Source organism: Helicobacter apodemus (genome assembly GCF_003097575.1).
Taxonomy (GTDB): Bacteria; Campylobacterota; Campylobacteria; order Campylobacterales; family Helicobacteraceae; genus Helicobacter_D; species Helicobacter_D apodemus.
Window position 1 is genome coordinate 1,785,485 of the sequence record NZ_CP021886.1, and the last position, 230,686, is coordinate 2,016,170.

190 protein-coding genes, 11 tRNA genes and 1 pseudogene (2 of these 202 cut by a window edge) are annotated in these 230,686 nt (G+C 33.3%); 99 read left to right on the forward strand and 103 right to left on the reverse strand.

The features are described 5' to 3' along the window. The 3 genes in view from CDV25_RS08860 to CDV25_RS08870 are tightly spaced (at most 54 nt apart) and all read left to right on the forward strand, a layout consistent with a single transcriptional unit that may run on beyond the window. A protein-coding gene (locus CDV25_RS08860) for a phosphocholine cytidylyltransferase family protein (RefSeq protein WP_108911630.1) crosses the window boundary here: on the forward strand, positions 1-543 show its 3' portion. The gene continues 216 nt to the left of window position 1, outside the view; 543 of the gene's 759 nt are visible here — the last part of the coding sequence; its start codon lies beyond the left edge, outside the window; it ends in the stop codon at positions 541-543. After that, entirely contained in the window at positions 543-1,376 is an 834-nt protein-coding gene (locus tag CDV25_RS08865; protein WP_108911631.1) for a 3'(2'),5'-bisphosphate nucleotidase CysQ family protein, read from the forward strand. Before CDV25_RS08860 ends, CDV25_RS08865 begins: the two co-directional genes overlap by 1 nt. 54 nt (positions 1,377-1,430) lie before the next feature. After that, positions 1,431-2,177: an extracellular solute-binding protein gene (locus CDV25_RS08870; protein ID WP_108911632.1), complete on the forward strand. Its 747-nt coding sequence runs from the start codon at positions 1,431-1,433 to the stop codon at positions 2,175-2,177. An 827-nt stretch (positions 2,178-3,004) separates the two neighbouring features. On the opposite strand, the gene CDV25_RS08875 is transcribed toward CDV25_RS08870, so the two are convergent. After that, positions 3,005-4,786: a sodium:solute symporter family transporter gene (locus tag CDV25_RS08875; RefSeq protein ID WP_108911633.1), complete on the reverse strand. Its 1,782-nt coding sequence runs from the start codon at positions 4,784-4,786 to the stop codon at positions 3,005-3,007. Beyond that, entirely contained in the window at positions 4,783-8,301 is a 3,519-nt protein-coding gene (locus CDV25_RS08880; RefSeq protein ID WP_108911634.1) for a bifunctional proline dehydrogenase/L-glutamate gamma-semialdehyde dehydrogenase, read from the reverse strand. Before CDV25_RS08880 ends, CDV25_RS08875 begins: the two co-directional genes overlap by 4 nt. A gap of 268 nt (positions 8,302-8,569) precedes the next feature. On the opposite strand from CDV25_RS08880, the gene topA reads away from it, so the two are divergent. From topA to CDV25_RS08955, 15 genes and pseudogenes are all read left to right on the forward strand, one after another. Continuing rightward, entirely contained in the window at positions 8,570-10,756 is a 2,187-nt protein-coding gene (gene topA / locus CDV25_RS08885) for a type I DNA topoisomerase (RefSeq protein WP_108911870.1), read from the forward strand. A gap of 9 nt (positions 10,757-10,765) precedes the next feature. Beyond that, the gene (locus tag CDV25_RS08890) at positions 10,766-11,041 is read left to right on the forward strand and encodes a hypothetical protein (RefSeq protein ID WP_108911635.1); all 276 of its coding nucleotides are present in this window, start codon (positions 10,766-10,768) and stop codon (positions 11,039-11,041) included. A 76-nt stretch (positions 11,042-11,117) separates the two neighbouring features. Further along, entirely contained in the window at positions 11,118-11,957 is an 840-nt protein-coding gene (locus CDV25_RS08895) for a biotin synthase (RefSeq protein ID WP_108911636.1), read from the forward strand. A 117-nt stretch (positions 11,958-12,074) separates the two neighbouring features. Next, positions 12,075-12,842: a YihY/virulence factor BrkB family protein gene (locus tag CDV25_RS08900; protein ID WP_239056358.1), complete on the forward strand. Its 768-nt coding sequence runs from the start codon at positions 12,075-12,077 to the stop codon at positions 12,840-12,842. A 46-nt stretch (positions 12,843-12,888) separates the two neighbouring features. Beyond that, complete coding sequence (locus tag CDV25_RS08905; RefSeq protein ID WP_108911637.1) at positions 12,889-14,220, forward strand: hemolysin family protein; 1,332 nt, start codon at positions 12,889-12,891, stop codon at positions 14,218-14,220. Continuing rightward, positions 14,221-14,409 carry a hypothetical protein gene (locus CDV25_RS08910; protein ID WP_108911638.1) on the forward strand — a complete coding sequence of 63 codons (189 nt, stop codon included), beginning with the start codon at positions 14,221-14,223 and terminating at the stop codon, positions 14,407-14,409. A 9-nt stretch (positions 14,410-14,418) separates the two neighbouring features. Continuing rightward, complete coding sequence (gene purE / locus CDV25_RS08915) at positions 14,419-14,913, forward strand: 5-(carboxyamino)imidazole ribonucleotide mutase (protein WP_108911639.1); 495 nt, start codon at positions 14,419-14,421, stop codon at positions 14,911-14,913. A gap of 8 nt (positions 14,914-14,921) precedes the next feature. Beyond that, on the forward strand, positions 14,922-15,401 hold the full coding sequence (locus CDV25_RS08920) for a DUF3972 domain-containing protein (RefSeq protein WP_108911640.1): 480 nt from the start codon (positions 14,922-14,924) through the stop codon (positions 15,399-15,401). Between the two features lie 82 nt (positions 15,402-15,483). Next, complete coding sequence (locus CDV25_RS08925) at positions 15,484-16,785, forward strand: Na+/H+ antiporter family protein (protein WP_108911641.1); 1,302 nt, start codon at positions 15,484-15,486, stop codon at positions 16,783-16,785. Between the two features lie 8 nt (positions 16,786-16,793). Beyond that, a complete protein-coding gene (locus CDV25_RS08930) occupies positions 16,794-17,735 on the forward strand; it encodes a KpsF/GutQ family sugar-phosphate isomerase (protein ID WP_108911642.1) in 942 nt (313 codons plus the stop codon). A 3-nt stretch (positions 17,736-17,738) separates the two neighbouring features. Beyond that, the gene (locus CDV25_RS08935) at positions 17,739-19,553 is read left to right on the forward strand and encodes an extracellular solute-binding protein (RefSeq protein ID WP_108911643.1); all 1,815 of its coding nucleotides are present in this window, start codon (positions 17,739-17,741) and stop codon (positions 19,551-19,553) included. A 3-nt stretch (positions 19,554-19,556) separates the two neighbouring features. Then, positions 19,557-20,602 (forward strand): annotated as a pseudogene (yejB, locus tag CDV25_RS08940) (microcin C ABC transporter permease YejB). 11 nt (positions 20,603-20,613) lie between these two features. Beyond that, a complete protein-coding gene (locus CDV25_RS08945; RefSeq protein ID WP_108911644.1) occupies positions 20,614-21,618 on the forward strand; it encodes an ABC transporter permease in 1,005 nt (334 codons plus the stop codon). After that, positions 21,611-23,188: a dipeptide ABC transporter ATP-binding protein gene (locus CDV25_RS08950; protein WP_108911645.1), complete on the forward strand. Its 1,578-nt coding sequence runs from the start codon at positions 21,611-21,613 to the stop codon at positions 23,186-23,188. Before CDV25_RS08945 ends, CDV25_RS08950 begins: the two co-directional genes overlap by 8 nt. Then, positions 23,185-23,730 carry a thermonuclease family protein gene (locus CDV25_RS08955; protein WP_108911646.1) on the forward strand — a complete coding sequence of 182 codons (546 nt, stop codon included), beginning with the start codon at positions 23,185-23,187 and terminating at the stop codon, positions 23,728-23,730. Before CDV25_RS08950 ends, CDV25_RS08955 begins: the two co-directional genes overlap by 4 nt. On the opposite strand, the gene CDV25_RS10650 is transcribed toward CDV25_RS08955, so the two are convergent. From CDV25_RS10650 to CDV25_RS08965, 3 genes are read right to left on the reverse strand one after another with little or no spacing between them, the layout of a single operon-like run. Then, positions 23,714-24,301, reverse strand: a complete 588-nt coding sequence (locus tag CDV25_RS10650; RefSeq protein ID WP_239056450.1) for a nitrilase-related carbon-nitrogen hydrolase — start codon at positions 24,299-24,301, stop codon at positions 23,714-23,716. The two genes, CDV25_RS08955 and CDV25_RS10650, sit on opposite strands and share 17 nt — an antisense overlap. Continuing rightward, complete coding sequence (locus tag CDV25_RS10655) at positions 24,295-24,966, reverse strand: hypothetical protein (RefSeq protein WP_239056359.1); 672 nt, start codon at positions 24,964-24,966, stop codon at positions 24,295-24,297. Before CDV25_RS10655 ends, CDV25_RS10650 begins: the two co-directional genes overlap by 7 nt. Positions 24,967-24,969: 3 nt before the next feature. Then, a complete protein-coding gene (locus tag CDV25_RS08965; protein WP_108911647.1) occupies positions 24,970-25,473 on the reverse strand; it encodes a YajQ family cyclic di-GMP-binding protein in 504 nt (167 codons plus the stop codon). A gap of 104 nt (positions 25,474-25,577) precedes the next feature. Between CDV25_RS08965 and CDV25_RS08970 the strand changes: the two genes are divergently transcribed. Genes CDV25_RS08970 through CDV25_RS08990 form a run of 5 tightly spaced genes read left to right on the forward strand, consistent with a single transcriptional unit; the run spans position 25,578 to position 30,240 of the window. Beyond that, positions 25,578-26,120 (forward strand): CvpA family protein, encoded by a 543-nt coding sequence (locus tag CDV25_RS08970; protein WP_108911648.1) that lies wholly within the window; start codon positions 25,578-25,580, stop codon positions 26,118-26,120. Then, a complete protein-coding gene (gene lysS, locus CDV25_RS08975) occupies positions 26,113-27,639 on the forward strand; it encodes a lysine--tRNA ligase (protein WP_204161845.1) in 1,527 nt (508 codons plus the stop codon). Before CDV25_RS08970 ends, lysS begins: the two co-directional genes overlap by 8 nt. A 2-nt stretch (positions 27,640-27,641) precedes the next feature. Then, entirely contained in the window at positions 27,642-28,892 is a 1,251-nt protein-coding gene (locus CDV25_RS08980; RefSeq protein ID WP_108911650.1) for a serine hydroxymethyltransferase, read from the forward strand. Positions 28,893-28,921: 29 nt separating this feature from the next. Continuing rightward, positions 28,922-29,467, forward strand: coding sequence for a DUF1882 domain-containing protein (locus tag CDV25_RS08985; RefSeq protein ID WP_108911651.1), 546 nt, complete (start codon positions 28,922-28,924; stop codon positions 29,465-29,467). An 11-nt stretch (positions 29,468-29,478) separates the two neighbouring features. Further along, a complete protein-coding gene (locus CDV25_RS08990) occupies positions 29,479-30,240 on the forward strand; it encodes an SPOR domain-containing protein (RefSeq protein WP_108911652.1) in 762 nt (253 codons plus the stop codon). A 112-nt stretch (positions 30,241-30,352) separates the two neighbouring features. Here the strand turns inward: CDV25_RS08990 and CDV25_RS08995 are convergent, their stop codons facing one another. Both CDV25_RS08995 and CDV25_RS09000 read right to left on the reverse strand, forming a co-directional pair. After that, positions 30,353-31,177 carry a HemK/PrmC family methyltransferase gene (locus CDV25_RS08995; protein WP_108911653.1) on the reverse strand — a complete coding sequence of 275 codons (825 nt, stop codon included), beginning with the start codon at positions 31,175-31,177 and terminating at the stop codon, positions 30,353-30,355. Continuing rightward, on the reverse strand, positions 31,178-32,386 hold the full coding sequence (locus tag CDV25_RS09000) for a M48 family metallopeptidase (protein ID WP_108911654.1): 1,209 nt from the start codon (positions 32,384-32,386) through the stop codon (positions 31,178-31,180). Between the two features lie 123 nt (positions 32,387-32,509). Between CDV25_RS09000 and CDV25_RS09005 the strand changes: the two genes are divergently transcribed. Continuing rightward, positions 32,510-33,517 carry a rod shape-determining protein gene (locus tag CDV25_RS09005; RefSeq protein WP_108911655.1) on the forward strand — a complete coding sequence of 336 codons (1,008 nt, stop codon included), beginning with the start codon at positions 32,510-32,512 and terminating at the stop codon, positions 33,515-33,517. A gap of 23 nt (positions 33,518-33,540) precedes the next feature. Further along, positions 33,541-34,197, forward strand: a complete 657-nt coding sequence (locus tag CDV25_RS09010; RefSeq protein WP_239056360.1) for a purine nucleoside phosphorylase YfiH/LACC1 family protein — start codon at positions 33,541-33,543, stop codon at positions 34,195-34,197. A gap of 3 nt (positions 34,198-34,200) precedes the next feature. Here CDV25_RS09010 and hisS read toward each other — a convergent pair whose 3' ends face one another. Then, positions 34,201-35,514, reverse strand: a complete 1,314-nt coding sequence (gene hisS / locus CDV25_RS09015; RefSeq protein WP_108911657.1) for a histidine--tRNA ligase — start codon at positions 35,512-35,514, stop codon at positions 34,201-34,203. Between the two features lie 140 nt (positions 35,515-35,654). Here hisS and rpmE point away from each other — a divergent pair, with 140 nt between their 5' ends. Genes rpmE through CDV25_RS09050 form a run of 7 tightly spaced genes read left to right on the forward strand, consistent with a single transcriptional unit; the run spans position 35,655 to position 42,699 of the window. Beyond that, positions 35,655-35,858, forward strand: a complete 204-nt coding sequence (gene rpmE, locus CDV25_RS09020; RefSeq protein WP_034555328.1) for a 50S ribosomal protein L31 — start codon at positions 35,655-35,657, stop codon at positions 35,856-35,858. A 12-nt stretch (positions 35,859-35,870) separates the two neighbouring features. Further along, complete coding sequence (gene rsmI, locus CDV25_RS09025) at positions 35,871-36,695, forward strand: 16S rRNA (cytidine(1402)-2'-O)-methyltransferase (protein WP_108911658.1); 825 nt, start codon at positions 35,871-35,873, stop codon at positions 36,693-36,695. 1 nt (position 36,696) lies between these two features. Beyond that, positions 36,697-37,386, forward strand: coding sequence for a 23S rRNA (guanosine(2251)-2'-O)-methyltransferase RlmB (rlmB, locus tag CDV25_RS09030; RefSeq protein ID WP_108911872.1), 690 nt, complete (start codon positions 36,697-36,699; stop codon positions 37,384-37,386). After that, complete coding sequence (locus tag CDV25_RS09035; RefSeq protein WP_108911659.1) at positions 37,370-38,218, forward strand: hypothetical protein; 849 nt, start codon at positions 37,370-37,372, stop codon at positions 38,216-38,218. Before rlmB ends, CDV25_RS09035 begins: the two co-directional genes overlap by 17 nt. Continuing rightward, entirely contained in the window at positions 38,212-39,036 is an 825-nt protein-coding gene (locus CDV25_RS09040) for a hypothetical protein (RefSeq protein ID WP_108911660.1), read from the forward strand. The genes CDV25_RS09035 and CDV25_RS09040 overlap by 7 nt, the downstream gene beginning before the upstream one ends. 16 nt (positions 39,037-39,052) lie before the next feature. Next, complete coding sequence (locus CDV25_RS09045; protein WP_108911661.1) at positions 39,053-40,264, forward strand: LL-diaminopimelate aminotransferase; 1,212 nt, start codon at positions 39,053-39,055, stop codon at positions 40,262-40,264. A 26-nt stretch (positions 40,265-40,290) separates the two neighbouring features. Further along, positions 40,291-42,699, forward strand: coding sequence for a heavy metal translocating P-type ATPase (locus tag CDV25_RS09050; protein ID WP_239056361.1), 2,409 nt, complete (start codon positions 40,291-40,293; stop codon positions 42,697-42,699). Between the two features lie 145 nt (positions 42,700-42,844). Here the strand turns inward: CDV25_RS09050 and CDV25_RS09055 are convergent. Then, positions 42,845-42,921: transfer RNA gene (locus tag CDV25_RS09055), tRNA-Arg, on the reverse strand. A gap of 71 nt (positions 42,922-42,992) precedes the next feature. On the opposite strand from CDV25_RS09055, the gene CDV25_RS09060 reads away from it, so the two are divergent. Continuing rightward, entirely contained in the window at positions 42,993-43,892 is a 900-nt protein-coding gene (locus tag CDV25_RS09060) for a metal ABC transporter solute-binding protein, Zn/Mn family (RefSeq protein WP_108911662.1), read from the forward strand. 46 nt (positions 43,893-43,938) lie between these two features. Here CDV25_RS09060 and CDV25_RS09065 read toward each other — a convergent pair whose 3' ends face one another. The 6 genes from CDV25_RS09065 to folD are packed head-to-tail and all read right to left on the reverse strand — an operon-like array spanning position 43,939 to position 47,634. Next, positions 43,939-44,493, reverse strand: a complete 555-nt coding sequence (locus CDV25_RS09065; RefSeq protein ID WP_108911663.1) for an adenine phosphoribosyltransferase — start codon at positions 44,491-44,493, stop codon at positions 43,939-43,941. Positions 44,494-44,503: 10 nt separating this feature from the next. Next, positions 44,504-44,842, reverse strand: a complete 339-nt coding sequence (locus CDV25_RS09070; protein ID WP_034554202.1) for a hypothetical protein — start codon at positions 44,840-44,842, stop codon at positions 44,504-44,506. An 11-nt stretch (positions 44,843-44,853) separates the two neighbouring features. After that, positions 44,854-45,276: a ribose 5-phosphate isomerase B gene (gene rpiB, locus CDV25_RS09075; RefSeq protein ID WP_034554201.1), complete on the reverse strand. Its 423-nt coding sequence runs from the start codon at positions 45,274-45,276 to the stop codon at positions 44,854-44,856. A 9-nt stretch (positions 45,277-45,285) separates the two neighbouring features. After that, the gene (locus tag CDV25_RS09080) at positions 45,286-45,969 is read right to left on the reverse strand and encodes a site-2 protease family protein (RefSeq protein WP_034554199.1); all 684 of its coding nucleotides are present in this window, start codon (positions 45,967-45,969) and stop codon (positions 45,286-45,288) included. After that, on the reverse strand, positions 45,969-46,769 hold the full coding sequence (gene lepB, locus CDV25_RS09085; RefSeq protein ID WP_108911664.1) for a signal peptidase I: 801 nt from the start codon (positions 46,767-46,769) through the stop codon (positions 45,969-45,971). The genes CDV25_RS09080 and lepB overlap by 1 nt, the downstream gene beginning before the upstream one ends. A gap of 16 nt (positions 46,770-46,785) precedes the next feature. After that, entirely contained in the window at positions 46,786-47,634 is an 849-nt protein-coding gene (gene folD, locus CDV25_RS09090; protein ID WP_108911665.1) for a bifunctional methylenetetrahydrofolate dehydrogenase/methenyltetrahydrofolate cyclohydrolase FolD, read from the reverse strand. A gap of 67 nt (positions 47,635-47,701) precedes the next feature. On the opposite strand from folD, the gene CDV25_RS09095 reads away from it, so the two are divergent. From CDV25_RS09095 to CDV25_RS09105, 3 genes are all read left to right on the forward strand, one after another. Then, entirely contained in the window at positions 47,702-48,037 is a 336-nt protein-coding gene (locus tag CDV25_RS09095; protein ID WP_204161846.1) for a c-type cytochrome, read from the forward strand. Between the two features lie 4 nt (positions 48,038-48,041). After that, positions 48,042-48,677: an LOG family protein gene (locus CDV25_RS09100; protein ID WP_108911666.1), complete on the forward strand. Its 636-nt coding sequence runs from the start codon at positions 48,042-48,044 to the stop codon at positions 48,675-48,677. A gap of 79 nt (positions 48,678-48,756) precedes the next feature. Next, positions 48,757-49,935 carry a replication-associated recombination protein A gene (locus CDV25_RS09105; protein ID WP_108911667.1) on the forward strand — a complete coding sequence of 393 codons (1,179 nt, stop codon included), beginning with the start codon at positions 48,757-48,759 and terminating at the stop codon, positions 49,933-49,935. Between the two features lie 35 nt (positions 49,936-49,970). Here CDV25_RS09105 and CDV25_RS09110 read toward each other — a convergent pair whose 3' ends face one another. Both CDV25_RS09110 and CDV25_RS09115 read right to left on the reverse strand, forming a co-directional pair. Next, positions 49,971-50,255 (reverse strand): 4Fe-4S binding protein, encoded by a 285-nt coding sequence (locus CDV25_RS09110; RefSeq protein WP_034554193.1) that lies wholly within the window; start codon positions 50,253-50,255, stop codon positions 49,971-49,973. 250 nt (positions 50,256-50,505) lie between these two features. Then, positions 50,506-51,075, reverse strand: coding sequence for a prepilin peptidase (locus CDV25_RS09115; RefSeq protein ID WP_239056362.1), 570 nt, complete (start codon positions 51,073-51,075; stop codon positions 50,506-50,508). 49 nt (positions 51,076-51,124) lie between these two features. On the opposite strand from CDV25_RS09115, the gene nadD reads away from it, so the two are divergent. The 7 genes from nadD to CDV25_RS09145 all read left to right on the forward strand — a co-directional run bounded on the left by nadD (position 51,125) and on the right by CDV25_RS09145 (position 56,750). Continuing rightward, a complete protein-coding gene (gene nadD / locus CDV25_RS09120) occupies positions 51,125-51,691 on the forward strand; it encodes a nicotinate (nicotinamide) nucleotide adenylyltransferase (protein WP_108911668.1) in 567 nt (188 codons plus the stop codon). Then, positions 51,681-52,025, forward strand: coding sequence for a ribosome silencing factor (gene rsfS / locus CDV25_RS09125; RefSeq protein ID WP_034554189.1), 345 nt, complete (start codon positions 51,681-51,683; stop codon positions 52,023-52,025). The genes nadD and rsfS overlap by 11 nt, the downstream gene beginning before the upstream one ends. A 563-nt stretch (positions 52,026-52,588) precedes the next feature. Further along, positions 52,589-54,715, forward strand: coding sequence for an N-6 DNA methylase (locus CDV25_RS09130; RefSeq protein WP_239056363.1), 2,127 nt, complete (start codon positions 52,589-52,591; stop codon positions 54,713-54,715). 29 nt (positions 54,716-54,744) lie between these two features. Next, positions 54,745-55,389 carry a restriction endonuclease subunit S gene (locus CDV25_RS09135; protein WP_162550493.1) on the forward strand — a complete coding sequence of 215 codons (645 nt, stop codon included), beginning with the start codon at positions 54,745-54,747 and terminating at the stop codon, positions 55,387-55,389. Positions 55,390-55,412: 23 nt separating this feature from the next. Continuing rightward, positions 55,413-55,577: a hypothetical protein gene (locus CDV25_RS10250; protein ID WP_162550495.1), complete on the forward strand. Its 165-nt coding sequence runs from the start codon at positions 55,413-55,415 to the stop codon at positions 55,575-55,577. Positions 55,578-55,626: 49 nt separating this feature from the next. After that, positions 55,627-56,064 carry a copper resistance protein CopD gene (locus CDV25_RS09140; RefSeq protein ID WP_108911671.1) on the forward strand — a complete coding sequence of 146 codons (438 nt, stop codon included), beginning with the start codon at positions 55,627-55,629 and terminating at the stop codon, positions 56,062-56,064. A 104-nt stretch (positions 56,065-56,168) separates the two neighbouring features. Further along, a complete protein-coding gene (locus CDV25_RS09145; protein ID WP_108911672.1) occupies positions 56,169-56,750 on the forward strand; it encodes an NAD(P)H-dependent oxidoreductase in 582 nt (193 codons plus the stop codon). 418 nt (positions 56,751-57,168) lie between these two features. Here CDV25_RS09145 and CDV25_RS09150 read toward each other — a convergent pair whose 3' ends face one another. After that, positions 57,169-57,948, reverse strand: coding sequence for a phosphoadenosine phosphosulfate reductase domain-containing protein (locus tag CDV25_RS09150; protein ID WP_108911673.1), 780 nt, complete (start codon positions 57,946-57,948; stop codon positions 57,169-57,171). After that, complete coding sequence (locus CDV25_RS09155; RefSeq protein ID WP_108911674.1) at positions 57,945-58,736, reverse strand: DNA cytosine methyltransferase; 792 nt, start codon at positions 58,734-58,736, stop codon at positions 57,945-57,947. Before CDV25_RS09155 ends, CDV25_RS09150 begins: the two co-directional genes overlap by 4 nt. A gap of 146 nt (positions 58,737-58,882) precedes the next feature. On the opposite strand from CDV25_RS09155, the gene CDV25_RS09160 reads away from it, so the two are divergent. Further along, positions 58,883-59,290: a hypothetical protein gene (locus CDV25_RS09160; protein WP_108911675.1), complete on the forward strand. Its 408-nt coding sequence runs from the start codon at positions 58,883-58,885 to the stop codon at positions 59,288-59,290. A gap of 381 nt (positions 59,291-59,671) precedes the next feature. Here the strand turns inward: CDV25_RS09160 and CDV25_RS09165 are convergent, their stop codons facing one another. The 4 genes from CDV25_RS09165 to CDV25_RS09175 form a co-directional block, all read right to left on the reverse strand. Continuing rightward, a complete protein-coding gene (locus CDV25_RS09165) occupies positions 59,672-59,944 on the reverse strand; it encodes a hypothetical protein (RefSeq protein ID WP_108911676.1) in 273 nt (90 codons plus the stop codon). Further along, positions 59,922-60,500, reverse strand: a complete 579-nt coding sequence (locus CDV25_RS09170) for a dCTP deaminase (protein ID WP_108911677.1) — start codon at positions 60,498-60,500, stop codon at positions 59,922-59,924. Before CDV25_RS09170 ends, CDV25_RS09165 begins: the two co-directional genes overlap by 23 nt. Positions 60,501-60,600: 100 nt before the next feature. Further along, on the reverse strand, positions 60,601-60,723 hold the full coding sequence (locus CDV25_RS10795; RefSeq protein ID WP_269149110.1) for a hypothetical protein: 123 nt from the start codon (positions 60,721-60,723) through the stop codon (positions 60,601-60,603). A 40-nt stretch (positions 60,724-60,763) separates the two neighbouring features. Then, on the reverse strand, positions 60,764-69,328 hold the full coding sequence (locus tag CDV25_RS09175) for a putative barnase/colicin E5 family endoribonuclease (protein WP_108911678.1): 8,565 nt from the start codon (positions 69,326-69,328) through the stop codon (positions 60,764-60,766). Between the two features lie 157 nt (positions 69,329-69,485). On the opposite strand from CDV25_RS09175, the gene CDV25_RS09180 reads away from it, so the two are divergent. Then, positions 69,486-69,695: a hypothetical protein gene (locus tag CDV25_RS09180; RefSeq protein ID WP_108911679.1), complete on the forward strand. Its 210-nt coding sequence runs from the start codon at positions 69,486-69,488 to the stop codon at positions 69,693-69,695. Between the two features lie 47 nt (positions 69,696-69,742). On the opposite strand, the gene CDV25_RS09185 is transcribed toward CDV25_RS09180, so the two are convergent. Together CDV25_RS09185 and CDV25_RS09190 are read right to left on the reverse strand one after the other, a co-directional pair. Further along, positions 69,743-69,827: transfer RNA gene (locus CDV25_RS09185), tRNA-Leu, on the reverse strand. 57 nt (positions 69,828-69,884) lie between these two features. After that, positions 69,885-70,949 carry an agmatine deiminase family protein gene (locus CDV25_RS09190; protein WP_108911680.1) on the reverse strand — a complete coding sequence of 355 codons (1,065 nt, stop codon included), beginning with the start codon at positions 70,947-70,949 and terminating at the stop codon, positions 69,885-69,887. A gap of 63 nt (positions 70,950-71,012) precedes the next feature. Between CDV25_RS09190 and CDV25_RS09195 the strand changes: the two genes are divergently transcribed. The 6 genes from CDV25_RS09195 to CDV25_RS09220 all read left to right on the forward strand — a co-directional run bounded on the left by CDV25_RS09195 (position 71,013) and on the right by CDV25_RS09220 (position 77,238). Beyond that, the gene (locus CDV25_RS09195; RefSeq protein ID WP_108911681.1) at positions 71,013-71,630 is read left to right on the forward strand and encodes a hydrogenase-4 component G; all 618 of its coding nucleotides are present in this window, start codon (positions 71,013-71,015) and stop codon (positions 71,628-71,630) included. Between the two features lie 8 nt (positions 71,631-71,638). Then, positions 71,639-72,667, forward strand: coding sequence for a tRNA (adenosine(37)-N6)-threonylcarbamoyltransferase complex transferase subunit TsaD (tsaD, locus tag CDV25_RS09200; RefSeq protein WP_108911682.1), 1,029 nt, complete (start codon positions 71,639-71,641; stop codon positions 72,665-72,667). Between the two features lie 65 nt (positions 72,668-72,732). Beyond that, positions 72,733-73,227 (forward strand): thiol peroxidase, encoded by a 495-nt coding sequence (gene tpx / locus CDV25_RS09205; protein ID WP_034553331.1) that lies wholly within the window; start codon positions 72,733-72,735, stop codon positions 73,225-73,227. A 3-nt stretch (positions 73,228-73,230) separates the two neighbouring features. Further along, positions 73,231-73,782 (forward strand): YqiA/YcfP family alpha/beta fold hydrolase, encoded by a 552-nt coding sequence (locus CDV25_RS09210; protein ID WP_108911875.1) that lies wholly within the window; start codon positions 73,231-73,233, stop codon positions 73,780-73,782. A gap of 108 nt (positions 73,783-73,890) precedes the next feature. Beyond that, the gene (locus tag CDV25_RS09215; RefSeq protein ID WP_108911683.1) at positions 73,891-75,909 is read left to right on the forward strand and encodes an ATP-grasp domain-containing protein; all 2,019 of its coding nucleotides are present in this window, start codon (positions 73,891-73,893) and stop codon (positions 75,907-75,909) included. After that, complete coding sequence (locus CDV25_RS09220) at positions 75,910-77,238, forward strand: sodium-dependent transporter (RefSeq protein ID WP_108911684.1); 1,329 nt, start codon at positions 75,910-75,912, stop codon at positions 77,236-77,238. It abuts the gene before it with no gap. Positions 77,239-77,244: 6 nt separating this feature from the next. Here the strand turns inward: CDV25_RS09220 and CDV25_RS09225 are convergent, their stop codons facing one another. Then, entirely contained in the window at positions 77,245-77,553 is a 309-nt protein-coding gene (locus CDV25_RS09225) for a hypothetical protein (protein WP_108911685.1), read from the reverse strand. Between the two features lie 94 nt (positions 77,554-77,647). On the opposite strand from CDV25_RS09225, the gene CDV25_RS09230 reads away from it, so the two are divergent. The 3 genes from CDV25_RS09230 to CDV25_RS09240 are packed head-to-tail and all read left to right on the forward strand — an operon-like array spanning position 77,648 to position 80,105. Then, positions 77,648-78,604 carry a methionine ABC transporter ATP-binding protein gene (locus CDV25_RS09230; RefSeq protein ID WP_108911686.1) on the forward strand — a complete coding sequence of 319 codons (957 nt, stop codon included), beginning with the start codon at positions 77,648-77,650 and terminating at the stop codon, positions 78,602-78,604. A gap of 9 nt (positions 78,605-78,613) precedes the next feature. Then, entirely contained in the window at positions 78,614-79,264 is a 651-nt protein-coding gene (locus tag CDV25_RS09235) for a methionine ABC transporter permease (protein ID WP_034553336.1), read from the forward strand. 22 nt (positions 79,265-79,286) lie between these two features. Next, on the forward strand, positions 79,287-80,105 hold the full coding sequence (locus CDV25_RS09240) for a MetQ/NlpA family ABC transporter substrate-binding protein (protein WP_108911687.1): 819 nt from the start codon (positions 79,287-79,289) through the stop codon (positions 80,103-80,105). Between the two features lie 7 nt (positions 80,106-80,112). On the opposite strand, the gene CDV25_RS09245 is transcribed toward CDV25_RS09240, so the two are convergent. The 18 genes from CDV25_RS09245 to CDV25_RS09325 all read right to left on the reverse strand — a co-directional run bounded on the left by CDV25_RS09245 (position 80,113) and on the right by CDV25_RS09325 (position 92,990). Further along, positions 80,113-80,787 (reverse strand): di-trans,poly-cis-decaprenylcistransferase, encoded by a 675-nt coding sequence (locus tag CDV25_RS09245; RefSeq protein WP_108911688.1) that lies wholly within the window; start codon positions 80,785-80,787, stop codon positions 80,113-80,115. Further along, positions 80,788-81,543 (reverse strand): hypothetical protein, encoded by a 756-nt coding sequence (locus tag CDV25_RS09250; protein ID WP_108911689.1) that lies wholly within the window; start codon positions 81,541-81,543, stop codon positions 80,788-80,790. It abuts the gene before it with no gap. Beyond that, a complete protein-coding gene (locus CDV25_RS10800; protein WP_269149111.1) occupies positions 81,540-82,046 on the reverse strand; it encodes a phosphopantothenoylcysteine decarboxylase domain-containing protein in 507 nt (168 codons plus the stop codon). The genes CDV25_RS09250 and CDV25_RS10800 overlap by 4 nt, the downstream gene beginning before the upstream one ends. Then, entirely contained in the window at positions 82,007-82,756 is a 750-nt protein-coding gene (gene coaBC / locus CDV25_RS10805) for a bifunctional phosphopantothenoylcysteine decarboxylase/phosphopantothenate--cysteine ligase CoaBC (protein ID WP_269149112.1), read from the reverse strand. The genes CDV25_RS10800 and coaBC overlap by 40 nt, the downstream gene beginning before the upstream one ends. Beyond that, positions 82,749-84,584, reverse strand: coding sequence for a penicillin-binding protein 2 (gene mrdA / locus CDV25_RS09260; protein WP_108911690.1), 1,836 nt, complete (start codon positions 84,582-84,584; stop codon positions 82,749-82,751). The genes coaBC and mrdA overlap by 8 nt, the downstream gene beginning before the upstream one ends. Next, positions 84,581-85,057: a hypothetical protein gene (locus CDV25_RS09265; RefSeq protein ID WP_108911691.1), complete on the reverse strand. Its 477-nt coding sequence runs from the start codon at positions 85,055-85,057 to the stop codon at positions 84,581-84,583. The genes mrdA and CDV25_RS09265 overlap by 4 nt, the downstream gene beginning before the upstream one ends. Next, entirely contained in the window at positions 85,006-85,527 is a 522-nt protein-coding gene (locus tag CDV25_RS09270; protein ID WP_108911692.1) for a GNAT family N-acetyltransferase, read from the reverse strand. The genes CDV25_RS09265 and CDV25_RS09270 overlap by 52 nt, the downstream gene beginning before the upstream one ends. A gap of 2 nt (positions 85,528-85,529) precedes the next feature. Beyond that, positions 85,530-86,135 (reverse strand): ribosome biogenesis GTP-binding protein YihA/YsxC, encoded by a 606-nt coding sequence (gene yihA / locus CDV25_RS09275; protein WP_034553344.1) that lies wholly within the window; start codon positions 86,133-86,135, stop codon positions 85,530-85,532. Then, on the reverse strand, positions 86,132-86,608 hold the full coding sequence (locus CDV25_RS09280) for an LptA/OstA family protein (RefSeq protein WP_034553346.1): 477 nt from the start codon (positions 86,606-86,608) through the stop codon (positions 86,132-86,134). The genes yihA and CDV25_RS09280 overlap by 4 nt, the downstream gene beginning before the upstream one ends. Further along, positions 86,605-87,192, reverse strand: coding sequence for a hypothetical protein (locus CDV25_RS09285; protein WP_052087250.1), 588 nt, complete (start codon positions 87,190-87,192; stop codon positions 86,605-86,607). Before CDV25_RS09285 ends, CDV25_RS09280 begins: the two co-directional genes overlap by 4 nt. Continuing rightward, complete coding sequence (locus CDV25_RS09290; protein ID WP_034553347.1) at positions 87,176-87,670, reverse strand: KdsC family phosphatase; 495 nt, start codon at positions 87,668-87,670, stop codon at positions 87,176-87,178. The genes CDV25_RS09285 and CDV25_RS09290 overlap by 17 nt, the downstream gene beginning before the upstream one ends. Beyond that, the gene (gene hisB / locus CDV25_RS09295; RefSeq protein ID WP_034553348.1) at positions 87,667-88,239 is read right to left on the reverse strand and encodes an imidazoleglycerol-phosphate dehydratase HisB; all 573 of its coding nucleotides are present in this window, start codon (positions 88,237-88,239) and stop codon (positions 87,667-87,669) included. The genes CDV25_RS09290 and hisB overlap by 4 nt, the downstream gene beginning before the upstream one ends. Before the next feature lie 2 nt (positions 88,240-88,241). Continuing rightward, complete coding sequence (locus CDV25_RS09300) at positions 88,242-89,051, reverse strand: septal ring lytic transglycosylase RlpA family protein (protein ID WP_108911693.1); 810 nt, start codon at positions 89,049-89,051, stop codon at positions 88,242-88,244. 6 nt (positions 89,052-89,057) lie between these two features. Then, entirely contained in the window at positions 89,058-90,125 is a 1,068-nt protein-coding gene (locus CDV25_RS09305) for a lytic transglycosylase domain-containing protein (RefSeq protein WP_108911694.1), read from the reverse strand. A gap of 145 nt (positions 90,126-90,270) precedes the next feature. Next, positions 90,271-90,762 (reverse strand): hypothetical protein, encoded by a 492-nt coding sequence (locus CDV25_RS09310; protein WP_108911695.1) that lies wholly within the window; start codon positions 90,760-90,762, stop codon positions 90,271-90,273. Then, on the reverse strand, positions 90,759-91,418 hold the full coding sequence (locus CDV25_RS09315; RefSeq protein ID WP_108911696.1) for a lysophospholipid acyltransferase family protein: 660 nt from the start codon (positions 91,416-91,418) through the stop codon (positions 90,759-90,761). Before CDV25_RS09315 ends, CDV25_RS09310 begins: the two co-directional genes overlap by 4 nt. 2 nt (positions 91,419-91,420) lie before the next feature. Beyond that, entirely contained in the window at positions 91,421-92,737 is a 1,317-nt protein-coding gene (gene miaB / locus CDV25_RS09320) for a tRNA (N6-isopentenyl adenosine(37)-C2)-methylthiotransferase MiaB (protein WP_108911697.1), read from the reverse strand. Between the two features lie 10 nt (positions 92,738-92,747). Beyond that, positions 92,748-92,990, reverse strand: a complete 243-nt coding sequence (locus tag CDV25_RS09325; protein ID WP_034554384.1) for an HP0268 family nuclease — start codon at positions 92,988-92,990, stop codon at positions 92,748-92,750. A gap of 174 nt (positions 92,991-93,164) precedes the next feature. Here CDV25_RS09325 and nusA point away from each other — a divergent pair, with 174 nt between their 5' ends. From nusA to ftsZ, 4 genes are all read left to right on the forward strand, one after another. Then, complete coding sequence (gene nusA / locus CDV25_RS09330) at positions 93,165-94,286, forward strand: transcription termination factor NusA (RefSeq protein ID WP_108911698.1); 1,122 nt, start codon at positions 93,165-93,167, stop codon at positions 94,284-94,286. A gap of 69 nt (positions 94,287-94,355) precedes the next feature. After that, a complete protein-coding gene (locus CDV25_RS09335; RefSeq protein ID WP_108911699.1) occupies positions 94,356-95,819 on the forward strand; it encodes a peptidylprolyl isomerase in 1,464 nt (487 codons plus the stop codon). 28 nt (positions 95,820-95,847) lie between these two features. After that, positions 95,848-97,263, forward strand: coding sequence for a cell division protein FtsA (gene ftsA / locus CDV25_RS09340; RefSeq protein WP_108911700.1), 1,416 nt, complete (start codon positions 95,848-95,850; stop codon positions 97,261-97,263). Between the two features lie 20 nt (positions 97,264-97,283). Next, positions 97,284-98,435: a cell division protein FtsZ gene (gene ftsZ, locus CDV25_RS09345; protein WP_034554380.1), complete on the forward strand. Its 1,152-nt coding sequence runs from the start codon at positions 97,284-97,286 to the stop codon at positions 98,433-98,435. A 406-nt stretch (positions 98,436-98,841) separates the two neighbouring features. On the opposite strand, the gene glmS is transcribed toward ftsZ, so the two are convergent. Next, complete coding sequence (glmS, locus tag CDV25_RS09350) at positions 98,842-100,629, reverse strand: glutamine--fructose-6-phosphate transaminase (isomerizing) (RefSeq protein WP_108911701.1); 1,788 nt, start codon at positions 100,627-100,629, stop codon at positions 98,842-98,844. Positions 100,630-100,781: 152 nt separating this feature from the next. Between glmS and CDV25_RS09355 the strand changes: the two genes are divergently transcribed. The 4 genes from CDV25_RS09355 to galE are packed head-to-tail and all read left to right on the forward strand — an operon-like array spanning position 100,782 to position 104,662. Then, entirely contained in the window at positions 100,782-101,915 is a 1,134-nt protein-coding gene (locus CDV25_RS09355) for a hypothetical protein (RefSeq protein ID WP_108911702.1), read from the forward strand. After that, complete coding sequence (locus CDV25_RS09360) at positions 101,908-103,281, forward strand: cytochrome P450 (protein WP_108911703.1); 1,374 nt, start codon at positions 101,908-101,910, stop codon at positions 103,279-103,281. The genes CDV25_RS09355 and CDV25_RS09360 overlap by 8 nt, the downstream gene beginning before the upstream one ends. Positions 103,282-103,288: 7 nt before the next feature. Further along, positions 103,289-103,642, forward strand: a complete 354-nt coding sequence (locus tag CDV25_RS09365) for a hypothetical protein (RefSeq protein ID WP_108911704.1) — start codon at positions 103,289-103,291, stop codon at positions 103,640-103,642. A gap of 9 nt (positions 103,643-103,651) precedes the next feature. Beyond that, positions 103,652-104,662 carry a UDP-glucose 4-epimerase GalE gene (gene galE, locus CDV25_RS09370; RefSeq protein WP_108911705.1) on the forward strand — a complete coding sequence of 337 codons (1,011 nt, stop codon included), beginning with the start codon at positions 103,652-103,654 and terminating at the stop codon, positions 104,660-104,662. Here the strand turns inward: galE and kpsS are convergent. The 5 genes from kpsS to kpsM all read right to left on the reverse strand — a co-directional run bounded on the left by kpsS (position 104,654) and on the right by kpsM (position 110,182). Then, on the reverse strand, positions 104,654-105,835 hold the full coding sequence (kpsS, locus tag CDV25_RS09375; RefSeq protein ID WP_108911706.1) for a capsule polysaccharide modification protein KpsS: 1,182 nt from the start codon (positions 105,833-105,835) through the stop codon (positions 104,654-104,656). The genes galE and kpsS overlap by 9 nt on opposite strands. 62 nt (positions 105,836-105,897) lie before the next feature. Further along, positions 105,898-107,631 carry a polysaccharide biosynthesis/export family protein gene (locus CDV25_RS09380; RefSeq protein ID WP_108911707.1) on the reverse strand — a complete coding sequence of 578 codons (1,734 nt, stop codon included), beginning with the start codon at positions 107,629-107,631 and terminating at the stop codon, positions 105,898-105,900. Continuing rightward, positions 107,631-108,761 (reverse strand): KpsE/RkpR family capsule polysaccharide export protein, encoded by a 1,131-nt coding sequence (locus CDV25_RS09385; RefSeq protein ID WP_108911708.1) that lies wholly within the window; start codon positions 108,759-108,761, stop codon positions 107,631-107,633. Before CDV25_RS09385 ends, CDV25_RS09380 begins: the two co-directional genes overlap by 1 nt. Continuing rightward, positions 108,762-109,421: an ABC transporter ATP-binding protein gene (locus CDV25_RS09390; RefSeq protein ID WP_034554886.1), complete on the reverse strand. Its 660-nt coding sequence runs from the start codon at positions 109,419-109,421 to the stop codon at positions 108,762-108,764. Next, complete coding sequence (kpsM, locus tag CDV25_RS09395; RefSeq protein ID WP_034554887.1) at positions 109,418-110,182, reverse strand: capsule polysaccharide transporter KpsM; 765 nt, start codon at positions 110,180-110,182, stop codon at positions 109,418-109,420. Before kpsM ends, CDV25_RS09390 begins: the two co-directional genes overlap by 4 nt. 145 nt (positions 110,183-110,327) lie before the next feature. Between kpsM and CDV25_RS09400 the strand changes: the two genes are divergently transcribed. Continuing rightward, positions 110,328-111,437 carry a phospholipase A gene (locus tag CDV25_RS09400; RefSeq protein WP_108911709.1) on the forward strand — a complete coding sequence of 370 codons (1,110 nt, stop codon included), beginning with the start codon at positions 110,328-110,330 and terminating at the stop codon, positions 111,435-111,437. Positions 111,438-111,458: 21 nt separating this feature from the next. Here CDV25_RS09400 and ppk2 read toward each other — a convergent pair whose 3' ends face one another. Next, positions 111,459-112,319 (reverse strand): polyphosphate kinase 2, encoded by an 861-nt coding sequence (ppk2, locus tag CDV25_RS09405; RefSeq protein ID WP_414458062.1) that lies wholly within the window; start codon positions 112,317-112,319, stop codon positions 111,459-111,461. Between the two features lie 73 nt (positions 112,320-112,392). Here ppk2 and CDV25_RS09410 point away from each other — a divergent pair, with 73 nt between their 5' ends. The 5 genes from CDV25_RS09410 (at position 112,393) to CDV25_RS09430 (ending at position 113,815) form a co-directional block, all read left to right on the forward strand. After that, on the forward strand, positions 112,393-113,412 hold the full coding sequence (locus tag CDV25_RS09410) for a CinA family protein (RefSeq protein ID WP_108911710.1): 1,020 nt from the start codon (positions 112,393-112,395) through the stop codon (positions 113,410-113,412). A gap of 53 nt (positions 113,413-113,465) precedes the next feature. Then, positions 113,466-113,541, forward strand: a tRNA-Lys gene (locus tag CDV25_RS09415). A 13-nt stretch (positions 113,542-113,554) separates the two neighbouring features. Further along, positions 113,555-113,629, forward strand: a tRNA-Glu gene (locus CDV25_RS09420). A 30-nt stretch (positions 113,630-113,659) separates the two neighbouring features. Continuing rightward, a tRNA-Val gene (locus tag CDV25_RS09425) sits at positions 113,660-113,735 on the forward strand. Positions 113,736-113,738: 3 nt separating this feature from the next. Next, positions 113,739-113,815 (forward strand) — tRNA-Asp (locus tag CDV25_RS09430). A 109-nt stretch (positions 113,816-113,924) separates the two neighbouring features. Here CDV25_RS09430 and CDV25_RS09435 read toward each other — a convergent pair. From CDV25_RS09435 to CDV25_RS10255, 5 genes are all read right to left on the reverse strand, one after another. After that, positions 113,925-114,001, reverse strand: a tRNA-Arg gene (locus CDV25_RS09435). Positions 114,002-114,004: 3 nt separating this feature from the next. Next, positions 114,005-114,082: transfer RNA gene (locus CDV25_RS09440), tRNA-Met, on the reverse strand. Positions 114,083-114,141: 59 nt separating this feature from the next. Then, the gene (locus CDV25_RS09445) at positions 114,142-114,825 is read right to left on the reverse strand and encodes an HP1233 family protein (protein ID WP_239056364.1); all 684 of its coding nucleotides are present in this window, start codon (positions 114,823-114,825) and stop codon (positions 114,142-114,144) included. A gap of 87 nt (positions 114,826-114,912) precedes the next feature. Then, complete coding sequence (locus tag CDV25_RS09450) at positions 114,913-118,020, reverse strand: DNA translocase FtsK (protein ID WP_108911711.1); 3,108 nt, start codon at positions 118,018-118,020, stop codon at positions 114,913-114,915. A gap of 68 nt (positions 118,021-118,088) precedes the next feature. After that, positions 118,089-118,187 (reverse strand) — tRNA-Sec (locus tag CDV25_RS10255). Positions 118,188-118,338: 151 nt separating this feature from the next. Between CDV25_RS10255 and CDV25_RS09455 the strand changes: the two genes are divergently transcribed. Then, a complete protein-coding gene (locus CDV25_RS09455; protein ID WP_034553465.1) occupies positions 118,339-119,784 on the forward strand; it encodes a saccharopine dehydrogenase family protein in 1,446 nt (481 codons plus the stop codon). A gap of 282 nt (positions 119,785-120,066) precedes the next feature. Here CDV25_RS09455 and CDV25_RS09460 read toward each other — a convergent pair whose 3' ends face one another. Next, positions 120,067-120,813, reverse strand: a complete 747-nt coding sequence (locus tag CDV25_RS09460; protein ID WP_108911712.1) for an extracellular solute-binding protein — start codon at positions 120,811-120,813, stop codon at positions 120,067-120,069. A 161-nt stretch (positions 120,814-120,974) separates the two neighbouring features. On the opposite strand from CDV25_RS09460, the gene CDV25_RS09465 reads away from it, so the two are divergent. Then, entirely contained in the window at positions 120,975-122,762 is a 1,788-nt protein-coding gene (locus tag CDV25_RS09465; RefSeq protein WP_108911713.1) for an aminopeptidase P family protein, read from the forward strand. 153 nt (positions 122,763-122,915) lie between these two features. Here the strand turns inward: CDV25_RS09465 and CDV25_RS10810 are convergent, their stop codons facing one another. After that, positions 122,916-124,292, reverse strand: coding sequence for a methyl-accepting chemotaxis protein (locus tag CDV25_RS10810; RefSeq protein ID WP_108911714.1), 1,377 nt, complete (start codon positions 124,290-124,292; stop codon positions 122,916-122,918). Positions 124,293-124,306: 14 nt separating this feature from the next. Further along, positions 124,307-124,807 carry a PAS domain-containing protein gene (locus CDV25_RS09475; RefSeq protein WP_108911715.1) on the reverse strand — a complete coding sequence of 167 codons (501 nt, stop codon included), beginning with the start codon at positions 124,805-124,807 and terminating at the stop codon, positions 124,307-124,309. Positions 124,808-125,377: 570 nt separating this feature from the next. On the opposite strand from CDV25_RS09475, the gene CDV25_RS09480 reads away from it, so the two are divergent. Continuing rightward, complete coding sequence (locus CDV25_RS09480) at positions 125,378-126,631, forward strand: hypothetical protein (protein WP_108911716.1); 1,254 nt, start codon at positions 125,378-125,380, stop codon at positions 126,629-126,631. Between the two features lie 247 nt (positions 126,632-126,878). Here the strand turns inward: CDV25_RS09480 and CDV25_RS09485 are convergent, their stop codons facing one another. The 7 genes from CDV25_RS09485 to CDV25_RS09515 form a co-directional block, all read right to left on the reverse strand. Then, positions 126,879-128,636, reverse strand: a complete 1,758-nt coding sequence (locus CDV25_RS09485) for a tetratricopeptide repeat protein (RefSeq protein WP_108911717.1) — start codon at positions 128,634-128,636, stop codon at positions 126,879-126,881. A gap of 203 nt (positions 128,637-128,839) precedes the next feature. Then, on the reverse strand, positions 128,840-130,201 hold the full coding sequence (locus CDV25_RS09490) for a TIGR00366 family protein (protein WP_108911718.1): 1,362 nt from the start codon (positions 130,199-130,201) through the stop codon (positions 128,840-128,842). Between the two features lie 12 nt (positions 130,202-130,213). Further along, a complete protein-coding gene (locus tag CDV25_RS09495) occupies positions 130,214-131,497 on the reverse strand; it encodes a GntP family permease (RefSeq protein ID WP_108911719.1) in 1,284 nt (427 codons plus the stop codon). Positions 131,498-131,507: 10 nt separating this feature from the next. Beyond that, positions 131,508-132,272 (reverse strand): 3-hydroxybutyrate dehydrogenase, encoded by a 765-nt coding sequence (locus CDV25_RS09500; RefSeq protein ID WP_108911720.1) that lies wholly within the window; start codon positions 132,270-132,272, stop codon positions 131,508-131,510. A gap of 10 nt (positions 132,273-132,282) precedes the next feature. Then, positions 132,283-132,927 carry a 3-oxoacid CoA-transferase subunit B gene (locus CDV25_RS09505; RefSeq protein WP_108911721.1) on the reverse strand — a complete coding sequence of 215 codons (645 nt, stop codon included), beginning with the start codon at positions 132,925-132,927 and terminating at the stop codon, positions 132,283-132,285. 2 nt (positions 132,928-132,929) lie between these two features. Next, positions 132,930-133,577: a CoA transferase subunit A gene (locus CDV25_RS09510; RefSeq protein WP_108911722.1), complete on the reverse strand. Its 648-nt coding sequence runs from the start codon at positions 133,575-133,577 to the stop codon at positions 132,930-132,932. Further along, positions 133,574-134,758 carry an acetyl-CoA C-acetyltransferase gene (locus tag CDV25_RS09515; RefSeq protein ID WP_108911723.1) on the reverse strand — a complete coding sequence of 395 codons (1,185 nt, stop codon included), beginning with the start codon at positions 134,756-134,758 and terminating at the stop codon, positions 133,574-133,576. The genes CDV25_RS09510 and CDV25_RS09515 overlap by 4 nt, the downstream gene beginning before the upstream one ends. A 375-nt stretch (positions 134,759-135,133) precedes the next feature. Here CDV25_RS09515 and CDV25_RS09520 point away from each other — a divergent pair, with 375 nt between their 5' ends. Together CDV25_RS09520 and CDV25_RS09525 are read left to right on the forward strand one after the other, a co-directional pair. Next, positions 135,134-136,318 (forward strand): DUF2157 domain-containing protein, encoded by a 1,185-nt coding sequence (locus tag CDV25_RS09520; protein WP_162550497.1) that lies wholly within the window; start codon positions 135,134-135,136, stop codon positions 136,316-136,318. Then, positions 136,302-136,817 (forward strand): GDYXXLXY domain-containing protein, encoded by a 516-nt coding sequence (locus CDV25_RS09525; RefSeq protein WP_108911725.1) that lies wholly within the window; start codon positions 136,302-136,304, stop codon positions 136,815-136,817. The genes CDV25_RS09520 and CDV25_RS09525 overlap by 17 nt, the downstream gene beginning before the upstream one ends. 257 nt (positions 136,818-137,074) lie before the next feature. On the opposite strand, the gene ald is transcribed toward CDV25_RS09525, so the two are convergent. From ald to CDV25_RS09545, 4 genes are all read right to left on the reverse strand, one after another. Continuing rightward, positions 137,075-138,184, reverse strand: a complete 1,110-nt coding sequence (gene ald / locus CDV25_RS09530) for an alanine dehydrogenase (RefSeq protein ID WP_108911726.1) — start codon at positions 138,182-138,184, stop codon at positions 137,075-137,077. A gap of 27 nt (positions 138,185-138,211) precedes the next feature. Further along, complete coding sequence (locus tag CDV25_RS09535; protein ID WP_108911727.1) at positions 138,212-139,570, reverse strand: sodium-dependent transporter; 1,359 nt, start codon at positions 139,568-139,570, stop codon at positions 138,212-138,214. 463 nt (positions 139,571-140,033) lie between these two features. Beyond that, positions 140,034-166,208, reverse strand: coding sequence for an S-layer family protein (locus tag CDV25_RS09540; RefSeq protein ID WP_108911728.1), 26,175 nt, complete (start codon positions 166,206-166,208; stop codon positions 140,034-140,036). Further along, positions 166,160-167,011: a hypothetical protein gene (locus tag CDV25_RS09545; protein WP_108911729.1), complete on the reverse strand. Its 852-nt coding sequence runs from the start codon at positions 167,009-167,011 to the stop codon at positions 166,160-166,162. Before CDV25_RS09545 ends, CDV25_RS09540 begins: the two co-directional genes overlap by 49 nt. A gap of 380 nt (positions 167,012-167,391) precedes the next feature. On the opposite strand from CDV25_RS09545, the gene htpG reads away from it, so the two are divergent. After that, complete coding sequence (gene htpG / locus CDV25_RS09550; RefSeq protein ID WP_108911730.1) at positions 167,392-169,275, forward strand: molecular chaperone HtpG; 1,884 nt, start codon at positions 167,392-167,394, stop codon at positions 169,273-169,275. On the opposite strand, the gene CDV25_RS09555 is transcribed toward htpG, so the two are convergent. The 10 genes from CDV25_RS09555 to CDV25_RS09595 form a co-directional block, all read right to left on the reverse strand. Further along, entirely contained in the window at positions 169,272-170,342 is a 1,071-nt protein-coding gene (locus CDV25_RS09555) for a glycosyltransferase family 9 protein (protein WP_108911731.1), read from the reverse strand. The genes htpG and CDV25_RS09555 overlap by 4 nt on opposite strands. Continuing rightward, positions 170,339-171,097 carry a glycosyltransferase family 2 protein gene (locus CDV25_RS09560; RefSeq protein ID WP_108911732.1) on the reverse strand — a complete coding sequence of 253 codons (759 nt, stop codon included), beginning with the start codon at positions 171,095-171,097 and terminating at the stop codon, positions 170,339-170,341. Before CDV25_RS09560 ends, CDV25_RS09555 begins: the two co-directional genes overlap by 4 nt. Then, positions 171,090-172,001, reverse strand: a complete 912-nt coding sequence (locus tag CDV25_RS09565) for a lipid A biosynthesis lauroyl acyltransferase (RefSeq protein WP_108911733.1) — start codon at positions 171,999-172,001, stop codon at positions 171,090-171,092. The genes CDV25_RS09560 and CDV25_RS09565 overlap by 8 nt, the downstream gene beginning before the upstream one ends. After that, positions 171,998-172,432, reverse strand: coding sequence for a glycosyltransferase family 9 protein (locus CDV25_RS10815; protein WP_269149113.1), 435 nt, complete (start codon positions 172,430-172,432; stop codon positions 171,998-172,000). Before CDV25_RS10815 ends, CDV25_RS09565 begins: the two co-directional genes overlap by 4 nt. A gap of 20 nt (positions 172,433-172,452) precedes the next feature. Continuing rightward, positions 172,453-173,001 (reverse strand): glycosyltransferase family 9 protein, encoded by a 549-nt coding sequence (locus CDV25_RS10820; protein ID WP_269149114.1) that lies wholly within the window; start codon positions 172,999-173,001, stop codon positions 172,453-172,455. Next, positions 172,995-174,452, reverse strand: a complete 1,458-nt coding sequence (locus tag CDV25_RS09575) for a Ppx/GppA phosphatase family protein (RefSeq protein WP_108911734.1) — start codon at positions 174,450-174,452, stop codon at positions 172,995-172,997. The genes CDV25_RS10820 and CDV25_RS09575 overlap by 7 nt, the downstream gene beginning before the upstream one ends. Further along, positions 174,452-174,703: a YfhL family 4Fe-4S dicluster ferredoxin gene (locus CDV25_RS09580; RefSeq protein WP_108911735.1), complete on the reverse strand. Its 252-nt coding sequence runs from the start codon at positions 174,701-174,703 to the stop codon at positions 174,452-174,454. The genes CDV25_RS09575 and CDV25_RS09580 overlap by 1 nt, the downstream gene beginning before the upstream one ends. A gap of 58 nt (positions 174,704-174,761) precedes the next feature. After that, on the reverse strand, positions 174,762-175,364 hold the full coding sequence (locus CDV25_RS09585; protein ID WP_108911736.1) for a beta/alpha barrel domain-containing protein: 603 nt from the start codon (positions 175,362-175,364) through the stop codon (positions 174,762-174,764). Further along, positions 175,364-177,400: a glycine--tRNA ligase subunit beta gene (glyS, locus tag CDV25_RS09590; RefSeq protein ID WP_108911737.1), complete on the reverse strand. Its 2,037-nt coding sequence runs from the start codon at positions 177,398-177,400 to the stop codon at positions 175,364-175,366. The genes CDV25_RS09585 and glyS overlap by 1 nt, the downstream gene beginning before the upstream one ends. A gap of 124 nt (positions 177,401-177,524) precedes the next feature. Next, complete coding sequence (locus tag CDV25_RS09595) at positions 177,525-178,454, reverse strand: tRNA dihydrouridine synthase (RefSeq protein ID WP_108911877.1); 930 nt, start codon at positions 178,452-178,454, stop codon at positions 177,525-177,527. A gap of 179 nt (positions 178,455-178,633) precedes the next feature. On the opposite strand from CDV25_RS09595, the gene CDV25_RS09600 reads away from it, so the two are divergent. The 4 genes from CDV25_RS09600 (at position 178,634) to CDV25_RS09615 (ending at position 186,863) form a co-directional block, all read left to right on the forward strand. Then, positions 178,634-179,212, forward strand: coding sequence for a hypothetical protein (locus tag CDV25_RS09600; protein WP_108911738.1), 579 nt, complete (start codon positions 178,634-178,636; stop codon positions 179,210-179,212). 3 nt (positions 179,213-179,215) lie between these two features. Beyond that, positions 179,216-182,845 carry an autotransporter outer membrane beta-barrel domain-containing protein gene (locus CDV25_RS09605; protein WP_108911739.1) on the forward strand — a complete coding sequence of 1,210 codons (3,630 nt, stop codon included), beginning with the start codon at positions 179,216-179,218 and terminating at the stop codon, positions 182,843-182,845. Between the two features lie 111 nt (positions 182,846-182,956). After that, positions 182,957-184,684, forward strand: coding sequence for a DUF8374 domain-containing protein (locus CDV25_RS10665; protein WP_239056365.1), 1,728 nt, complete (start codon positions 182,957-182,959; stop codon positions 184,682-184,684). Positions 184,685-185,027: 343 nt separating this feature from the next. After that, positions 185,028-186,863, forward strand: coding sequence for a DUF8374 domain-containing protein (locus tag CDV25_RS09615; protein WP_108911740.1), 1,836 nt, complete (start codon positions 185,028-185,030; stop codon positions 186,861-186,863). A gap of 442 nt (positions 186,864-187,305) precedes the next feature. Here CDV25_RS09615 and recO read toward each other — a convergent pair whose 3' ends face one another. The 12 genes from recO to CDV25_RS09675 form a co-directional block, all read right to left on the reverse strand. Beyond that, positions 187,306-187,917, reverse strand: a complete 612-nt coding sequence (gene recO / locus CDV25_RS09620) for a recombination protein RecO (RefSeq protein WP_108911741.1) — start codon at positions 187,915-187,917, stop codon at positions 187,306-187,308. A gap of 20 nt (positions 187,918-187,937) precedes the next feature. Beyond that, positions 187,938-188,014, reverse strand: a tRNA-Arg gene (locus CDV25_RS09625). A 3-nt stretch (positions 188,015-188,017) separates the two neighbouring features. After that, positions 188,018-188,093: transfer RNA gene (locus CDV25_RS09630), tRNA-Ala, on the reverse strand. Between the two features lie 43 nt (positions 188,094-188,136). After that, complete coding sequence (coaE, locus tag CDV25_RS09635) at positions 188,137-188,733, reverse strand: dephospho-CoA kinase (RefSeq protein WP_108911742.1); 597 nt, start codon at positions 188,731-188,733, stop codon at positions 188,137-188,139. After that, positions 188,730-189,536 (reverse strand): spermine/spermidine synthase domain-containing protein, encoded by an 807-nt coding sequence (locus CDV25_RS09640; protein WP_108911743.1) that lies wholly within the window; start codon positions 189,534-189,536, stop codon positions 188,730-188,732. Before CDV25_RS09640 ends, coaE begins: the two co-directional genes overlap by 4 nt. A gap of 74 nt (positions 189,537-189,610) precedes the next feature. Next, positions 189,611-190,048 carry an META domain-containing protein gene (locus tag CDV25_RS09645; protein WP_108911744.1) on the reverse strand — a complete coding sequence of 146 codons (438 nt, stop codon included), beginning with the start codon at positions 190,046-190,048 and terminating at the stop codon, positions 189,611-189,613. A gap of 11 nt (positions 190,049-190,059) precedes the next feature. Beyond that, a complete protein-coding gene (locus tag CDV25_RS09650) occupies positions 190,060-190,929 on the reverse strand; it encodes a hypothetical protein (RefSeq protein WP_108911745.1) in 870 nt (289 codons plus the stop codon). Positions 190,930-190,978: 49 nt separating this feature from the next. Next, the gene (locus CDV25_RS09655) at positions 190,979-192,292 is read right to left on the reverse strand and encodes a M20/M25/M40 family metallo-hydrolase (protein ID WP_108911746.1); all 1,314 of its coding nucleotides are present in this window, start codon (positions 192,290-192,292) and stop codon (positions 190,979-190,981) included. Further along, positions 192,276-192,941: a 3-methyladenine DNA glycosylase gene (locus tag CDV25_RS09660; RefSeq protein ID WP_108911747.1), complete on the reverse strand. Its 666-nt coding sequence runs from the start codon at positions 192,939-192,941 to the stop codon at positions 192,276-192,278. Before CDV25_RS09660 ends, CDV25_RS09655 begins: the two co-directional genes overlap by 17 nt. 97 nt (positions 192,942-193,038) lie before the next feature. Beyond that, positions 193,039-194,163, reverse strand: a complete 1,125-nt coding sequence (gene cydB, locus CDV25_RS09665) for a cytochrome d ubiquinol oxidase subunit II (protein WP_108911748.1) — start codon at positions 194,161-194,163, stop codon at positions 193,039-193,041. A gap of 10 nt (positions 194,164-194,173) precedes the next feature. Then, positions 194,174-195,718 (reverse strand): cytochrome ubiquinol oxidase subunit I, encoded by a 1,545-nt coding sequence (locus tag CDV25_RS09670; RefSeq protein ID WP_108911749.1) that lies wholly within the window; start codon positions 195,716-195,718, stop codon positions 194,174-194,176. Positions 195,719-195,727: 9 nt separating this feature from the next. Next, entirely contained in the window at positions 195,728-195,937 is a 210-nt protein-coding gene (locus tag CDV25_RS09675; RefSeq protein WP_108911750.1) for a DUF4492 domain-containing protein, read from the reverse strand. A 471-nt stretch (positions 195,938-196,408) separates the two neighbouring features. Between CDV25_RS09675 and CDV25_RS10260 the strand changes: the two genes are divergently transcribed. Further along, positions 196,409-196,558 carry a hypothetical protein gene (locus CDV25_RS10260; protein WP_162550499.1) on the forward strand — a complete coding sequence of 50 codons (150 nt, stop codon included), beginning with the start codon at positions 196,409-196,411 and terminating at the stop codon, positions 196,556-196,558. On the opposite strand, the gene CDV25_RS09685 is transcribed toward CDV25_RS10260, so the two are convergent. Then, positions 196,527-197,636: a Cj0069 family protein gene (locus CDV25_RS09685; protein WP_108911878.1), complete on the reverse strand. Its 1,110-nt coding sequence runs from the start codon at positions 197,634-197,636 to the stop codon at positions 196,527-196,529. The two genes, CDV25_RS10260 and CDV25_RS09685, sit on opposite strands and share 32 nt — an antisense overlap. A gap of 392 nt (positions 197,637-198,028) precedes the next feature. Here CDV25_RS09685 and CDV25_RS09690 point away from each other — a divergent pair, with 392 nt between their 5' ends. From CDV25_RS09690 to recJ, 3 genes are all read left to right on the forward strand, one after another. After that, entirely contained in the window at positions 198,029-199,513 is a 1,485-nt protein-coding gene (locus CDV25_RS09690) for a flagellin B (RefSeq protein WP_108911752.1), read from the forward strand. A gap of 584 nt (positions 199,514-200,097) precedes the next feature. Continuing rightward, positions 200,098-201,729, forward strand: coding sequence for a CTP synthase (gene pyrG, locus CDV25_RS09695; protein WP_108911753.1), 1,632 nt, complete (start codon positions 200,098-200,100; stop codon positions 201,727-201,729). Then, positions 201,710-203,305, forward strand: a complete 1,596-nt coding sequence (recJ, locus tag CDV25_RS09700) for a single-stranded-DNA-specific exonuclease RecJ (RefSeq protein ID WP_108911754.1) — start codon at positions 201,710-201,712, stop codon at positions 203,303-203,305. The genes pyrG and recJ overlap by 20 nt, the downstream gene beginning before the upstream one ends. Here recJ and CDV25_RS09705 read toward each other — a convergent pair. The 8 genes from CDV25_RS09705 to hisC are packed head-to-tail and all read right to left on the reverse strand — an operon-like array spanning position 203,270 to position 213,518. Then, the gene (locus CDV25_RS09705; RefSeq protein ID WP_239056366.1) at positions 203,270-205,693 is read right to left on the reverse strand and encodes an efflux RND transporter permease subunit; all 2,424 of its coding nucleotides are present in this window, start codon (positions 205,691-205,693) and stop codon (positions 203,270-203,272) included. The genes recJ and CDV25_RS09705 overlap by 36 nt on opposite strands. After that, complete coding sequence (locus CDV25_RS09710; protein ID WP_108911756.1) at positions 205,668-206,249, reverse strand: Tgt2/MlaC family protein; 582 nt, start codon at positions 206,247-206,249, stop codon at positions 205,668-205,670. The genes CDV25_RS09705 and CDV25_RS09710 overlap by 26 nt, the downstream gene beginning before the upstream one ends. A gap of 6 nt (positions 206,250-206,255) precedes the next feature. Next, entirely contained in the window at positions 206,256-206,942 is a 687-nt protein-coding gene (locus tag CDV25_RS09715; RefSeq protein WP_108911879.1) for an MlaA family lipoprotein, read from the reverse strand. Position 206,943: 1 nt separating this feature from the next. After that, positions 206,944-208,812, reverse strand: a complete 1,869-nt coding sequence (gene dxs / locus CDV25_RS09720; RefSeq protein WP_108911757.1) for a 1-deoxy-D-xylulose-5-phosphate synthase — start codon at positions 208,810-208,812, stop codon at positions 206,944-206,946. A gap of 3 nt (positions 208,813-208,815) precedes the next feature. Continuing rightward, positions 208,816-209,649 carry a flagellar assembly protein FliH gene (gene fliH, locus CDV25_RS09725; protein WP_108911758.1) on the reverse strand — a complete coding sequence of 278 codons (834 nt, stop codon included), beginning with the start codon at positions 209,647-209,649 and terminating at the stop codon, positions 208,816-208,818. Continuing rightward, positions 209,642-210,676, reverse strand: coding sequence for a flagellar motor switch protein FliG (gene fliG / locus CDV25_RS09730; protein ID WP_034552475.1), 1,035 nt, complete (start codon positions 210,674-210,676; stop codon positions 209,642-209,644). Before fliG ends, fliH begins: the two co-directional genes overlap by 8 nt. Continuing rightward, on the reverse strand, positions 210,676-212,406 hold the full coding sequence (gene fliF, locus CDV25_RS09735) for a flagellar basal-body MS-ring/collar protein FliF (RefSeq protein WP_108911759.1): 1,731 nt from the start codon (positions 212,404-212,406) through the stop codon (positions 210,676-210,678). The genes fliG and fliF overlap by 1 nt, the downstream gene beginning before the upstream one ends. A gap of 11 nt (positions 212,407-212,417) precedes the next feature. After that, entirely contained in the window at positions 212,418-213,518 is a 1,101-nt protein-coding gene (hisC, locus tag CDV25_RS09740) for a histidinol-phosphate transaminase (protein WP_108911760.1), read from the reverse strand. Positions 213,519-213,748: 230 nt separating this feature from the next. Here hisC and CDV25_RS09745 point away from each other — a divergent pair, with 230 nt between their 5' ends. The 4 genes from CDV25_RS09745 to CDV25_RS09760 are packed head-to-tail and all read left to right on the forward strand — an operon-like array spanning position 213,749 to position 216,893. Continuing rightward, positions 213,749-214,474, forward strand: coding sequence for a tRNA1(Val) (adenine(37)-N6)-methyltransferase (locus tag CDV25_RS09745; protein ID WP_239056367.1), 726 nt, complete (start codon positions 213,749-213,751; stop codon positions 214,472-214,474). Continuing rightward, positions 214,468-214,845, forward strand: coding sequence for a YkgJ family cysteine cluster protein (locus CDV25_RS09750; protein WP_108911761.1), 378 nt, complete (start codon positions 214,468-214,470; stop codon positions 214,843-214,845). Before CDV25_RS09745 ends, CDV25_RS09750 begins: the two co-directional genes overlap by 7 nt. Next, the gene (locus CDV25_RS09755; RefSeq protein ID WP_108911762.1) at positions 214,829-216,127 is read left to right on the forward strand and encodes a tetratricopeptide repeat protein; all 1,299 of its coding nucleotides are present in this window, start codon (positions 214,829-214,831) and stop codon (positions 216,125-216,127) included. Before CDV25_RS09750 ends, CDV25_RS09755 begins: the two co-directional genes overlap by 17 nt. Before the next feature lie 10 nt (positions 216,128-216,137). After that, the gene (locus CDV25_RS09760) at positions 216,138-216,893 is read left to right on the forward strand and encodes an SDR family NAD(P)-dependent oxidoreductase (RefSeq protein WP_108911763.1); all 756 of its coding nucleotides are present in this window, start codon (positions 216,138-216,140) and stop codon (positions 216,891-216,893) included. On the opposite strand, the gene CDV25_RS09765 is transcribed toward CDV25_RS09760, so the two are convergent. Continuing rightward, positions 216,881-217,561: a metallophosphoesterase gene (locus CDV25_RS09765; RefSeq protein WP_034552461.1), complete on the reverse strand. Its 681-nt coding sequence runs from the start codon at positions 217,559-217,561 to the stop codon at positions 216,881-216,883. The genes CDV25_RS09760 and CDV25_RS09765 overlap by 13 nt on opposite strands. Before the next feature lies 1 nt (position 217,562). Beyond that, a complete protein-coding gene (locus CDV25_RS09770; RefSeq protein ID WP_108911764.1) occupies positions 217,563-219,146 on the reverse strand; it encodes an inorganic phosphate transporter in 1,584 nt (527 codons plus the stop codon). A gap of 193 nt (positions 219,147-219,339) precedes the next feature. On the opposite strand from CDV25_RS09770, the gene flgH reads away from it, so the two are divergent. From flgH to CDV25_RS09835, 13 genes are all read left to right on the forward strand, one after another. Beyond that, entirely contained in the window at positions 219,340-220,050 is a 711-nt protein-coding gene (flgH, locus tag CDV25_RS09775; RefSeq protein ID WP_414458053.1) for a flagellar basal body L-ring protein FlgH, read from the forward strand. Positions 220,051-220,108: 58 nt separating this feature from the next. Then, a complete protein-coding gene (gene thrC, locus CDV25_RS09780) occupies positions 220,109-221,572 on the forward strand; it encodes a threonine synthase (protein ID WP_108911765.1) in 1,464 nt (487 codons plus the stop codon). 3 nt (positions 221,573-221,575) lie between these two features. Beyond that, complete coding sequence (gene glyQ / locus CDV25_RS09785; protein WP_108911766.1) at positions 221,576-222,463, forward strand: glycine--tRNA ligase subunit alpha; 888 nt, start codon at positions 221,576-221,578, stop codon at positions 222,461-222,463. Further along, positions 222,441-223,187: a Nif3-like dinuclear metal center hexameric protein gene (locus tag CDV25_RS09790; RefSeq protein ID WP_108911767.1), complete on the forward strand. Its 747-nt coding sequence runs from the start codon at positions 222,441-222,443 to the stop codon at positions 223,185-223,187. The genes glyQ and CDV25_RS09790 overlap by 23 nt, the downstream gene beginning before the upstream one ends. A 20-nt stretch (positions 223,188-223,207) precedes the next feature. Then, positions 223,208-223,921, forward strand: coding sequence for a zinc ribbon domain-containing protein (locus CDV25_RS09795; RefSeq protein ID WP_108911768.1), 714 nt, complete (start codon positions 223,208-223,210; stop codon positions 223,919-223,921). A 6-nt stretch (positions 223,922-223,927) separates the two neighbouring features. Further along, positions 223,928-225,157: a lipid IV(A) 3-deoxy-D-manno-octulosonic acid transferase gene (gene waaA / locus CDV25_RS09800; RefSeq protein ID WP_108911769.1), complete on the forward strand. Its 1,230-nt coding sequence runs from the start codon at positions 223,928-223,930 to the stop codon at positions 225,155-225,157. 25 nt (positions 225,158-225,182) lie between these two features. Next, positions 225,183-225,929: an RluA family pseudouridine synthase gene (locus tag CDV25_RS09805; protein ID WP_204161889.1), complete on the forward strand. Its 747-nt coding sequence runs from the start codon at positions 225,183-225,185 to the stop codon at positions 225,927-225,929. A gap of 65 nt (positions 225,930-225,994) precedes the next feature. Continuing rightward, positions 225,995-226,912: a branched-chain amino acid transaminase gene (locus tag CDV25_RS09810; protein ID WP_034553087.1), complete on the forward strand. Its 918-nt coding sequence runs from the start codon at positions 225,995-225,997 to the stop codon at positions 226,910-226,912. An 11-nt stretch (positions 226,913-226,923) separates the two neighbouring features. After that, on the forward strand, positions 226,924-228,006 hold the full coding sequence (locus tag CDV25_RS09815) for a prohibitin family protein (protein WP_108911771.1): 1,083 nt from the start codon (positions 226,924-226,926) through the stop codon (positions 228,004-228,006). 3 nt (positions 228,007-228,009) lie between these two features. Beyond that, the gene (hisIE, locus tag CDV25_RS09820) at positions 228,010-228,684 is read left to right on the forward strand and encodes a bifunctional phosphoribosyl-AMP cyclohydrolase/phosphoribosyl-ATP diphosphatase HisIE (protein ID WP_108911772.1); all 675 of its coding nucleotides are present in this window, start codon (positions 228,010-228,012) and stop codon (positions 228,682-228,684) included. An 8-nt stretch (positions 228,685-228,692) separates the two neighbouring features. Next, positions 228,693-229,232 carry a DUF2393 family protein gene (locus CDV25_RS09825; RefSeq protein ID WP_108911773.1) on the forward strand — a complete coding sequence of 180 codons (540 nt, stop codon included), beginning with the start codon at positions 228,693-228,695 and terminating at the stop codon, positions 229,230-229,232. Then, on the forward strand, positions 229,232-230,158 hold the full coding sequence (gene pdxA, locus CDV25_RS09830) for a 4-hydroxythreonine-4-phosphate dehydrogenase (protein ID WP_108911774.1): 927 nt from the start codon (positions 229,232-229,234) through the stop codon (positions 230,156-230,158). The genes CDV25_RS09825 and pdxA overlap by 1 nt, the downstream gene beginning before the upstream one ends. Before the next feature lie 177 nt (positions 230,159-230,335). Then, positions 230,336-230,686, forward strand: the 5' end (the start) of a protein-coding gene (locus CDV25_RS09835) for a dynamin family protein (protein ID WP_108911775.1). 1,941 nt of this gene lie beyond the right edge of the window; only the first 351 of its 2,292 coding nucleotides appear in the window; the start codon lies at positions 230,336-230,338; the stop codon falls past the right edge of the window.

Below are 230,686 nucleotides of genomic sequence, written 5' to 3' on the forward strand. Positions count from 1 at the left end.
ATTTATTATAATCCTAGCTTTAATACAAGCAATATGGTTAAAACACTTTTTTGTGCTAGGGAGTGGATAGAATCTTGCATTAAAGAAAAAGAGGATTTGATTGTCTCTTATGCGGATATCGTGTATTTTAAAGAGAGTGTTTGTAGGCTTCAAAGTGCTAATGCCCCTCTTAGTATTGTGATTGATAAGCAATGGAGGAGGCTTTGGGAGCAACGATTTAGCAATCCTTTAGAGGATGCAGAAACCTTAAAAATTGTAAATGGGAAAATTGTTGAACTGGGGAAAAAGGCGTTTAGTTATGAAGAGATTGAGGGGCAGTATATCGGGCTTTTTAAGTTTTCTTATGGGTTTTTGCCTGAAATTTTAAGCTTTTATGATACTTTAGATAGAAAAGCTACTTATGAGGGAAAGGATTTTGATAATATGTATATGACAAGTTTTTTACAAGCATTAATCGATAATTTTCATAATGCAGAGCCTGTTGAGATTTATGGAAATTGGTGTGAGATTGATTTTAAAAGTGATTTGGAGATAAAGATTTAATGCAAACTTTACTTTATCAAAGTGCTTTAATTGCACTAAAAGCTGGAGAGATAGCGTTAAGGTATTATGGGGGTAGGGAATATACCTTAAAAGAAGATTCTTCACCCCTTACACAAGCAGATTTAGAATCTAATGCTTATATTTTAGAGCATTTAGCCCTTATTGCTCCTTATAAGATTTGCTCTGAAGAGGCGGTTTTAGACTATAATGAGCGTAAAAGTTTAGAATATTATTGGCTCATTGACCCGCTTGATGGGACAAAGGATTTTATAGCACAAAATGGGGGTTGGACGATTAATATCGCCTTAATTTACAAAAAGCGTCCGATTTTAGGCGTTGTGTATGCTCCTTGCTTTAATGAGCTTTATATAGCTTTGCAAGGTTTAGGAGCTTTTAGTTTTGATAGTGTTTTGTTAAAGCAGAGTAACCCTACCTTACAATGGCTAAAAGAGCATAAGCAAAAGCTTGATGGAGAGCGAAAAATACAAGATTCACAGCTTATCGCTTGTGATTCTATGTTTCATAGCACACAAGAGACTTTAGAGTTTCTTAAAAAATATGATTTAAAGGCTTATAAATGTGGCTCTTCTTTAAAGATTTGTATGCTTGCTAAAGGAGAGGCTGATATTTATCCTCGTTTTAATGGCACGAGTGAATGGGATATGGCAGCTTGTGATATTATTTTAGAGGAGAGTGGAGGAGTGATTATTGATAAACAAACCAAGAAATCTTTAGAATATAATAAGCCTAGTATTAAAAATAATCATTTTATTGCTTTTGCTAAAAGCCAAATTGGTCAAGCAATTTATAGGGATTTCTTAAAGGATTCGTAAAGAAGTCCTTGTGGTATAATGAAGGGGTTTCATTCTATAGATATAAGGAAAATTATGAAAAAAGTTTTATTCTTAGTTGGGGTGTTTAGTGTATTTGCTTATGCAGAAGTCCGCATTTATGGTGCTGGAGGTCCTGCCTCTGCTGTAAAAGAACTTGCTTTAGATTATGAGCAAAAAACTGGTCAAAAGGTTACTATTATCGCAGCTCCTCCTTCTACTTGGATACAAGAGGCAAAAAGTCAAGCGGATATTATTTTGAGTGGAAGCTCTATTATGATGGATAACTTTGTTCAACAAATGGAGGGAAAATTAGATTCTAAAAATATTCAAGTGCTTAATATTCGTGAGGCTGGAATCTTAGTTCGCCCCGGCAATCCTAAAAGGATTAAAGGATTTGAGGATTTGCTTAATAAAAAGCTTAAAATCTTAGTTGTTAATGGCTCTGGACAGGTTGGTCTTTATGAAGATATGGCACTTAAGAATGGCAAAATTGAAAACCTCATTGCTTTAAGAAAGAATATTGCCTTTGTTGCCCCTAATACTAAAATTGCTCTTGAAAAATGGAATAGTGATTCTAATATAGATGTTTTTATTGCTTGGAGGCATTGGGCTAATGTGTTGGGTAAGGATAAGGCGGAGTTTATCCCTAGTGGTAAAGAAAATGTAATATATCGTGCGAGTGAAGCGATGGTTGTTAAGGATTCTCCTAATGCTTCAGAGGCTAAGAAATTCCTTGAATTTATTACAAACAAAGCAGCACAAAAGGTTTGGGAAGCTAAAGGTTGGATCGCTAATCCTTAAAAGCAAATGTAAGGAGGCAAATTAGGGGAGTTTTAAAAGAGATTTTAAGAAAATCTCTAATCCATACGTAATACATTTTAGGGTTTATAGATTCTTTAAAGAGGTATTTTATAAGCATTCTCTAAGGTTTTATTTTAATGTGAATTTATCCCTCTATTTTAGTTTCATTATAAAGGGCAATTTTAAATGCTTTGAAGTGAATTAAGAATGAAAAATCTCAAAAGTCTTTTAAAATGATTTTAAAAATGTATTCAAGGGTATTGAAAACACGCACAAACCTTAACAAATTTCAAGTGGAGTCTGTAAAATCAACTATGTATTCCTAATGTTTAAAATTTCTAGTTTATGCGTCTATAAATTATGTTATTGCTAATAAGATTTAATCTTAGGTGTTTTAAGAAGTTTAACTTCAATCCTGATTCTACAGACTCTTTTATTATCTCTTATAAACAGAGTAATTTTAAGTGGAGTTGGGATATGGAATTGAAGTGTTAGTGTATTAACCTCTACTTCCTTTGCTCTTATACCTTCATAAAAGGATAAATACTATATTGTTTAAGGTTTGGTTAATTGGGTGCAGATTTTGCTTATGGGTGCAATCAATAGCTAACTTTGAGCTACAATGAATCCTTAGGAATTAGCACTTATCTTAAGCCATAAATGTTTTTCTGTTGTTTGACTAAGTGCTTTCAAGCTTTTTAAGCATTATTTTTTATGCTTGTTTTGTAAAATTTACTCATTGTAAAAAGTTTTGAGGATTGAGGAAGCCTTGGGAGTATTTTTATTTAAGTTAGAAAGATTAAGGATAATCTCTCCTTAAGGAGAGATTATAAATGTTTAAGCATTGTTTCATAAGCACTTTTTGTGCCAGGACGCACATTTGTGAGTAGGCTTCCGATGATAATAGCGATAGAAGCACCAAAAAATCCCGGAATAATCTCATAAATGCCATATGCAGCCATAAAGTTTTTCCAACCTACTACTACAATTGTTCCTGTTAGCATACCAGCAATTGCCCCAACTCTTGTCATTCTACTCCAAAATAGAGAAAAAAGCATAACAGAACCAAAACTTGCCCCAAAACCTGCCCAAGCATAGGTTACGATACTAAAAACGCTAGAGTTTTTATCTGTGGAGATAAAAAAGGCAATACTTGCTACGAGTAAAACCCCTATTTTTCCTAAGTTTAAAACCATTTGGCTAGAGGCGTCTTGTTGGAAGATCCTTTTATAAAAATCCTCAGCAAGGGTCGAGCTAGAAACAAGAAGCTGTGAGCTAGCTGTGCTCATAATCGCTGCTAAAATGGCACTTAGCAAAACACCAGCAATCCAAGGATTAAAGAGGAGTTGGGATATTACAATAAAGATTTTTTCAGGGTCGCTTAAAGAGAGGTCAAATTTATTAATATAAGCAATGCCTAGTATCCCTATAAAACAAGAACCAATTAGGCAAAGCACCATCCAAGAAATCCCAATAATAGTAGCTGTTGGTATATCTTTAGTGGAGCGGATAGACATAAATCGCACTAAAATATGGGGTTGCCCAAAATATCCTAATCCCCAAGCAAGAGCTGATATAACACCTACCAAAGAAACACCTTCAAACCAAGCTAATCTTTCTTTAACTTCAAAAGTGATTTTTGTAATACCTTGCAGAAGCATTTTAAGGCTTTCTTTATCATTGCTTTGCAAACTTTGCTCTAATTTAAGGGCTAATTCTTTTGAAAAAAAAGTGTCTTTTGTGTTGTTATCAAATAGAGCAAGAATAGATTCTTTTTTATAGTCTCCTTTTATATTTTTATCACTAATTACCCTATCATTAGAATCTTTTAAGGATTGTATGAGTAACAAGATTTGCTCTTTAGATTCTAAAGAATCTAAATTTTGTAGCATATTAGGGATTATATTTTGGATTTGTAAAATTTGTTTATTGGCGTTATCGGAAGCTTTAATGTATTGTAATGCCTCTTTATAGCCTCCTAAATGGGAGAGCATAACAATAGGGACTATGATTAAAGCACACAACATTAAAAAGCCTTGAATCATATCCGTCCAGCACACTGCTTTATAACCCCCAAAAAAGGTATATAACACAATAATTAAGGTTCCTATAGTTAAAGCATAGCCATATTCAATTCCAAAGGTGCTTTCAAAGAGTTTTGCGCCTGATACAAGCCCAGATGAGATATAAAGGGTAAAGAAGATTAAAATAACAATAGCACAGAGGATTCTTAAAATATGCTTATCATCATCAAAACGCGTTTCAAAATAATCAGGAATTGTAATAGAATCTGCAATTACACTTGTATAAATTCTAAGTCTCTTTGCAATAAAAATCCAATTAAGTGCCGCACCAATGGTTAAGCCAATAGCAATATAAGCCTCTATAAATCCGCTAATATATAAAGCACCCGGTAAGCCCATTAACAGCCAACCGCTCATATCTGAAGCTCCAGCACTAAGAGCGGATACAACAGGACCAATAGAGCGTCCGCCTAGAAAATAATCTTCTGCATTTTTATTTTTCTTATAAAAATAAAACCCAATAAAAAGCATTAAGGCAGAATAAGCCACAAACATAATGGTAATTTCGGTGTTAATATTTATCATAAGCTCTCCTTGAAATTTTTTAAAGCACGAATCCCTAGATTTCCATAGCGATGATAGGATATGCTTAAGGATTTTTCATTATGGTAATAAAGCCATTCAAAACGACCATTTAATGAAGGCTTTTCTCTAATGATGATTTTTGCACCTTTAGCACATTCTTGATAAATGGGGTCTTTGGGATTTGGGGTTTGAAAATACCTTATTCTTTCAAAATTTGGGATTTTATGGATAAAATCTTGTTGATTTTCTTTTACAAATCCTACTTTCATTCCTAGCTTTTGGCAAATTTCTTGAGCTAGGGTTATTTTGCTGTGCTTTTCAAAGCTAACTAAAAGTGGAATTTCTAGTAATGATGCCCCAAGAATGCTTCCTAAAATATCTTTTAGGGTATCATTTTGACTTACACGATAAGCCATATTTGCAATCTTTGTATAAGAAAAGAGATTATCTTCACCCCTAATATTGACATAATCTTTTGCTTTTTCAAATTCATTGTGTAAATGATAAACATAAGATTGAGCCATAAGGTTTAGTGCCTTTAAATGTTCTTTATCTTCTTGGCAAATCTCTAAATTTAGGTTTTGTAGTGTTATAGAGATTAGATTCTCTTCTAAGTTGTTATCGGCTTGCGTTTGAGTAATGTTTAAAAATTGTGTAATATAGTTATAGATTCCTACTTTTCTCCCAAATCCAATAGCAGATTTTTTAATCCCTCCAAAGGGTTGGCGAAGCACTATGGCTCCTGTGGTGGGCTTATTGATATAAATATTCCCTGCTTGTATATGGGTGTGGAAAAAATCCCATTCTCTTTCATCTAGACTTTCAAAACCAGCGGTTAAACCATAGCCCGTAGAATTTGCAATTTCAATGGCTTCTTTCAAATCTTTAGCCTTTATAACACTTAAAATGGGTGTAAATAACTCATTGCAATGCGTAAAATCTCCCGCTTTTGTGCCATATTTAATACCCGGGGTCATTAAATGAGGATTATCCTCAATAAATGTTGGCTTTAAAGCCCATTCTTCATAGGGTGCTAATTCCTCAAGGGCTTTAAGGACTTTGGCGTTAGGTTTATCTGCTAATGCTCCAAGTTTGTTTTTAAATTCAAAGGGAGAGCCTACTCTCAAAGAACTTGTTGCATCAACAAGGGTGTTTTTAAAGTTTTCATCCTCATAAACTTCTTCTTCTAAAATCAGTAAAGAAGTAGCAGAACATTTTTGTCCAGAATTAGAAAAAGCCGAGTGGATAATGTTTTTTATCGCACTATCCCTATCAGCAAACTTGGATACGATGGTGGCATTTTTACCCCCTGTTTCTGCACTAAGCAATAAAGTAGGATTTGATTCTAGCATAGCATAAGCGGTTTCTTCTCCACCTGTTAAAATAGCAAAATTTATAGCGGAATCTTTTAAGAGATGGGTAGAAATATCACTGCCATTAGAGGGGAGAAAAATAAGAGCGTCTTTTGGAATGCCACTATCATAAAAACATTGTGCTAACATATAGCCTGTAAGGGTCGAGAGGGAAGAGGGTTTATAGATAACAACATTCCCTGCTGCTAGTGGTGCTGCAATAGTGCCCACAGAAATACCAATAGGAAAATTCCAAGGAGCGATACTTACGCCTATGCCCTTAGGGGTAAAGGTAGTTTTTGGGTTTTGGACTTGAAGCTCTTTTAGGGAGTGAGGGTAAAATTCTAAGAAATCTATGGCTTCGCTTACTTCAGCGTCAATTTCAATAAAGGTTTTACCTACTTCTAAAGCGGCTAATCCTATTAAATCGCCTCTCCTCTCACGCAAAATTTGGGCAGTTTGTGCCAAAATTTTATGAATATCTTCAAAGCTTTTTTGTTTGAAGTTAGATTTTTTTGCTACTTCAAGAGCTTTTTTAATTTCTTTTTCTCTTGCTAAATAGACTTTACCAATTTCTTTTTGATGGATTTTATCTTTTATGCTTTTTGAAGCTAAGGATTCTTTGTTGATATTGTATTCCCCTATAATCGGATAGGCTTCATAATTTTCAAGGTTTTGGTATTTTTTTGCAATCTTTTTTGCCCATTGTCTATTTTGTGGGAGAATAAAATCTGTGTCGCTTTCATTAGTGAAGCTACTAGAAGTATAAGAGCTTTTAGCAATTTGTTGTTTGTTTCTATCTTGTTTGCGTCTTGAATTATTATTAAGCGTTGGGATACCTGCTAGAGATTGTAAGAAAATTTCTTTTTGGGCATTCCAGTTTTTATCATTAACTACTAGATTGAAAAAATACCGCATAAAGTTTTCTTCACTAGTGTTTTCATCTAATCGCCTCACTAAATACGCAATGGCATTATTGAAGTGTGATTCTTCACACACGGGTGCATAGAGGATTAAATTATGGATTTTTGAGATCTCATAAGAGCATTGAAGACTCATCCCCTCTAGCATTTCAAAGGTAAAAGAGGGAAGTGCATTAGCGTGAGTGATTCTTGTATAGGCATACGCAATTTCAAAAATATTATGGCTTGCAATACCAATATGGATATATTTATAATTATCCCCTTGCAGGATAAAATCTAGCATTTTATTGTAATTGCTATCGGTGTCTATTTTGTCGTTAAATGTAGGTAACTCCCATCCTTTTTGTGAAGCAATAGTCTCTTCGCTTTCCATATTTGCACCTTTGACAAAGCGGATTTTAATAGGTTTTTTGCCATCTAATACTCTCTCTTTAGAGAATGCAAAGAGTTTTTTGAGATAATGATAAGAATCTGGGATATAAGCTTGCAAGACAATTCCTGCATAAATATCAAATTTAGCAATGCTTTCCATAAAAGATTCTATAGTGAGTTCAAGATCCCTAAATTCCTCCATATCAAGATTGATAAACTTAGGTTGATTTTGTCTCTTTTCTTCTTGTAAGGCTAGAGAGTAAAGATAATCAAGCCTTTTTGTAGCTTCTTTTTTAGAATATTCAAAATCTATAATATTAATTTGTGAAAAAATAGTTGTAATTTTGATAGAAATATAAGTGATAGAGTTTGATTTAATGGCTTCTTCGTATTTTTTAAGCCTAAAAGAGCTCTCCATTTCCCCTAATACTTCCTCACCAATGAGATTAATATTAAGCGTGATATTATCCTTATATTTTCTTGTGCGGATATGCTGTTGCAGTGTTATTGGGTTTGCATCTAAAACCATATTTTTCGTATCTTTTCTAAGTTGTGAGATAAAAAATGGGACGCTAATATTAGGTATAAATTTACCAACATTTAAAAAACTAAAAAGTAGGAATTTTTCAAATGTAGAAAAGAAATCTGCAATACCATATTTTCTTAATGTATATTCTATAAGTTCAAAGGTTGCACTCTTTTCTTTAGAACGAAAAGAACGATCTAGTAGCTCTATAAGCATTATTTTATTGGTGGGGTTATTGAGGAGTTTTTGCATTTTAAGATGAAATTCTTTTTCTTTTTTGGAGAGGTGTTGTTGTATTTTATTTTGTAGCTCTTCAGCGAAAGCTAAAGTTTGTTCTATCATTATTTATTTCCTTTTGTATAAATATTTTTTAATCATACTTTAAATTAGAGTTTATTTTGTTAGTGGATGAGGATATTTATAAATATTCTAAAAGTTATGTATAAAAAGGAAACAAATTATTTACATTTTATACATAAGTATTACAAAATTGTATAGAAAATTATCATTTTGAATTTGGATATGCAGTTTATAGGGGCTTGATATTTTTTAGAAAATTTTTGTTATGATTAGCTTGTTAAATAGGAATTTATTTTTAGGAATTATAAGTTTGAAAGATCTAATTATCGTAGAATCTCCTACTAAAGCACGTACTATTAAGAATTTTTTAGGTAATGATTATGAGGTAATTGCCTCTAAGGGGCATATTAGGGATTTGCCTAAGCATAGCTTTGGAATTAAAATTGAAGAGAATAGTTTTATCCCTGAATATACGATTGACCAATCCCATAAAGCCGTGGTGGATAATCTCAAAAAACTAGCTAAAAGTGCTAAGGAAGTTTATATAGCAACTGATGAGGATAGAGAGGGGGAAGCTATTGGTTATCATATTGCCACGGCTATTGGTAAAAATCCCCTTAAGCTTCCTCGCATTGTTTTTCACGAAATTACTAAAAAAGCGATTATAGATTCTTTAAAAAGTCCTCGCTATATTGATATGGATAAAGTCAATGCCCAACAAGCAAGGCGGCTTTTAGATAGAATTGTAGGCTATCGTTTAAGCCCTTTAATTGCTTCTAAGATTCAAAGAGGTTTAAGTGCTGGTAGGGTGCAAAGTAGTGCTTTAAAGATTGTGGTGGATAGAGAAAAAGAAATCTTAAGTTTTAAGCCTATTACTTATTATGTGCTTGAAGTGTTATTTGATAAAGATTTAGAGGCTGAATTAATAGAGTTTAATGGAGAGAAAATACAAAAACTTAGTTTGCAAGAGGAGAAAAAGGCGTTAGCTATTAAGGAATCTTTGAAAAAATCTCAATTTCTTATTAGAGAGATAGAAAATAAAAAGAGAAAAATAACTCCTCCACCACCTTTTATGACTTCTACCTTACAGCAAAGTGCTAGTTCTTTTTTGGGATTTTCACCCTCTCGCACTATGCAAAATGCACAAAAGCTCTATGAGGGAGTAATGACCCATAAAGGCTCTATGGGAGTAATTACTTATATGCGAACCGATAGTTTAAATGTCGCAAAAGAAGCTCAAGAGGAAGCTAGAGCAATGATAGCAAAGCTCTATGGCAAAGCATATATCCCACTTAAGCCTAAAGTTTATGCTACAAAATCTAAAAACGCACAAGAGGCTCACGAGGCTATACGACCAACTTTAATGGACTTTACTCCCCAAATTGCTGCACAATATTTAAAGGGTGATGAATTAAGGCTTTATACTTTAATCTATAACCGATTTTTAAGCTCCCAAATGAATGATGCAGAATTTGAAATGCAAAATATTTTCATACAAGGAGGAGAATCGCTCTTAAAATTAAGTGGTAGAAAACTCCTTTTTGATGGATTTTATAAGGTCTTAGGACAGGAGGATAAGGATAAACTTTTACCAAGCTTTAAAGAGGGAGAAACCTTAAAATTACAGAAATGTGAAGTACTAACTAAGCAAACAGAGCCACCTTCAAGGTTTTCAGAGGCAAGCCTCATTAAGACTTTAGAGACTTTAGGGATAGGTCGTCCAAGCACTTATGCACCAACTATTTCTTTATTAACTTCAAGGGAATATATTACTATTGAGAAGAAGCAAATAAAACCCCAAGAAGTTGCTTTTAAGGTTATTGAATTATTGCAAGAGCATTTTGAAGAAATTGTGGATTCTCAATTTACGGCTAATTTAGAAGAAAAGCTTGATGAAATTGCTGAAAATAAACAAGATTGGCAAAAATTATTATGGCAGTTTTATGAACCTTTTATCCAAAAAATTGTTGAGGGAAAAAATACTATTAAAAGCCAAAAAATCATTATTCCTACAGGAGAAAAATGTCCCTTATGTGGTCAAGAATTAGTAAAGAGGAATGGTAGATTTGGGGAGTTTGTAGGTTGTAGTGGTTACCCTAAATGCAAATATATAAAAAAGGAGGAAAAAGCACAAGAGGATTTTGGGAATTGTGAAAAATGTGGTAAGCCTATGGTAAAAAAATATAGCAGAAATGGAGAGTTTCTAGCTTGCAGTGGATACCCAGAGTGTAAAAATACGCAGTCTCTTCAAAATGAAAAGGTTAATGTTGTCTTAGAGGGGATAAAATGCCCAAAAGATGGAGGAAATATTATAGAGAGAAAGGGCAAGAGGGGTAAATTTTATGGTTGTGGGAATTATCCAAAATGTGATTTTATCTCTACTTATCCCCCTACAAATGTTATTTGCCCTAAGTGTAAGGGATTAATGGCAAGACGCACTTATAGAAAAAAAGAAATTTTAGAGTGTATCTCCTGCAAAGAGCGTCAAGAAATATAAGGAGGTTAAGTGGAACAAGAGATTCTAGAAATTTTAGATAAATATCCAAGCTTTTTAGCTACAAAAGAAGCTTGTAAAAATCCTTTGCCTCCTATGCAATTTACTTTTTTAAAAAACAATAAACTTTATTTTTGCACCGCTAAAGCTATCTATAAACATAGGCAAAATTTCAATAGTGTAGAATTTGGTATCTATAATAACCAATGGATTAGGATTAAGCGTATTACACAATTTAATGAGGATTTAAGCATTAAAGAAACAATGTTTGAAAGATACTTGTTGTGAAGTTGCAGTCTTTTATTTAGAGGGTGAGTAAAAATACAAGATTTAGTGGTAGAGATGAGATTATAAGGGGATAAAGATGAGTGATATTTTTTTATGCACAATTTGTAATGTATCAAGTGGTTCTTGTGCTGAGGATTGTGCTTATTGCACACAAAGTGCTAAGTATAATGCAGAGATTGAACGTTATAGGTTTAAGCCTATTGATAAAATAGTCTTAGAGGCAAAAAATGCAGCAGATAATGGTGCTTTAGGCTTTTGCCTTGTAACAAGTGGGAGAGATTTAGATGATAAACGATTAGAATATATTACACAAGCTACAAGAGAGATTCTAAAGCAGGGGTTGCATTTGCACTTAATTGGCTGTAGTGGAATTGCCTCTAAAGAGTCTTTAAGGGCTTTAAAGGAAGCAGGTATTGCGAGTTATAACCATAATTTAGAAGCCAGTAAAAATTTTTTCCCTAAGATTTGTAGCACACATTCTTTTAATGAACGTTATCAAACCTGTGAAAATACCTTAGAAGTGGGTCTTGGATTATGCAGTGGAGGAATTTTTGGAATGGGGGAATCTTGGCAAGACAGAATGGATTTACTCTATGCCCTAAAAACGCTTAATCCTCATAGTGCTCCTATTAATTTCTTTATACCTAATCCCGCATTACCCCTAGAGCAAAAAGTTTTAAATAAAAATGAAGCCTTAGAATGTGTGAAATTAGCTAGAGAATATTTACCTAGTGCAAGATTGATGATTGCAGGAGGCAGAGAGAGCGTGTTTGGAGAAGAGCAAAAAGAGCTTTTTGAATGTGGGATTAATGCAGTAGTGTTGGGGGATTATTTGACAACTAAGGGGAATACCCCTAAAGATGAGGTAAAACGTATTAAAGAATATGGTTATAATATCGCTACAAGTTGTGAGTAAAATTGATCTTTGATTTTTAGAGTTTTAAGAGTGCAAAGTTTAAGAATAATAGCAAGGAGAGTATCAAAGCGATTATATTTACCTATCGCTTACTTATATGTATTTTTAAAAGGGGACTTGCTTTATTTTGCGGCAAGCCTTAGTTTTTATACGATTTTTGCTATTTTACCTATGCTATTAATTGTTTTTTCGGTAATGACAATTTTACCGGATTTTAAAGAATATTTAGAGGGCTTTAAAGGCTTTATTGTCGAGAACTTTATCCCAACTTATTCAGATGTCTTTTTAAGTTATTTAGATAATTTTTTGCGTAGTTCTACAAAACTTGGTGGTATCGGTTTAATTTATGCTTTTACTACCTCTATTTTGTTTTTTAGAAATTATCAATTTATTACACAAAAGATTTTTTGCTCCCAAAGTAGAGGGTTTTGGGACTCTTTATCACTTTATTGGACTTCTATGACTCTTATCCCCTTAGGTATTTTGTTTTCTGTTTATTTTAGTGCAAAGATTTATGCTTATTTAGGAAGTTTAGGTTATAGTGATTTTTTATCTTGGGCTTTGCGAATTATTCCTTATTTAGTTACTTGGCTTGTCTTTTTTGTGCTTTTTAAGCTTTCTGCAAATACAGCAATTAGCACAAAAAATATTCTTATTAGCTCTTTAATTACTGCTTTATTTTGGTCTATTAGTAAATGGGCTTTTGTTTATTATGTTTTTTATAACAAAGCTTATTTAACACTTTATGGATCTTTTAGTATTGTATTACTGCTTTTTATTTGGATTTATCTTTCATGGGCAATTTTGCTTTTTGGAATGGGGCTTAGTAAGGTTATGAATGAAACTATTGAGGGCTTAGAGGAATTTAAGAAAAAACAAGCTTAATATGTTAGAATTAATGATATTTTTGCTAAATTAAAAGGAGGAATTTTTGGAAGTTCAGTCGATTCTGCTGTCTATCTTCGCTTTTTTTCTTGTAATATTAAATGGTTTTTTCGTTCTTTCTGAATTTGCAATTGTTAAAATTCGTCGCTCCCGATTAGAGGAGCTTGTTAAAAGGGAAGTTTTGGGTGCCAAATTAGCACTTAAAATTACAGGCAAGCTTGATTCTTATCTTTCTGCTACACAGCTTGGAATTACACTTTCTTCTTTGGGGCTTGGCTGGATTGGGGAGCCAGCTATTGCAAGGTTGTTAGAAATACCTTTTAAATATTTTGTAGGGGATAATCCTGTTTTGCTTCATACGATAAGTTTTGTGATAGCCTTTAGCTTTATTACACTTTTGCATGTTGTAATAGGAGAGCTTATTCCTAAATCTATTGCGATTGCTAAAGCGGAGAAATGTGTATTGTTGGTTGCTAGACCTTTGCATTTATTTTGGCTTTTCTTTTATCCATTGATAAAAATTTTTGATTTTCTTGCGGTTTTCGTTCTTCATAAAATGGATATAAAACCAGCTAGTGAAGGGGAAGAAAGTGCACATTCGGAGGAAGAATTAAAAATTATTGTAGGGGAGAGTTTAAAGGGGGGGTATTTAGATTCTATTGAAAATGAGATTATTCAAAATGCAGTGAGCTTTTCTGATACAATGGCTAAAGAGATTATGACTCCTAGAAAAGATATGATTTGTTTGTATGATGATAATACTTATGAGGAGAATATGAAGATTGTTACAACTACTAAGCATACGCGTTATCCCTATTGCAAAGACGGAAAGGACAATATTATTGGGATGGTGCATTTAAGGGATTTGTTAGAGACTATGCTCTCTTGCGACCCTCCAAAGGAATTAGAAAGTCTTGTTAGGGAGATGATTATTGTTCCAGAGAGTGCTTCTATTTCTAATATCCTTTTGCAGATGAATCGTCGTCAAAGCCATACTGCTTTGGTGGTTGATGAATATGGTGGAACTGCAGGGCTTTTGACAATGGAGGATATTTTAGAGGAAGTTATTGGTGATATTACCGATGAACACGATAAGAAGAGTGAGGATTATCATAAGATTGATGAGGATATTTACTCCTTTGATGGAATGCTAGATTTAGAACGCGTTGCCGATGTGCTTGGGATTACTTTTGAGGAGGATACAGAGCAAGTTACTATTGGGGGATATGTTTTTAATCTTTTAGGGAGAATGCCAGTAGTCGGTGATACTATTGGTGATGAATATTGTAGCTATGAAGTTTTAGCTACACAAGGGGCAAGAATTGTTCGTATTAAAGCTATTAAAAAGCCTTTTGAATTAGAGAATGAAGAGAAGTAAATGTTTGAAATCTTTTTAGTTGCTTTACAAATCTTATTTATTGCCTTAAAGCTTACAGGAAAGATTAATTGGTCTTGGTTTTTGGTTTTAATACCCTTGATTATTTATTTGGTTTTTTATTTATTTTTATTTACATTAATGGGAGGATTTTTAATTGGTCTTGGGATTTCATTATCATCAATTATGTAAGGAGAATCTATGGATTTCGTAGCCATTGTAATGGGAAGTAAGAGTGATTATAAAGTTATGGATGAATGTGTGGAGATTTTAAAGAAGTTTGATGTTTCTTATGAGGTTGTAATTGCCTCTGCTCATAGAAGCCCAAATCGGACAAAAGAATATGTTAAACAAGCTGAAGAGAAAGGTGCTAAAGTGTTTATAGCAGCAGCTGGAATGGCGGCACATTTAGCAGGGGCTGTATCGGCTATGACAACTAAGCCTGTGATTGGAGTGCCTTTAAAAGGTGGTGCTTTAGATGGATTAGATTCTTTGCTTTCAACCGTTCAAATGCCTTCTGGTATGCCTGTTGCAACGGTGGCTTTAGGGAAAGCTGGAGCGATTAATAGTGCTTATCTTGCTATGCAGATTTTGGCTTTAAGTAATGCTGAATTAGAGGGAAAGCTTAAAGAAGATAGAGTAGTGAAAGCTAAAAATGTTGAGCTTGATTCTGCAGATATTGAAGTGATATTATAGGGAGATTTATGGTAACTTGGATTAAAATTGACGAATTTGTAGAGGTTTCCCATTTGAGTAAAGAGAAAGTTTTAGAGATGGTTGCTAAGGGTGAATTAAAAAGCCGGCAAGAAAATGGTGAATTTTTAATTGATGCTAATGCTAAAGCATTGGTGCATACTTCTAATCAAGCTGTGATGGTTGAGCAAAATGAGAATATTGATGGAGATTTTGTGCAAAAGACTATTGGAACGATTTTAAGTTTGCACGAGAAGGTTGTAAGTTCTAAAGAAGAAACAATCTCTAGTGTAAAGAGTGAGAATCAATTCTTAAAAGACGCACTTTTTAATACTCAAGAGGTTTATGAGGATGATAAAAAAACCATTGCGATTTTAAGGGAGCAGTTAAAAGCAGCACGAGATGAAATTGAGTTTTTAAAACGTAAATATAAAATGATGTGGGGCAAAGTTATACAAACCCAAGCACAAGATTCTAAAACAGAGGAATAATCTATTGATTGCATAGAGCTAAAATAAGGTATTTTTACTTCTTTCATCCAATCAAATTTTATAAATTCTTTTAAGGGGATAAATGTTAGGTAATGCAGTGGTTATTTCAATTTTATTAATGAGTCTTTTATGCTTATTGCGTTTAAATGTGCTTTTAGCGATTTTGCTCTCAGCCCTTAGTGCGGGATTTATTTCCGGATTAGGTTTGCAAAAAAGTATTAATTTATTAATTGAAGGAATGGCGGGGAATTTAGAAACGGCTTTAAGTTATATCCTCTTAGGTGCTATTGCTAGTGCAATTGCAAAGAGCAATCTTACAACAATTTTAATTTACTATATTGCTAATTTTATTCAAAATAGACGTTTAATGTTTTGCCTATCCATTGCCTTTTTTGCTTGTTTTTCACAAAATTTACTCCCTGTGCATATTGCCTTTATCCCTCTTTTAATTCCTCCACTTTTGCCTTTAATGAATCGTTTAAAAATTGATAGGAGAGCGGTAGCTTGTGCTTTAACTTTTGGTTTGAAAGCTCCTTATGTAAGCTTAAGTGTTGGGTTTGGTTTGATTTTTCATACCATTTTGAGGGATCAGTTAATACAAAATGGTATTGAGGTAAGCTTAAATGATGTTGGCGGTGTAATGTGGATAGGCGGGTTTAGTATGCTTATTGGGTTATTACTAGCAATTTTTGTTTTTTATAGAAAACCAAGAGAATATCAAGAGACTTTTTTAAAGGAGAATGTTTTAGGGGTGTTAGAAAATCCAAAAATGCAGATTCGTGATGTTGGTGTTTTATTAGGTGCGATAATAACTTTTGTCGTTCAAGTTTTTACAAATTCTTTACCTTTAGGTGGTATATCAGGCTTGTTTGTGATGATGGTATTAGGTGCAATTAAATGGAATGAGATTGATGAGGTTATGGAAAATGGCTTTAAAATGATGGCTTTTATTGCTTTTGTTATGCTTGTAGCAGCGGGTTATGCTAATGTCTTAAAAGCAACAGGAGATATTCAATCTTTAGTAGATTTTGCCGCTTCCCTCTCTGGCGGTAAATTAGGTGGGGCTTTGATAATGCTTGGCATTGGGCTATTAATTACTATGGGGATTGGAACTTCTTTTGGGACAATTCCTATTATTGCTGCTATTTATTGTCCTTTAGCCTTAGAACTTGGTTTTAGTGTTAGTGGAATTATTTTGTTAGTTGGAATTGCTGGAGCATTAGGTGATGCAGGAAGTCCAGCCTCAGATAGCACTTTAGGTCCTACTTCAGGATTAAATGCAGATAAGCAGCATAATCACATTTGGGATACTTGTGTGCCGACATTTTTAATGTATAATATCCCACTTATCATTGGTGGTGTTATTGGTGCTATGTTGTTATAGGAGATAGAATGCAAGATTTCACAGAAATTGCAAAAGAAGTTTTTAATATTGAAGCAAATTCTATTTTATATTTAAAAGAGCATTTAGATGAAAATTTTAATCAAATCATTGATTGTATTTTGAATCTTAAAGGGCGTTTGGTGATTACTGGGGTGGGGAAATCAGGGCATATTGGTGCAAAAATTGCTGCGACTTTAGCTAGCACAGGAACACCTAGTTTTTTTATCCATCCAACAGAGGCATTACACGGGGATTTAGGAATGCTAAGACAAGAAGATGCTTTACTTGCTATTTCAAACTCGGGGGAGAGTGAAGAGATATTGCGTCTTATCCCAGTTATTCAAAGGAGGGGGATTTTATTGATTGCTATGAGTGGGGATAAGCAATCAACCCTAGCAAGAAAAGGGGATTATTTTTTAAATATTTTTATACAACAAGAAGCTTGTCCTTTGCAACTTGCCCCTACTTCTTCTACAACTGCAACTTTAGCTATGGGAGATGCTATTGCTATAGCTTTAATGAGGGCTAGAAATTTCAAGCCTGAAGATTTTGCACTTTTTCATCCCGGTGGTAGTTTAGGGAGGAAGTTGCTTACAAAAGTCAAAGATGTGATGGTGGATAAGAATTTACCTATTGTTTCTCCTAAGACGAATTTTAAAGACTTGATTATTGAAATGACAAGCAAAAAGCTTGGCGTATGTTTGGTGCTAGATAGCCATAAACTAGTAGGGATTATTACCGATGGAGATTTAAGGAGGGCTATAACAGAGGGAGGGTTTAATGCTCTAGCTAGTGAGATTATGAGTGTTAATCCCAAAGTTATTGAAAGTGAAATGATGGCAATAGAGGCTGAAAAATTTATGGTGGCACATAAAATTAAAGAATTAGTGGTAATGCAAGAGGGTAGAGTTTGTGGGATTGTCCAGCTTTATGATATAGGAAGAATTTAAAGAATGCGTTGGAAAATATTTTTCATCTTTTTATTAAGCTTTAAAGTTTTGGTGTTAGCTGATACTTATAGTAGTAATGCTTTTGCGATTAATGGGGAAGTGAAATATAAGGATTTGCAATATTTTGATTATGTCAATCCAAAGGCTAAAAAGGGTGGGCATATCAAGGAATATGCTATTGGCACTTATGATAGTTTTTATGATTTTTTACTCAAAGGCACTCCCGCTAAAGGCTTAAATAAACTTTATGATACCTTAATGGTTCGCTCCCTTGATGAGCCAAGTAGTCAATATGGGCTTATAGCACAGAGGATTGAGCGGGCAGAGGATAATAGTTTTGTAATTTTTCATCTGAATAAAAATGCCTATTTTCACGATGGAGTAGAAGTTAGTGCTTTTGATGTAGAGTTTAGCTTTTATACTATTGCAAGGGGTGATAATCCTGTAATGAATCAATATTATGCGGATGTTAAATCCCTGCAAGTGTTAGATAAATATACGATTAGATTTGATTTTAGTAATACGCAAAATAGAGAAATAGCCCTTATTTTAGGAGATTTACCTGTTTTACCAAAGCATTATTATACAGAGGATATTGCTAAGAATCCTTTAAAGATTCCTCTAGGTAGTGGTCCTTATCAAATAGAGAACTTTGTAGCAGGTCGTAGCATTACTTATAAACGCGTAGAGAATTATTGGGCGAAAAATCATCCTACCCGTATTGGGTATTTTAATTTTGACAAAATTACTTATGATTATTATAAAGATGATTTAGTAGCCCTAGAGGCATTTAAGGCTGGGAGATATGACTACCGCTTAGAAAGCTCTGCTAAAAATTGGGCTAATGGCTATGAGGGGGTGGCATTAAAAAATAAAAATATTATCCAAGAGGAAATATCACATTCTTTACCTAGTGGTATGCAAGGATTTTTCTTTAATCTAAGAAAGCCGATTTTTCAAGATATTTTAGTAAGGGAGGCTCTTAATCTTGCCTTTGATTTTGAATGGAGTAATAAAAATATCTTTTTTAACCAATATATGCGAACTAAAAGTTATTTTGATAATTCTGCCTTTGGGAGTGCTGGGATACCCATAAATGAAGAGTTGCAAATACTTATGGAGTATAAAAATCAATTGCCCCCTAAGCTCTTTACTCATCCCTTTGTTTTGCCTACTACCGATGGAATGGGGGAGAATAGGGAGAATCTAAAAAAAGCTCAAAGTCTGTTAAGGGAAGCGGGTTTGTCTTATAAAAATGGAAAGCTTTATACTAAAGAGAATAAACCCTTTGTCTTTGAACTTTTATTAGTATCTCCTGCAATGGAGAGAGTGGCTATTCCTTTTGCTAAAAATTTACAAAAAATCGGTATTGATATGAAGATTAGAATCGTAGATATTAGTCAATACCTTAATCGTTTAAGGGAATTTGATTTTGATATGATTGTAGCTGTTTTTCCACAGAGTTTATCTCCGGGTAATGAACAAAGTTTTTTTTGGGGTTCTAAAGCGGCTAATGAAAAGGGAAGTTATAATTATGCGGGGATAGAAAATGTGGTGGTGGATGCTTTAATCCAAAAAATCATTAATGTTAAGAATTATCAAGAGTTACTGCTTTATGTGAGGGCGTTAGATAGGGTGTTGCTGTGGAATTATTATACCATTCCGCATTTTCATACCAAAAATTTTCGCGTAGCTTATTGGGAGTTTTTAGAGCATCCCTCTATTACACCTCTTTATGATGTGGGTTTTGAAACTTGGTGGGTTGATGAGGAGAAATTACAAAAATTGCAGAGAGAATACCCAAGTTTTAGGCGATAGAGAATGTGGATTTATATTTTTAAACGTTTATGTTTAATAATTCCTACTTTGCTAGGCATTATGACGTTAAATTTTTTTATCGTTCAAATGGCACCTGGGGGTCCTGTAGAACAAATGCTCTCTAAAATAGAACATAATGTTTTGCAGGGTGAAACTTCAATGGGAGGATTTAGCTATAAAAAAGAGGGCATAGATACAGAAATGCTTGCTAAAATTAATGCACTTTATGGTTTTGATAAAACTTTGGGGAGCGGTATTGGTTAATGCTGAAAAAATATCTCTTATTTGATTTTGGGGAGAGTTTTTATAAAAACACTTCTGTTGTAGAGCTGATTTTACAAAAAATCCCTGTTTCCCTCTCTCTTGGCTTTTGGAGTTCTTTATTAATTTATCTTATTGCAATTCCTTTAGGGATTAAAAAGGCTGTGAATAATGGAATGCCTTTTGATAATATCACAAGCATTATCATTATTATTGGTAATGCCATTCCTACCTTTTTGTTTGCTTTGTTGTTGATTATTTTATTTGCAGGGGGGAGCTATTGGAGTTTCTTTCCCTTAAGGGGTATTGTGGGGGATGATTTTGCAAATTTAAGCCTATTAGAGAAAATAAAAGATTATTTTTGGCATATTACCTTACCTGTGCTATCCTTAAGCATAGGAGGATTCGCAACTCTAAGCCTATTAAGCAAAAATTCCTTTTTAGAGGAGATTCATAAGCAATATGTAAGATTAGCACTCTCTAAGGGCTTAAGTCAATCGCAAGTCTTATATAGGCATATTTTTAGGAATGCAATGCTATTGGTAATTTCCTCCATTCCCTCTACTTTGCTTGGCATATTCCTAACAGGTTCTTTGTTAATAGAGATTATCTTTTCTTTAGATGGGCTTGGATTATTAGGGTATGAGTCGATTATTACAAGAGATTATCCTGTAATTTTTGGGAGTTTATATATCTTTACTTTATTGGGTTTGGTGGTTGTGTTGCTGAATGATTTGCTCTATCGAGTAATTGACCCTAGAATTCATTTTGATAAAATGGGTGAGTGAGAAAAAGAGCTATGTTAGTAAGAAGATTTCAGGCTTTTAGACGCAATAAAAGAGCTTATATTTCTTTATGGGTTTTTGGAATCTTATGTATTCTCTCCTTTGGGGCGGATTTTATCGCTAATGATAAGCCCCTTTTTGTTTATTATAAAGGAGAGGGTTATTTTCCTATTTTTAAAGTTTATCCAGAAACAACCTTTGGGGGAGATTTTTTGAGTGAGGCAAATTATGGGGATTCTTATTTGCAAGATTTGATTAAGCAAGAGGGCTTTATGATAATGCCTTTAATACCTTATAGTTATGATAGTGTGATTTACTCTCTTAGCTCTCCTCCACCAACTCCCCCTAATTCTAAGAATTACTTAGGCACTGATGATTTAGGCAGGGATGTTGTCGCAAGATTGCTCTATGGATTAAAAACCTCCATTCTATTTGGTTTAATTTTGACTGCTTTAAGCTCTATAATTGGCTTTATTATAGGGGCTATTAGTGGGTATTATGGTGGAAAAATTGATTTATTGGGGCAAAGATTCATAGAAATATGGAGTGGAATGCCTATTTTGTTTATTTTAATTATCCTCTCAAGTTTATTAGAGCCTAATTTTTGGAGCATTCTTTGTGTGGTTTTGTTTTTTTCTTGGATTGCTTTAGTGCCTTTTGTGCGGGCTGAATTTTTAAAAGCAAGGAATCTTGAATATGTCAAAGCAGCTAAAGTGTTAGGGGCAAAGGATTTTCGCATTATCTTTTTGCATATTATGCCAAATGCACTTGTAGCTGTTGTTACCTTTATTCCTTTTATTTTGAGTGGGAGTATTGTTACGCTTGCCTCTCTTGACTTTTTGGGGCTTGGATTGCCACCTCCTAGTGCAAGTTTGGGAGAGATTTTATCACAAGGTAAAAATAATCTTAACGCCCCTTGGCTTGGGTTGAGTGGTTTTTTTGTTTTGAGTGTTTTGCTGTGTTTATTGGTATTTATTGGTGAGGGATTGAGGGATAGTTTAAAGGAAAGTAATGGATAAGATTTTGGAGATTCAAAATTTATCGTTAAATTTCAAAGGATTTGCACTTAAAAATATTGCTTTATCTATTCAAAAAGGAGAGGTTTTAGGCTTAGTTGGGCAATCTGGAAGTGGTAAATCTTTATTGAGTAATACTATATTGGGCTTTATTAGGGATTATCAACTACTAAGTGGGAATATAGAGTTTTTAGGGGAAAACCTCTTGCTTAAAAATCAAAAGGCTATGTGCTCTTTGCGAGGAGCTAAGATAGGTTATATTTTTCAAGAACCCCTTAGTGCTTTAAATCCTCTCCATAAAATCAAAAAACAAATTTTAGAAGCTCTAAAGATACATAATCTTTATTCTAAAGATACACTACAAACTAGGCTTTATGAGCTTTTAGATATGGTAAAACTTGATAAATCTCATCTTCAAAGATACCCTTATGAGTTAAGTGGAGGGCAGAGACAAAGAGTTTGTATCGCTATTGCTTTAGCAAATAATCCGCAACTTCTAATTGCTGATGAGCCAACAACAGCACTGGATTCTAAAATACAAGAACAAATTATTGGTCTCTTACAAGATTTGCAAAAGCAGCTGCATTTAAGTATTTTATTTATTAGCCATAATTTAGGCATTATTTCACAAATTTCGCAAAATATTGCGGTTATGAAAGAAGGGGAGATTGTAGAATATGGGGTAAATCAAGAGGTTTTTAACACTCCAAAACATCCTTATACTAAGACGCTTCTTAAATCTTTGGGGATTAGTTATAGAGAAGTTAAAAATTGTGGCAAAGAGATTTTAAGGGTTGAGGATTTAAAGCTATGTTATGTGTTAAAAAGAAACTTTTTGGGTAAAACTTTGCAAGAATTAGAAGCTCTAAAGTCGCTAAATTTTACTTTAAGAGAGGGAGAGAGTTTAGGGATTATAGGGGAATCTGGAAGTGGAAAAAGTTCTTTAGCTAATGCTTTAGTGCGTCTATTGCAACCAAGTGGGAAAATTATGTTTTTACAAGAGGATTTTTTAAACCTTAAAGGTGAGGCATTACAGGCAAAAAGAAAGGCTTTGCAGATGATTTTTCAAGATCCTTTTGGGGCATTAAATCCTAAGATGAATCTTTATGAAATTATCAAAGAGGGTTTAGAAATTCACCATTTTAAAGGAGATATTGCTAAAGAAGTTTGTCAAGCTCTTTATGATGTGGGATTGGATGAGAGCTTTTTACAACGATATCCTTATGAATTAAGTGGGGGGCAGAGGCAGAGAGTGTGTATTGCTAGAAGCTTAGTATTAAAGCCAAAAATACTTATTTTAGATGAAGCTACTAGTGCATTAGATCAAAATACACAAAAGCAGGTGCTAGATTTATTTTTAGCCCTTGGGCAAAAGTATGCTTTAAGTTATCTATGTATTAGCCATGATTTAGCGGTTGTGGCAAATTTATGTGAGAGGGTGTTGGTTTTACAAAAGGGGGAAATTATAGAATCAGGGGCAACCCAAGAAGTATTTTCTAATCCTAAAACAACTTATGTTAAAGAATTGTTAGAGTGTGCGAAATTTAATGCAAGACTTAATGAGGGTTTATGAGAGTTTGTATTATAGGTTTTATGCTTCTATGGATTTGTGTTAATAATCTCTATGCCGTGATAGCACCTGTTAGTTTGCAGGTTTTATTAAAATCTATCTATGCCCCCGCTTTATTTAGTGTTTATAATAGAGACTATGGAATGCTTTATTGTGAGCTTTATGGAGTGGCAAGTGTGGCAAAAGCATTTAAGGGTGAAAAATGTGAAGTGAGTGCAGAGAGTGCAAGAAAAATGAGGCATTTTGCTATGACTTATACAAGGAATAAAATATTTTTAGAGCAGCAATATAGGATTGGTTATAGCAATGGTTGGTGTTTTTTACAAAATGGAGCGAATTTATTTAATTATGAGATTGTGAGGGATGGTTATGCGATTGTGCAACATTTTGATACCATTGCAGAAAATGTTTTAAAAGATTTAGAGGTTTTACAATCTCAAGCAAAAGCTCAAAAAAGAGGTCTTTGGAGGGAATGGGGAGAGGAGATGAGTTGCCTTAAAGTTACACTTATGGAGAGGGCGAAAGAGGTTATGGAAAAAGAATAAAAGAGGGTGAAGCGTTGCTAGAATGATAGATGGTTGTCCCATAGTTTTTTGCAAAATAAAGCATAAGAATCTTTTGCAGGGTTGGTTCAATGCTTGGGGCAAACCACGCATTATTACTAATGGCTATAAGAAACTTAGGAGAGGATTGGTAGTATTCCTCTCTTGTTGCTTCATAACAGATGGCAATTTGGAAATCTTGCTTATGAATCCTTGTAGAATTAGGTGTTGTATTGGGATTTTTTGCAAAATTACTCCCGCCTTTAAAAATGAGTTCATTAATAAAATTCGCAAGTGATGAGGGGAGAGGAATGCTCTCACCAAAGGGGACAAGAATGACTTTATGTAGAACTTGCATTTCCCCCTTTTCAAATATATAGGCACTATTATAAGTTTCTGCATTTTGATAAATTCCGCCGGTTACAATGGTGATTTTATGACTTTTTTCTTGGAGTGTTTGTAAGAGTTTGGGTTGATGATTAAGCACAAGGGGGAAGGCGGTTTCTGGGAGGATAATTACATCATAACTTTCTTTTATGGCAAGGTTGATGGCTTCAAGATTAGAATCTAAAATTTCTCGTAAATTGTTGCTATCCCAACGAAGGTTTTGGGGATATTAGTTTGTAGAGTTTTGATTTTTAGTGGAGATGGTGTAGTGTGTGTAGAGGATTGTTGGGTGAATATGTAAATACAAATTAAGCTCATTGGTAGCCATAATAGCGAAATTTTATAAAATCTTTTAAGATAAAGCATTGAAAAAAATGTTAGACTAAGAAGTAATAAAACAAGTGTCCATTTAGAAGGGGTAAAATAACTAGTTGTGAATATAGCCTCTGGGATAAACCAATTAAACCCAAAGGGGTGAATAAAGCTTCCACACAGAAGGGTTAAGAGTTTATATACATAATGATTAAAAGCACAAAAAAATAAAAATAAGATTCCATAAACAAGGATTAAGACAATCCACATAAGGGGCATAAGATAAGCAATATCATAATATCTAAAGCTAAGGGCTATCCAATAAAACCAAAGAATCCCTATTAAACCTCCACATACTAATCCACCAAAAGCAGAAAGTTGTAAATAAAGGAATAATCCTACAATAGCAAAGAGTGTAGAGATAATGGGGGAGTTTAGGGAGAAATGCTCTAAATAAATAAAAGCACTCAAACAAATAGCACATAAAATTCCTATTAACGATTGGGGTAGCCTTTTTTGGGCTATAAGTGTAGCATTCATTTTTTAAGAAAAATTATTAAAACAAAGTGCAATTTCTAATTCTAAAGTTTTAAGGTGCGAGATAACTTTTTGTAATTCATCAATATCTTTAGATTTTATGCGAATTTCACTCCCTTGAATTTGTGTTTGGACTTTGAATTTCTGATTTTTTATCGCATTGGTGAGCGTTTTTATACTCTTATCATCTAAAATATCATTGATTTGGTAAGTGATTTTTGTATTACCTCCACTTGCATTTTCTTTAGAGGTTTCTTTTAAGACTTTTAAAGAGAGATTGCGTTTAATAAGCTTAGAATCTAAAATATCTTTAATGGCTTTTGCTTTATTTTCACTGATTGCTAAAATGCTCAAGACTTTGGTTTTTTCATTGAGATGTAATTCTTTGGTTTTATCATCTTTAAAATCAAATCGATTATTAATTTCTTTTTTTGCTTGTTCAAGAGCATTTTTAAGCTCTTGCATTTCTATTTTTGCTGAAATATCAAAACTATGTTCTTTTGCTGCCATAAAAATTCCTTAAAAATATTTCTAAAATTTCTTGCATTATGCCTTTTTTAGGTTTGTTTTGTGTAAAATATACTTTTTATTTGCTAAATAAAAGGTTAAAGCTAATGGCGGATTTTAGTTATTTTGATTTGATAATTGGCGCTTTGGTAATACTTCTTGCTATAAGAGGCATCATTAATGGCTTTATAAGAGAGATTTCTGGTTTATTGGGTATTGTAGTTGGTGTATATGTTGGTTCTTCATATTCTAAAGAAGTGGGTCAATGGATTAGTTCAAATGTTTATACCTTTGAAAATCCTTCCGCCATTTCATTGATTGGTTTTTTAGTCTTATTGGTTCTTATTTGGGTGGGGGTATTAATTTTAAGTAAAATTTTGCAAAAACTTGTTAAAAATACTCATTTTGGCGTTCTTAATCGTATTTTGGGATTTTGTTTTGGGGGATTAAAAATTTTTATTGTTTTAGCTATTATTTTTTACGCTCTCTCTAGTATTACATTAGTGAAAGTCTTTATGGATCAATATACGCATAATAGTTTCCTTTATCCCGCAATGATGAGCACAGGTTCAGTTATTATCAAGCTTCATGATTTGCAAGAAACAGAAAGTTTAGATTCATCAACAACTACTAATGGCTTAAATGAGTAAAGGAGCGGTATTGTTTAGGGATGATATTTATAAAGCACAAAGGATGCAAAAAGCCCAACAACTAAGAGAGTTAGGGATTAATCCTTATGGTAATGGCATTGCTAAAGAGATGACTAGCAATACTTTTTTGCAACAATTTCAATATGTTCAAACTATGGCTGAGGGAGAGAAAAAAGATACTACTCAAAGTGTGCAAGTAGCTGGGAGGATTAAATTTATCCGCTTAATGGGTAAAGCAGCTTTTATTAAGATAGAAGATATGCAAGGAATCTTACAGGCGTATTTATCTAAAAATGAGCTTGATGCAATGTTTGAGACTTTTAAAAAGAATATTGAAGTTGGTGATATTGTAGCTTTAAGAGGGTTTCCCTTTGTAACTAAAACGGGTGAATTAAGTTTGCATACTCTAGAGCTTTATTTTCTTGCCAAAGCCATTAATCCTTTGCCTGAAAAATATCACGGACTTGTAGATATTGAATTGCGGTATCGTCAAAGATATTTAGATTTAATTATGAATAAAGAGGTTAGGGATAGCTTTGTAATGCGTTCCCAAATAGTATCTTGTGTGCGGCATTTTTTTGAGGAAAAAGGTTTTTTAGAGGTAGAAACACCTATGATGCACCCAATACCCGGTGGAGCTAATGCAAAACCTTTTGTTACTTATCATAATGCTCTTAATGTAGAACGTTATTTGCGAATCGCTCCAGAATTATATTTGAAACGATTAGTTGTTGGGGGATTTGAAGCAGTTTTTGAAATTAATCGTAATTTTAGGAATGAGGGAATGGATCATTCCCATAATCCCGAATTTACTATGATTGAATTTTATTGGGCGTATAAGGATTATAAGGATTTGATGGTATTAATCCAAGAATTGTTTAATATTTTGCTTGAAATTTTAAAGCTACCAAAAGTTTTAAACTTTAATCATCATAATATTAATTTTCAAAACTTCCAAACTATTAGTTATACTAATGCCCTTATTGAAATTGGTGGAATTCCTAGTGATATAGTTTTAGATGAAGAGAAGTTATATGCCTATTTATTAAAAAATAATATTCCTTTAGAAACTAAAATGGAGTTAGGCAAATTACAAAGTGAGGCTTTTGATGCTTTTGTTGAGCATCAGTTGATTAATCCCACTTTTATTACAGAGTTTCCTATTGCTATTAGCCCTTTAGCAAGGGCTAATGATGAAAATCCTAATATTGCTGATAGATTTGAATTATTTATTGGAGGGAGCGAAATTGCTAATGGATTTAGTGAGCTAAACGATCCCCTAGAACAATATAAACGTTTTGAAGCACAGGTTAAGGCTAAAGAAGCAGGTGATGAGGAGGCACAATATATGGATGAAGATTATATTAATGCCCTCTGCTATGGTATGCCACCAACTGCTGGAGCAGGGATAGGGATTGATAGGCTTGTGATGTTATTAACTAATCAGCCAAATATTAAAGATGTGATTTTATTCCCAGCTCTCAAACCTCAAAAAAAAGAAATTCAAACAAAGGAGTAATAATGAGCTATTTTTTAGAAGAGAATGATTTTGAAGTTTTTAATTATATACAACAAGAATTAGATCGACAAAATACCCACTTAGAGATGATTGCAAGTGAAAACTTTACTTTTCCTAGTGTTATGGAGGCTATGGGTAGCATACTTACTAATAAATACGCAGAGGGTTATCCCTATAAACGTTATTATGGAGGTTGTGAGTTTGTTGATAAGATAGAGGAATTAGCGATTAATCGGGCTAAAAAGCTTTTTGGTTGTGAATTTGCTAATGTCCAACCGCATTCTGGTTCCCAAGCTAATGGTGCTGTGTATTCTGCACTCTTAAAACCTTATGATAAGATTTTAGGGATGGATTTAAGCCACGGTGGGCATTTAACCCATGGTGCAAAAGTAAGTATTACTGGGCAGATGTATCAAAGTTTCTCTTATGGTGTAGAGCTTGATGGTTGGATTAATTATGATAAAGTAGAAGAAATTGCAAAAGTCGTGAAGCCAAATATTCTTGTTTGCGGCTTTAGTGCTTATTCAAGGGTTTTAGATTTTAAACGATTAAGTGAAATTGCAAAAAATGTTGGTGTGATTTTAATGGCTGATATTGCTCATGTCGCTGGATTGGTTGTAGCAGGAGAATATCCTAATCCATTCCCTTATGCAGATATTGTTACTACCACAACACATAAGACTTTAAGAGGACCTAGAGGTGGATTAATACTTACCAATAATGAGGAATATGCTAAAAAAATTGATAAAGCGGTGTTTCCAGGAATGCAAGGTGGTCCTTTAATGCATGTTATTGCAGGGAAAGCGGTTGGTTTTATGGAAAATTTAAAACCTACTTGGAAGGAGTATGCTAAAGCAGTCAAACTTAATGCAAAAACTTTAGCAGAAGTTTTAATGCAAAGAGGTTATAAGGTCGTTAGCGATGGCACTGATAATCATTTAGTTTTATTATCTTTATTGGATAAAGAGTTTAGCGGTAAAGATGCGGATTTAGCTTTGGGAAATGCTGGAATTACGGTTAATAAAAATGCTGTTCCTGGAGAGATACGAAGTCCTTTTGTTACTAGTGGTGTTAGGATTGGAAGTCCTGCTTTAAGTGCTAGGGGCTTTAAGGAAAAGGAATTTGTAATTGTAGCAAATAAAATTGCCGATGTCTTAGATGATATTAAAAATACGCAAAAACAAGCATTAATAAAAAGTGAATTAAAGGAACTTGCGATAAAATTTCCAATTTACACTAAGGCAATTTTCTAAATTAAGCGTGTAAAAAAGGAGCGAAGTAAATGATAACTGATTTGGATTTGAAGTTAATTAAGATGATAACCTCGCATTATTGGATACATAAAAAAGGTGTTGGAGAGAAAATACATTATAATGGACGAATTTTTTATGATAAATTTGAGAAAGTAGAGGAGCCCCTAACAAGAAATTTGCTTCAAAGCCATTTTAGAAAAGAGATTACTATAGCCCATTCATTGGTAAGTGCAAGTGATAAGGTAGAAAATATTGTATTTGATTATAATGGATCTAATCCAGAGAGATTTTGGCATAAAGCACAATTAATGCTAAGAGAAGAGGGGTTTATCAATTTTACTGCCTATGAAACAAAAACTTCAGGGCATTTGCATTTATATGTGCATAAAGGACATACAACCTTTCAAGAAGCTTGTCAATTAGCTAAAATCTTAAGTGCAAAGTTGGCACAAAAAATGCCAATAGAATGGAAAATGTTTCCCTCTATTGATATTCCCAAAAATTTCAATATTTTGGTGATTCCTTATAACGTTTATAATAAAGAGCGTGGAGCCTCTTGGTCTAGACATATGTAAAAGGATTAAAAATGACAGAATTAAAACAAGAAAAACAAGAAAAAAAAGAATTAGAGCTTGATGATTTATTGCTTACGGATTTAGAGGATGAGGAGAATAAAGAAAGTCAAAGCAAGAAGGCTATTTTATTAGTAGCCATTGGTATTATTATTTTTGCTATTGTGGTTTTTATTGTTTATATATTGCAAAGTGATACGAAAAATAAGCCACAAAACATTGAAACCCAAAAACCTTTAGAGAATATTGAAAGATCAGCAGTGCAACAAACTACAAGAATATCTCAAGATTTTGGTCAAGTCCCAATTCAACAACAAACTACTAATTCTGATGAGCAATTTCAAAGAATTATTGATCAAATTAAAGCCCAACAAAAAGAACAACAGGTTTTACCTCCACTTCCACAAAATCCACCACAAGATCCAACGCCTCCTAAAATAGAAAAGCCACAAGATCCAACGCCTCCTAGAAGTCCTACTAAACCAGAGGAGACATCTGCAAATACCTCTAAAAATATTCAAACCAATGATACACAATTGCAAGGTGGTGAAGCAATACAAGGCTTTTATATTCAAGTTGGTGCCTTTAAAGGTTCTCCTAATCAACAAGTTTTAAGTGTGATTAAAGAGGCAAATTTAAAATATCGTATGCAAAAAGCCGGTAATACTAATCGCTTACTTATTGGTCCATTTAATAATAGACAAGAAGCTCAAAATCATTTAGGCGAAGTTAGGGAGAGGATTAATAAAGAAGCTTTCATTAAACAAATTCAATAATGCTTTATGAAAATAGCATTAACCCTCACCTAAGTGATTTGATGCTTGGGCATCAAGCAATTTGTTAAAATAAGTAGAATCAAGGTTTAAAATATAGATTTTATTTTAATTGCTAAAACTCTATAATAAACCCTCTATCTAATCCGCTTAAGTCTTGATAAAATTCTAGTGTTTTTACAGAAAGATTCTTTGTGAAAGCTAGAATGCTATTTCTTTGATTATGCCCCATTTCACAAATAACATAAGGGATATTCCTAACTTTTGCTATAGCAATAATTTTATGGAGTATCTCATCTCCTCTATTTCCTCCAAAAAGTGCTTGTTGGGGTTCAAAAGATAAAGGTTTGGGTAGGATTGTTTTGTTTTGAATATAGGGAGGATTAGAGAGCAGTAAATCAAAGTGCTTATAGCTATTAAAGTCTAAAAATGCACTATTGTATAAGGTAATATTAGAGCAATTAAATTTTTTGGTATTGACATAAGCATTAAAAAGGGCTTCTGGGGAAATATCACTAGCGTGAAATTCTAAAGGCTTACTTTTATGTAAAAGTGCTAAGGTAATGCTAATAATTCCACTTCCAACCCCAATTTCAGCGATGTTTTGACAATTTTTGCTTTGAATGATATGTGAAGCCATATCGACAAGAATCTCTGTCTCGGGTCTTGGGATTAAAGCACCCTTAGAAATATAAAATTCTTGATGATAAAAGCTTACTTTTTCAAGAATGTATTCAATGGGTTCAAAACTCTCCCTCCGCAAAATTAATTGTTTGAAATATTCTTGGTGAAAAGGATTAATTGTTTCAAAACTATGCGAATGCAGATAGATTCTAGGTTTATTTAAGACAAAGGCTAGAAGAATCTCTGATTCTAAGATTGGACGCTCTAATAAATGGAGTTTTTTTGCTCCAAAGGCAATAGCTTCTTGTATGGTCATTTAAGAAGTAAGTGCTAAATGCTCACAATGGAGTGCTTTAAGTCTTTGCATTAAGGGAGGATGTGTGTAGTAGAATTTGATATATAAAGGGTGAGAGAGGGGAAAGGCGTTATTTTCTTTAACAAGCACCAAAAGGGCTTGTGCTAAATCTTCATTACTTGTTAAGCTTGCACCAAATTTGTCGGCATTAAATTCATTTTTGCAACTAAAATAACTGATAATGGGGGTAAAATAAAACCCAATAGGAGAGCTTAGGAGAATCAAAAATGCGATTAATGAATGGGGGCTTGGTAGGATATTTGCCTCTAAGAAAAGGGTTTGGGGTAAATTCGCAATAATAAAGAGCAAAAGTGCAAAAAAGCTAAGTATTAAAATCATCATTTTATAAACATCAAAATGTTTAAAATGCCCTAATTCGTGTCCTAAAACAGCAAGGAGGGAATTTTGAGGAATTTTTTCTAAAAGCGTATCAAATAAAATCACTCTTTTTGTATTCCCTAAACCCCCAAAATAAGCATTTAGCCGACCGTCTCTTTTAGAAGCGTCCATAACAAAAACGCCATTAGATTGAAAGCCTACTTGATGAAGAAGGTTTTGGATGGCAAGTTGTAAATTTGGATTATCTAAAGGTGTGAATTTGTTAAAAAGGGGTGCGATGAATGTAGGGTAGAAAAGATTAGCCCCTATGATAAAAATAGCAACAATAATAAAGATATAAATTTCCCATAATGGGATATTTAAAATAATCCAGCTAGAAATGCTTAAGAAGATTCCGCCTATTAAGATTAAGAGCAAGAGAGATTTTAGGGTATCATTTATAAAGAGTTTTATCTCTCCTTTGCAAAAACCAAATGTTTTATCGACTATGAGTTTTTGGTAGGCTTCAAAGGGTAGGGATAAGAGACTTTGTAGGATAAGGAATATCAAAAGGAATATAACACTTTGTATAAGAGCGTTAAAAGGAAGTAAGGATTCTAGAAAGGCTAACCCAAAAAATATCCAACACCCAAAGATTATTAAATCAAAGATACTAGAAATAAGCGAAATTTTTTCTTTTATGATGGAATATTGTGCAGCTTTTTTAAAAGATTGTGAATCTAAAATGTAGGGTTGTTGGTGCTGTTTAGATTGCAAAAAGTTTAATTGTAAGATAGAAAGCGTTATTTTGGGTAAGGTAAAAAAGAGTGCATAAATACTAAATAAAATCATTTTTAAAATCCTTATAAAAGGTGTTATTATAGCAAAGTTCTAAATTATGCAACCATAAATTTTCTATATTATTTTATCTTTGTTTTGGTATTATGTGAAAAATTTTTAAGTTTGTGAGACTTTATGGCTTTTTTTGGCAGGAATGATATTGCGGTGGATTTAGGGACGGTTAATACAGTGGTTAGAAACTCCTTAGATAAAGTGATTTTTTGTGAGGCAACTTGTATTGCTTTAGAGGATAAATACGAATCCCCACGTGTTATTTGTATGGGTAATCAAGCTAAAAAAATGTTAGGTCGTAATCCTAGTAATATTAAGGTTATAAATCCTTTACTTCACGGTGCAGTGAGTGATTTTAAAACTACAACTATTTTTATGAATACAATAATTGAATCGGCAAAAAAAGGTTCTTTAGCCCCAAGAGTTGGGATTAGTATTCCCCAAAATCTTACTCAAGTAGAAAGACATTCCTTACACGAAGCAACGATGTTAGCTGGAGCTAAAGAGGTGCTTTTAATTGAAGATCCTTTTAGTGCAAGCGTGGGTGCTGGGCTTGATATTAGCACTTCACGCGTTAGGTTGGTTATAGATGTTGGAGGAGGATTGGTAGAGACTAGTATTATATCCTTAGGTGGGCTTATTACAAGTTCTTTTACAAAGGAGGCTGGAGATTTTATTGATTATGCTTTGGTAGAATATTGTAGATATAATAAAAACATTGGCATTAGTAAGGAAATGGCTGAGAATATTAAGCGGCAGATTAATGTTTTTGGAGATAATCCTGTTATTAATGTTGCTGTTAAAGATTTAATGAATGGAATGCCTTTTTCTTATGAATTAAACCTTAATGAGCTAAAAGATATTGTATTAAATGGAATCTATAAAATAAAAGAAGTGGTTTTAGAATCTATTAACAAAGCACCTCCCCAAATTGCTCCAGATTTAATAGAAGATGGAGCGATTCTTACGGGTGGAATGGCACTTATTGATGGATTGAAAGAGTTTTTAGAAGAAGAGCTAAAAATAAAAATTAATCTATCTCCAGACCCATTATTGGATATTTCTAAAGGTGTTTGTATGATTATGCAAAATTATGAAAAATATTCTATTAAATGGGGAACTAGGGAGTAATGAGTAGCTAAGGGGAGTTGATTGTGAAGTTTTGGTTTAGCCCCTCACATATTAATATTGCTTTTCATGCAGGGAATAATACCCAAGAGAAAATTTTAGAAAATCGCAAAAATTCTTTAGAGATGGGTTATACCCTTAAAAATTTAGCTTATTTAAACCAAATTCACGGCTCTAGTATTATAAGGGCTAATAAAGGAGGATTATTAGGGGATGGGGATGGGATTTTAATAAACAAAAAGGGTATTGTAGGAATGATTATGGTTGCAGATTGTAATCCTATTTTACTCTTTGATCGTAAAAGGCAAGTTTTAATAATGCTTCACGCTGGTAGAGTAGGTATAGAAAGGGGTATTGTGTTAGAGGGATTAAGAGTTTTTAAAGAGCAATACCAAAGTTGTATAGAAAATATTTTTGTATATGTTGGACCCTCTATTCGAGTATGTTGCTATGAAGTAGGGGAGGAAGTTTTTAGAGATGAGAGTCTATTGAAAGGAAAAGTGATTAAAGGCAATAAAATCTATTTAGATTTATTAGCAGTATTAAAAGAGCAATTCCAACAAGAAGGTGTGCAAGATAAAAATATTACTATTAGCCCTCATTGCACTTGTTGTTCTTTAGAGTTTTTTTCTTACCGCAGGGATAAGCATTGTGGCAGGTTTGGGTTGTTTGCTACTTTATAAAGTTTAAGGCAGTTGATAGAGTTTTTCATAAACACTTTGAAGGGATGCGTATTTTTCTTGGAGCCCACTTTGCATATTTTTTAAAGAATAACTTTGTTCTTTTTGCTCCTCTTCCCCTAAAACCATTACCCATTGATAATTTTTATTATTAGCATACGCAAAAGCCTTTTTGGCTTTGGTGATTTCTGGATAAACTTCTACTTTTAATCCTAGCTCTCTTAATTCTTTTGCGCTTTCATAGGCATAATTTAGAGTATATAAAGGAATAATGAGTAAATTAGCAGGAGTATCTTTAGAATCTATAAGCTTTAGTTCTTCTAATCCGCTTAATAATCTATCAAGCCCTATGCTTGCCCCTACTCCGCTTAATTCTTCTTGGGTAAAATTTTGTGTGAGTTTGTCATATCTCCCTCCAGAGCAAACTGAACCCAAGGAGGGTAAATCTTTAAGAATGGTTTCATAAATAATGCCCGTATAGTACCCAAGTCCTCGTGCGATGGATAAATTAATCGCATAAAAATTTTCGGGTATAACTAAAGAGAGCAGAGGGCACAGGGATTCTAGCTCTTCAATCCCTTCTTTTAATTGAGAGTTTAGAGATTTATAAGATTGTATGTCTTGTAATAAGCTAGTAGCATTAGAAGTTTGTTTTTTGGAAATAAAATTAAGGAGAATATGGATTTGCTCTTGACCTAAAGGGGTGCTTTGCTTTAATTCACGCTCAACAGCTTCTTTGCCTATTTTATCTATTTTATCAATAATGCGTAAAATATCATTGACATATTCTTTAGCTTCTAAGTATTCACATAATCCATTAAAGATCTTGCGGTGATTGATATAAATCGTGAAGTTTTGTATTTTTAGCTCTTTTAGTGTTTGGTAGATAACTTCTAATATCTCTAAATCACTACCAATACTTGTAGTGCCAATAAAATCAAAATCACATTGTGTAAATTCTCTATAACGTCCTTTTTGTGCTCTCTCTCCGCGAAACACATTGCCTATGCAATAACGTTTGAAGGGTAAGCCTAATATATTTTTGTATTGTGCAATAAAACGTGCTAGAGGGAGTGTTAAATCAAACCTTAAAGCAACTTCACGATTCCCGTGGTCTTTGAAGCGATACATTTCCTTTTGTATTTCATCACTTCCCTGTTTTGTTAGGATTTCTGCATATTCTAAATGGGGCGTTTCAATCGGGGAGAAACCAAATTTTTCAAAACTATGAATAATGCTTTTTAGCATTTGTGATTTTGCATAGGCTTCTTTGGGGAGTCTATCTTTAAACCCACTAAGTGTGCGAGGTGTAATAGGCATTTTTAACTCCAATCTTTAAGTTTAAATAAGGATTGTAGCAAGAATAAGGCTATAAAAGAATAAAATTTAAAAGTTCTGTAATGATTTTTGAAGTAGAATAGGGGCTTTTATTTTAAAATTTTTTCAAGAAGGTTAGTTGTATGAAAAAAGGAATCCATCCCGAATATATCCCTTGCAAAGTTACTTGTGTTACAAGCGGAAAAGAAATTGAAGTGATGAGCACTAAGAGTGAATTAAGAATTGATATTTCCTCTTTTTGCCATCCTTTTTATACAGGATCTGATAAAGTTGTAGATACTGCTGGAAGAGTAGAGAAGTTTAAACAAAGATATAATCTTAAATAAGCCTTATTGGCTATGGTAACTTTTATCCCAACTCCCATAGGGAATTTAGAGGATATTACTTTACGCACTTTGAGGGTTTTGCAATCTTGTAAGGTTTTATTGTGTGAGGATACAAGGGTTACTAAAAAACTTATTGCCCTTTTAAAAGAGCAGAATCTTTTAAAAGATGCTTTAACCTATCAATATTTTTCTTTTCATAGCCATAATCAATTAGTATTTTTACAGAATACTCCTTTAGAGTTTTTTGACCAAAATATCGCTTTTTTATGTGATGCTGGAATGCCTTGTATTAGTGACCCGGGTGTAGAGCTTGTGAAGTTTTTACAACAAAACTCTATTCCTTATGATGTCTTAGGTGGTGTGAGTGCTTTAACTTTAGGAGTTGCCTTTAGTGGGTTAGTGCAAAAAGAGTTTAGTTTTTTGGGATTCCCTCCGCATAAAAAAAAAGAAAAAATGGAATTTTTCTCTAAGGTTTTAAAAAGCCTTTATCCTCTTGTGTTTTATGAATCTCCGCATAGACTTTTAGAAACTTTGGAGATTTTATATACAATTAACCCATATTTAGAAGTGTTTTTAGGCAAGGAATTGAGTAAGAAATATCAGGATATTTTTTGTGGTCGGATACAAGAGATCTATAAAAGTTTTCAAACAAAAACTATTAAGGGGGAGTGGGTAATGGTTATTAAGCCTAATATGAGTGAAGATACTAAGCATTTAACACAAGAAGAGGTTTATTCCTTAGATATTCCCCCTAAAATTAAGGCTAAGATTCTAGCAAAAATGACAAATAAGAGTATCAAAGAAATTTATGGGAATTTATGGAGAGAGACATTATAGTATGGTAGTTTATGGGAAACAAGTTGCAAGATTGATAGTGTTAAAATCTCCCCATAGTATCCAAAATATTTATTTGGCTAAAGAGATAGATAAAAGTTTCTTTGCTTTATTAAAAAGTGTGAATAAACCTATTATTAGATTAGATGCTAAAAAGGCACAAGCGTTAGCTAAAGGGGGGAATCATCAAGGGTGTTTATTGGAGATTAACCCTTTAGAGCCTGTGGATTTTACACTTATTAAGACAATGAATTTTATTGTTGTCTTATGTGGGGTTAGTGATGTAGGGAATATTGGGTCTATTATTAGAGTCTCCTATGCTTTAGGTGTAGATTGTATCGTGATTTGTGGTATTAAAAGTCTCAAACAAGAAGGAGTATTAAGGGCAAGTTCGGGAGCGTTTTTGCAAATGCCTTTTTGTGTCGTGCATAATCCCTTAGATGTTGCTAATGAGCTAAAACAAGCAGGTTTTACGCTTTATGGAGCAGATATGCAAGGCAGTAATGAAGTTGTGAATGTAGCTCATAAAAAGGCTTTATTTTTGGGGAGTGAAAATCAAGGGCTTTCTAAGAGGATTATTGCTAAAATGGATTTTATTTTAACGATTTCTATGGAAAGAGAATTTGATTCATTAAATGTAGGCACAGCAGGTGCGATTTTAATAGATAGGATGATAAATGGAAGAATTGGATAAGCTCAAACAAATTGGTGCTAGGGAGATTGCTAAAAATACACATATGGCATTAGGCAAGATTGAGGATATTCTAAATTTAAATTTTGAAAATTTAAAAGATAGGGCGACTACTACAGGTCTTATTAAGATTTTAGAGAGAGAATATAATGTGCAATTACAAAAATGGGTTGAGGATTATAAAGGATTTTGGGAAAATGAAATTCATCAAGAGGAGGAATTAACTAAGGCTATTAATATTAAAATCGCACATGAGGCTGTTGCACCAAATAATCCGATAAAATCTTGGTTTATTATTGCCTTGATTTTGTTAATAATAGGCATTGGAATTTATATTTATTCTAATTTTATTTTCTCTCAAGAAGTAAATATTGAAAATGCTTTATTGGATAATAATGGAGAGAATATAGCACTAGTAGATTCTAGCATTCTTGATGAAAGTAATACGCAATCAGAAATAGCACAATCTCCCTTAGAAGCAAATGATGAGGATTTACCCACCTCTGTTTTTTTAGATGAAGAAATGCACGCTAATGAAGAAACTCCATCTTTTAAAAAAGTAGAAATTAAACCACTCTCTAGTGTATGGGTGGGAATTATTTATTTAGATACTAAACAAAAAACCTCCCTAATAACTGATAAGTCTTTAGAGATCGATATAACAAGACCACAAACTATTATTACTGGGCATGGAATGCTAGAGATTGATAACAACCAAGAAATTTTACAATATCATTTAGCCGACAAGATGCGATTTTATGTTGATGATGAGGGGAATTTTAGTGAAATTAATAACGCACAATATAAACAATACAATGGAGGCATAGGGTGGTAATAAAAGTTATTTTAACCTTATTACTAGGCGTTGGGATTCTTTTTGCCAATCCTAAAAGTGTTGATTATCAAATTATTTCTTTGCTTGGAGTGCAAGATTATAAGATCAATCAGAAATTAATCCAAAGACTTTTTAAAAATCCTTTAGAATTTATGGATGAGGTAGGGAATCCTAATATTTATAAGATTTCTCAAGTTTTAAAACAAAATGGATTATTAAAATTAGCCTTTGCTTCTCCTATGGAGCTTGAAGTATCTTTTGAAATTGCAGGGAATCCTATGGCTTTTACGAGTGCTTTGTATGATATTTTAGGCACAATGGGGTATTATTATTTTTTTGTTAAGCAGAGTGTGCTTGATAATTACTCTTATAAGTTTGTTCTTTCTATGAATACAGAATATGCCATTGATCCTATTTTATTGCAAGAACGTTTGAAAGAGTATGGTTATATGGCTTTAAAGATTGAAAAGCAAAGTCTTAATCAATGGGTTTATGAAATCAAAGAGAGTAATTTTCAATACCCAAAGGCGATCTTGCTAAACCCTAATGAAGAAAAGGAGCAAGCCAATTTATCTGGAGAGTATTGGTATCAAGTATCCCAAGGTAATACTTTAGAAGTAGTTTCTAGCAATGGTATTTTATGGTATCCTAAAATTGTTTTTTTTGATTCTAATCTAAGGGTTTTAGAAATATTTCTTCAAGAAAAAGCTGTGCAAGCAATAAAAGTTAAAATCCCTAAAAATGCAGTTTTTATCAAGATAAGTGATATTTACCTGCCCCTTACAATAAAGAGCGGTTTGATGGTAGAATTAAATTAAGATAAGGAGAGGCGAAATGTTTGATGAAATAGAATTTGAACGCATTAAGAGGCTTCCTAAATATGTTTTTGCAGTAATTAATGAAATTAAGTTAAAAATGCGACAAGCTGGTGAAGATGTTATTGATTTTAGTATGGGGAATCCAGATGGTGCTACTCCAGATTTTATTGTTGATAAGCTTTGTGAAGCTGCAAGAAAACCAAAAAATCATGGCTATTCTGCTAGTAAGGGAATTTATAAACTACGAGTAGCCATTGCAGATACTTATAACCGCAAATATGGCATAGAGCTTGATCCTGAAAGTCAAGTTTGTGTTTCAATGGGTTCTAAGGAGGGTTATGCACATTTGGTGCAAGCTATTACCAACCCCGGAGATACCGCAATTGTTGCAGAGCCTACCTATCCTATTCATTATTATGCTTTTATTTTAGCAGGGGCAAATGTTAGCACTTTTGGTTTAAAATGGAATGAGGATTATGAACTCTTAGAGGAGGAGTATTTTAAATCTTTAGAGGAAGCCTTGCATAATACTATGCCAAAGCCAAAGTTCGTTGTAACCAATTTTCCCCATAATCCTACTACTATAGTTGTTTATAAAAGTTTTTATGAAAGGCTCGTGGCTTTAGCCAAAAAAGAGCGTTTTTACATCATTAATGATATTGCCTATGCGGATTTAAGCTTTAATGGCTATGTAGCTCCATCTATTTTTGAAGTAGAGGGTGCTTTAGATGTTGCCGTTGAAGGATATACGCTTTCTAAAAGTTATAATATGGCGGGTTGGAGAGTGGGTTGTATGGTAGGAAATACTAAGTTAATTGGGGCTTTGCAAAAAATTAAGAGCTGGTTAGATTATGGGATTTATACGCCTATTCAAGTTGCTGCTACGGTTGCTTTAAATGGTAATCAAGAGTGTGTGCAAGAAATTGCTAGGAAGTATCAAAATCGTATGGAAGTCTTAATAGAGAGCTTTGGGGCAGCTGGTTGGAAAATGAAAATGCCAAGAGCAAGTATGTTTATTTGGGCAGAGATTCCAGAATGTGTGAGGCATTTAGGGAGTATGGAGTTTTCTACAAGGCTTTTACAAGAGGCAAAAATTGCGGTTAGTCCCGGGATTGGATTTGGCAACCACGGGGATAATTATGTGCGTATTGCGCTTATTGAAAATGAAAATAGGATTCGTCAAGCTGCAAGGAATTTGAAAAAATTTTTAAGGCAGTTTCAAGATTAGGTTATTATAGATACTATCATTAGTGTATGATGCAAAATAAAAGAAAATGCAATCATTGCCAATTAGAATTTGAAGAAAAAGCCCTTTTTTCATCCTTTATTAAGGGTGAGGAGAAATACTTTTGTTGTAAGGGCTGTGAGGGGGTATATAGGCTTTTATATTTGCAAGGATTAGAGGATTTTTACAATAAGCTTGGAAATAATACTTTAGATTCCTTTGTGGATAGTAAAGATAGCCTAGAGACCTTTGATACACAATCTTTCTTAGATAAATATGTGATTAAAAAGGATTCTTTGTATGAAATTTCTTTGATTTTAGAGAAAATTCATTGCATTGCCTGTGTTTGGCTAAATGAAAAGATACTCTCTAAGCAAAAAGGCATTATTAAAGTTTGCATTAATTACACTACCAATAAAGCTACTTTGTTATTTGATTTAGAATCTATAAAGGTTTCAGAAATTATTGCTACTATTAGATCTATTGGTTATGACGCACATATTTATGATGTTAGATTACAAGAGCAATACGCACAAAAGCAAAAAAGGGATTATTATATACGATTAAGTGTTGGCATTTTTTGTATGATGAATATTATGTGGATTGCTGTTGCTCAATATGCGGGGTATTTTAGTGGCATTTCTTTGCCAATGCGTAATATCTTAAACATTGCAGGTTTTGCACTCTCCACCCCCGTACTTTTTTTTAGTGGTTGGGTATTTTGGAAGGGGGCTTATTTTGCCTTAAAGCACAAAACCCCTAATATGGATTTATTGGTTATAAGTGGCGCAACTTTAGCTTATCTTTATTCTATTTATGCGAGTTTTAAGGGTGGTGAGACCTATTTTGAATCCGTTGTTATGATTATTACTTTTGTCTTAATAGGGAAGTTCTTAGAAGTTAGTGGCAAGAAAAGTGCTGTTGATAGCTTAGATAAGATTAATGCACAAATTCCTCTTAGTGTGAATGTTTTACGAGGAAATAAAAGAGAGGAAGTTTCTGTTTATGATGTAAAAATTGGAGAGATTATAGAGGCAAAGCCCGGGGAATGTATCGCAATAGATGGAACCTTACTTTCTGCAAATGCTTTATGTGATGAGAGTGCATTAAATGGGGAATCTTTACCCATACAAAAGCAGTATCAAGACAAGATATTATCAGGCTCTTTAGTCTTAAATACTCCTTTATGTTATCAAGTTTCTAAGGAATTTAAAGATTCTTTAATGACTTCTATTGTGAATATGGTTGAAGAATCTTTAAATATTCACCCTAAAATTCAAGAGCAAGCTAATAAAATCGCTCGTTTTTTTTCTTTGGTGATGTTTTTTTTAGGATTTATGACTTTTTTAAGTTGGTTTTATTATTTAGAAGCGAGTTTTGATAAATCCTTAATGGTAGCTATTTCTGTGATTATTATTGCTTGCCCTTGTGCTTTAGCATTAGCTACCCCTATTGCTTGTTTAGTTGGTTTAGGGAGGGCTATTGAGCAAAAAATTCTTTTTAAAGAAGCACGATTTTTAGAAACCATTGCTAAGGCAGATACATTGGTTTTGGATAAAACAGGAACACTAACGCAAGGGAAATTAAAAGTCGTTGAAATTAAAAGTAATGCTACACAAGAGGAATTAAATGTTTTAGCACAGATTCTAAGGCAAAGCTCGCATCCTATTTCTCAAGCGGTCTTAAAGGTGTTGCCACATAATGATGTTGTTTGTGCGTTTGATACTTTGGAACAGATTAATGCTAGAGGAATGATTGCTAGAATAGGAGAAGATATTTATTTGGGTGGGAATTTTGAGCTTTTAGAGGAGAGGAGTGTTAGAATACCTGAAGAAATTTATCAAAGTCAAGGGGATAAAAGTAGTTTTTGCTTTGCTAAAAATCAAAGGTTTTTAGGTTTTTATGCCTTAGAGGATAGTATTAAAGAGGACGCTTTTTCTGCCCTAGAAAGACTTAAGAAAATGGGTATTGCTCTAGTGCTTTTAAGTGGAGATAATGAGGGAGTTTGTAAAAAGGTTGCAGAGGCTTTAGGGATTAAGGAGTATTATGCCAAACAAAGCCCTATTGATAAAGCAGATTTTATTGATAGACTCCATAAGGAGGGAAGAGTTGTTGTAATGGCAGGTGATGGGATTAATGATTCTATTGCTTTAGGGAAAAGTGATATTGGCATTGCTATGGGGGGAGGGATTGATTTAGCTATTAATGTAAGCGATATTGTTATTTTAGATGATAGGATAGAGGGGGTAAAAGAAGCTTTTTATTTAGGGCGTAAAACCTATGTTTTTATTAAGCAAAATTTAGGAATTTCATTAATCTATAATGCTCTAACTATTCCTTTAGCGATGTTTGGGTTTGTAATACCTCTCATTGCTGCTTTATCTATGTCTCTTAGCTCATTGGTGGTAGTGTTAAATAGTATGCGACTTAAGCAATAAGTGTTGAATAATAAATAAAGTCGGACTTGCAAGAGAAGTAAATTGAATAGGCAATACTTAACAAGTAATATAGATTATTCTTAAGGGATAAAATTGTTACAAATGGTAATAAAGTCTTTATAATTGGGAATTAGTAACAAAGTTATGGTGCGCTCAGAGGGAGTCGAACCCCCAACCCTCAGATCCGAAGTCTGATGCTCTATCCAGTTGAGCTATGAACGCAAAAAGTTATGTCATAATAATAGCCTGGATTGTTTTAATAATCCATAAAATTTCAATAAAAGGAAGTAATGATGGTAAGGGTTTTAATGACTTTATTGATGTTTGCAGGTGTAATGATGGCTAAACCTATTATTGCTGTAAGTATTCCTATGCAGAAGGAATTCGTAGAAAAAATTACTAAGGGAGAATATGAAGTTATAACTTTGGTCAAACCCGGAGTTAATCCGCACGATTTTGAGCCAAAATTTTCAGATGTTAAAAGTGTTAATCAAGCTAAAGCCTATTTTTCTATTGGGATAGAATTTGAAGAGCAATGGCTTACACGCTTTGCCAATCAAAATAAAGCTATGAAAATTTATCCTAGTAATGTAGGGGTAGAGGTTATAAACTTTGGAAATATGGAGGATCACGATGAATACGATGAATATGGGCACGATCTTTACGATAATCATAATGAGGAGGAGGATTCTCACCATTCCCACGAAAATGGTGATACCCATATTTGGTTGTCCCTATCTAATGCAAAAATTATTGCGGGAAATATTTATAAGGGTTTAAAAGCAATAAATCCTAAAGGAAATTATGAAGCTAATTACCAAGCACTTATTAAGGATATTGAAAATCTTGATAAAAAGTTAAAACAAACTTTAAAAGGCTTACCTAAAAATCAAAAATTTGTTGTTTTTCATCCGATGTTAGGTTATTTTGCTAAAGAATATGGATTAGAGGAGATTTCTATTGAAGTTGAAGGGAAAACGCCCACAATTAAAGATATGATGAAGGTGGTTGAAATCATTAAAAAAGAGAATTTAAAAATTATTTTCGCACAACCTGAATTTTCTACAAAAGCTGCAGAATTTATCGCAAAAGAAAGTGGGGCAAAACTCGGTTATTTTTCACCCTTAGAAACACCTTGGGATAAGAATCTTTTAGATTTTGCTAAAAAATTAAAAGAACTTTATGAGAAGTAGTTTAAGTCTAAGCTCTTTTTAAGAGAGTTTAGAGCTTTTGCGTTCATTATAGACTTAAAACATTATAAATAGGGCAAAGGTTCTGGAGATTTTCTTCTCCTTTTAAGTCTTTAAGGTGAATAATAAAACAAGCCTCTATGCAATTAGCCCCTGCTTTTTTTATGAGATTAGCAGCTGCATAGGCAGTTCCTCCAGTGGCAAGTAAATCATCAATAAGTAAAACTTTGGGTATATGGTTTAAAATTTCATTTTTGAAAGCATCAATATGGATTTCAATTTCATTAAAGCCATATTCTAAAGAATATTTTTCAGATATTGTTGTGTAGGGGAGTTTGCCCTTTTTTCTAATGGGGATAAAGCCAACATTGAGGGCATAGGCTAGAGCAGCACCAAAAATAAACCCACGACTTTCAATCCCTGCGATATAATCTATTTCATAAGATTGGTAATAGCTTTTTAGATGATTAATGAGTAGCGTAAAAGCTTCTTTATTGCTAAGAAGCGTTGTTATATCGCGGAAATTAATCCCGGGTTGTGGAAAGTCTTTGATAGAACGGATAGTTTGTAGCAAGAATTCTTGCTGTGTTGTTGTTAATTGCATAGTTTCTCCCTTATAATAGAGCTTCTATTTTTTGCTCTAAATCTTTGATTTTACTTTTATATTTTTCTGTTTCAACCCTATATTGAGAGTTTCTTTGTTTGAGTGCTTTGACTTCGTTTCTTAAAGTAGTGATTTCATCTGTTAAAATATCAATATTTCCTAAAGCCCTTTGGAGTTGAAGTTGGTGTTTGCGGATAAGTATTTCTGCTTCTTGTAGGGTTAATTTCATAATAGCACTATTTTTTTCTTCCTTTTGTGCGACACTTTTGTAAAAAAAGGTTTTAACGACAATAAATAAGACAAAAAGAATAAAAGTTGTTAAAAATAACCATTGTGTAAAAAGTGTCATTTTATCCCCTATTACAATTTTTCTATTCTTTGTAAATGCCTACCGCCTTCAAATTGACTTTGGCAAAAATTTTGCAAGATTGCTTCTGCCATATCTATCCCAATCACTCTAGCCCCTAGGCATAGGACATTAGCGTTGTTGTGCTTACGACTCATAGCTGCACTATAAGGTTCATAGCAAAGGGCTGCTCGGATTCCTTTAAACCGATTTGCAGCAATACTCATTCCAATTCCGCTACCACAAATTAAGATACCAAAACTCTTTGAATCTTCTAAAACTTTCTGGCAAAGTAAATTCGCAAAATCTGGATAATCAACTTTAGTTTGATTATGGCAACCTAAATCAAAAACTTCATAATTCCTAGTTTGCAAAAATTTAAGAATTGGGCTTTTGAGAATAAAACCTGCGTGGTCATTTGCAATATAAAATCTCATATTTCCCCTTTAGAGTAGCCAATGTATAATCCAATTCATAGGCTTTGAAAGGATTATTGAAAGCGGTGTGCTTAGAATAACCATTAAACATATCATTCCTAGCATCGGATGAATCTTGTTAAAAAGTTTAGCAAAAAAATCATTTTTAAACATTAAACCCAGATAAGCTAATACTTGTGAGCCATCTAAAGGAGGAAAAGGGAGGAGATTAAAAACCCCTAAGATAACATTATAAATGAGTAATTGTAAAAAGAAGAAAAGAATAAGCTCTAAAATAAATTTAGGATTATCAAAGTAATCCAAGAAGCCACTAAATATTCCCCCATTAAAAGCATAAATACAAAAAGAGCAAAAAAGGGCTAGTGTAAAATTATAAGCAACACCAGCAATAGAGACTCCAAAAGCCCCCAAATATCCGCCATTAGAAATTACCCTATCCATTCTCACAGGGACAGGCTTAGCCCAACCAAACAAAAAAGGGGCATTGAGTAAAAAGAGTATTACAGGAACAAGGATAGAGCCGATTAAATCTATATGCACTAGAGGATTTAATCGGAGTCTACCTAAATCCTTTGCACTGCTATCGCCATATTTATAAGCTACTAACCCGTGCATAATCTCATGCCCTATAATAGCAATAAGTAAGGCAATGACGATTATAGGAAGCTGGTAAAATAAGGGTAAATCAAACATTAGGGTGTTTTTTGAGTCTCTAAAGATTCGATAGTTTTTCCTATCCTTTCCCATCGGATATTAAAATCACTATCCCAACTTAGATAGATAAACCACGGCTTGCCAACAACATAGCGATAAGGAACGCTTCCCCAAAATCTTGAATCATTAGAATTATTCCGATTGTCCCCCATCATAAAAAATTCATCTTCCTTAATCTTTGTATGAAAGGCTAATTCCCCATTATCTAAGGTGATAGGTTCCATGCCAATTTTATGCCCGCTTTGCAAATAACTTTGTAATTGAACAAAAGCATTAAAAGGGATATTTTCATAATGTATGCCCGGGTGTTTTTTAGCATAAGGTTCATAAAAGTAGGTTTTACCTTTATAAATGAGTGTTTTGCTAGAATCTTCAGTATAAGGATTGTCACTAGCAAAAGCAACCCATAATCCCTCTTTGGTGTAAAGAATTTCATCACCACTAATTCCTATATTACGTTTTACATAATGTATTTTTGGTTCTAATGGATAACGGAATATTACAATATCTCCCCGCTTTGGACGATCCCCTTCAAAAAGATGCCCATTATTATTAAAATCAGGCAAGACTTTTATCTCTATCCAAGGAATTGTGGGTGTTGGGATTCCATAAGAATATTTTTTGACAAATAAATTATCACCAATTAGCATTGTATTTAACATACTTCCACTAGGGATAACAAAAGCTTGAGCGACAAAGAATATTACGCATAAGACGATGATAATTGTGCCTGTCCAACTATTAATAAACTTACCTAATTTATTAAATATTTGATTCATTAAACTTCCTTAAATCTTATAAATTTGCACGAATTTTAGTGGCTTTTATTGTATTTTGCAACAAAGAAGCGATTGTCATGGGTCCCACACCTCCTGGAACTGGGGTGATAAAACTGCAAATAGGAGCTACATTATTAAAATCTACATCGCCTATAATTTTTCCATTTTCCAAGCGATTGATGCCTATATCAACAACAATGGCACCTTCTTTAACCATTTCTTTGGTGATGAGGTTTGGCTTGCCAACGGCTACGCAAAGAATATCTGCATTTTTAGTATGCTCTATGAGATTGTTGGTGTAGATATGGCAAAGCGTAATGGTTGATTTATGGTTAAGGAATAATGCACCTAAGGGTTTGCCAACAATATTGCTAGTCCCTACAATTACCACATTTTTACCCTTAAGGTTAATATCATAGGCTTGAAGCAATGTAATAACTCCCATAGGGGTAGCAGGAGTAAATCCTTCAAGATTAGCCGAGATTCGCCCTACATTAAAGGGGTGAAAACCATCGACATCTTTATGGGGGGTAATGGCTTCTAGGATAGTTGTTGTATTAATGTGTTGAGGAAGAGGCAGTTGGACTAATATCCCATCAATATTTGGGTTTTGATTTAGCATATTAATGGTTTGTAAAAGAGAATCTTGCGTAATGCTTTTAGGCATTTCGTGTGTTGTAGAATAGATTCCTGTTCGCTTACAGGCTTTTGCTTTCATATTTACATAGCTTTGAGAGGCTGGATCATCGCCTACTAAAATAACCGCTAATCCGGGAGTAATTTGTTTTTTGTTTAGAAGTTGCACTTCTTCTTTGAGCGTTTCTTCGATTTTTAAAGCAAGAGATTTTCCATCTAATATCTGCATTTATAGCCTTTGAAAAGTTATTTTGATATTATAATAAAAAAAGTTTTTTTATAGTTTAAGGCTTTGTATGTATCGGTTATTTTTGCTGATTTTTGGTAGTTTTGTTTTTGCACAAGAGAGTTTTATTACATCTATTGAATATGGAAAAATGCTTTATGAAAACCCTCGCGGTATAGGTTGTGTAGAATGCCACGGACAAGCAGGGGAGGGAAAAAGAATTACAGAGTATTACCATAAAAAAAAACTCATAACTTTGCAAGGACCTGCTATTAATCATCTAACATTTGAAGCCTTTGCTAAAGCTTTAGGGGAAAACAAAAAGGTTATGCCAAAATATTATTTAACAAAAACTGAGATTCAAGCTATTTTTGAATATATAGAATCTAAAAATTCTGCAAAGTAAGATAATGCAAGAGTTATTAATTGGCTATAAAGAAGTATGTAGGAGTTTTGAGGTTTTAAAACCTTATGAAAATATCTTAACGATTTTTGGGGGAGCAAGGGTTGCAAAATATAGTGAAGCTTATAAGCAGATAGAAAGATTAGCCTTTGAGCTTGGAAAGGAAGGCTATTGCATTATGACAGGAGGGGGACCTGGGATTATGGAAGCTGCTAATAAGGGTTTGGTAGAATCTAAAGACAAAGATTCTAAAGTAGTTTCTATTGGGCTAAATATACAGCTTCCCCACGAGCAAACAATAAATCCTTATGTAGAGATTCCTTTAATATTTGAAAATTTTTTTAGTAGGAAATTTGTCTTTAATCACCATTCTATAGGAATTATCGTTGGAGAGGGAGGGTTTGGGACTTTAGATGAATTAAGTGAGATTCTAACATTAATAGCCACCCAAAAGATACAAAAAATACCCATTATTTTGTATGGCAAGGAGTATTGGAAAGGTTTTTTTCAGTGGATTGAGGAAGTTATGCTTAAAAAGGGGTTGATTTCTAAAGAGGAATTAGAGATTATAAGTATTGCAGACTCTACAAAAGAAGTTTTAAGGATTTTAAAAAACCGGGTTGTTAAAACCATACATCATTAATAAAACCATAAACATTGCAAAAAGTGCTAAAATAATAGGAGCAAATCGTGCCATATTATTCCTTTATTAAGAAAAGTTGATGAAAAATTTATCATACAATAAAAGACCTAAAAGTTTTCAGCAATTTGTCGGACAAAAACACCTCTTTGGAGAGAATGCTCCTTTTATGAAACTTCTTAAAAGTGGGAGTATCCCGCATAGTTTTTTCTTTGGTAATGCTGGAAGTGGTAAGACAAGTGCGGCACTTTTAATAGCGGATATGCTCTCACTCCCATTTTATCCCCTTAATGCCACGAATTTTAAGTTAGAAGATTTGCGTAATATTTTAAAACAATACCAAAATACTTTACAAAAACCTTTGATTTTTATTGATGAAGTGCATAGATTAAGCAAATCCCAACAAGAAGCACTATTGCCTATAATGGAAAATCATCAAGCCCTTATCTTGGGAGCCTCTACCGAAAATCCTTTTTTTGCTCTAAGTAGTGCGATAAGATCGCGTTCTTTTGTTTTTGAGTTTTTTGCGTTGAGTAAGGACGAATTAAGAGAGATTTTAAAGCCTTATGATTTAGACTTAGAGATTCAAACCCATTTGATAGAAAGTAGTGGAGGAGATGCTAGGGCTATGCTTAATTTACTTGATTGTGCCTTAAGTCTTAAAGAGCCTCTTACCCTAGCAGCTCTAAAGTCTCTTCGACCAACCTCTTTAAATATCGGTGTTAGTGAGTTTGATAGACATTATAATCTCATCTCTGCAATGATAAAAAGTATCCGAGGAAGCGATGAAAATGCAGCTATTTATTATCTAGCACGATTAATTACAGAGGGTGAGAATCCGGAATTTATAGCAAGACGATTAGTAATTTTAGCGAGTGAAGATATTGGTAATGCTAATCCTAATGCTTTAAATTTAGCGGTTTCTACAATGCAAGGGGTAGCAAGAATTGGTTACCCAGAAGCTAGGATTCTTTTAAGTCAATGCGTTATTTATCTTGCAGCTTCACCTAAGTCTAATAGTGCTTATGAAGCTATTAATGAAGCGATAGATTATGTAAGAACTCATCCTAATGAAGAAATTCCAAAGTCTCTTTGTCAATTTTCTAAAGATTATCTTTATCCTCATAGTTTTGGTGGTTGGGTAGAGCAAGAGTATTTGTCTAAAAGGCTAAAGTTTGTCAAGTGGCTACCTAAAGGATTTGAAAAAACATTAAAAGAGTGGATTGATAAAATAAGGGGTAAAGATAATGAAAATTCTTAAAGAAAGCTTCTTAGATTAGGAAACCCTAATCTAAATTATTCCACTACGGGAGTATGTGATGTTCGTTTATCCTCTCCAATATCATCTCTGTGTGGTTGAGCTTCTACGATGTTATCCCATACAATGCAACCCTCTGTTGGACAGGCTGTTGCACAGGCTGGTTCATCGTTATGCCCTACACATTCTACACATTTGTCATTATAAACAAAATAGCAACCATCATCATTTGGGTTATCATCATCATCTACGATTGCTTCAACGGGGCATTCATCAATACAGGCTCCACAGGCTATACAAATATCAGTAATTTTTACAGACATAATTTCTCCTTAATTTTTAGTTAATGCCTCTAAGTATATAAGAAGCTCTATAAAATAAAGTTTAAAAAAATTATTTCTTAATAAAATTCTAACTTTATTTGGGGAGGTTAAAAAGTTGTTACTATTAAGAGCAACAAGAAGCCAAAAAATAAGAAAGGGACAAATGGCATTTTGTATGTTTTTGTAACAAGCATAACACATAAGGTTGTAATAGCTGCTATAAAGATTGCCACAAAAGCGTAGAATATCCCTAAAACACCACCAAGGATACCAAAAATAATAATATCCCCTCCCCCATAACTTCTTTGTTACAAATACTTCCGATAAAAAGCCTTAAGAAACTTGCAATACCCATTAGAACAAAAGCATTTAAAAAAGGATTAATGGGCGAATAAAAAGCGTTTAAATCGGCATAAAATCCATAGCAAATTCCAAGCCCAAAGGTTAGGAAGCTTAAAATATTAGGAATCTCTAAAAAATACCAATCAATAACACAAAGTGTATAAAAGAATAAACATAAAAAGAAGCAAATAATTCCCCCAATACCATAATGATAAAAGCTAAAAACTGCGAAAAATCCACCTAAACATTCACTTAAAAAATACCAAAATGGAATCTTACTTTGGCAGTGCCTGCATTTTTTGTTTAAGAAAAGATAAGAGAATAGGGGGATTTTGTCTCTCCAAAGTAATGTTTTTTTGCATTGTGGGCAAAAGGAGAAGGGTAGGTATAAATTTAAATTCTTTGGGATACGATAGATTAAGACATTAGCAAAGGAGCCTAAAATAACGCCAAAAACAAAAACAAATAAAAATTCCATAGCATTCCTTAAAATTTGATACAATTTTACATTAATTTTTGGAGATTTTATGGGAGATATAGCGGTTTTTGGAGGGTCATTTGACCCTCCACATTTGGGGCATTTAGAGATTATTAGGGTTGCTTTAGAAAAATTAGCCATTGACAAACTTTTTGTCGTGCCTTGTTTTTTAAACCCTTTTAAGACAATCTCTCTTTTTAGCCCAATGCAGCGTCTAGACTGGCTTAATAATCTCTTAATGGGTAAAGATTCAAGACTTAAAGTGCTAGATTTTGAAATTAGGCAAAATAAATCTATACCGACATTGAAAACTATAAAGTTTATTGAAAAGCTTTATAAGCCTAATAAAATCTATTTACTCTTAGGTGCGGATAATATAGAGAATTTGCCTAAATGGTATCAGTATGAAAACCTTAAAGCTAAGGTGGAGTTTGTTATAATTCCGCGTAAAGGCTATGAAATAGTTGGTGATTTTAGAGTTTTGCCTATGCGAGAAATAGCGATTAGTTCTACACAAATCAAACTTGCGTTACAAAAGGATGATTTGGAAGTTTTAGAGTTTATCCCGCAAGCTATTTTAGAGGAGATTTTAAAAAGGAAAGAAATTGCAAGATAGAGAAAAAGTTATTGAGGAAATTTGTAAAATTATAGAGGATAAAAAGGGTGAAAATATTGAGGTTTTTAATCTTAAAGGGAGCGATTATTTTGTAGATTTTGTGGTTATTGCAACTGCACTTATTGATAAGCACGCTTTGGCATTGTTGGATTTTTTGAAAAAGGATTTAAAGCAAAAGGGGGAAAGTTTTTTAAATATCGAAGAAGAAAATCCTAATTGGATAGTGGCAGATTTAGGGGATATTATTATTCATCTTTTTACAGAAAATCAAAGAAAGAAATTTAATTTAGAAGAATTTTTAAGCAAAATTACACAAAAGTCTTATGAAGTTTAATAATTTGGGTTATTTTTGCATAAATATTATTTGGTGCTTAAAATATACAGATTTGTTTTTTACCAAGGGGGTATCTTTAAACTTCTTAATCCTTGATAATTTAATCACTTTTAAAACCTATCCATTTCACATAAGCTTTAAAAAAGATTAAACACCCAAAGGGTGAAAGGTTCTAACACAATAGGTTTGTGTTAGAGAATAATATCAAAACTACACTTGTTTAACTCATCAAACATAGAATCTTTCCATTTTTGAAACATTATTGTTTTGTCTCTTTATTTGGTGTATATGTTGTAGAGAACCATAAGCACCAATAGTAGAATCATAATTCCCACCCATTTCATAATTTCAAGAAAGAAAGATAACCAAGATTTCTTAGCTTTTTTATTGTTTTCTACAGCCTGTAATCTGCATTCTAACTTTCTCTTTAAGAGCAATTTCACGCTCTCTTAATTCAAGTTGTTTTTTAAGAATCTCATCATCTTGAGATTTACGCTTATCGGAAAACTCTTTAGGGGAGATTTTTCACCCCTACGCCGATTACAAATTTTATCATTAACTCCTTGCCAACCTTAAGTAATAATGCCAAGATTCTAGATTTTGCTTGTGGGGCGGGACACTTTTTAACTGAATTTATCGCACATAATCAAAACGCCAAGCTTTATGGCATAGAAAAGAATAAAGATTTAAGCAAAGTCGCAAAAACCGCTTGTATCTTTCACAATCCCGAAAGTAAATCGCAAATCATTTTCCAAGATGCCCTAGATTTCATCAAAGAAAATTATAAAGATGAGTTTGAAAATGAAAGCTTTGATTTGATTCTTTCAAATCCGCCCTATTCTGTAAAAGGCTTTTTAAGCAACCTAGATAAAGCCTTAAATGCCTTTAGCTTAAGTCAAAGCATAGACTCTAAAAGCTATGACAAAAACAACGCCATAGAATGCTTTTTTGTAGAGAGAGCAAAGCAATTCTTAAAAGAGGGTGGATATTTTGCCCTTATCTTGCCTGTGTCTATCTTGCAAAAAGGTGGAATTTATGAAAAAACAAGAGAGCTTTTATTGGCACATTTTAAGCTTTTATGCCTTGTGGAGCTAAACTCACGCACTTTTGGCAGCACAGGCACGCAAACGATTATTTTATTTGCAAAAAGGGTGAAAAAATACGATGAAGATTTGATTTCTAGGCTTAAAGATTCTAATTTTAGCGACGAAGCTTTAAGCGATGATATTAATGATGAAAACTTTTTGAAAAATTACTGCGAGTTTATGGGCTATGAGTATGAAAGTTTTAAAAAGTTTATGTGTGAAGGGGTTTTAAGTGAGAATCTTAAAGATTCAAATGCCTTTAAAGAATATTTAGCAGATTATGAATCTTCAAAGCCTAAAGTATTTAAAAAGCAAAAGCTTAGTGAAAACGACAAAAAAGCCCTTTTTGAAAAGTCTAAATTTTTTCAAAACAATCTAGATTCCAAAACATATAAAAAGCAATATGGCGAATTTTTAAAAAGCGATGCATACAATAAAGCAGAGGAAAACTTACGCTTTCAAAATTTCTTAAATCAAGTCAAAGACCTAGAATGCGAGAAAATGCTTTATTTTGCTTATATCAAAGATGAAAAAGTCCTAATTCTAAAAAGCCCGAGCGATAAAAATAAAGAGGGCAAAAGCAACAAGGCAAATATTGTTAAGTTTCTAGGCTATGATTGGAGTAATCGCAAGGGCGATGAGGGGATAAAATATATTACAAACAAACCCATAGATTTTGAGTTAAAAGAAAGTGATGAGGATAGCGATGAGGAGAAAAAGCAAAAAGAAGTCTTAAGAAATATTAATTCTGTGAAATTTATCCAAACCCCGCTTTATAATCCTAGTGATAAAGAGGACAACACCAAACTAGCCTACGCACTCAAAAGCTTTATGGAGCAGGATTCTAACAACGCCTTAAGTCTTGATAACCTTTTGGAATCTTTACAAAGCAGCGAACAAGATATCTATACGCTTTTTAGCGCACAATGTAAAGAGTTGCTAGATTTTTCTAGGGCGGAGTTTAGCAAGGCAATCAGTTTAAATCCTAAAAATCTAACAATCTTTAGCAATCCTTTTGAAAATTCTCAATTTAAGTTGGTGAAGTTGGGGGAGATTTTAAAAAGTCTAGGCAAAGGTAAGCGACCCGCTTCATTTGAAAGCAAAAATGGCGTAATTAATTTTTATAAATCCTCCTTAGAAGTTTATAAATGCAACACATACGACTTTAATACCGAAGCTTTGATTATTGGGGATGGTGGGAGTGCGAATATCCATTATGAAAATGGTAAATTCTCAAGTTCCGACCATACTTATATTTTTACAAATTTGAAAGAAGATGTTTTTTTGCGTTATGTATATTTTATTATCAGAAACAATTTAGAACTTTTAGAGGCAGGTTTTAAGGGAATTGCTTTAAAAAATATTGCAAAGGAATTTATAGAAAATGGAGTAAAAATCCCACTCCCGCCCCTAGAAATCCAAAAGCAAATCGTGAATGAGTGCGAAAAAGTAGAGGAGCAGTATAACACCATACGAATGAGTATAGAGGAATACCAAAAGCTTATCAAAGCGATTTTAGTAAAATGTGGAATCTGTGAAGCAGATACTGCACAATCCGCTAATAGTGCTGGGGAGGGGGGTATAATGCCTCTTTTGGCAGCCTAGATTCCATTGATACTTTCATTACACAGCTTTTGGCGCACATTGCAGAGTTAGAATCCAAGCTAGATTTTAAATTTTTACAAAGTTTAAACGCGGAAGCCACAAATAAAGAATCTCTAACCCTTGACAGCAAAGAATTTCAAAATATTTTAAACACACTTCCGATTCCACCTAAAGAGGGCTGGGAAAGGAAAAAAATCGGAGAGGTTTTATCCCTAGAATATGGCAGAGCCTTACCAGAATCTCAAAGAGTTCAAGGAGAATATCCTGTAATGGGTTCAAATGGAATTGTGGGTTATCACAATGAATATATTGCAGAAACTCCTTGCATTATTGTAGGGCGAAAAGGTTCGGCAGGGAAAATAAATTATGTTGAAAAAAATTGTTATCCTATAGATACGACTTTTTATATTAAGTTGAAAGTTCAATACAATATGGGATTACTTTATTTTATAATGCAAAATTTAAATTTAGAAAAAGAGCAAATTGGTATAGGTGTCCCGGGAATTAATCGCAATAATATTTATGCTTTACAAATCCCCCTCCCACCTCTAAAATCCCAACAACAAATCGTGAATGTGATAGAAAATATAGAATCCCATATCACGCATTTAGATTCTATAACTCCACTTTTAGAATCTAAAAAACAAGAGATTTTTTTGGAATCTTTAATGTAAATACAAAATAAAATTATAGTAGAATGCAAAGCAAGATGATTAATGCGGTTTTAATCCTATTGCTAGGGCTTTCTATTCAAGAAACAATAGAATCTAAAATCACCCAAAGTCTCGCTTTAAGAACTAAAGCAAAGGCACTTTTAGAGAAAGCTAAAGCAAAAGTAGAGGCAAAAATAAATTTGTCTTAATGTGTTATAATTAAAGATATATGGTAATAGTTTAAATAAAGGATTTTAAATGGACTTACTTTATCCGTATTTTCTCACTTTGCACTTGGTGTGTGCAATTATATTTTTAGGTTATATTTTTACTGATGTGGTGCTGCTTACCCCTATAAGGAAATATGTAGGTGATGAAATTGCCAATAAGGTATTTAGTGTAATAAGCAAAAGAGGTGTCAGGATAATGCCTTTATGTCTAGCTCTTTTGGTGCTTACAGGTGGAGCAATGATAAGTCGTTATATTGGCAGTATGCAGGGATATTTGCAAACCTCATTGCAGATTTTTTTAGTGATAAAAATGTGTGTTGCATTAGTTATTGTGCTAATGGTGATTATCTCGCTAAGTTGTAAATTTTTAAAATTTAAGAATCCTTTGGCACAAGTGATACACCCTGTTGCCTTGATACTTGGTTTTATTATCGTGGTTTTAGCAAAAATAGCCTTTTATGTATAGAATTTATAGAGAATGAGCTTATTATTTCTTGATAGATACTAGTATAAGTTGTATAATTGTAAGAATGACTTTTAATTATCTTAAACAAATTTTAAGGAGAAAAAATGGCGAAAATTTTGCTTTTAAATGGAGCAAAAGCTTTTGGAGCATCACAAGGCAAATTAAATTGCACCTTGCACGATGTTGCAAAGTCTGCTTTGCAATCACTAGGCTTTGAGATTTTGCAAACGCATATTGATAAGGGTTACAACACACAAGAAGAGATGCAAAAGTGGCTAGAGAGTAAGGTGATTATTTATCAAATGCCTGGTTGGTGGATGGGAGAGCCGTGGATTGTGAAAAAATATATTGATGAAGTCTGTCACGGAGCAGCTGGGAAGTTTTTTACAAGTGATGGACGCCATAGGGATAATCCAGCGGTAGGCTATGGCACAGGAGGACTTTTAAAGGATAAGAAATATATGTTTTCGCTTACTTGGAATGCGCCCATAGAGGCTTTCACCGAGCCTAATGATTTCTTTGAGGGGGTAGGTGTAGATGGTGTGTATTTGCATTTACACAAAGCTCATCAATTTATGGGAATGAGTGCGTTACCAACTTTTATCTGTAATGATGTGATGAAAAACCCACAAATAGAACGATATATCAAAGATTATGAGGCACATTTAAAGAAAGTGTTTGCATAACCTATAATCTATGGATTCTATACTGCTCCCAATACACGTTTTTAAACACAAAGTAGGTAGGATTTAGTAGTATTGATACAAAATTATAAAACTCCCTAGCTTCTTTTGTAGAGTGGATTATAAAGGTAATTATGAAGGCGATTTTGCTATAATGCCATTTTAAAATTATAATTTGAGATAAATCACTCTTAGATGTTGCGATGATAACAAAAGAAAGCTTCAAAGAGTTTTTATATATTTTGGGATTCTTTTTCTATTGTCCTTAATATTGCCTGTATTACACTGCCATCTTTTAAGGTTTTTAAAAACTCTAAAGCCTCTTGGTGTTTAATGAGATATTCCAATGCTAATGCCCTTACTTAACTTTTCTAGCTTATCTTTTAATTCCTCAATACTAATAATAATTTCTGCCATAATCCTACCTACAAAAACAAACCATATCCTCTGTGTAAGTTTCTATAAAATCCATTGTAGGATTTCTTTTAAATTGTGCTTCTAATTCTACACAGGATAGATTAGGTTTAAAAGTAGTATTTAAACAACCTAATTCTTTAGCCTTTGCTTCTAATTCCTTACATTTCTCCCACTCCTTAGGATAAAATCTGTAAAGAGTATATAACGACTTCTTGCTTTGCTTAGGACAACAAAAGCAACCTGTCCTCTCAAAGTGTTGATAAAGAGGATTAGCGATACCTTTATCTTTTAAGTAGTTTTCAACCTCTCTTTCATTCCATTGCCATTGGTATAAAGGATATTTAGCAACGCCATAATCTAAACTAGAGGTTCTGCCATTGCTTACTTCATTATAGGTATAACCAATAAGAATTGTATTTTTAAAAGCATTTGGGCTTTTACTCTTTATAAAATCACGACTAGGCTTTGCCTTTAATTCTCTGGTGCAATAATCCATTCCTAAAGTTTTAGGAAGCCCACGCAATTTGCCCTTATGCTCTCCCCTTGTGATAGGATATTCAAAAGCCCATTTAGAGAGTAAATCCTCCTCACTTCTTAAGCGTGTTAGCTTTTTATTGAAATGCTTTAAGAGGTAGGATTCTAATTTATCAATATATGTAAGCATTTGGGGAAACTCATAATGTGTATCACAAAAGAGGATATAATCAATCTTACCTCCTAATTCTAAATACCTCACTACCATTGCAGTAGAATCTCTGCCACCACTAAGATTTGCAAAAATCATTCACTCTCCCATTTCAAATAAGATTGCTTTAGTGCTAAACCCCATATCTTTACAATTTGTGGAATCACACTATTGCCTAATGCGTGGATTTCCTCCAATCTTTGGGATAACCCATTATCTCCTCGTATATCTCTACAATGGAGCTTAAAATCTCCTTGTTTGTTTCTACGCATATACTCGCAATATAGGGATATAATCTCTTTTGATGGGTTGAATGGGTTTTCAATTGTGTAGAAATGGTGAAATGCTTCAAGCAAAAAGAATCCGAAGCTATGGGAGTAGGTAGAAGCATTGAAGCAGAGGGCATAAACTCTTTTTCTTTGGTGTGGGTATCCAAACTCTCTACCACTACACATTCTCCAGCATAAACCATACCCTGCCTCTTGAATTTCTTTAATAAAACTTTCTTGGTATTCCTCATTTGTGATAAGTTGTGGGGAATTTTCAAAAAGAATAAATTTTGCATTGCTCTCCTTTGCGATTTTAATTGTTTCATAAAATAAACCACTCCTTTCTCCTTTTAATCCTGCTTTCTTTCCTGCAATGCTTAAGTCTTGACAAGGAAACCCAGCAGTGATTAAATCTACTTGCATTCCCTTTGTGTTAAGTTCTCTAATATCTCTACAAATAGGAATTCCACTAAAGTTTTTCTCTAAGACTTCAGCACAATACGCATTAATTTCACAAAAGCTAATAGTTTTATAAAAATCCTTATCTGCCATTTGCAATCCCAATGCAAATCCGCCTATCCCACTAAACAAATCTAAATGGTGGATTTTGTTTTGCATTCACTCTCCCATTTCAGATAAGATTGCTTTAAATTTGGGGAATATTAAAAAAATTAAGTTTTGAATTAAAGGGTTAAAGGTTTAGTTTTGTGGTAAAATGCTATGCCTAGTATGGAATACCGCCTAAATAATTTAGGTGTGTGCGTATGTCTAATGAAATGCCAAAAGAGGCAACTCTTACAAAGAGTAAAGAGGATTTAGCAAATGATGAGCATTTGGAAAAAATCCAATTACAAAATAAAATCTCTCGTGAAGTGCTTGAAAGTAGAAGCAATGAAAAGAAGCTTGACGATATAGAAGCCACGCTTCATAATGCAAAGATACTAAATAAACTAAGCAAGAATCTAGTAAATATCTTTTTTAGCAAATTTGCTTTTACTTGTCGGATTGTTGGTTATGCTTTATTGAATGTATGTCTTTATTATTATCTTGCTGAGTCTGCAAGTTTTTACATTAGTTTAATAGATAAAATAGGATTATTTGTTATTGTGTGTATCTTAGGTAAGTTTTTAAAGGATAATCTAACTTGCTTTATTGAAATGTTTAAGAAGTAAATATACAAAATAAAAATTACATTATGCCTAAATAAAACAAAGGGAATTGGCACCTTGTTAAATAAAAAAGAGATATTATAAAATCATTAACGAATTGAATTGCTTTGTCTTATAAGAAATGCTATAATACCCTAAGACAAGATTAGGAAGCTGTAAGATACGCCTTGTTAGTGCAGTAATCACTCTACCTTAGGCTGTGGCAATCTTGTCTAAAACTTCTGGTAAATAACTTCGTATTCTTTTAAAATCTTTAATAATCTTTGTTTTGAAGCAATATAGCTTGTTTTGTATTTTAAACGATTGGATTTAGGTATGCCAATGCTTACTAGATTTAAAACGCCTTTTTCATCTTTAAAAGCCTTATAGAAATAATATATTCCATTATCGTTTCTTACAGGATAAAATATCGTTTTTAAAATCTTGCAGAATGTGAAGTATCAAATCATCTAAAATTATTTGCTTGTTAGCATGTTCTTTGAGATGTTTTGTAATAGTAGCTGAGCGTTTGTCATTTCTGGGAAATTTAATACGAATCTTGGCAAACATATCATAAATATCATTTAGCGTGGGCGTTAGATGTTCTTTTGATTCCAAAATATCAACGAGTGCGTTTTTAAATATCTCAATAAGTTCATCTTGATTTGATTCTGGCAAGAATTTCCTTTATCTCTTTATCATTAAAGCTTGGATTCTTTAAAGCACTTTCGTTGTGGTATTTGCTATCATTTTGTTGCTGGTAGTCTATAGCTTCTCCATCAATCTGACAAAACAGCAATTGCATAATCCTAATGTAAGGGGGAATTTTGATAATAGAATTTGAAGCATTAAATATTACGATAGGCAAATGCCCGCTATATCCGGGGTTTGCATAAGATGATATAGGCAGAATAAGACCGATTCTAGTAAATGAGCTGCGTGGCAATATGATTCCGCACATATCTTTGGGGATTGTTACTTTTTCTACACTTGAAGCATAGAGATAATTTAGTGGTTTTAGCTCATATCCCTTTGCTAAATCTATCTCCTCATAAATATCATCACAAAGCTTTTCGTCGCAGTCCAGCTCAAACAAATCAATGGTTTTGTCATCTCTTTTTACTTTTGCAATATCGCCTATGCTCAAATCAATAGAAGCTCCGCGAATATTATTCTTACTTAAAGATGTAATACTTTCTGCAATATATTCAAGCTTTGAAGTTCCTAAAATCATCTCTTACTCTCCCATTCACATATTTAGATACTGATTGTAGCACAAGCTTATTTATTTTTTATTAAATCATAACTTAAAGTATTTGTTTTAAAACTTTTTCTCATAACCTAGAATCTACAAAATCTCCTATACCTTGATTAAGAGACAATATTGCACGACTTAAGCCCTTAAGTTGTAGAGGTTTATCTTTTTCTATTCTTAGAGAAATGATTATTTCTTGCATTGTTTTCCTTTTAAAGAATTTTAGCATTCTAACACCTTTTTCATTGTTCGCCTTTAAAATAAATCACATTTTCATCTTTGCTTTTTAGGATTCTTTGGAGTTTGCTAAGATTTTTAATGTCGTAAAAAGTCTTATGGAGTAGGTCTCCATTTTGTGAGATTGCGAAACTTGCTAAATGCACTAAACCTTTATAATCTCTAAAAGGCTTGTAAAACACATAAGAATCTTGTATAATGTAATCGTTTCCTGTCTGAAGCCTAGTCTTGTTTTGCATTTTGGAGACTAGCGCGTTATTGCTCCGCATTGCGTTAGCTTTTTTAGCTACTTGAGACATTTCAGGGCGATACTTTTGCTTCACTACAAAAAGCGGATTAGTAAGAGTATCTAAAAATGCTCCGCTAAACTTTCTCCTATCTTTTTTGTATGTATTGTTTGTAAAATGGTTGTAAGCCTTATAAACATTAATATTTACCTTGCCTATGGGCGTATTAATAGCAACTTCCTTTACTTTGGTGCCAAATTGCTTTTTAAAATCTCTCCATTCTAGCTCTTTGGGTAGCTCCACCGCTTGTTTTTCTAGTGCTTCTGTATTTAATCTATTTTCAAGCAAAAATGCCTTTTGTAGCTTTCCTCCCTCTTTATTCTCTAGTTCTTTTAACACTCCCTTTGCTTGAATCTCTCTACCTTTTTCATTTTTCACAATATATCTAGGTTCTAGGGATTGTAAAATAGGATATTGCCTAATTGCACTCTCCCAACCTTTACTTAGAGCATTGGCTAATTCCTCTTGGAGTTTTTCTCTAAATTTAGGATTATCTTTGATTGCCTTAAATCCTTGTGCTATCCCCTTACTTCCTGCTACTCCTACTGCTAATCCTAAAAGGAAGTTGGCGGGATTAAAGGTAATATTCCCGCTCTCATCACTTTCAAACCCTGCAATACTTCCGCCTACTAATCCATTGCCTAAGTGAGGGTTAGAATGATAAATATTAGGAGATTGTTTGTTGAAGTATTTAAAACCCTCTTTTGTTGTATCTTTTGTAGTAGCGGTTTTAAACTCCCCTTTGCTTTTAGGGACGCTCCCCTTATTCTCCACTGCTTTAATTTGGTTAGGGTTAAAGACTACAAATTCATCACTGGCAAATTTTATTGCATCATATCCTTTATCTTTTAAATAATTAGAGTAATGCGGTATGCCTCTATTTGGATATACCCAATTCCTACTAAAACTAATATCATCAAATCGTGTTTGTAATGCTTTAAACAAAAGCTCTGTTTCACTATGGTATTGTGCTTTATGAAGTTTTGTTAAGCTATGTTGTGATTCTTTGCTTAGCTTTTTATAAATATCTATTGTTTTGCCATTTTTGTCTCTAACTAGCACTTGTTCATCACCATTGTAATAAACTTTAGGTTCTTTATATCCTAAATCTTGCACTTCTTTTAGTGCTTTTCTATAAGGCGTTAATAGCTCTTTTTTGTAGGTGTTAAATAAATCCTCTGTCGTGTTAATACCATATTTTTTAAGTTCGCCATTTTCAATCCTTTTTTCAATAAAGGGGAATATTTCTAAAATTTCTTTCCATTTATTTTTATCTACATCACCCATTATAAAAGGCTTTTTAGAGTTTAAAAAAACTTTGTAAAGATGGGTTTCACCATAGGATTTTGCTGCTTTTTCATTATCGCTAAACCAAAAGCCAATGGCTGGATTATAGTTGTCGTCTTTTTTATTAAATTTGTAATTCCAAGCTTGTGCTATTTGCTTCTGTTGTGCGTCTATATCAAAGACTTCAAACATCTTATCGTTTCTACTCCCGTGATAAAACACTTTAGGTAAGCCTTGCTCATCTTTAGTTAAAGGGGAAGAGTCTTTATGCCAATCTAGTAAGTCTTTAGCCTTTGTTGCATCATATTTAAACTTTTGCTGGAGTTGTGGTATAATGGTTTCATCAGTTTTTGCAATAGTAGTAGATTTATTATGCGGGGATTCTACCGATTGAGCTTTAACTGCCGCTCCTGTATTGTCCGCGTCTTTACTTAAGGGAGCGGAACTTAAACTTTCTAATTCTAAAGAATATATCTTATTATTGCCAAGCCTCTTTTCAAAAAGTGTGATTTTTGCTACTGCTTCCTTATCATTAATGGTTAAAGGTGTATTAAACCTATGCACTGCTTGTATATTTGGTCTTTCTTTGTAGTCTGTATGGGTTTGCTTTAAATGTGCGTTCTCAAAAAGCTCTTTAAGATTCTCACTCACCTTAAAATGCTCATCCCTACTAAATCCATTATAAATACTTTTATCCACTGCTTTAGAGCTTGAAATTTTATTAATTTCTTTAATAGAAATTGTCCCACTAAGCCCTGTTTCCTTATTAATAATTTCTTTGTTTATATATGGGCTTAATGCTTCTTTTAAATCCGCTCTTAAACTTGCAATGCCTTTAGGTGTTTGTGTATGGTAAGCAAAAGGTTTTGTTTGTATTGTGTCCTTATTATTTAATGTGATATTCCTTATTTTGAGATTGTTATATTGTTGTGTGAAGTCGCTTTTATAGTTTTGTATAATATCTGCTACATTATTTTTGAGTGTATCATAAGCATTGGTTTTCTTAAGCCCTGCTATTTCTTTTATACTTACAAAAAGCTGGATTATATTATCAATAAGCTTTTCAAACACATTGATTTTTTTAAGTTTTTCTACAAAGCTAGGATTACTTAGCTCTGCAAGGAGTTCGTGAGGATTGGTAAGCCCATAATCATTTTGCAAGGATAATCCTAACTCATCACTTTGTTTAAAGATTTGTTGATAAAGGCTATTTATATTTTCAATAGCTTGAATCTGGTCATTATTTAAAAGATGAGTTGCTCCTCTCTCATAAGCAATCATTGCTCTACTTGTTACACTATGGATAAGTTCGTGTAGTAATGTTGTGCTTTTTTCTTTTTCCTTTATACTATGCTTTACTCTTGCGCTATTTTGATTTAAAAGATAAATCCCTGATATATTCTTTGTATTTCCACCCCTTTGGTAAGGTTCTCTTATAGCATTCCTTACTTCTACTCCTAGCTTCTTTGCTATGGGTAGAATAGATTCAAAGAGTTGTATTTGCTCTTGTGTAGGATTGGCTCTATAAAACAAATCTTTTGTTTTTTCTAATCCCTCTTGTGTGTTTAAATCATAAGTTAAAGAAAGGGATTTAAAATATTCCTCCTCCTGTTTTAATAAATGTTTTTCTAATCGTGCAAGATTCTTTTCTAATCTTGCTTTATTAGCTTCATTCCAAGAAAACTCTAAATCACTTTTTAATTTTAATATCTGTTTTTTGTTATTATGTATAGTTTTGCTTATAGGGATTAAGCTTTCATTTCTTATTTTCCACTCTAAGAAATGTTCTGCTTCCTCTTTTGGTGTTCCTCTTTGTATCAAAATAATGTCTCTAGTATCAAAAGGATTGATTAACTCAATGTATTTTTCTCCTAAAGATTTTGTATTGCTCTTTATAAAATTTGTAGCTTCAGAAATTTCAAGGCTTGTATAGTCTTTATTTTTTATAATCTCATTAAGTTCCCTATATTCTTTTGTAAGTGCTTCATTCTCCTTAAGAAGTTCCCTCTGAATAATGCTAATCTTTTGTGAAGTATTAGCTGTTGCGAATTCCTCTTTTAATGTAGGTGTTTGTATATTATCTATGGGTTTAATCTCTCCTGTTAATTCTTGCTCTTTAATGGTCTCTTGTTGCTTTTCTTTTAGGGATTTATTTAAAGAATCTTTAGTTTTTGGTATAATGGTATCAGAGTTTAAAGGCAGAGTCTCGCCTTTAGTTAAAGTGCTAGAGTGTAGGTTCTTAGCACTTTCTTTATTATTTTCAAAAGCAGTTAAAATATAAGCATTTGTTGGCTTATCTTTCCATTCTTTTTTCATTCCTATTGTGTATTTATCAGTTATAATTCCTACTTTTCCATTCTGTAAATCTACTAGCCTCCCTTGCTCTACAATCTCTGGAATAAGATTTATATCAAAATTAGGATGCTTATCTATTATATGCGCTAAGCCATATCCTTTATGGGTTTGTGAGTTTGTAACTTCTCCCCAAACTAAATCAATCTCCCCATTCCCACTAAGCTCTTTTAAATCCTCTCTAAAAAAAGCTCCTGCAACTTGCCCTTTATATCCACCTTGCTCTATCTCCTCTTGTGTTAGATTCCCTGCTGCTTTTCTTATTTCATAATCTTTAGCCTCTGCTAATATCTTATTAATAGCTCTCTTACCATCTCTATAATATTCTGCATAGTTTATTCCAAATTCTGCAATAGGAGAGAGATTAAAATCTTTTTGGATAGATTCTCTAACTTGTTTTATTTCTTCTAAAACATCCTCTTTATAGTAGCCTCGTTGAAGTCTATTTTGTAGATACTTACTATCTGTGCCATATTTGTTAGAGTAGAGTTTAAGTCTTTGGTGTGGAAGTTCTATAAAAATATCTAATCCATTCTCTTTTGCTATAAAGCTCTCTTTTTGTTCTTGAAGCTTTCTTGCTTGTGCCTGTGTAGTTTCCTTGCTTAGTTTTGCTTGATTATGTTCTGCATTAATGGCATTGATTGCTTTTTGTAAAAGACTAATTTCTTGAGATACATCATTGCCTTGTTCTTGATATTGTAGGTATTTTTCATAAGTCTTTCTTAGGGATTCTTCTCCTTTAAAGTTTGTTGTTCTTTTTACCCATTTTCCTTTTACTTTCTCTCTCCAATTAAGGGTAATGAGTTCTTTGTCTTTCCATTGTTGGGCTAAAGATTCTAAGATAGGCTTAATCTTTGGTTTATAGGGTTCTTTTGTTTGTGCTTCTTTAATAGCAGATTCTAAGCCTTGTAATGTTTGGGATTGTGGTATAATTGCCTCATCAATCTTGTTGGTGGAGTATCGCGAAGCCTGTAAAAGCGTTTGCAAGATAGAACTGGCGTTTGGAGATTGATATACAATTTCACCCCCCGCGTTTAACTTATTTGTTAAATTATTGCTTTCTTTGATTCCATTAGAAATACTTACTAAATATTCTCCATTATCAAAGCTTACATTTACAAAATAATCCTCATCTTTTAAGTGTTTGATTAATAAAAAATCCCCCGCTTGGTCTTTAATTATTGCCTCTGGTTCATCTAATACTTGCTTGATTTGTGGTATAAATTCCTCTCTACCTTGTGAAACTAACTTTAATAAACTTCCCTTTTGTAGTTTTATCTCTTTCCCCCCTAATGCTTCTTTAATTTCATCGCTATGTTGTGGAGTATAAGAATCCTCTAAACTTTTAAGGTTAAAAGTCTCTAGCCACTGGTTTTGGGTTTGTGTGGTTAAAATATGCTCTTTGCCCTTTGTATCTATAAAAGTAATCTCTGCTAAAGGGGTTTTTTTCTCTGCATTAAACCCCTCTTGCCTCTCTTTAAGTTTAGGGAGTAATTCTAAGAGTTTAGAGCTTTCCTCACTGGGGACTCCACTTTTAATATTCATACTTAAAAAATCATAAATATCAGCTGTGCTTATTGCTCTACCATTACTAAAGAGTGTGGGTTCTAATTCTTGCCTCAATGTTGGCTCTAAATTGTGCAAAAATTCAAAGAGATTTTTAGCAGGATTTTCTAACTCCTTAAATCTTGCAAAGGAATATCCTAGTATCTTACCTAGTAAATCCTCATAATAATAAGGGTTTTGTTCTATGAAAGCATTTTTACCCTGTGTATCGGTGGTTTTCAATAAATCTTGGATTTCTGTAATAACTTCTCTAAAATTATCCCTTCTTGAAGGAGAAGCTTTGATTGTGAAATACAAAGCTTGGGCTAGATAATCCCTTAAATCAAGTTTTGGCATTAAGGTTTGTTGGCTTATGTTATAAAAACTCCCTGCATTTTCTACAAACATTCTTAAAGTTGCTTGTTTTTCCTCTGCACTTCCCTTTAAGCTCTCTAGGCTTTCTAAGATACTTTTGTTTCTAGTTTTGGCTAAATGAGTAAAAAGCGCTAAATTGGTATCAAAGGTATTTAAGCCATTATTGGTAGTATCTAAGGTTTTAGAAACAATGCTTTGCATCTCCTCTACACTAGAGGCTGTTATTCTATTAGGGAGTTTAGAAATACCCTCTTGGTATTTCCCTAAGGTGCTAAGGGCTTTTTCTGCTATGTTTTGCTCTCGTCCTACATTAGAAGCAAAGGAGAGGTTTAAGATCTCTTGTTTAGGAATATCAAAATCTAGCATTCTAACAATGACTTCATCATCTCTCAAATCTACATTAAAGGCTTTCTTGGCTTCCTCTTTATAAGTTTGCAAGGATTCTTTACTTAGATTTTTTAGAGCTTCTGCTCTATGATTTCCTACACTTACACTACCATCTTGTAATATAACTGGTAATCCATCAAAGCTACCCTCACTAAAGAATAGTTTATTAGGATTTAGGTTATTTTGTATATCTTGTATAACCCTTGTTTGTTTGATGAGTCTGCCTTGTGTGCCTGTGTTGCTAAAATTAGGTTTTAAATCTTGCTTTTTAATAATTACATATTTAGCATTATAGGTTTTATTCTCTAGGTTAATACTTGTTTGTCTAAGAGGGGTATAAGGAATACTATCACTTAAAGGTAATTCTACTTCATTAATGGATTTACCTACATTAGAGTCTTTTGCTTGTTGTATAGATTGTCTTTTTTGGTTAAGGAGAGAGGTTCTTTTGGCTTGTTCTTGTTGGGCTTCCTGTTGCAATCTCTGCTCTTTTGCGATACCCTCTTGCTTTTCTTTTAAGGCTTTATCTAAAAGGCTTTGGTTATTGCTTTGGTTTGCAGGTGATTGTGGTATAATGTCTGTATCAAGTTGCTTAGAGAACATTTTAGGTGTAAAAGCTTCAGTGAGTATATTTGAAGCTTCCTTGTTTAAAAACAATACTTCCCTCTGTGTATTTAGCTTATTTTTTAAATTTTGTATAGTTTTAAAGGAATTACTCCTCACTATCATTTCACCATTTTGTCCCTTTGAAACACTCGTAAAGAAACTCTCTTTGCCTATATCTTTTACAAAAATCAAAGAATTTAAATGTTTTAAAATAACATCGGGATTTTCTAGTGTTGGTTTGATATGGGGTAAAAACTCTAAACGCTGACGCTTATCTAATTTTACTAAACTACCACTTTTTAGTTGTATCTTATCAATGCCTATAGATTGCAACACTGCTTTAACTTCTGGAATAAAGTTAGGGATAAAATCCTGCTCTAAACTGCCTAAATTAAATTCCTTGAGCCATTGCTCTTTTAAATCTTGAGGAATCTCTTGGGCTTTTGTCCCCTCTTTTGCTACTCTTAAAGCTTCCTCTTTTGCTTCACTAACCTGTTCTACTATTCTTTCTACTAGCTCTTTAGTAGGGCTGTTAAATCCTCCCCTATTAGCTCTTTGGGTGATATTGAAGTTAAAATTCTCTAAAGAAGTAGATTCTTTTAAGGCTTTGCTTAAATGGTATTTTAAAGCTGCCTTTTGGATACCTTGTCCCATAGTTGGGAATATCATACCAAATAGCAATCCATCGTGAGGTAGATTGCGATAAAAAAGCCCAAATAAACCACTTACAAGCATATGCTTAAAAGCCCCACTCATAGTTGTAGCAATGTTTGAATTGTTTTCTTTAGGATTTGCATTGGGTAAGTTGCTTAAAATATCCGCATCTCTTTTAAAGAGTTTATGGAATCCTTGTATTGTTTCTATATATTCTTTAGCTCCCTTGCTTTTAAAGATTTGTTTATTTTCCTCTAAAGCCTTTAAAAATGATGGTGAATCTAATACCTTTGTTTGACCATTTTCAACTAAAGAGGATGCAAAGATTTTATGTAAGAGGTTGAGTTCTAAAGATTGTCTATTTTGCTCTGTTAATCCTTTGGTTAGCTCATTGAAGTTATTAAGCAGGGTTTTATCAGTCGTTCCTGTCTCTTTAACCTTACCCGCTCCTTTGGCATTTTTTAAGATAGCCTTAGCAATATCCTCTAAAGAATTATCAACATTTTGGATTTTTTCATAAATTGCAGAATCTTGTATTTCTTTTAACTGGGCATAATCTGCCAATTTTGTTTCATAGAGTGTTTTTGCCTGTTCGTAAGCTTCTTTATTCTGGGAGAAAATATTATTAATCCCTTTATTAATATCCTCTCTTAAATGGCTACTAATGAAGTTTTTAAGATAGCTATCTAAAGTCTTATCCTCTGAATAAACATTATTAAGGCTTTTCCTTGTTGCTTCTAAATCCTTATAAGTTACGCCTTGTGGATTATAGACCTTATGCTTAATGGAGTTTAAAACATTTTTAAAAGATGAGGGTAATTCATAATTATTTAAAGTCTCTTCATAGAATTTATCAAATTCTTTAGAATCCAAAACCACCTTATAATTATCATCATAGATTTTGCTTAAGATTTTCTCATTAGCTTCCTCATAAGCTGCTTTTGTGCCTTTGGTATAATCATCAAAGATAATCTTAATATCTTGGGGGTTAATTTCAAATTTTTGTAATTCCCTTGTTAAATTAGAAGTGGTTAGGTGCAGCATATTTTTTAGGTTTTCATTGATTTGTGGATTCATTTTTGCTACTTCTCTTAAAATCTCAATAACATCTCCCCCATTACTACTTCTAATTACACTTAATAACTCTTGTTGTTGAGCTTTTAAAGTGGGTTTATCTTTAAAAACACCTGCTAGTTTTTGGGCTGTCTTGTAGATTTTAGAATCCTCTCCTAATTTGTTTTTTAAACCCTCTAAACTTGTCTCTGCTTTCTTTGAATGCAGTGTTTGTGGGCTTCCTCCGATATTTTTAGCAAACTCTAAAAGCTCCTCTCTCTCCTCTTTAGAGAGTGTGCTTAATGCTAAGTCTTTAGCAGCTTGTATGTTTTGTGTGCCTGTTATGTTTTCTTTGAGGTCTTTTGGTGAGTATTTTCCGGGAATTATGTAGAGCTAAAGATTGATATTAGGAATTATTGTGAAAAGTTTATTAAATTGTGGTGCGGAAAAGAGGACTTGAACCTCCATGCCTTGCGGCGCCAGATCCTAAGTCTGGTGCGTCTGCCAGTTTCGCCATTTCCGCTAATAAATACTTAGGAGGGGAATTATATTTAAACAAGCTTAATTTAGCATTATATATTTAAGTATATCTAAATTTTTGGAGTGCTTGAAAATTGAGAGTTTTATAGGGGAGTTGCATACTAATACAATGCAAACTCCCGTGTTGTCTTATTAAGACAGAACAATCAATGGGGATAATTTTGTGTTTGGGTAAAGCATTTTGTAAGATCTTTATCGCCTTTTGGTCATTGTTGTCTTTATAGATTGGTAATAACACGCGATTATTAATAAATAAAAAGTTTGCATAAGTTGCAGGCAGACGTTCATTGTCATAATATTTTGGTGTGCAAAAGGGCAGAGGGATAAGAGAAAAGGATTTTCCTTCTAAATCTTTACAAGCTTTTAATTCTTTTTTCATTTTTAGTAGAGATTTATAATGCTTATCTTCCTTATCCTGACATTCTAAGTAGGCTATGGTATTAGGATTTATGAATCTTGCAAGAGTATCAATATGGCTATTAGTATCATCTCCCTCTAAAAAGCCATTATGAAGCCAAAGAATCTTTTTTAAACCAAAATCTTTTTTGAGGATTTTTGTGAGTTTTTTTTGAGGATAAGCAGGGTTACGATTTTTTTCTAAAAGACATTGAGTGTTAGTAAGTAAAATGCCATTCCCATTAGATTCTATACTTCCTCCCTCTAAGATAAGTTTTTTTGTTTTGACATTTTGTAAGATTTTGAGTTTTTTTAAATTGCTTGTTATTTGATTATCAAGATTTGCCGCAAATTTTAACCCCCATCCATTAAAACCATAATTTAGTGTAATATTTTGACCATTTTTGCAAATGGTAATTCCTCCAAAATCTCTAACCCAAGTATCATTAGTTGGCATTTCTATGAGATAAAGATTATAAAGGAGTTTCAAATCCCATTGCCGAGTTATAAAATAATTTTGTAGATAGATTTTGGTTTCTTGTCTATTTTGGGAGATTAAAAGACAAGTTTGAACTTGCAAAATTTGGTAAATAACTTCGCAATAGACTTCTCGTGTTTCTTCTAAATACTCTTTCCAAGGAGAATCTTTATGGGGGAAGCAGAGTAATGTGCCATCTTGTTTTTCCCATTCAGCGTAAAGTTTTTTCATTTTCTGCTCTTTTTTTTTAAAAAATACCGATATTATTACATAAATTTTGTCAAGGAGGGCATAATGGCTATAGAGAATGTGAAAGGTAGTTTAGAATATAGTAAAGATTTGCAATCTGCGATGGCTTCTAATCCATTGAAAAAAGAAACAACGAGTGAAACACAAAGACAGAAGAATATTCAAGAGGCTGCTTCTAAGATTGATGCAAAAGCCCTAATGACTAGTTATGTCGTGGAGTTTCAAATGAATGTTAGTAGCACTAGTGAAAATAATTTTAATAGCCAAAATGGTGTTAGTTTATTGGGAGGCAGTGCCTTGAGTAATCCTGACAGATTAACGAGTATTCTTAATGGTTTAGATTTAAATGCCATTGGATATAAGGGCAAGCCATTACAGGAATTAACATCTAATGAGGCTAAAGCATTAATTGCAGAAGATGGGTTTTTTGGTATTGCAAAAACTTCAGCAAGGATTGCAGATTTTGTGATAGCCGGCGCAGGTGATGATGTAGAAAAGCTAAAGGCAGGAAGAGAAGGGGTAATACGCGGTTATAATCAAGCACAAAAGGCTTGGGGTGGAGAGTTACCAGATATTAGTAAAGAAACCCTCCAAAAATCTTTAGAGAAAATTGATAAACGATTAACAGAGCTTGGCGTGAATGTTTTAGAGGAAAATGTTTAAGGGATACTTTGGGCGGATTAATTTTAAGTATAGAAAGCAGTTGTGATGATAGCTCTATTGCGCTTACAGAGATTCAAACAAAAAAAATTATTTTTCACCAAAAAATCTCTCAAGAGAAACAACATTCTGTATTTGGGGGAGTTGTTCCGGAGCTTGCAAGCCGATTGCATGCAGAGTTGCTTCCACAAATTTTAGAAAAAACTCAATCTTATTTTAAGGATTTAAAGGCGATTGCTGTTACCACTCAACCTGGTTTAAATATAACTTTATTAGAGGGATTGATGATGGCAAAAACCCTAGCTTATACTTTAAATCTTCCTTTAATTGGTGTTAATCACCTCAAAGGACATCTTTATTCGCTTTTTTTAGAAAAAGATTCCATTTTTCCACTAGGCGTGTTATTGGTTTCAGGTGGGCATAGTATGCTCTTTGAAGCAAGAAGTTTTACAGAGATGAAGATTGTAGCAAGAAGCATTGATGATAGTTTTGGGGAGAGTTTTGATAAAGTCTCTAAAATGTTAGGATTAGGATATCCAGGAGGTCCGATTGTAGAATCTTATGCAAAAAATGGTAATGATTTAGCTTTCTCTTTTCCTATTCCTTTAAAGAGCAAGAAAAAGTTTGCTTTTAGTTTTTCGGGTCTTAAAAATGCGGTGCGATTAGAAATAGAAAAAGCTAAATCTAAGACAATGGATTTGGAGAGATTTAAGGCTGATATTTGTGCGAGTTTTCAAAGAGTGGCTGTTGAACATTTATGCCAAAAATGTAATATTTTTTTACAACAAAACCAAAAACGCGAAGATAAAGAATACCAATGGAGACATTTTGCTATTGTTGGGGGAGCAAGTGCTAATGGGTTATTAAGAGAGAAGATAACTAGAATTTGTGAAAATTATGACATTTTTCTACTTTTATCGCCCTTGGAATATTGCTCAGATAATGCGGTAATGATAGGGCGAGTAGCCATTGAATCTTATATGCGAAAGGAATTTGATGATTTAAATCTTCAAGCAATTCCTAAAATGCAAACTTTTTAATCTTGTTTTTAGCTAAAGTTATTTAGAATGAGAACTTTTAAATAAAATATTGTAAGGATAATGAGATGGTTACTTTTAAAGGAAGTTCTGTTAAATTAGCAGGTAAAGAAATAAAAGTTGGCGATACTGCTCCTAAGGTAGAGCTAGTAGCAGGTGATTTAAGCCTCAAATCTGTTGGTGGTTCAACTGGAAAATATCAAGTTATTAATGTTGTTCCTTCATTAGATACTGGTGTATGTGCAACACAAACAAGAAAATTTAATGAAAAAGCGGCAAGTTTGGCTAACACAGAGGTTTTTGTTGTGTCTTTAGATTTGCCTTTTGCACAAGGTAGATTTTGTTCTACAGAAGGGATTAAAAATGTAGAGGCATTAAGTGATTTTAGAAATAAAAAATTTGGTGAATCTTATGGGGTATTACTAGATGGTTCTCCTTTAGATGGGCTTTTAACACGTGCGGTTTTTGTTGTTGATCCACAAGGTAAAGTGGTTTATAAAGAGATTGTTTCTGAAATCACAGAAGAACCTAATTATGAAGGTGCTTTGAGTTCTATCAAGTAATTGATGCTTTTATATTTGCACGGATTTAGAAGTATAGGATTGTGCTATAAAGGCACAATCATCCGTGATTTTTCTCCTCATTCTCTCACTCCTAATCTTCCTTATGTTCCGGATTTGGCTATAGAATTTATTCAATCCCTTATTGAAAAATACCAAAAGCAATATAAGATTTGTTTAATAGGAAGCTCACTTGGGGGATATTATGCGACTTTTTTAGCAGAAAAATATCATCTTAAAGCTATATTGGTTAATCCCGTTATTGATGGTTATAAGACTTTGCTTCCAGCAGTTGGAAGAATTCATATTCCTTACAATAATCAGACTTTCCTTTGGACTATAGATTTGGCTTTGAGCTTAAAACAATATTATGTAGAAACCATTACTCCTAGCCTTTATTATGTGATGTTGCAAAAGGAAGATAAAGTCTTAAATTATAAAAATGCTGTTGAAAAATTTAGAGATTCTAAAATGCTTCTTCAAGAAGGTGGCTCTCACCGCTTCGAAAATTTTCAAGATCAAAAAGATTCTATTTTGCAATGGGCAGATGAATATTAAATTTAAAAAGATTAAAAGAAAAATTTAGGTTTTTTAATCTTTTTTATAAAATAATGTGGTTATAATATTAGCTCTTTCCAAAATATTAAATTTATTTTAAGGAATAAAATGGAGCAATCAACAATTGGTATCTTAAGCACTTATATGCCTATGGCGGAACGATATAAATCCCAGTTTATATCGCTTAATACATTGCTTAGTAAAACAACACTTACAGGAAAAATAAGCTCTTTAGACATAGCAGAAAATTTATTCGATTATATGGAAAAAACACAAGAAAAATTTGAGTCTTTGCAAGATAAGTTGATTCACACAATTATTGAGCAAAGTTTTTTAAATGGTTATGAAGAAGCACAAGTTTCTGTGAAAATTATAGGAGATAGAGTTGTTGGTGAATTAGATGCTTGTTATAAAAGTATTTCTATTTTAGCAAGAAGCTCTCATGCTATACGTTTATATAAAGAATTTCATTCTAAATATAATACACATAAAGATGAGGCGCTTGAAAAATTAGAGGAACTCCGTGCCTATTTACAAGCTTTTAAGGAGAGTTATTTAGTTTATAAAGATGTCTTATTGTTTGATGATCAGGGAAAGATGGTGTTCTCTTTAAATGGTGATGCAATACCGGCAACAAAGATGTCAGCTGTTTTGGAGGCTGATAATATAGCTCTTTGTCAAGATTTTTATCAAAAAGTAGATTTTTATAATGAAAATTTAGATTATCAAAGCAATGAATACTTTTTTGTAGTGCCTATGCGTGAAGATAAAGACCAAAGCTCTTTTGCTACAATTGTGCTTATTGTGAATTTGGATGATATTTTTAAAGAAGTTGTTTCTTTGTTTCCTTATAGATTGTCTCAAGCAAATATTTTCATCGTGGATTCAAAAAATCATGTTTTATATTCGGATAATAGTAAATTGTTTGCAGAAGGACGAGTAATAACTTTTAATGTGAATAAAGATTTTACTTTTTTAAGCGTTCGATCTAGACTTTGCCTTACCGCTTCTCAGTCTTTGTCTGTTGCGGAGTCTTATAAAAGTGTTACTTCTGAATGGAAAATTTATCGTGTTGTTCCTTTATCTGTGGTATTTGATGTTAAAAGTCGTAGTAAGCACGAAGTGGAAGCTTATCTATTAGAAGATTCTTTATTGATTACTGGAGATTTGAGTAATGTAATTATTGAAGCTGAAAATATTAATGAAGACTTAGGTGATGTTGTGATTAATGGTGAAATTATTGCTTCAAAGAGTCACTCTTATGCTCTTAATCCCATTTTAAATAGCATTAGAATCCTTAGTGAAGAGATGAATGCTTTATGTATTACCTCCACAGAAGAACTTCAAAAAGGTATTTATCATACTTTATTTAATGTAGTTGGGTATTATTCGCAGTATTTTGCTACGACAATGGATGTTTTATTGTCAAATTGTATTAAAGATATTCGTTGGATTGAAAATCTTGCAGGTTTTAGAAAATTCTTAGAAGAACCCAATGCGGCTAATGAAGTGGATATGATTGCACTTTTGGAAAGATTAGGGAATAGTTTTAAGTCTTATTATAATATATTGTTTTTTAACGAAAGGGGAGAAATATTAAAAAACTCTAGAAAGCAAGATGATATTAATGGTCAAAAAATTGTTATTGCTGAGAAAGTTTCGCAACTTTCAATTTATAAAAATGGTATTTTCATATCAAATTATGAGAAAAGTAATTTTTATAATAATAGAGAAACTTTTGTATTTTATGTTCCAATCCTTAAAGAAAATCGTGTGATAGGAGGACTAGCTTTTGTTTGGGAATCTGAAATTCTAGCAACAATTTTAAAATCTTCTTTATTAAAAAATCTTTCTATTATCTCAGAAAAGAGTGAAGTTTTTACTGTTTTGTTTGATTCTAATGGAACGATTTATGCTACTACAAAAGAAGATTTTTCTTTTGAAGGTTTCTTTGAAAAACAAATAGATTTTAAAAAACTTAAAAACACTAAAGAGATTATAAAGGTAGGTAATAAGTTTTATTTAATGTCTTTAGAAACTACTAATGGTTTTCATATTACTAACCAAAGAAAATCTCTGTATTGTGCTATTTTTGTCGCTATTAAAGAGGATAGTGAGATTCAATAAATGATAAGATTCTCTAAGGTGGGCTATATCTTAGCAACTGCTGGGAGTGCCATTGGTCTTGGAGCTATATGGAAATTTCCCTATATGACAGGGCAAAATGGCGGAATGGCATTTGTTTTTGTCTTTACTTTAGCCTTTTTGCTATTTGGCATAAGCGTATTTATTGTTGAAATATTTTTTGGTAGAGCATCTAGACAAAATGCTATTAGCACTTTTGAATCTTTAGCACCAAAAAATATGGGATTCCTGAAATTTGGTGGATGGATGATATTTTCTGGAGTCTTGATTTTTTCTTTTTATGTGGTAGTTTTGGGTTGGTTATTGCATTATTTGTTTTTAGTGATAGCTGGAGGATTACCAAAGAGTTTAGAAGCCGCTGAAGTCTTGTGGGTTGAATTTATAGGTGGTGAGATTCCCTATCAACTTCTTTGGCATTTTGTAATTGTTGCTCTTTGTGCTTATATTTTAAGTAAAGGCGTTAAGAAAGGTATTGAACGTTTAAATTTTATTTTAATGCCCCTGCTGCTTCTAATTTTTATAGGATTACTTGGGTATTCTATGTTTCAAGATTCTTTTAAGCAGTCTTTTGAATTTTTATTTACTCCTGATTTTAGTAAGCTTAATGCAAAAGTAATTGTAGAGGCAATTGGGCAAGCTTTCTTTTCTCTTTCATTAGGAGTGGGTGTGATTTTAACTTATTCTAACTCAATACCTAAGGAGGGGAATTTTATTCGTTATACCATTATTATTGCTTTACTTAATTTTATTTTTTGCTTGATAGCGGGATTGGTTGTTTTTACTTTTATTTTTGGTTATGGGGCAGAACCCTCCAGCGGCCCAGGTCTTGTTTTTATCTCTCTGCCTTTAATTTTTGCTAATATGGGAGTTAGCGGAGATATTATTGCCTTTTTATTTTTTGTCGCTTTAATTTTTGCAGGAATTACTTCTGCAGTTTCTATGCTAGAGCCTTTTAATGCTTATTTAATGGAAACTTTTCATTGGAGTAGAAAAAAGACCAATTTTTTTAGTATTGGTATTTCTTATGTCTTGGGAGTGTTTGCTTTGTTTAGCAATACAGCTTTGATGAGTGAGGCACTTAGCTTTTTTGATAAAAATCTTTTTGGATGGTTTGATTATATTACCTCTTCTTTTATGTTGCCTTTAGCTAGTGTATTTATGTGTATTTATATGGGTTGGATACTTAAAAAGGATAAAGTTTATGCAATGAGTGGGGGGTATTTAAAAGGGATTTATTTTCAAAGTTGGTACTTTACGATTCGGTTTATTGCCCCTATTGGCATTATTGTTGCAATGATAAACTTAATTTAAATTCTATTATTTTTCATCTTGAAAAATACTCTCTTGAATACTCCTTTGTGCTTCTTGAACCTTTTTTAGTAATTCTTCTTGCTCTTTTGTTGTGTTTTGTGTGGGTTGTTGTGGAGATTTGATGGAATTATAGTTATCTATAATTCCCATTTTTACAAAAGTATCTTCATAATTTTTGCCACCTTTTTTAATGCGAATATAAACTTGTCCGCTTGCTTGATCATAAAGATAAGTATCATCTAAATCATTAAACATCACCCAAGGTTGAGCACTTAGTAAGGTTATGGTAAAGAAAATAATTAGTAAGTTTTTCATTAGACATTCCTTTTTAAAGTTGTGGAATTTTAGCAGATTTTAAAGAATAAAATTTGATAGAATATTATTGTTTGAAATTATTTTTAGGAATTTTATGAATTTTATAGAAGTGAGTGAATTAAATAAGAGTTATGGAGATTTACAAATTTTAAAAAATATTAATCTTACTATTAAAAAAGGTATCATTTTTGGTCTTGTCGGTCATAGTGGAGCGGGTAAAAGCACTTTACTTAGGACTTTTAATGGATTAGAAAATTTCCAAAGTGGTCATTTAAAAATTAATAATGTAGAAATTGATAAATTAAATAGTGGGGAGTTAAGAGAATTTAGAAAAAAAGTTGGAATGATTTTTCAACATTTTTCTTTAATGCATAGAAAAAATGTTTATGAAAATGTTATTTTGCCTTTGCAATGTTGGAGGCAAAAAATTGATAAAAAAAAGATTTATAATCTCTTAGAACTTGTAGGCTTAGAGGAAAAGGCTCAATTTTATCCTAATGAATTAAGTGGAGGACAAAAACAAAGAGTTGCCATTGCTAGGGCTTTAGTTATGAATCCTCATCTATTGTTAAGCGATGAAGCTACAAGTGCGCTTGATCCTTCTATTACAGGCTCTATTTTAGATCTTTTAAAACAAATTAATGATGAACTTGGTGTAACAATTGTGCTTGTAACACACGAGATGGAAGTGGTTAAAAAAATTTGTAAAGAAGCTGCATTTATGGAAGCAGGAGAGGTTTTAAAGAGTGGGAATATCGAAGAGTTATTTTTAGAACCTGATAAAAAAATGCGAGAATTTTTAGGAGAGAATGAGATTTTACCTAAAGAGGGCATTAATATCCGCATTTATTTCCCAAAAGAAGTCGCACAAAACCCTATTATTACAAAAATGGCTAGAAATTTAGAAATGAATTTTAATATTGTTTGGGGTTCTTTAGAATCTTTTGGTGGTATAGTCTTAGGGGTGCTTGTGATTAATATTGCTAAAGAATTTCAAGAGGGTGTTTGTAGCTATCTTAGCAAGAGTGGAGTGCGTTGGGAGATTGTTTAAGGAGAATAGATGGATTTTAAAATACTAAAATTACTTTTTGAGGCGACTTTAGATACTTTATATATGAGTGTTATGGCTACCTTTATTGCAACCCTTTTGGCAATTGTGCCTGCTGTTTTGCTTGTTCTTTGTTCCCCTAAGGGATTATCACCCAATGTAATAATTTTTAGAATCTTAGACACTATTACTAATACTTTACGCTCTTTCCCCTTTTTAATCCTTATGATTGTTTTATTTCCACTAACACAATGGATTTTAGGTAGGAGTATCGGTGCTACGGCAGCGATTATCCCTCTTAGTATCGGGGCATCTCCTTTTATTGTTAGAATTTTAGAAAATGCTCTTAAAGAAGTCGATAAAGGCGTTATTGAAGCAGCACAAAGTTTTGGTGCTGGGAATATCCAAATTATTTTTAAGATTATGTTGGTAGAAGCTTTGCCAAGTATCATTTCAGGCATTACATTGGCTTTAATCTTGGTGATTGGATTTAGTGCTATGGCGGGTGCAGTTGGTGGTGGAGGTTTAGGGGATATAGCTATAAAATATGGTTATTATAGGTTTCAAAGTGATATTATGTTATATACTGTCGTGATTTTAATTTTCTTAGTGCAAGTTATTCAAAGCTTTGGAGATTTTTTGTATAGAAAATTAAAACATTAATTTTTATTTTAAAAGGAATAGAATGTTTAAAGCAATTGTAGGTATTTTTGGAGCAATCATTGCTTTAGTATTGGGTGGTTGTGGCGATGATATGAAAGTGGCTTTAGATGATGGCACAAAAGAAAAAACTATTTTAGTAGTAGGTGCTACACCAGAGCCTCACGCAGTGATATTAGAGCAAATTATTCCTTTGCTACAAGAGGATGGAATTAGTTTAGAGATAAAGGAATTTACCGATTATGTAACCCCTAATCTTTCTTTGCAGGATGGTTCTTTGGATGCAAATTTTTTTCAGCACGAACCTTATTTGAATACCTTTAATAAAGAAAAAGGAACTGCACTTGTAAATGTTGCTGGTGTGCATTTAGAACCAATGGGAGTATATTCTAATAAAATCAAGAGTTTGAAAGAATTAAAGAATAACGATTTAATCTCTATTCCTAATGATCCTTCAAATGGAGCTAGAGCCTTAAGGATTTTAGAAAAAGAAGGCATTATCACACTTAAAAAAGATGTGGAACTTGCTTCTGTGCAAGATATTGTAGAAAATCCTAAGAATCTAAGCTTTAAAGAAATAGATGCTCCCCAACTTACGCGAACATTAGATGATGTTAGTGCTAGTATTATTAATACGAATTTTGCACTTTTAGCTGGGCTTAATCCTCTTAATGATGCTATTGCCATAGAGAGCAAAGATTCTCCTTATGTAAATATTTTAGTTGTAAAACAAGGTAGGGAAAATGATGAAAATATACAAAAGCTCATTGGGGCTTTACAGAGTCCAAGCGTAAAAGATTTTATTATGCAAAAATATGGAGGAGGCATTCTTCCTGCTTTTTAGGAATGCCTTAAATCCCACCAAAACGTCTTTGCCGTAAAGAAAATTCTTCAAGCATTTGGGCTAATTCTTTGTGAGAGAAGTCTGGCCAAAGTGTTTTGGTGAAAAATAATTCCGCATAAGCACTTTGCCACAATAAAAAATTCGATAACCTTTGTTCTCCTCCTGTGCGTATAAGCATATCAACTTCTGGAAAATCTGCTGTATCAAGCGATTGTGTAATGCTTTCTTGGGTAATAATAGAATTATTTTTATGAAGTTTTAAAAATGTGCGTCTTAATTCATCTTTAGAGCCATAGTTAAGAGCAAGGATTTGCGTGAGTTTATTACAATGTTTTGTGAATTTTTCTAGTTCTTTGATTTTTGCTTGTAACTTTTGTGGAAAAATGGAAATGTCTCCAATGCTTCTAAAGCGGATATTGGAATCTAAGTAGATTTGTTTTTTTTGTGTGAGGTATTGGTTTAAAAGCTGTATTAAAAAATCAATTTCTTTTTGGGGACGTTTCCAATTTTCTGTTGAAAAGGCATAAAGGCTTAAATATTTTATTCCTAAATATAGGCAAGATTCTGTAATATTTTGAATCTTTTTAGCCCCTTCTTGATGACCAAAAAAACGAGGTTTTAAACGTTTCTGTGCCCACCTCCCATTACCATCCATAATGATAGCTAAGTGTTTAACCTCCATTTATCCCTCTAAATCAAGAAGAAAATCATTAAAGTCATAGAGGGGTTTAATTTCGCTATTGGTATGAATATTAACTTGATTGATAAATTCTAATTCATTAAGATTATTTTTTAGTAATTTCGCAATGCTCTCATACATTACACTAATATCTAGTTTAATTCCATTATTAAGTTTGTATAAATATCCCCAAGTAGCACCAAGATTTGCAAAAACAGAATAAAACTCTAAATAGTCGTGGTTATTTGCTTGCTTTTTTCGCAATTGTAAGAATCCATCTTTTTTCTCATCATAGTGCAGCGGAAGTGTTAGAACTTTTTGTCTTAGGGACATTAGCATATGGCTTAAAAAGGCAAATTCCCATTTAGATTCTGCTTGTGCTAGTCTATCCATTAAAAATCCTTTCATTGTTTCAAAAGGGTTTTCTCCTTCTTTTAGGAATTGTGCCATAGCCTCTGGGTTGAGCCTTAAGGGGATATTTTGTGTTTTGAGTAAATCAGGTTGTTTAATGAGATCAGAAAGTGTGATAGAGCCATTAGATTTTGCCATCATCGCCCAATATTTTCCGCCAATTTCTAGCTCTTTTAGGCTCTTAGTTTCCATAGTGATATTACCAATTTTTAGCATATATCGGATACCTTGCATTTTCTCCATTACCTCTAAACGCATAGGTAAAGTTGCGTTAAATTGTGTAGCTTGTGTTGCAGAATTTTGTAAATTATTCTGAATCTGTGCAAGTTGCCCTAATTGCTTAATCATAGATGTTTTGCCTCATTAAAAATAGCAAAGCTTAAATGCAGTTTATCAGCATATCCTAGATTTTTTTGTAAATCTTTTGTTACCCAAAGGATTTTATTCTCTTTAGAATCCATAGGGGTAAAGTTCGATGAAATTTCATTAAGGCAAATAGCATCTAAAGATTTTTTGTGTAGAGTTTGCAAGGCGTTATTGATGCCATTTTCATCCTCTAGCTTAAAACCAATGGTAATTTGAGATTTTTCTATGCTTTGTAGAATATCTATATTTTCTTTTAAAAGAAGATTCCATTCTTTGCCTATTTCTTGCTTTTTGAGTTTTTTAGAAGCAGATGTTTGTGGAATATAATCACTAATGGCTGCATTCATTATTAAATAGGAGTTTTTTGGATTTTGGATTTTTTGTTGCCAATTTTGTATGGCTTGTAAATATTCTTGTGTGCTTTGCACTTTTATTTTATTTATACCTAGTGGGAGGGATAAGATTCTGCTGAGTAGATATAGCATACCTCTGCCCCTAAAAAGTAAGCACTTAAAGCAAGATTAGCCCCCATTTTTCCGCTAGAAAAATTTGATAAATAGCGAACATTATCAATCTTTTCTTTGCTACCACCACTACTAATACAAACCTTTTTTTGTAACCAAAAGTTATCTTTAAAAAACATTCTTAAGACTTCATAAATAATCTCTAAAGGCTCTGCTAACCCCCCATTACCTATTTCTTTACAAGCTAATTCTTTGCTTTGAGAGGCAATAATGGTGATATTCATTTGTGATAAAACCTCTAAGGATTTTTTAGTTATGGGATTTTCTATCATTTTTGTATTTGCCGCTGGAGCAATGGCTTTAATCTTATCAAAAGCTAAAAAACTCTCTAAGAGTATATTATCAGCAATGCCACAAGCAATTTTATTAAGGGTATTAACAGTTGTTGGGGCTATTAAAAACATATCACCCCATCTTGCCAATTCTATATGATTGCAAGGAGGTTTTCCCCAATTTTGTGAATCTTTATGTAAAACTTGATGATGACTAAGGGCTTCAAAAAGAAGAGGTTGGATAAATTCCTTAGCGTTTTCACTCATAACTACTCGAATTTCTGCACCAAGCTTTTCTAAGAAGCGTAAAATTTCAATGGATTTATAAACTGCGATACTACCACAAACCCCCAAAATAATCTTTTTTCCTTCTAAAAGTTTTGGCAAATGATTAATCATTGGTTGTATCCTTCATAAAGCTATTTTGTTTGTTTGGCACATAGCCTAGATCAACTAAAACATTAGAAAGTTTAGCCAATATCGGTCCAGCAGTTCCTGATCCACTGCCTCCGTGTTCTACCATAATAGTAATCACATATTGTGGGTTATTAGCGGGGAGAAAGCCTGTAATCCAAGCTTGTGAGCGATGAAAATAATCTAGTTCTGATTCTTTAAGCCTTTCTTGATCGGTTTGAGAAATTTTTATAACTTGTGCTGTGCCTGTTTTACACGCTAAATAAGCTTTGCTCTCCTGTGTAGCTAAATAAGCTGTCCCTCCTACTTCACTGCAAACTTGACGCATACCCTCTCTTAATATGGGGAGTTTGCTTTTTTGAAAGTTTGTTAAGGTATCTTTAGGAGGTATGGTAATTATATTCTCTCCCATTTGACTAACAAAATGTGGAGTAGGGAGTTTTCCAGAGGCTATGAGGGCAGTATAATTAGCAATTTGTAAAGGAGTGGCTAAGAAAAAACCTTGTCCAATGGAGCTAACGATACTATCACCAGTATACCAATCTTGCTTGTAACGTTCTTTTTTAATTTTTGGAGAAGGAACGATTCCTACAAATTCATTAGGTAAATCTACCCCGGTTTTTTGTCCTAAGCCCATCTGTCTAAGAACATTAGCGATATTTTGAAAATCTGTTCTTTGTGAGAGTATATAAAAATACACATCAACACTTCTTTTGATGGCTTTAAAGAGGTCAGAGCTTCCATGCCCATCTTTTTTCCAATCACGGAATTTTCTTCCTCCTAATTCAATAAAGGGTGGAGTTTTAATTTCTGTTGTTTCATCAATTTGGGCGTATTCTAAAAAGGCTAAACCCATTCCCATTTTTATCACAGAACCAGGTGGGTAAAGTCCATTGATGAATTTATTAATTAAGGGTTTATAGGGACTATCTCGCAGGGCATTCCAATTTTCGTGAGAGATTCCCCCAATAAAGTGGTTAAGGTTATATTCTGGATAGCTTCCTGCTGCTAGAATCTCTCCATTGTGTGCATTCATTATAATAGCTGCACCATTTTGTCCTTCAAAAATTTTATCCATTTCTTTTTGCACTCTAATATCTAGGGTAGTGGTTAAGTCTCTATTTTCAATAGCTTCTTTATAAGATACAACTTCAACTTCTTTATTGAGGGCGGTTACTTTAACAATTCTTGATCCTATCTCACCTTGTAAATAGGTATCATATTGCTTCTCTAATCCTTCTTTGCCTATGATATTGGTGTATTTGGCAATAGGCTGCTTTTGTATATCCTGATTGTTTGCATTGCTTACATATCCAATAACATGGGAGGCACTTGTAAGGTTTGGGTAGTAACGTTTAGCAAAAGGGATAATGCGTAAGATTTCACTTTGAGAAAGTTCTGGATAATATTTTAATATCACATCGTGTTCTACAAAGTTAATAATGGGAATATAATCGTGATTATAAGGGGAATCGCCCTTTTTGTAATTGCTAATGAGCTTTTCTTTGGTGTATTGTGGAAAAAATGGCAGAATCCTTTCTATTTCTTCTTCTAGGATTTTAGATTGAGAACGTAAAGATAAACGCGGTGGAAGCGAAATCATAAACCCAACAGTATTAGTAGCTAGGGGAATTCCATTGCAATCTGAAATCTGACCTCTAGTGGGGATAATGGGATCTTCCCTTAAAGTGTTATTAATGGCTTTTTCTTCATAAAATTTATAAGATAGCACACTGACATTAAAGATTTTTATTAATAATACTATCCAAAACACAAGAAAGACTGCAAAAACAATAATGATTCTATTATTCATTCTATAATCCATAAAAATAGCCAAACAAGGATAGATTCACATATTGCATAAGAGAGTAGTAGCCAAGAAAAACTTGGAACCTCATAAAAAGAGCGAAAAAGGTATAAGAACCCAAAATAGCCAAAATAGGCATAAAAAATAAAAAGTGGAATAAAAGCTTTATGATAGCCAAAGAGTTTTCTAAATCTTGGCAGGATAATTTTAAAAGAAAAAGCCATAAAAAGCACAATGCTTAAAAAAGGAAAACCTTTGCTTGCTTCAAAAAAGATACAAAAAGGGACAAGAAAATAGAAGATATTAAATTCCTCATTTTCATAGTGTTCTTGTGCTAGGACATAAATAATCCCAAAAAGCGGAGGCAAATAATAAATAATATCTGTGATAGAAACATAAATAACAAGAAAAATCCAAAAAGAAATTTTTAGATATGTTTTATGAGTGCTACTTCGTCGCATAGAGGGAAATGTTTGCATAAGATACAATCCGCCCAAATTTTTTGGTTAGGAATTTTTTCTTTAGGAATTTCAATAAATCCTAATTTTTCAAATAAGACTTTTTTGTAAGTCAAGACTAAAATTTCACTGACATTAAGTTTTACTCCCTCCTTGATACAATCTAAAATTAAAGCGGTTGCGATTCCTTTACGTTGCGCAAAGGGTGCGACAATAAGACTGCGGATTTCTGCTAATGTTTGTGAATGGATATGTAAAGCACAAAAGCCAAGCATTTTTGGTCTTTTAAGCTCCTCTAAATTGTTAGGCGATAGATGAAGTTTTTGCTGCGTTTGTAAAATTTCTTCTTCTTCCCAAGCAATATGGTAAGAGCGAATCATATTTGCCATAACTTCAATAGGACGTTCTAAAATAATTCCACGTTCAACTTCTGGAGCTAAAAATTCACGCATAAAAGGAATATCTTTAAGGGTGGGTTGTGTAATAATCATAGCTATTTCCCCAAAGTGTTTTGAATAAGAAAATCCCGAATCTCTACTATATTTGTTTTTTGTAGGCTACTGCTAAATTTTGCGGTAGTAAATGCTTTTTTGAGTTTTGCTTTTTCATTAGCATTGAGTTTATCAAATTTTGTAAAAATTTGTAGGAATTTTTGGTCTTTTCTTAAAAATCTTGTGATAAAGCTTACCAAGTTTTTATCAATTTCTAAAAAAGGATGTCGGCTATCAATTAAATGGACAAAAAGCTTAATGTTATCACGTTGTTGTAAAAACTCTATAAGGTTTTTATTCCATAGTTCTTTTTGGGTTTTTGCAACCTTTGCATAACCAAATCCCGGTAAATCCACAAAATAGAATTTTAAGATTCCTTGATTTTGATTAAACCATTCTGTTAAAAAGAAATTAATAAGCTGTGTTTTGCCGGGTGTTTGTGAGCTTTTTGCAAGATTTTTTTGGTTGCAAAGGAGATTAATAAAGGTGCTTTTTCCTACATTGCTCCTTCCTAAGAATACTACTTCACTAAAAAGGGGTGAGGGACATTCTAAGATATTCTGTGCGGAAGTAACAAAAGAGCTTCGTAGTAGTTGATAGTGAATCATTGTTGTTCTTTGTCAAGTTTAAAGATTAAACGAGCGGGTTTATTGTTATTACCTATAACATTAATATAGCCATCTTTATAGCGAATGATGATTTTATCCCCTTTTATTTCATTGTTTTGTGCAGGTTCTTTAACGATAACATTGCCTAATAGTTGGTATTCTTCAATATTAGGTAGATAGACTACTTCATTGCAAGTTCCTTCTATTTTGCGATTATTTTCTAAAGTGAGCCAAAATTGAACATTACCCACTGCTTGCATTTTATTGGGCTTATTTTTGTTATCAAAATAAATATAAGCTTGACTAGATTGTAGTCTATCACCTTTGCGTTTAATATCTACATTCCCTTTTAAATGGGTGATTTTCTTTTTCTCATCACCCATAAATTCTTGAGCACTTACTTCAATTTCATCAGCAAATCCATTCTTATGCAAAAGCATTATTATTAATAGCAAAAATATTAGATTTTTCATTCTTTATCCGTTATTAAGATACCTTTTATGGTATTTGCAGAGATTTTATTATCTTTATAGGTAATATTTTTACCTTTAATGCGGTAAGTATTAGAGGCAATGATAAAATCCCCATTCCCTAAAAGTTCTTTTAAAGAGGGAGTATAAGTTGCTCTCTGGCTCCAAAATTGCGTGTCGTTACGGATATAATAAACCCCTTGAGGAAAGTTGATAGTATTATTATCGTAGAGGGCAAAGTGGGAATGCAAAGTTTCTTGAGTGTGGGTGTCAAAAAGATAATGATTGATATTAAAATCTTCCAATTCATTTTCTTGTTTTTTATTTTCTCTTCCAATTTTTCCATAAGCAAAAATTTCAACCCCTAAAGGGGATATTTTGTAATAATTAAAATCAAAAATTTCAAAACGTACAATAGCTTCTTGAGGAAACAAGGTTTTATTTTCTTTGTCAATACCTAAAACACCCACCATAAGAATACTAAAAAGACTTAAAATAAGAAAAAAATAAATGACAAGATTCCCTCTTGTAAAATGTGATGCAATTAGAAATCTTTGGAGTTGCTGATGATTAGATAAAGATTTCATAAAACTGCTTTTTTAGTTTTTCTTTTTTGATTAAATAATCAATCATTTCTCTAACCGCTCCTTCTCCACCTCTTTTTTTAAGAACTTTATAAACTTCTTTTTTAAGGGGTTTTGCACAATCTTTAGGTGCAAATGAATACTTTACAGCTCTTATCATACTCAAATCATTAATATCATCTCCTATTACAGCGACTTCATCACTAGAAATATTAGAGTGATCTAAAATTTCTTTTAAGGCTTTTGCCTTATTATGAATACCTTGTTTTAAATAAGTGATTTGAAGTTCTTTAGCACGATTTTCTACAATTTTAGAATTTCTCCCTGTGATAATAGCTACTTTTCTACCTAATTGTAGCCAAGTTGCAATTCCTAGACCATCTTTGACATTAAAGGATTTAATTTCCTCATTATTGCTAGTATAGGTGATTTTTCCATCACTTAATGTTCCATCAACATCTAAAACAACAAGTTTTATCATAAAATTCCCTTAGTGCTTGGAATCTCTATGTTTTCATCCTTAAAAGAAGCTCTGCGGATTGCTACAGCAAAGGCTTTAAAGGCAGCTTCTATTAAGTGATGATTATTTTTACCACGTTTTTGAATAATGTGTGTTGAGATGCCTGCATTGAAAATTAGAGCACGAAAAAATTCTTCTATTAATTCACAATCAAAATCCCCAACTTTTCCTTTAATATCTAATTCAAAGACTAAAAATGGTCGGTTACTAATATCTAAATCGCATTCTACACAAGCTTCATCCATTACAACAGAGGCATTCCCAAACCGCTCTATCTTTTGGATAGGGAAAAGGGATTGTTTGAGTAGTTGTCCTATGACAATGCCGCAGTCTTCTACACTATGGTGGAAGTCAATATGTAAATCCCCTTTGCAACATAACTCTAGATTCCACCTAGCGTGTTTGCAAAGAGAGTGGAGCATATGATCAAAAAAACCTATACCTGTTTGTATATTTGCTTCCCCTTTACCATAAATATCAAGTTTTGCCGTGATATTTGTTTCTTTTGTTGTTCTTGTTAAAGATTCCATTTTTACTCCGTTGTGATAAATGCACCACTAATTTTTTGAGACGCAATGAAGTCTCTAGCTTCATTTTCACTTTGGAATCCACTTAGCATTACTCTATAAATTGGTGTTCCATCTAGCATATATTCTTTAATGATAGCTTTATATCCGTGTGATGAAGCGTGTGTGCGTTGGAATCGTATAGCACCTTCTTTGTTTCTAAAAGCACCAATTTGGACGAGAAATTTTGAGAGTTGCATACTTGTTTGTGTTTGAGCTACTTTGTATTCACTTTGGGCTAACACATTTTTAGTTAAAGGTATAGAATTAGAAATAGCACCATTAAATCCGATAACTTCAACTTTAACTCTTGCTGTGCCTTTTTTTACCATATCAATATCTTTTGCAGCACTATTGGATAAATCAATGATTCTACCTGCTACAAAAGGACCCCTATCATTAATTCTAACGATAGTTGATTTGCCATTTTCTTTGTTGGTTACACGAACAATGGTATTCATAGGCAAAGTTTTATGTGCTGCTGTGTGGGCATACATACTATAGGTTTCCCCATTAGAGGTTTTTTTGCCGTGAAAATTGGGTCCATACCAACTTGCAATTCCATCATAACTCTCTCCTAAGGCTACTGTGGTAGGATAATACCACTTCCCATTAATCTGATAGGGGCGCATAGTGGCTTTATGTACTTGATGGCTATTATTCATAGAACCATAATTGGGTGGAGTTATTCCAGGAGTGTAAGAGGTGCTTTTATAGCTGCAACTTATAAAGATAACACTAATGAAAACAAATAAAAAGTAATGGGGTTTATTCATTATATCTTATCCTTTGTTTATGGGAATGATAATTTCTTGATTAATAGACAGAGAATTAGCGTTCTTAATGGTGTTGTATTGTGTAATAGTTTTTAAAGATACCCCATAACGTTTGGCAATGGATGAAATAGTATCTCCTTTATTAACACGATGAATGAGAAAAGATAATGGCATTTGTTGATTGGCACTTTTTTCTTTATAGGATGCTAGGAATTTATAGGGGAAATGAATCGTGTAAGTTTTTGCTTTTGTTGGAGTGAAGTTTTTTTTGAAATGAGGATTATATTGTTTTAATTCTTTAAGGCTTAATCCAGCTTGATTAGCAATTTGGCTAAGAGGTGTTGCTGGAGGGACTTCAATAGAAGTTAAAATGGAAGTAGCACCGCGATTTAAAAAGTAATCATAATCCTTAGTTTTTAGCGTATTTATATTGTGAAATAATAATGATACTGAAAGGATTTTGCGAATATACATACGGCTTTCAAGAGGAATGTATTTTGCATTGGGATCTAGTAAAATGGCTAAGGAGTCGCTACCTGCTGTCGCTATGGCTCTTCTTAGCCTTCCTTCACCACAATTATAAGCTATGGCGGCTAGATACCATTTTCCAAAGTTTTGCTTCAATGTTTTAAGGTAGATTATAGCTGCTTGTGTGGATTTAATAGGGTCTTTACGTTCATCAATTTGTGTATTAATCTCTAATCCTAAGGATCTTGCAGTTGTTGGAATAAATTGCCACATCCCAACAGCTTGTTTGCTGGATTTTGCTGAAAGTGAAAATTCTGATTCAATCATTGCTAGATATAAAAATTCTTGAGGAATATTTTCTTTAAGGAACATTTCTTTAAGTGTGGGAATAAAGTTATAGCCTTTTTGAAATTTTTCTAATAAACGTTCTTGACGCATATCAGTTAGAAAATTATTTTTAACATTAATAAAATATTCATCATTTAAAAAATCTGGTTCTATATCAAAAGTTTTTAAAATTTCTTCGCTCTTTGTGTTGTAAGTAATGGTATCAAATTGTGCAAAACTAAAATTAAGCAGTAATAAAAATAAAGAAAAGAACTTCATCTAAAAGCCTTAAATATTTTGTTGTGTTTGTGTATGTATCTTGCTGAATTATTTTTTAATTTTATCTAAAAATTACAAAGTTTTCAATGAAATTTAAAGATAAGTTTAAAATTGTTGGGTTTTAGAAATTTAAAATTTATAAGAATTATTTTAATATTTGAAGGGATTGGGAATCTTTAGCTAAGTTCATTTTTTCTTTAGCTTCTAAGAGTTTATTTTTTAATTGTTTAAACCAATTAAAATATTCTTCTATCGCTTTTTTTTCTTGTTCTGTGGGCTTGTTGGTAAAGAATAAATTATTATAATGTGCTAAAAAATCATCATAAATCCATTGAAGCTCTAAGAATTCTTGGGGGCTAAGTTTTGACTTTTTAAGAATTGTTAGCGCATCTTCAAAGTCCTTTTTTGCTCTTTCTAGGAAGTTTTGGATATTGATTCTTTGTTTAGATTGGTTATGGATTTGAAAAGCAGATTTGTTATACCTATCTTTCTTTAAAGCTTGTGCGGAGAATTCATAGGCTTTTTGAAAGTCTTGTTGTTCATAAGCTTTTTGGGCTTTTCGGCTTAAAGTGTAAGAGGGAGAGAGGAAAAAATACCCTACTATACTAATTATGAGCCCAATAAGTAATATTTTCAAAATCTATCTTCTTCCATTTTGGATTTGATATATTCTTTTGCTTTCTCTAAGGAGAAATTTTCTAATAAGAAAGGTTCTTTAATGACGCAAGTTATTTTGCTAAAGGGTTTTGGAATCTTAAAATGATCCCAACTTTTAAATTCCCAAGCATTGTGATAATAAAGGCGAGAGATAATAATAGGTTTATTAGATTTTTGGGATAGCAATACGATACCATCTGCTATACTATGATAAGGACCTCTTGGACCATCAGGTGTGATAGCAACTAAGTCTTGTTGTTGTAGTTTTTTAATAGCTTTTAATAAAGCCTTTATTGCACCTTTGGAGCTAGAACCACGAATAGAATAGATTTTAAAAAACTTAATTAAACAGCTAATGATTTCTCCATCAAAGTGTTGGCTAATTAATACATAAACTCTCCTATTTTTATAAAAATGCCTTAAGGCTATGGGTTGCATAAATAATTCCCCGTGCCAAAATGCGACAATAAAAGTTTGATTAGCTTTAATAAAGTCTAAGGTTTGTGAAGATATTTTGTATTCAAAGCGGCATACAAATGCAAGTATTCTAACAGCAATAAAAGAAAAAAAAGGAATTCCATAAAGGAATATTTTTTGAAGAAGTATTTTTTGTAGTTTTTTCCTAGTAATTTTCATAATTACATTAATTCACCTATGAGTTGGGCACCTTTGATTTCAGAAATTTTAACTTTGCAAATTTCTCCTACAAGATTTCTTCCTGCTTTTACCCTAATGAGTTTATTAGTATCACTCCTTCCTTCTAAGAGTTTATTTTGTTCATCATAGCTTTCAAAAAGAATAAAATGTATATTATTAAGTTCTTTTTGGTTATTTTGAGTGAGAATATCTCTATGCTTATCTTTTAGGAGAATAAGACGCCTTTTAGCTTCTTCTTCATCAATTTCTCCAACTTCTTTATTTTCAATCCATTTAGCAGCTTCTGTATGTGGGCGGGAGGAGTAAATAAAGCTATAGAGTGTGTCAAACTGCACCTTTTCTAATACATCTAAAGTATCTAAAAAATCCTCTTCACTCTCTGTAGGGAATCCGACAATAATATCTGTGCTAATGCTTAGATGGGGGATAAGAGAATACATTTTTTCTACGCGGTTTAAAAACCATTCTTTTGTATATCCTCTTTTCATTTTCTGTAGTATTTTTGTTGAGCCACTTTGTAAGGGCATATGAATAGCTTTACAAAGTTTCGGATTATGCGCAAATTCCTCGATAAATTCATCATCCATATGCAGAGGGTGGGGAGAAGTAAAGCGGATTCTTTGTATGCCATCAATTTGGGAGATTTCATAAAGAAGTTGCGTAAAATTAATTTTTCGATGGGGGATACTAAATCTTTTGCCATAGTTATTGACATTTTGTCCTAATAGCAATATTTCTTTAGTGCCTTGATTAGCTAAACGTTTGGCTTCGTTGATGATTAAATGGGCAGGAATGGATATTTCATTGCCTCTCGTGTGTGGAACGATGCAATAAGTGCATTTTTTATCACAACCAATAGAGATATTAATCATTCCTTTAAGGATTGAATTTTGTTTAGAACTGAAAATATAGGAGCTATCATCATAATCAATATCCACCCAAGCAACGCGTTTTTGGTGAATAATTTGGGAGATTTTAGAGACATTCCTAGCCCCTAAGACAAAATCAACAGCTTTGGAACGTTTTAAAATACTCTCACCTAAATGGCTTGCTGTGCAACCACATATGCCTATCTTGGCATCATTTTTTTTTATCTTTGCATATTGTCCAATTTCTGAAAATAATTTTTTTTCAGGCTTTTCTCTAACACTGCAAGTATTAATTAAAATCAAATCAGCTTCTTGTGGGTTGGTTGTAATTTGATAATTTTCTTTTTCTTCTAGCTCTGCGATGATATGCTGACTATCGCGTTCATTCATGGCACAACCTAAAGTTTGAATATAAAGTTTTTTATTCAAGAGTCAATCTTTACATAATATGTATTTCATACATATAATCGCCTTCATCTAATCCATAACGAACTTCCCTACAATAAGCGTGTTTTCCCTTTTTTGCAAAATATTCTATTAAATTTGTAATTTCTTTATGAGAGTTTTCTTTATCGCAATAAAAAATATCGGTTTTTTTGGCTTCTAACATTTCTTCTAATTTTTTGATAGCTATTTTTACAGGTTTTTGATTAATATGTTCTCGTGCTAATTTAATATCCATAAGTTTTCCTTAAAATTTTTAGAGAAAATGGCTAATTATATATTCTATTTGCTTAAAGAATAATATTTGTCCTTTTAAGAGTTTAATAAAGCACTTATAAAGAAAATTTAAGCTAGAATCTTTGCTTTTTAAGGAACTTAAAAATTTATATTTTTGGTTAAGAAAAGGAAAGATTTGGAAAGGATATTAGATATTATTGAGGGTATTGCTTATGAAAAGGGGTTATCCATAGAGAGCGTTTCATTAGCGGTTAAAGAATCTATTATTAAAGTAGCAAAACAAACTTTAGATTCAAATATCCATTATGATGCTGAAATTGATAAAAAAAATAAAACCCTTCATCTCTATCAAGTTATAAGTGTATGTGCTGATGATGATGAGGTAAAAGAAGATAAAAACAATTTTATTACGCTTTTAGAGGCTAAAAAGCACGATAGTGAGATTAAAGTTGGTGATGAATTACGTTATGAATTAAGTTTAGAAGATATGAGCAGGAGTGCTATTAATGCACTTTTTAGGGAGTTAGAATATAAGATTCAACGGCTTATAGAAACCCAACTTTTTGATAAATACAAAGCCCAGTTAGGAAAAATAGTTAGTGGAAGTGTTGTAAGGATAGATAATCTTGGGAATACTTATATAGAAATTGATGAGATTCGTGTAATTTTGCCTAAAAAGAATCGCATTAAAGGGGAAGAGTTTAATGTAGGGCAAGTTGTGAGTGCTATTTTGCGTCATATTAATATTGATAGGCAAAATGGGATTGTTATTGAGCTTAGTAGAACTACCCCTAAGATGTTAGAAGAGCTTCTAAAATTAGAAGTTCCAGAGATTAAAGATGGTGATGTTGAAATTGTCAATTGTGCTAGAATACCTGGTGAGAGAGCAAAGGTTGCACTAAAGAGTGTTCTAGCAAAAATAGATCCTGTAGGTGCGACTGTAGGTGTTAAAGGTGTGAGAATTAATGCTGTTTCTAAAGAGTTAAAAAATGAGAGCATTGATTGCATTGAATATTCTTCCCAGCCAGAAATTTATATAGCAAGGGCATTGTCTCCGGCATTAGTTATCAGCGTGGTTCTTGAGGACAAAAAAGCAATTGTAACCATCTCAAGCGATCAAAAACCAAAAGCAATTGGTAAGAATGGTATTAATATTCGTTTAGCTTCTATGCTTACAGGCTATGAGATAGAGCTAAAGGAAGCAGAAAATACTAATGAGAATTTAGAAAACAATAATAAAGAACAAGAAAACACAAAAAATAATTTAGATATTCTCTCATCACTTTTTAAGGGTTAAATACTCGAAATTTAACCACTTTTAAATATTTTTAACTTAGAATTGCAAAATTTATGAGTAAGGTTTTCTATGATTGGTTTTATGCAAAAACATAAAAAATATTTTATTATCACTGTTTGGGTTAGCACGATAGCCTTTATAGGTGCTGGTTTTGTTGGTTGGGGGAATTATAATTTCTCTTTAACGAATAATGCTGTAGCTATTGTGGGTGATACAAAAATTAGCTTTGAAAAAATGCAAAGAGAATATGGAAGGCTTTATAGCATTTATAATCAATTAATGGGTGGGGAGCTTGATGAAGAACAAGCAAAAAAAATGGGAATTGAAGAACAAGCCCTTAATAACCTTATTATCAATGCACTTATGTTAAATTATGCTCACGATTTAGGACTTAGAGTAAGTAAGGAAGAGATAATAAAAGAGATTACTAATATGGAGGTTTTTAAAAATAATGAAGTTTTTGATGAGGGGCTTTATAAAAATACTTTAGAAGAGAATCATTTAAGACCTAAGGACTTTGAAGAAAGTGTCCAAGAGAGTTTATTGCTCCAAAAACTCAATGCACTTTTAGATATGCCCCTTACTCCCTTAGAAGAAGATATGTTAAAGGCAGCTTATTTTGTTGAAGATTGGGTGCAAATTAAAGTATTGGATAAAGAGGATATTAAATTTGTTGCAAAAGAAGAGGATATTAAAAAATATTGGGAAGAAAATCAAGATATTTATCAGACACAGAGAGGTTATGAAATTTCTAGTGTAAGTGTTAATGTTAAAGATATAAATTATAATGAAGAGGATATTAAAAAATATTATGAAGATTTTAAGAATCAATTTCTTAATGAGGAAGGGCAGGTTTTGCCTTTTTTAGAAGTAAAGAATAGAGTGATTGAAGATTATAAGGATTCACAAGCTCAAAAGGAAGCGTTAAAAGAATATATTAGTTTGCGTAAAGGTGAAAATCAAAAGGCAAAAAATTCTATTGTTTATGAGGGGGATAATCGTTATGGTGTTGAGTTTATAAGTCTTTTAAGCCAAGCTAATGAAAAGGAAACGCTTAAACCCATTAAAGTTAATGATTCTTATATCACCGCAGAGGTGCTTAAGATTATCCCTAGTCAATCAAAAACTTATGAAGAGGCTAAAAATGATGCTAGAGAGGATTATGTGAGTTTTGAAAAAGCAAAAATTTTAGAAGAAAATGCAAAAAAGGAATTGGTAAATTTTAAGGGGATTGATGTTGGTTATGTGAATAAGGATACCACAGAAGTATTTAAGGGGTTAGATAAAAATGAAAGTAGAGATTTTATTAATCAACTCTTGAGTGTAAAAAAAGAAAAAGGATACATTCTGCTAACAAATAAAGCAGTTTTGTATCAAATTTTACGACAAAGAGTTAAAAAATCTGATATAATTTCGCATAATTTGGAATTTCTTATCCAAAATGGCATTCAAGTCAAAGGAAGATTGGTTGAATCAGAATTTTTAGAGTATTTATCAAAGATTTATAAAGTTGTTAGAAACTCTAAGAATTAAAATGGAATAGCATTATAAAGGAATACTCTTGGAACAGACCATCTTAGGTATTGATATTGGCTCAACAAAAATTTGTGCAATTATCGCCACTTCTAAAGACAATGTACCGCACATTATTGGCACAGGTTGTCATAAATCTCAAGGTCTAAAAAAGGGTTCTATTACCAATATCGAACAAGCTAGTCGTGCTATAAAAAATGCTGTTAATGATGCTAAAAGGGTAGCTGGCACAACTATTGATAAAGCTGTTATTTCTATTTCTGGAGTTTATACTAGAAGTGTTAATAGTTCAGGTATTGTGAATATTCCTAATAATGAGATTGGAATTAAGGAAATAAATCGCGTTATACAAACTGCACTTTACAATGCTTCAATCCCTAGTGAATATGAGGTTATTCATATTTTGCCTTATAATTTCAAACTTGATGATCAAGATTTTATTGATGATCCAATGGGGATGACAGGTGGTCGTTTAGAGGTTTTTGTTAGGATTGTAACAGTGCAAAAGTCAAGTTTAGGAAATTTACGCAAAGCAGTCAAAGCTGCTGGGGTTGAAATTGAAAATATTGTTTTATCTGCTTATGCTTCCTCAATAGCTGTTTTAAGTGAAGACGAAAAAGAGCTTGGAGTTGCTTGTATTGATATGGGTGGAAGCACTTGTGAGTTGATGATACATGCCGGAAACTCTATGCGGTATAATGATTTTTTAGGCGTTGGTTCTAATCATATTACTAATGATTTGGCGATGGCACTCCATACCCCCCAAACTATTGCTGAAAAAGTAAAGATAGAATATGGGAAAGTTTATAAAAAGCAAGAAGATTTAGAAAATGTTATAGAAATTCCTGTAATTGGCGGGGATGATGGAGCAACCCATCAAGTTTCTTTAGAATTAGTTAATGATGTTATTTATGCAAGGGTGGAAGAAACTTTAATTATTCTTCTTAAAAATTTTGAACAAAGTGGGCTTAAAGAACAATTGGGAGGTGGTATTGTTTTAACCGGTGGAATGACTCATTTAGAAGGTTTAAGAGAATTAGCATCTTCATTATTTGGCATTCCTGTTCGTCTTGCTAAACCTTTAGAAATTGAAGGCTTGTTTGATAATCTTAAAGGTCCAGAGTTTGCAACAGCCATTGGATTAATCCTCTATGCTTCTGGAAAATATACAAATTATGAGATTGATTCAGAGAAGAAAATACGTTATAAAAGTGATAAAGCAGCTGAAGAATTAACACCATTTAATAAGACGCCTATGGCTTCTGCTTCAACACTTAATCCTCTTCATGAGAAGATGGGAGCGACAGTGGCGGTTAATAGCGTTTCTAAAAGTGCTACAGATATTAAGCAGGATTTGTCTAAAATTACAGAAATTAAAAAAATACAAGTTAGGAATAATAATCTCTTTTCCCAAGTATGGCAGAGATTAACCCAAATGTTTTGAGATTTTAAGAAGGAGTAGATATGATAGAGATTCAAGAAGTTAATCCTAATGACTTTAGTGCTAAAATTAAGGTAATTGGTGTTGGTGGTGGTGGTAGCAATATGGTAGCACATTTAATTAACACAGGAACTTATGATGGAATTGAATTGGCTGTTGCAAATACTGATGCCCAAGCCATTAGCACATCTAATGCTCCTATTAGAATTCAACTTGGTGCGAAATTGACTAAAGGTTTAGGTGCTGGAATGAAACCTCAAGTAGGAAAGGATGCTGCTTTAGAGAGTTATGAGGATTTAAAGATCTTTTTAGAAGGTACAGATATTGTTTTTATTTCTGCTGGACTTGGTGGAGGAACAGGCACAGGTGCAGCACCTATTATTGCTAAAGCAGCTAAAGAAGCTGGTGCATTAACGGTTTCTATTGTTACTAAGCCTTTCAAGTGGGAAGGGAGACAGAGGGCAAGATTAGCTGAAGATGGGTATAAAGAACTTAAGGCAGAGAGTGATTCTATTGTTGTGATTCCTAATGATAAACTTCTTTCTATTGTTGATAAAAATCTTGGATTGAAAGATAGTTTTAGGATTGTCGATGATGTGCTAGTGCGTGCTGTAAATGGTATGAGTGGAGTAATTCTTTCTCATAGTGCAGGGGATATTAATGTGGATTTTGCCGATGTCAAAACCGTGATGAATCATAAAGGATTGGCATTAATGGGTATTGGGGAAGCAAGTGGAGCAGATGCTGCTAGGGAGGCGATTAAAATTGCTATTGAATCCCCACTTTTTGATAATATGTCTATTAATGGAGCAAAAGGGGTATTAATACATTTTTATTTTAATCCGGATTATCCAATTTATGAGATGCAAAATGCAATGGAGATAATTTACGAAAATACTGATCCAGAAGCAGAAGTTATTTTTGGAACGACAACTGATGAAAGTATAGAACGTGATAAAGTTAGAGTTACCATTATAGCTACTGGATTTGAAAAAGAAGCCCTCCAAAATATTTCTGCAGAAATTGACGCAGCACCTCTTAAGCTTGTAAGTCCCAAAGATATGAGTCAAAAGATTAATCAAGTGGATATGGTAAAGAAAAAAGTCAGTGGGGCAGATTTTATAGGAGAAGAAATGTTGGACGTCCCAACTTTTTTGCGTAACCAAATGGATTAAAATCATTAAGGAGATTTGCATTCTTGAATGCTTTTCTTTAGGCTATACCTATCAATAATCAAAAATAAATTTCTTTATTTATAGCTCTATTTTATAAAATATAAGCAAGTTTTTAATAATTGTTATTTTGTAGTTGAAAAATACAATCATTTTTGATAAAGCTTCTTTTTAAATCAAAACACTTTGAAATAAAGTGGAAAAGTTAGTGAATAAGGATTTAACCCTCATTAGGCTTACGCTACTTTTAATCTATTCTCTTATTTTGTGGTTGTTCTTTAGGGTTTTAAAATTTATAGAAGTTTAGTAGCTTCTTTGAGTGAGTAAAAGCACATGTTAAAACTTTCATTTTGCTTTTTTATAGGGAGTATTTATGCAAGAGCTAAGAAAATAAATTCTAAGTAGATTTTTACTCCACAGTTACGCTTTTGGCTAAATTTCTAGGCATATCTACATCATTGCCCAATCTCGAAGAAACTTCTAGTGCAAAAAGCTGTAATGCTACCATCATTTCAAAAAATTCTTCCATATAAGTTTGTGCTTGGGAGGTTTTAATCCAATCATCACTCCCTTCATAATATTCAGAAGTAACAGCACAAATTGTCGCATCTCTAGCACTAAGTTCTTCCACATTGCTTTTTATTTTCTCATATAAAAGGTTTTGTGGCATAAGTGCTACACAAAATAATCGTGTATCTGCTAAGGCGATAGGTCCGTGTTTCATCTCTCCACTTGGATAGCCCTCCGCGTGGAGATAGCTAATTTCTTTGAGCTTTAACGCCCCCTCTAGGGCTAAAGGGTAGAAAATGTCTCTCCCGATAAAAAAGAAGCCATGTCCGTGCAAATACCGCTTTGTAAGACGTTTAATATGTTCGTGCATTTTAATATTAACTTTGGTTAAATGGGTAGCTTTAAACATACTTTGAATGATTTTTTGAGCTTCAGTTTTTGGTAATATTCCTTTTATCTGTGCCAAGAATCCTGCTAATATCCATAAAACCATTACTTGTGTTGAAAAGGCTTTAGTGCTTGCAACTCCCTTTTCAATCCCAGCTCTTGTAAGGATTGTTGTATGACTTTCTCTTACAATGCTACTATTATCGACATTACAAATACTAAGGGTTTGGAATCCTTGTCTTTTAATCAGCTTTAAAGCTTCTAGTGTATCTGCAGTTTCACCACTTTGTGAAATAACAACAAATAATTCTCCACTATTTAAAATAGGCTCTTTGTAGCGAAATTCACTAGCGATTTCGACTTTAGTTTTAATTTTTGCTATTTTTTCTAGTAAATAGCTCCCAGCTAGTGCAGAATGATAACTTGTTCCACAAGCACATAGGGTAATAGAGGAAATGGATTGTAAGTCTATAGCCCTTAGCTCTTCTAAGATAAAGCAATCTTCTTGCACTCTCCCTATCATTGTTTCTAATAAAACTCTGTGTTGTTCATAAATCTCTTTTTCCATAAAAAAAGCAAAACCATCTTTTTGTGCGGTTAATTTGTCTTGTAATAAGGGTTGGATATTCTCTAGGTTTTTAAAGTTTTGTAGATTCATAGCTCCTATTGCACCATCTTGTAGATAGCTTACTTCTGTAACAAGCCCTATTAAAGGTGCATCAGAAGAAGCAAAAAAGATTTCATTGTTATTTTTACCAATAATAAGGGGTGAGCCATTTTTAGCATAATAAATAGTATCTGCAGATTTTTGGGTGATAAGTAAGATGGCATAAGCACCTTTGAGATTGTGAATGGTTTTTGTGAAAGCTTCAAGAATGTTTTGGGATTTTTCTACATAGGATTCAAATAAATGCACAATCACTTCGGTATCTGTTTGGGAGATGAAATGCTTTCCTTCTTTTTGGAGAGATTCTTTAAGGCTTTGGTAGTTTTCAATAATCCCATTATGGACAATATTACTAAAAGTCCCAAAATGTGGATGTGCATTTATTTCTGTTGGTTTTCCATGTGTTGCCCAACGCGTATGCCCTATGCCAAGCCCAAAACCTTCAGAAGTAAAGTTGTGGCATTTTCTCTCTAAATTACTAATTTTTCCTACCGCCTTAAAGGTTTGTAAATTCCCTTCTGATAAGATAGAAATTCCAGCAGAATCATAACCGCGATATTCTAATTCTTTTAATCCCTTTAAAAGCATAGATTTTTTTTCAGAATTTCCTATATAACCAACGATTCCACACATATATATATCCTTAAAGAATTTTTTAGATTCTTGCATAAAATTTGTAAAAGAAAAGTAAATTAGGTATGAATTGTAAATACCCAGTTTTTAAAAGATAGGTGTTTTTTAGTTATTATCTAATATAATTAATATTATAAATTAAAGTTGGTTGAATGTTGCGAGATGTTTTTTATATAGGGGGATATGATCCTCGAAGTTATCGTTATTATTATATGTTACTCAAAAAAAATCTTTTGAAGCAAAATGCTATTAATAACCTTAATTTAGAGATTTCTTCTTGTATTAGTGAGAGTCAATCCCCTTTTTGCAAAATTACACATCAGCAAGCACTAAGTTATTATTATTTTTTAGAGTGGAATGCAATTGTTAAAAAATATTGGTCAAAGAATCTTTTAGATTTTATTTTAGATTTTATATATTTTTTAAAAATGTATATTTTATCAGGGATTTTTGTTACTTTTGTCAAAGAATCTAAAGTGCAGTTAGTCGCTGGACTTTATCCTATCTTGTATTTTATTTTTGGGTATAGTATAGCTTTTGTTTTGGCTTATTTTGTATTTTTAACCCTTAAGGAGTGGAATCTTTTTGTTGGAATTTTTATAGTTATTGTGATGATATTTGTTTGTAGTAAGCTTATTATTTATGGGGGGAAGAAAATAGCAGTTTTTTGGCTTTCAAATATATATGTTTTTTGCGCAAAATATGCCTTAAATAAGATTGAGGAGATGGGTTATTTAAATGAGAGTTTTGCAAAAGTGATTTATGAAAAATTCAAGGAACATCAAAATATTAGGGATTATGAACTTATTTTATCTGCCCATAGTGTAGGGACAATCCTAGCTGTTAATGTAGTTGCAAAAGTTATTACAATGGCTAATCAAGAAGGTATTTCTTTAGAAAAGTTTAAGTTATTAACGCTTGGAGAATGTATTCCTTTGGTAAGTTTTCAAAAAAATTATCAAGCTTTTAGGGAAGATTTAGAGCTTTTGGTAAATACCCCTATTGTGTGGTTTGATATTACTTCACCCATTGATGGTGCTTGTTTTTCTCTTGTAGATTTTGTAAAAATTTCCAAGATTGAGGCGAAGTTTCCCCCCATTTATCTCTCTGCTAGATTCCATAAACTTTTTACTCCCAAAAGCTATAAAAAGATTCGTAAAAATAGATATTTAGCACATTTTTTGTATCTTTATGCTACGGAGATACTAGGAGTCTATGATTATTTTAATTTTATTGGTGGGGCTGATACTTTAGAGGCTAAACTTTTGAGGAACAAGAATGAATGAATGTCCATTTTTCCCAAAACCTCATAAAAATAAAGCGACTTTATGGACCACATTTTTTCTTAAAAGGAGATCTTGGCTTGATGGACTATATGAGAAAAGCTATACAATGAAATCTGGGAGGGTTAAAATGCCCGGATTTGATTTATATATTGCTAATCACCCCCAAGATATTAGAAGGATAATGGTTGATGAGGTAAGAGATTTTCCTAAAAGTGATTTATTACACGAATTACTAAGCCCACTTTTGGGGGAGAGTATTTTTACAACCAATGGGGAGTTATGGGAGAGGCAAAGAGAGCTTTTGCGTCCATCTTTTGAACAAGCAAGAATCACAAAAGTATTTGGTTTAATGAAAGAGGCTGTTGATGAGATGATGCAAAAAATTTATCAATATCCTAATAATAGCGTTATTGAGATTGATGAAATGATGACTTTTGTAACCGCTGATGTAATTTTTAGAACGATTATGTCTAAAAAACTCGATTCTCTAAAAGGTAAAGAAGTCTTAGAGGCTTTTGCGATTTTTCAAGAAGAGAGCGTTCATACGGCTATTTGGAAAATGTTTTGTTTCCCTAAGTGGTTATGTTATTTGCTTGGTGATAAAAAAAGAATGAGAGCTGGAGAAGTTATCCGCAAAGCCTTAAGTGATATTATTAAGCCTCGTTATGAAGAGATTCAAAGAGGAGAAAGAGGGGAATATGAGGATATTTTGTCTTCCTTGCTAGAAGTAGTAGATAAACAGAGCAATCAAAGATTTACCTTTGAAGAAATTTTAGATCAAGTGGCTATGCTTTTTTTAGCAGGTCATGAGACAAGTGCAAGTGCTTTGAGTTGGACACTTTATATTTTAAGTATAGCCCCAAAAGAACAAGAGATTGTCTATAAAGAGATTTGTGCGATTGCTAAAGAGGAAGAATTTAGCTTACAACATTTAAGAAAGATGAAATATTTAACGAATGTTTTTAAGGAATCTTTGAGACTCTACCCTCCTGTTGGGTTTTTTGCCCGCACTGCTGTAAAAAAAACAAAAATTAGAAATAAACTTGTTAAAGAAGGATCGGGTGTGGTGGTGGCTCCTTGGCTTATACAGAGGCATAGTGATTATTGGAAGAATCCCCATGAGTTTGATCCTACAAGATTTGAAGAAAAGCAAGGGATTATAAAAGATACTTATATTCCTTTTGGTATGGGTGAGAGGGTTTGTATAGGACAGGGCTTTGCTATGCAAGAAGCGGTGTTGATTTTAGCGAATATTTTAAGGACTTATAAGATAGAATTGCGAGAAAATTTCGTTCCAGATATTGTAGGTCGTTTGACAATTCGTTCTAATAATGGAATGTATATTAAATTCACAAAGAGAAAATAAATAGACAATGAAAGAAAAATTAGCAGGAACTCTTTTACTTTGCATTCTCGTCCCTTTGATGATTATAGGTTATTTATTTATTGTCATCGTAGGGATTTTTGGCAAAGTTAGTCGTGTGCGGCAAGGGGTGAGAGCTTTAGACCATTTTGTGAATGCAACATTATTTAATGGATACGCTTGGGAATCTATTTCTTCTCATGCATGGAGAGAGAGGGAGAAAAAGTGGGCAAAGATTGTTATACAAATCACTGATTTATTTCAAAAAAATCATTGCAAACGTGCTAATCAAAGGGAGCAACCTGTCATTGATCTAATCTTGCATAAAGGTCTAAACCAACAAACTATAGGCAAGCAATTATAGGGATTAAAGATGAAAGTTTATTTATTTACAGGTGCTGCTGGTTATATTGGGTCGCATACAGCCTATGCTTTTTTGCGGAGTTGCGATTGTAAAATTATTATTTTGGATAATTTAAGCACCGGTTTTATAGAAAATATTTTCTTTTTACAGCAGAGTTTTCCTAATAGGGTAGAATTTATACAAGGTAATTTTGGTGATAGGGTGTTATTAGAGAGTATTTTTAAGCAATATTCTTGTAAGGCAGTTATTCATTTTGCGGGGAGCTTGATTGTTTCAGAATCTGTGCAAAAGCCTTTGTTATATTTTCATAATAATGTCGCTAATACTTTAATCCTTTTAGAGGCTATGCAAAAATTTAATATTCATCAATTTATTTTTAGTTCTACGGCTGCAGTTTATGGGGAGCCGGTGGAAAAAGATTGTATAAGAGAGAATGCTATAATGGATCCTATCAATGCTTATGGGGAATCTAAACTTATGGTGGAGAAGATTTTATCGCATTTTGAGGTGGCTTCATCAGAGTTTAGAAGTGTTATTTTGCGTTATTTTAATGTTGCGGGTGCTTTAATGGATAGTCCTAAATTAGGACAAAGGACGAAAGATGCTACGCATCTTATCAAGATTGCGTGTGAGTGTGCAGTGGGAAAACGCAAAGAGATGGGAATCTTTGGGGATGATTATCCTACCTATGATGGAACTTGTATCCGTGATTATATTCATATTGATGATTTAGCTAATGCACATTTTGAGGCTTTAAAAACATTAGAACAAACTTCACTCTCACAGATTTATAATGTAGGATATGGAAAAGGCTTTAGTGTTAAAGAGGTGATAGAGTGCGTAAAAGCTGTTAGTGGGCTAGATTTTATTGTGAGGATTCAACCAAGGAGAGCAGGAGATCCTGCAGTTTTAGTGAGTGATAATAAGAAGATTTTATCATCTACACAATGGAGACCCCAATACGCTAATTTAGAAATTATTTGTGAAAGCGCTTATTTATGGGAGAAAAGCTTAATTTGAGAGTTTTCCATAAAAACTTCCATTGATTTGCGTATTGTCAATAAGATAGCTTCTAAATTTCTTGTAAAGTTGCAAATTGATTTTATACTTTTTAGTGGCTTTCCAAAACTTATCTAAACTTTCTTGAAAAGTTAATTCGTCAATATCATAAAAGGCATTTCCGCAAACTTTAGTAGGGCAATTATGCAAAAGGGCAGATAAACCTGTTGTGCTATTAATAACAATGCAACCTAAAGCATTATGGAGAAGAGTTGGTAAGTGGGAATCATGGATGTAAATAACGCGATGGGTAATATTATATTTTTTCGTTTGTCTTTTGATAAAGTTTTTATAGTTACGATACCCTCTATCCATAGGATGATGCTTGATAACTAAAAAGTGTTTGGGTTTAGAGTTTTTAGCAAAAGATTTAATGGTATTTTTAATAAAGTTTTCAATCCTTCTTCCGCTGAAGTGATTCTTAATTTGCGTATCATTATGGACTTGCAAAATGGCAACAAAGTATTTTTTCTTTGAAGCTAGGATAAGTGCATTGTTGTTTTTTTCACTCCAAATATAAAGCCATTTTCTAAAAAGTGATAAAAACCAAGGAAACATTTCTTTGGGACTAAGACTTCTATGGTGGAGTGCGTTGTTAAAATACTGGCTAAGACAAAAGGAAGCAAACCAATATAAAAAGCTAAACCAAGCCATATTCCTAAAAGAGTGTTGAACTTTTTTTATCGGGAATGCAGTTTGTTCTTTATATTGAAGATAGAAATTTTTACTTTTTGGAATTTTAGAGTAAGCATTAACCCCGCTTTTTTCAAAAGTAATGAAATCTGGACGGATATAGCCCTCTTCAAACACATAGCATGGGATTTGTAAAATTTTAGCAAGGTCAAGGGATATTTTGTGAATAGGGCGACAATCATTAAATAAAATAATGCATTCAATTGCGTATTTTTTAATAATTTTTTCTAAAAATTCAGGAAAAGCTTCGAAGCTTTTACGATAGGTTAAGGCATTAAATGGATAAAATAAAAAATCTCCCCCATTAAAATTAATCTTATAAACTTTGCAATCTTGCTCTTTAAGTTTTTTTGATAAAGAATAGAAAAATGGTCCCACAGGACCTTGCAAAAGAAGTATATTTTGAGATTGAAATTTTTTAATTATGTTATCTAATTGCATTTGACCTTCTCTAATTAGGAGGTGGTGTAATGCCCCCCCCCCCCTTTTTTTTTAGTTTTTAATCATTTATTAATATCTAATACTACTTTTGTAGCAATAGCGATTTGGTAAAGAATTTGTGTTAGGATGCTTGTAATCTGCAAGTTTCTGCCTGTCTCTATGGCAGGTAGGATTAATAATGAATCTCCGGGATTTAATCCCGGAGCACTAGAGAGAGCATACCAACTACCATTATAACGTTCCGCTTTACCATTGGCTCGTATGAGTAAAATCCTTTTTTTATTTGCCCTTTCTGTGAAATCACCGGCTAATTTAATATAATATTGTAAGTTTTTATTGGGTTCATAAATAAAAGCTCCGGGAATGGCTACTTCACCTTGAACAAGCACAAGATTATTTTTCGTTGGGATATTAATAATATCACCTTCTTCTAATATAGTAGTAGCATAAGCTTCTTGGCTATCAAGAACGATTTGTCCTTTGGGTTGTATATTTTTAGCCCTTTGGATAAATTCTAATATCATATTAGCTTGACTGCTTCTTACAGCTGATTCTTGTGTTGTTATAGAAGATGAGGTTAGCGCAAGTGTTTCAAGCTCTTTTAGTTGAGACTCTATTAATTGCTTTTGAGAGTTTGCGACACTTTTGCGGAAAACTTGAATAGCCTCTATATTGGATTGTTTATTGACTTTAATTAGTCTAATAAGCTCTTTAAGTGTTGTGCCTTTTTTGATTATAAGAGAATGTAAGCCATCGTGTTCGCCTTCAATAGAGACGCTAATATTTTTACTATTGTAATCTGGACGAAATTCTATTTCATCCCCAGTTTTTAATAACACATTTTGGAACTGATTTTTATTATAAGAGATAATATCTAAAATATTATTTGGAAGATAAGAGCGTACAATGGCATTGGTTACTATGGGTTTAGCACCAGAGATAATGGCAATATCTTCTAAGGTTTTAATATCATCTTTTAATTCAAATCGGTAAGGCTTTTGCACTTCTCCCTTAACTGAAACATATTCTTGGAGATTTTTTACTAAAATAACATCACCTGTTCTAAAAGGAAATAACTGCACTTTGCCATTTAAGAGAAAATTGTATAAATCTACTTTTAAAACAGGTTTGTTATCGCGTAGTATTTCAATATCTCTAAAACTACCATATTCTAAATTAATTCCACCGGCTTTGTCTAGGTATTGCACGATAGAATCTGAACTTAATCCTTGGTAGAGACCGGGTTTATTGACATTTCCTGTAACAAAAATAGAGACATTTTGATAAACATTCATATCTGCATAAACAAATACATTGTTTTTATAAATTTTAGCGATACTAGATTTTAAGACTTTTACTAAATCCCCATTCCTAACGCCCAAAAGATTAACAGCTCCAACCGCTGGAATGAAAATATTTCCTTGAGAATCTACCATTAATTCTTGATGAAATTCAACAGCACCCCACATTCTGAAGTTTATCTTATCGCCTATAGCAATTTTATAATCTGGATTGTAAAGGAATTGAGAGGCTTGGGTGAAGTTCCCATTAAAGAGATGGAAGCCAAATACTTTTGTAATTGCTGAATCTTGAATAAAATAGGGGGCATTTTGGGGGTTTAGTGTTTGGTCGTCGGTTGTTGCCATATCTGTTGGCTTAGCGGATGTTGTTTCTGTATTATTTTGTGCTTGAGTGGAAATTTGGGGAATATTAGCAGAAATTGTAGAGGGATCTATGCTATAACCAAAAGAAAAAAGAAGTAAATAAATAAATAAGAATTTTAATAAAGTTTTCATTAATATCTGTGCTCCTCTATAATCATATTGATAAGTTTTATAATCCCAAATGAAAGTGCTAAAATAACAAAAATTGTAAGAATATTATAGAGTTTTTTGGGATAAGTTGGGGATTGTGGTTCATTAGCCCCTTGTATGACAACAAGTTGCTTAATCTTGCGACTTGATTCAATACGTGCTGCTTCGATAGCTTTTAAAGCAGTAGTATAAGCATCTTGTGCAAATTTTACTTGAATACTTAAATCTTGGAATTTAGCTATTAGATCATTTAGTCGTTTGGAGGCTTTAGAAGAGATTATTTTTGAAACCTCTTTGTCTAATTGTCTTTGCAGGGCTTGAATTTCGGATTTTAAGAGAATGATTTGGGGTGCATTATCATTAAGATAGCTTTGTATTGTAAAGAGTTGTGATTCTTTTTGGGCTAATTTACTTTCAATATCAGCGGTTAATTTTGCTTTAGCCTCAGCCTCTTTTAAAGGATCAAAAACCCCATATTGACTTTGAAAAGTCAATAAGGCATTTTGGGAATTTTGCAAGCGCTCTTTTGCATTAGAGAGTTCTTTTTCTGCAAAAATCATTTGCTCTCTTGCGGCTTTGTGAGAGACTTCATTGACGAAATGTTCAGATTGTTTTAAAATAGTATTAGCGATAGTTTGTGAATCTTGGGGAGTGAAGCCCTCAACTTCAATTTCTAATAATCCAGAATCTGGGTTTAATACAATTTTTGTGCGATTTTGATAGAATTTTAAAAAGGTTTCTATACTATCATTGCGAGATAGAGTAAAAAATAAATCTAGTTTTTTCTTCTCATAGAGTGTGCGTAAATCAATCTCTTTATCTAGTATTTTTAACATATCTATAGAATGAATATATCGTTGTAGGAATAAAATATCTTCTCTAGCTCCTGTATTGATACCTACAAGGGAAGCTAAACCTAAAGCAGGTGCAATATCATTATTGACAGAATGAACACTTAAAATAATAGAGCTTACATAACGATCAGAGGCTATGAAAAGATAATAAATCACAACGGGAATCATTAATATATAGACAATTTTGAAGCTTTTAAAAAAGGGTAGTGTCTTTTGAAAAGTGGGTTGTTTTTGAAATAGTCTTTCTAGTTTTCCCATTTATTGTCCTTGATAGATTTGGATACCTTCATCAACATCATCATAGATTGTAGCAACCCCTTCTTTTAAAATAATAATTTTATCACACCATTTTTTAATTTCTGTAACATCGTGAGAGACAATAATGACTTTTGCATTGCTTAGTTTTTCTTGGTAAAGTGCCTCACTTTTTTTCTTAAAAGTAGGATCTCCCACGGCTCCTGCTTCATCTACTAAATAATAATCAAAATCAAATGCCATACTCATTCCAAAAGTTACTCTAGCACGCATACCAGAAGATAGAACCCCAACAGGCTCATCAAAAAATTTTCCAATTTCTGCAAAATCTTCTACAAAAGTAACTTTTTCTCTTAGTTTATCTCCTTTGTTGCCATAAACACGTGCAAGGAATTTTATATTATCTCTAGCACTAAGGGAAGCTTGAAAAGAGGAGCCAAGTCCTATAGGAAAAGATATTTTTTTATCTGTAATAACCTTGCCCCTATCTGGCATATCCATTCCCCCTAATATTCGCATCAAAGTTGATTTTCCAGCACCATTTCTACCCATAAGCCCAATACTGCAATCATCAGGAAATTCAAAGCTTAAGTCTTTAAAAACATAATGCCTTTTTCCATTGCTTAAGGGATAAGATTTTGTAACATTTTTAAATGCAATCATTTGATACGTCCTAGATATTTATACCTAAAATAATAATACCAAAGCCCAATAAAAAGAATAATGATACTAAAAGAAAAAGGATAGATAAAACTAACGCCTGGTATGTGAGGATACCCTCTAAAATAATTTTCTCGCAGGATTTCTAGGAATTGTAATATAGGGTTATAAAGTAAAACATCTACAATATGATTAGGTAAAATCCATAGAGGGTATAAGACAGCTGAAGCAAAGTATAAAATATTAATTCCATAGTTAATAAAAATTTGTGTATATTCTAATTCACTACTAAGAAAAGCCAAACAAACTCCCAAGCTAAAGCCTAAAAATGCTAATCCTATAAAAGCAATCACAACTTCTAAAAAATTCATAGGCAAAATGGGTAAATCTAAAAACCAACCAAAGCCAACCATAAATAAGACAAAAACTGTAAAATAAATACATACTTCTAGTAATGCCCTAGCAATGAAAATATGAATAGGTTTAACGGGTTTATATGCCATTAAAGCAAGATTGGCAGAAACTCCTGCCATAATTTGTTGGATAATATTTCTAAACATAAAAAAGGGGACAAATCCAGTTACTAAAAACATTTCAAAAGGGACTTGTGGAACACTTCTAGCACGAATAAGTGTAAAAATAATAAGAAAAAAAATAATATGAGACATTGGCTCCCCAATTATCCAAAAATAACCAAGTCTTTTATTTTTTCCAAATCGTGTTTTTAATTCACGTAAAAACAAAGCACCTATAATATGAGTCATCTAAAGCCTAATTTCCAAATTTATCAAATTCTACACAATCTGCATCATTATATTCTAAATTAGCTTAAAATACACATATCAAAGAATTGACAAAAGTTTTTGTAAGCTGTTATAATTTTTAGCCTTTCTTAAAAGTTTAATTTGGATGTTTGTTGTGAAACTTATAAAAATTCTATTCTTATTTTTAGCATCTTTGATAGATTTGTTGGGCGAACAAATCAATATTGATGAGGAGAGTTTTAAATTTCAACCTAATAAAAATGTAAAATTCCTTATTTTAGACAATAATATGAAGATTAGAGAAATTATAGATATTAATACACAACAAACAAAAAAACTTGATTTAATATTGCCTAATAACGAAAATTTTTATATTACCATTTTGCAAGATGATTCCCAAGATATGCCTGAGCTTGTGGAATCTTTAAAAAATAATAATTTAGAGGATAAAATATCAAGAGATAAAAATAGTCTAGCTAATTCTAGTGCAGTAGAAATTAATCAAAAAACAGCTTATGAGGGTTATTTTGAACGCAATCGGTTTTTTAGCGAATTTTTAGGGTTTGAACCTGATAAGTTTAATTACATTTTACCCTTTAATGTAAGTCATAATAAAGAGCCAAAACAAAGTAAAAAAGTCGAGGCAAAATTTCAAATTAGCATTAAAAAGCGGTTATATAGTAATTTGTTTGCTAAAGATTTAGATTTATATTTTGCTTACACGCAAAGGAGTTTTTGGCAGCTTTATGATAATAAAAATTCTCGACCATTCCGGGAGAGCAATTATGAACCAGCTCTTTATCTTAGTTATCTTACCAAAGAGTATCCTTTATTTTTCCATAGAATTGATGTTGGCTATGTGCATCAAAGTAATGGGGGGAATTTGTTAAACTCTAGGAGTTGGGATAGGCTTTTTATAAAGGGAACTTATAGTAAGGATAATTTTGTTATGGGTTTAAAGGCGTGGTATAGAATACCAGAAAAGATAGAGAAAGATGACAATCCTGATATTACCAATTATTTAGGTTTTGGGGAGTTATCTTTGGGGTATTTATACTCTAAGCATCTCCTCACCCTTTCTATAAGGAATAATCTAAAATATTCTAATAAAGGAGCTATTTTAGTGGATTATTCTTATCCTATTTACAAAAATTTTTATCTTTATTTGCAGTATTTTAATGGTTATGGAGAGAGCTTGAGTGATTACAATAATTCCATTAACCGATTTGGGATAGGGGTGCTTTTAAATCGTTAAGACAAAAAGTTCTAAGTAGAGCTATTTTTTCTTTTTCTTTTTTTCTTTTTTATCATTTTCTACAGAAAAAGATTTTACGCTTGAATAATGTGTAACAATTCCCGGGTCAGCTAATAAGCAAACACTTGTAGCGTCTTTATCTTCATAATCAATCTTTGATAAAAGGATTCTAGCAAGATTTATTCTTGCACGTTTTTTATCATTAGAATCTACTATAAGCCAAGGTGCAAAAGGGGTATGTGTGCGGGAAAACATCTTTTCAAAAGCTTCTGTATATTCATCCCATAAATTCAGTGAAAGCTCATCAATAGGACTTAATTTCCATCGTTTTAATGGCTCATCTTTACGACTTTCTATTCTCTTTTTTTGTTCTTCTCTTCCAACATCTAAGAAAAATTTAAACAAAATATAACCACTTTCAATTAGCATTTGTTCTAAATGAGAGACTTGAATAATAAATTCTTTATATTGTTCATTGGTGCAAAAGTTCATTACTTTTTCTACTCCAGCACGATTATACCAGCTTCTATCAAAAAATACTATTTCTCCACCATTTGGCAATTCATCAATATATCTTTGAAAATACCATTGTGTTTTTTCTACATCACTAGGTTTTTGTAGAGCTACTACTCTTGCACCTCTAGGATTTAAATGTTCTCTTAAGGCTTTGATTGTCCCACCTTTTCCGGCTGCATCCCTTCCTTCTAAAATGACAATAATCTTTTTTTGGTATTTTTTAACCCAATTTTGTAGTTTGATAAGCTCTATTTGTAGTTTTTCTATTTCTTTTTCATAAAACTTTTTGTTTAACTTTCCTTTTGCATTATACACTTCTTCTGGATTTTCATCTTCTGGTCTAACCACTAACACTTTACTCATAATCACCTCCAAATAAATTCTAAAGCTAAGTTATTTTACTATTAAAAAGATTAAATTCTACCTTAAGGATTAGAAATTGAATAGCTTATTTTGCGTGGGAGAAAAGTTTTATACCCTAAAGCCTCTTAGGGATTTTTCTATCCGTTACGGAGAAAACATATTGGGGAAGATTCATCAAATCGTTTTTTCTGATTTAGAGCCTATGGATTTTCATACTCTAAGATTTTTATTACAAGACTCTAAGCAGTGTTTGATTTTATCCCCTAAGGAATGTTTTTCATTAATTTTAGAATGGATAAATCAAAATTATACTGCATCTATGCAAGAAGAAGTTAAGGGTTATAAGATAATTTGTGGGGAGAAAAAAGTATTTTTACAAGATTATCCTAAAGATTATGAAGGTGCTTTTTATCATAAACACCTTATTTTATTCCTTTTGGGGTTGGATTGTAAAAGTGCTTTAGAGTTGCTTAAGCCTATAATGCAAGCCTTTGGAGTAGATTTAGAAATAATGAGTGATTTTTCAGGATTAGAGGTTTTAGTTGCTAAAAATGGTGATTTAGAAAATTTTTTAGTAGAGGTTAATAATGTTTTTGGGAATAAAATTGTTCCTAGTTTTAATTTGACAAAAACTATTATTCATCTTTTAAAATCCTCTCATCAAAAGATTACTACCGCAGAGAGTTGCACAGGTGGTTTGTTGGCTTATTATTTGACAAGGGAGTCTGGCTCTAGTGAGGTTTTTGATGGAGGGGTAGTAAGTTATGCAAACTCTATTAAAGAATCTTGGCTAAAAGTTTCTTCTAATGCTCTTATGGGTTTTGGTGCAGTTAGTGAAATTGTAGTTAAGGAGATGCTAGAGGGGGTTTTAGAGATTTCATCTGCAGATTTTGCAATTGCTACAAGTGGTATTGCCGGACCTAATGGAGGTAGTGCAAGTAAGCCTGTTGGGTTGGTTTTTATGGGGGTAAAATCTAAGAGTGGCAAAGAAATCATTGAATCTGTTATTTTTAAGGGGGATAGAAATTATATACAAGAGCAGGCTTGTTGGTATGCTTATGGCTTATTCCTAAAGGTTTTTTTGCAAGTCTATTGACTTTTGAATATTTTATCTATATAATTGCAGCTCTTTTTGTTTAGAATTTAGAAGACCCGCTAGCTCAGTTGGTAGAGCAATTCCCTTTTAAGGAATGGGTCGTTGGTTCGAATCCAACGCGGGTCACCACTTAAATAAAAGTGGCTCCTTCATCTAGCGGTTAGGATACCACCCTTTCACGGTGGCTACAGGGGTTCGAGTCCCCTAGGAGTCACCACTTTTATTATATATGGTTTAACTTCAATGAGGTCGCTTAGCTCAGTTGGTAGAGCGCCACCCTTACAAGGTGGATGTCATAAGTTCGAGTCTTATAGCGACCACCATTTGGAGCGGTAGTTCAGCTGGTTAGAATACCTGCCTGTCACGCAGGGGGTCGCGGGTTCGAGCCCCGTCCGCTCCGCCATTCCCTTAGCTTATTATTTATACTTTGATAAATTTAGCAGTGATTAAATGCATTATAGAATGATAAGACTATAGATAAAAATAACAAGAAATAATGTTTGAGAAAATGGTGGTACGCCCAAGAGGATTCGAACCTCTGACCTACGGCTTAGAAGGCCGTTGCTCTATCCAGCTGAGCTATGAGCGCATTTGGTACCAAAGGGGGGACTCGAACCCCCGACCTCCGGCTTATGAGACCAGCGCTCTAAACCAGCTGAGCTACCTTGGCATACCAAAGAAAAAGAAGTGAATTGTAGCATTTTTGCTTTAAAATATCATTAAAAAGTCTTAGCTTAAAGTGTCAATTTGTGTATTGCCTGTATGTATAGCGTGGCTAAATTCTCGTAATATTCTTTGTGTTTTTGCTTCTTGATTTTTTCTTAAAATATCATTGTAGTTGCTAGTTGGATTCTTATTATAAGTTTTTGAATAGAGATTGTTTAAGTTATCAAGATTGTTAAGGTTATTTTGAAAATCCTCCGCAATATTTTTCCATCCTTGTTGTGTAATACCTAAAAATCCTGTATTCTTTTCTTTATCTTGAGTCAATTCTTTTTCTTGCTGTTCTACTTTTTCTACACTTCCACTCAAGTTTCCTGCCCTTGTTAGCATTTGTGCTACAGAGATTTTTTCATTAGGGGACATTCCAGCAGTTACTCTTTGGAATGCTTTGTATTGTTCATCACTCATTAATTCTAGACTAATCATTCCATAAGTATTTCTTGCTTGTTGGGCGGTATATTCTTTTTTGTTAGAATCACTTGTCTCTGTTTTATTTGCTTCTGAAATTGAGGGCGTTTTTTTGCTGCTATTTAATAAACGATTGGCTTCATTAAAGACTTCATTTAATCCCCCTAAATTTTGACTAATAACCATAATGACCTCTAAATTTTGAATTTTCTTTATGAAAAAAGCAAAAAGGATTCCACTATGCTTTAGTGTTTTTGAAATATGGATTTTTTTATATTGCATTGAGATTTTAATGAGATAATGCTCTATATTAGGTATAGCTGTGATTATAATATTGAAAATGTTTAAAGTGGGATTTTATTAGTTTATCTATTCCTCTAAAATTTCTCGCACACCTTTTGCATTTGGCTCACTTAAAAAGCCTCTTGTTTGCATTTGTTCAATGATGTTTGCTGCTTTATTATAGCCAATTCCTAGACGTCTTTGTATATAGCTAATAGAGGTTTTTTTATCATTTAAGATAATACGTTTAGCTTCTTCATAGAGTTCATCAGTCTCTCCTTCATAGCGCAATCCTAAGGATTCATCCTCACTTGGCATAAAGTTTTCATCATACTTAGCAGCTCTTTGGGATTTAATAAAATTTACAATCTCTTCAATTTCATATTCTGTGCTCCAGGGTGCATGTAGGCGGACTATTCCCCCACTTGGTGGAGTAAATAGCATATCTCCTCTTCCTAGCAGAGATTCAGCCCCAAAGGTATCTAAAATTACTTTAGAATCTATTTTTTGCCCTACTTTATAGCTAATACGAGAGGGTAAATTGGCTTTAATAATCCCTGTTACTACATCGACACTTGGTCTTTGTGTGGCAACAATTAAGTGAATTCCGCTAGCCCTTGCCATTTGTGCTAAACGAGAAATAGAGATTTCTGCTTCTTTACCCCCGCTCATCATTAAATCTGCTAATTCATCAATGATAACAACAATATAGGGAAAAGGCTCAAATCCTTCTATATGGGCTTTTTGATTATAACCTTCTATATTTTTTGTCCTAACCTCACTCATTAGCGAATAACGTCTCTCCATTTCTTTAACGGTGTTATCTAATGCAATAATGGCTTTTTTGGGTTGTGTGATAACAGGAGTTAATAAGTGTGGAATATCATTATAAATGCTAAATTCTAGCATTTTAGGGTCAATCATAATAAGCTTCAACTCATCGGGTGTATTTTTATAGAGTAAAGAGAGGATCATTGCGTTAATGCCAACGCTTTTTCCGCTTCCAGTGGTTCCTGCAATGAGTAAATGGGGAAGTTTTTTTAAGTCTGTAATGAAAGGGTTTCCAACTATATCTTTGCCTAATGCTAAGGTTAATGGAGAGGTAGAGTTTTGGAATAAATCATTTTCTAAAATCTCTCTTAAATAAATAGTTTGGATTTGATTATTAGGGATTTCTATTCCCACTACATCTTTACCCGGAACAGGTGCTTGAATCCTAATAGTTTTTGCCCTTAGTGCCATTGCTAAATCATCTTGGAGGGTTAAAATTCTTGAAACTTTGACATTAGGGCTTGGTCGGAATTCAAAGGTTGTTACAATAGGTCCAGAATAAGTGCAGACAATATCGCCTTCAATTTTAAACATTCGTAATTTACTTAATAAATCATTGATTTTTCTATCAATTTCGCTCTCATCAATTTCAATCCTCTCTTCTTGAGGTCGTTGTAGAAATTCTAATTTTGGCAATATAAAATCTTGTTCTTTGATCTCTTGAGAGGTATTGTAATCCATTTGGTGAAGCAAAGCCTCATTTTCTTTTAGGGTCTTTACTTGAGGTGCTTTAAGTGGCAAAGTTTCTCTTAAGGCTTCTTTTGGGGTTTCTTGAGTTATATTTTTGGATTTTTGGATTGTTGGTGTAGGTTGCACCTTATCTTGTTTGGGTTGTAATTGTGTATTAATAGAATAAGATAATGAATCTTGTGTTGTGGAATTTTGGTAAGAGGGAGGGGGAGATGGTATATTGGTAAATCCATAAAGTGGAATTTCATTGTTAGAGAAGAAATTTGTAGAATAATCTTTAGGGTTTTCATAGGTTTGATTTTGTGGTATAGGTTGTAAGGTTTTAGATTTTGTTTCTATTTGGTTAGTTGTAGATAAATGGTTTTTTGTGCGATTTTCTTTAGATTCTTCTGTTTGTGATATAGGGGAATTTAAAGTAAGGTTTTGTGGATTTTCTGTAGTTTGTAGATGTTCTTTTTGTGGCGTTTCTTTTAGAGTTTGGTTATCTTTTTTACGATAATAAAAAATCGTATTAGGGAGTGTTGATTCTTCGTTAATAGCAGGAATAATTTCCTTTGTGGGAGTATCATTATTTTCTAAATAAGCACTAAAGGGCTTAGGTGCGTAGAGGTCTTTTGGATAAGTCTTAATAGGCTTAATTTTTTTAGGTTCTTTGGGAGTCTCTTTAGGAATCTCTGGAGGTTGTTCTAGGGTTTGTGGGGCTTGAATTTCTGATTTTGGGATTAATTTTAAAGTATTTTCTTGGGATTGTGGTTCTTTATAGAGTGTTTTTTCGATTTTTTTTAATTTCTCCATAGCCTCTTTTGGGTCAATATGCACGAAATTTTGTAGGTTTTTTTGTTGAATATCCTTAATGGGGATTAATTTAATTTTTGAAGCAATATCCTTTTCTTCTTGTAATGATAAATCTTTAGGATTTTGTTCATCTTTTTCATAAATGAGTAATTCGCTTCCCTCTCTATTCTCATCAATACTTTCAGTGGTATTTAATGGGGGCAAAGAATCTTCTTCAATATTTTCTTGAATATCTTGTGCTATTTGGAGATCATAGAGGGTATTTTGGGTTTTATCCTCTTTTTCTTTTAAATTTTCTTGGTTTTGTGAGCTTCTACTCATTAATTCTTCAAGGGTTAGAGGACGAGGAGAGGGAGATGAAGATTGTGCTTTGTTGAAAGATTTTTTAAGAAATGAGAATAGGTTTTGATATTTTTTATAAAAATTAAAATTTTTAAAATGAAGATTTTTTGATAAAGCATGCCAATCTTTTTTAATATCTTTGATAAAAAAAGCATAAAATTCTTGCAAGCTTTTTTGTGTAAAAAGCAAAATCCCAAAGAATAAAATTATACAGCTTAATAAAAAGACTCCAGTAGCTTTAATGAGGGGTTGTAATATGCTATTAAGTGCTATCCCAAACATACCACTATCTGCTAGAAAAAGGCTTTGTAATGTTAAAAGAGCAATAATAATTAAGATAATGCCTAAGGATTTTTCTAAAAATTGTTCATCAAGTTTTAAGGGATAATTGATTTTAGAGCATAAATAAGCAAGTGAAAAGAGCCAAATATATCCCAAGTAACCAAAAAGCCTGAAGTGTAAATTTGCATAAGAATACCCAAAATTTCCTAGCCAACCAAAACTTCCTAATATTGAAAATATCCCAGCAATAATCAAAAAGGTAATAAGTATTATTTTATAATCAAATTTTGGTAATGTTTTAATAATGCACCTCTAGATTTAAGTGGCGAGAGGGTGAGAGAATCGAACTCTCCAGCAAATAGACACCTATCCGCTCAAATGGGTTTGAAGCCCACGATGCTCACCAGAGGCATATACCCTCCTTTGTTTTTTAAAGAAGTGTATTTTACTAAGATTTTTCTTAAAAATATTAAAACCCCCTATAGAAAGTATTTAAATTAAGATATAGTCATTTTACGCAATCTTTATAATGTTTTTGTAAAATTGCAACAAATTTTATCAAGAGGTCTTTATATGGCAGTTGTTTTACAAATAGGAGCAGGTGGTGTTGGTGGTGTGGTAGCCCATAAAATGGCGATGAATAGAGGAGTCTTCTCGCGTATTATTTTAGCCTCTCGCACACTTAGTAAGGCTCAAGCAATTGCGGAATCTATACGACTTAAGGGGTTAGGTGAGATTGAAGTGGATTGTGTGGATGCCGATAATATAGAATTATTAGTTGCCCTCATTAACAAATACCAACCCGAACTTGTAGTAAATGTAGCCCTACCTTACCAAGATTTAACTATTATGGAAGCCTGCCTAAGGACAAAAACCCATTATTTAGATACTGCAAATTATGAACATCCCAATTCTGCACATTTTGAATATAAAGAGCAATGGGCGTATGATGAATCTTTTAAAAAAGCGGGTATTTTTGGACTTTTAGGCAGTGGATTTGACCCGGGTGTTACGAATGTCTTTTGTGCTTATGCCCTAAAACATTATTTTGATGAGATAGAGAGCATTGATATTTTAGATTGTAACGCAGGAGACCATGGATATGCGTTTGCGACTAATTTTAACCCAGAGATTAATTTACGTGAAGTAAGCTCTAAGGCGCGTTATTGGGTTAGGGACTCTAAGGGTGATTTAGCAGACAATGCTGATTTAAAAGAAGATACTATTTACCGCAAGTTTGAAAGGGAGGAAAAACATTTTGCTTTGCAAGCTAATACCCAAGATTTAAAACAAGAGGATTATTGCAAGGGGCAATGGAGAGATATTGCACCGCTTTCTTTAATGAAAGAATGGAATTATCCTGAAGTTGGTATCAAAAATAGTTATTTGCTCTATCACGAGGAGTTAGAATCCCTTATCCGCAATATCAAGGGTTTGCAAAAAATCCGCTTTTTTATGACTTTTGGGGAATCTTATCTTACGCATATGAAATGCTTAGAAAATGTTGGGCTTTTAAGAGTAGATGAGGTAGAACATAATGGCAACAAAATCATCCCTATTCAAGTGTTAAAAACACTTTTGCCTAATCCAGCAAGTCTTGCTAGTAGGACGGAGGGTAAAACGCATATTGGTTGTTATATAAAGGGCAGAAAAAATGGCAAGGAACGCACTCTTTATATTTATAATATTTGCGACCATAAGGAGTGTTATAGGGAAGTTAATGCACAAGGCGTGAGTTATACTACAGGTGTGCCTGCGATGATTGGGGCTAAACTTATTGTAGAGGGGAAATGGGGGATTAATCAAATAAAGCTTACTAATAATGCAGATAATAGTGATATGCCAAAGGGTGGAGAAAATCAAGGAATAGATTCTAATAAGGGGGCTGGTGTGTGGAATATGGAACAAAATGATCCTGATTTTTTTATGCAAGAGTTGAATTTGCAAGGACTTCCCTTTGTGGTTTTAGAAATGAAGCCTAATGGAGGTTATGAAATATTAGAAGATGGGAGAAAATAGGTTTAAAGGTTAATATTTTGTTAGTTTTAAAACCCCTTTTATAAAACCCAAAAAGTTTTTAAAAGCTATCCTAGAAATTTTTAAGATTTTTGTATTTTTGAGCTTTTATACAAAAATTTATCTAAAGTTAATACAAGTATATAAAAGTGGATTATAGATTTTTTGTTTAATGTTAATGTTTAGAGGTAAATGCTATATCCTAAATATTATGTTTTTTGAAGTGTTATAAGAATTAGCTTTTTAATGTGTTTGAAAACATTATAAAGAATATTAGAGAGAATATTATTCTCTCCAGCCATATTTAGCAAAAATGCTTTTAGATTCTTTAGTGCTTAGGAAATTAATAAAATCATAAACTTCTTTAGGGGAATTTTCTTTAGCTACAACATTTAGGGTTCTATATATAACCAAGTCTTTTTCTATTGCTACAGCAGTTCCTAAGTCTGGATTGCTCTTTGCCCAGTCACTCCAAGTAATCCAAGCATCCGCTTTATCTTCTACAAATAGTTTTTTTGCACTACCACTATTTGGGACAAAAGCTACGATATTATTTCTAAATTTTTGAATAGTTTTAATATCTTGTGTTCTGCCTATCATATCTTCCCAAACGCCAGTTCCTGAAGTATTACTTTTTCCTGCTCCTTCAGGAACAACTATTCTTACTTGTTTGTTGGCTAAGTCTTTAAGATTTTTAATTTTTAAAGGGTTGCCTTTTTGTGTTAAGATAATGGCTTCTCTTAAATAAAGAGGTTTGATTTTATTGACATTAAAACTATTTCCAAAGTCCGTTGCTATTGCAAGAGCGGATTGATCAGAAGCTCCAAATAAAATATCTGCATCATTTTTTGCTTTTTCAAACCAAGTCGCTTGAGGTCCAAAATTAACATTGACTCTTATGCCTGTCTTTTCCGTGAATTTAGCTGCAGCTTCTTTTAATGCCGTGTGAGGACCACCAGGACCATAAAGATTAATATCAGCATAAGCAACACCTAAGCTTAAACAACATAACAAAAACATTAAATATCTCATATTGTTATCCTTAAAGTAATAGAATTTAGCCTGAAATTGTTGCATTAAATAGTAAATCAATTGTAAATATCTAATGAAAGTTTTGCTATTGTATTAAAATCTTTTGGGACATAATTTTGGTATAGTTGTATTTATTTAAGAAATATAAAGAAAGGGAATTAATGAATATTTATGCAACAAGAATTAAAGCTTTGCAACAATTAATGAAAAATGATTCTATTGATGCTTATTTGATTTTAACATCAGATCCGCATTTATCAGAATATATTCCAGATTATTGGAAAAGTAGAGAATGGATAGGCGGTTTTAGCGGAAGTGCTGGAAGTATTCTTATAACACAAGATTATGCGGGGCTTTGGACAGATGGGAGGTATTGGCTACAAGCACAAAAAGAACTTCAAGATACTTCCTTACAATTGCAAAAACAAGATTCCCATAACACCCCCATAAAATGGCTTAAAGCGAATTTGGGGGAATATTCTAAATTAGCTACAGATTATAGGGTTTTGCCCTTATCAATGAAAAAAGATTTACAATCACAATTACAAGATAAAAAGATTACATTACTTAATAAAGATTTTCTTACTCTTTTATGGGAGAAAAGACCTCCCTTACCTCTTAATCCTATCTATGAACATATACAATCCCCGCATAATAGAATAGAGAAGATTCAACGTTTAAGGCAAGAGATGCAAGATTTAAAAGCTACTTATCATTGCATCTCTACTTTAGATGATATTGCTTGGGTTTGTAACTTAAGAGGGAGTGATGTTTCTTATAATCCTGTATTTTTATCTTATCTTATTATTAGCAAGGAAGAAGTGATTTTATTTGTTGATAAAGAAAAAATCCCTCAAGAAGTATTAGAAAATCTGTATAAGGATGGCTTTACAATCAAGCCTTATTGCCAAATTGAATCTTTTTTAGAGAGCATTAAAAATCAAAAAATATTAATTGATTCCACAAAAACAACTGCTGCTTTAGCGGATATTTTAAAACAACACAATGAAATTATTGAATCCCTTAATCCTAGTTGTCGATTAAAGGCTTCTAAGAGTGAGCAAGAATTAGAGCAAATACAAGCTGCAATGATACAAGATGGTATTGCCTTATGTAAGTTTTATATGTGGTTAGAGGATGCTTTAGAGGAGGGACAAAGAATTAGTGAATTGGATATTGATGAGAAGCTTAGAGAGTTCCGTTTAGAGCGTGAAAATTATATTTCCGATAGTTTTGCTACGATAGCTGGGTTTAATGCTAATGGGGCACAGCCTCATTATCGTGCTACAAAAGAGCAATTTTCTTTTATACAAGGTGATGGTTTGTTGCTCATTGATTCTGGCGCACAATATACCAATGGGACGACAGATATTACAAGGGTTGTCCCTATTGGTAATATCACTCAAGCACAAAAGAGGGATTATACCCTTGTGTTAAAGGCTCATATCGCCCTCTCTTGTGCCATTTTTCCTTTAGGTATTGCTATGCCATTATTAGATTCCATAGCGCGAATGGCATTATGGAGAGAGCAACTAGATTATATGCACGGCACTGGACATGGTGTTGGGTATTTTTTAAATGTGCATGAGGGACCACAAGTTATTTCTTACTTCGCTCCACCTTTAGAGAAAACCAAAGCTAAAGTAGGTATGGTAAGCTCCATAGAACCCGGTATTTATCGTCCTAATCAGTGGGGAGTGAGATTAGAAAACCTTGTGGTTAATAAACCCGTGCAACAACCAAAAGAAACACAATTTGGTGAATTTCTTTGTTTTGAGACCCTTACGCTTTGCCCTTTTGAAAAGTCTTGTATAGAGGTAGCTTTGCTTAATGATGAGGAGAAAAATTGGCTTAATAATTACCACAAACAAGTATTCCAAAAGCTTGGGGATAAACTAGAGGGCAGGGCTAAAGAATGGCTGAAGCAAAAAACTATGGCTATTAATTAATAGGGTTATTCCAAAGTTTATATTTTAACGCTTGAATAGCAAAAGAGACGATAAGCCTTTTTAGTTGTGGATGAGAGAGAAAATAAGTTTGTAAAAGTTTTGTTAGCTTATAAGATTTGTATTATTTGTGTTGAATACAAATCTTAAACTTCACTAAGAAGTAAGTTTAGCAAGAAGTATTTGTGAGGTATCTTCTAGGGATTTTACATGCTCAATAGTTTCTTTTGAATTGCTAAGTGTAATCTCCTCCCCTATAAAAGTAGTCGCGTCTAACATTTCTTGATGGAGTGTTTTAGATAAAGCTTGTGCTTCATTGTGTGGTAGGAACTTGTAGATTATATTTTGCGTATCTTTGTCTTCTAGTAGGTGAGAGATGGGGTGGAGAGTGTGGAGATTCTCATTTTTCTCTCGTGTATTAAGGCAAAGATAAAGATTAGATTTAAATAAGATATGATCTAAGTTTGTTACTGATAAAATAAGTTTAGTAGAAAGTTCTGCAAAAATTGTATCTAGTGAAGCACTATTTTGCTCCATTTTATTAAAAGCAATATTGAAATTCTCTAACTTAGATTCTAAAGTAGAGGTAATAGTGCTTACCTTATTGCTCCCCTCTTGAATGCTACTTACTTCTTGTTGCATATTTTGGATAGATAGGGCAATCTCATTGGTAGATTTTTGGGTTTTTTCTGCTAATTTCCTCACTTCATCAGCAACTACCGCAAAGCCTCTCCCGTGTTCTCCAGCCCTTGCTGCTTCAATAGCGGCATTAAGTGCTAAGAGGTTGGTTTGTCCGGCAATATCATTAATAAGACTAAGGATATTGCCAATGTCTTGGGATTTGTTTGTTAAATCTTGAATAGAGTGGTTATTGTCTTGAATGAGTAATAAAAGCTCATTGATAGATTGTGTGAGATTGCTTATATCATTGCGACTGTCAATAGCGGTGTAACGAATATCACGGATATTAGAATCTACTTTTTTCATATAAGCAATATCTTCATTTAAAGTATGTGAAATCTTTTCAAGGTTATTGTTTTGGCTTTTTAGGCTAAGATTCATAAGGTTCTTAGAGAGTGCATTGCCTATAGAATCTTTAGCATTGTGTTCAATGGCATTTAAGGCATTATTAATTCCTTTAATATTTTGAGAAAAGGTTGTGTTTAATCCACCGCTTAGGGCTTTGCGATAAAATTTACCCTCTTTGGAACATTCAATGGCACTTTTTATTTCCCGCAAAAATGCTTCTAAATGATCGATAATATCGTTGATTTGTTCGCAAATTTGCACAATATCCTTTCTTCCTTTGATATGTGTAATACGTTTTTCAAATTTACCTAAAGCATATTCACCTGTAATGTTTAAAAGTTTTTTCAAAAGAATCTCATCATTGCTTTGTTTGTAGAGTTGTATAGAATATACAATAGCAATGCATATAAGTATGATACTAACAAGACTAAAAGAATTAAAATATATATCTAATGCAAAGCCCAATATTATAAGCATAAAAAGTATATTGTTTGATAGTTTCATAAGCTACTCTTTCATTATGCAAGATTTTCTTGCATGGAGAAAATCCATTCATTATAGGGTAAATTTTGCTCATTAAGTATGGAGTTAAGTAAGGCTTCACTAGCTTCAAGTGAGGTTTTTTCTGCAGCTACCATAGCAGCATATAAAGGAATAATTTTTTCGATAGCCTTAGGATTGGGCTTCCTACGCACAGAATAATATCCAATGGCATTGTTATTAGCATCTAAAGAGGGAGTTACATTAGCAAGCACCCAATAATATTGTCTATCTTTAGTTTTATTTTTGACAAAGGCAAAGACTTCTTCACCATTTTTAATATATTTCCATAATGTCTTAAACACTACACGAGGCATATCCTGATGCCTTACTATATTGTGGGGTTTGCCAAACACTTCTTGTTCGCTAAAACCACTATATTGTATAAAATCTTTATTGCAATAGGTGATCCTTCCTTGCAGGTCTGTTTTTGAAGTAATTAATGTAGAATTGCTTAACTCTATACCTAAATCAACCATTATTCATCCTTGTAGAGCTTTTTATAAAATAGAAGTTAGATTATAGCAGATTCATAGCTTATGAGGAAAAATATCTTTTTAATCTTGAGTTACAAAAAGTAATATTGCATTAAAAATTAAGAATATTGGTTTTATAAAATTTTACCTTTTTAAAGAAATTGTCGATATAAATATATGCCCTAAGAGGCAAATTATTTTTAAAAAAGAGGCTTTTATGAAAAGCATAAAAATAAAGTTTTACTTTTAGTATTAGCATCTTGCATTCCTCTCTTTGCTGCACAAAGCAATAATAATGGTTATCAGGGGAAAAATCAGCAAAATCAGCAAAATGTTGAAATAGAAGAAAGGATGAATCTTGGTGTTTGGTATGCAAACGAGCGATTGCGTTGGATTTATCACCAACAAGCCATAAAGGAAAATAGACCTTCTATTTATGTTCCTGTGAAATTAAAACTAAGATGGTAAATTAAGGGAATGATAAGTGCTTTAATTTTCCATACACTTAAACAACTTCAAGATAGGTTTATCTATCTTGAAATCTTAAAAATGAAATTTTAAAAAGGAGAAAAAATGGTAACAAATTTTAGGCTTTTAAATGGTAGTGTTTTTTCGGCGATGAAAACAGATATTAACAACAGAAACCAAGCGGATTTAGCTGCAGAGGAGGAGAGGGATAGGGTGAAGAACCTAAATAATGCAGCTGCCTTAGTGGGGGAAAATAAGTTTTTAGTCAGTGATAAGCCTTTAGGGGGTGGAAATGGCAAGGTTGTGCTATTTGATGATCCAAAGACGAAGCAAAGGGTAGCTTTAAGCTTAGATGAAGCTAATCTTAAAAAACTTAAAGGAGCTTTTGGAAGTGAGGACTTTTATGAGCGAAAAGATGGGACTATTCGTTTAAATGGCAAAGCCGAGTCTTTTGTAAGTGGTTGGTTTGGGGATATTGCCTATAAGCAAGGTTATTTAGAAGCAGATTCTAACAAAGATGGCGTTATTAGTGGCAAAGAAAAGGATGCTTTAAAAACAGGGGCTGGTTCTACAGGGGTATTTGATGGAACAACTGCTGTAGATGAAGCCCTCATTAGCTATATAAAAGGTGGAGACAACTCCTTTGGGACTATCCAAGATGCCCTTAATGCTATCTTAGCTAAAGATAAAAATCTTGATGGAAGCTTAGAGAGGATTGGGGAATACCAGAGCGGAGAGGAGGCTAAACAATGGACAATGAAAGCGATTCAAAGAGCTATGGGAAATGGTCTAGGTGGGTTTGGCAATATTATGGATAGTGTGATGGATGATATATTAGCGGATGATTTTTCTGGAGAATTTATTACGGATATGATGAATAAAATGTTTGAAGATAATAAGAAACTAACCGATAATATCAAAAAAATGATGGAAGAATATAGAAAACGACTAATGGAAAAGCGAGAAAAGGGAGAGACTTTAGAGGGTGAAAAATCCCTACAAGAGATTCAAACACAACAAAAAGCTTTGCAAACACTTAAAAACAATGGAGGCGATATGAATGCCCTCAATGCGGAGGAGAAAAAATTACTAACTAATCTTACACAAAAAGATAATCTTAATGAGAAAGAAATGCAAGATTTACAAAAGCAAGTAGATACAAATTCTTTTAAGGCTATTAGTGAGGCTATAGGAGTTCATAAAGAAGATTTACAAAAAGTCTTTAAAAGCTCTTTAGATGAAAGTGATGCTTCTAACAACAATCTTTTAGAAGCGGATAAGGGGTTAATTTCTGTGATTGATTCTATCCGGACACAAGTGAGTAATGGGGATGTGAGTTTGTTTGATACAATGGCGTAGGGCTAAGGGTTTATCATAACAAACCTTTAAACTCTCAAATTTAAGAATCTCTTAAGGGTTCTAATATTTTCTTATAGGGTGTTTGCATAGTCGTATAGAAAAGCTAAAAGCCCTTAAGCTTAAGAAAATCCCTCTAAAACCTAGAGATTCCCCTAAGATTTATTCCTGTATCCTATATCTCTAAATTCCAATCCTATAAAATTTAATATCATATATACCTAGATAGAAAATATTTGCAAACTACCTATTAATCTGCTATCCCTAGTGTTTTTTCAACTAATGGCTTTAAATCCTTTTTGGTGTCTTCTTTAAGGATGAAACATTTTGCTTTTGGCCAAAAATAGCTTTTAGGGTCTTCAAATTTCCCCCAACGCCAATCAAATCGAGGGTGTAGGAGAACTATCGTTGGTATATCTAAAGCTAAGGTTAAATGCGTAATAGCACTATCAATACTTATCATACAATCAATATCTGCTAGATTTTTTAAAGTATCATCCCAATTTTCTATCTTTTTAGCCCTATCTTCTACGCTCTTTGGTAGATTTTCATTTATTCCCATTTGGAAAGAGACAAGTTTGCAATCTAATCCCTCTAAAGCAGAAAATAAAAATTCAAATTCAAAATTTCTAGAGACATCAGAATTTACAGCATTAGGGGTGAAATAATAAATTCCTATTTTTTTCTTTTTATTTTGGGGTTTTTTTAGTGGTATTATAGGGGTTTTTAATTTGGGTATTTCATCAAATTTAATATCAATAAGTAGGGGTAAAGAACAAATAGGTAGCGCATAATCAAAGCTTGTGGGGAAATCTTGTAGCACTTTTAAGTTTTTAAAAGCATTTTTTTTATTTAAAAGCTCTACTTGATTTTTAAACATTTCATACATAGCACTTTGCGGAGCAAAAAGGACTTTTGAAGCAATTTTGCAAAGTTTTTCTAAACATCTGCAATACATAATAGTATCTCCAAAGCCTTGCTCACAAAAGACTAAAATTTCCTTATCCCTAAAAGCATCCACGCCAGAATTATTAAAAGCCTTTATGCTTTCATTATAGTGAAAAGTAGAAAAAGTTTCATTATGTGCGTAAAATAATCGGCTTTCATAGAGTTTTTTACCCTCCTCAAAATTTTCACTTACTCCCATCCTCATTAATAGGTAGGCTAAATCAAATTGATAAGTTGCGTGGCGGTGTAAGTTTAGAGCGTTTTGATAAGCATCATAAGCTCCTTGATAATTACCGCTAAATTCTAAGACTTTTGCATAGTTTTGCCAAAATTGTGCGTGATTTTGGTTAGTCTGTGATAAAGATTGGAAAAGCTCTAAAGATTCGGGTATTTTAAGAAGCTTAAAAAGCAAGTAGGCTTTTTGGGGTAAAATTTTAGTATTTAGGAAGTCTTGTATTTCTACAATATCTAGATTTTCCTTGGTGCTATTTGAAAGTCTATCTTGTAAATTTGATTGAACGGGAGTTGTTACTTGTTTGGTTAGTAAGCCCTTTTTTAAGTCTTCAATCATACTATATATAAAACTGCAAAGCTCTTCGTGTGCTAACAACGCTTTCTGAAAATCGTGCATAAAATAAACTTCCACATAATGCTTCCATAGATCTAAATTATATAAATCCCTTTGGATCAAATCTTTAAAGGTGCTTTCCGCTTCTTCTAGCTTATTGGTTGATTTATAAAGAAAGGCTAATTCTAGGCTAATTTCATCCCTTAAATCATCATCTTTTGCTAAAGATTGTTGCAATAAATCTAAGGCTTCATTAAACATTTGATTTTTAGTATAGTTAGAAGCGAGCATAAGGGCATTAAAACTTGTAGGGTCAAGCGCGAAAAGCTCTTTAGCATAATATAAAGATCTCTCAAAGAGAGATAATTTAAAAGAGGAGAGCATTGCGTATTTAAGGGCAAATTTTGCATTATCTTGTAAAAAGTTTTCACTTAAACTTAAAGCTTTTTCATAATTTCCATTAAAATAACAATAAGCGATTTTATCAAACATAATTTTCCCTGAAATTTATATTCCTTGGTTGATGGTAAAAATGAAGCTATATTATACAGATTTTATGATGAAATAGGGCTTTATTATCAAGAGAATTTTAAGATTTTGTTATTTAATTAATCTATTGTCAAATAAAGGAATTAGCGAGTATTTCTAGCTCGCTTTTAAAAAATGTAGTCTAAAACGCAATGGATACAGAAATTTTAAGTTAAAAATAAGAAACCCAAAGATACAACACAACCTACAAATAATAAAGTGATCACACAATACCCCATAATATCTTTTGCCCCAAGTCCAGCAATCGCTAGAGCGGGTAATGCCCAAAAGGGTTGAATCATATTCGTCCAAGCATCCCCCCACGCAATAGCCATCGCAATAACTTCAGGTTTAACGCCTAAAGTTGCTCCAGCACTTAACATAATAGGGGCTTGAACCGCCCATTGTCCTCCCCCGCTTGGGACAAAGATATTGACTATCCCTGCACTTAAAAAGCTAAGAAAAGCAAAATTATCCGCATTAGCAAAATTTGTAAAGCTAGTAGAGAGCAGGGTTACTAAGGATTCTCCGCCTTGTAAAGCACCATTCATCATACCCATAATTCCTGCATAAAAAGGGAATTGCAGAATAATCCCTGCGGCACTTTTTGCAGCTTTATTGATAGCTTTGATATAGGAAATAGGGGTTTTATGGAGTAAAATCCCTAGAAATAGAAAGATAAGGTTAATGATATTTAAATTTAAATTCCCACCTTTATAAAAATACATAATAATATAAGCTAGACCAAAGCAAGATATTAAGGCAGTTAGGATAGGGCTTTGCTCCAAAAATGAAGCAATTGTATGATCATTTTTGTGTGAGATTATTTCTTGTTCCTCATTTTCTACTAAGAGCTTTTTATCAATTTCTAGGATATTTTTAGAATCAGGATGTATGAGGCTAAGAAGTAGGGGTAAAAAGATGATAATCACAGCGGTAATAATGAGATTATAGCTTGAAAATATGGTGAGTGAAGTGGGGATTGCCTCTGTGAGTAGCCCTTGTGTTGTTTTCCTTAAAGAATCTCCTCCACTTGCTAAAGTTAAGGGTATAGAACCACTTAATCCGCTATGCCAGATGACAAATCCAGAATAAGCACTAGCTATTAAAAGTCTATAATCCACCCCTTTGACATTTTTGGCAATTTCCTTAGCAAAAATAGCAGAAATAACAAGCCCAAACCCCCAATTAATCCAGTTTGCTATTAGGCTCAAAAAGCAAACTAGCATAATGCTTGCAGTCTTTGATTGTGGGATTTTACTAATTTTTGTGAGTATGTTTTGAATAATAGAGGCACTTGCTAGGGCTTGTCCTAAGACTAAGACTAAAGCCATTTGCATAGAAAAGCCAAGAAGATTCCAAGCACCATTTCCCCAATGATTAACCATCGCTAATGGGCTTTGTCCTGTTGCAAATATCCCCAAACAAAAGACAATTAAAGAAAGCAAAATCACTAAAACAAAAGAATCAGGCAAACATTTTGCAGCAAGAAAAACACAGCCTTGCGTAAATTTTCTTAAAAGAAACATCATAAACTCCTTTTAGTAGATTCCAAAAGTTGCTAAAATAATCCCTACTATTAAAGCAAGGATAGGGATTATTACCGCAACAACACAAATATCAAGATAGCTTTGTTTATGGCTAAGCCCTGTAATGGCAAGTAGCGTTAAAACAGCACCATTATGAGGAAGTGCGTCAAGCCCACCAGAGGAGATGGAAGCAATCCTGTGAAAAAGCTCTAAGGGGATAGATTGATTGAGGGCTATTTCTTTGTATTTATCTGCCAAAGCTTCTAGGGCTATGCCAAGCCCACCACTTGCAGAGCCTGTAGCACCTGCTAAGAGATTAACCGCTATAGCTTCAGAAATTAGAGGGCTTCCTTTGATGCTTAAGAGCAAATCAATTAAACTTTGAAAACCCGGCACATTTTTGACAACAGAGCCAAAGCCAACCGCTGCACTTGTATTAATAATAGCAACTACAGACCCAGAAGCTCCCTCATTGATAGCAGGAATAAATCTTTTGAAATGGGTTATATTGAGTATTAAGATTAGAATAATTCCACAAAGCAAAGCATTAATAATATTAAAGTCAAAAATATTGAGTAAGATAACCACGAAAAATAAGGGGGCTAAAGAGAGTAAAAAGTTAGGAATTTTGTCTTTATTTTGTTCTTTGTAAGTCTTTTTTGGCTCATCATAGTCCTCCCCATTAGTCCTTAAAGTATTTTCTCTATATTTTAAGTAGAAATATCCACCAAAAAACATAATCAAACTTGCTACTATCCCCGTAATAGGTGCTGCCATAGCAGTTGTATCAAAGTATTTTATAGGAATAAGGTTTTGAATCTGTGGGCTTCCCGGAAGTGCTGCCATTGTGAAAGTAAAAGAACCTAATGCTAGGGTAGCGGGTATTAGTCTTCTTGAAATATTAGCAGCTTTAAAAAGCCCTAATGCTAAAGGATATACCGCAAATACTACAACAAAAAGACTAACTCCCCCAAAGGTAAGCACGGCACAAGAGAGAATTACCCCTAAAATCGCTCTTTTTTCTCCGAGTAATTTACCTATCATTAAAGATACAGAAGTTGCCATATTAGTAACTTGCATAAGCTTCCCAAATATAGCTCCAAGCATAAAGACAGGAAACCAAGATTTAGCAAAGCTTACAAAACCATTCATATAGACATTAGTATAAGAATCTAATAAATCTAATCCTCCTCCTAAAGCTACAATCCCAGCCGCTATAGGGGCTACCCAAATAATAGACCAACCAAGATAGGCTAAGAACATTAGAACAATTAATCCTAGTATAATCCCTAACATTTAATCTCCCTTATTGTGCGGTATATCCAGCATCAATTACTAGATTAGCACCTGTTATATGTTTGGCTTCATTAGAGCTTAAAAATAACGCTAAAGCGGCAATATCCTTAGTATCAATAAGTTGTTTTTGAGGGATTAGGGGGTAGAGGACTTCATTAAGGACATTTTCCACACTTACACCCCTTGTATTAGCTAAATCTTGCATTTGTCCTCTAACAAGTGGCGTATCAATATATCCTGGACAAATGGCATTGGCGGTGATATTATAGGTCGCACATTCTAAGGCGGTAACTTTTGTCAAACCTATGATTCCGTGTTTTGCACTATTATAAGCAGCTTTTCCAGCAAATCCTATTAGCCCATTGATAGAGGACATATTAAGGATTCTCCCAAAGTTTTGTGCTTTCATAAGGGGTAAGACATATTTTGTGCTAAGGAATGTGCCAACTAACATAACATTTAGCATTTGGACAAATTTATCAGTAGGAAAATCTTCAAGGTTTGCAACATATTGCAATCCTGCATTATTGATAAAAACATCAATCCTGCCAAAGTGATTTTTGGTTGTTTGGATTAAATGTTTAATATCTTCTTCCTTGCTAACATCACAGGGGATTCCAAGGCATTTGGTTTTATCGAATTTATCAGTGCAATCTTGTAAGGCTTTGTTATGAATATCAGAGAAAACAACCTTATACCCCTTTTGATAAAAAGCCTCTGCGATACTAAACCCTATTCCACTTGCAGAACCGGTAATAATGGCTACTTTTTGCATAATATCTCCTTTAATTTAGGCAAATTTCAAAATCTGCTTCTGTTTTTGACTTAATTTCCTCTAAGCTTACATTAGGTTGAAGTTCCATAAGTTTGCATTTACCCTCTTTAAAGCTAAAGATTCCAAGCTCTGTAACCAGTAAATCTACACATCTTGCTCCCGTTAGTGGAAGTGTGCATTGTTTTTTAAGCTTACTTTTGCCATATTTATCAGTATGCTCCATCATAATAATGACTTTTTTTACACCATTGACTAAATCCATAGCCCCACCCATTCCCGGCACTAGCTTACCTGGGATTATCCAGTTGGCAAGATTTCCCTCACTATCCACTTCTAAAGCACCAAGAACGGTAATATCCACAAATCCGCCACGAATAAGACTAAAGCTAAAAGCAGAATCAAAAAACATACCTCCTTCTAATATGCTTGATGGAGCACCTCCTGCAGTAGTTATTCGGCTATTTTCTTGCTCTTTCTTGGGAGTTGGACCCATTTTTAGCATACCATTTTCAGATTGTAAATAGATGTTAATGCCTTCTGGGATATAGTTACTCACCTGCGTTGGCATTCCAATGCCAAGATTGACTAAATCTCCATCTTTAAATTCCTTTGCTACCCTTTTAGCAATAATTTCTATGATTTGTTCTTTTTGCATTTCTATTCCTTATGTTGCACGATATAATCTATTGCAATACCCGGCACTACGACATTATTAGGATTAAGTGGAGTAGAGAGCATTTCTTCTATTTCTACGATAACTAAATCTGCTGCCATAGCCATAAGCACATTGAAGTTCCTTGTTGTCCCATCATAAGCAAGATTTCCGTATTTATCCGCATAGGTTGCATAAATGAGTGCAATATCAGCGCGTAAAGGACGTTCTAGTAAATAATCTTTACCATCTACATTAATGATTTGTTTGCCTTTAGCGACTTCTGTGCCTAATCCTGTAGTAACAAGCACACCACCAAGCCCAGAGCGACTAGCCCTAATGCGTTCAGCTAGTGTTCCTTGAGGGACAAGGATAACTTCAAGCTCTCCATCACTCATTTGTCTGCCTGTTTCCTTATTGGTTCCAATATGTGTGGTGATGGCTTTTTTGATTTGTTTATTCCTAATGAGTTTGCCATAGCTAAAGTCCTCTCTAGCGGTATCATTCCCTATGAGTGTAAGGTTTTTTGTCCCTTTTTCTACGAGGGCATCTATACAAGAGATGGCACTACCACAACCCATAAAACCACCTAGCATTACAGAATCCCCTTCTTTTATCAAGTCTGCGGCTTCTTTTGCAGAGATTATTTTCATTGCCCACTCCTTTCAAAAATAGCTGCAATTCCAGCTCCTCCACCTACACATAATGTGGCTAATCCCCATTGTTTGTTTTGCCTTTTCATTGCTTGTAAGAGTGTTACTACAATCCTAGCTCCACTTGCGCCAACAGGATGACCTAAGGCAATAGCACCCCCATTGACATTTACTTTATCAAGTTTTGGTTGAAGCTCTTTTAGGCAAGCTAGGCTCTGTGCCGCAAAGGCTTCATTAGCTTCGATTAAATCCATATCATCTATATGCATTTTTGTTTTTTCTAAGACTTTTTTAGCAGCCATTGCCGCACCAATACCCATAATACTAGGTTCTACTCCGATACTAGCAAAGGCTTTGAGAGTAGCTAATATCGGGAGATTAAGCTCTTTAGCCTTTGCTTTGGTAGTAAGCAAGACAAAAGCTGCTCCATCATTAATCCCAGAGGAGTTTCCACTTGTTACGCTACCTTCTTTGCTAAAGACAGGTTTAAGGGAGGAGAGGGATTGTAGCTCTAAGTCTTTTTTGACAAATTCATCTGTATCAAAAACTCTTGCTTCTCCTTTGTTTTGTAAGGTGATTGGCACAATTTCTTCTTTAAATTTGCCCTCTTTTATGGCTTTTGCTGCTTTTTGTTGGGAGAGGAGGGCAAATTCATCTTGTTCTTTCCTTGAGATTTTATATTGCTTGGCTAGATTTTCAGCCGTTATTCCCATATGGTAGTTATTTATCGAACAAGTTAGAGCATCTTTTAACATACTATCTATAAGGTTTCTATCACCCATTCTATAGCCATTGCGGACATTTTCTAGCAAAAAGGGGGATAAGGACATATTCTCAACTCCTCCTGCTAGGATAATCTCTGCTTCTCCTAGCATAATGCTTTGTGCAGCTAGGGCAATAGCTTTTAACCCAGACCCACAGAGCTTATTGACTACATAAGCCCCCGCTTTTGTCCCCATTCCTGCTTTAAGGGCAATTTGTCTAGCGGGGTTTTGTCCAAGTCCAGCTTGAAGAATCTGTCCTAAAATAAGCTCTTCTACAAACTCTGCTTGAAGGTTAGATTCTTTTAAAATTTCTTTGCAAACCACAGAGGCTAAGTCTATGGCATTTGTATTTTTTAAACTTCCTAAAAAAGACCCAATGGCTGTTCTTTTTGCGCTAATTATGGCAACTTCCTCCATTCATAACTCCTAAAAATCATAATTTTAGATAAGGCTAGATTCCTTATCTAAATCTCTTTTATTTTGCCCCCCCCCTCTTTTATTAGACTTAAATAGAGCTTTTTAAGCATAAAATTTGGAATTTTGTTACAAAAGTAACCTTACAAGTAAATATGGCTATTGTGTATGCTGAAATTAATGATAAAGGTTTGTTCTCTGTCTATGATGAAAAAGGCAAGCAAATCTCCTAATAATCCTAAATAGTAATGTGTGAGCTAGGGTTATCCTACTTACACTAGAATCCTAGTATTAAGCTTTTGGTGCTTTAAAATCTTTTTTAAGTCTATGCTTTCTTTGTATGGGATATAATTTTGGATTTAACAAAAGGAGATTCTATTGGTTTTTAATGAAAAACAATATCTTAAATCCGAAATTACTAGGTTGGCTAATGAAGGATTAATTGATAGGGTTCAAGAAAAAGCGATTTTAGAATCTTATAATCTCAAAGAAAACTCAAAAATCCCTCTTTTTTGGATTTTTTCTTTACTTTTTATCGGGCTTTCTTTTATTTTGCTCATTGCTCATAATTGGAAAGAAATTCCCAATATTCTCAAAACTCTTTTGCTACTTAGCATACTTTTTGGCACACATTATGGTATTTTTTATGCTAAGAATTCAAGCGTTAAGCAGAGCTTTGGTATTTTAAGTGGTTTTGTCTTGCTTGGAAATATGGCTTTACTTTCACAAATTTATCATTTAGGCGATGATACCGCTTTAGCATTTTTAAGTGTTGGAGTTGTGCTTTTAATCCTTGCTTTTTGTCTTAAATCCTTTGTTGTTTATCTACAAGGATATATCTTTGCAGCTATTGGGTATTTTTTAGATTATCAATTTGGCATTGACTTTGAAACCTTGAAGCTAAACTTGGCTAATTCATTGATTTTACTAATTTTACTTGGTTTTATCACCCAAAGTGGAATCTTTTTTAAGCTCTCACCCATTGAATCTAAGCTGCTTGCCCTCCTTAATTTTCTATTGCTAGAAAGTTATGCTGCTAAATTTTTAGGTTCATTTAGTGGAGTTTGGATTTCTTTGATGTTTTTAGGATTCCATTTTAAGTTTTATCAATTCTATGCTTATATATTCTTAGCCTTTGGTTTGGTATTTTTTATGCTTAATCCCGCTCTTATAGATATATGGATTATTTGTGCTCTAGTTTTATTGGTTTTATTATATCTAGCAAATATCCGCTTTAAACATTATTTTCTAAGCATTATAGCTCTAGGTATTTTAACTTGGTATGTGCTTGTTGGTTATGTGGGGCTTGAATTTCTTGAAAATCCCCATTTTGCATTCTTAGTATTTTTATTTGCAAAGCCCTATTTGATTTTCTTGCTACTCTTAGGGATTCATTGTATTAAGGAAAATTACAAAATTTTAGGAATCCTTATCTTAGTAACAACCATTTTCTATACTTATATTGCATTAATTGAAAATTACATTGTTACAAGTGCAATATTCTTGCTCTTTGGAGTGGGATTGCTTTATTATTCAAGGAGAAGAAATGCCAAAAAAGTTTAAGATAAAATGGCTTTTTGTTGCTTGTGTGTTGCAGTTTGCCTTAATTGGTGCGATGTTTGTTGTAGCCTATGCTCCAATAGCCTTTGGAGTAGAAGTTAAAGTTATTGCCAAAGGCTATGATCCTAGAGATTTACTTTCTGGAGATTTTGTGCGATTAGATTATAGGGTAAAATCTCCCCCAAATTTTCGTTTAGAGGATTTTCAAAAAGGAGTTTTTGTCTGCCTTAAAGAGGTAGAATCTAATCTCTTTAGCTTTGAAGAGGTTTTACCTAAACCACTTAAAAATAGACTTTGTATCAAAACAACCCCTCCTTTATATTATAGAGACTTTATTCCTTTAGTGGAGATAGAGAGATACTTTGTCCCGCAAAAAGAAGCACGAGCAATTCAAGATTTACTTGCTAATCCCAACAATCAAGCTATCGTAACTTTAAAAATCTTTCAAGAAAAGGCAAGGATTGTGGATTTACAAGTCGATCTGCTAAAAAATTATCATTAAATAATAGTGATGAAGCCTTCTTTAATAATTGTAAGTTATTAAATCAAGAATTAATCTGCTAAGGCATATCTTAAGGTTATAACTAGAAAAAATTTAATGCATTTTATGGAGAAAAAAATTAAAGGTTACTAGAAATTGCAAATATTCTTTTAAAAAATATTAATAAATATTGTCTTTTCATAAAGTAAAATTTAGTGTAAATGGATTTAGCTATATATTAGTTAGAGAGTTTAAGTGTTATAAGAACCTAGAATATTCTAGGTTATAATGCTCTTTATTGGGGTATAGGATATATTAAATGCATCACTTACACCCTTATAGGTGCATCGTCCATCAATAATATTAATGCCCTCCATAATGCCTTCATTTTGTAAGGCAGCTTCTCTTATGCCTAGATTGGCAATGGCTAATCCAAAGTTAAGTGTTGAATCATTAAGGGCTAGAGTAGAAGTTTTTGCTACTGCACCGGGCATATTAGCTACACAATAATGCAATATCCCATCAATTTCATAAATGGGATCACTATGAGTAGTAGGTTTAGAGGTTTCAAAGCAACCCCCTTGATCAATGGCTACATCTACAAGAATAGAACCCTTTTTGATATAAGCTAAATCCTCTTTTTTTATTAGTTTTGGTGCTTTTGCTCCTGGGATTAAAATTGCACCAATGATCACATCAGCTTGAGAGATAGCTTCTAATAAGTTCTTTCTTTGGCTATAGAGTGTATGGATTCTCATATTAAAGATTTGATCAATATAGGCTAATTTTGCCGTATCAATATCAAGTATAGTAACACTTGCCCCAATTCCTATAGCAATTTGTGCGGCATTTAGTCCAACTACTCCACCTCCGATGATTACTACTTTACCATTTGGAACACCTGGCACCCCGCTTAATAAGGTTCCATTTCCACCAAAACCCTTTTGAATATATTTAGATGCCTCTAAAACTGCTAAGCGTCCAGCTATGGAGCTCATAGGTGCTAAACAAGGTAGAATACCCTTTACTTTTATCGTTTCATAGGCAACAGCGGTGATATTTTTTTCTAACAATATAGAGGTAAGGTTTTTATCGGCTGCTAAATGCAAATAGGTATAAAGAATAGTATTTTCTTTGAGAATTTTATATTCAGATTCTTGTGGTTCTTTAATCTTAATAATCATATCGCTTGATTCAAAAAGCTTTTTCTTATCAACAATGCTTGCTCCTGCTCTCTCATAGTCTTGATTGCTAAAGCCTATCGCAGCACCTGCATTATTTTCTATTAGCACTTTATGTCCTGCAGCGACATATTCACTAACACTATTTGGCGTAAGTCCTACACGATACTCATGAACTTTTATTTCTTTTGGACAACCAATAATCATAACTTCTCCTTATCATACGAATATATTTTATATCCCATAGATAAATACTATTAAAATCATAATAGGAATGATAAATTTTACATAATAAAACCAAAAATTAATTATTCCTTGAGCATTACTTCCATTGGCAAGTTCTTTTTTGGCGTCATCTTTCAACACCCAACCAACAAACACGGCAGAACCAAGTGCTGTAAGGACAAAAAAGATATTCCCACTAATATAATCAAAAGAATCAAAAATATTCTTACCTAAGATGATTGTTACATCACTCCAAGCACCATAAGAGAGAATAGAAGGAATGTTTCCTGCGATAAATGTTAGAATTAAAACAATACTGACTGCAAACTTTCTGTTTAAATGTAATTTTTCTTCTGCTGTAGTGATAAGCACCTCATAAAGGGTAATAGAAGTCGTAAAAGCAGCAAGAGTAAGAAGGACAAAAAAACTAATAGCTATAAACGAGCCAAAGTGCATATGTGAAAATACAATGGGTAAAATCTCAAAAACAAGTTTCGGACCAGAGTTAGGCTCTAAACCAAAAGTAAAAAGTGAAGGAAAAATCATAAATCCCGCTAAAAGTGCAATAATAGTATTGACAATACCTGTTCCAACCGCTGTTTTGATGAGGTTTTCTTGCTTATTTAAAAAAGAAGAAAGTGTTATCATCACTCCAAAACCCAGTGAGAGTGCAAAAAAGACTTGTCCTAAGACATTGATAAAAAGTTTTGCATTAATTTTGCTAAAGTCTGGCGTGAGATAAAATGCAATCCCCTCGGAAGCCCCTGGAAGTGTAATATTGCGTATTACGATACCAATGAGGCATAAGAAAAGCAATGGCATAAGAAATTTCATAGCTTTTTCTATCCCATTTGCAATACCCCTAATTAATACAATCCAATTGAGCACAATAAAAACCAATGTATAAATAGTTATCATTAGGGGATTATGTTCAATATTGTTAGAATAGAAACTTTCTGTAATTTCTTTGGTAATTGGTGCAGATAAATTTAGATTTCCACTGATAATGTTGGTTATATAGGTAATAACCCAACCACCAAGCACCATATAATAAGCAATAATCCCAAAACAACCAATTAACCCCATAAATCCTACAATTTTCCAATATTTTGAAAAAGCTTTGTTTTGATAGTGGGGGCTAAAGGCATCTACAGAGTTTTTATGCGCTCTTCTCCCAATTACATTTTCTACTAAAATCATAGGAATTCCAATAATAAGCATTGCAATAATAAAGACCAATACATAAGCTCCGCCACCATTTTCTCCTACAAGATAAGGGAATCTCCAAGTTGCACCAAAACCAATGGTTGCCCCTGCTGCCGTAAGTATATAAGTCAAGCTATTTGACCAATTGTATCTTTTATTCATTGAGACCTACTCCTTATGTAAAAATTGATAAAGCCTAATAAAACCTATCTTTATTATTTTACCTTACCCTCTATTTTATTAGACTTTAGATAAGGTTGAAAAATAAAATTTAGGATTTTGTTACAAAAGTACCTTTAGAGATAATTAAGAAAAGATTTATAAAGTTTTACTCTAAGAAAGTCAGGAGAGGTATAATAAGATGAATGAGTGCCTCAAGCAAATCTCCCTTTCTTTGTCTTGCTGTATAAAAGATAGCAATTTTTAGGCAATGTGGGATACATAAAGTCTTTACTATGATAATTAAAAGATTATTAAAAGAGAATATCTTAATGCCTTTTTGGCATAGCCAATAGTCAAGCTTAAACTTAGCCTCTCTTATAATTTTGGTTATGATTATACTAAAGCCTAAACTTTCTTATTGGGGATAATTAAAGCTTATTGCTTTCTAAAATACCTAAGATTATCACCAGAAATAACTTGCTTTCCAAAGGGCTGTATGGCTAAAGTTATCTTTTCCACCTACACCTTGATAGTAAAGACCATAAGTTATATTATCAGTAAATTTAAGGATTAATCCTGCATTCACATAACCCATAGTATTTAAAAACTTCGAATTACTATCAAATGTTTGTCGATTAACTTTAACCCCTGTTTTAAAGTCATTCTTAACATATTTCTTAATCCCAGCTTCAACAGAAGCAGTAAAAATACCATTAAAAGTCTTATCAATCCCAACAGCAGCATTCACATAACCAAAGTTTATAAGAGAAGACTTATAAAAGATATTAGGATCATAATTCATAGAAAAGCCTCCTATGAAACTTCCCTCATATCCTCCCCCTAAGGTAACCTTTATAGATTGTTGTGGATCATCAGCAAAAAATTCTGCAGTTAAATTCCCATTAGCTGCATAAGAATAAGATTTTACTTTTCCTTCTCCTCTAGTATTGGAGATATTATTTTTCCCAAAAGAGCCTTTTGTTTGGATATTAAGATAAAGAGATTGTGTATCTGTTCCTCCTAATTTTTTTATTATTCTTGCACTTCCATAATAAGAATCGGTTAAAAATCTTAAATTAAAGTCTGCATTATTACTATGTTTAAATTGAGCATTAGACTTATCATGGGAGATAAAACCTTCTAATAAACCAAAAGAATATTGATAACTACCTCCTGTTACAAATCCTTTATTAGAGCCTTCCACAGCTCCATTTTTCAATGTAATACCACTAGAAGTAAAATAAGGCAAAAAGTAAATTGATTGTTTTTCTGAAGCCTCCACTTGTAAGCTTCTAATGAAATTAGCATTACCAATTATAGAATCTAAGACATTTTTTCTAGTAAAAATCTCAAGAGTGCTTTGTGCAGTAACTGCTCCTGGGCTATTAGAAGTGTCAACACCTATTCTAAAGGTATCAGGGGCAGATCCAGCTTCTATCTCATAAAAACTTTCAGAGGGTGTTAAGTTGCTTAATGTTAATCCACTTCCTTCATTGACTTGCTTACCAAAGGCAGTTAAATTACCAGAATCATTTTTTACAACTAAAGAATCAAGTTTATAGTCTTTCCCAAAAGAGAAATTGCTACGTGGATTAATCCTAATAGAATTACCCTCAAATTTTATGGCATCTGCTTTCTTTCCTGCTAAGATAATATATTCATCAATAGGAGAGCTAAAAATAGCATTAGTGTCAATCTTGTTATAATCTGCATTATTCTTATTAATATTTAAACTAACAGAAGCACCCCCTTCATTATTAGGAATAATACGAATAACTCCCTCATCATTTTTAAAATGGAATTTATCATTATTGTTTGCACTACTAGCCCATATTATTTTTCTATCAGTAATATTCCCACTTAAAGGAGAGCTATAAGATAATGTTCCTTTGGTATTAGTAATACCCTTTTGAAAAACTCCTATATTAACAATAGAAGCTTGACCTCCATCATTCTTAAAGTCTGCGATAATTCCAGAGTTGTATAAATCTAAACCTGCTTTATTCTCAAGTGTATTAATGACATTTTTGTTGGTGAGATTTAAATTCCCTCCATTAGCCTTAATCTCACTGATAGTTCCGGTATTCTCAATAGTGGCACTACTACCATTATCATTTTGGGTAAAATTGCTAATAGTTCCACTATTAGAGAATTTAGGAAGACTTCCAGAGTTAATAAAACTAGTAATAACTCCTTTACTATCAATATTGTTAATCGTTCCTGCATTTTCAATTTCAATAAATCTTCCTATATTATCAATTTTTTGAGTAGTTTTTCCTGCCTCATTTTTAAACTTATTGACAGTGTGCATACTAGTATTGACAAAATTAACAATCGTATCATTATTTACAAGTGTTCCATGCACACTTCCGTGATTAATAACATTTCCACTAGTAGATGAAACATTAATTTCCCCCTCAAGTAGTGAATCTTGAGAGACCTCTAAATTTTCAATACTTCCTCCGTTTTTATAGTAATAAACAAGTTTGCTCTTATCATTGACTTTCAAAAGACCAATTTTTGCTTCATTAGTAATTGTTGCGGTATGGTTTTCACCACTTAAACCCAAATTAGAGATTGTCCCTAAATTGGTAATTGTAATATCCCCTGAATTTATCAATTCACCGACTTGTCCTTGCTTAGAATTATTAAAGATAATACCCTTTCCACTATTTTTGAAATTGATTAGATTCCCCTCATTGCTAAGAGTTCCTATGCTTCCAGAGTTATTAAGGTTAGTTATGGTTGCACCAGCTTTATTTTCAAAGACATTTGTGATAGTTCCAACATTATCAAGATTTGTTATGATCCCAGCGTTTTGTGTTGATGTTATGGTTCCTTCATTAACAAAGGTTTCGATATTTTTAGTATTGCTAAGGGTATTGATGGTTCCAGTATTGGTTGCTGATAGGGTTCCAGTGTTAGCAATAGAAACAATACTTCCTTTATTTTCAATGTTTCCTGTTCCAGAGTTTGCTAAGGAAGTAATGGTTCCAGCATTATCATTAACAAAACTCTTAGTAAGAGTTCCTGCATTAGCAAAGTTTGTAAGTGTTCCTTTATTGGTAAAGTTTTGTGCTTCCCCAGTATTATTAAAATGCGTAATACTTCCAGTATTCTCTGCACCACTTAGGGTTCCTTTATTTTCAAGGGTTCCTAGATTACTAGAGTTAATAAGTTTTGTAAGGGTTCCATCTGTTGTGTTTTGTAGGGTTCCACTTAGGGTTCCTTTATTTTCAATGGTTCCAGATTCTCCATAGTTAGTGAAATTTGTTAGGCTCTTGTTATTTACAAATCCATTGCTTAAGGTTCCGATGTTTTCAAAACTTGCAATAGTTCCTTGGTTATCCACTTTGTTAGTAATAGTTCCTTCATTACTAATAGTTCCAGCACTTCCAGAGTTTGCTAAGGAAGTAATGGTTCCTTTATTTTCAAGGGTTCCATCCATAGTTCCTTTATTCTCAAGACTTCCTAAATTAGAAGTATTACTAAAGTTAGTTAAGGTTGCATTATTATCATTTACAAATCCACCACTTAAGGTTCCCTCATTTTTAAAATCACTAATGGTTCCTTTATTAGTAACTTGATTAGTAATAGTTCCACCATTAGCATTAACAAAGGTTCCTATGTTTTTAGTATTACTAAGATTAGCTATAGTTCCACTATTGTTTGCACTAATTAAGGTTCCTTTATTTTCAAGGGTTCCAGCATTTCCAGAATTAAGGAATTTTGTAAGGGTAAGATTATTAGAGAATCCATTCTGTAAGGTTCCTTGATTATCAAAGGTTCCAATGCTTCCAGTATTATTTTGTACTTGACTTGTTATGGTTCCAGCATTGGTAATAGTTTCTGCAGTTCCAGTATTTTTAAGGGTGCTTAGGGTTCCAGTATTCTTTGCTGAAACTAAGGTTCCTTTATTCTCAAGGGTTCCTAAATTAGAAGCATTACTAAAGTTTGTTAAAGTAGCATTAGTATCATTTACAAATCCACCACTTAAGGTTCCTTTATTATCAAAGGTTCCTATAGTTCCTTGATTCTTCACTTGATTAGTAATAGTTCCAAGATTGCTAATAGTTCCAGCAGTTCCAGTATTAGCAAGAGTGGCTAAGGTTCCTTTATTCTCAAGAGTTCCTAAATTAGAAGCATTACTAAAGTTTGTTAAAGTAGCATTAGTATCATTTACAAATCCACCACTTAAGTTCCCTTGATTATCAAAGTTTCCTATGGTTCCTTCATTTTTAACTTGAGTAGTAATAGTTCCAAGATTGCTAAAGGTTCCTAAATTAGAAGTATTACTAAACTTCGTTAAAGTAGCATTAGTATCATTAGTAAATCCACCACTTAAGTTCCCTTTATTATCAAAGCTTGTAATGGTTCCTTTATTAGTAACTTGATTAGTAATAGTTCCAAGATTGCTAATAGTTCCAGCAGTTCCAGTGTTAGCAAGAGTGGCTAGGGTTCCTTTATTCTCAAGACTTCCTAAATTAGAAGTATTACTAAAGTTTGTTAAGGTTGCATTATTATCATTTACAAATCCACCCTTTAAGGTTCCCTCATTTTTAAAATCACTAATGGTTCCTTTATTAGTAACTTGGTTAGTAATAGTTCCACCATTAGCATTAACAAAGGTTCCTATGTTTTTAGTATTACTAAGATTAGCTATAGTTCCACTATTGTTTGCACTAATTAAGGTTCCTTTATTTTCAAGGGTTCCAGCATTTCCAGAATTAAGGAATTTTGTAAGGGTAAGATTATTAGAGAATCCATTCTGTAAGGTTCCTTGATTATCAAAGGTTCCAATGCTTCCAGTATTATTTTGTACTTGACTTGTTATGGTTCCAGTATTGGTAATAGTTTCTGCAGTTCCAGTATTTTTAAGGGTGCTTAGGGTTCCAGTATTCTTTGCTGAAACTAAGGTTCCTTTATTCTCAAGGGTTCCTAAATTAGAAGCATTACTAAAGTTTGTTAAAGTAGCATTAGTATCATTTACAAATCCACCACTTAAGGTTCCTTTATTATCAAAGGTTCCTATGGTTCCTTTATTAGTAACTTGATTAGTAATAGTTCCACCATTAGCATTAACAAAGCTTCCTATGTTTTTAGAATTATCAAGACTTGCAATAGTTCCAGTATTGCTTCCACTTAAACTTCCTTTATTAGTAATGCTTCCAGCATTTCCAGAGTTACTAAACTTCGTTAAAGTAGCATTAGTATCATTAACAAATCCACCACTTAAGGTTCCTTTATTATCAAAGGTTCCTATGGTTCCTTCATTTTTAACTTGAGTAGTGATGGTTCCAGCATTACTAATACTTCCAGCAGTTCCAGTATTACTAAGAGTAGCTAAGCTTCCAGTATTAGTAGCACTTCCTAAACTTCCTTTATTCTCAAGAGTTCCTAAATTAGAAGCATTACTAAACTTCGTTAAAGTAGCATTAGTATCATTAACAAATCCACCACTTAAGTTCCCTTGATTATCAAAGTTTCCTATGGTTCCTTCATTTTTAACTTGATTAGTAATAGTTCCAAGATTACTAAAGGTTCCTAAATTAGAAGCATTACTAAACTTCGTTAAAGTAGCATTAGTATCATTAACAAATCCACCACTTAAGGTTCCTTTATTATCAAAGGTTCCTATGGTTCCTTTATTAGTAACTTGATTAGTAATAGTTCCAAGATTACTAAAGGTTCCTATATCTTTAGTATTACTAAACTTCGTTAAAGTAGCATTAGTATCATTTACAAATCCACCACTTAAGTTCCCTTGATTATCAAAGTTTCCTATGGTTCCTTCATTTTTAACTTGATTAGTAATAGTTCCAAGATTACTAAAGGTTCCTAAATTAGAAGTATTACTAAAGTTTGTTAAAGTAGCATTAGTATCATTAACAAATCCACCACTTAAGGTTCCTTTATTATCAAAGGTTCCTATGGTTCCTTGATTCTTCACTTGATTAGTAATAGTTCCAAGATTACTAAAGGTTCCTATATTTTTAGTATTACTAAACTTCGTTAAAGTAGCATTAGCATCATTAACAAATCCACCACTTAAGGTTCCCTCATTTTTAAAATCACTAATGGTTCCTTTATTAGTAACTTGATTAGTAATAGTTCCAAGATTGCTAAAGGTTCCTATGTTTTTAGTATTACTAAGATTATTTATACTTCCAGTATTAGTTGCAAAGTTTAAGTCTCCTGTATTGCTAAGGGTTGTTATGTCTTTACTATTGCTTAAGGTTGTTATGCTTCCAGCATTGCTAAAGCTTCCTATGGTTCCAGTGTTACTTGCAGAATTAAGAGTTCCAGCATTACTAAAGCTTTGTATATTTTTAGTGTTAATAAGATTAGTTAAACTTCCAGTATTAGCAAGAGAGCCTAGGGTTCCTTTATTAGTAAGGCTTCCTAAATTAGAAGTATTACTAAACTTCGTTAAAGTAGCATTAGTATCATTAACAAATCCACCACTTAAGGTTCCCTCATTTTTAAAATCACTAATGGTTCCTTTATTAGTAACTTGATTAGTAATAGTTCCAAGATTGCTAAAGGTTCCTATGTTTTTAGTATTACTAAGATTATTTATACTTCCAGTATTAGTTGCAAAGTTTAAGTTTCCTGTATTGCTAAGGGTTGTTATGTTTTTAGTATTGCTTAAGGTTGTGATGCTTCCAGCATTGCTAAAGTTCCCAGCATTTCCAGTGTTAGCAAAAACTCCAAGTGTGGCATTGCTGTCGTTCATAAAACCATTGCTTAAAGTTCCAATATTAGTAAAGTTTCCAATATTTCCTTTATTGATTACTTGGTTAGTAATAATTCCACCATTAGCATTTTTAAAATTAGCAATATTTTTAGTATTGTTAAGAGTTGTAATGGTTCCAGTGTTACTAATACTTCCAGCAGTTCCAGTATTACTAAGATTAGCTAAACTTCCAGTGTTATTAAGAGAGCCTAAGGTTCCTTTATTAGTAAGACTTCCTAAATTAGAAGCATTACTAAAGTTTGTTAAAGTAGCATTAGTATCATTAACAAATCCACCACTTAAGGTTCCCTCATTTTTAAAATCACTAATGGTTCCTTTATTAGTAACTTGATTAGTAATAGTTCCACCATTAGTATTAACAAAGCTTCCTATGTTTTTAGTATTCTCAAGGGCTGTTAGGGTTCCAGTATTCTTTGCATTTCCTAGAGTTCCAGTGTTAGCAAGAGTGGCTAAACTTCCTTTATTCTCAAGGGTTCCTAAATTAGAAGCATTACTAAAGTTTGTTAAAGTAGCATTAGTATCATTTACAAATCCACCACTTAAGGTTCCTTTATTATCAAAGGTTCCTATGGTTCCTTGATTCTTCACTTGATTAGTAATAGTTCCAAGATTGCTAAAGGTTCCTATATCTTTAGTATTACTAAACTTATTTAAAGTAGCATTAGTATCATTTACAAATCCACCACTTAAGTTCCCTTGATTATCAAAGTTTCCTATGGTTCCTTCATTTTTAACTTGATTAGTAATAGTTCCAAGATTGCTAATAGTTCCAGCAGTTCCAGTATTAGCAAGAGTGGCTAAGGTTCCTTTATTCTCAAGAGTTCCTAAATTAGAAGTATTACTAAAGTTTGTTAAAGTAGCATTAGTATCATTTACAAATCCACCACTTAAGGTTCCTTTATTATCAAAGGTTCCTATGGTTCCTTGATTCTTCACTTGATTAGTAATAGTTCCAAGATTACTAAAGGTTCCTATATTTTTAGTATTACTAAACTTCGTTAAAGTAGCATTAGCATCATTAACAAATCCACCACTTAAGGTTCCCTCATTTTTAAAATCACTAATGGTTCCTTTATTAGTAACTTGATTAGTAATAGTTCCAAGATTGCTAAAGGTTCCTATGTTTTTAGTATTACTAAGATTATTTATACTTCCAGTATTAGTTGCAAAGTTTAAGTTTCCTGTATTGCTAAGGGTTGTTATGTTTTTAGTATTGCTTAAGGTTGTGATGCTTCCAGCATTGCTAAAGTTCCCAGCATTTCCAGTGTTAGCAAAAACTCCAAGTGTGGCATTGCTGTCGTTCATAAAACCATTGCTTAAAGTTCCAATATTAGTAAAGTTTCCAATATTTCCTTTATTGATTACTTGGTTAGTAATAATTCCACCATTAGCATTTTTAAAATTAGCAATATTTTTAGTATTGTTAAGAGTTGTAATGGTTCCAGTGTTACTAATACTTCCAGCAGTTCCAGTATTATCAAAGCTTCCTATGGTTTTAGTATTACTAAGATTAGCTAAACTTCCAGTATTACTAAGATTAGTAATAGTTCCAGCATTATTAAAGCTTCCTATGGTTTTAGTGTTAATAAGATTAGCTAAACTTCCAGTGTTATTAAGATAGCCTAAGGTTCCTTTATTAGTAAGGGTTCCTAAATTAGAAGTATTACTAAACTTCGTTAAAGTAGCATTAGTATCATTAGTAAATCCACCACTTAAGTTCCCTTTATTATCAAAGCTTGTAATGGTTCCTTTATTAGTAACTTGATTAGTAATAGTTCCAAGATTGCTAATAGTTCCAGCAGTTCCAGTGTTAGCAAGAGTGGCTAGGGTTCCTTTATTCTCAAGACTTCCTAAATTAGAAGTATTACTAAAGTTTGTTAAGGTTGCATTATTATCATTAACAAATCCACCACTTAAGGTTCCCTCATTTTTAAAATCACTAATGGTTCCTTTATTAGTAACTTGATTAGTAATAGTTCCACCATTAGCATTAACAAAGGTTCCTATGTTTTTAGTATTACTAAGATTAGCTATAGTTCCACTATTGTTTGCACTAATTAGGGTTCCTTTATTTTCAAGGGTTCCAGCATTTCCAGAATTAAGGAATTTTGTAAGGGTAAGATTATTAGAGAATCCATTCTGTAAGGTTCCTTGATTATCAAAGGTTCCAATGCTTCCAGTATTATTTTGTACTTGACTTGTTATGGTTCCAGTATTGGTAATAGTTTCTGCAGTTCCAGTATTTTTAAGGGTGCTTAGGGTTCCAGTATTCTTTGCTGAAACTAAGGTTCCTTTATTCTCAAGGGTTCCTAAATTAGAAGCATTACTAAAGTTTGTTAAAGTAGCATTAGTATCATTTACAAATCCACCACTTAAGGTTCCTTTATTATCAAAGGTTCCTATAGTTCCTTGATTCTTCACTTGATTAGTAATAGTTCCAAGATTGCTAAAGGTTCCTATATCTTTAGTATTACTAAACTTATTTAAAGTAGCATTAGTATCATTTACAAATCCACCACTTAAGTTCCCTTGATTATCAAAGTTTCCTATGGTTCCTTCATTTTTAACTTGATTAGTAATAGTTCCAAGATTGCTAATAGTTCCAGCAGTTCCAGTATTAGCAAGAGTGGCTAAGGTTCCTTTATTCTCAAGAGTTCCTAAATTAGAAGCATTACTAAACTTCGTTAAAGTAGCATTAGTATCATTTACAAATCCACCACTTAAGGTTCCTTTATTATCAAAGGTTCCTATGGTTCCTTGATTCTTCACTTGGTTAGTAATAGTTCCAGCATTACTAAAGGTTCCTATGTTCTTAGTGTTATTAAGGGCTGTTAGGGTTCCAGTGTTCTTTGCAGTTCCTAAACTTCCAGTATTGCTAAGGGTTGCTAAGTTTCCTTGGTTTTCAAGAGTTCCTAAATTAGAAGCATTACTAAACTTCGTTAAAGTCGCATTATTAGCATTGAGGAATCCACCACTTAAGTTCCCTGTATTATCAAAGGTTCCTATGGTTCCTTGATTCTTCACTTGATTAGTAATGGTTCCAAGATTGCTAAAGGTTCCTATATTATTAGAGTTAGCAAAGTTAGTTAAGGTTGCATTATTATCATTAACAAATCCACCTTTTAAGTTCCCTTTATTATCAAAGCTTGTGATAGTTCCTTTATTAGTAACTTGGTTAGTGATAGTTCCACCACTAGCGTTAGTAAAGGTTCCTATTTTACTAGTGTTATCAAGACTTGTAATAGTTCCAGTGTTACTTGCATTTGCTAAGCTTCCAGCATTAGTAAGGGTTCCTATGTTTTTAGTGTTATCAAGGTTAGCTAAGGTTCCAGTGTTAGCAAGGGAAGTTAAGGTTCCTTTATTAGCAATGCTTCCAGCAGTTCCAGAGTTAGTAAGGTTAGCTAAAGTTCCAGTGTTGGTAGCTGAAGTTAGGGTTCCTTGGTTATCAAAGGTTCCTATATTGCTAGAGTTAGAAAACTTTGTAAGGATAGCATTGGCATTATTTACAAATCCACCGCTTAAAGCTCCTTTATTATCAAAGCTTGCAATGGTTCCCTCATTATTGACTTTATTTGTGATAGTTCCACCACTAGCGTTAGTAAAGGTTCCTATGTTCTTAGTATTAGCAAGGTTAGTTAAGGTTCCAGTGTTAGTAGCTGAAGTTAGGGTTCCTTTATTAGTAATGCTTCCAGCAGTTCCAGAGTTTTTAAGAGTAGTTAGGATTCCAGTGTTTTCTGCAGATGCTAAACTTCCTTGGTTATCAAAGGTTCCTATATTGCTAGAGTTAGAAAACTTTGTAAGGATAGCATTGGCATTATTTACAAATCCACCGCTTAAAGTTCCTTTATTATCAAAGGTTCCTATGGTTCCTTCATTGCTTACTTTATTTGTGATGGTTCCACCACTAGCGTTAGTAAAGGTTCCTATGTTCTTAGTGTTAGCAAGGTTAGCTATGATTCCAGAGTTACTTCCACTTAAAGTTCCTTTATTAGTAATGCTTCCAGCATTTCCAGTGTTAGTGAAGTTAGTAAGGGTAGCATTACTATCATTAACAAGTCCATTACTTAAAGTTCCAGCATTGCTAAAGTTTGCAATGGTTCCTTGGTTGGTAACTTGGTTGGTTATTTTTCCACCACTAGCATTAGTAAAGCTTCCTATGTTCTTAGTGTTATTAAGGGCTGTTATAGTTCCAGTGTTACTTGCATTTGCTAAGCTTCCAGCATTAGTAAGGGTTCCTATATTTTTAGTGTTATTAAGGTTAGCTAAGGTTCCAGTGTTAGCAAGGGAAGTTAGGGTTCCAGTGTTAGTAGCACTTCCTAAGTTTCCTTTGTTTTCAAGGGTGCCTAAATTAGAAGTATTACTAAAGTTTGTTAAGGTTGCATTATTATCATTTACAAATCCACCACTTAAGGTTCCTTTATTATCAAAGGTTCCTATGGTTCCTTGATTTTTAACTTGGCTAGTGATAGTTCCAAGGTTGCTAAAGGTTCCTATATTTTTAGTATTACTAAATTTGTTTAAGGTTGCATTATTATCATTAACAAATCCACCTTTTAAGTCCCCTTTATTATCAAAGGTTCCTATGGTTCCTTGATTTTTAACTTGACTAGCTATGGTTCCAAGGTTACTAAAGGTTCCTAAATTAGAAGTGTTACTAAATTTGCTTAAGGTAGCCCCTGTATCATTGACAAATCCACCTTTTAAGTTTCCTTGGTTATCAAAGTGTGCAATGGTTCCTTGATTTTTAACTTGGTTAGTGATGGTTCCTTTATTAGTAATACTTCCAGCACTTCCGGTGTTGCTAAGGGTAGTTAAGATTCCACTAGTTTCATTGATAAAGGAACCATTCATTGTTCCTTTATTATCAAAGATTCCTAAATTAGAAGCATTAGTGAAGTTTGTTAAGGTAGCCCCTGTATTATTTACAAATCCATTACTTAAAGTTCCAGTATTGCTAAAGTTTGCAATGGTTCCTTGGTTGGTAACTTGTTTAGTTATAACTCCTTGGTTAGCAATGCTTCCAGCACTTCCAGTGTTGCTAAGAGTAGTTAGGGTTCCAGTGTTAGTGTTCGTCAAGGTTCCTAAGTTTTTGGTGTTAGTAAGATTAGCAATGCTTCCAGTGTTAGTAATATTTGTTAGGGTTCCTTTATTAGTAAGGGTTCCTAAATTAGAAGCATTACTAAATTTGCTTAAGGTAGCATTACTATCATTGACAAATCCACCACTTAAAGCTCCTTTATTATCAAAGCTTGTAATGGTTCCTTTATTAGTAACTTGGTTAGTGATAGTTCCACCACTAGCATTAGTAAAGCTTCCTATGTTTTTCGTGTTATCAAGACTTGCAATAGTTCCAGTGTTAGTAGCATTTGCTAAGGTTCCTTTATTAGTAAAGCTTCCTATATTTTTCGTGTTATCAAGACTTGCAATAGTTCCACCATTATCATTACTCAAGGTTCCTATGTTTTTTGTGTTAGTAAGACTTGTAATAGTTCCAGTGTTAGTAGCATTTGTTAGGGTTCCTTTATTACTAATGCTTCCAGCATTTCCAGTGTTAGTGAAGTTAGTAAGGGTAGCATTACTATCATTAACAAGTCCATTACTTAAAGTTCCAGCATTGCTAAAGTTTGCAATGGTTCCTTGGTTGGCAACTTGTTTAGTTATAACTCCTTGGTTAGCAATGCTTCCAGCACTTCCAGTGTTGCTAAGGTTAGCTAGGGTTCCAGTGTTAGCAAGAGTGGCTAGGGTTCCTTTATTCTCAAGACTTCCTAAATTAGAAGTATTACTAAAGTTAGTTAAGGTTGCATTATTATCATTTACAAATCCACCACTTAAGGTTCCCTCATTTTTAAAATCACTAATGGTTCCTTTATTAGTAACTTGATTAGTAATAGTTCCACCATTAGCATTAACAAAGGTTCCTATGTTTTTAGTATTACTAAGATTAGCTATAGTTCCACTATTGTTTGCACTAATTAAGGTTCCTTTATTTTCAAGGGTTCCAGCATTTCCAGAATTAAGGAATTTTGTAAGGGTAAGATTATTAGAGAATCCATTCTGTAAGGTTCCTTGATTATCAAAGGTTCCAATGCTTCCAGTATTATTTTGTACTTGACTTGTTATGGTTCCAGCATTGGTAATAGTTTCTGCAGTTCCAGTATTTTTAAGGGTGCTTAGGGTTCCAGTATTCTTTGCTGAAACTAAGGTTCCTTTATTCTCAAGGGTTCCTAAATTAGAAGCATTACTAAAGTTTGTTAAAGTAGCATTAGTATCATTTACAAATCCACCACTTAAGGTTCCTTTATTATCAAAGGTTCCTATAGTTCCTTGATTCTTCACTTGATTAGTAATAGTTCCAAGATTGCTAAAGGTTCCTATATCTTTAGTATTACTAAACTTATTTAAAGTAGCATTAGTATCATTTACAAATCCACCACTTAAGTTCCCTTGATTATCAAAGTTTCCTATGGTTCCTTCATTTTTAACTTGATTAGTAATAGTTCCAAGATTGCTAATAGTTCCAGCAGTTCCAGTATTAGCAAGAGTGGCTAAGGTTCCTTTATTCTCAAGAGTTCCTAAATTAGAAGCATTACTAAACTTCGTTAAAGTAGCATTAGTATCATTTACAAATCCACCACTTAAGGTTCCTTTATTATCAAAGGTTCCTATGGTTCCTTGATTCTTCACTTGGTTAGTAATAGTTCCAGCATTACTAAAGGTTCCTATGTTCTTAGTGTTATTAAGGGCTGTTAGGGTTCCAGTGTTCTTTGCAGTTCCTAAACTTCCAGTATTGCTAAGGGTTGCTAAGTTTCCTTGGTTTTCAAGAGTTCCTAAATTAGAAGCATTACTAAACTTCGTTAAAGTCGCATTATTAGCATTGAGGAATCCACCACTTAAGTTCCCTGTATTATCAAAGGTTCCTATGGTTCCTTGATTCTTCACTTGATTAGTAATGGTTCCAAGATTGCTAAAGGTTCCTATATTATTAGAGTTAGCAAAGTTAGTTAAGGTTGCATTATTATCATTAACAAATCCACCTTTTAAGTTCCCTTTATTATCAAAGCTTGTGATAGTTCCTTTATTAGTAACTTGGTTAGTGATAGTTCCACCACTAGCGTTAGTAAAGGTTCCTATTTTACTAGTGTTATCAAGACTTGTAATAGTTCCAGTGTTACTTGCATTTGCTAAGCTTCCAGCATTAGTAAGGGTTCCTATGTTTTTAGTGTTATCAAGGTTAGCTAAGGTTCCAGTGTTAGCAAGGGAAGTTAAGGTTCCTTTATTAGCAATGCTTCCAGCAGTTCCAGAGTTAGTAAGGTTAGCTAAAGTTCCAGTGTTGGTAGCTGAAGTTAGGGTTCCTTGGTTATCAAAGGTTCCTATATTGCTAGAGTTAGAAAACTTTGTAAGGATAGCATTGGCATTATTTACAAATCCACCGCTTAAAGCTCCTTTATTATCAAAGCTTGCAATGGTTCCCTCATTATTGACTTTATTTGTGATAGTTCCACCACTAGCGTTAGTAAAGGTTCCTATGTTCTTAGTATTAGCAAGGTTAGTTAAGGTTCCAGTGTTAGTAGCTGAAGTTAGGGTTCCTTTATTAGTAATGCTTCCAGCAGTTCCAGAGTTTTTAAGAGTAGTTAGGATTCCAGTGTTTTCTGCAGATGCTAAACTTCCTTGGTTATCAAAGGTTCCTATATTGCTAGAGTTAGAAAACTTTGTAAGGATAGCATTGGCATTATTTACAAATCCACCGCTTAAAGTTCCTTTATTATCAAAGGTTCCTATGGTTCCTTCATTGCTTACTTTATTTGTGATGGTTCCACCACTAGCGTTAGTAAAGGTTCCTATGTTCTTAGTGTTAGCAAGGTTAGCTATGATTCCAGAGTTACTTCCACTTAAAGTTCCTTTATTAGTAATGCTTCCAGCATTTCCAGTGTTAGTGAAGTTAGTAAGGGTAGCATTACTATCATTAACAAGTCCATTACTTAAAGTTCCAGCATTGCTAAAGTTTGCAATGGTTCCTTGGTTGGTAACTTGGTTGGTTATTTTTCCACCACTAGCATTAGTAAAGCTTCCTATGTTCTTAGTGTTATTAAGGGCTGTTATAGTTCCAGTGTTACTTGCATTTGCTAAGCTTCCAGCATTAGTAAGGGTTCCTATATTTTTAGTGTTATTAAGGTTAGCTAAGGTTCCAGTGTTAGCAAGGGAAGTTAGGGTTCCAGTGTTAGTAGCACTTCCTAAGTTTCCTTTGTTTTCAAGGGTGCCTAAATTAGAAGTATTACTAAAGTTTGTTAAGGTTGCATTATTATCATTTACAAATCCACCACTTAAGGTTCCTTTATTATCAAAGGTTCCTATGGTTCCTTGATTTTTAACTTGGCTAGTGATAGTTCCAAGGTTGCTAAAGGTTCCTATATTTTTAGTATTACTAAATTTGTTTAAGGTTGCATTATTATCATTAACAAATCCACCTTTTAAGTCCCCTTTATTATCAAAGGTTCCTATGGTTCCTTGATTTTTAACTTGACTAGCTATGGTTCCAAGGTTACTAAAGGTTCCTAAATTAGAAGTGTTACTAAATTTGCTTAAGGTAGCCCCTGTATCATTGACAAATCCACCTTTTAAGTTTCCTTGGTTATCAAAGTGTGCAATGGTTCCTTGATTTTTAACTTGGTTAGTGATGGTTCCTTTATTAGTAATACTTCCAGCACTTCCGGTGTTGCTAAGGGTAGTTAAGATTCCACTAGTTTCATTGATAAAGGAACCATTCATTGTTCCTTTATTATCAAAGATTCCTAAATTAGAAGCATTAGTGAAGTTTGTTAAGGTAGCCCCTGTATTATTTACAAATCCATTACTTAAAGTTCCAGTATTGCTAAAGTTTGCAATGGTTCCTTGGTTGGTAACTTGTTTAGTTATAACTCCTTGGTTAGCAATGCTTCCAGCACTTCCAGTGTTGCTAAGAGTAGTTAGGGTTCCAGTGTTAGTGTTCGTCAAGGTTCCTAAGTTTTTGGTGTTAGTAAGATTAGCAATGCTTCCAGTGTTAGTAATATTTGTTAGGGTTCCTTTATTAGTAAGGGTTCCTAAATTAGAAGCATTACTAAATTTGCTTAAGGTAGCATTACTATCATTGACAAATCCACCACTTAAAGCTCCTTTATTATCAAAGCTTGTAATGGTTCCTTTATTAGTAACTTGGTTAGTGATAGTTCCACCACTAGCATTAGTAAAGCTTCCTATGTTTTTCGTGTTATCAAGACTTGCAATAGTTCCAGTGTTAGTAGCATTTGCTAAGGTTCCTTTATTAGTAAAGCTTCCTATATTTTTCGTGTTATCAAGACTTGCAATAGTTCCACCATTATCATTACTCAAGGTTCCTATGTTTTTTGTGTTAGTAAGACTTGTAATAGTTCCAGTGTTAGTAGCATTTGTTAGGGTTCCTTTATTACTAATGCTTCCAGCATTTCCAGTGTTAGTGAAGTTAGTAAGGGTAGCATTACTATCATTAACAAGTCCATTACTTAAAGTTCCAGCATTGCTAAAGTTTGCAATGGTTCCTTGGTTGGCAACTTGTTTAGTTATAACTCCTTGGTTAGCAATGCTTCCAGCACTTCCAGTGTTGCTAAGGTTAGCTAGGGTTCCAGTGTTAGTAGCATTTCCTAGTGTTCCAGCATTACTAAAGGTTCCTAAATTAGAAGTATTACTAAAGTTTGTTAAGGTTGCATTATTATCATTAACAAATCCACCACTTAAGGTTCCCTCATTTTTAAAATCACTAATGGTTCCTTTATTAGTAACTTGATTAGTAATAGTTCCACCATTAGCATTAACAAAGGTTCCTATGTTTTTAGTATTACTAAGATTAGCTATAGTTCCACTATTGTTTGCACTAATTAGGGTTCCTTTATTTTCAAGGGTTCCAGCATTTCCAGAATTAAGGAATTTTGTAAGGGTAAGATTATTAGAGAATCCATTCTGTAAGGTTCCTTGATTATCAAAGGTTCCAATGCTTCCAGTATTATTTTGTACTTGACTTGTTATGGTTCCAGTATTGGTAATAGTTTCTGCAGTTCCAGTATTTTTAAGGGTGCTTAGGGTTCCAGTATTCTTTGCTGAAACTAAGGTTCCTTTATTCTCAAGGGTTCCTAAATTAGAAGCATTACTAAAGTTTGTTAAAGTAGCATTAGTATCATTTACAAATCCACCACTTAAGGTTCCTTTATTATCAAAGGTTCCTATAGTTCCTTGATTCTTCACTTGATTAGTAATAGTTCCAAGATTGCTAAAGGTTCCTATATCTTTAGTATTACTAAACTTATTTAAAGTAGCATTAGTATCATTTACAAATCCACCACTTAAGTTCCCTTGATTATCAAAGTTTCCTATGGTTCCTTCATTTTTAACTTGATTAGTAATAGTTCCAAGATTGCTAATAGTTCCAGCAGTTCCAGTATTAGCAAGAGTGGCTAAGGTTCCTTTATTCTCAAGAGTTCCTAAATTAGAAGCATTACTAAACTTCGTTAAAGTAGCATTAGTATCATTTACAAATCCACCACTTAAGGTTCCTTTATTATCAAAGGTTCCTATGGTTCCTTGATTCTTCACTTGGTTAGTAATAGTTCCAGCATTACTAAAGGTTCCTATGTTCTTAGTGTTATTAAGGGCTGTTAGGGTTCCAGTGTTCTTTGCAGTTCCTAAACTTCCAGTATTGCTAAGGGTTGCTAAGTTTCCTTGGTTTTCAAGAGTTCCTAAATTAGAAGCATTACTAAACTTCGTTAAAGTCGCATTATTAGCATTGAGGAATCCACCACTTAAGTTCCCTGTATTATCAAAGGTTCCTATGGTTCCTTGATTCTTCACTTGATTAGTAATGGTTCCAAGATTGCTAAAGGTTCCTATATTATTAGAGTTAGCAAAGTTAGTTAAGGTTGCATTATTATCATTAACAAATCCACCTTTTAAGTTCCCTTTATTATCAAAGCTTGTGATAGTTCCTTTATTAGTAACTTGGTTAGTGATAGTTCCACCACTAGCGTTAGTAAAGGTTCCTATTTTACTAGTGTTATCAAGACTTGTAATAGTTCCAGTGTTACTTGCATTTGCTAAGCTTCCAGCATTAGTAAGGGTTCCTATGTTTTTAGTGTTATCAAGGTTAGCTAAGGTTCCAGTGTTAGCAAGGGAAGTTAAGGTTCCTTTATTAGCAATGCTTCCAGCAGTTCCAGAGTTAGTAAGGTTAGCTAAAGTTCCAGTGTTGGTAGCTGAAGTTAGGGTTCCTTGGTTATCAAAGGTTCCTATATTGCTAGAGTTAGAAAACTTTGTAAGGATAGCATTGGCATTATTTACAAATCCACCGCTTAAAGCTCCTTTATTATCAAAGCTTGCAATGGTTCCCTCATTATTGACTTTATTTGTGATAGTTCCACCACTAGCGTTAGTAAAGGTTCCTATGTTCTTAGTATTAGCAAGGTTAGTTAAGGTTCCAGTGTTAGTAGCTGAAGTTAGGGTTCCTTTATTAGTAATGCTTCCAGCAGTTCCAGAGTTTTTAAGAGTAGTTAGGATTCCAGTGTTTTCTGCAGATGCTAAACTTCCTTGGTTATCAAAGGTTCCTATATTGCTAGAGTTAGAAAACTTTGTAAGGATAGCATTGGCATTATTTACAAATCCACCGCTTAAAGTTCCTTTATTATCAAAGGTTCCTATGGTTCCTTCATTGCTTACTTTATTTGTGATGGTTCCACCACTAGCGTTAGTAAAGGTTCCTATGTTCTTAGTGTTAGCAAGGTTAGCTATGATTCCAGAGTTACTTCCACTTAAAGTTCCTTTATTAGTAATGCTTCCAGCATTTCCAGTGTTAGTGAAGTTAGTAAGGGTAGCATTACTATCATTAACAAGTCCATTACTTAAAGTTCCAGCATTGCTAAAGTTTGCAATGGTTCCTTGGTTGGTAACTTGGTTGGTTATTTTTCCACCACTAGCATTAGTAAAGCTTCCTATGTTCTTAGTGTTATTAAGGGCTGTTATAGTTCCAGTGTTACTTGCATTTGCTAAGCTTCCAGCATTAGTAAGGGTTCCTATATTTTTAGTGTTATTAAGGTTAGCTAAGGTTCCAGTGTTAGCAAGGGAAGTTAGGGTTCCAGTGTTAGTAGCACTTCCTAAGTTTCCTTTGTTTTCAAGGGTGCCTAAATTAGAAGTATTACTAAAGTTTGTTAAGGTTGCATTATTATCATTTACAAATCCACCACTTAAGGTTCCTTTATTATCAAAGGTTCCTATGGTTCCTTGATTTTTAACTTGGCTAGTGATAGTTCCAAGGTTGCTAAAGGTTCCTATATTTTTAGTATTACTAAATTTGTTTAAGGTTGCATTATTATCATTAACAAATCCACCTTTTAAGTCCCCTTTATTATCAAAGGTTCCTATGGTTCCTTGATTTTTAACTTGACTAGCTATGGTTCCAAGGTTACTAAAGGTTCCTAAATTAGAAGTGTTACTAAATTTGCTTAAGGTAGCCCCTGTATCATTGACAAATCCACCTTTTAAGTTTCCTTGGTTATCAAAGTGTGCAATGGTTCCTTGATTTTTAACTTGGTTAGTGATGGTTCCTTTATTAGTAATACTTCCAGCACTTCCGGTGTTGCTAAGGGTAGTTAAGATTCCACTAGTTTCATTGATAAAGGAACCATTCATTGTTCCTTTATTATCAAAGATTCCTAAATTAGAAGCATTAGTGAAGTTTGTTAAGGTAGCCCCTGTATTATTTACAAATCCATTACTTAAAGTTCCAGTATTGCTAAAGTTTGCAATGGTTCCTTGGTTGGTAACTTGTTTAGTTATAACTCCTTGGTTAGCAATGCTTCCAGCACTTCCAGTGTTGCTAAGAGTAGTTAGGGTTCCAGTGTTAGTGTTCGTCAAGGTTCCTAAGTTTTTGGTGTTAGTAAGATTAGCAATGCTTCCAGTGTTAGTAATATTTGTTAGGGTTCCTTTATTAGTAAGGGTTCCTAAATTAGAAGCATTACTAAATTTGCTTAAGGTAGCATTACTATCATTGACAAATCCACCACTTAAAGCTCCTTTATTATCAAAGCTTGTAATGGTTCCTTTATTAGTAACTTGGTTAGTGATAGTTCCACCACTAGCATTAGTAAAGCTTCCTATATTTTTCGTGTTATCAAGACTTGCAATAGTTCCAGTGTTAGTAGCATTTGCTAAGGTTCCTTTATTAGTAAGGGTTCCTATATTTTTCGTGTTATCAAGACTTGCAATAGTTCCACCATTATCATTACTCAAGGTTCCTATGTTTTTTGTGTTAGTAAGACTTGTAATAGTTCCAGTGTTAGTAGCATTTGTTAGGGTTCCTTTATTACTAATGCTTCCAGCATTTCCAGTGTTAGTGAAGTTAGTAAGGGTAGCATTACTATCATTAACAAGTCCATTACTTAAAGTTCCAGCATTGCTAAAGTTTGCAATGGTTCCTTGGTTGGCAACTTGTTTAGTTATAACTCCTTGGTTAGCAATGCTTCCAGCACTTCCAGTGTTGCTAAGGTTAGCTAGGGTTCCAGTGTTAGTAGCATTTCCTAGTGTTCCAGCATTACTAAAGGTTCCTAAATTAGAAGTATTACTAAAGTTTGTTAAGGTTGCATTATTATCATTAACAAATCCACCACTTAAGGTTCCCTCATTTTTAAAATCACTAATGGTTCCTTTATTAGTAACTTGATTAGTAATAGTTCCACCATTAGCATTAACAAAGGTTCCTATGTTTTTAGTGTTATTAAGGGCTGTTAGGGTTCCAGTATTCTTTGCAGTTCCTAAACTTCCAGTATTGCTAAGGGTTGCTAAGTTTCCTTGGTTTTCAAGAGTTCCTAAATTAGAAGCATTGCTAAACTTTGTTAAAGTCGCATTATTAGCATTGAGGAATCCACCACTTAAGTCCCCTTTATTATCAAAGGTTCCTATGGTTCCTTGATTCTTCACTTGATTAGTAATAGTTCCAAGATTACTAAAGGTTCCTATATTATTAGAGTTAGCAAAGTTAGTTAAGGTCGCATTATTATCATTAACAAATCCACCTTTTAAGTTCCCTTTATTATCAAAGCTTGTGATAGTTCCTTTATTAGTAACTTGGTTAGTGATAGTTCCACCACTAGCGTTAGTAAAGGTTCCTATTTTACTAGTGTTATCAAGACTTGTAATAGTTCCAGTGTTACTTGCATTTGCTAAGCTTCCAGCATTAGTAAGGGTTCCTATATTATTAGAGTTAGCAAAGTTAGTTAAGGTTGCATTATTATCATTAACAAATCCACCTTTTAAGTTCCCTTTATTATCAAAGCTTGTGATAGTTCCTTGATTTTTAACTTGGTTAGTGATAGTTCCACCACTAGCGTTAGTAAAGGTTCCTATGTTCTTAGTGTTATTAAGGGCTGTTATAGTTCCAGTGTTACTTGCATTTGCTAAGCTTCCAGCATTAGTAAGGGTTCCTATGTTTTTAGTATTATCAAGGTTAGCTAAGGTTCCAGTGTTAGCAAGGGAAGTTAAGGTTCCTTTATTAGCAATGCTTCCAGCAGTTCCAGAGTTAGCAAGGTTAGTTAAGGTTCCAGTGTTAGTAGCTGAAGTTAGGGTTCCTTTATTAGTAATGCTTCCAGCAGTTCCAGAGTTTTTAAGAGTAGTTAGGGTTCCAGTGTTTTCTGCAGATGCTAAACTTCCTTGGTTATCAAAGGTTCCTATATTGCTAGAGTTAGAAAACTTTGTAAGGATAGCATTGGCATTATTTACAAATCCACCACTTAAAGTTCCTTTATTATCAAAGGTTCCTATGGTTCCTTCATTGCTTACTTTATTTGTGATGGTTCCACCACTAGCGTTAGTAAAGGTTCCTATGTTCTTAGTGTTAGCAAGGTTAGCTATGATTCCAGAGTTACTTCCACTTAAAGTTCCTTTATTAGTAATGCTTCCAGCATTTCCAGTGTTAGTGAAGTTAGTAAGGGTAGCATTTGCATTATTAACAAGTCCATTACTTAAAGTTCCAGTATTGCTAAAGTTTGCAATGGTTCCTTGGTTGGTAACTTGTTTAGTTATAACTCCTTGATTAGCAATGCTTCCAGCAGTTCCAGTGTTTTTAAGAGTAGTTAGGGTTCCAGTGTTTTCTGCAGATGCTAAACTTCCTTGGTTATCAAAGGTTCCTATATTGCTAGAGTTAGAAAACTTTGTAAGGATAGCATTGGCATTATTTACAAATCCACCACTTAAAGTTCCTTTATTATCAAAGGTTCCTATGGTTCCTTCATTGCTTACTTTATTTGTGATGGTTCCACCACTAGCGTTAGTAAAGGTTCCTATGTTCTTAGTGTTAGCAAGGTTAGCTATGATTCCAGAGTTACTTCCACTTAAAGTTCCTTTATTAGTAATGCTTCCAGCATTTCCAGTGTTAGTGAAGTTTGTAAGGGTAGCATTTGCATTATTAACAAGTCCATTACTTAAAGTTCCAGCATTGCTAAAGTTTGTAATGGTTCCTTGGTTGGTAACTTGTTTAGTTATAACTCCTTGGTTAGCAATGCTTCCAGCACTTCCAGTGTTGCTAAGAGTAGTTAGGGTTCCAGTGTTAGTAGCATTTCCTAGTGTTCCAGCATTACTAAAGATTCCTAAATTAGAAGCATTACTAAATTTGCTTAAGGTAGCATTACTATCATTGACAAATCCACCACTTAAAGCTCCTTTATTATCAAAGCTTGTAATGGTTCCTTTATTAGTAACTTGGTTAGTGATAGTTCCACCACTAGCATTAGTAAAGCTTCCTATATTTTTCGTGTTATCAAGACTTGCAATAGTTCCAGTGTTAGTAGCATTTGCTAAGTTTCCAGTATTAGTAAGGGTTCCTATTGTTTTAGTGTTGCTAAGAGAGGTTATCCCTCCAGCATTAGTAAGGTTTCCTGCATTTCCAGAGTTAGTGAAAGTACTAACTGTTGCATTGCTTTTGTTATTAAATCCATTACTTAGTTTTCCAGCATTGCTAAAGTTTCCAATATATCCAGTATTAGTTACTTGGTTGGTTATAACTCCGCTAGTAGTGTTCTTAAATTCGTTTATTCTTTCAGCATTGCTAAAGTTTCCAATAGTTCCATCGTTAGTTGTACTTGATAAGTATCTAGTATTAGTAAGGGTTCCTATTGTTTTATTGTTAGTAAGGTAGTATAAGCTTCCAGTATTAGCAAGGGTTCCTATTGTTTTATTGTTAGTAAGGAAGGATGTTTTCCCAGAGTTGCTAAAGTTTGTTATTGTTTCAGTGTTAGTAAGGAAGGATGTTTGCCCAGAGTTGCTAAAGTTTGTTATTGTTTTATTGTTAGTAAAATTATCTAAGGTTCCAGAGTTAGCAAGGGCAGTGATAGTTCCAGTGTTAGTTGTACGTACTATCCTTCCAGGATTAGCAATGGTATTGATAGTTCCAGTGTTAGTTGCATCGCCTATACTTCCAGCATTAGTAAGGTTTCCTGCATTTCCAGAGTTAGTGAAAGTACTAACTGTTGCATTGCTTTTGTTATTAAATCCATTACTTAGTTTTCCAGCATTGCTAAAGTTTCCAATATATCCAGTATTACTTACTTGGTTGGTTATAACTCCGCTAGTAGTGTTGTTAAAGTCCCTTAGTTGTCCATTATTAGTAAGGTTCGTAATATTTCCGGCGTTAGTAGTACTTCCTAAGATTCCAGTATTAGTAAGGGTTCCTATTGTTTTAGTGTTACTAAGAGAGATTAAGCTGCTAGAGTTAGCAAGGGCAGTGATAGTTCCAGTGTTAGTTGCAGTGCCCATCCGTCCAGCATTAGTAAAGGTTCCTATTGTTTTAGTGTTAGTAAGAGAGTCTAATCTTCCAGAGATAGCAAGGGTATTGATAGTTCCAGTGTTAGTTGCAAAGTATATCTCTCCAGGATTAGTAAAGTTTCCTGCATTTCCAGAGTTAGTAAAAGTAGCAACTGCACCTTTGTTATTAAATCCATTACTTAGTTTTCCAGCATTGTTAAAGCTTACCATATTTCCAGTATTACTTACTTGGTTGGTTATAGTTCCAGCATTAGTAAAGTTTCCTGCAATTCCAGTATTAGCAAGGGCAGTGATAGTTCCAGCATTAGTAAGGTTTCCTGCATTTCCAGAGTTAGTAAAATTACCAACTGTTGCATTGCTTTTGTTATTAAATCCATTCATTAGTCTTCCAGCATTGCTAAAGTTTCCAATATTTCCAGTATTGCTTACTTGGTCGGCTATAACTCCGCTAGTAGTGTTGTTAAAGTTGTTTAGGTTTCTAGTGTTGCTAAGGTTGGTTATATTTCCAGCATTAGTTGCACTTGCTAAGCTTCCAGCATTAGCAAGGGAAGTTAAGATTCCTTTATTAGCAATGCTTCCAGCAGTTCCAGAGTTAGTAAGGTTAGCTAAGGTTCCAGTGTTCGTATTAGTAAAGGTTCCTAAGTTTTTGGTGTTTTTAAGGGTAGTGATGCTTCCAGTATTGGTAACATTTGTTAAGGTTCCTTGGTTTTCAAGGGTTCCTAGATTAGAAGCATTACTAAAGTTTGTTAAAGTCGCATTATTAGCATTGAGGAATCCACCACTTAAAGCCCCTTTATTATCAAAGGTTCCTATGGTTCCTTGATTTTTAACTTGGTTAGTGATAGTTCCAAGGTTGGTAATGTTTCCAGCACTTCCAGTGTTGCTAAGAGCAGTTAGGGTTCCACCACTAACGTTAGTAAAGTTTCCTAGGTTTTTGGTGTTAGCAAGGTTAGCAATGCTTCCAGTGTTAGTAATATTTGTTAGGGTTCCTTTATTAGTAATGTTTCCAACTTTTTTAGTATTAATAAAGTTTGTAAGGGTAGCATTTGCATTATTAACAAGTCCATTACTTAAAGTTCCAGTGTTTGTAAAGTTTCCAATGCTTCCAGCGTTGCTTACTTGGTTAGTGATGATTCCAGAACTAGCATTGATAAAGTCTCGTATTATTTTAGTGTTACTAAGAGAATCTATAGTTCCAGCGTTATGAGCTAAAGTTAAGCTTCCAGTGTTGCTAAAGTTTCCTATGGTTCTATTATTATTAAAAGTAGCTATATTTCCAGTATTAGTAGCTGAAACTAAGGTTCCATTGTTAGTAAATTTTGTAACAACTTTAGTATTATTAAGGGTATTGATAGTTCCAAGGTTGATTGCGTTTCTTAGAGTTCCAGTATTATTAAAGTTCGCTATAGTTCTAGAGCTATTCAGGTAGTCTAATCTTCCAGTGTTAGCAAGAGTATTGATAGTTCCAGTATTGCTTACATAGCCTATCTCTCCAGCATTAGTAAAGTTTCCTGCTTTTCCAGAGTTGGTGAAGTTAGTTAAAGTAGCGTTATTAGCATTGAGGAATCCACCTTTTAAATTCGCTTGGTTAGTAAAGTTTGTAATGGTTCCTTGATTTTGAACTTGGTTGGTTATAGTGCCTCGGTTAGTAAAGGTTCCTATGTTTTTCACATTTTTAATAGTGTTTATAGTTCCAAGGTTATTTGCATTTATTAAGGTTCCAGTGTTACCCAAAGCATCTATAAATTTCGTGTTAGTGAGGTTAGTTAAGGTTCCATAACTGCTTAGACCTTTTATACTCCCGCGATTAGTAATTGCTTTTACATTTCCAGAGTAGTTGTTTAAAAGATAATCTATACTTCCACTAGCTTGGTTTTCAAGGGTGCCACTTAGGGTTCCAAGGTTTTTAATTGTGCCTGCTTTTCCAGAGTTGGTAAGGTTAGTGATACTTCCACTAGCTTGGTTTTCAAGGGTGCCACTTAGGGTTCCAAGATTCTTAAAGGTGCTTAGATTGCTAGAATTACTAAAGTTTGTTAAGGTTGCATTATTATCATTAACAAATCCACCTTTTAAGTTTCCTTGGTTGGTAAAGCTTGTAATGGTTCCTTTATTAGTAACTTGGTTAGTGATGGTTCCAGTCTTAGCGTTAGTAAAGTTTCCTATGTTTTTCGTGTTATCAAGGGAAGTTATGGTTCCAGAGTTAGTAGCACTTGCTAAGCTTCCAGCATTAGCAAGGGTTCCTATTGTTTTAGTGTTGTTAAGAGAATTTATAGTTCCAGCATTCTTAGCTGAAGTTAAAGTTCCAGTGTTGCTTAAATTTCCTATTGTTTTAGTGTTACTAAGAGAAGTTAAGCTTCCAGAGTTAGCAAGGGCAGTGATAGTTCCAGTGTTAGTTGCAGTGGTTATCTTTCCAGCGTTAGTAAAGTTTCCTGCATTTCCAGAGTTAGTGAAATTACCAACTGTTGCATTGCTTTGGTTATTAAATCCATTACTTAGTTTTCCAGCATTGCTAAAGTTCCCAATATTTCCAGTATTACTTACTTGGTTGGTTATAACTCCGCTAGTAGTATTGTTAAAGTTGTTTAGGTTTCTAGTGTTGCTAAGGTTGGTTATAGTTCCAGCATTAGTTACTTTTGCTAGGTTTCCTTGATTATTCAAGCTTAATATATTCTTAGTGTTACTAAGGTTATTTAAGTTTCCAGTGTTAGCAAGAGTATTGATAGTTCCAGTGTTGCTTGCGGTGGTTATCTTTCCAGCATTAGTAAAGTTTCCTGCATTTCCAGAGTTAGTAAAATTACCAACTGTTGCATTGCTTTGGTTATTAAATCCATTACTTAGTTTTCCAGCATTAGTAAAATTCCCAATATTTGCATTATTGCTTACTTGTCTAGTGATAGTGCCTTGGTTAGTAAAGGCTCCTATTGTTTCTACGTTACTAAGGTAGTTTATAGTTTTAGTGTTAATAGCTGAAGTTAAAGTTCCAAGGTTAGCAATCGTTTGAATATTTCCAGCATTAGTAAGGTTTTTTAGAGTTTGAAAGTTATATACATTTGCAATATTTCCTTTATTTTGCAAGAGGGATATTTGCCCTCTGTTATGTAGATCTGTGAAGTTCCCTGTGTTGGTAATACTTCCTGTATTCCAGAGTTGCTAAAGTTTATGATACTACCGGAATTGGCTAAGTTATTTTGTAAAGCTCCTTGGTTATCAAAATTTCTAATTGTTCCTCTATTTTGTAATCCTTGGACTATTGTTGCTTGTTTAGTATTAGTAATACCTCCTATGAACTTATCATTACTAAATGATCGTATTCTTCCAGAGTTATTATTAGTAATAGTTCCTATGGTTCCTTTATTTGTTATAGTAGTCAGATCACTATTATCATAAACAGCAATGGCACTAATATTCCCTAAGTTGTTTTTTATTTGGATGGCTCCTCGGTATCCACTACTTTTAATAGTCCCAGTTATTTTGCTTGTATTCTGATCATTATTAATCACTAAGATTGCGTTGGAACTGACCGATAAGCCACCATTTAAGTTTTTGCCAATGGTTCCACTATTAATAATTGTTGCTTTGTCAAAACCACCAAGAGGAGAATCTATATTTATTAAGCCTAAGTTACTATTGCTGAATCTTACATCACGGAAGCCTGCAGTTTTCTGAACTATGCTTAGTTTAGGATTTTTAGCATCACCAGCCACCTTAGAAACTTGAACAGGAGAAGATGGAGTAAGATAACGTAAAACAAGACAATTATCACTCCAGACATTGTTGCCACATAGCACCGAATGTGAGAGACCACCTGCTTCGAAACCTACCCCATATACGGCTGTAGAAGCGGCAATAGAAACAACTAAATAATTTGCAAAGCGCATTATTGCCCCCCCCCCCCTAAATAATTCCTTTTATTTTGCCTTGAGAAAGCTTATAATAAACTAAAATTATGAAGAAGAGGATTGATGTAACTTAGGATTTATTTGAACTTTAAATTCAAAGTGTAAAGTTAAGACTTTTATGTGAAAAAATCTTTTATCCCATAAATAAATTATGACAATCACAATAGGCATAATAAATTTTACTAGAAAAGCACAATTGCAAAAAGTTTGCGGTTATTTGTATAACTTTAATAGGGGGTAACTCTTATATATTTATCAATATGTTATCAATAAAGTTTAGTTTATAACTATAAAGTTTGTTGATTTTTGAAACTTTCTTTGCTATAATGGCAAAAAATTTATAAATAAAGGAATGAATAATGGCAAAACATACTTTTCAAACAGAGGTTAATCAACTCTTAGATTTGATGATTCACTCTTTATATTCTAATAAGGAGATTTTTTTACGAGAGCTTGTTAGCAATGCCTCTGATGCGTTAGATAAACTGCAATACTTGACATTAACAGATGAAAAATTAAAGAATTTAAGCTTTACTCCAGAAATTCATATCACTTTTGATAACGATAAAAATACCTTAACCATTAGTGATAATGGAATAGGAATGAATGAAAAAGATTTGTTGGATAATCTAGGCACGATTGCAAAGAGTGGGACGAAAAATTTTCTCTCTAAACTTAGTGGCGATAAGAAAAAAGATTCCGCACTTATTGGACAATTTGGAGTAGGTTTTTATTCTGCGTTTATGGTGGCAAGTAAAATCATTGTAACGACTAAAAAAGCTGGAGAAAAACAGGCTTTTGCTTGGATTAGTGATGGAAGTGGGGAGTTTGAAATAGAAAAATGTGAGAAAGAAACCCAAGGGAGTGAGATTAAGCTTTATTTAAAAGAGGAAGAAAAGGAATTTACAAGCCGCTATCGCATTGAAGAGATTATTAAAAAATATTCAGACCATATCCCTTTTCCTATTTTCTTACATTTTGTAGAAACTAAAAGTGAGGGAGAGGGCGAGAATAAAAAGGAGATTATAGAGGAGAAAAGTGAGCAAATCAATAAAGCCTCCGCACTTTGGCGAGTAGCGAAAAAGGATTTAAAAGAGGAGGAATATAAGGAGTTTTATAAGAATCTTAGCTATGATTCTAATGATCCCCTTACTTGGATTCACACTAAAGTAGAGGGAAGTTTAGAATATACTACGCTTTTTTATATCCCCCAAAAAGCACCCTTTGATCTCTATAGGGTAGATTATAAATCCGGTGTTAAACTCTATGTAAAACGCGTCTTTATAACCGATGATGATAAAGAACTCTTGCCCTCTTATTTACGATTTGTTAAAGGTATTATTGATAGTGAGGATTTACCTTTAAATGTTAGTCGTGAGATTTTACAACAAAATAGAATCTTAGCCACGATTAAATCCGCTTCTACTAAGAAAATTATTAGCGAAATTGAAGATTTAGCTAAAGATGAGGAAAAATATAAGAATTTCTACCAAGAGTTTGGTAGATGTATTAAAGAGGGGGTTTATAGCGATTTTGAAAATAAAGAAAAGCTTTTAGAACTTTTGCGATTCCCTTCTAATAAAAGTGAGGGAAAAGAGATTTCTTTTAAAACCTATAAAGAGCGAATGAAAGAGGGGCAAAAAGCTATTTATTATTTGCAAGGTGAGGATTTAGAGTTATTAAAAAGCTCTCCTTTGTTAGAAACCTATGCGAAAAAAGATATAGAGGTTTTATTCTTTAGCGATGAGATTGATGGCATTGTTATGCCTATGGTTGGAGAGTTTGATAAGACGCCTTTGCGTTCTATTAATTCTAAGGAAGCCTTAGAGGATTTAGGAGAAAATACTATTGATGAAACCACAAAAGAGAAATTTAAAACTTTATTAGAATCTTTTAGCAAGATTTTAGGCGATGAAGTTAAAGAAGTGCGTTTAAGCACAAGATTGGTAGAAGCCCCCTCTTGTATCGTTGCTGACCCTGATGACCCTAATGCTGCGATGATGAAGATGATGAAACAAATGGGAGCTATGGGAGGTGGAGATATACCAGAGCCTAAACCTATTTTAGAGTTAAACCCTAATCATTCTATTTTAAGTAAATTGCTTTTAAGTAATGATGAAGCTAAAAATGCCGAGATTGCATTTTTGCTTTTAGAAGAGGCAAAATTACTTGATGGCAGTAAGCTTAAAGATGTGAATGCTTTTGTAAAGCGACTCAATGCCTTGTTAGAAAAAAGTATTTAAGGCTTTTCTCCTCTAAGGGGGAGCAAGAGAGGGTCTAAAAAGTCTTTTAATGTCCTAAGTGCTAATTCTTCATTAAGCTTTGTTAAGAGACAATCACTTTTTTTGCTACCCTCACAACCATCCCTCCCACAAGGCACACAGGGAAAACTCTCTTGATAGACTAGATGCTTACCCATTCTTTGAATCCCATTTTTTTGCGTATAAGTAGAAGTAAATAAATCATTATCCCAAGGACCCCAGTGTATTGCCCCACTAGGACCAAAAAAGGCAAAAGTTGGCGTATTATTTGCCGCACTTAGGTGCATAATAGCGGTATCAACTCCAACAAAAGCTAAAGCTTTTGAATTTAGCAAAGATACTTCTGCTAGGGAAAGATTGTTTAGAAATTTAGGCTTATTTTGGCTAAGGTTTAAAATACTTTGCAGTTTTTCTAATTCTTGTTGATTACTGCAAGTTAAAAGGCATTCTATTGCGTAAGTTTGGGTGATAAAATCTATGATTTTTGCGCAAAAATCATCACTTAGGGCTTTAAACATCCAGCGGCTAAAGAGGTGCAAATGGATAAAATTTGTTGGTATTGCAAAATTTAGCGATTCTTGAGCTTTTGCCGCTTGCACCTTTTTAGTAATAATAGGGATATTAAGAACTCTTAGGGCTTCTAAATTATTCTCTATAGTGTGTTGGTGCTTTTCTTTGAGATTATGTGTATAGATAGGTTTAGCCCAAAAAGTCTTTGGGGTAAATCCAATCCGCATTTTCGCACCACTAATAAAGCTCATAAAAGCACTTCTCTCACCACTTGTTAAGCTTAGTGCCATAGCATATTTTTCCTGCCTAATAGCCCTTAGAAGTTCAATTTCTCCTTTAAGTTTTTGAAGCTTTTTGTCTAGTCTTTTGAGTGTATAGATTTTGCGGATAAGTTGTGCGGGTAAAATCCCCTCTGTTCCCTCATTGACTAACACATCAATAGCGGTAGATTCCCCAAAATGGCTTTTAAGGTTTTCAAAAAGTGGAGTAATAAGCAAGGTATCCCCTATATTACGCAGTTTGATAATTAGAATTTTCATTTTTTCCCTTGATTAGCTTCATAGAGTTTAATATATTTCCAAAATGCACTTTGTGCGTTATAAGAGGCTATTACAAAACCTTCATAGCCCTCTAAGAATCCTTTTTGCAAAAAGTAGTTTTTAAAAAAGCACCAAAGGCAATGCAGGAGAGCTTTTAGCGGAGAGCTTTGCTTTTTGCCCGCAAAATCTTGTGCGTAGAGGGTTGTGTATTTTTGCATTTTAGCTAAAAATTCACTAGTGTTTTGGTAGGGGTAATGGGAGATATAGCCTTGCAGGGGAATAACCTTTAGGGGTTTAGGGCTTAGGGAGATGATTTTTTCATGCACAGCAGAATCATCAAAGTTTGCAGTGTGTTTATAATAGATTCCGCAAAATCTATCTGGATACCAACCACAGCTTTTAATATGCCGATGATTGAAGTAGTTTTTCACAGCATAGCTATAACACAAATCCTCTTTTAATTCTTTCTCTAAGAGTTCATCAATAAGCTCTTTTGAGGCAATCTCATCACTATCAATAGAGAGTATCCAATCATTTTTCGCTAACTTACTGCCTAGTCTTTTCATCGCACCAAATCCTATAAAATCGTGATGATAGATACTAACATTGCTAAAGTTTTTCGCAATTTCTAGGGTTTTATCCTCTGAACCATTATCTAAAATTACAATTTCATCGATTTTGCTAAGGGCTTGTAAAACTTCTTTTAAGAGCCTTTGGGAATTTTTTGTTAGGATAACTGCAGAGATTTTATTCATCGCTCCTCCTATAAATTTCTTCATATTGATTTTTGAACTTTTTATGGAACCAAAGCCATTCTTTAGGGTTTTCTCTTATGAATTGCTCTAATATATCACTTTGGATTTGTGTAAGATTATAAATATCTGCTTTGATGTCTTCGCTTTTTTGGTATTCAATGGGGGGTAGGATTTTGATAAGAATCTTTTTGTAATCTTTTGAATAAGAAGCGACTGAACATACAATTTTTGCACCAAATTTCCTTGCTAAGATTGAAGCAATGGGAGTGTGGCGAACTTTTTTGCCAAAGAAATTTACCAATTCCCCCTCATTCTCTGCGGTATTTTGATCGGTTACTATCCCTATAACCTTGTCTTTTTTTAAGGCTTGTATAAGATGCTTTGCCGCACCATTTTTATCAAAGATGGATATATTAAATTGGGATCGCACTTTTAGGAGGTATTCATTAATAAGTGGATAAGGAGTCATTCTAGCAATGGCGGTAATGGGGTGATTGAAATAACAGGTAAAAGCGGGGGTTGTGTATTCCCAATTCCCAAAATGTGCAGTTACTAATATAATGCTCTCTCCCTTGTGGAGCAAGTTATTAATAATTTCTGGCTTATCAATTTCAACCATCTTTAAAATATGCTTTTTATTGCATACTCCTAGCATAAAAAAACTTATTGTGTTATAGACTAGATTGAGGTAATTAGTTTCTAGAATTTCTTGTTTTTGCTCTTGACTTAGGCTATTGTTATAGGCAAAATCAAGATTTGCTAATAAATCAAATTTCCTTTTTTTATCAAGAAAGCAAAGCAAAGAAGCCATACATAAAGCAAGATTAAATCTTAAAAAATGGGGCATATAAAGAAAAAAAACGCCTAATAATTTTAAAAATCCAAAAAATAAAAATCTTTTCATTGACTAATCCCTAAAAGATTCTTCGCTTGATTAAAAATTTCTTGAGGGGGGATAAGGGTGATACTATAGTCTTTTTTATCATAATTAGGATGAGGATTCCCACTAAGGGAGAGGTTTTTATCAGTATTTAAGCCAAATCTTTGTGCGGGGGTTGCTCCAAAGAGTGTGATAGAGGGGCGATTAAAAGCCCAGCTTAAATGTGTGATACCTGTATCACCCCCTATAATTAAATCCATTTGGGGTAGGATGGCTTTGATTTGCCCTAAATTCAGATGAGATAAGGTTTGAAATTCTAAAGTTTTATTCGCGTTTTTAATTGCTTGTTTATGGCTAAGTAGGAGAGGCTTAATACCTACGATGTTAAAAAGCCTAACAAGCTCTAAAAACGAACTTTGAGGATAAGTTTTATTAGGTTTTGAAGTCTCTAGCACCAATAATACCTTTTTGCCCTCTATAAGCAGGGGGATAGATTAGAATTACTTGCAAGAAAAGTAGGGGGATGTAGTAGGGTTTGGAGTGTAGGGATTGTAAGGTTAAAAGCACTAAAGGCTAGGGTGGCATTGCGTAATAAGATATGTTTTTCATAAGGTATAGAGACTTTTTGTGTATAAAAAAAAGAGGCTAAAGGCTCTTTAATGCTTTGATAATCAAAACCAATGAAATGTTGTGTGGTTAAGCATTTCCCTATAAGAGCGGATTTGATTAAGCCTTGTAAATCAATGACATAATCATAAGATTCTTCTTTAAGGGATTGATAAATTTTTAAGAGATTCTTAGGTTTTCTCTCTTGCAGACTTTGTTTGATAGGCAGGGCGATAAGCTTGTGGATATAAGGGGATTGTTCTAAAATTTCATAAAAGATTGAATCAACATACCAATCAAAGATAGGTTGGTATTTCTCACTAAGTGCAGAAAAAAGAGAGGGCAAAATACTCGCACTATGGATAATATCCCCCATAGAGCTTAAACGAATAAATGCAATTTTTAGCGGTTTTAGCATAATTTTAAAGAGAGGGTAGGTGGGGTGAGGAGTTTTTTTAATTTTTCTTTTAAAATATAAGAGAGTTCTTGGTGCTCTATACACAAGCTCAAGTGATGATTCTCCTCCACCCAAGTAAAGCTAAAGTCTTTAGGATTAGGGTTTTTACTAAGTAGATTAGCTAAGGCAACAAACAAACAGAGATATTGTAAAATCTCTAAGGGTGGTAGTAATTGTTGATAAGGATAGTCATTAGGAAGTTTTTTGTTGTTATATTGGGTAAGGAATGCAATAAGCAATCTATCTTGATGCGTAAGCCCATAATTAAGTGCATTAAATAAAATGTAATTGCTATGCCTATGCTTTTCATAAAAATTTAGTGCCACCCCTACATTGCAAAGCTCTGTTGCGATAAGTAAATGCGTAGCAAAACTTTGGGGGATGAGATGAAAGCATTTTTGGGAGATGAAAAGCTTAGAGGCAAGGAATTTAGCGTATTTACAAAGCTGGGTATTGCGGATAAATCTATCTTTGATATTACGCACACTAGGATTAAAGTTTGGAGGAAAACTGGTTTTATTGTTTAATAAATCTTTTAAAAACACTCCCTCTCGCACACCAACCCCGCTTGTAACAACCTTTTTAGCCCTAAAATGCTCTAAGATAAGATGAAAGATTAAACTCCCGCTTTGTATAGAATCTAACCTATCCTCTTTAATACCTAATTTGTGTAATTCTTGGGTTTTGGTGTTATAGATTTGTTGGATAAAATCTTTATGCTCTAAAAAGTCGTATTCAAAAGCGTGCAGGGTTGAGAGGGGGTATTGGATTTGCTTTTGGATAGCTTTGCTAATAGCCCTTGCACTTCCACCGATACCAAAAACCCTTGAATGCTTAAACTGCTCGGGGAGTTTTTGTAAATGTTTTTGAATAAAATCATAAGCCCCTTTGTAATCGCCTTTGTCTAAAAAAAGCTCTTTTAAGCGAATAGTTCCTATATCTAGTGAGTAGGTATCAAGGATTTTATGCTTTTCAATCAACGCACACTCTGTGCTTCCACCGCCTATATCAAGAGTAATCCCGCTATCATAAGGCAGGAGATTAAGAGCGGCTAAAGCCCCTAAATACGATTCTCTATCCCCATCAATAACCTTGATATTTAAGCCAATTTCTCTAGCTTTTTGTAAAAGAATGCTTTTATTAGGGGCATCTCGCACCGCAGAAGTAGCTACGCAAAGAATCTTTCTTGCTTTATGCAGTTTTGCAATCCATAAAAAGCTTTTTAAAGCGTTAATGGCTCTTTGTATGGGTTCATCTTGTAAATACCCATTATGTTCATAAGAGTTTTCAGAGATTCTAACTTTGCTTTTAGATTCATAGAGTAGATGAAAGCCAAAATGGCTAGTCTTTTCAAAGATAGCCATTCTTGCAGAATTTGAACCAATGTCAATAACTGCTGTTATTTTTGCCATTAGTCCTCTTTGTGGATTTGAGAATGCTTAAACTTTAGTTCTTCAAGGGTTTCTATATTATCAGGATCTGTTACAATAGCATCAACAGGACAAACAGACAAACAAGCGGGTTCATCATAGAAGCTATAGCATTCTGTGCAAAGCTCTGGGTCTATGATGTAAAAGGGATCTCCTTCCTCAATAGCCTCATTAGGGCATTCCTCTCTACACGCATCACAAGCGATACATTCCTCATTTATCATAAGAGACATAATCACTCCTTATGTTGAAATAAGAGAAGCTTTTAACTAAAAAAATCTAAAAATAAGCTTAATCACTTAGGATAAAACTATCAATTCCTTTATGGCTAGAGGTGGCATAAGCTAAGATGATTTTATTATTAGGGATAAGCGGGATAAGGTCTATATCCTCTATCACAAGCATATTAGCCCCCGCAAAAATAGCCTTTGTTAAATCCTCTTTAGAGTGGATAAAAAAGATACTTTCTAATCCAAGCTTAAGGCTAAAATCACTTAAAGTTTTAAGGTCTCTTTGGGAGAGTATAGCCGCTCTTAAAGCAATGCAATCTGCACCATAAACAAGGGATTCTAAGATTTGGTAAGTATCAATAATGGGGGCATTAAAGATAAGGGGCAAATGGATATATCGGCGTATATAGGTAAGGTTTTCTAAGGAATCTAAGAGTAGGGCACTATGGTGTTGGGCTTTGCTTATAGCAATTTCTAAGAAATCCTTAGAATCTGGCAAATGGTAGAGGTTTTTGGGTGTGAAAGTTTGGGTTTTTCTTAAGCTCTCACTAATAGGGCGGGGTTGATAGGGGGTATAAGCTAGGCTTCTACCTAACCACTCCTGCGGATAATTGCGTTTTTTTTGCTCTATTTGCTTTTGTAGTGCTACTAAATCAAATTCCATTAAAAGCTAATCTCTTTAATATCTGCAATGTTTAAAAACGCTTTGTAAATTCTTGCAATAAGGTGCTTGCGGTTGTTTTTAAAGTTTTCATCAGGAGCATTAACAAGCACCTTATCAAAAAACCGATTTAAAAAGGGAGTAAGGTTTAAAAGCTCTTGAAGATAGTTGGCATAATCCCCTTGATACCCCCTTGCTTCTATTTGACAAAAGTTCTTATAAAGCGTTATTTCCTCACTAGCCACTAAGTATTCTTCTTTTATTTCTAACTTAGAATCTAAAGCGACTTCTTTGGTGATATTGCCAAGTCGTTTAAAGGTTTGGGTAAGCAGGACTTTATCTTGCGTATTAAGGGTTGAATTTAGGGCTTCTAGCTTCCGCTTAATCTCTACAATATCCCGCTCACCTGTGGCAAGAGTAGCCCTTAATAAAGAGGGATTAAAGGATAGGAGCGATTCTAGCCGCTCATACAAAAAAGCCTCTAAGGGATTAATGTCAAAGGGTTGATAAAGTTTGCTACAAGTTTGCAAAACTTCTTGAAGATTGACTGAAAGGTTAAAATGCAAGAGGATTTTAAGTATGCCATTAGCTGCTCTCCTTAGTGCAAAAGGATCTTTTGAGCCACTAGGGATTTTATGAATACTAAAAAGCCCTAAGAGATTATCAAGCTTATAAGCAAGGGCTACAATTGCACTATAAATATTACTAGGGAGGCTGCTCTCCTCGGCATTAGGTAAGTATTGCTCTTTGATGGCTAAAGCGATGTTTTCCCCATAGCCCAAAGATTTCGCATAATAATAACCCATACTTCCCTGCAATTCTGTAAATTCATAAACCATTTCACTCATTAAATCCGCTTTTGATAAACTAATAGCGGTATCTATAAGCTCTATATCTGCAGTATCTTTGAAGAGATTCTTAGGCAAGGAAGCAATGAGAATCTTTGCAATTTCCCGTTCTCTTTGTGTCTTATCCCACATAGAGCCTAAACCCTCTACAAAAGTTATATTTTTAAGCTCACTGCTCTTAAAGCCATTTTTTAAATCATTATGATAGAAAAATAAAGCATCCTCTAACCTAGCACTTAAGACTTTAAGATTCCCTTCAATAATTCTTGTAGAATCTTCACTTAAAGAGTTAGAAACCATAATAAAGCCATTATAAAGCTCGTTGTCCTTATGGGTTGGGAAATAACGTTGATGCACTTTCATAGAAGTGATGATACAAGGGGGTGGGAGTTCTAAGAAATGCTTAGAAAATTGCCCTAAAAGAGCGGTTGGGTATTCCGTGATACTTACTACTTCCTCTAAGAGTGCCTTATCAATCTCTACTTTGATCTGGTGCATTTGCTCAATTTGTGCAATTTCCTCTAAGATTTTAGAGCGTCTATTCTTAGGGTTTAAAAGGACTTTGCCATTCTCTAGTGTAGCAAGATATTCTTTGATATTCTTAACTTCTTGGGGTTGGTAGCTAAGGCTACGATGGATAAAGGTTGCATTGCTAGATTCTACACCATAGAGATTAAGAGGGATGAGGGTCTCATCTATAAGGGCTAAAATCCACGATATAGGGCGGATAAAGCCCTCCTTTAACATTCCCCAACGCATAGTTTTACCAAAATCTAGGGAATGCAAAAACTCTTGCGTAATGCATTGCAAAAGCTCTTTAGCCTCTTTGCTTGGGGCTTCCTTTTTGCAATACAAAATCTCCTTGCCCCCTTTAAGAGTGGTAGAAACTTCCTCTTGCGTAATTCCGCATTTTTTAAAGAAGCCTAAAGCCGCTTGCGTGGGTTTGTCCTCTTTATAAGCAATCTCTAAAGGGGGTCCAAAAAACTCTAAAATCTCTGCCTTTTGCATAAGCGGAAAAGTATAGGAGAGTAGGACTAATCGTCTAGGGGTATAAAAAAACTCAAAATCGCAATCTAAGCGATAATCCTTTAGGATTTTTGCAAATTTATTTTTAATATTAGGGAGTTCTCTTAAAAGAGGAATAGCCGGAAGTTCCTCTGTACCTATCTCTAAAAGAAGTGAAGTTGTCATAAATTTCCTTATACCTTAAAAAATGTTGAAATTCTAACAAAAATAAACCATAAAAAGCTTTAAAGCAACCTATTTTATCTATACCAAAGTCAAGGTTAGGCGTTGGTAGGTTGCCTTAATGCCCTTAGCTATTTTCAGATTCACTAAAGCTTGTGCGGTTAAAAAACTCTAAGATACACTCCCGCATTTCTTGAGGATTAGTTAGGGTATTGATGGTATTCCTAAACTCACCCGCTCCCTCTAAGCCTTTAGAATAGGCGTGGAGATTTTTGCGGAACATAATAGCCCCATAATCTCCCCTAAAGGCTATGCTCCTATCAAAATGTTCTAAAGCTACCCCTCTCCTTAAGGCAATACTCTCCTCTAACCCCTCTTTAATCTGTGTAAATATCCAAGGCTTCTGTATCGCTGCTCTCCCTATCATTAGCCCATCTGCACCTGTGAAATCTTTCACTTCTTTAGCGATCTCTGGAGAGCTTATCTCCCCATTAGCGATAAGGGGACATTTTAAAATCCCTTTCATCGTTTTTATCGCTTCATAATCGATTTTTTCTTTCCTATAGCCATCACTCCTAGTGCGTCCGTGAACAACCACATAATCAATAGGGCAATCATTGAGTGCATTAGCAATTTCAAGAGGGATTTTCTTATCAAATCCTAATCGCACTTTAACGCTTAAATGCGGTATTTTGCTAATTTTTTTTAAGAATCTTAGGATAAGCGTAAGTTTATTAAGATCTTTTAAAAGAGAGCTTCCACTCCCGTGGCTTGAAACCTTTGGGGCTGGGCAACCACAATTTAAATCAAGAATCTGTATAGAATCTAAAGTATTTAAAAACTCCACCGCCCTTTGAATAATCCCTAAATCATTCCCGGCAATCTGCAAGGCAAAGGGATTTTCTAGTGGAGATTTTTCTACCATTTTCATCGTTTTTTGATTCTTAAAAGCTAGAGCATAGACACTAATCATTTCACTAACGGTAATATCTGCCCCAAACTTTTTAACCACCTCCCTAAAGGGCAAATCGGTATATCCCGCAAGTGGTGCTAACATTAGGGTATTAGGAGATAAGATAGGATTTTGCAAAAACAACCTTTAAAATTTTTGTAATCTTATCAAAATAACTAGAACCTTTAGCCTTTTTAAAGTAAATTTTAGCTATAAATTCCTCTGCTACATACAAAAAGGAGGTTGCAATATTATGCAAAATATTCTATTAAATAACAACCTTAATGCCCTGCGGGGGGGGGGGGGCAATAATACTTCCTCCTATAAGAGTTACTCAAACTCTTGTATTTATAGGATTAGCTTCTAACTTTAACACCCATACAAAAGTTTCTAATTTACAGACTTCTTTAGATTCTAAAATTTATCCATCTAATATTCCATTCCTATATTCTAATAAGATGTATTCTACTTTAGAAACTAAAAAATCTAAGAGTGATCTTAAATCTAAACCTTTAGATTCTCAAAGTTTAATCTCTCAATTATTTAATCCTAAGTTTTTAGATTCTAATTCTAATCTTAAACCTCTATACTCTAGGATTAATGTTAAAATAGATTCTAATTGCTTAGAATCTAATGTTTATAAAGATAGTCTTAAGTTTTTAGATTCTAACCCCCTAATCCTTAATAGATTAATTTCTCAACTCCTTTCTTTAATAAGGCATAGAAATAATAAAATATATCCTTTAATAAAAAATAACAATATTATAAATATATGTTATAATATATTCAGTAATATTAAAGTAAATATTCTTAATAAAAGCAATAATGGTTTTATTGCTCAAAGACTAATACAAGGAGAGTAGCCAATGAAAAACCTTAATCTATCCAATAAAGAGGTAATCGTTAAATCCCATACAAAAGATTCTACTTTAAAATCTAATTCCTTAGATTCTCAAAGTTTAAATATGAACTTTGATTATAAATATTCTAAACTTTTAAATCCTAAAGTTTTAGATTCTAATCTCAATACAAAAGCTATGAATCCTAAACCTTTAGATTCTCAAAGTTTAATCTCTCAATTATTTAATCCTAAGTTTTTAGATTCTAATTCTAATCTTAAACCTCTATACTCTAGGATTAATGTTAAAACATTAGATTCTAATCCCAAAATAAGAGATATTAATTTTAAATTATTAAATCCTAAATCTCTAAGCCCCTCTTTCCTCTCTTTAATCTGTGCAAGTGTTTTATTAACTATTCCTCATAGTATTAGTGCTAAAGATAATTGGGTAGCAATAGATAATGATACTTTAGATACAACAACAGATACTAATGCTAATAAAGTAACAAAAGCACTTACTAATAAACAAATTTCTGCTTCACAAACTAAAGAATATAAAAACTTAGAAATTACTAATACTGGGAGTATTACTAATACAAATGCTAACTATGCTATCAATATTCAAAATAATGCTACGATAGAGAGTATTACCAATAAAGGATTAATTAGTGGGAGTGGGAATCATAATATTAGTATTAATACAAGCTCTATCCAATCTTTTGAAAATATTGGAACCATAACTAATACTAATACTGGTAAATTTAATTTTAATATCACTAAAGGAACTATTGATAAGTTTAGCAATAGTGGAATAATAGATTCTAAAGGTTATGGTATTGCTTTACAACCTAATACTACCATTACTAATTTTAACAACACAGGAACTATTCTTGCTAAAGAAACAAGTGGTAGAGATGCGGTATATATTAATAAAACTACCATAGAGACTTTTAGTAATGAGGGATTAATTAAGAGTGAGGGTAACAGAGGAGTAGGGATTAATATTTTCAATGGGAGTAGTATAAGTAATTTTACTAATAGTGGGACGATAGGGCATTTTAGAGCATCAGGATCTACTATTACGAATCTTAATAATAGTAATTTTATGGACAGTTTAAGCGTATTGGATTATTCCAAAGTAAATACTATTATTAATACAGGAAGTATAGGCACAGGCAATCCGGGTCTATTAGTTAAAATCTCTACTATTGACGCCATAATCAACAGAGGAACGATAGAATCCACAAGCGAATCAGAAACTTATGGTGGAGCTATTGTGATGCTTAGTTTCTATAATGCATTTAATAGTATCAAAACTATCCTCAATGAAGGTCTCATTAAAGCCAAGTCTAGTGGTATTGCATATGAAGTGGGGAATAATATAGAAACTATTATCAATAAAGGAACTATACAAGCAGAAAGATATGGTATTTCTATCCATAGTTTTGATGCCTCAGGTTCAGATAATAAAGAATTAGGAAAGATTATCCTAGAACCAGATAGCGTTATAGATGCTAAAGTAAGTGGTATCAACATTAGAGTCGGATTTAATAAAAAAGTCAAAGTCTCTGGTATAGAAGTTAAAAAAGGTGCTATTATCAAAAGTTCAGATGGATCAGCTATTAATGTAGCTCCCAATAACCATATCACAGGGGATATTAATATCGCAGGAAAGATAGAAGCTAAAACAGGTATTTCTAATGCAGGAGAGATTCAAGCAAGTATTACACTCTCTGATGAAGTTAAAGACTTTAGTGTAGAAAATACTGGTAATGGTAATATTACAGGAAGTATTGAAGCTAAAGATAATGTAGCCCTAAGCCTTACTAACTCTGGCAATAGTAGCATAGGAGGCTCTATCACTTCTTCCTCTAATGCTCCTTTAAGCATTACTAACTCTGATAATGCAAAGGTTGCAGGAAATATTGAAGTAAGTGGAGATGCTCCTATCGTTATTAAAAACGAAGGGAATGCTACTTTAGGAGGTGGAGTTAGTGCTAGTGGTAATGCTCCTATTAGTATTACTAATTCTGATAATGCAAAGGTTGCAGGAAATATTGAAGTAAGTGGAGATGCTCCTATCGTTATTAAAAATGAAGGGAATGCTACCTTACAATCAGATATTATTAACTCTGGTTCTGGAAATCTCTCCCTTAGTAATACAGGGAATGCTAGTATAGGGGCTAATATTAAAAATAATGGAAGTGGTAGTTTAAGTATTAGTAATACAGGTAAAGTTAGTGATACTACGAAAATAGAAAGCAATGGAAGTGGTAAAGTAGAAGTTGAAGAATGGTTAGTCTCTACAAATTCTCAAGGAGAGGTTAAACCTTTAGAAATAACAGGAACTAATTTAAGTGTTGTAAGTGTTTCTAATGTTACCTTTGATGCAGGAAATATTACTAATCTCTCTTCTTTAGTTCAAGATCCTAAAAATGTTATTAATATTGATACTTCTCAAGATACTACTATAAGCAATCCTGCAGAGATTAATTCTAAAGTCTTTGCTAAAGCAGAATTTAAAACCAATGATCCTAGTGTTAATGTTAATGTTGATGCTTTAAGTAAAACTCTAAGCTTTTCTGTTGATGCTGCTAAGACTTCAGCAGCAGCATTAGGAAAAACACTCATTAGTAATACCCAAGCTAGAGCAAACTTTGTAAATGCTGTAATGGGTAATGCTATGAATGCGGTGAATTTAATCCATAATCAAGGAAGTGCTAATGTGTATTCTAACTTTAATAAGGCTTATGAGGAAGGAGCTATTTATGCAAACTTTGATAATTTAGGGAGTGATGCTTTACTTAGATCTAGTGAAACTAAAGATAAGAATCATTTAGCCTTTATGCTTCCTTATATCTCTAAGAGTAATACTTCTTTAAATGGAGGATTAACTTCTAAAGGACATACTAAAGGAGTAATCTTTGGTTATAGTTATTTAAATCCTAACAATAAAGATATTTATGGGATTTATGGAGGATATGATGATTTTAGTTCTAAAACTTATCCTTCAGATATTCTAGCTTTAAATAATAGAACCTATTATGCAGGAGTTAGGTATTATCATCCTTTTAATTATAAAGATTATGAACTCTTTTCTAAATTCTCTTCACAATTTGGTTTAATACAAAATGATATTTCTGAAAGGGTAGGACAAACAGAATTTAAAGGAGAACCTAAATCTTATGCTTATGATGCTAATGTTAATATGGGGATAAATATTAAGCTTAATACTAAGCATACTTTAACTCCAGAGATAGGTTTAGGTTATAATGGAGGATATTCTAAAGCTTATACGATGAGTAATGCCATCAATACTATTACAAGACGCAATTATACCCATAAGATGAATTTATTTAAAACTAAAACCTCTCTTTCTTTATATAGTGATTGGCATAAACATTTTAAGACTTTAGTGTATGCAGGAGTAGATTGGACTATGAATCCTAATGTAGATAATCCTAAAGGGAGATATTCTAATATAGGGTATTATGGAGGAGGAGAGAGTAAATTAGATAATTTAGAATATGCTTTAGGGACTACTTTAGTTATTCCTTTAAATGATGCTTTTTATTTCTCTTTAAATTATGGAATGAATGGGACTAAGAATACCACTATGCATACAGGGTATGGGAAGTTTAATTATATGTGGTAGGGTTTAATCCTTTAAATAATGGTAAAATACCCCCTATAAACAAATCTAGTCTTTGGCGAATTTCAATATAGATTAAAACTAGAATAAAATTTAATGTAAAGAGAATATGATATGGCACTTGTTTTAGCTAATAGGACGGATGGGAGTGGTTCAAGGTTAAATGCTTTTTTAAATGCCTTATATATTGCACAATATTTAGGAGATTTATCTTACGCAAAAATTTTATGGATTGGTAGCACAAGGGATAACACAGGTGCTAACAAAAATCATATCATAGGCTCTTCTTTGGATAAAGTAGATAAAATATTTTCTCAAAATTTCATTAATACCTACTGCATACACACTCTACCTAAAGATACTAGAATCATTGATGTAACGCATTTTAAAAGCTTACAATCTCTCAAAGATTCTTTTTTTAGCAACAAATATGATTATTTTATTACTCCACTAGGGAGTTTAGCCTGGTATTTTCACGACATAAATCGCAATAAATACCGAGCAATGACTTTATATCTATGGAAAAAGTTAGACTTTCTTCCTGAATTTAACTATCCTATTTCAAAAGCCTATGAGGATGCAGGAAAGATAGGTGATTTCATAGCTATTCATTTCAGAAGTGGGGATGTTATTTATGATTATTTTCCTATAAGAAAACATAATTTTCTTGCTATGAGTCTTGCAAGCTGTTGTGAGCTTATTTTATCTTTAATACAAAATGAGCTTTTAAAAAATAAAAACCAAACCATCGTTATTATTGGGGATGATTTAGATTCCATACAAAAAATAATAGATTTTCACAACAACCCCAATATCGTCTCTACAGATAAATTAAGAGAAAATGATACCTACCACTATAATAAAGAATTTCAACTTTTCTTATATGATATTATTTTTCTTTCACAAGCAAAGAAAATTTATACAACAGGCTCTGCCTTAACAAAAATAGCTTATTTACTTGGTAATGCCGATTATATTTTAAGCAATAATATTTTTACTCCTCAAGAATGTTATAAAAACTTTAAACAATTTTATGGAAAAATTATTTTCTCACCAATGCAGAGAGCATATTCTCTTTTTCAATTATTCTTAATGGGTTCTAAAACTTATGAAAATATAAGTATTCTTAAAATATATCTTTTGTCTGCTTTAGATTTAGACCCAGATAATGATAAATACAGAATCTATTTTCTAGTATTGCTCCTACAAAATAATGAATGGCAAGAAGCAGAATTTTATCTGCAAAATATCTTAAATACAAGAAAAGAGGAGTTTTTAGAAACTTTATTTTTTTATACTTATATAGGGTATGTTTATCAAAATATCTTTAATAGTTTTCTATCTATTAATGCTTCTTATCCCTCACTTTTTACAATAAAACAAAAAATTCAATCTTTAAAACTTCTTAACTTATCTAATGATAGTTTTTCTATTAATCTCCGCCCCCTAGGTGCCCCCTACCGCTTTAAATCTCATCTCTCTTATAAACTAGGACAAGCTTTGATACTAAATTCTAAAAGTCTCTTAGGATATATAAGAATGCCTTATGTATTATCTTATATCAAAGATAAACATAAACAAGAACAAAAAGAATACCAAGAAAAGATAAAAAAGAATCCTAGTTTAAAACTTCCTACCTTAGAATCTTATAGAGATTATAAAGATGCTTTAAAAATAAAAAATACACTTTCTTATAAACTAGGGGAAGCACTCATAAAAGCTGATTCTAGCGGGGGGGGGGGGCGAATATTTGCACCTTTATTTGCCTACATCACATTCTTCAAAGAAGTGCGTAAGTTAAAGAGGGAGTTTAGGGATAAGCAAATAAGGAGAAAAATATGAAATCTTATTTAGTGAGTTTTTGCGGATACTAGGACTGGAATTAGTGCTTGTCGCTTTAAGTAACAAGCGGATTCTCTAGGAGTGCTTGATAATGTTTTTATCTATACAAAAAGTAAGGTTACCCCCTTAAATTTATAGAGGAATTTAAAGAGAGAATTTACACAATCGATGCAGCAGGGGAGAGATTACCCACGCGTGGGTTTTGGTATTGGCGTTGAAAACCAAAAGTCATTTTAATGGCGTTAGAGCAAATTCAAATGGGAAATTTTCTGTTTTATTGTGATATAGGGTTTTAGTTTAATGTTAAAGCCAAGTGTAGAGTTAGGTAGATAAAGGAGGTATGATGCAAAAATATATAGTAGCTCATAGAGAGGATGGTCTTGGCAACCGAATAAATAATATGCTTAGTTGTTTATATTTGGCTAATCAATTAGGCTCTATCGAGAATTTTAGATTCTTGTGGGATTGTGGGAGATTTTATCAAAAAAATCACGAAAATGTGAATTTTAGGGGGCATAATAAGGAGACTATTGTTATTGGTATGAGTGCGGAGAAAAAAGAAAATATTTTTTCTAGTCCTTTTATTGAAAAATATTTTCTACATAAAGAATCTTCTTTTATCAAGAATGAAGCCAATAAAGCACAAATAAAAAGTTTTGAGGAATTTAAAAGGCAGTGGGATACTGATAAATGGCAGTATTTTTTCTCTCCAAGCCACGATGCAGCAAGAAACTTTAATGATATTGATTTTTACGAATATCGTTTAAAATGTTCACAAATATTTTATGATATACCTTTTCTACCCAATCTTAAAAAAATGATTAATTTAGCAATTGCGGATTCTGAAAAGCTAGAGAATTATATTTGTATTCATATTAGAGCAGGTGATTGCATTTATGACTATTCTTATCATAGATTAATGGGTAAGGCTTTTACTTATCACGCATCTTGTCTTGGATTAGTATTAGAGATTGCAAAGAGGGAGGAACATACACAGTTGGTATTAGTTGGAGATGATGTTTCATCCTTGCAAAAAATGCTTGATTTGCTTAAAGGACAACAAGTTATTTGCCTTAATAATATAAGAAATATTGATGAATATTCCAATTTGGAATTATTTTTCTATGATGTTGTTTTTATGTCTAAAGCTAAAAAGATTTATGGAACTTCTTCAGCAGTAACTAGGGTAGCTAGTAGCATATCTCCACAAGTAGAATTTCACAATAGCTATGCTCTTTTTAATATTAAAGAACGTTATGCAATTTTACATGATAATCTTTCTAAATTTTCAAGCTTTTCCCAATTTCATCTTGCCTTTATGTATTGGCATTTATATTTGTATGGAGAAATGTTAGGGGAGAAATATGAGGTTTTGGTAGGATATTTACAACAAGCCCTCAAATATGATAATGACAACGATAAATACAGAATCCATTTATTAAATTGTTATGTGAAAAATGAAATTATTTATAAAGCAGAAGCTTATGCTAAAGAAATATTGAAACAGAGAAAAGAAATATTTTTTACAAGATTGTTTTTGCAGTATTGGGATGGTTGTTGTTATGCGGAATGTTTTTTAAATTATAAAAAATATACTAAGGGTAATCCCAATATTGCTTATATTGTTAGTAGGATTTTTGAATTTGAAAAAGATTTTTGTGAAGCAATGAAAGTAGCTATTATTGCTTATGATAGTGTAGTGGAAAATAGGGAAATACAAGCTTATTTATTAGAGCTTATTGCAAAGTATAATATGACAATCCCAAAAACCCGCCCAATACCTAGCCATCCTCCCAAACCTCTAGGTGCCTCCTCCCGCCTTAAATCTCATCTTTCTTATAAACTAGGAGAGGCAATGATTTTAAATTCTAAAAGTCTCTTAGGATATATAAGAATGCCTTATGTATTATCTTATATCAAAGATAAACATAAACAAGAACAAAAAGAATATCAAGAAAAGCTAAAAAAGAATCCTAACTTAAAACTTCCTACTTTAGAATCTTATAGAGATTATGAAGATTCTTTAAAAATAAAAAATACTCTTTCTTATAAATTAGGGGAAGCTTTAATAAAGGCTAATTCTGTGCGGGGGGGGGGGCGAATATTTGCTTACATTGCATTCTTCAAAGAAGTGCGTAGGTTAAAAAGAGTATTTAAGGAGAAAAAGGCAAAAAGATAAAAGTTTGTTACTTGAAGTAATAAGTAGGCTTTACTTTGTGCTTGCAGTATTTTATCTACTGAAAGCTAAGAATAACAATATTGATTGATTATCTTTATTTATCAATTAGATTATAAGCTCAAAGTTGTAATGAATTTGCTTGTTTGCTATGCTTATACATAAGGCTATGTTAGTTGTATAATTGATAAATACCCTCTGGTATTTTAGATGACTTTAGCTTATAAGAATCCCTATAGCACTTAATGCAAGTAAAATTACCATTGTGAGTTGGTAATTTTAATACTTAAATAACCTACAAAAGGATTCCATAAAGCCTAATGATAGTAGAATAAAGCACAAAAGCACTTGTATAAAAAAGGCTTTGAAAAATCCCATATCATTATCGCTTTCTAAGCCTTTGGGCTTACTAAGAGAGATAAAAGTTTTAAGTCCCATAATATGCTTACAACCCAAGCATTAAAAGATTCCAAAGTTTTTCTATTTCTAGTTCCTCTAAAAATTCTCCTTGATTATTAAACCAATGTAGTAAGGATTGTTGCTGAAAGGATTCCCCTTGCATACAGGCTTTATGACCACAAACCATACTCCTACCAAGCACAATTTCTTCCTTAAGGGGTTTTTGACAGATTAGGCAGGATTGTAAGGTATTGTTGCGTCCTTCAAAGGCTAAAAGCTTAACATAAAGATTAAGGATGGCTCGTTTTGGTTCCTCTTTGGCTAATCGTTTCGTGCCTTCCTCTAAATGGTTGAAATAAAAAGAATCCAATACCATAATATCTTTTAAGTGGTGGTTAAGCAGTTTTAAATATTGTTGCCAATAATAGCGGATAGAAGATTCTCTCTCCCAAGGGAAGCTTAGGTGTATAGGCTCTCTTAATTTAGCTATTTCCCTTATATCTTGCTGGATAGTGAAATCAATTTTATTGCCAAGATGAATAATGCTATGCCTTAAACCATAAAAACGATAGAGTGTATAGAGGTGATTTGGGGTTAGGACTTTTATAAGTAAATCCTCATCGCGGATTCTTTGCGTGTGTAGTATAAAGCCTTGCATATAAGCCTTTGTTGCCACTATGGTGCGCCCGGAGGAATTCGAATCCCCGACCTACAGGACCGCAACCTGTTGCTCTATCCAGCTGAGCTACGGACGCATATGGTGGAGTGTAGGAGGATCGAACTCCTGACCTCAACGCTGCCAGCGTTGTGCTCTCCCAGCTGAGCTAACACCCCTTTGAAAAAAGCCTAATTCTAGCAAAAAAAGCTTAATTTTGCACTAAAATTTGATGTTAGGCAAGTAATTTTGCAAATACTTCTCTATTTCTTTTTGTAGATTTTCTAAGTCTCCATTATTATTAATTACATATTTTGCAAGTTTTTTCTTTTGATGTAGTGGTATTTGTGCGTTAATACGTTCTAATATAGCCTCATCACTTAAGGCATTGCGTTTTTTGATACGTTCTATTTGTATGGGTTGTTCTGTGAAAATTAATAGGGTTTGTGTTATTTCATAATGATTGGTTTCAAAGAATAGGGGAATATCTATAAAATAAGGAATCTTTTTTTTATCTAGGAGATGGGATTGTTCTAAGATATTTTCTTTGATTCTTGGGTGCAAGAGATTTTCTAATTTATTCCTTAAGGCTTTATTTTTAAAAACGATATTCGCAAGCTTTTTTCTATCAATTTTTCCTTCTGTTAAAATAATATCGCTAAAAATTTCTATGACTTTCTCTGTGCTTTGCTCTAGCATTTTATGTGCGATTGTATCGGCGTCAATGATAGCGTATCCATAGAGTTTTAGTAGTGAAGCTGCAGTGCTTTTCCCGCTACCAATCCCACCTGTTAAAGCAATAGCATATTGAAAATTCAATTTTTAGCAACACCCAATAAAGATTTTTTAATTGCCTTAGGCAGGGTAAAAGCACTCAAATGTAAGTTTGCGTGATAATATTGCAAATCTTCTAGCATATCTGCTCTTTGCAGCATAATATCTGCTATGGGGTGATATTTTTTAGAGGCAAAGATATAGCAATCATTCATATCAAAAAACAAAGGCGTATAAAAGGGCATTTTTATCTTAAAGTTATCACCTAAACTTTCTAAAGTTTTGATAGCCTCTTTAGTATCTAGTAATAAATGGGGGCATTTTATAATCAAAATCCCATTCTCACTTAGGAGATTATAATAAGATTCATAGTTCTTTTTGCTCTCTAAGCAGAGGATAATATCATAGGGGTTATTGCGTTCTTGGTTTTGTTGAATAAATTCATTTTCTAATTGGGGAATATGGGTAAAGCGTGGATTATCAAGCACTTCTTGATAATGTGGCAGGAAGCTAATAAGGGATTGTAAAACCTTTAAGTCAAATTGTAAAAAATCAACTTTTATTTCTAAATGACGTAAGAGTTCATAGGCAATTTCTAGGTTAAAACTTCCTAATACTAAGACCTTTTTAGGTTCTTTATGTGAGCAAACTGCAGTATGTGCTAAAAACTCACTTTGGAGGGTAACAAAATCTTTAAACATTATTGTTTCATCAATTAAAGCAATGCCTCCAAAAGCTTGTGCGTTAAAGATTTCAATATTATGTTTATTGCCCTTAGTTTCTAGGAGTTTGCTCTCTATTTTGTATTCTTGTTGGAATTTTTCGTTATAAGTTTTTGTTAGCCACATCAATAACCTTTAAAATTTTCTTATAAAGTTCTTTTTGTAAGCCTATTATAGTTTAGTTAAAAATATCTTTAAATTTATTGCATTTCTAAAGAAAAAGAAGCATTAGAAAAATTAATTTTTTTGCCTTTGAGTGTGATTTCACTGCTTGTATTTAAAAAGCCATTTATCATTTCTGCTTCTATCTCCATAATATCATTTTCACACATTTTTCTTGTTACTCCCGCATTCCCAATTGTTATTTTGTTGCCTTCTATGGTATAAGAGCCAAAAAAGTTATTGCACCCAAATTTACCAAAAACTTGTTCCCCCTTAAAGCCAATAATAAATTCTTGTTCTTTTTCGTAAGAGAGAATAGTTGTTAATTGGTTGCTTGTATAATTTTCAATCTTCCATTGTTTTTTAGAAGTGAGAATCTTTTGAAAATTTTCATCTTTATAAGAGGCATTTTTAGTAGCACAAGCACTAAGGAGTAAAAAAATGCTAAGAGATACAAGAAAAGATATTTTTTTCATCAAAATCCCCTTTAATCAAGACGAATAATATTGATTTTAGCATTAGAACGTAATTTTTCGAAATGCTCATAAATAATATAATCTTCTTTTTGATTCATTGTTTTTTGTAAGATAGTATTTTTAACAAATTCATAAGGTAGAAGCGTCGGGTTATTTTTCTTAAGGATTAGAAAACTAACAAATTGTCCATCAATGGGATAAATGGGGGTAAAAGTATTAGTTGCAGTTTGTGCAAAATCTGCCATAATTTGTGGATTAAGTTCAGTAGTTTGCAAAATTTCATTTTCTGTAAAAACATTAGAATGGGTTTGGCTTTTGTCTCTCATAGCTTGTTCTAATGCCTGTGAATTGTAGCTATAAAATTTCACTACTTCAATGCTTTGAGGTACGGAAAATTCTTCTTGATGGGTGTTGTAGTATTCTTGTAAATCTTTTTCATCGGTTAATCTCAAACTATCTTGTGTGATACTTTGATAAAGCTTGGTTTTGATGAGGTTGTCTTTGATTTCTTGTTTGTAAGCATTCCAATCTTTCCCATTTTCTTGCATATAGGAGCGAATATTCTCAACACTTGTTTTATTAATTCTTGCAATGCGTTCAATTTCATTACTAATATCTAAATCAGTGATAATGATATGACGTTTTTTAATTTCTTGTTCGTGAAGTTGTTTATTAATTAGTATATCAATAGCTGCATCTTGATTGACTTTAGCCCCTTGCATAGTAGAATAAAGATCTAGCAATGTGACAGGATCACCATTGACAAAAAAAGCAATTCCATTGACTAAAGAGGGCGCAGCATAAGAGGAACTAATAAGAAACGCACTAGTAATAAGGATTTGTTTAAAAGATTTTATTGAAAGTAGAGTTTTTGTTCGCATAAGAAATTCCTGATTTTTGGTTAGTATTTTAGCAAAAATCTCTTAGATATTAAGTCATTGTTTTTAGTATTTTTTGTAAAATTTCCCAAAAATGTTGAAAGCTTGCTATATCTAGCTTTTCATTTAAAGAATGCGGGTGCAATATCGTAGGACCTATAGAGACAAAATGGATATGCGGATATTTTTGTTTTAAGATTCCACATTCAAGCCCAGCGTGAATACTTTTTAAATACGAGTTGGGATTATATTTTTGGTAGATATTCCATACTTTAAAGAGTAATTCCCCCTCCTCTTTCTCCCAAGGGGAGTAGTAATCTAGGAGATGAGCTGCAAATCCTAAATCCTCTAAAAATGTTTGTTGTTTTTGGATATTTTCTTGCATAAGGGATTCTTCATTGCCTCTACCCATTAAAAAGAGGGTGAAATTATCTTGATGCTGCTCTAAAATCCCGATATTGCTTGATAAGATAGGGGCATTATTGAGTGATTTTAAAACCCCATTTCCTACCTTTAAAAGAGATTTTGCTAAATCCTTGCAATCATAGCCTTCATTGGGGGAATCTTTTAATTTGCTAATACTAAAGAACTCCTTGGGTAAATGCTCTATTAAGGCTGTATGTTTTGGGGAGCAAGCGATTTTTAAAGTCGCATTAACAGGAATGGAATTGCGTTTTTCTCCTCCAAAAAATGTTAAAACAATGCCCTCTGTGGCTTCTACAATCTTAGCAAGCTCTAAGAGTGCATTAGGGATATTTTTGTGTATTTCAATCCCACTATGCCCTCCTATGAAGTTTTGGGTATGTATTGCGTAGTGTTGAAAATCTTGTGGAATGGGAATCTTTTTGAAAGTTTTTGTAGCTTTTAAATCATAGCCTCCAGCACAGCTAAATACAACTTCATTAATATCCTCACTATCGCAATTAATCATAAAGGGGGATTGTGGCTTTAAGGCGATATTTTTTGCCCCAATCATTCCTATTTCTTCATCAATGGTAAAGAGGCATTCTAGGTTATCAAAGTATTTAAGGGCTAGAAGCATACAAGCTAAGGCTACCCCATTATCCGCTCCAAGACTAGAGCATTGTGCTTTAAGCCATTCTTTATTTTCTACACTAAAGAATTGTGGTTGGATAGAAAAGTCTTTGCATTCCCCAACATAAACCATATCATAATGCCCTTGTAAGCATACCTTTGGGATTCCTTTAGAGCATAAAATATTCCCTATGGTATCCTCATAAATCTTGACACCAAACTTACTAGCCTCTTTTTTAATCCATTCTTTCATTTCCTTGCAATCTTTGCTAGGATGAGGGATTTTACAAATTTCTAAAAACACTTCTAGGGGTTCAAAACTTGTTTGCATTTTTGCTTCTTTTTATGGGATTTTCTTTAGAGTATTCTACTATTTTTCCGTGAAATCTAGCATAAACTTTAAAAAGTGGAATTTCCTCTTTATAGAGCTTCGTGATTTTATCATAATGTTCTACTATCCCCTGCATTAGCCATTGCTTAATCTCCTCATAACTCTCTAAGGTGTAGCCAAAGCTTTGAAGCAGCCTATAAGTATAAGTATCTACAACCATTTCCTCCCTTAAAAGCCCATAGCAGAGAATACTATCGCAAGTTTCATTTCCAATGCCCTTTTGGGAGAGTAGCCACTCTCTTGAAACTTCTGCTTTAAAGGTAGGAAAATCCCTAAAATCCTTTAAGATATTTTGACTTAATAAAACAATATACTTAGACTTTTGTCGGAAAAATCCTAAATCTTGCATAAGGGATTGTAGGGAGTGTAAAGGAGTATTAGCAAGTAATTCTAAGCTAAGGAGATGATGAGTTTTAAGCCTTTGTAGGATTTTGAAAGCTTGTTCCCATTTGGTATTTTGCACTAAAATAGCCCCTACTAAGACTTCAAATTCTCCAGCATTTGGCCACCATAATGTATGGGGTGGGTTTTTCAGATAACCTTTTTGCTTTAGCCAACAAAGTAAATCAAAGCTATTTTGTATCTTCATCTTTTTGGAGATGTTGAATATTTAAAAGCACAAAGCGGTAGCTTATGTAAATTATTAGTGGCCACAAAAGTAATAAAAAAGTTGTCATTCTCTCTCCTTAATAACTATGTGTTTGTTCTTGTAATTCTTTTTTAGTGAGTTTTACCCTATCCATTAGAGACCATACATAGATGATATAAGCTAATACAAAGGGGACAAGCAGGCTTACATATCCCATTACGCTAAGGGTATAATAACTAGAGCTTGCGTTATAAATCGTAAGAGAGCTTTGTAAATCCACCAAACTAGGATAAAACGCACTCTTGCCAACCCCTAAACTTGCCATAAGGGCAAAAACACTCAAGACACTACCTAAACCTAAGGCAAAGATTGCCTTTTTATGTCCCTTATACCCTAAGAATATCCCTATTAAAGCCAGTAAAACACCAATTAAAAAGATTCCCATTAAGAGGGGTATTTGGAGAAAATTCATAAGATAAAGGTATTTTTGCAAAGAAATAGTAGAATCCGCATTCATCAAAAATCCCTCCTTAGTAAAAATCCAGAAAAGAAAACCCAAGAAAAAAAGCAAGAATAAAAGAGCATTGAAAGTGAATTTTTTGATAATCCTCTGTCTTATTATTGCATCATCAATATGGTTTAAAAAATACCCACAAGCTAAGATTCTGCTTAAGAATATTAATGCAAAACCCAAAAGGAAATTATAAGGATTAAGCAAAGCCTCTAAACCTCTAGCAGAGCCAACCCACGAAACAAAATGATGAGAGTCTAATGTGAAATTTGCCCCGCTAAAAAAGGTGCTTAGTGCAACACCAATAAGAAAAACCCCCAAGATTCCATTAAGCAGTAAAAAGATTTCATAGGTTTTAGAGCCTAAGAGATTCCCCTCTTTTTTGCGGTATTCATAGCTAACTGCTTGAAGTATGAAGCAAAAGAGGATTAAAAGCCAAACCCAATAAGCCCCGCCAAAGCTTGTGCTATAAAAGAGAGGAAAGGCTGCAAAAGCCGCCCCACCAAAAAGCACTAAAGTCGTAAAACCAAGCTCCCATTTTCTACCTAAAGAATTAATAATAAGGGCTTTTTCCTCCTCATTTTTAGCAAGCTCAAAGAGCATTCCTTGCCCACCTTGCACGAAAAACATAAAGCTTAAAAGCCCAGCAAGTAAGCTAAAAATTAGCCACCAATAGATTTGTAATTGTGCTAAATCTAATCCAAAAAACATCAACTCTCCTTTAATGGCTTTCAAAACCCTTTTTGATTTGTTTAAGAATGATTCCAATTTCTGCAATAAGTAAAGTGGTAAATAAAACCAAAAAAATAAAAAACGAAATTTGTATATTGACATTGCTTAAATGTGTCGCTGCAATTTTAACAGGCATTAAATCTTGAATAGCCCAAGGTTGCCTTCCAACTTCTGCAACAATCCAACCGCATTCTGCTGCGATATAGCCTAAGGGGATAGTCCAAACACAAAGCCATAGAATTTTATGAAATCTTGTAATATCATTTGCCATTGCTAGATAAAGAACGATAATAAAGAGGATAAAAAACCAGCTCCCTAAAGCTACCATTAAATGAAAGGTATAAAAGGTTAGCATAATAGGTGGCACAGCTTCTTTAGGGTCTTTTAAGAATCCATAGCCAAAATAGGGCATATTTTCTTGCACGATTTTGCTATAAACTTGCAAATCCTCTGTGCTAACCCCAGCTTCTCTTTGTTGCTTATAGGTATGAAAAGCATCTAAGGCGGTTTTACCCTTTTGTATCTTTTCCTCTATACTCATAAGATTGCGTTCTTTGTTGCCATAAACTAAATCATTAATACCTGCGATAAAGCCATCAGCAGAGCGATGCCCTAAAAGCGAGAGGGCATAAGGGATAGTAACATTAAAGAGAAAGGTGGGTTCTAAATCCCCAATTTGTTTTTTAGGATTTAAAATCCCAAAGGCTACTAATCCAGCCCTATGCTCACCTTCATAAATCCCCTCCATTGCCGCGAGTTTCATAGGTTGTTTTTGGGTAACTTGATAAGCACTTTCATCCCCGCTAATAAACAAAAATACCGAAGTAATAAGCCCAAAACTAGCCCCCACTACAAGAGACTTTTTAGCCTCAAGCAAATGCCTTTTTTTAAGGATAAACCAAGCAGAGATTCCAACCACCACTAGAGCAGAGATTACATAACCACTAGCGATAGTGTGTAAGAATTTGCTAATCCCCACAGGACTTAGAGCTACTGCTAGGAAGTTTGTCATTTCATTCCTTGCTTGTTCTAAATTAAAGCTTGTCCCAATGGGGTATTGCATCCAGCCATTAGCGACAAGAATCCAAAATGCACTAAGGTTGCTTCCAATGGCTACAAGCCAGGTAGAGAGCAGGTGAAATTTAGGAGAGACTTTATTCCAACCAAAAAGCATTACCGCAAAGAAAGTCGCTTCTAAGAAAAATGCCATAATCCCTTCAATGGCTAAAGGTGCGCCAAATATATCCCCTACAAACCAAGAATAATTCGCCCAATTTGTCCCAAATTCAAACTCCATAATAATGCCCGTTGCTACACCAATAGCAAAATTAATCGCAAAAATGGAGAGCCAAAATTGCGTGATTTTTTTCCATTGCTCATTTTGTGTTTTCACATAAATGCTTTCCATAATCGCTAAGATAAAAGAAAGCCCAAGCGTTAAAGGCACGAACAGAAAATGATAAAGGGCAGTAAGGGCAAATTGTGCGCGACTCCAATCCACGTTTAAAGAATGTTGTAATATTGCTTGTTCCATAAGTTTTCCCTAATAATTTTTAAGATTATGAGTGATAAATTGACTTTTTTCCTCTTGCGTAGCATAGAGTTTATGCAGACTATTATCATAGATAAAGACTTTTAAGATTCCAAAGATGATAAAAAGTTTAACAATAATAACAAGCCATAAACTACGACCTAATCGCATATTTTTAAATCCAAAATAATAAAAGGAAGAGATTCTTGTCAAAATTTTCATTATTAACCTTTTGTTGTAGTGGGGAATTGTAGGGTTTTTAAGTTTAAAAAGGAATTAGTAATTAAAGCAAATATCCATCCTAAACTTAGAAGTGAGATTGTTCAATAAGGCTTCACTGATTTTATTCTTTTTTATCTTTAGTTTTATTTGGGATTAATTTTAAGAATCTTTAACCCTCCTCCACTAAGCTATAATCTATGATTTTTATGTTTTTGGTTAGGGGTTTTTCTAAATTTTGAGTGATTGGTTGTTTTAAGAGAGGTTTTAAGCATATTTTGTTTTAGTGTTAATGCAATGTTTGTAGTAACATAAAGCTTCTTTGGGTGCATCCATTCTAAAACAAACTTTGTTTGTAAATTAAGCATTATCAAGATTAAATAGTTATTGTAGCTATCCCATAACATAACATTTGTAAATGAATTACCCTTGCATTTTTAGCCTTTTAAGGGGTGATTATAGGAGCATTTATTGATGATTCTAAACCCTTCTCTGCTAGAGGTAGTCTCTGTTGAGATTGTGGGGTTTAGTCAAATTATTGAATTATGGAGCTATAATATACAAGATATTCCCCTTAATAAAGGGGATAGAATTATGCCTTTTTCTCACGGACGATATGAATGATATTATCACCTACCATTACCGCGATTTTTTCCATAAACTCTTCAGGGCTTGTAAATCCTACGCAAGAGCAGTTAATTTCTCCTAAGACATACTTATCTTTGCCACTCTCATCAGTATCAAGGATAAAATCCGCCGTCCAAATTAAAGGTAAATCATAGTTTCCAAGTTTAGAGCGAATCTGTGGTAGCTGGTTTAAAAACCAATCAATCAAAGCCTGCCAATCTTTGGGTTCATCATAGCGGTATTTTGCTCCACTAAAGAGTGTTGCAGAAAAGGCATCTCCTCCTTCAGCGGGTTTTTTATGCACGACATAAACGGGGGTTTTATAAAGCATTAAGATTCTAATCTCTCCTTCTTTAATGCGGGGTAAGAAAGTCATATCTACAAGCATTCCATTATCTCCGACTAGATAATGCTCACAAAAATCCATAAATTCCCCTAGTTTTCTCTCCTCTGTGTGATTATCTTTAGCCTCTGTGCAGATAATCTTGGTATCAAGGGGCAGGGAAGTAACTTTATTATAATCTGCATTAGATTCTAATCGCACACGCCAAATCCCCTCACCCGTAGAGCCACGATTTTGCTTTAATACCCTCTCTCCTTTAGCAAGAGTTTGGGGGAAAGTTTTTTTGAAATCGTGTTTATCAGTCCAAGTTACACCTATCCTTTGTGCCTCTGCTTTATCATAATACGCATAAGTATCACTAGGCACTAAAGGAGTATCGGCTAATTTGGTTAGAGCATCTTTAGCCCCATAGCCAATCATCGCATCAGGATGAGGCATACCTACTAATCCATCTGCACAAAGTTTGCGTAAAACATCAAAATAAAGTTTTTCTTCCTTGAGATTCCCCGGATTTACTCTTGATACATAACCATCAGCGGCATTTTTTACATATTCATAAATCTTATTCCTTTCACTTTCATCGCGTAAAATCTCATCGGTAAAAAACACCACTTCCGCATTCCAGCCTTTTGCTTTGAGTGCATTTACCATAGGCATAGTATCTTTTCTATGTCCATCAGCTCCTTTATCACTCCCTCCTCTTGCTTCAAAAAAGACGATATTGTTTTTCAAACTCATAGTTTGCCTCCTAAAATTAAAATATGTTTGCAAAGGTAGCAAAAACTATCTATAAAGATTATAAAAATCAGCCTATGAAATGATTTTTTTGAATTTTTGTTTATTACAGGAACATTTGAAAATCAAATTATGTAGGGGGGGGGGTATGAAAAACTTTTTAAAAGATTTTTGCAAATTTTCTTAAGTTTTTTAAAATTTGTCCGATATACTCAAGTAACCAAACAGGGAAGTTGGTTAGCAAGGACTTTAGAGCTAATGGAGCAACTCCTAGATAGCTTTAAGCTAATCTTTAATAAAGCTTTAAAGAGATTTAAAACCTTGCTTACTATTTCTTTGTAGGTTTAAATATTTTGTCAAGGAAGACAACAAATAAAAAGGAGTTTAAAATGGCTTTCCAAGTTAATACTAATGTTAATGCGTTAAACGCACACGCTCAATCAAGTTTTACACAAACTTCACTTTCAAGTTCATTGCAAAAGTTAAGTTCAGGTCTTAGAATCAACTCTGCTAAAGATGACGCTTCAGGTATGGCAATTGCTGATAGTTTACGCTCACAAGCGAATACTTTAGGACAGGCTATTAGGAATACTAATGATGGTATGGGTATGATTCAAATCGCGGATAAAGCAATGGATGAGCAAATCAAAATCCTAGATACTATCAAAACTAAAGCAACCCAAGCAGCACAAGATGGTCAAACGACGACTACAAGAACAGCGATTCAAGCAGATATTAACCGATTAATCGAATCTTTAGATAATATTGCAGCAACCACTTCTTATAATGGTTTGAATCTCTTAGCGGGTGGATTTACCAATAAAGCATTCCAAGTAGGTGCGTATTCTAACCAAACTATCCAAACAAGCATTGGTGCGACAAGTTCGGATAAAATAGGACATGCAAGGGTAGAATCTCTAAAATTCACTGCACTTGATAATGTTGCGATGAATTTTATTGGTGCGAAAAATCAACAAGATGTAACCTTAGAAAATGTTGTGATCTCTACTTCTGCTGGGACAGGTTTAGGAGCTTTAGCTCAAGTTATTAATAAAAACTCTGATAACTTAGGCGGTATTCGTGCGGAAGCTACGGTTGTTAGAACAGGGACACAGCAAATTGGTGCAAGGGATATTGTAAGCTTAACCATTAATGGCGTAAAAATTGGTGATATTACAGGCGTTCAACAAGCCGATAGGGATGGACGATTAGTCCAAGCTATCAATGCTTATAAAGAAGAAACCGGTGTTCAAGCCTCTGTTAGCGAAGATGGGCGATTAGTGCTTACATCAACAGATGGTAGGGCTATCCAAGTCAGAGGAGGTGGTATGAGTGCTGGTGGAGCTGGTATTACTACAGGAGCTGGAGCTAGCACATTTGTTGGGACGCTTACACTTACAAGATTAGGTTCTAATGATATTCAATACAATGGTCTTGGTAATGCTGCTAGAGCCTCTGGAGCCGCACAAGCAACTGCGACTTTAAGAAATGTTAAAGGAACATTTAACAAAGATATCCGCTCTGCAGTAGGTGCAAACGCAGCAAACTCTGCAATGGCAGGTCAAGCTTTAGGGGCAGGGGTAACTTCATTGAAAGGTGCAATGCTTGTTATGGATATAGCAGAATCTGCTATTAAGCAACTTGATTCTATTCGTGCGGATTTGGGTTCTGTTCAACAACAAATGCAATCTACCGTGAATAACATCACTGTAACTCAAGTCAATGTAAGCTCTGCTGAATCTTCAATTAGACAAGTAGATTATGCTTCAGAATCTGCGAATTACTCTAACTTGAATATCCTTGCTCAAGCAGGTAATTACGCTCTAAGTCAATCTAATGCTGCACAACAAAACATTTTAAGACTACTCCAATAATCTTAAAGTTTTATCCCCTTTGGGGATTATTCTTTATTTTTTAATCCCACTCAATCTTTTATTATCATTTGTTTTTGCTTCTATTAATTTACTTTTATTGCTTTAGCTGTTTTTTGTTTCTCTTATTTCTTTATTCTTGTTTTTGACTTCTATTTGCTTCTTTGGCTTTCTTTTACACCCTTATATTTTTTAAAATAACAAACCATATGCCTGTTTTTAAGATTGAAGTTAGGGATTTAAATTGTTAAGGATTGGGATTTTAGTCTATAAAAGAGCAATCTATTTAGCCACAGGGGTGACCCTGTGGCAATTACCCCATATTTATTCTAACCATACAAACTCCCTAAAAATACCTCGCATAGATAGAATTTCTATAATATCTCTTATTCTTTCATTGAATCTTTTTTCTTAATCTTTCTTTTGTTGGTGCGGTTTTTAGGTTTAAGTTAATAAAATGTAAATGATGGATTGAAAGATTTATTTATTATTAATTTGTGTTTTAATAGCTTTGCCTAATCAATCCTTTACGATAGTTTTAGATAGCTTAGTTTATAATTGCTCTTATTATTCTAAGGGATTTATTAATGACAAAATATATCTTTGTTACTGGTGGTGTGTTAAGCTCTTTGGGTAAAGGAATTACTTCTTCTTCTATTGCGACTTTATTAAAGCATTCTGGATTGAATGTGGGTATTTTAAAGATTGACCCTTATATTAATGTAGATCCTGGCACGATGAGCCCACTAGAACACGGAGAAGTCTTTGTTACTTATGATGGAGCAGAGACAGACTTAGATATAGGGCATTATGAGCGGTTTTTGAATGTGGATTTTTCTTTTAAAAACAATTTTACCACCGGACAAGTGTATCTTTCTGTGATTGATAGAGAAAGAAAAGGGGGATATTTGGGGAAAACTATCCAAGTTATTCCCCATATTGTCGATGAGATTAAACATAGAATCAAACTCGCAGGAGAGGGAAAAGATATTTTAGTGGTGGAATTAGGGGGGACGGTTGGGGATATAGAGGGATTGCCCTTTTTAGAAGCTATGCGTGAGATGAAGCACGAATATGGAATAAATAGAATAATTAGTATACATGTAACGCTTATCCCACTTATCCGTGCTGCAGGAGAGTTAAAGACAAAGCCTACGCAACATAGTGTCCAAGAGTTAAGACGCATAGGTATTGCACCCCAAATTATCATTGCAAGGAGTGAAAAGGAGATTCCAACAGAACTTAAAAATAAACTTGCGATGAGCTGTGATGTGGATTATGATTGTGTTATAGGCGCTCAAGATGCTAAAAGTATCTACCAAATGCCAATTAACTTCTTAAAAGAGGGCGTTTTAGTGCCTATTGCAAGGTTTTTAAAATTACCCGAATTAAAGCCGGATATGAAAGCGTGGGATTTATTGGTTAAACAAATTTTAGCCCCACAACAAGAAGTCAATATCGCCTTTGTGGGGAAATACTTAAACTTAAAAGAATCTTATAAATCTCTTATTGAAGCCCTAATCCATGCAGGGGCTAACCTTGATACACAGGTGAATATCCAATGGATTGATAGTGAGGAATTAGAAAAAAACGAGGAAATGCTCCAAAAGCTTAAATATGTTAATGGTATTTTAGTGCCCGGTGGATTTGGAGAGAGGGGGATAGAAGGCAAGATGAAAGCTATTCAGTTTGCAAGGGAGCAAGGAATTGTATTTTTTGGGATTTGTCTAGGTATGCAATTAGCGATTTTAGAATTTTGTCGGAATGTTTTAGGGATTAAAGAAGCTAATTCTATGGAGTTTAACCCTAATACTCAAGAAGCAGTGATTTACTTAATAGAAAATTTCATTAACCAAAGCGGAGAGAAGCAAATCCGAACGCATACTTCCCCGATGGGTGGCACTATGCGTCTTGGTGAGTATGAATGCACTTTAAAAGAGGGTAGCAAACTTCAAAAAGCCTATAAAAACCAAAAGCTTATTAAAGAGCGTCATAGGCATCGCTATGAGGCTAATCCTAAATACCAAGCAATGTTAGAAAAAAAAGGGATGATGATTAGTGGAAAATGCAATGGGCTTATTGAAGCTATTGAATTGAAAAATCATCCTTGGTTTGTAGCGGTGCAATTTCACCCAGAATTTACCTCTAGGCTTCAAGCACCTAATCTAGCCATTTTAGAATTTATCAAACAAGCCCTTTATGCAAAATCTCATAAATAAAACCCTTGATAAAGCCTCCATTAAAACCCTGCTAAAAGAACGTTTTGAAAATCAAATCACTACCTTAAAAGAGATACCAAAACCCGCAACTTTAGATAATTTAACACTTATCGCACAGAGGATAAAAGCAGCGATTTTAGAGCAAAAGAAAATAGCCATTGTTGGGGATTATGATGTTGATGGCGTAGTTTCTTGTGCGATTTTACAAGAGTTTTTTGCAAAGATTCCTTATCCTTTAGAGATTGTTATCCCTAATCGCTTTAGCGATGGTTATGGAATCTCTAAAGCCTTGATTGAAAACTTAGATGTGCAGATGATTATCACGGTGGATAATGGGATTAATGCCACAGAAGTAGCGGATTTTTGTAAGCAAAAGGGTATTGAGCTTATTATTACTGACCATCATATCCCTGCTAAGGAGCTTCCTAATGCACTTATTTGTAACCCTAAGCTTTCTGCTGAATTTATAGAAAAAGAGATTTGTGGGGCTTGTGTGGCTTGGTATTTATGCGGGAGTATCAAGGAGGCTATGGGCTTAGAAATTCCTATGGTGGAGTTTTTAGATTACCTAGCTTTAGCAATTGTGAGTGATGTAATGCCTCTTAGGGGTATAAATTGGGTATTACTTAAAAAGGGTTTAAGTGTTTTTAAAGAGAGTAAAAGGGTAGCTTTTGTGCTATTAAAAGAGTATTTTAAAAAATATAATATAGATTCTAGGCTTATTGGTTATTATGTCGTTCCTTTACTCAATGCCCCAGGGAGAATGCAAAGTGCTATGCGATCTTATGAGTTTCTTATCCAAAAAGATTCTAAAAAGGCTTTTGTGCTATTAGAGCAATTATTAACGTTTAATGCTAAGAGGAAAACCTTGCAAAGCACTATGTATTTAGAAGCAAAAGAGCAGTTTATCTCCCAGAGGGATTATTTGTCTTTGCCTTTTATTGTTGTTTATAAGGCTAATTGGAATGAGGGGGTTATTGGGATTGTAGCGGCTATGCTTTATGAGGAGTTTTTAAAACCCGCTATTGTTTTAACTAAGGAGGGGCATTTAAAAGGGAGTATGAGAGGGGTAGATTGTATGGGGATTTTAGAAAATTATCGGCAGTTTTTAGAGAACTTTGGTGGGCATAGTGGAGCAGCGGGGATTGTCTTGAAAGAGGAGAATTTAGAGGGTTTTAAAAAAGCTTTAATACAGAGCCAACAAATAGGTGACACTCAAGAAAAAAACTTGCTAGCACAGAGGTTTAAAGGGGTCTTAGGGAATTTATCTTTTAAAGAGGTTGATGAAGAATTATTTTTGCTTTTGCAAAACTTTGAGCCTTATGGCTATGGTAATGCTTTGCCAAGATTCTTAACACAAGCTAGAGTTAGGGAGGTGCGGATATTTGGGGATTACCATAGCTCTATACTTTTAGAGAATGAGGGAATTACTAAAGAAGCGGTAATGTTTAATAGGGATTTGCGTGATTTAAAAAATCAAGAAGTGCTATGTAGTTATAGTCTTTATAAAAGTAGCTTTCATCAAAGGCTTTGTTTGCAATTAGCAGAGATTGCCCCTATGAAAGCTTTTGAGTAATGCAGGGAGTAAGATAAGTGAGGAGAGAAGCATTAAGAGCATTACTAAAGTGGTTAAGAAGCCAAAATAAATAGTAGGGATGAAATTACTACTCATCATCGCACAAAAACCTACAACAATAATAAAAGTCGTATAATACATAGCACTTCCTATATGTTGGTGAGAATTTTTAATAGCTATTTTTAGAGGATTCCTTTTTATCTCCTCTTTGAAGCGATGGATATAATGAATCGCATCATCAACCCCAATACCTAAGGAAATAGCAGCGATAGTAACCCCCATTAAATCTAGCGGAATATTAGTAATACCTAAAATTCCAAAGATAATCCCTAGAGGAATAAGGTTGATTAAAAGTGCGATAATTGATAGTTTAAAACTCTTAAAAATAAAGATAAAGACTCCAAAAATAGCAAAAATTACAAGAGCTAAGGTATTAATTTGTGAGTTAATAAGTGTTTGAAGGAGATTATTATAAAGCACCATTGCACCATTAATTTCTACTTTTAGGGATTCCCCCTCTAAAAGCTTATTTAACTTTTCTTGTATGTTGAATAAGAAAGCATTACGTTGCAAATTAGGATTAGAATCAAAGATTCTTAGCACAAAGCGGATTTGGTTTTCATTGATATTAGCATAAGGGGCAAATAATTGTGCTTTAAGGGAAGTAGAGGTGTTTTTATAAAGGAAAGCAAACATAAAGTCATTTGCTTCTAAACCTAATGATTGTAGGAGTTGTGAGAGTGAATATAAGCTTAAAATAGAGCCTACAAATTCCTCTTTTTCTAGGGCTGTATGGATAATCTTTGCAATGCGGAGTTTTTGGCTATCAAACCAATAAGAATCTTCACTTTCTAATGCGTTAAATTCTGCTTCAAAGTCTGATAATGGTGCATTTTGAAAATCTTTTTTAGAGAAAGTGATGAGGATTTCTAAAGGAATTGTTCCCCCTAATTGTTTATCAATAAGCAATAAACCTTGCTTAATTTCACTTTTGTCTTTAAAATAATTAACAAAGCTATTTTCAACTTTTAAATGGGTAATTCCATAGAGGCTAAAAAGAACAAGTAAAAAAGTTATAGGATAAATAATTTTTGTTTTTTCTAAACCCATATTCGCACAAGCATTAAGTAATTTTTCGTGCCATTTAGGGAGGCTTTTTATGCTTTTTGGCTTGGGTAGTAAGGCAAGGATAACACCAAAGAGAATATAAGTAAAGATTAAGGCAAGGCTTACACCAATACTCATAATAGCCCCTAAATGGATGATGGGTAAGATATTAGAAAACATTAAACTTAAAAATCCAATAATAGTCGTTAAGATAGCATAAAAGCTTGGAGATTTTTTAGCAAGCATTGTTGCATAGAGGAGATTTTTCGCTGAAGCATTAGGGAATTTTTGGTAAAACTCTAAATAAGCTACAATGAGATGAATAATTAAAGAAACATTGATAATTAAAAGTAAAGAAATATAGTTTGAAGAAATAATAGTAATTTCATAACCAAAAAGGCTAAAGATTCCGCTACTTACAACAAGCGTAAATAAACAAATGCCAAGTGTGAGAAAGACAAAACGCAATTGCCTAAAAAATACCCATAACATAAGGGCTAAAATCACACTAAGCGTGCTTCCATAAGTGATAAGGTCAGATTTTACATAGGCTATCATATCACTAGCAATAAGGGGAATTCCCCCAATATATAAGCCCTCATATTTGTTTTTGAGTGCTTTAATGGCATTAATGGTATGGGTGGTTTGTATTTGGGCTTGTTGTTTGTATTCTTTAAGGAGGGCATTTTTAGAGGAGGTTTTAGTCTCCTTTTTAAGATTTTCTAATTCTTCAAGCTTAGTATCTTTTTTTAAATAGACGATAATTCCTGCAGTTTTTAGGTCTTTTGAGAGGATATTTTTACTATAAAAGGGATGGTTTAAAAACTCCTCTTTAGCTAAGTCTTTATCAACTAATGGGGATAATAAGGTAGGATTTATCTCTAAGGCTTCTTGTAAATCTAACTTTGGGGAGCTTTTAAGTAAGGGAGCGTTTAAAATGCTTAGTGTGGATTGCACTTGGGGCATAGTATTTAGTTCTTGTGTGATTTGCTGGAGTATTTGTAAAGAAACTTCAGAGAAAATATCCCCACTCTTTGGGTTAAAAGCTAACATTAAAAAATCTTGTGTTGCGTAAGTTTTGTTTATGAATTGGTAGGTTTTAAAGTCTTTGTCATTTTCTAAAATAAGACTATCAGAATCTGCATTAATAGGGAGTTTGTAGGCAAAATACCCACAAAAGATGAAAAACAAAATACATAATACCAATAGGGTTTTTGACCTATTGATGATAGCTTTAAACAAAATAAGCCAGAAGTTATTTAATATCAAGGGTGATTTCACTTTGTAGCTTTTGCATAAGTGTTGCAAAATCATAACGTTTTAAAATATCTGCAAATTGTGAGCGGTAGGTTTGTATGATGCTAATCCCTAAAACATCAGCGTCATAGATTTTCCAATTTTCTTGTTCTTTGGGATAGAATTTAAAAATAATGTAATTAACCTTTCCATCAATGATAATAGAAGTTTTTAAGTGATAACGATTAGGTTGCACTAACGTTCCCTCTAAGACTTCAAAGGTTTGATTCTTGTAAAGACGTAATTTATCGGTGAAGTTTTTTTTCACATTGTTTTCAAAGACTTGATTAAAAAGCTTTTGTTCATCAAGGGAGAGAGTATTATAAGATTGAGAGAGGGAGAGTTTAGCCATAAGCTCCCAATCAAAAATATCATCAAAGATTGCAAAAATCTTTTGTGCGATCGCTTCGGTGCTTTCTTGAGAGGTTTGCAGGATTTGCAAGGATTTGTGAATATTTTGTTCCATAGTAGAGTGAATAGCATTAAAGGGTAATGCAAAAGTTAGATTGAAGAATAGACAAAGGCTTATAAGAATTTTCATAATCAATTACTCCTTAATTAATTTCTCTCGATAGGCTTGATAGGATTGACGCATTACAATATAATTATCTAAACTATCTTTTCTTATACTATCTAAAATATCCTTGTGTTGAGCAGCATAAACAATCTTGTCAATTACATAAAGTCCCATTGCATAAGAAGTTGGTTTGACATAGGTTATAGGAGTTGCAAACGAATTTAGGGGCAAGGCAAGAGTATCGCGTAAATTGCTTTGCCCAAGTATGGGTAGTACAAGAGGAAAACCTTCACCAATCCCCCATTTGCCAAATACAATTCCAAAATCTGTATCTTTAGAATAAAGCTTATTAGCAGAAGCAACATCAAAAAAGCCCAACATTCCTACTGTGCTATTTAGGCTAAATCTTCCTAATTCATTGAGTGCATCTTGGGGTTGTAAGACTAGCATATGTCCTAAAAATCGTAGAGGAGAGTTAAGATTTTCAAAAAAATTTTCAATCCCCATTCTAAAGCCAAGGGGTATTATCCAATTATAGCCTTTAAGCACAGGAGAGAAAATATAATCGTAAAATTTCCAATTGACTTTATTCATAAAGCGGTTATATTTTTCTAGAGGATCATTAATAGGTTGTTGTTGGTATTCTTGTTCAAAACTTTCTAAATCTAAAGCGTAGCAACTACATACAAAGATTAGTATAAGGTATAACTTTTTCATTTTAATTTTTCTTGTTGAGTATTTTTGTAAGAATACTCTTTTCATCTAAGCCAAGCTTAGATTCAATTTCTTCTACTTTTCCGTGAGGAATAAAAAAATCTTCATATTCAAAAGAAGTTAGGGAGATTTGTAAATGGTGTTTTTGCAAAAAGCTATTAAGTATATCACCAATTCCGCCAATCTTGCTACTATCACTAAAGACAAACCATTGTTTATAAGTTTTTGCTAAGTCTAGCAAGGAATTTTCATCTAAGGGTTTTGCAAAACGCAAATCTACTACCGCACATTCTTTAGTATATTTTTCTTTGAGTATTTTTGCGCAATTAAGGGCTTTTCCTACCCCATTCCCATAACCTATAAATAAAATATCACTAGGGCTTGTTTGTAAGATTTCTAATTTTCCTAATTTAAAAGGTGTTGGTGGGATAATGCCTGATTCTAATTTAAAGGCTTTTCTAGGATAGCGAAATGCACATGGTCCTCCATTAAAGTCTTTAGCAAAATAAAGTGCTTCTTTTAAAGTGGCATTATCCCTTGGGGCAAAAATCGTAAAATTAGGGATGAGGTTAAGATAAGAAATATCAAAAGCACCTTGATGAGTTTCTCCATCCTCTCCAACAATACCCGCCCTATCTATGGCAAATTTCACCGGAGTTTTCATAATGCCTACATCGTGGATGAGTTGATCAAAGGCACGTTGCAAAAAGGTAGAATAAATAGCTACAAAGGGTTTAAAACCCTCTTTTGCTAAGGCACTTGCTTGTGTGGTTGCGTGAGCTTCAGCAATGGCTACATCCCAAAAACGTTCAGGGAAGTTTTGTATTAATAAATCAAGTCCTGTTCCACTTGGCATTGCAGCGGTAATGCCTACAACCTTTGAATCTTCTTTTGCAAGATCTAAGAGTGTATTAGCAAAAATCTGTGTAGGGCTTAGGTTAGCAGAATTACTTAATGTAAGTCCATTTTGTAAATTAAAAGGGCTAACACCGTGCCATTGCTCTAAACAACCCTCAGCTATAGAGTATCCTTTGCCCTTGAGGGTTTGTGCGTGGATAACGACAGGCTTTTGCATATCTTTAGCGATTTTTAAAGTGTTGATAATTTCTTTTAAGTTATGCCCATCAATAGGTCCAATATACTCTAGTCCTAATTCTTCAAAGAGCATTCCAGGTGTTATGAGTTTTAGTGATTCTTCAAAACGTTTAGCAAGATAACTAGCATTTGGCATTTTGTTGATAATGTTACCTATTTTGTTTTTGATATTTTGCACAAATTTTCCAGCAATAATTTGGGAGAGGTATTTACTAATAGCCCCAATGGGTTGAGCAATACTCATTTCATTATCATTAAGGATAATAACAAGGGGGTATTTTCTATCCCCTAATTCATTAAGGGCTTCATAGGCTAATCCAGCACTCATCGCACCATCTCCAATAAGCACTACAGGGATTTTTGAATCTTTGTTTAAGGCGATGGCTTTTGCTGCCCCAACCCCTAAAGAAAGAGAGGTAGAGCTATGCCCTGCAATGAAATAGTCATAGGGACTTTCTTGGGGTCTAGTAAAACCACTAATCCCATCAGTTTGTCGTAAGCTATCAAAGCAATCCCAACGATTTGTTAAGAGTTTGTGGGCATAGGCTTGATGGCTAACATCAAAGATAAAAGGATCATTGGGGCTATCAAATACGCAATGCATTCCAATAATTAATTCCACAGCCCCTAAGGTAGGGCTTAAATGCCCTCCATTTTTAGAAACAACCTCTAAGATTCTTTTGCGGATATGGGTTGCTAATTCATTAAGAATCGCATAATCTTCATCTTGATATTTGCTCTTTTGTAAAATATCTAGGAATCTTTTTTCTAAAGCCATTTCTTACTCTTTATTATTGAGGATAGATTTTTTTAGTGTTGCAAAACGTAAGTGAATATCTCCATCAATATTTCCTTCTTTGCTTAAAATTACGACTCCACCTTTTGCAATGGCTTGGTCGGCTTGTAGCACAATATTTGTTAAATCCTTTAGAGATTCTTTTAAATCCTCTAAGTCTCCAGGAAAGACTTTTAAAGTAACTTCTGTATTTTTCGCGACATTTTCAAGGAGGGTTCTTGCTAAAGCAGCAGCTATTTTTGAGCTATTATTACTTACTTCTGTGGTGATAATTTCTTTAGCAATATCTAAGGCAATAGCACTTAATTCTTTCTCTAAGTTTAAAATATGATTTTTAGATTCTGCAATATTTTGATCAATGCGTTGAATGCTTAGGTTATAAAGTTCTTTTTGGCTATTAATTTGGGCTTCTAGTTCTGCTTTAGCGGCTTCATATCCCTCTTTATAGCCTAATTCTTTAGATTCTAATTTTACTGCATTCACTCTTTGGTCAAATTCTTTCTCTTGTTTATCAAATTGTTCTTGAAGTTTTTGCAAGGATTGTGCTAAGACATCACTTTTTTGTAAGATTTTATCTACAACTTCCGTCTCAAAAAGCTTCAAAGAGGGAATACTAAGATTTGTTGTCTCTATGGATTGATTGTTGGTTTGCTCTTGTGGTGGGGAGGTTTGTTCTTGTGGTGTATTATCAATATCTTGTTTTTCTTTAACAATAGGAGTTTTTTTTATTTCCATATTTCTAAAACTATATTTTTTAATATCGTGTTTTGATTTATGCTCTTCAGGTATAATATTTTCGTATTCATTAAGATTATTCAATGGTATCCTCTTGTTCTCCGATTTGTATTATGCCTTGTTCAGAGAGTGTTTGCACACTCTCTACAATGCGTCTTTGTGCAGATTCTACATCTTTAACTTTAACAGCACCTAAATATTGCATTTCTTCTAAGAATTGTTCTCCTGCTCTTTGGGACATACTACTCATAAATTTTTGCTTTAATTCTTCTGGAGATGCCTTGAGGGCTAAAATTAAATCTTTTTTATCGGCGACTTTTAAGATTTCTCTAATAGCGTTGTTGTCTAGTTTTTCAATATCTTCAAAAGTAAACATCATTTCTTTAATAGCTGCTGCTAATTGATCATCAATTTGTTCGATATAAGCAATGGTTGATTTAGCAGATTTTTGCCCTAAGCGGTTAAATACCTCTGCTACTGCCCTAGTTCCACCCACCTCGACTTTATAACTTGTAAGTGATTCTAATTTGTTTTCTAGCACAGTTGATACTCTTTTGACAACATTAGGGGAAATATCTCCTAAATTTGCCATACGAATAGCAATTTCTGCCCTTAAATCATCCGAGAAAAAATTTAAGGTCTCCGCAGCATTAGAAGGGTCCATATGGGCAAGAATGAGGGCAATAGTTTGGGGGTGTTCGTGAATAATAAAGTCTGATAGTTGTTGAGGACGCACCCTTGAGAGATAAGAAAAATTTTGTGAAGACTGCATAGATTTTGCAAGTTTATCTAAGACTTTTTTAGCAGCCTCTGGTCCTAATGTCCGATAAAGTAATTCTTTAGCGTATTCAAAGCCACCTGTAGAAATGTATTGATTAGATTGAAAGATAGCATAAAATTCTTCTAAAATCGCTCCAGCAATAGCTTTGTCAATACCGGCATTTTGGGCAATGTATTTAGAGACTTCTGTAATAGAATCTAAATCTAAATGAGAGAAAATTTCACCTGTAATCTCATCACCTAATTGTACAAGTAAGATAGCGATCTTTTCTGACATAGAAAGCTCATCATATTGTGCTTGTTGTCTAGGGCTAAGGGTGATAGAAGACATTAGAGTTTCCCTCCTTTTGATAAATTTCCTCCGCCATCAAGCCCTAATTCATCATGAACTAAAGTTTGAAAAAGATTGGCTAATTCCGTTGGTTTTTCTACGGCAAGCTCTCTAATTTTTTCTAAAAGCACATTGTATTTAATTTGGTCTTCATTAGAGTTTCCAAATCCAAGCTGATCTTCAATACGTTTTCGCATTTCATTTTGTTTATCATTATCAAGCTCTTCATCTTCATCAACTTTAAGTAAAGATTCAATTTCTTCTTCCTCATCAACTCTAGCTTCAAGCATTCTCTCGCTAAAGGGTAGGATAATCTTTTTGTAAAATAAGAAAAGAATAATACCAACAATGACATATTTAAGTAGTGGCATAAAAGGTTCTAAGAGTGATTGGGCAGTTTCTAAGAAACGTTCCAGTGGGGTTCTAGCCTTAAATCCAGAGACTTGTCCATTAAGCTGAAAATTACTTACAGAGACTTCATCGCCTCTTTGTTGATTATATCCGATAGCTTGACGCACTAGATTAGAGATTTGTTCCATTTCTTGTTCATTTAAAGCGATATATTGTAGCTTCTCTACCCCTTGCTCATCAAGCTCTTTTTGGTATTTACCATCCACAACAACGGCAGCTGAAAGTCGTCTAATGGTTGCAAATTCACCTTTAATATTAGAAATGGTTTTGCTAACTTCATAATTAGTGGTAGTTTGGGATTTTTCATATTTTTCTTTAGTATTTTCGTCTTCTAATCCTTGCACGGGTCCAATGTTGCTTACAACTCCGGGGACTCCTCCAATTTCTTTAGGGGTAAAACCTTCCCTTTTTTCTTCAAGATTTTGTTCGCTTCTTATAACATTGGTGGGGTCATAATATTCTTGAGTGCTTTCTTTTTGGGCGAAATCAAATTCTGCAGTTACTTTGGCGACCACCCCTTCAACCCCTCCTGTAATAGGGGCTAAGATATTGATAATTTTTGCTTCTAATGTTTGTTCAAAATTTGTTTTATAACGTAGTTGTGCTGCTGCAAGCTCTCTAGCTCCACCTAATTCATCTAGCTCACTAAGGGGTTCTCCTTTTTCATTGACAACTTCTACATTCTCAACAGTTAGATTAGGGACGGCAGAGGAAACAATATTTTTAATCCCCGAGATTTGTTTGGGTGTTAGAGTTTGAGAGGGTTTGAATACTAATACAACCGAAGCGGTAGGAGGAGTTTGCTGACTAACAAAAACGGTTTTTTCTGGTTGGGCTAAATGCACTGTTGCTTTTTGAATAGGAGAGAGGCTTTCAATGGTTCGTGCTAATTCTCCTTCAATGGCGCGTAGATATTTAATCCTTTGATCAAAATCTGTCGCTCCAAAATCTTTGGTATCAAAAATTTCAAAACCTACCTTGCTACTTTTTGGAATCCCATTACTAGCAAGCTTCATTCTTTGTTCATAGACAAATTGTTGAGGGATTAAAATAGTATTATCTTTAGGAATCTTATAGTTAATATTATCTTGTTGGAGCTGCTGAATGATTAAGGCACCATCTTCTGGGCTTACTCCTTCAAATAAAACGGCATAACCGGGGTATAAAATCCCTGTTTTGTTATTCATAGAGTTCCAAACAATTAAAGCGGAAATAAAACCAACAATAGCAATAATTGTCCCTACAATAACAATTTTTTGTTTTTGATTGAGCCTTTTATAAAGGCTTCTAATTTGGTCAAATAATGCTTTTAAATCCAATGTCTAATTCCCTATCTTTGGCTTAAAAAATGATGAAATAAGGCAAAGAATTTTTGATTTTGTTCTTTTGTCCCTATGGTTATTCTAATAGCATTTAACCCATAAGAAGATAAATTCCTAATAATTACTCCTCTTTGTAGTAAGAAATCACTAATTTGTGTAGAATCAATTTCTTTAAGCAAATAAGTAATGAAATTGGTGTAAGAGGGTATATAATCAAAGCCTTGTTCTTTGGCAAAAGCTTCAAAATAAGGCATTTGTTCTAAATTATTTTGGAGGCTTTTTTGGATATGTTCTTGGTCTTTTAGGGCTTCTAGGGCTGCTAGAAGTGAAAGTGTTGTTACATTAAAGGGGGGACGAAGTTTAGAGAGTGCCTTTATAATGGATTTTTCAGCAATTCCATATCCTATACGCATACCCCCAAGCCCATAGGCTTTAGAAAAAGTCCCTAAATAGATAGCATTAGGAAAAGATTTGATAAGCTCTTTAGGGTCAATACTCTTATCATTATCTTTGGCTTTGGCGTATTCTTGATAAGCTCCATCAATAATAACAAGGGTATCTTCATCAATTTGTTTGAGGAATTTATAAATATCTACTCTGTCTAAACAATCCCCTAAAGGATTATTAGGGACACAAAGAAAGATAATGGAGGGATGATAGGTGTTATAGTATTCTAAAAACTCTGCTAAATTATGGATTTCTCCTGGTGTTCTAATAACTTTAGCCCCTACTGCTTTAGAATAAATTTCATACATCGCAAAGGTTGTTTTAGCCATTAAGATTTTGCTATTTTCATTAGCTTTTGCATGAATACAGAATTCGATAATTTGGTCACTTCCTGCACCAATAATGATTTCATTGGTAGAAACTTGGAAGTGCTGGCTTAAACTTCCTTTGAGTGCAAACATTGAATCATCAGGATAAAGATAGATATTAGGGGCATTTTTAATGATGCTTTGAAGTGCTTTAGGGCTAGCACCTAAAGGATTTTCATTAGAGGCAAGTTTAATAATTTCATCTTCTTTGATTCCAAATTCTCTAACAACAAGTTCGATAGGTTTTCCTGCTTCATAGGTAGAAATAGAATCTAATGCTGCATTAAAAGTCATTACAAATACCCTAGATAAAGTAAATTATTTTCGCTATTGTAGCAAGTAAAATTTTAGAAAATTATAAAATTATTTCCATCAATAATAGTGATTAATGAATTGCCTCCAAGCAGCTTAGGCATTATGAATATTGCTAATTACTTATTAAAAAAATCTAGTCATTTAGGGGTTTTAGATTCTTGATAAAAAAAGAGATTATTCTTTAAGGTTTGGTATAGATATTTGCTATAATGATAAGGTATTTCAATGATAATGAGGAAGATTTGCAGATATATCAACCAAAAAATGGTTATTGTTATAATAGTGATACCTTGTTTTTATATGCTTTTATGCTACCATTTATAAAGCCTAGACAAGAGGTTTTAGAGGTTGGAGCTGGGAGTGGAATACTTAGTTTATTGTGTGCAAGAGATAGAGAAGTGAAGTTGCATATCATTGAAAAGAATGCGACAATGATGGAATTTTGCAGGAATAATCTAAGAATTAATAAAGTTTGTGCCAATGTAATTTTTGGGGATTTTTTAATATATGATTTTTTGAATTTGCGGTTTGATAGAATTATAAGTAACCCCCCTTTTTATCATAGCGGAGTTATTAAAAGTGCTAAGAAAACCATTTATGAAGCAAGGTATGAGGAGAATCTACCTTTTGAATTAATGGTAAAAAAGATTGATTCTATTCTAAAACCTAAAGGAGAGTTTATATTTTGCTATGATTGTAAATCAAGCTATAAGCTATTTTATACCTTGATACAGTATAATATCCGACCTATTACCATACGTTTTGTTTATCCTAAAATTGATAAAGAAGCTACTTTAATATTATGCCGTGCAAAAAAAGATTCTAAAAGTGCAATGCAGGTTTTACCTCCACTTTTTACGCATAATGAGAAAGGATTCACAAAAGAGGTTCAAGAAATTTATGCAAAAGCTAATACTTGGAGCATTAAATGTTAGAAATTAGCGGGTTTAATTTTACTTTTGATGAGAAAAAATGCCTTGAATGTGGAGGAAAGTGTTGTATAGGAGAACGTGGATATATTTTTGTAACACCTAATGAGATAAAGCAAATCGCAGAATTTATGGATATGGATTTTGAATCTTTTTGTTTAAGATTTATTAAGAAAGTGGGCTATAGGTATTCCCTTATTGAGAAAAAAATGCAAAATGGTATGGGATATGCTTGTGTATTCTTTGATGAGAAGACTAAACAATGTAAGATTTATCAAAAACGTCCTAGTCAGTGTGTAAGGTTTCCCTTTTGGGAAGATTATAAAGAAGATTTTAAGGATTTATTAAAGGAATGTATTGGTGTTGTTAAGAAATAAAATAGTAAGCATAGCATTGTTAAGTATTGTTTTGTTGTTTATGGGATGTTCTATAAATACTCCAAATATGAATAGCTTTTTATCAGAAAGGTTTGAAACAATAGAAAATCCAGAAGATGTTTTGATTGTAGAGGGTTATAATGCACTTGATAATCAAGACTTAAAAGAGGCTAGAGAATCTTTTTTGGAAGCTTACTACTTAAGTGGGAATAGGAGTTATTTAAAAGAAATTATCGGGGTTTTACTGCTAGAACAAGAATATATTTTGGCTAAAGAGAAAACTTTGCAATATTTAGAAAAATACCCAAAAGATGAGGATATGAGACAGACTTTAATTGGTATTTTGAGCAAAGAGGGTGATTTAAAGAATGCGTTAAAAGAAGCGATGATTTTATTAAAAAATCATAGAAATGCGCAAAATTTAGAGATTATCTCTTCAGTATATCTACTGCAAAAGAAATACCAAAAATCTATAGAATATTTGCAACAAGCCTATGCTTTGGAGAAAAATGATTTAATTTTAGATAAGTTAGCCTCTACTTATTTTGTATTTTTAAATAATAAGCAAAAAGCTATAGAACTTTATGAAAGGCATATTCAAAAATATGGAGTTTCGCCTATGATAGGTGAGAAACTTGCAATGATTTATTTGCAAGATAAAGCCTATAAAAAAGCAGCAAGAGTATATGAGAAATTATTTAAGGCAACAGGGGAGCAAAATTATGCAAAAAATGTTTTAGAGATTTATTTTCAGTTCAATAATCTAACACAAGCACAAAGCTTTTTAGAGAAAAATTCCTCTATTCATTTAGCAGATGAAATCCTTTTAGAAATCTATCGGCATAAAAAGGATTATCAAAAGAGCATTGAAGTATTAGATAGAATCTATAAACAAACTCATAATGTTGATTTTTTAGCTTTGAAGGCTATGATGATTTATGAAAGTGCTAAAAATCGTAATGATAAAAAAATGTTAGAATTGGTAGTGGAAGATTTAAAGATTGTTACTAATAAACTTGATGATGCTTTGTATTGGAATTATTTGGGGTATTTAATGATAGATCATAATTTAGATATTAAAGAGGGAATGCAATATGTTACAAAAGCCTTGCAAAAAGAACCGCAAAATGCGTATTATCTTGATTCTTTAGCTTGGGGTTATTACCAATTAAAAGATTGTATCAATGCAAGATTGACTATGGAAAAAATACCTTTAGAGGAAATACAAAAAGAAAAAGAAATCAAAGATCATTTTGAAGTTATTCGCCAATGTAAATTTTAAAGGAATATAAATGGTAGTTTTTATAACAGGGGCATCAGCTGGGTTTGGAAGGGCAATTGCGAAAAGATTTGCACAAGAGGGTCATAGAATTATTGCTTTAGCAAGACGCAAAGAACGATTAGAATCTTTACAAAAAGAGATTAAGGAGTGCTTTATAATTCCTTGCGATATTTGTGATAGGGAGGGTTTAGAGTATCATCTCTCTTCTTTGCCTAAAGATTATCAAAATATTGATATATTAGTTAATAATGCAGGGCTTGCTTTGGGATTAGAGAGTGCAGATAAATGCGATTTTGCAGATTGGGTGCAAATGATTGAAGTTAATATTAAGGCTTTAACTTCTATTACGCATTTAATTTTGCCACAAATGGTTAAAAGGAGAAGTGGGCATATTATTACTTTAGGTTCTATTGCTGGGACATACCCTTATCCAGGTGGTAATGTATATGGTGCGAGTAAAGCTTTTGTTAGGCAGTTTGTGCTTAATCTTCGAGCGGATTTAGCGGGAACTTGTGTGAGGGTAACGGATATAGAGCCAGGTCTTGCAAGTGATAGCGAGTTTTCTTTGGTGCGGTTTAAAGGAGATATGCAAAAGGTGGAATCACTTTATAAAGATTCTAATGCCCTAAAACCAGAGGATATTGCTGAAGCCATCTATTGGGTTACTACTTTACCTAAACATATTAATATCAATACCTTAGAGCTAATGCCAACAAGTCAAAGTTTTGCGGCATTGAATGTATGGCGTGAGAATTATCCACAATAATTTTGTTGAAAAATTTTTTTAGAAGGCCACTCTAGTGCTGTAAGAGAAGCTGTTGTGTAACGTTGATGATAAACGCAACCTGTATCAATAGCAGCAAAGTTGTTTGTAATCATAGGTGTGATTTGCACATCGTGTCCAAAAACATTAAAAACCCCATATTTTTTATTGCTTTCTTTTTCTAAATCGTGCATTTTCATACGATTCCAAGTTATAATCTCTGCCTTTTTATCCCTATCTCTATAATAGGGTAATCCAAATCCGTGAGTGATAAAGAGTGTTTGCCCTTTTTCATCAAGGGTTGGTATTTCAAGGAATCTAGGAAGCTCTAAAATCCATTCTAAATGTTCGTGGATTTTCTTAAATCCTCCATTTCTTTGGTAGCTTTCCATAGTCTCATAGCCACCATTGTTAATCCAATTCTTACCATATCCCTTTGGAGGGATGGCGTGATAATACTCTAGCATTAATTCTTCGTGATTGCCTAGTATGGCTTTGAAATTATGTTGAATAAGCAAATCAATGACTTCACAGGATTTATCGCCCCTATCAATTAAATCTCCTGTAAAGATAATCTGTGATTCCCATTTTTTGGGCAATTGTTCGATAAGGGCTGTGAGGGTATCAAAGCATCCATGAACATCACCAATTAAATAAAGAGGTTTTTGCATATTAAAATCCTAATACATCAAAAAGAAAATAAAGTATTCCTCCAATAACAGCAGAGACAGGAACGGTAATAAGCCAAGCAGAAACAATTTTGTTAATAGCAGAACGCTTCACGAGTTCTTCTTCATAAGCCTTTTTAAGCTGTTTTAATTCTTTTTTCTTAAATTCTGGTAGTTGTGTATTTTGTTTAGCTTTTTTCTTGTCAATGTTTTTTAGAATAGAAGCTTTTCGCTTAACAGAGGATTGCTTGAATTTTTCTAAAAATTCTTTGATTTTTTCTATATCTTTATCTTTATAAGAGGCTAGGATTTTTAATTCCATCTTTTTATAACGTTTTTTAAGGTATTCTCTTAAAAATCCTACTCCAAAAATAGCTCCGATGGCGATATGTGTAGAGCTAACAGGCATTCCAACTTCTGATGCAATAAGCACGGTTAAAGCAGCACTCATTGCGATACAAAAAGCACGCATTTGGTCTAAATCGGTAATTTCATTACCAACAGCTTTTATAAGCTTTGGTCCAAAAAGTGCTAAACCAATAGAGATTCCAAGCCCTCCTAAGAGCATAATCCAAAAAGGCGTTTTGATACTACCTTGCGTTTCTAAATTTATCCTTAAAGCATCATTGATAGCCGCTAAAGGTCCAATAGCATTTGCGACATCATTAGCTCCGTGTGCGAAACTTAAAAGTGCTGCTGCAAAGATTAAAGGAATGGTGAAGAGTTTGCTAATTTCTTCTTTTTTGTTTTCCATTTTTTCTAAAGTATTGCGTATTATGGGGCTAACGACAAAGAAAGTAATAATAGCTAAACTAAAGCTTATGGTTAAAGTTGTTAATGAATCAAGGGTAATAACTTTTTTAAGTCCTTTATTAATAAGATAGAGACTAAAAGCCCAAACCATAAAAGCAATGAGATAGGGAACTATTTTTTGAGCGGCTATTTTCTTATTTTGTTTATAGGTAATAGTGCTTTTCATAAAAAATAATAAGATAGCCGCAATGATTCCTCCTGCAAGAGGGGAGACTACCCAACTTAGAATAATTTTGCTTAATTCCCCCCAATTGACTACACTAAAACCGCCAGCAACAATTCCAGCACCTAAAACTCCCCCCACAATAGAATGTGTTGTAGAAACTGGCGCACCAATGGTTGTAGCAAAATGTAGCCATAAAGCACCTGAAATGAGTGCTGCTAACATTAGGGTAATGAAAGTTTTTGTATCCCCGATACTTTTAAGTGAGATAATATTAGTTCTTATGGTATTGACAACTTCTCCTCCAGCAATTAATGCTCCAGAGATTTCACAAATTACAGCAATAGTGATAGCACCTGCCATTGTGAGGGATTTTGAACCTACAGCAGGTCCTACATTGTTGGCTACATCATTAGCCCCAATGTTTAAAGCCATATATCCTCCAACAATGGCGGTAAAACCCAAAAGTAAAGGATTAGAAATATTATCACTATAATAAATTACCATTCCAATAATAATAAGAATAAAAAGTGTGAGAATCCCAAAATTTTGAATATCTACACGATTTATTGTGAAAGCTTTGTTAAGCTTTGAGAAATCTTTCATTTTCATTATTGAATACTCTTAAATTATATGGTTTTGAGATTGTATCTATAAAATCTTTAAAATTAAGTATAAATAGTTTTTAATATTTTTAGGGGATATTAAAAATTATGGAATATGCTTTGCTTTAAAATATTTTTGAAATTTGGGCTTATTGTGAGAGCTACCATAAGGATATGTTATGCGATTTAAAAAGGAAATTATAAAAGGCTTGTTATTTTTTGGGGTAGCTTATATGGCTATTTTAAGTGGTTGTGCAAAAGTAGAGCCACAAATTTCTTTTAAACCTCCTGCGTATGTTGAAGAGCTACCCCCAAGGGAAGAAGAGGATAATTTTGGGAATCCCGGAAGCATTTTTGGCAATGGAGAGAATGCTTTATTTTCTGATAGGAGAGCTATGCAGCTTAATGATTTAGTAACGGTGGTAATTAACCAAACCGCTCAAGCAAGTTCAAGTGCTAATAAAAACCTTAATGAAACCTCTAATGGAACATTAAACGCACCTAGTTTAAGCTATAATGGTGCAAGCTCTAGCATAGGAAGTCTTGTTAATAGTATTAATAACGCTACAGGTTTTGGGATAAACCTTGGGAATAATACTTCAACTTTTAGCGGAACAGGCACCCAAAATCGTCAAGAAAGCTTTACTACTACCATTGCTGCAAGGATTATTAAAGTTATGCAAAATGGGAATTATTTTATTGAAGGAAGCAGGGAAGTGCTTATTAATGGAGAGAAACAGATAATCCGTTTAAGCGGAGTTGTGCGTCCTACCGATATTGCTAGAAATAATACTATTCAATCCCAATTTATTGCCGATGCAAAAATTATGTATGATACGCAAGGAGAACTTAAAAAGAGCACTCAAAAAGGCTGGGGAACACAACTTGTAGAATCCCTATGGCCATTTTAGGGTAATTTATGGGAATGTAAGATAGAATATTCCATTTTCTTGAAGAAAAGGATTTTGTGTGCAGTTACAAAAATTTGTTGGGACTAGAGGAGGAGATTGTTCTGTTAATTTTAAAGGTTGCGTGTTAAATCCTAATGCTCCCTATGGTGGGCTTTGGACTTTAGCAGATTTACCGAAGTTTTCAGAGGATGAGATACAATCTTTTATAAAAATGGATTATGAGGAATTAGCCCAAAAAATCTTTCAGTCTTTAGGATTAGATATACCACAAAGCCTTTTAGCTAATGCCTTAGCACTTTATAAGAAGTTTGATGATAAAAATACTCCCGCTCCGCTCTCTAAGATTAATAAGAACTTAAGTATTCAAAAGCTCTATTGTGGTCCAACAAGGGCTTTTAAAGATATGGCATTACAACCCTTTGGGGAGATTTTTAGTGCTTTTTTGAAAGATTCTTCTAAGGAATACCTTATTTTAGTCGCTACAAGCGGAGATACAGGACCAGCAACTTTAGAGAGTTTTGCTAATAAAGATAAAATCAAAGTAGTTTGTCTTTATCCAGAAGGTGGAACTAGTGAGATTCAAGCACTTCAAATGACAACTATAGCGGCAAAGAATATTAAAGTGATAGGCATAAAAGGGGACTTTGATGACACACAAAATATTCTTAAAAATCTTTTAAAAGATGAACAATTTCTTCAAAGTTTAACTCAAAATAATTTAGCCTTAAGTGCTGCAAATTCTGTTAATTTTGGACGCATTGCTTTTCAGATTCTTTATCATATCTATGCTAGTTTGCAAAGTTTTTCTTTGTATAAAAGACAAGCACATATTATTATCCCAAGTGGGAATTTTGGTAATGCTTTAGGGGCTTTTTATGCGAAAAATATGGGATTCCCCATCAAGAAAATTTGGATTGCCTCTAATGCAAATAATATTCTAACAGATTTTATAGAGAGTGGAGTTTATGATATTTCTTATCGGGTTTTACAAAAAACTTATTCCCCCGCTATGGATATTTTAACAAGTTCTAATGTAGAGCGCATTCTTTTCTTTCTCTTTGGAAAAAATCGGACTAGAGAGCTTATGGAGGATTTACAAAAGTATAAAAAATATGCCCTAAACCAAGAGGAACTAAAGTTATTACAGACTTATTTTCAAGCAACTTATTGTGAAGATTTGTATTGTTTAGAAAAAATAAGAGAATATGCTAATGCAGGTTTTATACTAGATCCCCATACCGCTTGTGGAATAAAAGCTTATGAGGAAATTATAAAAAATGATAATGAAGCCATTTGCATACTTTGTTCTACTGCAGAATGGACAAAGTTTGCTAAGACTTTGTCTCAAGCTTTAGGAATGGGAGATTTGGGAGATAAAGAATCCTTAGAAGCAATTGCGAGTAAATATTCCCTTACAATATCGCCTAATATTTTAGATCTCTTTAAGAAAGAGATAGTGCATACACAAAGCATTACTAAAGAAGAAGTGAAGCAAAATATTTTACAATGGCTAAGGAAGTAAGGAATGATCTACTTTTCAGATATTTTATTACAATTGCAGCAGTTTTGGAAAGAGCAGGGTTGTTTAATCTTGCAGCCTTATGATATTCCAGCAGGAGCAGGGACTTTTCATCCTGCAACTTTATTAAGGAGTTTGGATTCTAAGCCTTGGAGCGTGGCTTATGTTGCACCCTCTAGGAGACCAACAGATGGGAGATATGGAGAAAACCCTAATCGTTTAGGGAGTTATTACCAATTTCAAGTATTAATAAAGCCTAATCCTTCAAATATTCAAGAGCTTTATTTAAGGAGTTTAGAATCTTTGGGATTGGATTTAAAAAATCACGATATTCGCTTTGTAGAGGATAATTGGGAATCCCCAACTTTAGGAGCATGGGGATTAGGTTGGGAAGTTTGGCTTGATGGAATGGAGGTTACGCAATTTACTTATTTTCAGCAAGTAGGAGGGATTCCTTGTGAGCCAGTGGCTGTAGAAATTACTTATGGGAGTGAGCGACTTGCTATGTATTTACAAGGTGTAAAAAATGTTTTTGAAATTGCTTGGAATGAATCTTATACTTATGCAGATGTGCATTTACAGGGGGAATATGAGTTTTCTAAATACCATTTTGAAGTAGCCAATACTGCAATGCTTTTTGAGTTTTTTACCAAAATGCAAGAGGAGGGGAAAAGGGCTTTGGAGGCTAAATTACCTTTACCTGCTTATGATTGTGCTATGTTTGCTAGCCATTTATTTAATATTCTTGATGCTAGAAGGGCTATTTCTGCTACAGAGCGTCAAAATTATATTTTAAAGATTAGGGATTTATCAAAAGCTTGTGCAATGCTTTATAAAGAGCAAGAACAGGCAAGAATGGAGCGTTTAGAAAATGCAAAAAAAATTAAGGTTTAAAACCCAAGAAATCTTCGAATTTTTAGAGAGTATCACGCCTTTTAGCTATCAAGAGAGTTGGGATAATTCGGGTTTAATTCTAGGAGGATTTGAGCAAGGATTTAATAAGACTTATTTAGCCTTAGAAGTAGATAGAAAAGTTTTAGAATCTTTAGAGGAAGATTCTTTGCTTATTACGCATCATCCTTTGATTTTTTCTCCTCTTAAGCAATTAATTGAGGATTCCTATCCTGCTTCTTTAATAAAATTAGCCTTAAAGAAAAATATACAACTTCTTGCTATACATACTAACTTTGATAAAACGCATTTTGGGAAATATGTTGTTGGGAATATATTAGGGATTAAAGAATATATTCAAGAGGATTTTATTGTGTTTTTTGACTGGGAGAGAGATTTTTTTGCATTATGCCAAAGGCTTAAAAGTAGAATGGGAATTAAGCATTTAAAGGTTACACAATCTTATAATAAGAATTGCAAAAAAGTTGCTTTAGTAACAGGAAGTGGGGCTAGTTTTATCCGCTCTTTAAAGGGAGTAGATTGTTTCATTACAGGGGATATTAAATATCACGATGCAATGGAAGCCCTAGAGAGAGGCATACATTTAATAGATTGTGGGCATTATGAATTAGAATCTTATTTTGGTGAGATTTTATTTCCGATTTTGACAAAAAAAGGCTATGAAGCTATAATAACCCATTCAAAAAATCCCTTTAATTTTGTCTAAAATTTAATTTTGGAGTTGTTATGAATAAACATTTAAATCAATTAATAAAGATTGCTAATCTTGATAAAGAAATTGATTCTTTTGAACCAAGAATCCAAGAAGCTAAGAAAGAATTAGATATTCTTTTAGAACAAGAAGAACAAATCAATAGTGAAATTGAATCTTTACAAGGAGTGGCTAAAGATATTTCCCTTGCTATTGGAAAAAATGAAAATCATTTACACGAACTTTCCACTAAATTAGAAGAAATTGCTAAAAAAACAAAGCTTATTAAAACAGAAAAAGAACATAAGGCATTAAATTTAGAAGAAGAATTAGCCAAAGAGCAAATTACCTTTGCTAATGAGGAGATCGCTCGGTTAAATACGCTTTTAGAGAGCAAAAAAGATGCCATTAATGTTTTAAAAGAAAAGATTGAAAACAATAAAAAAGAGCAACAAGCTATTGAAACTAAGGTGCAAGGAGAGGTGGAGAAAGTAAAAGCAGAGCAAAAGGAAGTTTTCTCCCAGAAAGAAAAACTTGTTATCAAGATGGATCAAAAAATCATTTCTTTTTATGAAAAGATTAGAAAATGGGCAAAAAATACGAGTGTTGTTTCTATTTCTAGACAAGCTTGTGGTGGTTGTTTTATGCGTATTAATGATAAAGTTTATTCTGATGTTATTCGCTCTGATGATATTATTACTTGCCCTCATTGTGGAAGAATTCTTTATAACCAAGAAGAGACCGCTTAAAATTTAATGTATCTTTTTGTTTTTTGTTATTATGTTTTAGTGTCTTTAGTGCATTTGTGTGCTTTACCTATTCTTTTTTTACTCTCTTTTAAATCTAAATATGAAGAATCCCTTAAGAGACGTTTTTTTATTCCAGAGTTTTTAGAAGAGGGTGCTGATATTTATTGGATTCACGCTTGTTCTTTTGGTGAGATAAAGGCATTAGAGCCTGTTGTGGAGGCTTTAGAAAAGGCTTTAAAAGATAATGAAAAAATCTTATTAACTACTATAACACAAACCGGATTTACTTTAGCACAAGAGAATTATCCTAAGTGTATTGTCTGTTATTTACCTTTTGAGAGTTTTATTCCTTTTTGGATACAGAATCTTTCTCTTAAAGCTTTTGTGCTTTTTGAAGCAGAGTTATGGCTTATGCCTGTTTTTTACGCTAAAAAAAAGGGTGCAAAAACTTTTTTGATTAATGCACGTATTTCTTCTTTTGAAAAATACCAAAAAGGGAAGTTTTTTTATAAGAGATTTTTTTGCTATATCGATAAAATTTTTTGCCAAAAGAGAGGGGATAAAAGAAACTTTGAAGCATTAGGGGCTAAAGATGTTGAAGTATATGGTAATTTAAAGCTTTGTGTTAATCCACAAGTTACCCAAGAATACCCAATTCCAAATCAAAAAATATGGGTTATTGCAAGCACACACCAAAAAGATTCTACATTAGAGGAAGTTTTAATTTTAAAATCTCTCTTAAAGGTTTTGCCTAAAGACCTTGAAAGTTGTCCTAGAATCCTCTTTGTCCCGCGACATTTAGAGAGGATTGGGGGTATTCAGAAAGCCTTAGATGCACTTTTAAAATCCCATAATCTTCCTAATTTAGTTGTAAGCTCTAAAGTGGGAATAGAAAAGTCCTTGCATTTCCCTTTTGTTTTAATAGATAAAATGGGTGTTTTAAATAATCTTTATGCTTTAGCGGAGTTAGTAATTCTAGGGGGAAGTTTTTTGAAGGGTATTGGGGGGCATAATCCTATAGAACCAGCTTTTTTTGGAGTAAAACTTATTAGTGGTCCTTATATCTTTCACCAAAGAGCTTTATTTGATGGTATCCAAAATTATGTTTTATGCGATATTTCCCAACTAGAAAATGTGCTTTTATATGTAGATTGCTTATATCCCTCTTGCATTATTAAAAAAATAAAAATTTCTAGGATTATTCAAGCTTTGCGAGGTGTTAGTGAAAAGGCATAAGAAAACTCACCAAATTTCTCCTAAAATTGTAGTAAATGCACAAAAAGCTTATAAGCTCTTAGCTCTACAAGAGGGGATTTCTAATAATGAGGCTAAAGAGCTTATTGATAGAGGTTTAGTGAGTATTCAAGGGAAGCGATTAAAGATTGCCCGCTCTTTGCTTAATCCGCAAGTAAAATTCCAAATTCAAAAGATTCCCCATTCTCACATACTCTTTGAAGATACAAATATCCTCGCACTTTCTAAGCCCCCATTTCTAACTTCAGAGGAGATTGCAAGAAAATATCCCGCGTGGGATTTATTACATCGTCTTGATAGGGAGACAAGTGGAGTTTTGTTATTAGTTAAAAAAGATTCTAGTTTTGCTTTGAAAGCAAAAGAAGCTTTTAAGCAAGAGCGAGTTTTTAAAGAATATATCGCTATTGTAGAGGGAATTTTTAAAGAGGAATGTGAGATTGAACTCCCTTTGATGGCACAAAAGGGAAAGTTTGCTAAAGTGGTAGTTGCAAAAGATGGATTGAGGGCTTATAGTAAAATTACCCCTTTAGAAATTGAAGGAAAGAAAACAAAGGTTAGTATTCAAATAACAACCGGTAGGACACATCAAATAAGAGTGCATTTAGCCCATAAAAAGTATCCTATTCTTGGGGATACTTTTTATGGAGGGAAGCCTTTTAAACGTATAATGTTACATTCCCATAAAATTGCTCTTTTGGGGTATGAGTTTGAGGATTTACCCCCACAAGAATTTACTTTTAAAAGCAATTTGTAAAAATGAAGTTTTAAGGCAGTATCTGTTATACTCTCTTGTATTTCTTACAGAATGGAGAATCATTAATGAAGGAAGCAAAATCAATCTGGATGGATGGAGAGCTTGTTCCTTGGTTTGAAGCTAAAGTGCATATCTTAACGCATACCTTGCATTATGGTAATGGCGTGTTTGAAGGGACTAGAGCTTATAAAACTGATAGGGGAATGGCAATTTTTCGTCTTAAAGAGCATACTAAAAGGCTTTTAAATTCTGCAAAAATTGTCGCAATCCAAACCCCTTTTACGCAAGAAGTGCTAGAGCAAGCCCAAATTGAGCTTTTAAGGGATAATCATTTTACGAGTAATGCCTATATTAGACCTTTGATTTATTTAGGCTATGGTGTAATGGGTGTTTATCATAAACAAGCCCCTGTTAAAGTCGCTATTGCTGCTTGGGAATGGGGTGCTTATTTGGGTGATGAGGGATTAGAGAAAGGTATAGCTATTAAAACCTCTTCTTATACAAGAAACTCTGCTAGATCCCATTTTGGTAAAGCAAAGGCTATAGGGAACTATCTTAATTCACAAATGGCAAAATTTGAAGCTATTGAATGTGGGTATCAAGAAGCTTTGCTTTTAGATGATTGTGGAATGGTAGCTGAAGGAAGTGGAGAATGCTTTTTTATTGTAAGAGATGGAGAAATTATTACACCGCCTCACGATTCTTCTTTAGAGTCTATTACGCAAAATTCTGTTATTACTCTTGCAAGAGATTTAGGGTTTAAGGTAATTGAACGTAATATTACTCGTGATGAGGTGTATATTGCCGATGAGGCATTTTTTACTGGAACTGCTGCTGAGATTACTCCCATTTCACGATTAGATAGTCGTATTATCGGGAATGGTGGGAGAGGGGAAATAACAAAAACCCTTCAAGAATCTTTTTTTGATATTGTTTATGGACGCAATTCAAAATATAGCCATTGGCTAACTTATATTGATTAAGAGAGGTTATTATGCCAATTGATTTAAATGAGCACTTAAGACAGAAAAATAAAAATTATAAATCCCAGCAAGAAAATGGAGGAAGTAGTAATAATGAAGGCAATGGGGCTAATCGTAATTTTCAAAATTACTCTAAAATCCCATCTTTTAATATGCCAAGTGGTAAGAAAATGATGGTAGTTTATGTGTTAATTATCTTGATTGTATTATTATTCTTACTAAAACCTTTTACGATTATTAATAGTGGTGAGGTAGGGGTAAAAATCACTACAGGGGAATTTAGTCCTACTCCTTTACAGCCAGGGATTCACTTTTTTATTCCCGGAATTCAGAGGATTATTCCTGTAAATACTAAGGTTAGAATTGCGGAATTTATAAGTGCTGAAGCTTCTACTTTTAGAGGTAGGGATGAGGGAAGTTTAAAAAATCAAGCGATTAATGTTTTAGATTCACGGGGTTTATCTGTTTCTGTGGAATTAGCCGTGCAATACCGCTTAGATCCTCTAAGTGTGCCTCAAACGATAGCAACTTGGGGACAAAATTGGGAGGAGAGAATTATTACTCCTGTTATTCGTGAGATAGTTCGTAATGTTGTAGGAAGTTTTCCAGCTGAAGAATTACCAACTAAACGCAATGAAATTGCTGCCCTTATTGACCAAAAATTTAGAGAAAATATTGAAGGCTTGAAAAATCGTCCTGTAGAGTTAGTTTCTATCCAATTAACAGAAATAGTCCTTCCTATTGCCATTAAAGAGCAAATTGAACGCGTGCAAGTAGCAAGACAAGAAGCGGAGAGGGCAAGATATGAGGTAGAAAGGGCTAAACAAGAAGCAGAGAAAAAGGCTGCCTTAGCCAAAGGGGTTGCGGATGCTACTATTATAGAAGCTGATGCACAAGCAAGAGCTAATAGGCTTATTAGTCAAAGCTTAAATAGCCCTCTTTTGCAATTACGACAAATTGAAGTGCAAGGTAAGTTTAATGAGGCTTTACAAGTCAATAAAGATGCAAAGATTTTTTTAACACCAGGTGGTGTTGCTCCTAATATTTGGTTAGATTCAAAAGATACACAAAGAGCAGCTTCTATAGGGCAATAAAGCGTGAAAAAATTAGAAAAAATAGCTTGGGATAAACTCAATGGCTTAATCCCAGCAATTATACAAGATTATGCGACTAAAGAAGTCTTAATGTTAGCTTTTATGAATAAAGAGGCATTGGAGCTTAGTTTAAGCACTGGATATACACATTTTTACTCCCGCTCTAAAGAAAGGATTTGGAAAAAAGGGGAGCAAAGCGGACATATACAAAAAATTCATCAAATTTTTTTGGATTGTGATAAAGATAGTGTGCTATTGGAGGTAGAGCAAGTAGGTGTAGCCTGCCATACAGGTCATAAAACTTGTTTTTTTAAGACTTTAGAGGGGTCTTGTTCTTCTTATGAAGCCTTGAATACCAATCTTATTTATGGGGTAGTTGATAGGCTCTATCCTATACTCTTAGAAAGAAAAGATGCTAATCCTAAGACTTCTTATACTGCCTCTCTTTATCAGAAGGGTGAAAATGCCATTGCTAAAAAAATTGTTGAAGAAGCGGCGGAGCTTGGATTTTCTATAAAAGATAGAAAAAAAGAAGATATTATTTATGAGGCAGCAGATTTACTTTATCATTCTTTGGTGGGGCTTGCTTATTGTGATGTGAATCCTGATTTAATTAGACAAGAACTCATAAGACGTTTTGGTCTAAGCGGGATTGAAGAGAAGCAGGCAAGGGGTTAATTGAGTTTATGGATATTGTTTCACTAAAGGCTACCATTGCTTCTTTTATGGATTTTGCAGAATATTTTTCTTTGCCGGATTATTTGATTTTAACTAGTGGATTTTTAGTGCTTTTGCTTTTGCTCTTATTATTTGTTGCATTGCGTTCTTATTTTATAGTGGCCTTTGTAGTGTTTCTAGTAGGTTTGATTTTATTCTTTCTATCCCCTCTTGTTTATCAAGTTTTAATGACAAATGTTATTAGAAAGGTTGAAATTACTCTTAAATTTAACCAAAAGATGTATTATGATGATTCTTATTTTGTAGAAGGGAGTCTTGTTAATAAGGGGATAATTAAATTTAGAGGCTGTGTAATCTCGGTGAATTTTGTCCCCAAAGGTATTAAAAAACTACAAGCTTTGAGATATGAAATTAAACCAATTTATAAGCATTTACAGGTTTATGAAAATCCTCTAAATGTTGATGAAAAATTAGATTTTAAGATTCTTATACCATCTCCTAATCCTGAAGTTTTATATTCTCTAAATACAAGAGGTAGCTGTTATTAATGAAAATTGCCATTAGTGTTGGGGATATTAATGGAATTGGTTTAGAGATTTTACTAAAAAGTCATAAAAAGATTTCAAAAATTTGTCAGCCTATTTATTGTGTAGATGAGAAGCTTTTAAAACAAGCTGCGAAAATTTTAGGATTAAAAGATCCTAAGGATTTATGTTGTGTATCTCCTTGTTCTTTTATACCTTGCATTGAACCTGCCTGCATTACTAAAGAGAGTGGAGAATATTCTTATGCAAGTTTTTTAAAAGCTTTAGAGCTGGTAAAAGAACATAAAGTACAAGCTATTACAACTTTGCCTATCCATAAAAAAGCCTGGCAATTAGCTAATGTTCCTTATGCAGGACATACACAAGCCCTTAGGGATATTTTTAAACAAGAAGTGATTATGGTTTTAGGGTGCAAGAAGCTATATATGGCTTTATTTAGTGATCATATTCCTTTAAGAGAGGTTTTTGAAAAAATAACTTTTGAATCTTTGTTGAAATTTTTGTTGCAGTTAGCTCCTTTTATCCATAAGCCACCTTGTGGAGTTTTAGGATTAAATCCTCACGCGGGGGATTTTGGCGTATTAGGAGATGAAGAAGAAGTGATTAGGGAAGCTATTAAAAGAGCTAATGTTGTAATAGGCGAAGAAAGATTTATAGGTCCTTTAGTGCCAGATACTGCATTTGTTGGTAAGCATTGGCGTTATTATGTGGCTATGTATCACGATCAAGGGTTAATTCCGCTTAAAATGCTTTACTTTAAAAATAGTATTAATCTTACATTAAATTTGCCCTTTATCCGCACTTCCGTTGATCACGGTACGGCTTTTGATATTGCTTATTGCAATAAAGCTGATACTAAAAGTTATAGGAATGCTATTAAGGAAATAATTAGACACAATTTGAAAACAAAAGGAGGGGATAGAATATAAAACATAAACTAACTATTAAGTGAGTGTATGGTTAATGTTTCTTAAATTTTTATTGATATTTTGTGTAGCAATAGATTTCTTGTTTTAATGGGTGGTGCTAAAGGAATTTTTGTTATATTATGGTTTTGGTTTAAAATTATTAGTTTTAAAGTGTGATATTATTGAGAGTGAGGTGCTATGGAGGAGTTAGAGGAGTTTTTTAAAGAAGTCTATCCTTTAAAGAATTTGCATATTATGGATTCTAATCTTGAAAGTAGTAGCGATAAGGTGGCTATTATTCTAAGCTTAGATTCTAAGAATTTCCAAGTTTTTTGGGAAATTCCTATTTTATTACAATTTTATAGACAATATTTAAGAGATACCATAAGTTATAAATTGATTTTGCAAGTGCAATATGGATTATGTTTGCAATTACAACAAGAGAGTATTTCTAAAGAATTTGTAGAAACTATTTTGGCGAAATTAAATGTTTTATATGAAAAGGGATTGGTTGAAAATAAGCATTTTTTAAAAATGCAGGGTTTTTTG

Bases quoted from the DNA above. Each gene is read 5' to 3' on its own strand.
- CDV25_RS08865 (WP_108911631.1), top strand. From the start codon at position 543: ATGCAAACTTTACTTTATCAAAGTGCTTTAATTGCACTAAAAGCTGGA.
- CDV25_RS08870 (WP_108911632.1), top strand. From the start codon at position 1,431: ATGAAAAAAGTTTTATTCTTAGTTGGGGTGTTTAGTGTATTTGCTTAT.
- CDV25_RS08875 (WP_108911633.1), bottom strand. From the start codon at position 4,786: ATGATAAATATTAACACCGAAATTACCATTATGTTTGTGGCTTATTCT.
- CDV25_RS08880 (WP_108911634.1), bottom strand. From the start codon at position 8,301: ATGATAGAACAAACTTTAGCTTTCGCTGAAGAGCTACAAAATAAAATA.
- CDV25_RS08895 (WP_108911636.1), top strand. From the start codon at position 11,118: ATGAGTGATATTTTTTTATGCACAATTTGTAATGTATCAAGTGGTTCT.
- CDV25_RS08910 (WP_108911638.1), top strand. From the start codon at position 14,221: ATGTTTGAAATCTTTTTAGTTGCTTTACAAATCTTATTTATTGCCTTA.
- purE (WP_108911639.1), top strand. From the start codon at position 14,419: ATGGATTTCGTAGCCATTGTAATGGGAAGTAAGAGTGATTATAAAGTT.
- CDV25_RS08920 (WP_108911640.1), top strand. From the start codon at position 14,922: ATGGTAACTTGGATTAAAATTGACGAATTTGTAGAGGTTTCCCATTTG.
- CDV25_RS08925 (WP_108911641.1), top strand. From the start codon at position 15,484: ATGTTAGGTAATGCAGTGGTTATTTCAATTTTATTAATGAGTCTTTTA.
- CDV25_RS08930 (WP_108911642.1), top strand. From the start codon at position 16,794: ATGCAAGATTTCACAGAAATTGCAAAAGAAGTTTTTAATATTGAAGCA.
- CDV25_RS08935 (WP_108911643.1), top strand. From the start codon at position 17,739: ATGCGTTGGAAAATATTTTTCATCTTTTTATTAAGCTTTAAAGTTTTG.
- CDV25_RS08945 (WP_108911644.1), top strand. From the start codon at position 20,614: ATGTTAGTAAGAAGATTTCAGGCTTTTAGACGCAATAAAAGAGCTTAT.
- CDV25_RS08950 (WP_108911645.1), top strand. From the start codon at position 21,611: ATGGATAAGATTTTGGAGATTCAAAATTTATCGTTAAATTTCAAAGGA.
- CDV25_RS08955 (WP_108911646.1), top strand. From the start codon at position 23,185: ATGAGAGTTTGTATTATAGGTTTTATGCTTCTATGGATTTGTGTTAAT.
- CDV25_RS10655 (WP_239056359.1), bottom strand. From the start codon at position 24,966: ATGAATGCTACACTTATAGCCCAAAAAAGGCTACCCCAATCGTTAATA.
- CDV25_RS08965 (WP_108911647.1), bottom strand. From the start codon at position 25,473: ATGGCAGCAAAAGAACATAGTTTTGATATTTCAGCAAAAATAGAAATG.
- CDV25_RS08970 (WP_108911648.1), top strand. From the start codon at position 25,578: ATGGCGGATTTTAGTTATTTTGATTTGATAATTGGCGCTTTGGTAATA.
- lysS (WP_204161845.1), top strand. From the start codon at position 26,113: ATGAGTAAAGGAGCGGTATTGTTTAGGGATGATATTTATAAAGCACAA.
- CDV25_RS08980 (WP_108911650.1), top strand. From the start codon at position 27,642: ATGAGCTATTTTTTAGAAGAGAATGATTTTGAAGTTTTTAATTATATA.
- CDV25_RS08985 (WP_108911651.1), top strand. From the start codon at position 28,922: ATGATAACTGATTTGGATTTGAAGTTAATTAAGATGATAACCTCGCAT.
- CDV25_RS08990 (WP_108911652.1), top strand. From the start codon at position 29,479: ATGACAGAATTAAAACAAGAAAAACAAGAAAAAAAAGAATTAGAGCTT.
- CDV25_RS08995 (WP_108911653.1), bottom strand. From the start codon at position 31,177: ATGACCATACAAGAAGCTATTGCCTTTGGAGCAAAAAAACTCCATTTA.
- CDV25_RS09000 (WP_108911654.1), bottom strand. From the start codon at position 32,386: ATGATTTTATTTAGTATTTATGCACTCTTTTTTACCTTACCCAAAATA.
- CDV25_RS09005 (WP_108911655.1), top strand. From the start codon at position 32,510: ATGGCTTTTTTTGGCAGGAATGATATTGCGGTGGATTTAGGGACGGTT.
- hisS (WP_108911657.1), bottom strand. From the start codon at position 35,514: ATGCCTATTACACCTCGCACACTTAGTGGGTTTAAAGATAGACTCCCC.
- rpmE (WP_034555328.1), top strand. From the start codon at position 35,655: ATGAAAAAAGGAATCCATCCCGAATATATCCCTTGCAAAGTTACTTGT.
- rsmI (WP_108911658.1), top strand. From the start codon at position 35,871: ATGGTAACTTTTATCCCAACTCCCATAGGGAATTTAGAGGATATTACT.
- rlmB (WP_108911872.1), top strand. From the start codon at position 36,697: ATGGTAGTTTATGGGAAACAAGTTGCAAGATTGATAGTGTTAAAATCT.
- CDV25_RS09035 (WP_108911659.1), top strand. From the start codon at position 37,370: ATGGAAGAATTGGATAAGCTCAAACAAATTGGTGCTAGGGAGATTGCT.
- CDV25_RS09045 (WP_108911661.1), top strand. From the start codon at position 39,053: ATGTTTGATGAAATAGAATTTGAACGCATTAAGAGGCTTCCTAAATAT.
- CDV25_RS09050 (WP_239056361.1), top strand. From the start codon at position 40,291: ATGATGCAAAATAAAAGAAAATGCAATCATTGCCAATTAGAATTTGAA.
- CDV25_RS09060 (WP_108911662.1), top strand. From the start codon at position 42,993: ATGGTAAGGGTTTTAATGACTTTATTGATGTTTGCAGGTGTAATGATG.
- CDV25_RS09065 (WP_108911663.1), bottom strand. From the start codon at position 44,493: ATGCAATTAACAACAACACAGCAAGAATTCTTGCTACAAACTATCCGT.
- CDV25_RS09070 (WP_034554202.1), bottom strand. From the start codon at position 44,842: ATGACACTTTTTACACAATGGTTATTTTTAACAACTTTTATTCTTTTT.
- rpiB (WP_034554201.1), bottom strand. From the start codon at position 45,276: ATGAGATTTTATATTGCAAATGACCACGCAGGTTTTATTCTCAAAAGC.
- CDV25_RS09080 (WP_034554199.1), bottom strand. From the start codon at position 45,969: ATGTTTGATTTACCCTTATTTTACCAGCTTCCTATAATCGTCATTGCC.
- lepB (WP_108911664.1), bottom strand. From the start codon at position 46,769: ATGAATCAAATATTTAATAAATTAGGTAAGTTTATTAATAGTTGGACA.
- folD (WP_108911665.1), bottom strand. From the start codon at position 47,634: ATGCAGATATTAGATGGAAAATCTCTTGCTTTAAAAATCGAAGAAACG.
- CDV25_RS09095 (WP_204161846.1), top strand. From the start codon at position 47,702: ATGTATCGGTTATTTTTGCTGATTTTTGGTAGTTTTGTTTTTGCACAA.
- CDV25_RS09100 (WP_108911666.1), top strand. From the start codon at position 48,042: ATGCAAGAGTTATTAATTGGCTATAAAGAAGTATGTAGGAGTTTTGAG.
- CDV25_RS09105 (WP_108911667.1), top strand. From the start codon at position 48,757: ATGAAAAATTTATCATACAATAAAAGACCTAAAAGTTTTCAGCAATTT.
- CDV25_RS09110 (WP_034554193.1), bottom strand. From the start codon at position 50,255: ATGTCTGTAAAAATTACTGATATTTGTATAGCCTGTGGAGCCTGTATT.
- CDV25_RS09115 (WP_239056362.1), bottom strand. From the start codon at position 51,075: ATGGAATTTTTATTTGTTTTTGTTTTTGGCGTTATTTTAGGCTCCTTT.
- nadD (WP_108911668.1), top strand. From the start codon at position 51,125: ATGGGAGATATAGCGGTTTTTGGAGGGTCATTTGACCCTCCACATTTG.
- CDV25_RS10250 (WP_162550495.1), top strand. From the start codon at position 55,413: ATGCAAAGCAAGATGATTAATGCGGTTTTAATCCTATTGCTAGGGCTT.
- CDV25_RS09140 (WP_108911671.1), top strand. From the start codon at position 55,627: ATGGACTTACTTTATCCGTATTTTCTCACTTTGCACTTGGTGTGTGCA.
- CDV25_RS09145 (WP_108911672.1), top strand. From the start codon at position 56,169: ATGGCGAAAATTTTGCTTTTAAATGGAGCAAAAGCTTTTGGAGCATCA.
- CDV25_RS09150 (WP_108911673.1), bottom strand. From the start codon at position 57,948: ATGATTTTTGCAAATCTTAGTGGTGGCAGAGATTCTACTGCAATGGTA.
- CDV25_RS09155 (WP_108911674.1), bottom strand. From the start codon at position 58,736: ATGCAAAACAAAATCCACCATTTAGATTTGTTTAGTGGGATAGGCGGA.
- CDV25_RS09160 (WP_108911675.1), top strand. From the start codon at position 58,883: ATGTCTAATGAAATGCCAAAAGAGGCAACTCTTACAAAGAGTAAAGAG.
- CDV25_RS09170 (WP_108911677.1), bottom strand. From the start codon at position 60,500: ATGATTTTAGGAACTTCAAAGCTTGAATATATTGCAGAAAGTATTACA.
- CDV25_RS10795 (WP_269149110.1), bottom strand. From the start codon at position 60,723: ATGCAAGAAATAATCATTTCTCTAAGAATAGAAAAAGATAAACCTCTA.
- CDV25_RS09175 (WP_108911678.1), bottom strand. From the start codon at position 69,328: ATGAATCCACAAATCAATGAAAACCTAAAAAATATGCTGCACCTAACC.
- CDV25_RS09190 (WP_108911680.1), bottom strand. From the start codon at position 70,949: ATGAAAAAACTTTACGCTGAATGGGAAAAACAAGATGGCACATTACTC.
- CDV25_RS09195 (WP_108911681.1), top strand. From the start codon at position 71,013: ATGGCTATAGAGAATGTGAAAGGTAGTTTAGAATATAGTAAAGATTTG.
- tpx (WP_034553331.1), top strand. From the start codon at position 72,733: ATGGTTACTTTTAAAGGAAGTTCTGTTAAATTAGCAGGTAAAGAAATA.
- CDV25_RS09210 (WP_108911875.1), top strand. From the start codon at position 73,231: ATGCTTTTATATTTGCACGGATTTAGAAGTATAGGATTGTGCTATAAA.
- CDV25_RS09215 (WP_108911683.1), top strand. From the start codon at position 73,891: ATGGAGCAATCAACAATTGGTATCTTAAGCACTTATATGCCTATGGCG.
- CDV25_RS09220 (WP_108911684.1), top strand. From the start codon at position 75,910: ATGATAAGATTCTCTAAGGTGGGCTATATCTTAGCAACTGCTGGGAGT.
- CDV25_RS09225 (WP_108911685.1), bottom strand. From the start codon at position 77,553: ATGAAAAACTTACTAATTATTTTCTTTACCATAACCTTACTAAGTGCT.
- CDV25_RS09230 (WP_108911686.1), top strand. From the start codon at position 77,648: ATGAATTTTATAGAAGTGAGTGAATTAAATAAGAGTTATGGAGATTTA.
- CDV25_RS09235 (WP_034553336.1), top strand. From the start codon at position 78,614: ATGGATTTTAAAATACTAAAATTACTTTTTGAGGCGACTTTAGATACT.
- CDV25_RS09240 (WP_108911687.1), top strand. From the start codon at position 79,287: ATGTTTAAAGCAATTGTAGGTATTTTTGGAGCAATCATTGCTTTAGTA.
- CDV25_RS09245 (WP_108911688.1), bottom strand. From the start codon at position 80,787: ATGGAGGTTAAACACTTAGCTATCATTATGGATGGTAATGGGAGGTGG.
- CDV25_RS09250 (WP_108911689.1), bottom strand. From the start codon at position 81,543: ATGATTAAGCAATTAGGGCAACTTGCACAGATTCAGAATAATTTACAA.
- CDV25_RS10800 (WP_269149111.1), bottom strand. From the start codon at position 82,046: ATGCTATATCTACTCAGCAGAATCTTATCCCTCCCACTAGGTATAAAT.
- coaBC (WP_269149112.1), bottom strand. From the start codon at position 82,756: ATGATTAATCATTTGCCAAAACTTTTAGAAGGAAAAAAGATTATTTTG.
- mrdA (WP_108911690.1), bottom strand. From the start codon at position 84,584: ATGAATAATAGAATCATTATTGTTTTTGCAGTCTTTCTTGTGTTTTGG.
- CDV25_RS09265 (WP_108911691.1), bottom strand. From the start codon at position 85,057: ATGCAAACATTTCCCTCTATGCGACGAAGTAGCACTCATAAAACATAT.
- CDV25_RS09270 (WP_108911692.1), bottom strand. From the start codon at position 85,527: ATGATTATTACACAACCCACCCTTAAAGATATTCCTTTTATGCGTGAA.
- yihA (WP_034553344.1), bottom strand. From the start codon at position 86,135: ATGATTCACTATCAACTACTACGAAGCTCTTTTGTTACTTCCGCACAG.
- CDV25_RS09280 (WP_034553346.1), bottom strand. From the start codon at position 86,608: ATGAAAAATCTAATATTTTTGCTATTAATAATAATGCTTTTGCATAAG.
- CDV25_RS09285 (WP_052087250.1), bottom strand. From the start codon at position 87,192: ATGAAATCTTTATCTAATCATCAGCAACTCCAAAGATTTCTAATTGCA.
- CDV25_RS09290 (WP_034553347.1), bottom strand. From the start codon at position 87,670: ATGATAAAACTTGTTGTTTTAGATGTTGATGGAACATTAAGTGATGGA.
- hisB (WP_034553348.1), bottom strand. From the start codon at position 88,239: ATGGAATCTTTAACAAGAACAACAAAAGAAACAAATATCACGGCAAAA.
- CDV25_RS09300 (WP_108911693.1), bottom strand. From the start codon at position 89,051: ATGAATAAACCCCATTACTTTTTATTTGTTTTCATTAGTGTTATCTTT.
- CDV25_RS09305 (WP_108911694.1), bottom strand. From the start codon at position 90,125: ATGAAGTTCTTTTCTTTATTTTTATTACTGCTTAATTTTAGTTTTGCA.
- CDV25_RS09315 (WP_108911696.1), bottom strand. From the start codon at position 91,418: ATGAAAATTACTAGGAAAAAACTACAAAAAATACTTCTTCAAAAAATA.
- CDV25_RS09325 (WP_034554384.1), bottom strand. From the start codon at position 92,990: ATGGATATTAAATTAGCACGAGAACATATTAATCAAAAACCTGTAAAA.
- CDV25_RS09335 (WP_108911699.1), top strand. From the start codon at position 94,356: ATGATTGGTTTTATGCAAAAACATAAAAAATATTTTATTATCACTGTT.
- ftsZ (WP_034554380.1), top strand. From the start codon at position 97,284: ATGATAGAGATTCAAGAAGTTAATCCTAATGACTTTAGTGCTAAAATT.
- glmS (WP_108911701.1), bottom strand. From the start codon at position 100,629: ATGTGTGGAATCGTTGGTTATATAGGAAATTCTGAAAAAAAATCTATG.
- CDV25_RS09355 (WP_108911702.1), top strand. From the start codon at position 100,782: ATGTTGCGAGATGTTTTTTATATAGGGGGATATGATCCTCGAAGTTAT.
- CDV25_RS09360 (WP_108911703.1), top strand. From the start codon at position 101,908: ATGAATGAATGTCCATTTTTCCCAAAACCTCATAAAAATAAAGCGACT.
- CDV25_RS09365 (WP_108911704.1), top strand. From the start codon at position 103,289: ATGAAAGAAAAATTAGCAGGAACTCTTTTACTTTGCATTCTCGTCCCT.
- galE (WP_108911705.1), top strand. From the start codon at position 103,652: ATGAAAGTTTATTTATTTACAGGTGCTGCTGGTTATATTGGGTCGCAT.
- kpsS (WP_108911706.1), bottom strand. From the start codon at position 105,835: ATGCAATTAGATAACATAATTAAAAAATTTCAATCTCAAAATATACTT.
- CDV25_RS09380 (WP_108911707.1), bottom strand. From the start codon at position 107,631: ATGAAAACTTTATTAAAATTCTTATTTATTTATTTACTTCTTTTTTCT.
- CDV25_RS09385 (WP_108911708.1), bottom strand. From the start codon at position 108,761: ATGGGAAAACTAGAAAGACTATTTCAAAAACAACCCACTTTTCAAAAG.
- CDV25_RS09390 (WP_034554886.1), bottom strand. From the start codon at position 109,421: ATGATTGCATTTAAAAATGTTACAAAATCTTATCCCTTAAGCAATGGA.
- kpsM (WP_034554887.1), bottom strand. From the start codon at position 110,182: ATGACTCATATTATAGGTGCTTTGTTTTTACGTGAATTAAAAACACGA.
- CDV25_RS09400 (WP_108911709.1), top strand. From the start codon at position 110,328: ATGTTTGTTGTGAAACTTATAAAAATTCTATTCTTATTTTTAGCATCT.
- CDV25_RS09445 (WP_239056364.1), bottom strand. From the start codon at position 114,825: ATGCAATATAAAAAAATCCATATTTCAAAAACACTAAAGCATAGTGGA.
- CDV25_RS09455 (WP_034553465.1), top strand. From the start codon at position 118,339: ATGGCAGTTGTTTTACAAATAGGAGCAGGTGGTGTTGGTGGTGTGGTA.
- CDV25_RS09460 (WP_108911712.1), bottom strand. From the start codon at position 120,813: ATGAGATATTTAATGTTTTTGTTATGTTGTTTAAGCTTAGGTGTTGCT.
- CDV25_RS09465 (WP_108911713.1), top strand. From the start codon at position 120,975: ATGAATATTTATGCAACAAGAATTAAAGCTTTGCAACAATTAATGAAA.
- CDV25_RS10810 (WP_108911714.1), bottom strand. From the start codon at position 124,292: ATGAAACTATCAAACAATATACTTTTTATGCTTATAATATTGGGCTTT.
- CDV25_RS09475 (WP_108911715.1), bottom strand. From the start codon at position 124,807: ATGGTTGATTTAGGTATAGAGTTAAGCAATTCTACATTAATTACTTCA.
- CDV25_RS09480 (WP_108911716.1), top strand. From the start codon at position 125,378: ATGGTAACAAATTTTAGGCTTTTAAATGGTAGTGTTTTTTCGGCGATG.
- CDV25_RS09485 (WP_108911717.1), bottom strand. From the start codon at position 128,636: ATGTTTGATAAAATCGCTTATTGTTATTTTAATGGAAATTATGAAAAA.
- CDV25_RS09490 (WP_108911718.1), bottom strand. From the start codon at position 130,201: ATGTTTCTTTTAAGAAAATTTACGCAAGGCTGTGTTTTTCTTGCTGCA.
- CDV25_RS09495 (WP_108911719.1), bottom strand. From the start codon at position 131,497: ATGTTAGGGATTATACTAGGATTAATTGTTCTAATGTTCTTAGCCTAT.
- CDV25_RS09500 (WP_108911720.1), bottom strand. From the start codon at position 132,272: ATGCAAAAAGTAGCCATTATTACCGGTTCTGCAAGTGGAATAGGGTTT.
- CDV25_RS09505 (WP_108911721.1), bottom strand. From the start codon at position 132,927: ATGCAAAAAGAACAAATCATAGAAATTATTGCTAAAAGGGTAGCAAAG.
- CDV25_RS09510 (WP_108911722.1), bottom strand. From the start codon at position 133,577: ATGAAAATAATCTCTGCAAAAGAAGCCGCAGACTTGATAAAAGAAGGG.
- CDV25_RS09515 (WP_108911723.1), bottom strand. From the start codon at position 134,758: ATGGAGGAAGTTGCCATAATTAGCGCAAAAAGAACAGCCATTGGGTCT.
- CDV25_RS09525 (WP_108911725.1), top strand. From the start codon at position 136,302: ATGCCAAAAAAGTTTAAGATAAAATGGCTTTTTGTTGCTTGTGTGTTG.
- ald (WP_108911726.1), bottom strand. From the start codon at position 138,184: ATGATTATTGGTTGTCCAAAAGAAATAAAAGTTCATGAGTATCGTGTA.
- CDV25_RS09535 (WP_108911727.1), bottom strand. From the start codon at position 139,570: ATGAATAAAAGATACAATTGGTCAAATAGCTTGACTTATATACTTACG.
- CDV25_RS09545 (WP_108911729.1), bottom strand. From the start codon at position 167,011: ATGCGCTTTGCAAATTATTTAGTTGTTTCTATTGCCGCTTCTACAGCC.
- htpG (WP_108911730.1), top strand. From the start codon at position 167,392: ATGGCAAAACATACTTTTCAAACAGAGGTTAATCAACTCTTAGATTTG.
- CDV25_RS09555 (WP_108911731.1), bottom strand. From the start codon at position 170,342: ATGAAAATTCTAATTATCAAACTGCGTAATATAGGGGATACCTTGCTT.
- CDV25_RS09560 (WP_108911732.1), bottom strand. From the start codon at position 171,097: ATGAATAAAATCTCTGCAGTTATCCTAACAAAAAATTCCCAAAGGCTC.
- CDV25_RS09565 (WP_108911733.1), bottom strand. From the start codon at position 172,001: ATGAAAAGATTTTTATTTTTTGGATTTTTAAAATTATTAGGCGTTTTT.
- CDV25_RS10820 (WP_269149114.1), bottom strand. From the start codon at position 173,001: ATGCTAAAACCGCTAAAAATTGCATTTATTCGTTTAAGCTCTATGGGG.
- CDV25_RS09575 (WP_108911734.1), bottom strand. From the start codon at position 174,452: ATGGCAAAAATAACAGCAGTTATTGACATTGGTTCAAATTCTGCAAGA.
- CDV25_RS09580 (WP_108911735.1), bottom strand. From the start codon at position 174,703: ATGTCTCTTATGATAAATGAGGAATGTATCGCTTGTGATGCGTGTAGA.
- CDV25_RS09585 (WP_108911736.1), bottom strand. From the start codon at position 175,364: ATGGAATTTGATTTAGTAGCACTACAAAAGCAAATAGAGCAAAAAAAA.
- glyS (WP_108911737.1), bottom strand. From the start codon at position 177,400: ATGACAACTTCACTTCTTTTAGAGATAGGTACAGAGGAACTTCCGGCT.
- CDV25_RS09595 (WP_108911877.1), bottom strand. From the start codon at position 178,454: ATGTTAGCACCACTTGCGGGATATACCGATTTGCCCTTTAGGGAGGTG.
- CDV25_RS09600 (WP_108911738.1), top strand. From the start codon at position 178,634: ATGCCCTGCGGGGGGGGGGGGGCAATAATACTTCCTCCTATAAGAGTT.
- CDV25_RS09605 (WP_108911739.1), top strand. From the start codon at position 179,216: ATGAAAAACCTTAATCTATCCAATAAAGAGGTAATCGTTAAATCCCAT.
- CDV25_RS10665 (WP_239056365.1), top strand. From the start codon at position 182,957: ATGGCACTTGTTTTAGCTAATAGGACGGATGGGAGTGGTTCAAGGTTA.
- CDV25_RS09615 (WP_108911740.1), top strand. From the start codon at position 185,028: ATGCAAAAATATATAGTAGCTCATAGAGAGGATGGTCTTGGCAACCGA.
- recO (WP_108911741.1), bottom strand. From the start codon at position 187,917: ATGCAAGGCTTTATACTACACACGCAAAGAATCCGCGATGAGGATTTA.
- CDV25_RS09640 (WP_108911743.1), bottom strand. From the start codon at position 189,536: ATGTGGCTAACAAAAACTTATAACGAAAAATTCCAACAAGAATACAAA.
- CDV25_RS09645 (WP_108911744.1), bottom strand. From the start codon at position 190,048: ATGAAAAAAATATCTTTTCTTGTATCTCTTAGCATTTTTTTACTCCTT.
- CDV25_RS09650 (WP_108911745.1), bottom strand. From the start codon at position 190,929: ATGCGAACAAAAACTCTACTTTCAATAAAATCTTTTAAACAAATCCTT.
- CDV25_RS09655 (WP_108911746.1), bottom strand. From the start codon at position 192,292: ATGCAAACAAGTTTTGAACCCCTAGAAGTGTTTTTAGAAATTTGTAAA.
- CDV25_RS09660 (WP_108911747.1), bottom strand. From the start codon at position 192,941: ATGAAGATACAAAATAGCTTTGATTTACTTTGTTGGCTAAAGCAAAAA.
- cydB (WP_108911748.1), bottom strand. From the start codon at position 194,163: ATGTTTTTTGGATTAGATTTAGCACAATTACAAATCTATTGGTGGCTA.
- CDV25_RS09670 (WP_108911749.1), bottom strand. From the start codon at position 195,718: ATGGAACAAGCAATATTACAACATTCTTTAAACGTGGATTGGAGTCGC.
- CDV25_RS09675 (WP_108911750.1), bottom strand. From the start codon at position 195,937: ATGAAAATTTTGACAAGAATCTCTTCCTTTTATTATTTTGGATTTAAA.
- CDV25_RS10260 (WP_162550499.1), top strand. From the start codon at position 196,409: ATGATTCTAAACCCTTCTCTGCTAGAGGTAGTCTCTGTTGAGATTGTG.
- CDV25_RS09690 (WP_108911752.1), top strand. From the start codon at position 198,029: ATGGCTTTCCAAGTTAATACTAATGTTAATGCGTTAAACGCACACGCT.
- pyrG (WP_108911753.1), top strand. From the start codon at position 200,098: ATGACAAAATATATCTTTGTTACTGGTGGTGTGTTAAGCTCTTTGGGT.
- recJ (WP_108911754.1), top strand. From the start codon at position 201,710: ATGCAAAATCTCATAAATAAAACCCTTGATAAAGCCTCCATTAAAACC.
- CDV25_RS09710 (WP_108911756.1), bottom strand. From the start codon at position 206,249: ATGAAAATTCTTATAAGCCTTTGTCTATTCTTCAATCTAACTTTTGCA.
- CDV25_RS09715 (WP_108911879.1), bottom strand. From the start codon at position 206,942: ATGAAAAAGTTATACCTTATACTAATCTTTGTATGTAGTTGCTACGCT.
- dxs (WP_108911757.1), bottom strand. From the start codon at position 208,812: ATGGCTTTAGAAAAAAGATTCCTAGATATTTTACAAAAGAGCAAATAT.
- fliG (WP_034552475.1), bottom strand. From the start codon at position 210,676: ATGTCTTCTATCACCCTTAGCCCTAGACAACAAGCACAATATGATGAG.
- hisC (WP_108911760.1), bottom strand. From the start codon at position 213,518: ATGACTTTTAATGCAGCATTAGATTCTATTTCTACCTATGAAGCAGGA.
- CDV25_RS09745 (WP_239056367.1), top strand. From the start codon at position 213,749: ATGATAAGGTATTTCAATGATAATGAGGAAGATTTGCAGATATATCAA.
- CDV25_RS09750 (WP_108911761.1), top strand. From the start codon at position 214,468: ATGTTAGAAATTAGCGGGTTTAATTTTACTTTTGATGAGAAAAAATGC.
- CDV25_RS09760 (WP_108911763.1), top strand. From the start codon at position 216,138: ATGGTAGTTTTTATAACAGGGGCATCAGCTGGGTTTGGAAGGGCAATT.
- CDV25_RS09765 (WP_034552461.1), bottom strand. From the start codon at position 217,561: ATGCAAAAACCTCTTTATTTAATTGGTGATGTTCATGGATGCTTTGAT.
- CDV25_RS09770 (WP_108911764.1), bottom strand. From the start codon at position 219,146: ATGAAAATGAAAGATTTCTCAAAGCTTAACAAAGCTTTCACAATAAAT.
- glyQ (WP_108911766.1), top strand. From the start codon at position 221,576: ATGATCTACTTTTCAGATATTTTATTACAATTGCAGCAGTTTTGGAAA.
- CDV25_RS09790 (WP_108911767.1), top strand. From the start codon at position 222,441: ATGCAAAAAAAATTAAGGTTTAAAACCCAAGAAATCTTCGAATTTTTA.
- CDV25_RS09795 (WP_108911768.1), top strand. From the start codon at position 223,208: ATGAATAAACATTTAAATCAATTAATAAAGATTGCTAATCTTGATAAA.
- waaA (WP_108911769.1), top strand. From the start codon at position 223,928: ATGTATCTTTTTGTTTTTTGTTATTATGTTTTAGTGTCTTTAGTGCAT.
- CDV25_RS09810 (WP_034553087.1), top strand. From the start codon at position 225,995: ATGAAGGAAGCAAAATCAATCTGGATGGATGGAGAGCTTGTTCCTTGG.
- CDV25_RS09815 (WP_108911771.1), top strand. From the start codon at position 226,924: ATGCCAATTGATTTAAATGAGCACTTAAGACAGAAAAATAAAAATTAT.
- CDV25_RS09825 (WP_108911773.1), top strand. From the start codon at position 228,693: ATGGATATTGTTTCACTAAAGGCTACCATTGCTTCTTTTATGGATTTT.
- pdxA (WP_108911774.1), top strand. From the start codon at position 229,232: ATGAAAATTGCCATTAGTGTTGGGGATATTAATGGAATTGGTTTAGAG.